Below are 202,894 nucleotides of genomic sequence, written 5' to 3'. Positions count from 1 at the left end.
GCAGCGTCAGATGTGTATAAGAGACAGGGACCCGACCCACCCGACTATCAAGCGGCATGAGCCGCTGGTCCAACAGCCCGGAACCATAGGGTGTTTGCGGTCGCGCCCAGCGACCACACCCTGCGACACCGCATGCGCTAAGGCATTCCCGCGCGCTTAACAAACCCGCGAACGCCAGCAGCGTTACGCCAGCAGCGTCAGGACCATCCAGCCAGCGACCGCCGACGGCAGCATCGCGTCGATGCGGTCCATGATTCCGCCGTGGCCCGGCAACAACGTGCCCATGTCCTTGATGCCGAGATCGCGCTTCACTTGCGACTCGACCAGATCGCCGAGCACCCCGGTGATGACGAGCATCAGCCCGAGCGGCACACCCACCCATGCGGGCTTGTCCATCAGGAACGTCACGGACACGACGGCGGCGGCGATGCCGAACACCAGCGAGCCGCCGAGCCCCTCCCAGGATTTCTTGGGGCTGATCGTCGGCACCATGAGGTGCTTACCGAACAAGACACCGGCGACATATCCGCCGATATCGGCGAACACCACCGTGGCGATCACGGTGAACACCCGGCTGCCGCCATGGTCCTGGAAAATCAGCAATGCGCTGAAGGCCGCGAACAGCGGCACCCAGGTGGCGAGCAGCACCGAAGCCGAGATGTCGCGCAGATAGTTCACCGGCTGCTGGCGCAGGCCCTGGCCGATCAGCCGCCACACCATGCAGACGACGATCGTGCCGCCGTATGCGCCGAGCATCCCGGTCGGCCCCCACGGCCATGTCAGCCAGATCATGGCCTGGCCGCCGAGCAGCAGTGGGATCGCAGGCAGGTCGTATCCGGCTTCCCGCAGCCGGCGAATCACCTCGTGCGTGGCGATCGGGATGAACACCGCCAGCACCGGCAGCCACCAGATCGGCGCAAACAGCAGCACGCCGATCGCCAGTGCGCCGAGCAGAACCCCCACCGCGATCGCGGCGGGCAGGTTACGACCGGCCCGCGACTTCTTCGGTGGTTCGTCGACGGGAGGACCTGCCACGGGATCTGCTCGCTGCTTGGCCACTAGACCTCCAGCAGCTCGCCCTCTTTGTGCTTGACCAATTCGTCGATCTGGCTGGTGTAGTTGTGCGTGGTCTTGTCGAGTTCCTTCTCGGCGTGCTTGACCTCGTCCTCGCCTGCCTCGCCGTCTTTCTTGATGCGGTGCAGTTCTTCCATCGCCTTGCGCCGGATGTTTCGCACTGCGACGCGGGCGTCCTCGCCCTTCGCCTTGGCCTGTTTCACCAGCTCGCGACGGCGTTCCTCGGTCAGCTGTGGAATGGCCACGCGGATGACGTTGCCGTCGTTGGTCGGATTGACGCCGAGGTCGGAGTTGCGGATCGCGTCCTCGATCGCCTTGAGCTGCGACTGCTCGTACGGCTTGATGACGACCAGCCGGGCCTCGGGCACATTGATGCTCGACAGCTGGGTGATCGGCGTGGGCGACCCGTAGTAGTCGATCGAGATCCGCGAGAACATGCCGGGGTTGGCGCGGCCGGTCCGGATGGAGGACAGGTCGTCGCGGGCAACGGCGACCGCCTTCTCCATCTTCTCCTCAGCGTCGAAGAGGGTTTCCTCGATCACGGCTTCTCCTTTTCCGCGCCGCGCGTGCGCGGTCGACAGTCAGCTCAGGTGGTGGTGACCAGTGTTCCGATCTTCTCACCTGCGACCGCCCGCGCGATATTGCCGTCGACGAGAAGGTTGAACACCAGGATGGGCATGCCGTTGTCCATGCACAGACTGAACGCTGTGGCGTCGGCGACCGCGAGTCCCCTGTCGATCACCTCGCGGTGGGTGATGGCCGCGATCAGTTCGGCGTCCGGATTCGACCGCGGGTCGTCGGTGAACACACCGTCGACGGCCTTGGCCATCAGCACCACCTCGGCGCCGATCTCCAGCGCCCGCTGCGCCGCGGTGGTGTCGGTCGAGAAGTACGGCAACCCCATGCCGGCGCCGAAGATGACCACGCGGCCCTTCTCCAGATGCCTGCGGGCGCGCAGCGGAATGTAGGGCTCGGCGACCTGTCCCATCGTGATGGCGGTCTGCACCCTGGTCGCGATGCCTTCCTTCTCCAGGAAGTCCTGCAGCGCAAGGCTGTTCATCACGGTGCCGAGCATGCCCATGTAGTCCGAGCGGCTGCGCTCCATGCCCCGTTGCTGCAGTTGGGCGCCGCGGAAGAAGTTGCCGCCGCCGATCACCACCGCAACCTGCACGCCGCTGCGGACGACCTCGGCGATCTGGCGCGCCACCTGGTGCACCACGTCAGGGTCGAGGCCGACCTGGCCGCCACCGAACATCTCGCCGCCAAGCTTGAGCAGCACGCGGGTGTACGTGGGCCGGATCGCCGAAGCCGCCTCGCCAGCGAGATCAGATTCCGCCATCCGACTCCTTCGGGTCCGCGCATGAGATCGCCATCCCAGGACGATCCCTGGGACGGCATCTCTAATCCTGCCTCATCGCAGCCTCGCATCCACTATGGGGTGGCGAGGCGCGTTTCAGCCCAAATGCGCCGACAGCAGCCAGGCAGCCGTGGATTTACGGCCGTTGGGTTCGTCGCGGATGTCGGTGAAGGGCAGCTGCGCGGCGAGTTCGCCCGGGAAAACGCCGTGGATGCGGGCCGGCCGGATTTCGTCGATCTCCCAGTACTTGCTGACGACGTCGCGCAGTTCGTCCTCGGTGACGGCGTGCATCGGCGCATCTGGAGGCAGGCCCGCCGCGTCGAAGACCAACACGAAGTACGAGGCACCCGGCGCGGCCGCGCGCACGATGCACTGCTGGTAGCCCTCGCGCAGCTCGACAGGCATGGAATGGAAGAGAGTCGAGTCGACGATTGTGCCGAACCGCCCGTCATAGCCGGTGAAGTTGCTGATGTCGGCCACCTCGAAGCTGGCGCTGGTCAGCCCGCGCTTGGCGGCCTCCTTGCGGGCCAACTCGATCGCGGTCGCCGACTGGTCGAGCCCGACGGTGGTGAAGCCGCGCTCGGCCAGATACAACGAAGTCGCCGCCTCCCCACAACCGGCGTCGAGCACATCGCCGTGGAACTTGCCCGCGTCGATCAGTGCTTTGATGTCGGGTTGCGGCTCACCGATGCTCCACGGCGGCCTCGCCCCCGCGAACTCCTCGGCCTCACCGCGGTATGCCGCTTCGAACAGCTGTGCTTCGGGTTGTGTTGTCATACCCCGTGTCTATCAACTAGGTTGATATATGTCAATATGCTTGATATGAGTGCGTTCCTCGAGGATCAGCCGCTCGGTTACCTGCTGTACCGAGTGCACACCGCGCTGCGCGCGGAGATCTCCTCGAGCGTGCTCGAACCGCTCAATTTGGCGTTTCCGCAATACATTTGCATGCGCCTCCTCCAGCACTTTCCAGGCCGCTCCAACGCCGAACTCGCCCGCGACAACAACGTCTCCCCGCAGGCGATGAACATGGTGGTGCGCTCGCTCGAAGAGCGCGGACTGGTGACAAGGCCGACGAGTGTCGCGTCCGGTCGATCGCTGCCCGCTCAGCTGACCCGCGAGGGCAAGGAGCTACTGAAGAAGACCGACACCGGAGTCCGCGCCGCCGAGCGTCGGCTGCTGTCGAGACTCACCGACGAGCAGGCCAAGGAGTTCCGGCGGATGCTGGTCGTGCTCGGCTCCGACCCGGCCTGACGTTTCCTCGTATCGACATTGTGTATCAACGCCGCAACGGATTTGGTCGCCGTCAAGCGCGACGGCCGATGCCCGCCACCATGAGCGGCGTGAAGACCCGAACGCCGCCCGCCATGCGGGATGCTGCCGCGTCGGCGTCTTCTCGGGAGAGTTCGCCGGATTCGACGAGCGTGTTGCGCAGGCTCTCGAACGACAGCCGGAAGAAATCGAACCCCGGGTCATGCGGACCGACAACGCGGGCGCGGCCTTCTCCTCGCACATCGCAGAAGCCGGCGTCGTCGAGATCGGAAACCAAACGGCGGCCGTAGTCGCGGTCGAAACCGGCCCTGGCCATGAACGCGTTGACCGCTTCGGTCACCGTGTCGATGGCGCGGTCCTGGCCCTCGAAGCCGAAGCAACTCCATTCGTAGTCTTCGATCATGATCCAGCCGCCCGGCCGCAGCGTCGCGGCGAGTCGGTCGAGGATCTGCCGTCGTTGGGACAGGTGCTCGAGAACCAGACGCGCGTGCACGAGGTCGAACTCGGACTGCGGCAACTCATCGGTGCGAATGTCGACGCGCCGCACGGTGATCGCGTCGGAGGCGAACTGCTCGATGAACCGGGTGTCGATGTCGACGGCCGTCACGTGCGCGCCGCGGTCGGCGAGCCATTGCACCAGCGAGCCGCCACCGGCGCCGACCTCCAGGCACCGCCAGCCCTGGCCGACACCGAGTTCGTCGAGCAGCGCCTGGCTGCCCGGATCCCACAGCGCTTCCATCGCCGCAAGCCGGCGCTGCTCTTCGGAAAACCCTTGGTCGAAGGCGTAATCGCGTTTCACATGTCGATCCGGGGCCACGGGCGCGCCTCTTCGAGTTCGTAGGCCAGTTCCAGCAGCCGGCGCTCGTGGCCCCTGACCGTCGACAGCATCATGCCGACCGGCAGACCGGAGGCGGACTCCGCAAGGGGCAGCGAGATCGCCGGGTCGCCGGTGGCGTTCTGCAACGGGGTGAACGCCACCCAGTCGATCAGCCGATCCATGATCTGCTCGTAGCGCAAAGTGGGATCGAGATGTCCGATGCGCGGTGTGGCGTCGGACAGCGTCGGCATCAGCACGGCGTCATATGTCGACGACAGGCGAGACGTGATCCGAGAGGATGCCGCCAGCCGCGCAATCGCCAGCGGCACCTTGTGCAGATCGCGCGCGGCGCTGCGGGCCAGTCCCAGCGTCAGGTTGTCCAGCTTGGTCGGGTCGAAGCTCGGTCCCTTCATCCGGCGTCCGGCACGCACGGTCGCAAAGGCGAGGAATTCCCAGTAGAGGATGAAGTCGTCCTTGAATCGCGGGGTCACCGGGTTGTCGATCTCGGTGACCTTGTGCCCCAACTCCTCGAGCAGCGCCGCCGTTTTCAAAGTCAGCTCGCGCATCTCCGGACTAGCTTGCCGCACAACAGATTTCGTGCAGACAGCGATACGCAGCCGCTCTCTGCTCGGATGGGTGACATCACCGATGGGAGGCAGCTTCGGATTGCGATAGGCCCGCTCGGCTTCGCGCAAAAACGCCGCGGTGTCGCGAACCGAACGGCTGACGACGCCGTTTTCGACGATGTGCAGCGGCATCTGGGCGTGGTCGCCCTCCCACGGCAGCCTGGCGCGCGTCGGCTTGAGGCCGACAAGGCCGTTGCACGCCGCGGGAATCCTGATCGATCCGCCGCCGTCGTTGGCGTGCGCGATGGGTACGACGCCCGCCGCGACGAACGCACCTGACCCCGACGACGACGCACCCGCCGTGTGATCCGGGTGCCACGGATTGCGCACCGGCCCGATGCGGGGATGCTCGGCCGACGCGCTGAAGCCGTACTCCGACATCTGCGTCTTGCCCAGCGGTATCAGGCCCGTGGACAGGAAGGTCCGCGTGAACGCGCCGTCGCTGCGCATCGGGCGGGGCTCCCACGCATCGGTGCCCTGCATCGTGGGCATCCCTGCGACGGCGACGTTGTCCTTGATGAAGCTCGGGACGCCGTCGAAGTAGCCGCCGTAGGGACGCGGCGCCCTTGCCCGCCGACGGGCGCGGTCGAAGGCCTCGAAGGCCAACCCGTTGAGGATCGGGTTGACCGCCTCGGTACGGGCGATGGCCGCCTCGACGAGTTCGATCGGCGAGACCTCGCGGCCGCGCAACGCGTCGACAAGGGCCACAGCGTCACGGTCACCCAGGGCGTCGTCGCCGAAGGCGTGAATGCGGGTCATGCCGTGACGGTACCAATTGGTACCGAATCGGCGTACCCCCTGCGGCTAGGCCTGGCCGACCTCGAACCGCACGAACCGGGTGACGGTGACGCCTGCCTCGTCGAGCAGTGACTTGACGGTCTTCTTGTTGTCGGACACCGACGGCTGATCCAGCAGCACGACATCCTTGAAGAAGCCGTTGAGCCGGCCTTCGACGATCTTGGGCAGCGCCTGCTCCGGCTTGCCCTCTTCCTTGGCGGTCTCCTCGGCGATGCGGCGCTCGTTGGCCACGACGTCCTCGGGCACGTCGTCGCGAGTCAAGTACTTCGGCTTGAGCGCAGCGATCTGCAGGGCGACCGCGTGCGCGGCCCCCTTGGCTGCGTCGCCGTCACCGGTGTACTCGACCAACACGCCGACCGCGGGCGGCAGGTCGGCGGCCCGCTTGTGCAGGTACGTCTCGACGGTGCCGTCGAAGTAGGCGGCGCGGCGCAGCTCGAGCTTCTCGCCGATCTTGGCGGACAGGTCCGCGATCAGCTGCTCGACGGTGGTGTCGCCGACCTTGGCGGCCTTCAGTGTCTCGACGTCGGTCGCCTTCGCCGCGGCAGCCGCCGTGACGATCTGGTCGGCGACGGCCTGGAACTCGGCGTTCTTCGCGACGAAGTCGGTCTCCGAGTTCAGCTCGATGAGCGCGCCGTCCTTCGCCGCGACCAGGCCCTCGGCGGTGGCCCGTTCGGCGCGCTTGCCGACGTCCTTCGCACCCTTGATGCGCAGCAGTTCGACGGCCTTGTCAAAATCGCCGTCGGCCTCGACCAGCGCGTTCTTGCTGTCCAGCATGCCTGCGCCGGTCAGCTCCCGCAGGCGCTTGACGTCGGCAGCGGTGTAGTTCGCCATGTGTTTCGTTCCTAGGGGTTTGTGGGGGGCTTCGGTTCGGTCTGGACGTCTGCTTCCGGAGTGCCGGGCGCGGCGCCTTCGGCGGTCGGGCTCGCGGTCGAGGCGGCCGGTGCGGTCGCGCTGGCCAGCAGCTCCTGCTCCCATTCGGGCAGCGGCTCGGCGGCCTCGGCCTCCGGCTTGTCGCCGTTGCCGCCGACGCCGGCGCGGGCCTGCAGACCCTCGGCGACCGCCGACGCGATCACCTTGGTCAGCAACGCGGCCGAGCGGATCGCGTCGTCGTTGCCCGGGATCGGGTAGTCGACCAGGTCGGGGTCGCAGTTGGTGTCGAGGATCGCGATGACCGGGATGCCCAGCTTGCGCGCCTCACCGACGGCGATGTGCTCCTTGTTGGTGTCGACGACCCAGACGGCCGACGGCACCTTCTGCATGTCGCGGATGCCGCCGAGGCTGCGCTCGAGCTTGTTCTTCTCGCGGGTCAGCATCAGGATTTCCTTCTTGGTGCGACCCTCGAAACCGCCCGTCTGCTCCATGGCCTCGAGTTCCTTGAGGCGCTGCAGCCGCTTGTGGACGGTGGAGAAGTTGGTGAGCATGCCGCCCAGCCAGCGCTGGTTCACGTAAGGCATGCCGACCCGGGTGGCCTCCGCGGCGATGGCCTCCTGCGCCTGCTTCTTGGTGCCGACGAACAGGATGGTGCCGCCGTGGGCGACGGTCTCCTTGACGAACTCGTACGCCTTGTCGATATAGGTCAGCGTCTGCTGCAGATCGATGATGTAGATGCCGTTGCGGTCGGTGAAGATGAACCGCTTCATCTTCGGGTTCCAGCGACGGGTCTGGTGCCCGAAATGTGCGCCGCTGTCAAGCAGCTGCTTCATGGTTACAACAGCCATGGTGGCCATGTCCTTTTAGTTGTCGGTTGTCGTCCGGCATCGGGTGAGGCCGGACCCTGGCGTCTGCTGCATGCCGGACCCGAGAGGAGTGCTCCGACTCGGGACCGCCCGGCATGCGGGTGCAACCCTGATTTGTTCGATGGAACAAGGCGTGGGCCGCGGCGCAGGCGCGCGAAGTCAATCCGCCGAGGCGAATTGCGGATACGAGTTTACACCGTCCCAGCAGGTGCTTTGTCCACACCGCTGCGTTGATCCCCAGGTGACCGGCTCGTGTCTTTCGGATCCCGCGCCGACGCGCTGAGCTGGAACTATGCGCTTGCTGGTCGCCTTCGCCGTGGTGGCGGTGTGGTTCGCGGCGCCTGCGTGGGCCGACGACACCCGCCTGAGCTGGCCATTGCGGCCGCGACCAGCGGTTATGCGGGTGTTCGACGCTCCGACGCCGAACTGGCAGCGTGGCCATCGCGGAGTCGACCTCGCAGGCGCGGCCGACCAGCCGGTGTATGCGGCCGGGGCCGGAACGGTGGTGTTCGCCGGCGAGCTGGCCGGGCGGCCGGTGGTCTCGGTGGCACATCCCGGCGGGCTGCGGACCAGCTATGAGCCCGTCACGCCGGTGGTGCGGCCCGGTCAACTGGTGGCCGAGGGCACACCGCTGGGCGGCTTGGTCGCCGGGCATAGCGGCTGCGCGGCGCCCGCGTGCCTGCACTGGGGCGCGATGTGGGGTCCGGCCGCCAACGCCGACTACGTCGACCCGCTCGGCCTGCTGGCCAGCACCCCCATCCGCCTGAAGCCCCTGCACCCGTGAATCCCCTCCCCTGTAGTCCGCTAAGTCCGCTAAGTCCGCTAAGTCGGCGAGAGTGCGTGTCTGCGGCCGACACGCCGGTCGAAATCGCGAGTTCACGCACGCTCGCGGGCATCCGGGGGACACGTCTACCGTCGGGCACATGGTCACCGATGCACATCGCAATCGCCCGATGCGGTTCGGCATCGCCACCGCGTTACCCAGGCCCAGTGCCCAGATGCGCGACTTCGCGCGATCCGTCGAGGCGGCCGGCTTCGATGTGATGTCGTTTCCCGACCATCTCGTCCCGTTGGCGGCTCCGATCGCGGGTGCGACGGCGGCGGGCGTGGCGACGGAGCGGTTGACGGTCGGAACGCTGGTGCTGAACAACGACTTTCGCCATCCCGTCGACACGGCCCGCGAATGCGCCACCATCACGACGGTCACCGACGGGCGCTTCGAATTGGGCCTTGGCGCAGGGCATATGAAATCCGAATACGACGCCGCGGGCATCCCGTTCGAGCGCGGCGGCGTGCGGGTGTCGCGGTTGGTGGAGTCGGCGCACATCATTCGCGGTCTGCTCGACGGCGAGGCGGTGCACGTCGACGGCGCGCACTACCGGGTGCACGCGGAGGCCGGCTCGCTGATCGCGCCTCCCCCGTCGCATGTCCCGATGTTGATCGGCGGCAACGGAACTCGTGTCCTGCAGTTGGCCGGACAGCTCGCCGACATCGCCGGTTTCGCCGGCATCACCCACAACCGCGACGCCACCCAGGTACGACTGACCCATTTCGACCCGCAGGGCCTGGAGGACCGCATCGCGGTCGTCCGCGACGCCGCCGGCGACCGGTTCGACCAGATCGAACTCAACGCGTTGATACAGGCCGTCGTCTGCACTGCCGACCGTGCAGCCGCGGCCGCCGAGCTCGCCGCGACGCTGGACGCCGACGCCGACGCGCTGCTGGACTCCCCGTTCATTCTGCTGGGCACCCATGAGCAGATGGCCGAAATGCTGGCCGAGCGCCAGCGCCGTTTCGGCATCAGCTACTGGACGGTGTTCGACGAAATTCCGGGCAGGCCATCGGCCATGCCTGACATCGCGAGAGTCATTGCGCTACTGCGCCGATAAAGCTCAGCCCATCGTCACGGCACGCACCGGGGCGCCGTCGGCGTCGATCGGCAGCGGGAAGAACCCGATTCGCTCCTGCGGCCCGAGTTCCGAAATGCCGCAGATGTTTTCGACAATGAGGGCATCGGCACCGAGCACCACCTGATGCACCGGGAACCCGGATCCCCAATCCCCTGTCGGGTCGGGGCTCAGCGTGTCGACGGCCAGCACATGCATGCCGCGACGAACCAGTTCGGACGCCGCCTCAACGGACAGCGCGGGATGGTCGACGGCGGTGTCGGTGCCGAAGCGCGTCGCCCACCCCGTGTCGAAAACCACTATCGGCGGCAGCCTTTCAGGAAAGCCGCCCAGCGCGGCCGCGATCTCGTCGACGCCGTACACGGTGCGCGCCTGCACCGGTGCCAGGTGGACGATCAGCGCGTCGGCGACGAGTTCGTGCAGACCGATCGCACCCGTGGTGCGCCCGCCTGCGATGGTGTGCGACGGGGCGTCGAGGTGCGTGCCGGTGTGCGAGCCGAAATGCAGTGCGGCGACGTCGACGCCGTCACGCTCCAGCAGCAGCGCCGGCTCGATGTGGACGGCGGGATCGCCCGGATAGACCTGCATTCCGGCGGCGATGGGGTGGCTCAGCTCACGCATGGTCACCCGCGCTCATGCGACGTCGACCTGTTCGGTCGGCGCGGTGTCGGCGAGATGCCTGCTTGGTTCACGCGGGGAACGTGACCGCTCGGGCAGCATGGCCAGTAGATACAGCACGAAGGTCAGCACGAAAGCCGGGATAGTGGCGCCAATCGGGTTGGGCCACACGTACGTCCAGATGTACGACGCCACCGCGCCGATCGCCCACACCGCGACCGCGATCCAGTTCACACCGCCTCGGTACCAGTAGCGTCCGCCGCGGCTGAGCAGAATGTCCGGGTGGTACGACGACCGCTTCACCAGGTAGTAGTCCACGATCATGATCGCGAACACCGGGACGAAGAAAGCGCCGATGACCGTCAGGAAGTCGGTGAACTGCGCCAGCAGCCCCAACCACGTCGCGCCGATGATCGATATCAGGCCGAGCACCAAAGCCGTTGGCAGGAATCGCAGGCGGGCTGATACCGGAGCGTTCACCACCGATGTGGCCATGCCGTAGACCACCATCGTGTTGGTGGCCATCACCGACAGGAAGATCACGATCGCCAGCGGCGCGCCGAACGCCTCGACGATGGTGGCGGGGTCGAACGGCACGGCCTCTTTGTTGCTCAGGATGACGAATGCAATCGCGGTGACGCCCAACGACATCGAGATCACCGTGGACAGTGTGTAGCCGACGCCGGAGCCGGTGATGCCTGCACGGCTCGAACGCGCGAGCCGGTTGAAGTCGGCCGACAGCACCGTCCACGAGATCGCCGTCGCGATCACGATGTCGAGCACGATCACCGGGGTGTAGCCCAGCGACGCGTCGACCGGGATCGACTGGATCTCGGCGGGGCTGAAGTTCGTGAATGCGACGACGAAGATCCATGCGATGATCGCCAGCATCAGCACGGCCAGCCACGGTTCGACTCTCGCGATGCCCTCGTGGCCCAGTATCGCGATCAGCACGACGATCGTCTGGCACAGCACGGAAAACAGGATGGGGCTGGAGAATCCGGTCAGACTTTCGACGAGGTAGTCGACGGTGACGCCTGCCAACATCGCCTGCACCCAACTCCAGCCCATCAAGATGATGACGTTGGCCGTCACCGGCAGCAGGCTGCCGCGGGTGCCGAACGCGCCGCGGGTCAACGCCATCGTCGGCAGGCCGGTCCGGGTGCCGATGTTGCCGACCAGCGTGAGAACCACTGCGCCGCACAGGGTGCCGGCAACGATCATCGACACCGCGGTGCCGTAGCTCACCGCTGGGACCAGCAGCGTGCCGGTCAACAAAGTGGTGACGACGAGGTTGGCGGCCAGCCAGATCATGCCGATCCGGCGCACCGAGAACGTGCCGCGGACCGGGCCGGCGTTGTCTGCCTGCTCTTCGAGACGACGGTCAAGGCGGTGGTACAGCGACGTCATGGCGTTTCTCCTGAAAGGTCGACCGGCGCGGGCGAGAGATGCTCGTGTATGGCGACGAGGCGGTCGTCGTCGACGCGGAACACGATCGTCTCGCGCTCATGGGTGAGCTCCTCGCCGTCGGCGGTGGCGACGATCGTCGCGACGTCGTGGGTGAAGACGGCGCCGCCCGGAAATGTCTGGACGAGCTGATTGGACGATTCGCAGGACCGCACGCGCCAGCCGGATGAGATCCACTCCTGCCACAGCCGCTCGTAGGCGGCGCGGTCGTTCAGCCGGTCGGGCTCGGTGTGGAAGCAGAACGTGGCGTCGGGCGAGAAGCAGGCGAAATACCGGTCGCCGTCGGTCGCGGCGAAGGCGTCCACGATGCGTTGTGCGGCCTCGATGACCTGGCCGGTAGTGGGTTCATGCGTCGCCATGGCCGCTCCTGAAGAACGCCGGGATTGAAGTCATCTCAGACTCTAGGGATCGTGGCGCGGAATCGCAGTGTCCTGGCGAAACCTCGGGTGTCCGTACCCTGGATGGCAATGAGTATTGCTCCTGATACCGCCGTCGCGTTGGATCACCGATTCGCCCGTGAGCTACCCGAGCTCGCGGTGCGCTGGCAGGCCGAGTCCGCACCTGACCCGCGGCTGCTTGTCCTCAACGAGCCGTTGGCCGCCGAGATGGGGCTCGACGCCGAGTGGCTGCGCACGCCCGACGGGCTGGGCTTTCTGGTCGGGACATCGTTGCCCGACGATGCGCAGCCGGTCGCGCAGGGCTATGCCGGTCACCAGTTCGGCGGCTGGGTGCCCCGCCTGGGCGACGGCCGCGCGTTGCTGCTCGGCGAACTGGTCGACAGCGGAGGGCAGTTGCGCGACATCCACCTGAAGGGGTCCGGCCGCACGCCGTTCGCCCGCGGGGGCGACGGCCTGGCCGCGGTGGGCCCCATGCTGCGCGAGTACGTGGTCAGCGAGGCGATGCACGCGCTGGGCATCCCGACCACGCGTTCGCTTTCGGTGGTCGCGACGGGCCGCAAAGTGCACCGCGAGACCACGCTGGACGGCGCCGTGCTGGCGCGTGTCGCCAAGAGCCATCTGCGGGTGGGCAGCTTCCAATATGTCGCTGCCTCAGGCGATCTCGATGTGCTGCGCCGGCTCGCCGACCACGCGATCGCCAGGCACTACCCCGCCGTTGCCGACGCCGACAACCCGTATCTCGCTCTGCTCGAGGCGGTGATCTCGGCGCAGGCGCGCCTGGTCGCGCAATGGATGCTGGTCGGTTTCATCCACGGGGTGATAAACACCGACAACATGACGATCTCGGGCGAGACGATCGACTACGGGCCGTGCGCGTTCATGGACGCCTTCGACCCGACAACGGTGTTCAGCTCGATCGATTCGTGGGGCCGCTACGCCTACGGCAATCAGCCGACGGTGGCCGGCTGGAACCTCGCGCGCTTCGCCGAGGCGTTGCTGCCGCTGATCGCCGATGACCAGGACGAGGGCATCAAGCTCGCGACTGCGTCGATGCAGGATTTCCCGCGCCAGTACACGGCGGCGTGGACGGCGGGCATGCGCGACAAGCTCGGCCTGCGCGCGGCCGTCTCCGACGCCACCGTCGCGGAGCTGGCGGAGGATCTGCTGGAACTCCTGCGCGGTGACCGCGTCGATTACACGTCGTTCTTCCGGCTGCTCGTCAGGGCGGCTCGCGGCGAAACCGGGCCAGCGCTGGCGGTGTTCAGCGACCGTCCGGGCGCCGACGCGTGGCTACAGCGATGGCGCACGCTGGCGCCCGACGCCGAGGCGATGGACCGCGTCAACCCCGTCTACATCCCGCGCAACCACCTCGTCGAAGAGGCACTCGCCGCAGCCACCGCCGGCGACCTGGAGCCGCTGCGGCAATTGTTGGCGGCCGTGACGTCGCCCTACAGCGAACGGCCCGGGTTCGAGCGCTACGCCGAGCCCGCGCCGGAAGAATTCACCGGCTGCTTCCAAACCTTCTGCGGCACGTAGCGATTTCGGCGCGCTAACGTGCGCGTAGCGCCGTTCAGCGCGCCGAAATCGCAGGCTTATGCGCGGGGGTGGGCCTGGTCGTGCACCGCGCGCAACCGCGCCACCGTGACGTGGGTGTAGAGCTGGGTGGTGGCCAGCGTCGAGTGGCCGAGCAGTTCCTGCACGACGCGCAGGTCGGCGCCGCCTTCGAGCAGGTGGGTGGCCGCGCTGTGGCGCAGCCCGTGCGGCCCGATGTCGGGCGCGCCGGCGACGGCGGCGACCGTCTGGTGCACGACGGTGCGGGCCTGGCGTTGATCGAGTCGACGACCGCGGGCGCCGAGCAGCAGCGCAGGCCCTGATTCGGCGGTGGCCAGCGCGGGGCGCCCGTCGGTCAGCCAGGCCCTCAACGCGGCCTGCGCGGGCTCCCCGAACGGCACGGTGCGCTGCTTGTTGCCCTTGCCGAGCACCCGCAGCAGGCGCCGCGACGTGTCGACATCGTCGATGTCGAGGCCGCACAGCTCGCTGACCCGGATGCCGGTGGCGTAGAGCATCTCCACGATCAGCCGGTCCCGCAGCGCCATCGGATCACCTTGCTGCGCACCGGAATTCGCTGCATCCATGGCCGAGAGCGCCTGATCCTGACGGAGCACCGCGGGCAATGTCCGGCGCGCCTTCGGCATCTGCAGCCGGGTGGCGGGATCGCCGGCCATCAGCCCGCGCCGCGTCGCCCACGCGGTGAACGTCTTGACCGCCGAGGTGCGCCGCGCCAGCGTGGTGCGGGCCACGCCCGCGGCCGCCTGCGCCGACAGCCAGGACCGCAGGACCGGCAGCGTGAGGTTGCTCAGTTGCGGTTCGGCGGTGCGTTGCGACAGGAACTCGAACAGGGACCGCAGATCACCGAGGTAGGCGCGGCGGGTGTGCTCCGAGCGGCCGCGTTCCAACGCCAGATGCTCGTCGAACTGCTCGAGGATGGCGTCCACGCGTCAACCGTGGCAGACCGCGACAGCGCAACTCACGTGACGCGCCGAAGCGCTTCCGGAGTGAGATCTTTCAGTGACGGATAGCCATCGACGGCCATCGTCAGGTCCGCCTCGGCCAGCAGCGAGCGCAGCACGTGCACGACGCCGTCGACCCCGCCGATGGCCAGCCCGTACGCGTAGGGTCTGCCGATGCCGACCGCGGTGGCGCCCAGCGCCAGCGCCTTGACGATGTCGGCGCCGCTGCGGATGCCGGAGTCGAACAGCACCGGAACCCCTTGCGCGGCTTCGACAACGCCGGGCAGGCAGTCGATCGCCGCAATTCCGCCGTTGGCCTGGCGGCCGCCGTGGTTGGAGCAGTAGATGCCGTCGACGCCGCCATCGACGGCGCGCCTGGCGTCGTCGGGGTGGCAGATGCCCTTCACGATCAGCGGCAGCTCGGTCAGCGAGCGCAGCCACGGCAGGTCATTCCAGGTGAGCGAGTTGCCGAACATCTGCACCCAGTGCAGCACGGTCGCCTGCGGATTCTGCTCCGGCGGTTGGTTCAGGCCTGCGCGGAAGACGGGGTCGCTGGAGTAGTTGCTCAGGCATTTGCCGCGCAGTTGCGGGAAGTTCGACGTGGACAGGTCTCGCGGACGCCAGCCCGGCACCCAGGTGTCGAGCGTGACGATGATGCCCTTGTAGCCCGCTTCCTCGGCACGGCGCACGAAGCTGGCCGCCAGCTCGCGGTCGGTCGGCGTGTAAAGCTGGAAAAAGCCTGGGGTGTCGCCGAATTCGGCGGCGATGTCCTCCAGCGGATCCTCGGTCAGCGTGGAGACGACCATCGGAACGCCGGTCTGTGCGGCGGCGCGGGCGGTCGCGAGGTCGCCGTGGCCGTCCTGCGCGCAGATCCCGATGACGCCGATGGGCGCCATGAACACCGGCGACGGAAGCTTCAGGCCGAACATCTCGACGGACAGGTCGCGCTGGGTGGCGCCGACGAACATGCGCGGCATCAGCCCCCAGTTGTCGAACGCGGTGCGGTTGACGCGCTGGGTCCGTTCGTCTCCCGCTCCGCCGGCCACATACGACCAGATCGACGGCGGCATCGCGGCCTGGGCCTTGGCTTCCCAATCCGCGTAGGTCATCGGGAACTTCGGGACCACGCCCGACAGCCCCTGCATATAGATCTCGAGTTGGTAGTCGCCGAACGCCATGGGGGTCAGCCTGCCAGGGCGGCGGTCAGGCGTTGGCGCGTTGCTCCGCTTCGGCGAGTTCGCGCTTCCACTGCCGGAAGGTCTCCTCGGTGCGGCCGCGGCGCCAGTATCCCGAGATCGACGCGGCCCACTTGGCCTCCACGCCGCGCTCCTTGCGGATGTAGGGCCGCAGGTTGTGCATGACCGTCTGCGCCTCGCCGTGTATGAACACCTGCACCTGGCCGGGCCACCATTCGGCCTCCTTGACCGCCGCGATGAGCGGCGCGTGATCACCGGCTTTCTCCTCGGGCACCAGATCGGCGCGCCCGCCGCGGTAGATCCATGTGACGTCCACCCCCGGCGGGGCGTTCAGCGGGATCTCGTCGTCGGGGCCCGCGACCTCGATGAACGCCTGGCCGACCGCGTCGTCGGGCATGGCTTCCAAGGCGGCGCTGATCGCCGGTAGCGCCGATTCGTCTCCCGCCAGCAGGTGCCAGTCGGCCGCCGGGTCGGGTGCATACGCGCCGCTGGGGCCCATCAGGTAGGCGGGCTGGCCGGGAGCGGCCGCCAGCGCCCAAGGGCCCGCAACGCCGTGGTCGCCGTGGACGACGAAATCGATGGTGAGTTCGCGGCGTTCGGTGTCGAGTTTGCGGACGGTGTAGGTGCGCACCACAGGGCGGCGTTCGACGGGCAGTTCGTTGAAGCTGTCCAGGGTCAGCGGCTTCGGCAATGCGGAGACCTCGACATCGTCGCGGACGAACACCAGCTTGACGTAGGCGTCGGTGAAGTCGTTCGGCTTGAAGGTGTCGAAGCCCTTGCCGCCGAGGACCACACGAACGATGTGCGGCGTCAACTTCTCGCTGCTTACCACCTCGAAAGTGTGCACGGGACGTCCAGCCACATTTCCTCCAAATCGCTCGCCGGCTTGATTAGCCAGTCTCACTGACTATACGAGCGCGCCTCTTTGCGCGGTCGGCTACGTCGGCCGGCTCAACTTCCAGTAGCCGTCGACCCGCGTCACCAAACCGAACAGCTCCAGCATCGACAGCGGCCCCAACACCTGCGCGGTCGGCAGGCCCGACGCGACGGCGATCTGGCCGGTGGTGCGCCTGCCGCGGGCGGGCAGCGCATCGTAGACGCGCTGTTCGGCCTCGCTGAGGTCGTCGAGCGGAGATGCAGGCCGTTGCTCGTCGGGCGCCAGTTCGCCGACGTGGCCGATCAGTTCGACGACGTCGGCGGCACGCGTGACGATGTCGGCCTCGTGGCGACGCAGCATGGCGTGACACCCGATCGACGCCGACGACGTGATCGGCCCCGGCACCGCGCACACCGCCCGCCCGAGTGCCCGTGCCCACGCCGCGGTGTTGGCCGCCCCGCTGCGGGCGCCCGCTTCGACGACGACGGTCGCCCCCGACAAGGCCGCGACCAGCCGGTTGCGTGTCAGGAACCGGTGCCGCGCAGGACGCACACCCGGCGGATACTCGCTGATCACCAAGCCCTGCTGCGCGATCCGATGCAACAGCGAGGCGTGACCGGCGGGATAGGGCACGTCGACGCCGCCCGCGAGCACCGCGGCCGTCAGCCCGTCGCCGGCCAGCGCGGCGCGGTGCGCGGCGCCGTCGATTCCGTAGGCGCCACCCGATACCACCGTGACGTCCCGCTCGACCAGACCGGCCGCGAGATCGGCCGCGACGTACTCGCCGTAGGCGGTGGCCGCTCTGGTGCCGACGATTGCGGCTGCGCGCTGCGCGACGTCGTCGAGGCGGACGTCGCCGAACACCCACAACGCCAGCGGCGGATGTCCCTGCGGCCGCTCCTTATGGTCGACGCCAGAGAACGCGGCGAAGGCCAGGAACGGCCATTCGTCATCGTCCGCGGCGATCAAGCGGCCGCCGCGGCGCGCCAGCAGATCGAGATCATCTGCCGCGCAGTCAATTTCACGACGCGCCAGAGTGTGCCGGGCCAGTTTGTCGTCGACGTCGCCGGTCTTGATCCTCGTGGCCGCCTCGACGGGCCCGACACGTCCGACGAATTCGGTCAGCGCGGCACAGGGCGGTTCTGCTACGCGGGAGAGGTAGGCCAGCGCCAGACGCGTGTCGTCGGTCATTGCGCACCGCCCGGCTGCCGGAAGCTCAACGCGGTCTTGACGTCGTCGAGCGACGGCGATGTTCGCCCACCGAGGTCGGCCAGCGTCCACGCGACGCGCAGCGTTCTGTCCACACCGCGGTTGCTGAGCAGCCCGCGCTCCAGTGACGTGCTGAGTGGCCGCATCACGTCCCTGTCGAGCCTGAACTCGCGCCGCAGCAGGGCGCCGCTGACTTCGGCGTTGGTGCGGATGCCGTAAGCCTTCCAGCGCTCCGCTGCCGTTTCACGCGCCGCCAGCACCCGTTGCCGCACTGCCGCAGTGGATTCGCCCGCTTCGGCGGCGAAGGCGCCCGCCTTCTCGCGGGGCATGAAGACCTGTAGGTCGACCCGGTCCACCAGCGGGCCCGACAACTTGCTCAGATAGCGCCGTTTGGCGACTGACGTGCACATGCAGTCGTTCGGGTCGGGTGCGGCGCACGGGCACGGGTTGGCGGCCAGCACCAACTGGAAGCGCGCCGGGTATTTCGCCACGCCGTCGCGTCGGGCCAGTCGAATCTGCCCGTCCTCCAGCGGTGTTCGCAATGCCTCCAGCGCGCTGTTGCCGATCTCGGCGTACTCGTCGAGGAAGAGGACACCGCGATGCGCCCGGCTGACAGCGCCCGGCCGCGCCATTCCCGAACCGCCGCCGACGAGTGCGGCCACGCTCGAGGTGTGATGCGGCGCGACGAACGGCGGCCTGGTGATCAGCGGCGTGTCCCCCGACAGCAGGCCCGCTACCGAGTGGATCGCGGTGACCTCCAGCGACTCGTCGTGCGACAGCTCGGGAAGCAGTCCCGGAAGCCGTTGAGCCAGCATCGTTTTGCCGACACCTGGCGGACCGGTCAATCTGAGGTGGTGTGCACCGGCGGCAGCCACTTCGACGGCGAAGCGGGCATGGGGCTGCCCGACGACATCGGCGAGGTCGACGTCGGACGCCGGCGGGGCCGTCGGCGCGTCCATCCGCTCCGCCAGATCCGCCTTGCCGCACAGCCATGCCTGGACGTGGGCCAATGTGCGCGCACCCAGTACCTCGATGCCGTCGACGAGGCTGGCCTCGCGGAGGTTGTCGAGCGGAACCACCGCGACCGGCCAGCCCTGGCGCTTGGCGGTCAACACCGCGGGCAGCACGCCTTTCACGGGGCGCACCCTGCCGTCCAGAGCCAATTCGCCCAACAGCACCGTCTTTTCGAGGCGGGCCCACTTCTTCTTCCCGTGCGCCGACAGCACCGCCGCTGCCAGCGCCACGTCGTAGACCGAGCCCATCTTCGGCAGCGTGGCCGGCGAGAGGGCCAGCGTCAGCCGCGACTGCGGCCAGTCGTTGCCGCAGTTGGTGATGGCTGCGCGGACGCGATCACGCGATTCCTGCAGTGCGGCGTCGGGCAGCCCCACGAGATGGACACCGGGTAGGCCCGAGGCGATGTGGGCCTCGATCTCCACGATCTCACCTTCCAGCCCCCGTACCGCGACCGAGAACGCTCTGCCCAGCGCCATCAGCCGACCCCCTGCAGATGGGTGATCTCCGGGGTGCGTTGCCTGCCGATGCGCACGCCGATGACGTCGATACGCACCCCGGCCCAGCTGCCGTCCTGAGCGGCCAGCCACACCCCGGCCAGCCTGCGCAGCCGCCGCACCTTATCGGGGGTGACCGCCTCAGCGATGCCACCGAATCCGTCGCCGGTGCGGGTCTTCACCTCGACGAAAACGACCGTGCACGTGGCTTTCTCGGCCGCGATGATGTCCAGCTCGCCGAAGCGGCAACGCCAGTTGCGGTGCAGCACGGCGAGCCCCTGCGAGGTGAGGTGATCGACCGCCAACTGCTCGCCGAGCGCCCCGATTTCGGCCCTGGTCCATGTCGTCATGACGCACAGACTCTCGCCGAACCCCGACACGGGCGGCACCGCCAGGCCGAGTTATCCACAGATCCGACTTCATCCACAGCGGCGAATTTGAATTCGAGTAGTGCAGTACTTACGCGAAAACTTGATCTTGGTGTGAAGCTCACTGCATGCGCGCACTAACTCCTCTGGCACCTGGCGACACGGGTGGGTCGGTCGCCGATTTGCATAACGCGCTGGACGTCCTCGGCGTCGGCGGTGCAATCACACATCAGGAGCGGTCGACACAACGATATGGCGACGGGACCCGTGAGGCGGTCGCACTGCTGCAAGCCCGCTATGAGTGGTCCGACCTCACGGTCGGGCACTTCGACGCACGCTGCGCGGCCCGCACCAATCAGTTGCTCAGCGGCCGCGGTGACATAGACATCGTCCCCGATGACAGTGCACCAATAGCCGCCCTCTGGGAACAATCCCGAGTCGCCGGACCTGGATCGGCATCGGAATCCAGCGACGTGGCCGCGCTGTCGCGGCATCCGGCCAACCTGGAGGTGTGGTGGCGCAACGCCGCAAATGAGATTCGCGGCGGGTACTGGTACGACGACGACAAGGGCTGGCAGACGCCATATACAGTGCCCGGCCGCAAGGCGTCCCCACACAGCGGCATCGCCGCGGTGTCCCGCATGCACGACACCATGGAGACGTGGCGAATCGATGCTCAAGAAGCGGTCCGCGGTGCCTTCTGGTACGACGACGGCAAGGGCTGGCGGGAATACCGCGACCCGGTGGCACAGGGCGTCGACAGGGCTACGGATCACAGTGGCATCGCGGCCGTCTCACGCGGTCCGAAGTCTCAGGAGATCTGGTGGATAGCGTCCGACGGCCTAGTCCGGGGTTCCTGGTATGACGACAACCGCAAGAATTGGAATACCTACGGCGGGATCTCAGCCCAGAAGGCTTCGCTGAAGAGCGGTCTCGCAGCGGTGTCTCGGTTCACCGACAACATGGAGGTCTGGTGGGTCGGCGAGCACCGTTCCGTGGAGGGAGCATTCTGGTACAACGACGGTAAACCGTGGCGGCCCTACGGCGAACCGGTCGCTGCACCCGGCAGCGCGGCCGAAGGACCGCACAATCTCACCGCCGTATCTCGAACGCCGACGAGCATGGATCTGTTGTGGATCAGCCCGGAGGGCGCCGTTCGGTGGGCGTATTGGCGAGAGGGACACGATTGGCAGCTGTCGCCGGTCGTGGTGGCCGACGACGGAAGCGCTTCAACCCAGGGCGGGATTGCCGCGATCACGCGTGACGCCGAGAGCATGGAGGTGTTCTGGATCGCCCAGGACGGCTCCGTGCGGAGCGCCGAATGGACAACCGCAAGTGGCTGGCAGATCGGCGCAATCCCGGTGGCGGGCAAGGACAGCGCGTCGTCGACCAGCGGCCTGGCGGCCACGCGACGCACCGCGACCACCACCGAAGTGTTCTGGGTCGAGGCGGACGGCTCTGTGCAGGTCGCGGTCCGCGACGACGCTAACGTGCCGTTCTCCTTCCGTATGCTGCGTCCACACGACCTATTGGATCTCACGTGTGACGTCGTCGGGTGCCGGGTCACCACCGGCGCGGCGGCCCCGACCCTCATGCACAAGGTCGTCAGCGGTGAGACCCTATGGGCGATTGCCGAGAAGTACTACGGCGAGGGCAACCTCTTCACATTGATTGCGGCGGCCAACAAACTGCCGAACGCTAACCTGATCCGGCCGGGCGATGTGCTGATCATTCCCCCAAAACCCACATCGCCGGGACCGCCCGACACCTACACCGTCGCGCCCGGAGACAAGCTGTGGGACATCGCCAAACGCTTCTACGGCGACGGGAACAAGTACTCGATCATTGCCAACGCCAACCACATCGCCGATCCCGACCTGATACTTCCAGGCCAGCAGTTGATCATTCCGCGGTTGAATCGGCCCGGTAGCCAGGCGCACCTTGTCGCTGTGACCGACGACGCCCACATCGTGGTGCGATTCGGCTCCCAGCATGTGTTCGAACAGGCCTGGCCTGATCCTCCTGGCACCGCAACCGGCACCGCCCAGTCGCGCGCGGCCAACGAGTCCCGCGTGGTGTTCGCGGTGCCCAAAGGAACCACGATGGCGTTCACGGTGCCGGGCGTACTAGCTGGGCTGACGCAGCTGCGATTGCGGGTCTCGCCATTGGCAGTGCCGCGGGCGGAGGACACGCGGCGTCCACCCGACGCGCAGGGACCGCCTACTCCGCCCAAAGGCGACCAGACGGCGATAGAGGCCCCCTATCGCCTGGTCGTTTCGCCCGACGAGAGATATGGGGGGTTCGCTCACTCCGCCGATGCCGCGGAGGCCCCCGGCGACCCGTCACGGGTGGAACTGTGGCATACCAGGCTGGCAGTCCGGATGTTCGACTCGCAGGACCGCTTTGTGGGAATCGATGAGCGCGACAACACACGACGTACCGTTCGCGCGATCTGGAGCCGCGACGAGAACGGATCCGGCGCTCCCGCAACCGGATTCGAAGGCTCCCTCAACCCCGCTGATCGACGGGCCATCGTCCGCCAAACCGCTGATCCGCGGCTGGAGGACCGCAACCAGTCGGGCAAGCTGATCGAACCCAACCCGCTGACCGTCGACCGGTTCTATCTCAGTTCACTCGGCGCCTGGATCGACTGGCGCGCGGCGTGGGAGTGGCAGCGATACAAGCCGCCGGGAGCGGGCGAGAAGATTCTCTCGGCCTATCGGCATCTGGCCACCCTCGGCCGCGATCACTATGTGCGGGTGGAGATACCCATATACCTCTACCCGTTCGGCCAATTCGGCACCCTGGTGAAACTGACCGAACGCAGGATAAACCTCGGCGAAGACGAGGCGGCCTACCTTTTCACGCGCAAGTTCATCGTGCTGCGTCAACCACTGCGCGAGTACAGCGAGGACCTGCTTCAAGTCGGCAACGTCAAAGCGTCGGCGCTCTACCAGCTTCCCTTCACAGCGACACTCGTCGATCCAATCGTGTCACCCAACCTCGATTCAGCCGACGAGAGTAAGCCGTTCGTGCCACACGTCGGCGGGAAGCCCTACCGGTGGAAGGTGACCGGCATCGACCACGCGAAACGCAGAGTATCGATGATGACTGCGCTCGTCGTCGTCCCGGCCGGACTGGGTCCCGAGGTGTACGGAAAGGCGCAGAAAACCTGGTTCGACGACGTCATGAACAACACTGCGGACAAGCACCCGATCGACCTGAATGGCGCCGAAGTCGCCTTCGCTCCATCGGACAACGCCGGTGATACCACAATGCGCGTACAGGGTATGGAGTTTCACGGCGAGGCGTATGACCATGGGTGTACCCCATGGCTTTTCAAGGCGCAGGTCGCCATCCCGGCGTTGGCGACACTCAACAAGGTCGGCGGACCTGTCGCGGTCAAATGGGCCGGGAAGTATCGCAGCGGCGGCTTCAATTCGGCGGATAAAGCCGAGATCTTCCTGACCCTGGATAACGAGGCGAAGCTCGATTTCGCGGGTGGAAGCGACCGCGGCGGCGGATTCGTCGAGCCGACCATATCGGTCAAAGGTATTTCGCGGGTGCTCGGCGGTGTTGGTGACACGACCGGAAGCCCCACCGGCATCGCGGGCGGACATTTCGACCCAGATCTGTTCAAGGGCACCGCGTTGCCGAAACTGTTCGGCCTGATCAATCTGTTCGACATCATCGCCAAGGATGGCGGATTCGAGAGAGCACCACGACTCATCGCCGAACAGTTCGGTCTTGTCAAGACCATCGACACGGCATGGCGCAGGCTGATCGACGCGCTCACGCAGGCGCGAGAGATATTCGATTCGGACAGAAAGATTCCCGACGCGCCCGCCGGCGCCAAGTTGCGCGCCGATGCTCTTTACAACTCCGCGAATTCGGCGATCAACAATCTCGCACAAGCCCCACTGCAACAGTTGTTGGCAGGCCTGAGCGCGACGCCCCCGTCCAACGCTCACGCAACAGAGGTCGCGAATCGGTTGACGAATATGTCAGCGTTGCTGACGGATCCGTTCTTGCCGGCTTTTCTGCGCGCGCAGCTGCAGCGTCCATATGACGCCACGAATGCTGCCTTGACGACGGCGCGGGGCACCGACTTCGCGAAGGCACTGCGGGCGGCGGTGGAGAACAACGTCGTGCGCTACGAATGGTCTCCGACCATCAAGGGATGGCCCGACGCGGACCACATATTCCACCCGAACGACGTCAAGCGGGGTCTGAACATCGCGGTGGAGGTTCGCACGGCGAAGGATGGGCGACCCCAATCCGACGTCAGTGCCCAATTGCGAGATTTCGAGCTGCGCCTGCTGCCCGGACAAACAGAACTCCTTCGAATCAAATTCGGTCGCATCGGCTTTCGGATGGCCACCGGCGGCAAGCCGGAAGTTGACGTGCAGTTCAACGGAATGGAATTTCTCGGAGTTCTCGGCTTCATCGAAAAGCTGCGACAGATCATCCCGTTCGACGGGTTCTCCGATCCGCCGTATGTCGACGTGGACACGGGCAGCGTCACCGCCGGCTTCGACCTCGCGCTTCCCAGCGTCGCGATCGGGGTGTTCTCACTGGAGAACATCGCGCTGGGCGCCGACTGCCGAGTGCCTTTCCTCGGTGAGGCTGTCACCGTCGGGTTCTACTTCTGCACCAAAGAGGCACCGTTCCGACTCACCGTCATGGCGATCGGAGGTGGCGGATGGGTCGGCATCCGGCTGTCACCGGACGGCCTGGTCTTACTGGAAATGGGGTTGGAGGCCGGTGCCTCCCTCAGCGTCGATCTCGGCGTGGCCTCCGGTTCGGTGTCGGTCATGGTCGGCGTTTATCTCCGGCTCGAAGACAAGATCGGTCAACTTACGGGATACTTCCGCATTCGTGGCGAGGTGGAGGTGCTCGGTATCGCCTCCGCGTCCATCACTCTCGAACTGTCGCTGACGTACCACTTCCAATCCGGCAAGCTGATCGGACGCGCCAGCCTCCAAGTCGAGATCGAGGTCGCATTCTTCTCTGCATCGGTGGAGATCACCTGCGAGCGCAAGCTTGCCGGTTCTCGCGGCGACCCGACGTTGCGCGACATCATGCCGCCAGAGGACGGCGGGCAAACCATGTGGAACAAGTACTTCGACTCGTTTGCGATCGCAGGAGATTGACCGATGCCCACCACCCGGTACATGACAACGGTTCTGCCCTACTCGGTCAGCCCGTCAGCGGAATTTCATGTGTCGCTGTACATCTCCCATCGCCTCGACGGCGGCGGCCAGCTGACCGACTACCCGCCAATGGTCGACTGGGTCGAAACCCTGGCCGGCGCGACGATCGAGCTGTACACCGACAAGAGCGACCCGGATCCCATCCGCTGCGAAGTACTCAACAAGTCCGACAAGACGATCTGGGCCAAAGTGTTTCCGCCTGAGACCGAGGTCGAGGACTACCCGACACCGAAGCCCGCTTCGGCCACGTGGATGAGCTTTCCCGCGCATCGAATGTCGGATTATGCACTTTGGGTGCACTACGTATCACTGCTGTGTTCCCCGGTCGACAGGCCCGGAGTCCGTGGCAATGCGCTTGCCGACGCGGTGTTCAGCGCGTTGCGGAACGTCCGCGACGCCGCCAACGTCATCGACGAACTGACCGGCGAAGGCGACGGCTATCTCGATCAGCAGAGAGAACGATTGGACAGAATCCGAGCCGATCGAGCCAAGGCCGCAGGCGATGCTCTCGATCCGCAGAAACCGGAGCCCGAAAATCCCGTGCCCGGGCCTGCACTTCATGACGCGTTCGCGGGCCAGCCCTGGAAATCGCCGATCGAGCTGCTGCTCGAGCACGACCGCCTCGACGAGAACATCAGCACGTACCTCGACGGCCTCGACAACGGGAATGTCGGGGTGCCTATCCCGCCGATGCTGTCGATACTTCGCGATACCCGCCGCGCCTATCGCTACTACGAACGCAAAGAGGCCCAGTACGAACCCCAGCCCACACCGGACTCGTCGCTTGCGCCTGCGCGAACCACGCACCCCACGCCCGCGTTCCACGAGCGCGTCGCGACTGCCTGCAATGTGTCCGCCCTTGCGCGCAAGCTCGGCTTGATCGTCGATGTGAAGGTGCACGAGGACGACCTGGACAGGTTGAAGAACGCGCAACGCATCTGGTGCGACATCACGCTCGCGAACGCCGACGCCGTTGACACCGAGCGATACCTCGCACCCGCAACGCTCTGCCAAGCGGAGGGGGACCGGTTCTACGCGCAGCCGAAAGACGACACGCGCTGGCACGGAGGGCGAATGCGGATCGGCAGGCCGGACCGATATCGCGTGATGGACCTCGATCCGGACGCCTCCGCACTCTCGCTCGAGCAACATCTTCGCAGCGCCCTGCGTGCACTCGCCATCGAAATCAACGGTGACCGTGGTTCATACGCGCCCGCCGCCCTACGGGCCACCGGTTTTGCGGTCGCCGAACTCGATCGAGCGGAACGGCTGCAGGCCCAGGTTGCAACGAGCGAGACCCTGAAACCCATTATCGAAGACCCGAACGCAGCGCAGCAGCGCCAAGCCTTTCACTTTGAGGGGTTGTTGCGCGGCACGCGAATCGAGGTCTGGGATGACTTCACGCGCAAGTGGCACAGCCTGCACGAGCGCACGGTCGACGTGTCTTTCAAGACGGGTGCGTCGACGCCGACACCGTTCCTCACCGCAGAACCTGACGTCGGCCATCTGCAGAACCCACCGTTGAGTCGAACGCCCGGCGGCGAGGACAACCCGTACTACGCACACGAGGTGTTAGCCGGCTGGGACGGATGGAGCCTGTCAGCACCACGCCCCGGCAAGGTGATCAAACACAACGGTGCAACGACCGATAATCCTGAGCCGAGCAATCCTGACACCGAGATCATCGAGGAGGCAGGCGGATCGGTCGACGGATTGTGGGTGAGGTCGGCCGCCAAACCTGGGTCACTACCCGCCTTGCGCTACGGCCGCCGATACTCGTTCCGCATCGCAGGAGTCGATCTGGCCGGCAACGGCGTTCCGATGGATCAGTTGCCACCGACGACGGCGAATGCGTCGCTGGTGGCTGCAGCCGCCGAGCACCTCGAGAGGCTGCGCGACGAGGCCGCCCAGCGCGATCGGCTCGGACTGTTGGAGTCGCTGCGCAATTCGGACACCGGCACGCTGCCCTGCTACCGCCCTGGCGGTCAAGGGGTGCGAGCCGATGTCGAACGCGCAACGGCCTCGGTCGTGGAGAACGCCAAGGCACTGACGATCCGGCCTCACTGGGATGTCGACCCCCACCTGCTCGCGGCGCTTTCGGCGGACTCAGAAGACCCGGAAACCGTCACTGCGCCGCGGAAATTCCTGCGTTGGGATCCGATCCCTGCCCCGGCGCTGGTGCCCAGGTCCGCCTACATCACCGGCGAGTCGTTGCAACGCATGGTGATTCGGACCGGCCTGACCGGATCACCGGGAACCTGTCAACGTCATATTGTGCCGCCGAAGGGCAGTGAGCTGGAGGCGGAGCAGGACGGACGCCTTGACAACTTGATGCTCACGGGCAATCGCGCACGCGCGTACGCGATCGCACTCAAAGAGCGAGGAAACCTCTTTCACACCAGGATTCAGGATCTCAATGATCCGAAGAAGACCGTCGTCCAGCCCGGCGTCGAGCTCATCTCGATGCCCGGCGTCACTGACGGTGAAACCCTGGAGAGCATTCAGGATCCCGATGTCCAACCCAAGGAGGGCCAGTACGTCATTCATAACGTCGACCAACTGGTAGTGCCCTACCTGCCAGATCCGATGGCGAATGGCGTGGCGTTGGTGTTTTACGAGGCCGGTGCAAATCATCAATTTCTCAACCCGCGCGTCTTGCAGTCGGTGTTCGTGAAGTACGTGGGAACGTGGCCCGAACTACAGCCGCTGCGACTGGTGCTGCACAATGCCGACCGTCTGGATGCGCGGCAGGACGGCAATGTCATCCACGTTGGTCTTCCCCAGGGTGAACAGGTCGCCCTCAGGATCTCCACGATGCTCGACAACGAACACCTCGCGAAGATGGGGCTCTGGGTCCATCATCCGGTGCACGACGCGACTGTGTCCGATGCGGAGCGGGAAGTGCTCGCCGATGCCGCCCGCAACGGCTGGATGTGGTGGTTGACGCCCGCGGAGGAGGTCCGCCTGGTACATGCGACAGCGCGCCCGGCCATCGCGCCGAAGATCTCCCGGCTCGCGGCACGACCGCGCAAGCCAGGAATGGCGCCCGCGGCGCTGGACGGAGTTCTCGACGTACACGGCGCCAGCACCGACAAAATCGAGTTGCACGCACGGTGGGTAGATCGCGTAGATGACCCCGACGCCGACGGACCCGAGCAGCGGACCACCGCTGAGGTCGTCGCCGACTACCGGATCGCCGAGTCCGAGCGCTTCTCGCTGCTGACACTCGACGACGCGGAGATCACACCGGCGGATGAGGTGGGCTCACGGAAGGTTGTCGAGCCCATCAGGACCGCGATCCATCGTCTGCCAGACACCAAGGCACGCAAGGTGATCTACCAGTTGCACGGATCGTCGAGATACCGCGAATTCTTCTTGCCCGACGAACTGCCTCCGGTCGGCGATGCCGAGTCGGCGGGCAACGCGGTCGAGGTGATCATACCGAGTTCGGCGCGCCCAGCTCCGCCGAGCGTGCACGCCATCATGCCGATGTTCAAGTGGGAGGAGCACACTGAGCCCGAGCACCCGTTCGCTGTGCGGCGCGTTCGTCGCAGCGGGGTTCGCATCTGGCTGGATCGGCCGTGGTTTTCCAGCGGCGACGGCGAAATGCTGGCCGTCATCACAACCGGCGATCCGGCGATGTTCGGCGAGCCCAGCCTGCCGGGGAGCCGCCCGGAGACGGTCAGCCTGTGGGCCCGCGACCCGATTCAGGTCGGTCCTGCCATGAGTTACTCCTATGAGGTGCCGATCCTGCCTGCGTGGCAGCAACGCGCTGTGCAGCTGCGGCTGGCTCCGGAAAGCCTGCCCGGCCGCCCGGTTGCGCACGTGGTGCGTAACGGACCAGTCGATGCCAAGCAGCGGGATAGGACGGTCAACGCCTATGCCTATGTTCCCGAGTTCGATCCGAAACGCAAGCGCTGGTTTGTCGACGTCATCTTGGATTCGACCAATGCCGTCTGGCCGTTCCTACGGCTGGCCGTTGCGAGGTACCAGCCGAACTCCATTGCCGGGCAGGCGTTTTCGCCCGTCGTCACTACGGACTTCGTTCAGCTGCCTCCGGAACGCATCGGCACGCTGAGCCGTCCGGAGTTGGGAGAGGTGCGCATCTCGCTGAGTGGCGTCACCGCACTGACAGGTGCGCCGGGGATTTCCCTGCCCGAGAAGCCGAACTTCGAGCAGCTGGCGGAACTACTGCCGAAAACCCGGCGAGTGGTGGCGACCCTGCAGGCCCGCAACGCGGTGTCGAACTCCGACATCGACTGGGTGAAGCGTGGCGAAGCCGTGCAGTGCGAGTTGGCTGGTGTGGATGGCGTGTCGTTCAACGCCACGTGGTCGGCGGCATTGTCCTTGACGCCCCCCGAGCCGCTCGCCACCCCCTCCACGACGGATGATCTGCGCGTACAGGTCGAGGAGTACGAGATCATGACGGCCGATCCGCACCCAGGTACTGAAGAACTGACCAAGACCGAGAGGCTCGTGTACGCCGACCACTTCTACCTTTAGTGGCTTCACGGCCGATCGCCTCTGTCCACGAACCGACTCACGGCAGGGTGATCAACACGACCCCGGCCAGCACCACCGCGGCCGCGATTGCGCGCCGCGCGCCGAGGCGCTCACCGAGGAACACCGCTCCGATCAGCGCGCCGAACACGATGCTCGTCTCGCGCAGCGCGGCGATGGGGGCGAGCGCACCGCTGGTCTGCGCCCACAGCACGATCGTGTAGGCCGCGATCGAGATGGCACCGCCCGCAAGCCCGGCCGCCGCCGAACCGCGCACCGCGGTGGGTAGGTGCCTGCCGCGGCGAACCGCGGCAGGCACCGCGATCGGCGGGCCCTGAAGCAGGAACATCCAGCCGGTGTAGGCCAACAGCGGCGCCTGCATCACCCCCACCCCGTCGACGACCGTGTACGAGGCGATCGCCAGGCCGGTCAGCGCGGCCGCGGCGAGTGCGGGCAGTTCCTTGCGATTCGGCCGGCCGCCGATGAACACCAACGCGATGAGCCCGCCCGACACCGCCAGCACGCCCGCAAGCTCGGTAAGGGGCAGCTGGTGACCGAGCACCACGACCGACACCAGCGCGACCACCCACGGCGACGTGCCCCGCGCCAGGGGATACATCTGGCTGAACTCACCAAGTTCGTAGCTCGCCAGCAGCAGCAGGTTGTACACGACGTGCAGTGCGGCGGAGGCGATGACGAACGGCCAGGCTCCCGCGGGTGGCAGACCGGCGAAGGCCACCATTGCGCCGCCGCCGATCGCGTCGGCCACGCCGATCAGCGCGAAGCCCACCAGACGGTCAGAAACGGCGTGCGCCAACGAGTTCCACGTCGCGTGCAGCAACGCCGAGAAGAGCACGGCGAACACGATCGACAACGTCACCCGCGGCTCTCCTTTCGCGCCGACCCTACGTGGCCGGGTGAACCCCGGATGAAACCGCCATCCGCGGGGCACACGAACCGCAGGTTTCGACTGCGTCAAAAAGCGGGTACTGGCTTCGGCAACCGGCTAGGAGGTCGAGATGAGCACCACGTCAGTTCACGGCGCAGTCGATCGGGCAACCGACAGCAAGGCATTCGAGTACACGGCCCGCGCCGGCTTCGCCGCCAGCGGCGTGCTGCACCTACTGGTCGGCTTCATCATCCTGCGGCTGGCGTTCGGCTCCGGCGGAAGCGCCGACCAGTCCGGTGCACTCGCGACGCTGGCCGGCCAGCCCGGCGGAAGGATCATGCTGTGGGTCGCCGCCATCGGACTGCTGGCCCTCGGGCTGTGGCGCGTTGCCGAGGCCGTCGTCGGTTCTAAGCCCGGCGAACGCACCGGCGCGCAGCACGACGACAACCCCGCCTGGAAGCGCGTCAAGTCGCTCGGGCTGGCGGTCGCGAACTTTGCGATCGCGTTCTCGGCCGCCCGGTTCGCCATGGGCGGCGGCCAGTCCAACGGGCAGCAGAACGCCGGGCTCTCCGCGCAGTTGATGCAGTCCGGCTGGGGCAAGGCGCTGCTCATCATCGTCGGCCTCGGCGTCGCGGCCGTCGGCGGCTATCACGTCTACAAGGGCGCAGCCAAGAAGTTCCTCAAGGACCTGCGCGTGTATGGCGGCACCGGCGTCACCGCGGTCGGCGTCACCGGCTACGTGGCCAAGGGGTTGGTCCTTGGCGGCGCGGGCTTGCTCGTCATCGTCGCGACGCTGCAGGCCGATCCGGCGAAGGCCGCAGGCCTGGACGCGGCCGTCAAGACGCTGGGCCAGGCCCCATTCGGCAAGATCCTTCTGATCCTCGCCGCGGTGGGCATCGCCGCGTTCGGCGCCTACAGCTTCGTCCGCAGCCGCCATGGACGCATGTAACGCCGGATGTAGTTACTGGAACTGTTCGACCAGCGCCGCCAACTGCCCCGGCGACACCGAAACGCCGCACTGGGCGCGCAGATCCGTCAACGGTTGGGCGATCCGCTTGAGGTCGAGGAACTCACCCGGATGCCCCAGGAAATAGTTCTGGACATTGGCCTTGGCCTGGTCCGTCGGCTGCGAGCCTGCCGCGGTCAACACGTCGTCGGCGCCGGGATGCGCGGCCAGATAGGTGCCCGCTTCGGCCAGCACCCCGCTGGCAGTCGAGGACAGCCCGCTTGCCGTGCACGGTGCGGCACTGGCCGTCGGCAGCGCCACCGTGATCGCCGCGGCACCGCCGAGCACTCCCAGCAGCGCACCCATCACCCCACGGCGCATCACAGTTGTAGACGTTGTCATTCGGTCACCCCTCGTCGTCATCCAGAACCGGCCAAGCTGCTGAGAGTCTTACACGTCGCGCTGCGGATGGCCCGCGAAAGCGGGTCAGGCTCCGATCGCCAGCCAATTCACAGGCCCGATGTGTACGGGGCAGCCCTCGGCGCGATCGGAGTAAGGGTATGTTCATGTTGATTAGGTAAACCTCAGCTAAAGACGCCCCGATGGCGCCAAGAAAGGACCGCCTGGATGCGACCCCGATGGAGCCGGATCGCCGCAATCGCCTCGACGCTTGCCGTCGCGCTGTCGATGACCGCCTGTTCGAGTTCGAACGATGGCGACGAGCTGCTCATCTATAACGCCCAGCACGAGTCGCTGACCAAGGAATGGATCGACGCCTTCACCGAGGAAACCGGCATCAAGGTGACCTACCGTCAGGGCGGCGACACCGAGCTGGGCAATCAATTGGTCGCCGAGGGTGACGCGTCGCCCGCCGATGTCTTCCTGACCGAGAACTCCCCCGCCATGGCCGCGGTGGAGAAGGCTGGCCTGTTCGCCGACCTGAACCAGGACACCCTCGACCAGGTGCCGGCGCAGTTCCGCCCGGCGACCGGCAAGTGGACCGGGGTGGCGGCGCGCAGCACCGTCTTCGTCTACAACAAGGACCGGCTGCAGCCCGACCAGCTGCCGAAGTCCATGACCGACCTGCAGCAGCCGGAGTGGCGGGGACGCTGGGGCGGCGCTCCCGCCAAGGCGGACTTCCAAGCCATTGTGTCGGCGTACCTGCAGCTCAAGGGCGAACCCGCCACCGAGCAGTGGTTGGCAGGCATGAAGACCAACGCCAAGATCTACAACGACAACATCGCGACCATGAAGGCCGTCAACGCCGGCGAGGTCGACGGCGGCATCATCTACCACTACTACTGGTATCGCGACCAATCCAAAACCAAAGAAGGCAGCGCTGATACTGCTCTGCACTACTTCAAGAACGAAGACCCCGGCGCCTTTGTGAGCCTGTCCGGTGGCGGAGTGCTGAAGTCGGCCAAGAAGCCGCAAGAGGCCCAGCAGTTCATCAAGTTCATCACGAGCCGGGCCGGCCAGGAAGTGCTCGAGAAGGGCGACTCGTTCGAGTACCCCGTCGCCAGCGGTGTTCCCGCGAATCCGGCTCTGCCGCCGCTCGATTCACTGCAGGCGCCCAAGGTCGATCCGTCGACACTCGACGAGCAGAAGGTGACCGAATTGATGACGAAGGCTGGGCTGCTGTAGGTGGTCGCACCACCGCTATCCCGCCCCGCGACTGAGGTATCGCGGCCGGAGTCGACGGCCCGCCCAGGGCCGCTCGTCTCGGCGACCGTCGCGATTCTCGTTGCCGCCACGTGCATCCCGTTGGGTTACGTGGTGTGGGGCGCGATATCGGTGGGGTGGTCGCGCGCCTACGAACTGGTGGTTCGGCCGCGGGTCGGCGAGCTGCTCATCAACACGGTGTCGCTCGTGGTGGTCACCGTCCCGCTGTGCGCGGTGATCGGAGTTGGGGTGGCCTGGTTGGTGGAGCGGACGGACCTGCCCGGGCGCACCCTGTGGCGGCCGTTGTTCGTTGCGCCGCTGGCCATTCCCGCGTTCGTCAACAGCTACGCCTGGGTGGGTGTGATCCCGTCGCTGAACGGGCTGTGGGCGGGCGTGCTGATCTCGACGTTGTCGTATTTCCCGTTCGTGTATCTGCCGGTGGCGGCGACGCTGCGCCGGCTCGATCCCGCCGTGGAGGAGTCGGCGCGGGCGCTGGGCTCCGACTCGGCCGGGGTGTTCTTCCGCGTCGTGCTGCCGCAGTTGCGGTTGGCGATCCTCGGCGGCGGCCTGTTGATCGGGGTCCATCTGCTCGCCGAGTTCGGCGCCTTCGCCATGGTGCGGTTCGACACCTTCACCGTCGCGATCTTCCAGCAGTTCCAGGTCACGTTCGACGGGGCGGCGGGCAGCATGCTCGCCGGGGTGCTGGTGCTGTTGTGCCTGGTGCTGCTGGTCTCTGAGGCCGTTGCCCGCGGCACCGCAAGATACGCCAGAATCGGATCGGGCGCGCCTCGCGCCGCGGCGCCAATTCCCCTGCGGCACTACACTATTACGGCCACGGCCGGTCTCACCGCGCTGGCCGCGCTCGCCCTCGGTGTGCCGGTGTGGACGATCCTGCGGTGGCTGTCCATCGGCGGCGCGGACGTATGGGATGTCGACGAGATCGCCACCGCGCTCGGCCAGACCATCGGGTTGGCCGCCGCCGCGGCCGTGTTGACGACGGTGCTGGCGTTCCCGGTCGCCTGGGTCGCGGTCCGGTCACACGGGGTGTTGGCCCGTGCCGTGGAGGGCGCGAACTACATCACCAGCTCGCTGCCCGGCATCGTCACCGCGCTGGCGCTGGTCACCGTGGCGATCCATTTCGCCCGCCCGCTGTATCAATCCGTGCCGCTCATTGTGTTCGCCTACATCTTGCTCTTCATGCCCCGCGCCCTGGTCAATGTGCGCGCCGGACTCGCCCAGGTGCCGCCCGGCCTCGAGGAGGCCTCCCGGTCGCTGGGCAGTTCGCCGACGGCGACCTTTTTCCGGGTCACCCTGCGGCTCACCGCGCCCGCCGCGGCCGCCGCTGCTGCGTTTGTATTCGTGGCGGTGGCAACCGAATTGACCGCTACCCTGCTGCTGGCCCCCACCGGCACGCGGACCCTGGCGATGCTGTTCTGGTCGTTCAGCAGCGAGCTGGACTACGCGGCGGCCGCACCGTACGCCCTCGTGTTGGTGGTGCTCGCGATCCCCGTGACGCTTGTGCTGTTCCGGCAGTCGACGAAGGTGGCCGCGCTATGACCGCCATGCTCGACATCCGCGGACTGGCCAAGTCCTTCAACGGTCACACCGTGCTCGACCACATCGACCTTTCGGTTCCGCGCGGCAGCACCACCGTCGTCGTCGGCGCCTCAGGTTGCGGGAAGACGACGCTGCTGCGCATCGTCGCCGGATTCGAATCCCCCGACGCCGGAACGGTTTCCATCGACGGACGCCAGGTGGCCAGTCCCCAGCGCTCGGTCGCTGCACACCGGCGCGGCGTCGGCTACGTCGCACAGGACGGCGCGCTCTTCCCGCACCTCACCGTCGCCCAGAACATCGCATACGGGCTGCCCGGCTCGGCCCGCCGTCGCGAAGTACGGCAGCGGGTGGCCGAACTGCTCGAAACCGTCTCGCTTGACCCGTCTTACGGACCTCGCCGGCCGCATCAACTCTCCGGCGGCCAGCAGCAGCGCGTCGCGCTGGCTCGCGCGCTGGCCCGCAAACCGGTACTCATGTTGCTCGACGAACCATTCAGCGCGCTCGACACCGGACTGCGGGCGTCGACGCGAAAGGCGGTCGCGGCGCTGCTCGCCGACGCCGGTGTGACGACCCTGCTGGTGACCCACGACCAGGAGGAGGCGCTCTCGGTCGCCGACCAGATTGCGGTCATGCGGGACGGCCGGTTCACCCAGATCGGTGCTCCGCAGCAGGTATACCGGCAGCCGCAGGATCGCTTCACCGCGGAGTTCCTCGGCGACTGCATCGCGCTGCCGTGCACCATCGCCGCCGGCTTCGCCGAATGCGCGCTGGGCCGGGTGCCTGTCCAAGAAGCGGTCGGCGACGGTCCCGCCACGCTGGCGCTGCGGCCGGAACAGCTTCGGGCCACAATTGTTTCGGACATCGCACAGGCGGGCAGCGCAGACGATTCGCACGGCCTTGGCACGGTCGTCGCGACCGAGTTTCTGGGCCACGACGTGCTGCTGACCATCGACCCCGCCGGCGACAACGGTCTCATCGTCGTGCGCCAGCACAGCCTCAACCACCCGACCGTCGATGCCAAGGTGCACATCGAGGTCATCGGCAGCGGAGTCGCCCTCAAGTGAGCCGGCTCATCGACCATCTGCGGAGCCACGGCGATCTAATAGCAGTACTGACCGAGCACACCTCCTTGACGTATCGCGAGCTCGCCGATCAAGTCGCTGGTGTGGCAGCCGAACTCGGCGACACCCGCAGGCTGGTGCTGCTGGAGACACGCAACGACCTGCCGGCCCTGACGGGTTATCTCGGTGCGCTCGCCGGCGGCCACGTCGTGCTGCCCGTCCCCGCAGGCCGCGAGCATGCGGCCGTGCTGAGCACCTACGACCCCGATGTCGTCATCGACGCCGACGGGGTCCACGCCCGGCGGCGCGGCAGCGCACACCGGCTGCACGCCGACCTTGCCCTGCTGCTGTCGACCTCCGGCACCACCGGGTCGCCGAAATTGGTGCGCTTGTCACACACGAACCTGCTGGCCAACGCGGCCGCGATCGCCGAGTATCTCGACATCCGGCAAACCGACCGCGCGGCAACGACATTGCCGATGTCGTACTGCTACGGCCTTTCCGTCGTCCACAGCCACCTCCTCCGAGGCGCCGCGCTGATCCTCACCGACCACTCGGTGGTCGACGACGAGTTCTGGACGCTGTTCCGCCGCCACCGCGGGACGTCGTTCGCCGGCGTTCCCTATACGTTCGAGGTGCTCGAGCGGATCGGCTTCGACGGCTTCGACCTGCCGCACTTGCGCTACATCACCCAGGCGGGAGGCCGGCTCTCGCCGGAACGCGTCCGCAGCTTCGCCGCGCTCGGTCAGCGCAAGGGCTGGCGGCTGTTCGTGATGTACGGCGCCACCGAGGCCACCTCTCGAATGGCTTATCTGCCACCGGAACTCGCGCAGGCTCACCCGTCGTCGATCGGCAGACCGATACCCGGCGGTGAGTTCACCATCGAACCGGTCGACGGCTGGTCGGATCCCGATGCCGGCGAGTTGGTCTACCGCGGGCCGAACGTGATGATGGGCTACGCGCACGGGCCTGCTGACCTGGCGCTTGGCAAGACCGTCGAGACCCTGCGCACCGGCGACGTCGCACGCCGCACGGCCGACGGACTCTACGAGGTGATCGGCCGCAGCAGCAGATTCGTCAAGCTGTACGGGTTGCGCATCGATCTGCAACGCGTGGAATCAATACTCAGCGCGGCGGGTGTGACGGCGTTCTGCGTCGACCACGACGGCAAACTGGTCGTCGCCGCGGTCGACGCCACAGAGTGCGCCGACGTGCAACACCTCACCGCCACCGCGGCCGGTCTGCCGCCTGCGGCCGTGCGCGTGGTCAGCGTCCCCGAGTTACCGCTGCTGCCGTCGGGCAAGCCGGACTACCGGACCATCCGGGCCCTCGCCGGCCATGCCGACGAACCCGCCGCAGCGGCAACCGATCTGCGGACGCTGTTCGCCGACGTGCTGCAGATCGATGGGCGCACCATCCGCCCCGACCAGAGCTTCGTCGACCTCGGCGGCAATTCGCTGTCCTATGTGGCCATGTCGGTGCGTCTCGAGCGGGCGCTGGGCGGGTTGCCCGCCGACTGGCATCGGCGGCCACTGGCCGAGTTGCAGCGCACCGCATCCCCGACGCGCCGGTCGTGGCCGTGGCTGAACGCGACGCTGGAGACCAGTGTCGCGCTGCGGGCGGCGGCGATCGTGCTGATCGTCGGGTCGCACGCCACCCTCTACGAGATGTGGGGCGGCGCGCATCTGCTGCTCGGCATCGCCGGATACAACTTCGCGCGGTTCTGTCTGACTCCGGTGCCGCGGGTTCAACGGATGCGCCATCTGCGGAACACGATCGGGTGGATCGTTGTGCCGTCGGTGATCTGGATCGCGATCGCGCTGGTGATCACCGACGACTACCACTGGACGAATCTGCTGCTCGCCGAGAAGTTCTTCGGCCCGCCGCACAGCATGACCGCGGGCCGGTTGTGGTTCGTCGAGGTTCTGGTCTGGATCCTGATCGCGCTGACGCTGGTGTGCTGGCTGCCGGCCGCCGACCGGTGGGAGCGGCGCCGTCCGTTCGCATTCGCGGCGGCGTTCCTGGTGGTCGGGTTGGCCCTGCGCTACGAGCTGCTCGGCCTGCACTTCGGGCATGAGGCCTGGTTCACCGTGCTGGCCTTCTGGTTCTTCGCCGTCGGCTGGGCGGCGGCCAAGTCGTCGACGGTGTGGCAGCGGATCGCGGTGTCGGCGGTGTTGATCGTCAGCCTGCACGGCTACTTCGGCAGCACGAGTCGAGAAATGTTGGTGCTGAGCGGGTTCCTGCTGTTGATCTGGCTGCCCGCCATCCGCTGCCCGGCGTGGTTGACGGTGGTCGCGGGAACGGTGGCAGAGGCCTCGCTCTACACCTATCTGACGCACTACCAGGTGTATCCGCTGTTCGACGCGCACCCGTTACTCGGTGTCGTCGCCGCGATCGTCGTCGGTGTGCTGCTGACGCGCCTACTCAACGCGGCTCGTTCGCGGCTGCGCGAGCGCGCCGAGCGCGCGGCTATGAAGGCGTCGGTTCCCGCTCTGCGATAAGGCCTTCCTGGGCCAGGGTGGCGGCGATGAGGCCGTCGGCGCGCACCAGGCTGCCCGTCACCACACCGCGGCCTCGCGCGGCCGCGGGCGACCGGGTCTCCAGCAGGTTCCATTCATCGGCGTGGATCGGCCGGTGAAACCAGATCGACGAGTCGGTGGTCCCGCTGCGGTGGGTGCGCGCCTGCATCGAGTGTCCGTGCACCTGCAGCGCCGGGTCGATCATGTACACGTCGGTGACATAGGCGGCGACGAGCGTGTGCACCTGCGGCTCGTCTGGTATCGGAACCGTTGCGCGCCACCAGAACCGGCGAACGAACTCGCCGTCGATGATCTCGTCGGCGATCCGGATGTCCAGTTCGTCCAGCGGCATCGACGGCGCCGGTCCTGCGGGTCCGGTCCGCGGCAGCGACTCCGGGTCGGCGGGCATCCGGATCCGGTGTCCGTGCTCGGGGCCGGGCAGGTCGACCGCGAAGGACACCGACGCCGTCGTCAACAGGCGTTCGCCCTGCCGGGAGTCGACGCGGCGCGCGGCGGCGGTACGTCCGTCGAACACCGACGTCACCGTGTACTCGACCGGATCACCCGCCTCACCGCCGCGCAGGAATTGCAGGTGCATGTTGGTCGGCAGCCGGTCGGCGTCGACGGTGCGGCAGGCGGCGGCAAGACTCTGCGCTACGAATTGGCCGCCGAACGCGCGCTTGCCCTGCGGCCCGCTGGCCGGTCCGATCCACGTCGCGTCGCCGCTACGCTGCTGCAGCTCGAGCAGTTTGAGTAGGCGGCTCATCGCACCGTGCCCGATTCGGTGAGCCTGCCGATCTCGTCGGCGTCGAGGCCGAGCCACTGCTCAAGCACCGCCGCGGTGTCGTCGCCCAGCGCGGGTGCGGGGATCGCGCGCGGATAGTCGCCGTTGATCGACACCGGCAGGCCGGGCGCGAGGTATTCGCCGATGCGGGGTTGGTCGAGCGGGGCGAACAGCGGATTGGCCGTGACACGCTGGTCGGTGACGACCTCGGCGAATGTGCGGTAGCGCTCCCACAGCACCGACGTGGCCGACAGCCCCTCGGCGATCTCGTCGGCGGTGTGCGCGGCGAACCACTCGGCGAACAGCCCGGTCAGCGCGTCGCGGTGACGGTAGCGTTCGCCCTCGTCGGTGAAATCAGTGCCGAGCGTTTCGGCGAGTGCGGCAACGGATTCCGTTGTTCCGGTCAGCTTCGTGAGATCGGTGAAGTGGCGCGGCGTCAGCGCGACGATCATGAAGGAGACGCCGTCGCTGCTGGTGAATTCCTGCCCGTACTGCCCGTAGATCGCATTGCCGATGCGCTGGCGCGACGTTCCGTTCACCATCATCTCGGTGAGGAAGCTGAGGTTGCCTGCGGTGGCCAGGGCCACGTTCTCCAGCGGGATGGAGATCCGTTGGCCCTGCCCCGTCGCATCGCGGTGCCGCAGCGCGGTGACGACCGACAGCGCCGTGTAAAGACCGCACGCGACGTCCCATGCAGGCAGCACGTGGTTGACCGGCCCTGCGAGTTCGGGCGGCCCGGTCACCAGCGGAAATCCAAGGCCCGCGTTGACGGTGTAGTCCACGCCGGTGCCGCCGTCCGCGCGTCCGGAGACCTCGACATGAATCAGGTCGCGGCGCAACTGGGTCAGGGATTCGTATGAATGCCATTGCCGCCCAGCCACATTCGTGATCAACAGGCCGCAGTCGGCGATCAGGCGGGCAACGAGTTGTTGGCCTTCGGGCGAACGGAAATCGGCTGCCACCGACCGCTTGCCCTTGTTCAGGCCCGCCCAGTAGATGCTCGTCCCGTCCTCGGTGACCGGCCAGCGCTGGTAGTCCGCGGCGCCGCCGATCGGGTCGACCCGCACCACCTCGGCGCCGAGCTGGCTCAGCGTCATACCCGCCAGCGGCACGGCGACGAAGCTGGAGATCTCCACGATGCGGACACCGGCCAGCGGTCGCGCGGGGTGCGGGGAATCGCTCACCCGCTCAAGTTAGCAATCGCCGTTCGGGCGCTTCGGTGCTAGCCGGTCAGTTTGACGGCCGCGGCCTCGATGGTCTCCTCACTGAGCAGCACCTGCAGCGCGGCATCGCCGAGCGGAATGAAGCTGTCGGCGCTGGCAACCCGATCGACGGCGCCGCGGTACCCGTGCTGCAGCAGCGCGGCGAGGATCCCCTCTCCTACTCCCCCGGTCTGCCGGGTTTCGTCGACGATGAGCGTCTTATTGGTGGCGTTGGCCTCGCGCAGCATGCCGGCAACCGGCAGCGGCGCCAGCCATCGCAGGTCGACGACGCGCACGCCGACTCCTCGTGCCTCGAGCCTGCGGGCGACGCGCAGGCTCATCCGCAGGCCGTTGGCGAACGTGAGAATCGTCAAATCCGTTCCCTCGCCGTAGGTGCGGGCGCGGCCGACCGGCACGCCCGCCTCGGGATAGGCGGCCAGCCACTGCTCGTCGCCGTCGTCATAGAGGTCGCGGGTGTGATACAGCGCGATCGGTTCGAGGAACATGCACACCGCACCGGCGTTCTTGGCCGCCGCGGCGCAAGTGTGCAGCATCGCCGCCGCATCGTCGGGCCGCGCCGGTGACGCGATCACCAGTCCGGGGATGTCGCGCATCGCGGCGATCGAGTTGTCGTTGTGGAAGTGTCCGCCGAACCCCTTCTGGTAGCCGTAGGCGGCGACGCGCACCACCATCGGGTTGCGGTACTGCCTGTTGGAGAAGAACTGCAGCGTCGCGCCCTCGCCGCGGATCTGGTCGGCGGCATTGTGAAAGTAGGCCAGGTACTGGATCTCCGGTATGGGCAGTAGCCCGGACACCCCGGCGCCGAGGGCGAGGCCGAGGATGGCCTGTTCGTCGAGCAGCGTGTCGAACACCCGCGCCGAACTCGTGCGGCTGAGCAGTCCGCGGGTGACCCCGTAGACGCCGCCCTTGCGCGCCACGTCCTCGCCGAAGACGATGGCCTCCGGGTAGCGGTCGAGGATGTCGTTGAGCGCTCGGTTGATGCCCTGCGCCACCGTGATCGGCGCGTCCGGGTCGTGGGTACGCACCGATGCCGCCAGCGACTCCGGCGCCGCGGCGAGCGCTTCCTCCATGGTGGACGTGAGCGGTTCGGCCACCGCTGCGGCGCTGTCGAGTTGGGCGGCCTCGGCCACCTCGCCCGCGAGTTTGATGACCTCGGCGCGCTTGGCTTCGTAGCGGTCGAGCACCTCCGCCGGCGTCAGCACTTCCTGCTCGATCAGCAGTTTCGCGGTGCGCAGCACCGGATCTCGGCCGTAGTCGGCGCTGATCTCCGCGGGCCGTCGATAGGCCGGTTCATAGTCCGAGCCAGCGTGCCCCATCAGCCGGACGGTGCGCAGATGCAGAAACGCCGGGCGCCGACGCGCGCGCACCCAGTCGGCGGCCGCGGCCGCGGCATCGAACGTGGCGGGCAGATCGCAGCCGTCGGCGCCGAAAAACGCCAGGCCCGTGCGGTTTTGGTAGGTCTGCTCGATCCAGCCGCCGGGGGTCTTGACACTGATGCCGATGCCGTTGTCCTCGCACACGAACAGCAACGGCATCGGCACGCCCTGGTACGCCGCGTGCAGAGCGGTGTTGATCGCCCCGACGGCGGTGGAGTGGTTGACCGACGCGTCGCCGAAGCTGCACACGATGACCGCGTCGTCGGGCCATGCGCAGCTCACCCCGAGCTTCTTGGCACGGGCGATGGAGAACGCGACCCCGACCGCTCGCGGCAGATGCGAGGCGATGGTCGAGGTCTGCGGGATGATCTGCAGGTCGTGGCGGCCGAAGACCTTGTGCCTGCCGCCTGCGATGGGTTCATCGGTGGAGGCGACCAACCCGAGCAGGACATCGCGCAACGGTTCGCGGCCGTTGGCAAGCGCGGCGCGAGCCAAAAAGAACGCCCCGGACCGGTAGTGGAGAAGCGCCGGGTCGGTGGGCCGCAACGCCGCGGCCACGGCCGCGTTGCCCTCGTGCCCGGACGACCCGATGGTGTAGTAGCCCTTGTTCTGCGAGCGCAGCCACCGCGCGGCCAGGTCGAGGTGACGGCTGCCGATCGCAACGTCGAACAGCGCCAGGCACACTCGCGCCGAGAGCGACGTGCCGTCCCGGATCGGGTCGTCGTCGGCGCGCCGATGCACCGACCCACTCATCGCCGAGATGGTGGCGGTGAAGTACTCGTCGATGGGTTCGGCCACGTGTCTCCTGGGCTAGCGGCTGCTCGCGGGCGCCACCACGTTACGGATGAACCCCACGATCTCGGCGGCGGCGGCCCGGTTCGGGTCCTGGTCTGGATCGTAGATCGCGATGCTGGCACCGACACACGACGCAGGAGTGGTGAACAATTCCGCCACCAATTCGGTGAGTTGAGGCCAGGTGAGCCCGCCGGGGTCATCGGGGTAATCGGGAAGGCCCTGCGGCGGGAACACGACCGGGTCGAGCACGTCGAGGTCGATGTGCAGCCACCAGCGGTCGACCTGACCGGCGAGGTATTCGATGGCGCGGCGGCCCGCACCTGCCGGGTCGTTGGCGACCCCCGGCGCATCGGTGGTGCTCGTCAGCGGCGAAACCCACACTCCGACATCGGCGAGCGTGCCGACGTTGAAGCGGCGCCGCCACGCGTCGTCGCGCGGCCCGAGCACCACGAGATGCTCGCGTGGCAACGCGGGCAATCGGTCGGCGAGCTCCGCGCCGAGCGTGCGGCCCGTCAGGCCGAGCAGCAGGCCGATTTCGGTGTTGGCGGCTTCGCCGTCCTCGGAGACGTCGAGCGGCATGGTGTCCTCGTGTCCGTCGATGAAGACCAGCCCGACGGCACCGACGTGGTCGCGCAATCCCGTGACGATGCCGAGCAGCGCCGAGCAGTCGCCGCCGTACACGATCGGCAGCCGCCCCGCGATCACCGCCGAGCCGACCCGTTCGTTGAGCGCGGCGGTCATCGCGAGCAGCGCGTCCTCGTTGATCAGCCCGGTCGACGGTCCGCGCGCCGGATCGCCTGCAGGCAGAGTCAGATCACCGACGATGACGTCGCGCTGGCCCAAGGCGTCGACCAACCCCGCCTCGCGCAGCGCGGCGGCCGCGTTCGCCTGATTTCCCGGGCGCCCGAAGCCGTCGAACGGAACACCGATCAGCTCGATCTGCGCCATGGCCCGAACCTATGTGCAGCACGCCGCCACGCTGAGGGAAATGACCCATTCTGACTGGTAGACCGCCGTCCAGACGAAAAGAATGCTTAGGGTAACCTAAGCTCGGTGAGTTTCAGCCATGGCCTCGTGACCGAAGCGGTCGAGCTGGGCCCGCGCCTGCGACGCGTCGTGGTGCGGGTCGACGACCCCGCCGCCCTCGACGTGAAACCCGCCGCCGACTCGGCCGTCGGCGTCTACTTTCCGATCGCCGCACCCGACGGGACAACCCGCATCGACCCGACGTCAGAGGGGCGCAACTACTCGGTGCGCTACCACGACGGCGACCGGATCACGCTCGACATCTTCCTGCACGCCCACGGCCCGGGAACCTCCTGGGCGGCGACGGCCAGCGCAGGCGGCCGCGTCGGCCTCGACCACGCGCGGTCGTGGTACCGGCCGCCCGCGAGCACCGAGTGGCAACTGCTCGTCACCGATCTGTCGGGTCTTCCAGCCACGGCTCGCATCGTCGAGGAGTCCACCCTGCCCGTGACGGTGATCGCCGAGGTCGCCGACCGTGAAGACTTGGAGTACCTGCCCCGCCGCGCCGACATGAGGGTGATCACCACCGTCGGTACCGGCAACGGCCACGCCCCCAGTCGGCTCGCCGAGTTGGTGCGCGCGTATGCGCTACCCGCCGGGCAGGGCTACTGCTGGTTCGCAGGCGAGGCCGCCGAATCCCGCGCGGTGCGCAAGCATTTCCGCGCCATGGGCTGGACGATCGACCAACTCGACGTCACCGGCTACTGGCGGTTCGACTCCGAGACCTGGGACGCCAGGTTCGCCGAGGTCGAAGACGAGGTCGTCGCGGTCTACACACGGGCGCTCGCGCAGGGCAAGGGCGACAAGGTGGCGTCCGAGGAGTTCGACGAAGCTCTGGAACGAGTCGGCCTCTAGGCACCGTGACCGTTCAGACAGCGACGCAACCGGTTACGCGGACCGCTCGCTACCCGACGACGCGCAGCCGCGCGGCGGGCTTGGGCTTGGCGGCCGTGCTGCTGGTCGCGGCCTGCGTGGCCAGCTTGGCGATCGGCACCGAGAACGTCGACCTGTCCACGGTGTGGCATGCGCTCACCGACTACCGCGACAGCGGCGATGAGTGGATCGTGCACGATCTGCGGGTCCCCCGCACGGTGCTGGCCCTGCTGGTCGGGTTGGCGCTGGGCCTGTCGGGGACCCTGATCCAGTCCATCGGCCGAAATCCGCTAGCCGACACCGAGATTCTCGGAATCAATTCGGGTGCAGCGCTTTTCATCGTGACGGCGATCGCCTTTTTCGGCATGAGCGGAATCTGGACCTACATCTGGTTCGGTTTCGCCGGGGCGCTCTTCGCGATGGCGTTGGTGTATCTGGTCGGGATGACGGGGCGGGCGGCCATCACCCCGGTTCGGGTGCTGCTTGCCGGTGTCGCGGTCGGCGCGGTGATGGACGGCGTCGGCTATGTGGTGCGACTGCACCACCCACGTGCCTTCGACAACATGCGGTTCTGGGATGCCGGGGCTCTCGACGGGCGCGCCCTCGACGTGACGGCGACCATTGCCCCGTTCATCGTCGCCGGTGCGGTGCTGTGCGTCGTCGTGGCCCGCTCGCTGAATGTCACCGCCCTCGGCGACGATTTGGCGAAGAGCATGGGCGGCAACGTTGTTCGTACGCAGGTGCTGAGTCTGGTGGCGGTCGCGCTGCTGGCGGGCGCGGCCACCGCAGGCGCGGGCCCGATCGGCTTCGTCGGCCTTATGGTGCCGCATGCTGTTCGCCGCTTCACCGGTCCGGACTGGCGCTGGATTCTCGGCTACGCTACTTTGGTCGCCCCGACGTTGCTGTTGGCCGCCGACATACTCGGGCGCGTTGTCATCCGCCCCGCGGAGCTGCCTGCGGGCATCGTGACCGCGTTTCTCGGTGCTCCGGTGCTGATCTGGCTCATCCGCAAGCGAGGAGCGGACCGATGAGCGTGCTCGCCGACCGCATCGACTTCGGCCGACAGCAGTGTGTCGTGCGGGTAGGCTCCCTATCGGCGCGGGCGTCGTTGCGAGCGGTCGTCGTCGTCGCGACCCTGCTTACCGCGATCGTCGTCGTCGCCGTAATCGCCATCGGCATGGGCAAATACACCGTCGCACCCCTCGACGTCGTGCGCGTGCTCATCGGCGCCGATACGTCCTTCAACCGCGTCGTGGTCCTCGACTGGCGAATGCCGCGAATGTTGATGGCCGTGTTGATCGGTGCGGCGCTCGGCAATTCTGGTGCGGTGTTCCAGGCTTTGACGCGCAATGCATTAGGCAGCCCGGACATCATCGGGGTCAATTCGGGCGCCTACACCGGGGCTCTGGTAGTGATCGGCGGGATCGGCGGCGGCTACTACGTCGTCGCGGCCGGGGCGCTGATCGGCGGTCTGGCCACCGCTGTCACGGTGTACGCCTTGGCATATCGCAACGGGCTGGCCGGCCACCGGTTGATCGTCGTCGGCATCGGCATGAGCGCGGTGCTGAACTCGGTCAACCAATGGATCGTCATCAAACTCGACCATCACACCGCGGTCACCGCTTCGGTGTGGCAGCAGGGCACGCTCAATGGGCTGAGCTGGTCGCAGGTGCTGCCCATGACCGTGTGCCTGGCCGCGGCGACCGCGACGCTGCTGGCCCTGGGGCCGCGCCTGCCGGTGCTGCAGATGGGCGACGACGCCGCAGGCGGTCTGGGGCTGCAGCCGGACCGCACCCGGCTGGCGTATCTGGTTGCGGCCGTCGGGCTGGTCGCGGTGGCCTGCGCCGCGGCGGGGCCGATCGCGTTCATCGCGCTGGCGGCGCCTCAGGTGGCACGGCGGCTCACCCGCAGCCCGGGCGTCGCGCTGGCGCCGTCGGCGGCGATGGGCGCGCTGCTGCTGTTGGTCAGCGACGTGATCGCCCAGCAGTTGTTCGCGGGCAACGAGCTTCCGGTGGGCGCGGTCACCGTCTGCCTCGGCGGGGCGTATCTGGTTTACCTTCTGATCTCGCAGGCACGGCAGCGCTGATGGACCGACCGACGAAGGAGGTGCCGATGCAATCCGGTTCCCGGCTGCGTGCCGACGGACTTGCCATCGGCTACGACGACAGGACGGTCATCGAGGGGCTGTCCGTCGATGTGCTCGACGGACGCATCACCGCGATCGTCGGGCCCAACGCGTGCGGCAAGTCGACACTGCTGCGCGGTCTGGCTCGGCTGCTGAAACCGTCAGCGGGGCAGGTGATTCTGGACGGCCAGGCCATCAACAGCCTGCACACCAAGGAGGTGGCGCGCCGGCTCGGGCTGCTTCCGCAGACGTCGATCGCACCGGAGGGCATCAGCGTCGCCGACCTGGTGGCGCGTGGCCGGTTTCCGCACCAGAAAGTGATGCGTCAGTGGTCCCGCGACGACGCCGAGACCGTCGCCGAAGCCATGCGCTGCGTGGGGGTGACCGACCTCGCGGGTCGGCTGGTCGACGAGCTGTCGGGCGGTCAGCGGCAACGGGTTTGGGTTGCGGTGCTGCTGGCCCAGCAGACACCGTTGATGCTGCTCGACGAGCCGACCACATATCTCGACATCGCGCATCAGGTGGAGCTGCTCGACCTGTTCGCGATGCTGAACCGGGAGCAGAATCGCACTGTGGTGGTGGTCCTCCACGATCTGCAACACGCCTGCCGCTATGCCGATCAGATCATCGTGATGAAGTCGGGGCAGATTGTGGCAGAGGGTAATCCGAATGTGGTTATCACCGAGGCGCTGGTCGAGGACGTGTACGGGCTCAAGTGCCAGATCATCGACGACCCGCAGACCGGGACGCCGCTGGTGATTCCGCAGGCGTCGCCGTACGTGCGCACACGGACCTGACGCTCACGGTCGCGACGTCAGGTATCCGCCGCCGTGCCCGAAATACGCCATGGCGTCGTGGTCGACGCCGTCGTCGGTGCGCACCACGTCGAGCACTATCCCCGGCGACCTGCCCCGGTAGGCGTCGGCGCCTGCGACGATCACCATGCCGCCGTCCTCTTCGATGAACACCCGACCCGGTGTGCCGCCATACATGCACCGGGAGACGTGGGCCTTGATCAGACGCAACCGCTCACCGCGAAAGTATGTATAGGCGTTGGGAAATGGATCCGAAAGCGCACGGATGAAACGCTCGATGTCCGCCGCGGGCCATGTCCAGTCGACGACGCTGTCGCGGTCGGAGCGCTTGTGAAAGAACGTGCGAGCGCTCAGGTCTTGAGGAACCGGTTTCGCGGTGCCGAACTCCAATTGGTCCAGCGCTTCCTCGAGCACCTCCGCAATCAGGTCCAGGGTGGCCAGCACCAGACTCGTGCCCGTGCTCGTCGGGGTGATCTCCACGGCCCGCTGCACGAGTATGTCGCCCGTATCCAACTCAGCGTCCATCAGATGTGCCGTCAGACCGGTATGACTGGCGCCGCTGATCAACGCCCATACCACCGGTGAGAACCCGGTGAACTGCGGCAGCAGCGAATCGTGCAGGTTCAGGGTGCCCAGCCGAGGGATGGTGAACAATTCCTCGGGCAGACGTGTGCGCCAGTTGTTGGCCACCATCACGTCGGGCGCGAGCGCCTTCACACGCTGGATCAGATCGTCGGTCGGGCGCTTGGCGAGATAGGTCTCGATGCCCTCGCTGCGTGCGAGGTCCTCCACCGAGTCGGCCCAAATCGATTCGTAGACATGGTCACTGGCCGGATGCGTGACGACGAGACACACCTCGTGTCGTGACTTGAGCAGCGCTTGAAGCGTGCGGTGCCCCCACGTCTGATAACCGAACATCACTATTCGCAACCGAGCCCCTCCCCTTGTCTCACGCTAGCCTACATTGGTTAGCCTAACCTTTGATAACATGCCGACCGATCGTACGGGGATCCGGTTTGCGCCAGGGAGGGGGCACCATGTCCAATAATCCGTTCGACGACGAGACCGGGCGTTTCCTTGTGCTCGTCAACGACGAGGAGCAGTACTCGCTGTGGCCCTCGTTCGCCGCTGTGCCCACAGGTTGGACGGTCGTTTTCGGCGACCCGGACGGTACGGATCGCGACAGCGCGCTGCGATACGTCGAGGAGAACTGGACGGATATGCGGCCGAAGTCGCTGCGTGAGCGGATGATTCGGGAGACCACCGACGCGACCCTATCGGCGTGACGGCGCCCGAGTCCAATCCGGCCACCGACGCCTGGACCGGCTTCGGTGTGCTGCGCCGCACCGTCAGCCGCAACGTTCGGTGGCTGGCGTCGGGCACCGCCCTGATCTGCCTGCACCAGCTGTGTGAGGTTTCCGTTCCGGTGCTCATCGGTGTCATCGTCGATCGCGCGGTAGCCACCGGCAGCGTCCCGGCGATCATCGGCTTCCTCGGCGCCCTCGCCGCGCTGTTCGTCGTGCTGACAACCGTCTACCGCATCGGTGCACGGCTGTTGATGTTCGCGATCGCCCGCGAATCGCATCTCCTGCGTGTCGAGCTGGGCAGGAAGATCCTCGACCCGCTGGGCATCCGAACCGAGTACAAATCCGGTGAGCTGCTGTCGATTTCGTCGACTGACGCCGATGAGACGTCGTATCTGCTCGACTATGTGCCCCGCGTCGCGGGCGCGGTCGTCGGCACGGTCGCCTGCGGTGCGATTCTGCTGACGATCGATGTGCCGTTGGGCCTGATGGTGTTGATCGGCATTCCCGTCGTGGTGGCGGGCCTGCAATTGACGGCCCCGTTGATCGCTAAGCGCGTCGAGAATCAACAGGCTGCGATCGGCCGAACGTCAGCGCTGGCAACAGATCTCATCAGCGGGCACCGTCCATTGCAGGGAATCGGCGCGCAGGCCAATGCCGCCGCTCGTTATCGCGTCGCGAGCCGGCGCTCGCTTGGTGCCACGCTGCACGCCGCGCGCCTGCAGAGCATGCACGCAGGCGCCGCTGCCGCTGCCGGTGCGATGGCCGCGATGGCCGTCGCGGTGGCGGCCGCCTACTTCGCGATTCGGGGCGGCCTTTCGGTCGGCGAGCTGATCACCGTGATCGGGTTGGCGCAATTCCTCATCGAACCGTTCTCACTGCTGGCGATCGTGCCGAGCTGGGTGGCCGAGGCACGTGCGTCGGCGAACCGGGTTGCCAACGTGCTGAACGCAGGTACCCGTCATCGCGCGCAGATCGCTGCGGCCGCTCGTGGTGACGCGGAACCGGGCACCCTGACGATCCGCGACGCCGTGCACTCGGGGATCGACGGGCTGTCGCTTCAGGTGCGGCCGGGTGAGTTCCTGGCGGTGCTCACCGCCGATGCCCGCGAGGCGTCGGCGTTGATCGACCTACTCTCCGGCGAAGTGCGCAGCGGTGAATCACCCGACACCACAGGCACTATTCACGTCAGCGGTCGCACGATCGGCGAGATCCCGCACGGCCAGCGGCGTTCGGTTCTGCTCGTCGAGCACCACCACAGCGCGTTGTTCAGCGGCACACTGCGGTCGAATCTTGTTGTCACAGATGGTGATTCTGCACCGGACACCGACGCGGTACAAGACGCGCTTGCCGCGTCGTGTGCGGTCGACGTCGTCGCCCTGCACGCCGACGGTCTTGACCATCCGGTCGCCGAACGCGGTGCCAGCCTTTCCGGCGGCCAGCGCCAACGCTGGACTTTGGCACGGGCTTTGGTGGCTGACCCGGATGTGCTGGTGTTGCACGATCCGACGACGGCCGTCGATGCCGTCACCGAACAGGCCATCGCCGATGGCATCCGAGCGCTTCGCACCGCGCGGGGGCGCACCACCGTCGTCATCACCAGCAGTCCCGCGCTGCTGGCCGCGGCCGACCGAGTCGTGCTGGTGAGGGACGGGCGTATCCACAGCGAAGGCACGCATCGGGATCTGGTCGAAGGCCGCGCAGAGTACCGCGAGTTGGTGGCGCGATGAGCGCTTGCGCGAAGAGCAGAGGGCACCGATGAGCGCTTGCGCGAAGAGCAGAGGGCACCATGAGTGTTGAGGAAGCGCCCATTGCGCCGACCGTGCTGCCGGTCGCCACGGCGGCCCGGTCGGGCAGATGGCTGACATCGGCGCTACGCGAGCGTCCGGCGGCGACGACGGCGGCGGTGCTCGTCGGCATCGCTGCGGCGGCAGCCGCGACGGCGCCGATCTACCTGCTGGGCAACCTGATCGACCATGTCCGCGACGGCAGCACGGTCAGCGGCCTTGTGGGGCTTGCCGTTCTGATCGGCGCAACGGCGCTCGCCGGTGGACTGGGCACCGGGCTGTCGGGCTATCTCATCACGCGACTCGGCGAGCACACGGTCGCCGACCTTCGTGAGGAGGTGCTGGCGCGGGCACTGAATCTTCCCGCGACGACCATCGAGGAGAGCGGCAGAGGGGACCTGCTCTCCCGGGTCGGGACGGACGTGGCCACGGTCGCGAAGGCTGTGAACCAGGTCCTGCCGGACATGCTCAACGCGTTCTTCCTCGGTGTCGTTGCGCTCGCGGGCATGACGAGCCTGGACTGGCGGCTCGGGCTGGCCGGTGCGCTGTGCGTTCCGGCCTATGCCGCGGGGCTGTGGTGGTACCTGCCGCGGTCGGCGCCGATGTACGCCGACGAGCGGGTGGCGATCGCCGAGCGCGCGCAGGTCACGGTGGAGTCGATACAGGGCGCACGGACCATCGACGCCTACGAGATGCACGAGCGGCACATCGCCGACATCGAGCGCGCATCGGCGCGTGCCCGCGACATCTCGATCGCGGTGTTCACGTTGTTCACCCGCCTGGTGGGCCGGGTGAATCGCGCCGAATTCATCGGGTTGACAGCCATTCTGGTGGCGGGCTTTCTGCTGGTGCGCACGGGCCAGGTCACCGTCGGGCAGACGACCGCCGCGGCGTTGATGTTTCACCGGCTGTTCAACCCGATCGGCATGCTGATGTACGACTTCGACGAGATCCAGTCGGCCGCGGCCAGCCTGGCGCGGCTGGTGGGGATCGTCGACATGCGCACAGCTGCCGACGTCGACATCGCGCCCGGCACGGCACCGGTTCCGGCCAACTCCGATGTCAAGGTGGACCGGGTCTCGTTCGCGTACGGTTCGGGACCCGCAGTGCTGCACGACGTCTCGCTGTCGATCCCGGCGGGTACCCGGTGTGCGCTCGTGGGCACCACCGGCACGGGCAAGACCACGTTGGCCGCGATCGTGGCGGGTCTGCTGACCCCGACCAACGGCCAGACCCGCATCGGGGATGTCCCGGTCGGCGAAATCGACCCGAAGTCGTTGCGGCAGTGGGTCGCCACCATCACCCAGGAGGTGCACGTCTTCTCCGGGCCGCTGATCGACGACCTGCGCCTCGTCGCGCCGGACGCCGGGGAGGACGAGATCTGGGCGGCGCTGGACCGGGTCGGCGCGGGCGCGTGGGTGAAGAGCCTCGAGGACGGGTTGCACACGCTCGTCGGCGAACAGGGTGTCGCGCTGACGGCGGCGCAGGCCCAGCACATCGCGATGGCGCGGCTCGTGCTCGCCGACCCGAAGGTCGTCGTGCTCGACGAGGCGACCGCCGAGGCGGGCAGCGCACACGCCGCCGAACTGGAGGCCGCTGCGGCCGCGGCGACCAAGGGCCGCACGACTCTCGTCGTGGCCCACCGCCTCACCCAGGCCGCGACGGCCGACATGGTCGCGGTGATGGACAACGGCCGCATCGTGGAACGCGGCACCCATTCCGAACTGGTTGCGCGTGAAGGCCGCTACGCGCGGCTGTGGCGAGCTTGGAGCATGCACAACTGATGACAACGCACTCACCGGACATCGAAGACCTGTTGGACGAGTGGAACAACCACTCGACACCCGATCAGACCTCGACCGTTCCGGCGCTGTTCGCCGCCCAAGCCGTGGCGACACCGGACGCAGTGGCCGTGGTGCACAACGGCCGCACTCTCACCTATCGCGAGCTCAGCGAGCGCGTGGCCCAGCTTGCGAACACCCTGTGCGACAGGAGCTTTCCCGCTGAGTCGGTGGTGGCGGTCGGTGTGCCGCGCTCGGCGGAGATGGTCGTCTGTGTGCTGGCCGCGATGATGGCGGGCACCGCGTTCGTCCCGCTGGATCCGAGTTGGCCGGCCCACCGCCGACGCCAGGTGCTCGCCGACGCGGGTATGAGCGCGGCTTTCGTCGCACCGAGCGACGAATCCGACTGGGGTGTCGACACTCTGGCGGTCGATCTCGACGACTGGCGGTACGCCGACGCATCCACGCATCCGCCCGCCGTCAACGTGATGCCCGGCCAGCTGGCGTACGTCATCTTCACGTCGGGATCGACGGGCAAACCCAAGGGCGCGATGATCCGCCACGAGGCCATCGCCGAGCGCCTGCTGTGGCAACGCGATCACGTGCTCCTCTTCACAGGCGACGACGCCTCGCTGTTCAAGGCTCCGCTGTCGTTCGACATCTCGGTCAACGAGATCCTGCTGCCGCTGGTGAGCGGAGGCCGGGTAGTGGTGGCCGAACCCGACGGCGAAAAAGATCCCGAGTACCTGCTCGAGCTGATCCGCACGCAGCGGGTGACGTTCGTCTACCTGGTGTCGTCGATGCTGGACACCCTGCTCGAACTCGACCGCGTCGCAGTCACTTCCGGAGCGCCGAGTGCGCTGCGCTCGCTGCGACACGTGTGGTGCGGCGGCGAGGTGCTCACCCCGAGCCTGTTCAGCCGGTTCCGCCGCCAGCTGTCCACCACGCTGTACCACGGCTACGGCCCCGCCGAAGCCACGATCGGCGTGTCCCACGTGATCTATCGCGACTCCGCGGAGCGGATCGCGACCTCGATCGGCCGGCCGAACCCGCACACGCAGCTGTACGTGCTCGACGAGGACATGCGGCCGGTGCCGCCTGGCGTCGGGGGCGAACTCTACGCCGCGGGCTTTCTCCTGGGCCGCGGGTATATCAACGCCCCCGGGCTGACCGCTTCGCGGTTCGTGGCGAACCCGTTCGACGGCAACGGCTCTCGCATGTACCGCACGGGCGATCTGGCCCGCTGGACTCAGGACGAGTCACTGGAGTTCCTCGGCCGCGCCGACAACCAGGTCAAGATCCGCGGCAGGCGCATCGAACTGGAAGAGATCGAGTCACAGCTCGCCGAGCATCCCGCGGTGCGGCAGGCCGTCGTGGACGTGCACCGGCAAGGCGGCGGTGAGCATCTGGTCTGCTACGTCGTCACCGCCGACGCCACACCGAACGACGCCGCCACGCATCGCGACATCGCCGACTGGTGCCGCACCAGGCTGCCCGAGTACATGGTGCCGACCCTGTTCGTCGCACTCGACCGGGTGCCGTTGACGGCGAACGGCAAGATCGACCGCCGCTCGCTGCCCGCGCCCGAGGTCGTCGATCGGCAGGTGAGCCCGCCACGCACGCCCCGCGAGCACGTGTTGTGCCGGGCGTTCGCCGAGGCGCTCGACCTCGACGAGGTCGGCGTCGACGAAGACTTCTTCGCACTCGGCGGCGACAGCATCGTCGCGATCCGTGTGGTCAGCCGCGTGCGCGCCAAGGGCTACGCGCTGCGCCCCCGCGACATGTTCGCTCATCGCACCGTCTCGGCGCTCGCCCCATTGCTGACCGAAGGACAGGCCGAAACACCAGCCGCCGCAATCGAGCCCGTCGGCGCGGCCGCGGCCACCCCGATCCTGCGCTGGCTTGACGAGGTCGGCGAGGCGGGCTCCGTGCTCAACGGCTTCTACCAGGGTATGGCGCTGGTGACCCCCGCAGATCTCGACGAGGACACGCTGCGCGCCGCGTTGCGGGCAGTGGTGGCCCGCCACCACGTCCTGTGGGCGTCGACGCGCGGCGGCGCGGCCGAGCTCGTCATCCCCGACCACGCCCCCGACGTCGCGCTGCGCGTCTGCGATTCCACGACTCCCCTGTCACGGCTGCGCGACGATCTGGTCGCGATGCTTGATCCCGACGCCGGGGTGATGGTCGCGTTCGGTTGGCGCCGCGCGTCCGACGGGCCGGGTCGGCTGCTGGTGATCGCGCACCACATCGTCATCGACGGGGTGTCGCTGCGCATCATCGCCGAGGACCTGGCCGACGCGCACCGGATGCTGACGTCGGGGATGGCGGCCGAACTTCCGCCTGCGCCGACATCGTGGCGGTCATGGGCGCGACAACTGGCCGACGCGGCCGCAGGCGGCGCATTCGACGACGACCTCGAGTACTGGCGAGACGTCTGCGCGATACGTGAAACACCGTGGGGAGACCGGGAACTCGATTCGGAGCGTGACACGGTCGCCTCGGAGGCCCGGCTGACGGTGCAGCTGCCTGCAGACGTCGCTGACGCGGTCCTGACTGCGGTGCCCGATCGGATCCACGGCCACGTCAACGATGCGATGGTGGCCGCGCTGTACCTGGCGTTGCGGGTATGGCGCGCCGATCGCGGCGCCGACGCGCCGACCCTGCTGGTCGAGATCGAGGGCCACGGCCGCGAGGGCGACGGGGTCGGCGGCACAGACCTGTCAGCAACCGTCGGGTGGTTCACCACGCTGTACCCGGTAGCGTTGCATGACCGTGAGTTCAATTGGCGCGCAGCGCTATCCGGCGGTCAGGCGCTGGGCGCGGCGGTGCGGTCGATCAAGGACCAGCTGCGGGCGGTCCCGTCGCACGGGCTCAGCTACGGTGCGCTGAGATACCTGCGCGCACAGGACGACAGCCTCGTCGCCCAGCCTCAGGTGCTGTTCAACTACCTCGGCCGCTTCGACACCTCCGAGCGGCCGTGGGCATTCGCCGACGACGGGACCGGCGAAGTGGCGGTGCTGGAGGACCGCGACCAGGGGATGCCGCTGCCCCGGCTGATCGAAATCAACGCCGAAGCCGTCAACACCGGCACGGGCACCGTCCTGCGCGCGACCTTCAGCTGGCCGTCGTCGGCGATATCGGAAGCTGACGTCGCCGCCATCGCACGGCGCTGGACCGAACTGCTGACGTCGATCGCGGGCAGTACCGCGGTCAGCGGGCACAGTGTCTGCGACTTCCCCCGTGTGCGACTGACCGCCGACGACGTCGCCGAACTCGAGTCGCGCTACCCGGGCCTGAGCGACGTCGTCCCCCTCACCCCGACCCAGCAGGGCATCTATTTCCATTCCACGTTCAGCCGAGGACACGACCCCTACGTCGTGCAACAGATCGTTGACATCACCGGCCCGCTGGACGTCGACCGCTTCCAGCGCGCCACCGAGACAGTGGTGGCCCGCCACCACGCGCTGTCGGCGGCGTTCACCACACTGGCCGATGGCACACCCGTCGCCGTGCACGCGACACCGGTTGCACCCGACTTCGATGTCGTCGACGACGATCGTGACGATCCGGCCGTCGTCGTGGCGCAACGGGCGGCCTGGGAACGCAACCGCCGCTTCAACCTCGCCGCCCAGCCGCTCACCCGCTACACCCTGGTTCGACACCACCCCGACCGGCACACGCTGATCCAGACCGTGCACCACATCGTGGCCGACGGCTGGTCGGTGCCCATCGTGCTCGACGATCTGCTGACCGCGTATGCGGGTTCCGACTTCGACGGGCCCGCACCGCAATTCGCCCAGTTCGTCGACTGGCTCGGTGTACGTGACGATTCAGCCGATCGGGCCGCTTGGGCGCGTGTACTCGACGGCATCGCCGAGCCGACGCGGATCGCCGCGGCAGACGGTACGAGCGCCGTCGCGCAAGGGCGCGGATTCGGCAGCCGCACCGCGACGTTGCCGTCGAGGGCGGCCGTAGCGGCGGCAGCGAGCACGGCGTCGGTCACGGTTGGAACACTGCTGCACACAGCATGGGGACTCACGCTCGGCCGGCTCACCGGCAGCGACGACGTCGTGTTCGGCACCGTGGTGTCCGGACGCGGCGGCGACGTCGACGGCATCGAGACGATGGTGGGACTATTGGTCAACACCGTCCCGGTTCGGGTCACATGGTCGCCGAACGACAACGCGGTGGCCGTCGCGGGCGCACTGGCCCGTGTCGAGTCTGACCTTGTCGAACACCACCATCTGCCGCTGCAAGATGCCCACCGAATCGCCGGCGTCGCAGAGCTGTTCGACTCGCTGGTCGTCATCGAGAACCTGGGCGCAGCAACCCATGCCCAAGGCGACCTGAGGCTCGGCGACATCTCGGTCGTCGAGGCACCGCACTATGCGGTGACCGTGATGATCGCCGTCAAGGACACCGTCACGGTGACCGTTACCAACGACCGCGCCCAGGTCTCCGATGCCTTCGCCGACGTGGTCGCGCACGCGTTCACCGATGTGGTGAACGCCTTGATCGCCGATCCGGCCGCGCCGATCGGAACCATCGCGCTTGCGGGCGCCACCCCTCCCCCGCCCGGGGCCGGGACGTCGACGGTCACCCACCTGATCGCGGACGCGATCGCCGCGCACCGCGACGACGCCGCTCTCGTGACCGGCGACTCCGCATTGACGTTCGGCGACATTGACTCGCGCGCAAGTGTTTTGGCGCGTCGACTTGTCGACGCTGGTGTGCGGCGCGGTGACATCGTCGCGCTTGCGACATCTCGATCGGCCGATCTCGTCCCGGCGATCTGGGCGATCATCTGCGCGGGCGCCGCCTACCTGCCCGTCGACCTGTCCTATCCACGGGCGCGCATCGAGTTCATGCTCGACCACGCCCGCCCCCGCGCCGCACTCGTCGACGACGCGGGCCGCGCCGTGCTGGCAGGCGCCATTCCCGACGAGACGACGATGGTGTCCGCCGAAACCGTGGGCGATGCTGAGTTCGAGCCTGTGGCGGTCGGCCCGCTCGACGCCGTGTCGGTGCTGTACACCTCGGGGTCGACCGGCGAGCCGAAGGCCGTCGTGGGAACCCATGGCGCGCTTGCCAACCGGCTGGCATGGGCGGTCGCGGACTGGCCCGCGCAGACCCGGCTCGCCAAGAGTTCACTGTCATTCATCGACGGCACCACCGAGTTGCTGGCGGGCCTGGCCGCGGGCGCCTGCACGGTGCTGGCCGACGACGAGGCTGCACGCGACGGGACCGCCCTGGCGAAGATCATCGCATCCCACCGGGTGGAACAGGTGCTCGCGGTGCCGTCGCTGGCCGCGGCGCTGGCCGACGAGCACACCGACGCCGTCGCCGCGCTGCAACGCTGGATCGTCAGCGGCGAGGCACTCGAGCGCACGCACCTGGCGGCGTTGCGCGCGGCCAGCCCGAGTGCGGCCATCGTCAACTCGTACGGCTCCTCGGAGGTGGCCGGCGACGTGCTCGCCGGTCAACAACACGACGGTCCCGACGACATCGTGACGCTCGGAACGGCGGTGCCCGGCGCGGGCATCCGCATCCTCGACCGGACCCTCAACGACGTCCCTGACGGCGTGATCGGCGAAATCTATGTCAGCGGCGTGCAATTGGCGCGCGGATATCTGCGCCGGCCGGCCCAGACGGCGACACGGTTCGTGGCCACCGGCGACGGCGATCGGATGTTCCGCACCGGCGATCTCGGCGCGCGGCTCCCGGATGGCCGCGTCGTGTTCGCAGGCCGCGCCGACAGCCAGCTGAAAATCAACGGCAACCGTGTCGAGCCCGGTGAGGTCGAGGCCGCGCTGCGCAGGCGACCCGGCGTGTCCGATGCCGCCGTCTTCGGCACGGGTTGCGCGCTCGCCGCCGCCGTAGTGCTCGAACCCGACGCGCCCGCACCCGACACCGTCTTGGCGGACCTCGCCGACGAGCTGCCGCGGCATCTGCTCCCCACCTCGATCAGGGCGGTCGACGCGATTCCGCTGCTACCCAACGGAAAGCGGGACAACACCGCGCTGATCGAGCTCGTCAAGCACGCCGATGACAAGCCTCGGCCCGCCGTCGCGCCCGCCGACGATGTGCAACGCGCGGTCGTCGAGGTGGTGGCCGCTGTGCTCGGCCGCGACACCGTCAGCGCCGACGCCGATTTCTTCGCGCTCGGCGGCGACAGCGTCGGCGCCATCCGGGTCACCAGCAGGCTCGCCCGTAAGGGCTACCACCTCACCACCGAGGACGTGTTCCGCAACCGCACGCCGGTGGCACTGGCGGCGCTCATCACAGCGGCGGCACCGCGTCCGGCAGACGCAGACCAATCCGCCAGGCCCTTGGTCCCGTTCAGCACGGTGCGGCTGTCGGAGGCCACCATCGACCGAATCCGGTCAACCGCTGCTGTGGAGGACATCTGGGCGATGTCGCCGCTGCAGCAGGGCGTCTACTACCAGACCGCGCTTGACGCCGGCAGCGCCCCAGCCACCTACATCGCGCAGAACACGTTCGACTTCGCTCGCCGCATCGATGTCGACGCGATGGCGCAGGCCTTCACCGCGCTGTTGCGCAGGCACCCGCAACTGCGGGTGGGCTTCCACACCGTCGAGCACGCCGAACCCGAACCCGTCGCCGACGCCACCGCGCTGGTGCAGGTGGTGGTCGCCGACCCGCCGTCCGACATCACGGTCATCGACCTCACCGGGCAGCAGGACCCGTCGCAGGCCGCGCGGTTGGCGCAACGCACCGCCGACGCCGACCGCGCCACACCGTTCGACGTCACCTCCCCACCGCTGCTCCGGCTGACCGTCCTCCGCATGCCCGGCGGACGCGACCGAATCCTGTTCACCTATCACTTCCTGCTCTTCGACGGGTGGTCGCGGGAGTTGGTGCTGCGAGAGCTCTTCGCGCTGTACGACGCTCGCGGCGCACAGGGTGCGGTCGAGCCGCACGGCGACCTCGTGGTCGCGCACTTGGAGTGGCTGGCAAGGGTCGGCGAGGTCGAGGCCGCCGATGCGTGGCGTGAGCTGCTAGCCGGCGTGGACGGGCCGACGCTGGCCAGCGGTGTCGAGCCCGGCCACCCCGACGCCGACCCCGGCAGTGAGCCCGGCCGCATCGTGGTGAAGGTCCCGGCGCACACCACCGAACGACTTCTCGCACAAGCCAACGACCTCGGCACGACCTTAAACGCCGTAGTGACGACTGCGGTTTCGGCCGTGACCGGTTTCCACGCCGGCCGCAGCGACGTGGTCATCGGCGCGACGGTGGCGGGCCGCCCTGGCGAACTCGTCGGCATCGACGAGACCATCGGCCTGTTCCTCAACACGGTGCCGGTCCGCGTCGACCTGTCGCCGACGCGTTCGCTGTCGGATGCCATCCGGGCCGTCGGTGAGCAGCGGGTCGCGATGATGCGCCACGACCACCTCGGCCTGGGCCAGATCCAGCGCGCCGCAGGCGACTCGGGCCTGGCGCTGTTCGACTCCCTGCTGGTCCTGCAGAACTTCCTCGACGACGACACCTTCACCGACCTAGAGGCCGCCCACGGCATCGTCGGCGTGGACTACCACGACACCACCCATTTCCCGCTGACGTGGGTGCTCACCCCGGGCCGCGAGCTGACCGTCAAGCTCGAGCACCGGGTGATCGGCGACGCGCGCGCCAGGGAGATGGTCGACCAACTGCTGGCGGTGCTCGATGCGCTGGCCGAGCGGCCGGATCGCGCCGTCGGCTCCGTCGATCTGATCCCGCCGCGACGCCGCGAGGAGCTCGAAGACCGGTGGCGTGCGACGGAACGGCCGCTGGAACCGGTCACCATCGCCGAGCTGCTGGCTCGCCGAGCCGCGTCCACCCCCGACGCCGTTGCCCTCGTCTTCGGCGACCGAACGCTGACCTACCGCGAGTTCGATGACCGCGTCTCGCAGCTGGCGCGGTATCTGCGGCGCCACGGCGCTGAACCCGAAACCTTTGTGGCGTTGGCAATGCCGCGATCCATCGAGATGGTGGTCGCGTTGTTCGCCGTGCTACGTGCCGGGGCGGCATATCTGCCGCTCGAGCTCGACCTGCCGATCGAGCGGCTCCGCACGATCGTCGACGATGCCCGGCCCGTACTGCTGCTGACCACCACGGATCGAACGGAGCTTTCGACATTCGCCGAGGAACGCGGCGCCACCGTGGTGTCGGTCGACGATGCCGCAACGGCCGCGGCGTTGGCGGACGTGTCGACCGATCCGCTCACCGCGGAAGAGCTCGGTGAATTCGCAGCTGGCGCTGAACGATTGGCGCATCCCGCGTACCTGATCTACACGTCCGGTTCGACGGGCCGCCCCAAGGGTGTGCTGACCGGCTACGCGGGCCTGACCAACATGTACTTCAACCACCGCGAAGCGATTTTCGAACCGACGGTGCGACGGGTCCGCCGAGCCGGGCGTGACGGCCAGCTCAATGTCGCCCACACAGTGTCGTTCTCGTTCGACATGTCGTGGGAGGAACTCTTCTGGCTCGTCGAAGGCCACCGGGTGCACATCTGCGACGAGGACTTGCGCCGCGACGCGCTGGCCCTTGTCGCCTACTGCCACCGGCACCTGATCGACGTCATCAACGTGACGCCGACCTACGCCCACCACCTTCTCGACGCCGGGCTTCTCGGCGGCGACGCAGGGCAACACCCGCCCGCACTGGTACTGCTGGGCGGGGAAGCCGTAGGCGACCGCGTCTGGTCCGTTCTGCGCGCCCATCCTGCCTGCGCCGGCTACAACCTGTACGGGCCGACCGAGTACACGATCAACACCCTGGGCGGCGGTACCGACGACAGCTCCACACCGACTGTGGGGCGACCGATCTGGAACACCCGAGGCTACATCTTCGACGCTGCGCTGCGTCCGGTCCCCGACGGAGCGGTCGGGGAGCTCTACATCGCGGGCGTCGGCCTGGCCCGCGGCTACCACCGCCGAGCAGGCACCACCGCGGCCACGATGGTCGCCGACCCGTATCGGCCCGGCCAGCGCATGTACCGCACGGGTGATCTGGTGCGCCGCCGACCGGACGGGCATCTGGACTTCCTCGGTCGCGCCGACGACCAGGTAAAGATCCGCGGTTACCGCGTCGAACTCGGCGAGATCGAATCGGTGCTCGCGGCGGCCGACGGGGTGGCGCGCTGCGCCGTGGTGGTCCGATCCAGCCAGCCGAATCCCGAGGCCCCCGCGGTGAAGTCGCTTACCGCCTACGTCGTTCCCACCACCGAGCCGGCCGAGACGTCGGACTTTGTCGCCGGTCTGCGCGACCACCTCGCCGCCGCGCTGCCCGACTACATGGTGCCCACCCGCTACGGCGTCGTGGCCGACCTGCCGCTGACGATCAACGGAAAGCTCGACGTCGCAGCGCTACCCGAGCCGCTGGCCGTCACCGGCGGCGCGAGTCGCGCCCCGCGCACGGAGCGTGAGGCGAGGTTGCTTGAGGTGGTGTCGGCGGTGCTCGGCGTGGACGGCATCGGCGTCGACGACGACTTCTTCGCGCTGGGCGGAGACAGCATCTCGTCGATCACCGTCTGCGGTCGGGCGCGCAAGGCCGGGCTGATCCTGACCCCGCGCGAGGTCTTCCGGCGCCGCACGATCGCAGCGATGGCCGCGGCGGCTGAAACCGATTCGCGACCAACGGTTCACGAGCCCGACACCGGCGTAGGGGCGATCACGCCGACGCCGATGCTGGCCGAGACGGTGCAGGCGCGCACACCACTGTCGAACTTCTATCAGTCGATGGTGCTGTCCACACCGGCCGGGATCACCCTCGACCAGCTGGAGCGCGTCCTCGAAGCCTTGCTCGCGACCCACGCGATGCTGCGCGCCCGGCTCGACATGGGTGATGAGGGCTGGAGTCTCACCGTGCCCCAATCCCGGGTCCCCACATCGGCGTTGGTGTCGCGGCGCGAGGGCGCACTGTCCGCGTCCGACGTCGTCACCGCCACTGCGGCCGCGGCCGCCGAACTCGCACCTGAACACGGCGTCATGGTGCGCGCGCACTGGTATGACACACCGGGCGCGCCGGGCCAGTTGCTGCTGGTGATCCACCACGTCGTGATCGACGGGGTGTCCTGGCGCATCATCGGCGAAGACCTCGCGCGGGCCTGGCAGGACATCGCCGGGGGCAGGCCGGTCGAACTCGACGAGGTCCCGACCTCGTTCCGCACCTGGTCGAACGCGATCGCCACAGCTCGATTCGACGCCGAGGTGCCGTACTGGACCGAGGTGCTGAGCACCCCTGACCCCGACCTGGGCCGCCGTCCGCTCGACCCGGCTGTGGATGTCGCGGAAACCGTTCGCACGCACCGTGTCTCGTTGCACCCCGATGTCAGTTCGGCGCTGCTGTCCTCGGTGCCTGCGGCGATCCACGGCGGCGTGAACGATGTGCTGCTCACCGCGTTCTCGTTGGCGCTGGCGAAGTGGCGTGCCAATCGCGGGCAGGACCAGGGCACCGCAGCGGTGGTGAACGTCGAGGGACATGGCCGCGAACCCGATGTCGCGCCGGGCGATCTCGACCTGTCCCGCACCGTCGGCTGGTTCACCGCGATCTATCCGGTCAGGGTCGACCCTGGGCCGGTGCCGTGGATCGACGTTCTCGCCGCCGGCCGCCGGCTGGCAACCGCGGCGAAGGCGGTCAAAGAGCAATTGCGTGCAGTGCCCAACCGCGGCTTGGGCTACGGCGTGCTCCGGTATGTCGACCAGTCGGCCCCCAGCCTGGGGCCCGCGCCGCAGATCCTGTTCAACTATTTGGGCCGGTTCGCCGGCGGCAACGGCAGAGATTGGCAGCCCGTGCCTGGCATCGGCGCGCTCCGCGAGGGCGTTGACCCGGCCAACCCCGCGGTGGCCCTGGAGATCAACGCCATCGCCGAAGACGGACCGGACGGCACCGAACTGGCCATCACGCTGGGCTGGCCGGGCGGCCTGCTCGACGCCGACGACATCGCCGACCTGGCCGCGCTGTGGATCGCCGCGCTGACCGCCTTGACCAGATGCGATGCGTTGACCGGGCATACCCCGTCAGACTTTCCGCTCGTCTCGGTCACCCAGGACGACATCGACGAATGGGAGCAGACGGCCCCGGTCGACGACGTGTTGCCGCTGCTGCCCCTGCAGCAGGGGATGTACTTCCACAATGCATACGGACGGGAACTTGACGGCTATCAGGACACCTACCGCATTCAGCAGATCGCCGAACTCGTCGGCCCGCTGAATCCGGATGGGTTGCGCGACAGCGTCGCCGCGGTCATCCACCGGCATCAAGCGCTGCGGGCCGGATTCCGTGAACTAGCCGACGGCACCCTCGCACAGGTGATCTGGTCCGACGTGCCCGTCGAGTTCGACCACATCGATGGCGACGAGACGCAAGTGGGAACTGTTGCCGCCGAGGCGCTGTCGCGGCCGTTCGACCTTGCGCGGCCACCGTTGGTGCGGTACACGCTGGTGAGCCTGAGCGCGACCGAGCACCGACTGATTCAGACGATGCATCACATCATCGCCGACGGCTGGTCCTACCCGGTGATCTTCGGCGACGTCGTCGCCAACTACAACTCCCGCATCGGCGTTGGCCCGAAACCCGCTCCGGTCGCCGTCAGTTTGCGCGATCACATCGAGACCGTGGCCGCAGCCGACCACGCCGCCGCCCGCGACGCATGGTCGGCCGCCCTTGTCGGCGTAGAAGCGACCACGCTGGTTCCCACCAACCGCCACACTGTCGGTGAGCACCGCAGCACGGTGCGGCGACTCTCCCCCGACCTCACCCACGCGGTCACCGCAGCAGCCAGGGATCGCGGAATCACGGTCAGCACCGCACTGCACGGTGCGTGGGGCGTGCTTCTCGGGCGACTGCTCGACCGCCGACAAGTCGTCTTCGGATCCACCGTGTCCGGACGTGGCGGCACACTCGAGGGCACCGACTCAATCGTCGGGCTGCTCATCAACACCATTCCCGTGCCCATGTCATGGGAACCGGACACCACGATCGCTGCGGCGCTGGTCGATCTGCAGGAGCGGCAGAGCGCGCTGCTCGACGCGCAGCACATCGGGTTGACGGAACTGTCGCGGATGACCGGGATACGGGAGCTGTTCGACACGATCGTCGTCGTCGAAAACTTCCCGAAGCTCCCGTCGTCTGGCCGAAATAACACGTCCGCCTTGGAATTCCGCGGGTTCAGCGGCACCGATTCGCCGCACTATCCGGTGTCGCTGGTCGCCTACCTCGACAATTCGCTGACCGTCGAAATCAAATACGACGCCGCAGTGGTGACCGAACCGCAGGCGCAGCGGTACGCCGAACACGTCGAACGGATTCTGGCGGCCTTCGCCGAGGTTCCCGACACGCCCGTCGGCCGGATCGACCTGCGCACCGAAGCCGAACGCGCGCTGTCTGCGTCGACAACGTCGCGGCGGGGCCCGGATCGTACGCTCGCCGACGCGTTCGGTGCGGCGGCCGAACGCTGGCCGGATGCGGTCGCCGTCAGCTGTGGGGACAAGCGCCTGACGTACGCCGAACTCGACGCCCGCGCCGCCGCAGTGGCGGCGACACTGATCGACCGCGGCGTGCGGCCGGAGTCGCGGGTGGCGGTCGCAGTGCCGCGGTCGGCGAACCTGATCGTCGCGCTGCTGGCCGTCATCAAGGCCGGCGGCACATACGTTCCCCTCGACATCGACTCGCCCGCACAGCGATTGCGCCACATCGTCGCCGACTCGGAACCGGTGTGTGTGCTCACCGACCGGCCGGACCGGCTCGACGACGCCGGCATTCCCGTCGTGGTGCTCACCGATGCGGCAAGGCGCAAGCCGGCGACACCGCTGCCCGCCACGGGGCTGACCGCCGACCACGCCGCCTACATCATCTACACCTCCGGTTCGACAGGGGTGCCGAAAGGCGTTGCGGTGTCGCATCGCAACGTGGGAGCGCTATTCCAGGCCGCCGCCGAGGTCTACGACTTCGGGCCCGACGACGTGTGGACGATGTTCCACTCCGCGGCGTTCGACTTCTCGGTGTGGGAGCTGTGGGGGCCGCTGCTGCACGGCGGGCGCCTCGTCGTCGTCGAACAACACGCGATACTCGACCCGGATCTGTTCATCGACTTGCTGGCCACAGAGCGGGTCACGGTACTCAACCAGACCCCGTCGGCGTTCTATCCGCTGATCGAGGCGGATCGACGAGCCCGCCGCGAGCTTGCCCTGCGGTACGTGATCTTCGGCGGTGAGGCGCTCGACGTCCGCAGGCTCGCCGACTGGTTCGACCGGCACAGGTCGTCGCCGCGGCTGGTCAACATGTACGGCATCACCGAAACCTGTGTGCACGTCTCGCACCGCCCCATCTATGCGGCCGAAACGCGCAGCGCGGCAAGCGTGATCGGCGGAGCCATCCCCGGACTGCGGATTCACCTGCTGGACAGCAGCCTTCAGCCGGTTCCGATCGGGGTGGTCGGTGAGCTGTACATCTCCGGCGGGCAGCTGGCGCGCGGCTATGTGAGTAGGCCAGGGCTGACCGCGAGCCGGTTCGTCGCCAACCCGTTCGACGGTGCCGGCGAGAGGTTGTACCGCAGCGGGGACACCGCGATGTGGACCGAGGACGGCGACCTGGTTTACGTCGGTCGCTCCGACCAACAGGTCAAACTGCGCGGATTCCGGATCGAACTCGGCGAAGTGGAGGCGGCCCTGGCCGCGCTGCCGCAGGTGTCCAACGCCGCCGCGGCCGTGCGGTCCGACGATCACGGTCGCAGCAGGCTGATCGGATATGTCGTCGCGAACCCCACGTTCGACGTGGGGCAGGCCCGGGCCCGTCTCGCCGAACGGTTGCCCGACTACATGGTGCCCGCCGCGTTCGTCGAAGTCGATGCGCTACCGCTGACCACCAACGGCAAGCTCGACCGGGCGGCGTTGCCTTCGCCCCCGCAAGCCGGCGCTACGGTATCGGGGCCGACGACCCAATCCCGCGATACCGCATCGCTACTGGCGGCTCTGTGCAGCGAAATCCTTGCCGCCGACGTCGGCGTCGACGATGACTTCTTCACTGTGGGCGGCGACAGCATCGTCGCGATCCAGCTGGTCAACCGCGCTCGGCGACACGGCGTGCGCATCACACCGCAGCAGGTGTTCGTCCACCGCACACCGGCCGCGCTCGCCGAAGCGTGCGAGGGGACGGCCGCAGCCGCCGACGACGACGCCGGACCGGACCTCGGCGAAGTGATGCTGACGCCGATCGTGCATCGGCTCGCCGAACTCGGCGGCACCGTCGACAGATTCAACCAGGCCGAGTTGCTTCGCACGCCCGTCGGCGTGACCGTCAACCAGCTCGAGGCGGCGGTCAACGCGGTGATCGCGCGGCACGACGCGCTGCGGCTGCGCCTGCATCGCCACGCGCCGGCGCTGTGGTCGCTGGAAACGACAGCGGCCGCACCGGTTTCGATACTGCGCGTCGATGCGCACGGGCTCGACGACGACCAGCTGCGGGAGACGATCGCCGCCGAGTCCGACGCGGCGGCCGACCGACTGAACCCCGCCGAGGGGACGGTCGTTGCCGCCGTCTGGTTCGATCTCGGCCCCGACCGTCAGGGCCGGCTGCTGTTGGTCGTACACCATCTGGCCGTCGACGGCGTGTCCTGGCGGATTCTCATCGACGACCTCGCCGAGGCATGCCGTGCCGTGCAGGCGGGCCACCACCCAACACTGCCCCCGGTTCCGACCTCGATCCGCACGTACGCGCGCGCGGTCAGCGAAAACGCCCAGCAGGCAGCGAGACTGGCGGAGTTCGAGCACTGGGCGTCGGTGTTGGCTCCCGGGGGCGAGCTGGACCCCGGCGCCAACGTCGTCACGCTCACCGTCGGGCAGACGCGCGACCACGAGGTGCGGTTGACGCCGGCCGAGACGGTTCCGCTGTTGACGACGGTGCCCGCCGCCGCGAACGCTGATGTCACCGAAACATTGGTCGCTGCACTGTATTTGGCGATCCGCCGGTGGCGCGTCGCGTGCGGAGCGGCGGCCGACGCGCCGTTGGTGCTCGACCTGGAGCGGCACGGGCGCGACGGCTGGGGCGACGCGTTCGACCTGTCGCGGACGGTCGGCTGGTTCACGTCGATCGCACCGGTGCGGTTGCCCGCCACCGATGTCGAGGATCCGATCGCGGTCCTCAAGGAGGTCAAGGAGCGGCTGCGCGCGGCCCCCGACGGCGGGCTCGGCTTTGGTCAGCTGCGGTACTGCAACCCGCGCACGGCGGCCGCGCTGGGCCGGCTGCCCAATCCCCAGCTGTTGTTCAACTACCTCGGCCGGTGGGTCGCCGACGGCGCCGACGACTGGGATTCAGCGCCCGAGGTGAAAGCATTGCGCACCGGTCCCAATCCAGACCTCGCCACCCCATACTTGCTGGAGGTCAACGCGATCTGCGATGAGACCGCCAATGGTCCGGTGCTGCGCGCCACGCTCACCTACGCCGACGGCGACCTGAGCGCCGAGGACGTCAGCGATCTCGGCGACCACTGGGCCGACGCGCTGCGCGAATTCGGTGGCGCCGTCGCCGACACGGAATCGCCCCGCGCGGGTGCGTTGACCCCATCTGATGTCGATCTGGTGCACCTGTCGCAGGCTCAGATCGACCACATCACCGCGGTCGCCGAAGTGCCGATCGAGGCGATCTGGCCGTTGTCGCCGCTGCAGGAGGGCGTGTACTTCCAGGCCCGCTACGCCACGGCGGCGGTCTACATCGTGCAGAACGTCTTCGACTTCGCCGAGCCGATCGACGCGGCCGCGCTGCGCAGCGCGTATTCGGCGGTGATGCGGCGTAATCCGGTGTTGCGGTCGATCTTCCTCGCCGATGATCTCCCGCAGCCGGTAGCCGCCATTGTCGCCGACCCGGTGTGGGAGCCCGAGATCGTCGACCTGACCGGGCTAGCGACCGAGACGGTGGCGCAACGCATCGAACAGATCACTTCCGCCGACAGGCTTCGCACCTTCGCGTTGGACGCCGCGCCGCTGGCGCGAATAACGGTGATCCGCACAGGCGTTCACGACCGGCTGATCTTCAGCTACCACTTCCTGTTGCTCGACGGATGGTCGCGTGAACAGCTGCTGCGCGAGGTGTTCGCGGCGTATGCGGCGGCCCGACGCGGCTGCACCGAGGTTCCGCTGCCGCAGCCCGTCGCGGACTTCACCGACTACCTGCGCTGGCTGCAGACGCGGGACCGCGACGCGTCCACCAAGGCGTGGGCGAATGCGCTGGCGAACCTGGCGGGGCCGACCCTGTTGGTGCCCGACGCGGTCGGCACGGCGCCGACGCTGGCGTTGCGCCTCGAGTTCACGCTGACGGCCGAGGAGTCCAGCGCGCTCACGGCGTGCGCCCGCCGCAGCGGACTCACCCTCAACGCGATGATCAGCACCGCACTGGCCATGGTGCTGGCCTACGAAACAGGCAGCGCCGACGTCGTTTTCGGGTCGACGGTGGCGGGCCGCCCCACCGACGTCGACGGCATCGACTCGGTCATCGGCCTTTTCCTCAACACGGTGCCCACCCGGGTGCGGCTCGATCCGGACCGCACACTGGCCGACACCATGCGCACGGTGCAGTCGGACCGACTCGGCCTGATGGACCACGAGTACATCGGGCTCGGCGACATCGCTCGCGCTGCGGCCGCGGCCAACGGCGACAACGCCGCCCTGTCGGGAGGCGGCCCGTTATTCGACAGCCTCTATGTGCTGCAGAACTTCCTCGACGACGACACGTTCACCGACATGGAGTCCGAACACGGCATCGTCGGCCACGATTCGATTGACGCCTCACACTATCCGCTGACCTGGGTCGCGTCGCCGGGGCGTCGGCTGTGGGTCAAGCTGGAGTACCGACCCGACGTCGTCGAGCGCGGATACGCTCAGCGGCTACTGGACCGGCTGCGCCAGCTGCTGCTGTTCATCGGCGAAACCGAAACCGCGAACGCGCCGTTGGCGGGCGTTCCGCTCGCCCTTCCCGACGAGCGCCGAGCACGCGACGCTCTGGCCGAAGCCACATCCCACGGCATTCCCGACGCCACGGTGATGGACCTGCTGGCCGAGCGCACCGCCGAGTCCGCTGCGGTCACGGCGATGGTGTGTGGCGACCAGCGAATCGACTATCTCGAACTGCAGAGCAGGGTGAACCGGCTGGCCTGGCTGCTGCGTCAGCGCGGCATCGGCCCGGAAAACACCGTGGCGCTGGCCATTCCGCGATCGATCGACACCGTCGTGGCGCTGTTCGCGGTGCTGCGCGCCGGCGCTGCCTACCTGCCGTTGGAATTGGACTACCCCGACGAGCGGCTGGCCGTCATGCTCGACGACGCGCGGCCGGTGTGTGTGCTGGCGACGACCGACACCGCGGACCGCATCGCGGGTGTGATGACCGCGGACTGCCCCGTCATCGCGCTCGACTACGCCGAGGTCGCCGCGTCACTGGCGACGATGAGCCCGGAGTGGGACGGCTACTCCCCCGGCCTCGACGACCCGGCCTACGTGATCTACACGTCCGGGTCGACCGGAAGGCCCAAGGGCGTCATCACGCCGCACCGCGGCCTGACCAACATGCACCTCAACCACCGGGAGTCGATCTTCGCCCCCGCGATCGCCAAGGCGGGCGGCCGCAGGCTGCGGATCGCCCACACGGTGTCGTTCTCCTTCGACATGTCGTGGGAGGAGCTGCTGTGGCTGATCGAGGGCCACGAGGTGCACATCTGCGACGAGCAGTTACGCAGGGACGCAACGGCTCTGGTCGCGTACTGCCACGAGCACCGCATCGACGTGATCAACGTGACGCCGACGTACGCGGCGTTGCTGTTCGATGAGGGGCTGCTGGACCCGCGGCGTCACCCGCCGGTGTTGGTTCTGCTCGGCGGGGAGGCGGTCTCTGCAACGGTGTGGAGCCGGCTGCGCGACGGTCAGGGTTGGTACGGGTACAACCTCTACGGGCCCACCGAGTACACCATCAACACGCTCGGCGGCGGCACCGACGACAGCGCCACCCCCACTGTGGGCAGGCCGATATGGAACACCAGGGCGCACATCCTCGATGCGTGGCTGCGGCCGGTTCCCGCCGGCGTCGCAGGCGAGTTGTACATCGCGGGGGCCGGCCTGGCGCGCGGATACCTCGGCCAGCCGGCGCTGACCGCCTCCCGCTTCGTCGCCAATCCCTTCGAGCCCGGGCGGATGTACCGCACCGGCGATCTGGTGCTCCGCCGCCTCGACGGCAACATCGAGTTCCTCGGCCGCACCGACGATCAGGTCAAGATCCGAGGCTATCGCGTCGAACTCGGCGACATCCAGGCCGCGATGGCCGCACACGACGGCGTCGCGCAGGCCGCCGTGATCGCCCGGCCCGACCCCGACACGCCGGGCTCACATCGACTCGTCGGCTACGTGGTGCCCTCGCCGGGGCGGTCGGCCGAGGTGCTCGCGGAGGTGCGCGCACACCTGAAGGCCACGCTGCCGACATACATGATCCCCACCGCCATGGCCACACTGGACACCTTGCCGTTGACCGACAACGGCAAGTTGAATGTGCGGGCGCTGCCCGACGTGGCGCCAAGCGGCCGCGCGCACCCGAGCCGCGCACCGCAATCGGCGGTCGAGCGCACGCTGTGCGGCCTGTTCGGCGAGGTTCTCGGCGTCGATGACGTCGGTGTCGACGACGACTTCTTCGACCTCGGCGGCCACTCGCTGTCCACCATCAGGTTGATCAGCCGCGTGCGCGCGACACTCGAGGTCGAACTGTCCCTTGGCGACGTGTTCAATGCGCGCACCGTCGAAGCGCTCGCCCGGCGGGTCGAATCCGTCGAACCCACCCCGGCGTCACGGCCCCAACTCGTCGCGGCGCAGCGGCCCGACCGCATCCCCGCGTCGCCGGCCCAGGAGCGGCTTCTCATCCTCGAGCGGATCGGCGACACCGGCTCGGCTTACAACTACCCGCTGGTCTTCCGGGTGACCGGCGCGTTCGACGTCGACGCGTTCGAGCAGGCGTTGACCGACGTCGTCGACAGGCACGAGTCGTTGCGCACGGTCTTCGGCGAAGATGATCAGGGCTTCTTCCAACGGATCCTGCCACCGACCACGCGGCCCCCGGTATCGGTCACCGCAGTTCCCGAAGCCCAGCGCAGCCGCGCCGTCGGTGCCGCGGTGACCGCCCGCTTCGACCTGTCGACACAAATCCCGCTGCGGGTCACCGTGTTTCGGACCGCACCCGACGATCACACCGTCGTGATCCTGCTGCACCACATCGCGACCGACGAATGGTCGGACACACCGTTGTTGAGCGACCTCGACACCGCCTACCGATCGCGAGTGGCCGGCGAAGACGTGGCATTGCCTGCCCTGCCGGTGCAGTACGCCGACTACGCGCTGTGGCAGGGCGAACTACTCGCCGCGGTCGGCGATGCGCAGCTGCAGTTCTGGCGCGACACACTGGCCGAGGCCCCCGACGAGATGACATTGCCGACCGATCGGCCTCGGCCTCCGAAACCCAGCGGCGCGGGCGGCACACTGCACGTGGAGCTGCCGCCGAAAACCGCTGCGGCGCTGCATGATCTGGCCACCAGCCGCCAGGTCAGCGCACTCATGCTGCTGCACGCGGCGGTGGCGGTGCTGTTGCACCGGGTCGGCGCCGGCGACGACGTCGTGGTCGGCACGCCGGTCGCGGGTCGCGACGAGGCGGCGCTTAGCGAGTTGGTCGGGTTCTTCGTCAACACGCTCGTGCTGCGAGTCGACCTGGCGGGTAATCCGTCATTCGATGAGCTGCTGGCCCGAGTGCGCACCGCCGATCTGGCTGCCTTTGCGCATCAGGACCTGCCGTTCGACCGCCTCGTCGAAGCCCTCAACCCGCCGCGGGTCGCCGGCCGCAATCCCCTGTTCAACGTCTTCGTCGGCTACCACCTGCGCGACGACGGTGACGACACGATGTTCGGGCTGCCCACCGAGTGGTCCGAACCGCCCGTCACCGCAGCGATGTTCGACCTCGGCTTCACCCTGATCGACGAAAAGGGCGCCGGTCTGTCCACCGTCATGGCGGAGTTCAACAGCGACCTCTTCGACGAACACACGGTGCGGACGCTGGCGCTGCGCCTTGTCACGCTGCTGGACCGGGTTGCGGCCGATCCCACCGCACCGATCGGCGCCGTCGACGTCCTGTTCGGCGGTGAACGCGACGAGCTGCTGTCAGCGCGCAACGACACCAGCGTCGACCTCGAGCCGATTTCGTTGGCCGACCTGGTGTCTCGCCAGGCCGCGTCCACCCCGGACGCGGTCGCTGTGGTGTTCGACAGCACAGAAGTGACCTATGCCGAACTCGACGGCTGGTCGAACCGGTTGGCCGCGCGACTCGTCGCGGGCGGCGCGGGTGCCTGCGGCATCGTCGGCGTGTCGCTGCCGCGGTCAGTGGAGTTGATCGTCGCACTGGTCGCGGTCGTCAAATCCGGCGCAGCCTTCCTGGCGCTCGACCCCGACTACCCGTCCGAGCGGCTGGCCTACATGGTCGACGACGCCCAACCCGCCGTGGTGCTCGACGACCTGGCGCAGGTGCGCGCCGCCCGCGACGACGAGGCCGCGGCGAGCCTGCCCGACATCGATCCCGCGGGCTGGGCGTACGTGCTCTATACGTCTGGCTCCACCGGGCGGCCCAAGGGAGTGGCGGTGCCGCACGCGGGCATCGTGAACCGCATCGCGTGGTTGCAGCACGCCTACCCGCTGAGCGGCGCCGACCGCATGCTGGTCAAGACACCGATCAGCTTCGACACCTCGGTGTGGGAGGTCTTCTGGCCGCTCAGCGTCGGAGCGACGTTGGTGCTGGCCCGGCCCGGCGGACACCGCGACCCGGCGTATATAGTCGAAACCATTGCGGCGCACAACGTCACAGCCGTCGACTTCGTGCCCTCGATGCTCGAGCTCTTCCTCGACGAACCACGGTCGGCACAAGCCACATCGCTGACACGGGTCACCGTGGGCGGCGAGGCACTGCCCACCGACCTCGCGCGTCGCTTCGCCGCGACGCTGCCGGTTCCGCTGCACAACCTCTACGGGCCCACCGAAGCCTCCGTCGACGTGCTCGGCTGGACCGCCGACGGCGGACCCGTCGCGCTTGGCCTACCGGGTTGGAACGTCGAGGCCTACGTCCTTGACAACTACCTCAACCCCGTCCCGCAGGGCGCACCCGGCGAGCTGTACCTGGCCGGGGTCCAGCTGGCCGACGGCTACCTGCACCGCAGCGCGATGACCGCACACAGCTTCGTGGCCAACCCGTTCGGCGACGGCACCCGGATGTATCGCACCGGCGATATCGTGCGGTGGCGCACCGACAATCAACTCGAATACCTCGGCCGCGTCGATGATCAGATCAAGCTGCGCGGCGTGCGGATAGAACCCGCCGAGATCGAAACGGTTCTTGGCAGCCATCCCGCTGTCGCCTCGGCCCGCGTCGTGGTGCGCTCGGACCGGCTCATTGCCTACTACGTGGCCGACGGCCCGACCGACGCGTCGACCGCCGAGTCGCTACGCGCACACGCGGCGGCCGCCCTGCCCCTGCACATGGTTCCCTCCGCTTTCGTCGAACTCGCCGCCTACCCGCTCAGCCCGAGCGGCAAGCTCGACCGCAAGGCGTTGCCGGACCCGCAGATCGAGTACACCGGGCGTGCCCCGACCACCGATCTGCATCGCCACCTGTGCGGGCTCTTCACCGAAATCCTCGGCACCGAGGTCGCCAGCATCGACGCCGACTTCTTCGCGCTGGGCGGGCATTCGCTGCTGCTGGTGCGGCTGGCGGCAGCGATTCGGCGCGAGTTCGACGTCGATCTGGCGGTCGGTGATCTGATGCTGGCGCCGACGGTCGCCGACATCGCTGAGCGGTTGACGTGCGCAGGCGACGGCAGCGCGGACAGTCTGGCGCAGGTGTTGCCGCTGCGGCCGACCGGGTGGGCGCCTCCGCTATTCTGCCTACCCCCGGCCAGCGGGCTGAGCTGGCAATTCGCCGGGCTCAAACGGTATCTGCCACAACATATTCCGATCTACGGCCTGCAGTCACCGTTGTTCACGACCGGTGAACTGCCCGACAGCCTCGCCGAACTGGCCGCCGCCTATGCCGATCTCGTCGTCGAGTTGGCGCCCAGCGGTCCGATCCGGCTGCTCGGCTGGTCCTTCGGTGGCTCGCTGGCGCTGCTGATGGCCCAAGAACTCACCAGCCGTGGCCGCGCGGTGACGTTCGTCGGGATGCTCGACACCCGCAACGACGCCCGTTTTCAGGCCGACACCGATCTTGCGTCGGATATGCTGCTGGTCGGCCTGCTGCGCGAGATGGGCTATCCCGTCGACCCCGATGCCACGGTATCGATTGCCGAAGCGGTCGAGTTGGTGCGCGACAGCGGTGACGCGATAGCGATCCTCGACGAGGCCCGGATCGGGCAGGTGATCGAGAACTACGTCGCCGCAGAGCGATTGACGGCCCGCGCAGACTACGGCCGCTACGAGGGCGACGTCTTCTTCGTCGATGCCACCGTGCCCGAGATGGATTTCACGGACGTGGCGTCAGACGGCTGGCACGACCACATCGGCGGCACGCTGCGGGTGGTACCGCTACCGTGCCGCCATTCCGAGCTGATGGACGCTGAAACACTCGAGCAGCTCGGCCCGCTCATCGCGGCCGAGCTGCTCTGAGTGAGGAAAATACCGTCAAGCGTTCGCCAGATCGGCCACGGGCCGTCCGTTGAGCGCATTACTCAACTGGGGGGTCAACACATCGAGGGCATACAGCAGCGCATCGGGTCCGCTGTAGGTCAACGCCCCACTGAGATTCGACTCGAACGTCGTGTACAGGGTGCGGTCGTCACGAACCACGCCAAGCCTGCTGAACGCCGGCGAGTCGAGCATCTGCTCCTTGGTTGCGCCGTTGACGAACAACACATCTCGATCGAGCAGCTCCAGCTTCTCTTCGCTGACGTCGCCGTCGACTTCCTGTGTGGCGAATCCCAACGCGGTGAACAGCGAACGCCGCGGATCTTTTTCGGGCAGCAGATAGTGCCCGCCTGCCTCGGGGCCGAAGTCGACGACCAATGTCTTGCCCTCGAACTCGGGATGGGCCTTACGCGCCTCGTCGATACGGCCCTGCACTTTGTCGACCAGTTCACGGGCTTCGTCTTCCTTGCCCAGCGCCTTGCCGGTGGTGAGAAGCTGGACATCCCATGGCGTTTCCTCATCGGCGTAGTCGCTCGACTGAATGACCGTGGGCGCGATCGACGAGAGGCGATCGTATGTCTCTTGGTCGATCGACTCATAGATCGCCAGAATCAGGTCGGGCTTCTGCGCGGCGATCGCCTCGAAGTCGATGTCTTCCTCGCCGCCCCACGTTTCCACACCCTTCCCGTCGGTCGCGGCCTTGACCCAGGGGTAGTCGTTGTACTCCTCGAAGAACGAGCGCGTGCTCACCGGGATCACGCCGAAGGGAAGAACGAAATCCTGGTCCGTCCAGCCAACCGTCACCACCCTGCTCGGATCGGCTGGCACGTGGGTCTCGCCGAACTTGTGACTGATGGTAACCGTGTCTGCTTGTGGCCCTTCGCCTTTGCTCGAAGCGCATGCGGTCGCCAACCCGACGACAAGTACGACCACACCCAGGGCCGCACTGACCCGACGCCATCTACGGTGCAACGATCTCATTCGAAAGTCCCCCTTCGCTCAGGTGGCCACCTGCCACGGCTGGCTCGAAACTTTAGCTTAGGCTTGCATAAGTCAAAGCCCCACCCAAGCGCTTGCCAACCATCCAAGATAGGTTAGCCTACACTTAGAGATCGCTGAAAAGGCAGTTCGACGGCCGCACCCCGGGGTTGCGGCACGGGGAGGCGAGAAATGCGCAGGACGCTGCTCGGAGGCAAGATTCACCGGGCCACAGTGACCCAGGCAGATCTACACTATGTCGGGTCGCTCACCATCGACGCCGACTTGATGGCGTCGGCCGGCATCATCGAGGGCGAACAGGTACAGGTCGTCGACATCACCACGGGCGCGCGCTTGACCACGTACGCGATAACCGGCCAAGCCGGCTCGGGTGTCATAGGCATCAATGGCGCTGCGGCACACCTGATTTCGCCTGGCGATTTGGTGATCATCATGTCGTTTGTGCAACTCGACGACGCCGACTGCGCGTCGCACCGCGCGAAGGTGGTCCATGTGGACAAGACCAACCGGATCGTGGCGTTAGGTTCGGACCCCAGTGCGCCCGTGCCCGGTGCCGTCGATCAGATTGCGGGTGTCTGATGCGCAACGACAGCAGCCCATCGGTCCTCGATTTCGTCGGCGTCGGGTTCGGCCCGTCGAACCTGGCGCTGGCCATCGCGGTGCAGGAGCACAACGCAAACGCTTCCGCCGCCGACCGCGTCACCGCCGAGTTCGTGGAGGCCAAGCCCGAGTTCGGTTGGCACACCGGCATGTTGATTCCCGGCGCCACCATGCAGATTTCATTTCTGAAGGATCTCGTCACGCAACGCAATCCGCAGAGCGAGTTCACCTTCCTCAATTACCTCACCGAACGGGAGAGGCTCACCGACTTCATCAACTACAAGACGTTCTTCCCGACCCGCCTGGAGTTTCACGACTATTTGTCGTGGGCGGCCGAGAAGGTCGACGTGCCAGTGCGATACGGGTCGCGCGTGACATCGGTGCGCGAGGTCGACGGCGCGTTCGACGTCGAGGTCACCGGTGCACGCGCGGGCACGCTGCGCGCCCGCAACGTGGTCATCGCGGGCGGGCTCTCACCCCAGCTGCCGCCAAACGTCCGCCCCTCGCGGCGCCAATTCCACAATCACGGCCTGCTGCACGACCTGGAACGGTTGCCGAGCCGCAACCACAATCGTTTCGTCGTCGTCGGCGCCGGGCAGAGCGCCGCGGAAGTGTCTGCCTACCTGCATGACTCGTCGCCGTCGACCGAGGTGCACGGGGTCTTCGCCAAGTACGGCTACAGCCCCGCCGACGACAGCCCATACGCCAACCGCGTCTTCGATCCCGAGGCCGTCGACGACTTCTACGCCGCCGACGCCGTGACCCGCAGGAAGTTGTTGGAGTATCACCGGAGCACCAACTATTCGGCGGTCGATCTACCGTTGATCGAAGACCTCTATGCGCGTGAGTACGCCGAACGTGTGGCCGACAACCGGCGCCTGTTCCTGCGCGGTGCGTCCAGCATTCACCACACCGAGGAAAGCGACGACGGCGTGCAGGTCGACATCCTGCACCATCCGACCGGGTCGATCGACCAGATCGACTGCGACGCAGTGATCTACGCGACCGGCTTCATACCGACTCCGCTGCGGCCGATCCTGGGTGATCTCTACGACCGAGTCGTCATAGACGAGGGTCAGCCGGTGGTCTCGCGCGACTATCGACTGGCCACCTCACCGCCGACCGCCGGCCATCTCTACGTCCAGGGCAATACCGAGCACACCCACGGACTGACCTCGACACTGCTGTCCAACCTCGCGGTGCGCAGCGCCGAGATCGTGTCCTCGATCGCGAACAGCCGCTTATGTCCGGCGACTCACACCAGCTCGATGGCTTCCTGAATGCTCGGCAGCACCCGACTGGGCCGAAACGGGTAGCGTTCGACCTCCTCGCGCGTGGTCGAACCGGTCAGCACGAGGATGGTTTCCAGACCCGCCTCGATGCCCGCGACGACGTCGGTGTCCATCCGGTCGCCCACCATGCAGGTCTTTCCGAATGGGCCTGAATGCGGTTCATCGCGCTGCGAAACATCATCGGATTGGGCTTGCCGACGAAATAGGGTTCGCGTCCGGTCGCCTTCGTGATCATCGCCGCCACCGAACCCGTCGCAGGCAATGGCCCTTCCGCCGACGGTCCCGTCACATCCGGATTGGTCGCGATGAACCGTGCGCCGCCCAGTATGAGCCTTATCGCCTTGGTGATCGCCGTGAACGAATAGGTGCGGGTTTCGCCGAGTACGACGAAATCTGGATCGACGTCGGTCAGCGTGTAGCCCGCCTCGTGCAGCGGGGTTGTCAGTCCGGCCTCGCCGATCACATAGGCCGACCCGCCGGGCTTCTGGTCGCTCAGAAACGCGGCGGTGGCCAGCGCGGATGTCCAGATCGCCGACTCCGGTACCGACAGACCCGAGCGCGCCAACCGCGCCGACAGGTCGCGCGGGGTGTAGATGGAATTGTTCGTCAGGACAAGGAACGGCCGTTGCTTGTCGACGAGGCGCTGCAGGAACTCGGCAGCCCCTGGCAGCGCGTGTTCCTCGCGCACCAGAACGCCGTCCATATCGGTGAGCCATGAGTGAGGCTTTGAACGCACGGGGTTCAGTCTCTCATTCGGTTGCTCGGTTCTCGCTGTCACGACAACGTTGATACCCCGTCCCGCACCGTTGATACCGCCGTATGGCGATATTCTCGACGGTCTTGCAGAGTTACATACTCATGGTAGGTTATTCCCTACCGAGAGTATGTAACTGTCGAGACAGGAGGTAACCATGTCCCCCACCGCCGCCGCAGTCGATCTGAAAGCGATCTCCGAGGCGTATTTCGCCGCGTGGACCGCGCACGATCTCGACTCCATCGTCGCGATGCACACCGACGACACGCAGTTCTGGGCGCACCTCGGGGGTGATCCGGTCGTCGGGCGAGACGCCGTGCGCGCCACCTTCGGGCAGCTCTTCGAGAGCTTCCCGGACTTCGGCTACGAGACGTATCGCGTGCTGTACGGCGACGACCACTGGGTGCTGGACTGGGCCATGACATCGGGTGACATCCGGTTCGATTGCCTCGACGTCGTCGTCGTCTCGCCGGAGGGGCTCGTCGCGCGCAAGGACACCTTCGTCGACTCGGTCCAACTGCAGGCCGCGCTCGAGGGGGCCGCCCGATGACCGCCGTCGCCGCACAGCGCACCGCGGCACTCGACCAGCTGCCGCATCACGACCGGCTGCCCGCCGAGCACTTCTTCGACATGCATGTCGAACTGCAACCGGCACAGCTGTTTTCCACGACACTGGGCACCCGGTTGACATTCATCGTCGACGGCGCGGTGGTCGACGGCCCCCGCCTGAGGGGCGAGATGCTGCCCGGCGGAGGTGACTGGTTGCTCGTCGGCAGCGACGGGGTCGGCCGGGTCGATATCCGCGCCACACTGCGCACCCACGACGACGCCCTGATCCACTTCGAGAGCCGCGGCGTCATCACCATTCCCGCCGACGGGCTCGACCGCCTCGCCGCAGCGGAAGTGCTGCCGTTCGACGAGACGTACGTGCGTACGACGCCGAAGTTCGAAACCGGCGACGAGCGATACCTCTGGCTCAACGGGATCGTGGCCCTGGGTTACGGGGTGCTGTCGCAGAACCGCGTCGACTACCGGATTTATCACCTGTTGTAACGCGTTGCGCACGAGCGGTTATCGTGAGTTCGTGCCGACCAAGCAGGCGAGACGGACTCAAGCGGAGCGCACCGAGGCGACACGGGCCGCGCTCGTCGACGCCGCGCGGGAGCTTTTCGCCTCAGACGGATACGCGGCGACGTCGCTGGACGCCGTGGCGGCGAAGGCCAACGTCACGAAAGGCGCTGTCTATCACCATTTTCACGGTAAGCAACAGCTCTTCGAAGCCGTCTTCTCCCGCGAGGTCGAGCGCCTTTGTGCCGCGATGCCCGCCGTCTACGCGACCAAACGCGACCCCTGGGACGCCTTCGAAGCCTGCTGCCGGGCCTTCCTCGAAGCGTGTCTGGAACCGGGGGTGCAGCGGATCATGCTCCTCGACGCGCTGGCCGCGGTGGGGTGGGACGGTGTGCGCCGGCTGGAAGCCCCGATGATGGAGCTGATGGAAGTCGCCATCGCCCGCGCCGCCGAGGAAGGCACGATCGCACCACGGCCACCGGGTCCGCTCGCCGTCTTCCTCTACGGGGCATTGTGCGAGACGGCGATGGCCGTCGCACGCGCCGACAACCAGAAGGCCGCTCTGCGCAAGGCGCTCGCCGAGCTCCGGCGTGTGCTGGGCGGCCTGCGGATCCCCTGATCGTCAGGCTTTGAAGCCGTACACCATCGAGGTGGGGCCGATCAGGTGGCGCACCTTGACCGAGCCGAATCCGCTGGCACGCAACATGTCCGCGCAGTCTGTCGTCGTGGTTTCGTAGCCGTCGCGGGTCTCGAGCATGATGTTGAGGCTGGAGAGCAGGCTCTGGAATTGCAGCCCTGATTTACGTGGCGGGGTCATCGCGTCGTAGACGATGAGCGCACCGCCGCGAGGCAGCGCGTCACGCGCTTTGGCGATCAGCTCGCGGCGGCCTTCGCGGCTCTGGCCGTGGAAGACATGTCCGAACGAGAACACCTCGGCGCTGGGCAGCGGATCGGTGAAGAAGCTGCCGCCGACGAACTGCAGCCGGTCGTCGAGGCCGAACGACTTGACGTAGTCGGTGAAGATCGGTTCGACCACCGGCAGATCGAAGCCCGTGCCGTGCAGATGGGGATGGGTGAGCGCAACGCGCACCGACAGCGCGCCCTGCGCACAGCCCAAATCCGTGAAGCTGCCGAACCTCTTCCACGGAAAACGCGCAGCCAGCAGCGTCACCTCCCCCGTCGAAATGCCCGTCATCCCCGACAGGAAGGTCCTCAGCGCGGCCGGATCGCGGTAGAGCGCATCGAAGAACTCGTTCTCGCCCTGTTCCTCCTCGGCCGCAGGTGTTCCCGTGCGCAACAGGTCATCCAGGCCCGACCACAGGTCGTAGAGCCGGGTGCTGGACAGTTCCATCAGCCCACCGATGTAGCTCGGCTTGTCCCGGCACAGAAACAGCGAAGCGCGACCGCTGTTCGAATAGCGCCCGGACTTGTCGCGTCGCAGCAGTCCGGCCGCGGCCAACGCGTCCAGCGCCGTGATGCCGGCCCGGGGGTGCCAGCCGAGCTCGTCGAGGATCTCTTCCGCGGTCAGCGGACCCTGCGCAAGCAGGGTGAACACACCCCGTTCGACGGCGGTCAACATCAGGCGCGACGACCAGAACGCCATGCCCTCCTCGACGATGTGTTGGGGGTTGGCGAGCCTTCGCAAGAGCGGACCGACCAGCGGGCTCTGAAAAGCGCGCATCATCAGGCGCTCACGCCGGACGTCGACTGTGGACTGGGTCGTCTCGTTGATTACCTGCACATTTTTAACGACGACCACGGCGGGCATACGGTTCGGGTTAGCTCGCTCACAGCGCGGTCGCGCCGAGAAGACCTACCGTTTCAGCGAGCGCTGACCGGCGCCGGCGTGCGGACCGCTACTCCGGCAGCCGCAACTCGGGCTTCTCGACCTCTTCGATGTTGACGTCTTTGAAGGTGATGACCCGTACTTGCTTGACGAAGCGGGCCGGCCGGTACATGTCCCACACCCAGGCGTCGGCCAGGCGCAACTCGAAGTACACCTCGCCGTCGGCGTTGCGCGGCACCAGCTCGACGCTGTTTGCCAGATAGAACCGTCGCTCCGTTTCCACCACGTAGCTGAACTGCCCGACGATGTCCTTGTATTCGCGGTACAGCGAGAGCTCCATCTCGGTTTCGTATTTCTCGAGATCTTCGGCACTCATCGCTTCAGCAGTCCTTCGTGTTGGTTACGTTCCATCTTCCCTTACTCGACTTCCCCGCGCTGCGGCGGTTCGCAGTCGCCCGCCAATTCGGTGATCACCTTGGTCCCCGTCGGCGTCGCCACCCTGCGGACGTTGATGAACGAGTACCGATGCTGGGCGCAGGGGCCGAGCCGGGCCAACGCCTCACCGTGCGCGGGGGTGCTGTAGCCCTTGTGTTCGGCGAACCCATAACCAGGGTGTTCGGCCTCCATTTTCACCATCAGGCGGTCCCGGCTGACCTTGGCCAGCACGCTCGCGGCGGCGATGCAGGCCGCGGCGGCGTCGCCGCCGACCACCGGCAGAGACGGCATCGGCAGCCCCGGCACCCGGAAACCGTCGCTGAGCACGTAGCCGGGCCGCACCGACAGGCCGGCGACCGCCCGTCGCATCCCCTCGATGTTGGCGACGTGCACGCCGCGCCGATCCACCTCCGTCGACGGGATGAACACCACGTGGTAGGCCAACGCGTACCGCCTGATCAGCGGGAACAGCCGCTCCCGCTCCTTCTCGTTGAGCTTTTTGGAGTCGTCCAGCGCCGACAGGCTGGTCAACCGGTTCGGCGGCAGCACACACGCCGCGACCACGAGCGGGCCGGCACAGGCGCCGCGACCCACCTCGTCCACGCCGGCGACGGGCCCGAGTCCGTTGCGGTACAGCGCCGACTCAAGAGTGCGCAGGCCTGATGACTTCCGGATCACCGTTCGTGGTGGCCAGGTCGTCGGCAAACTCACGTCCTCCTATTGAGTTTGCGGATCCACCGAGCTGACCCCACCCCAGCGCGATGGCGGCCAGGCGATGAACCGCGCCTTTCCGATGACATTGTCCAGCGGGACAGTGCCCGCATTCGGGTCTCCGGTGCACTTGATTCCGTTCTGGAAATCGACCGGGTTGTCCTCGCAGTGCACGCGTGAATCCGCCGAGTGTGTGCGGTTGTCGCCCATCACCCACACCCGGCCCTCTGGGACCTTGACCGGCCCGAACTCGAAGCCGAAACACCGGTACCTGCTCGGATCCGGGACGTTCATCGTCTGCAGGTCCAGATACGGCTCGTCCAGCGGCTTCCCGTCGACGGTCAGGCCGGTGCTCTGCCGACATTCGACAGTCTGGCCGCCGACCGCGATCACGCGTTTGACGAGGTCGTTCTCGTCGGGCGGGACGAAACCGATGAACGAGAGCGCATTCTGCAGATACCGGATCGCGGTGTTGTCGGAGCGAATGGACTTATAGCCGGCGTTCCAGTTCGGCGGCCCCTTGAACACGATCACGTCGCCCGGGCTCGGCTCGCTGAACCGGTAGGTCAACTTGTCGACCATGATGCGGTCCCCCACGCAGCCTGCGCAGCCGTGCAGCGTGGGCTCCATCGATTCCGACGGGATGAGATACGGCCGGGCGATGAACGTCAGCATCAAGTAGTACAGCCCGACCGCGATGACGACCAGGATGACGGCTTCGCGCAGCGCTGCGTGCTTACGCTTGGGTTTGTCAGCGGCCTCGTCGGTTTGCCCGTCGCCGGCTTGAGAGGGCTTGTCGCTGGCGTCTTCGCCGGGTTCTTCGAGCTTCGGCTCGACCGAGGAGTCTGGGGGGTCCGTGGGTCCGCTCACGGCATCAGCGTATCGGCGACCAACGGTGACACGCCCCAGACCGCGCCGCCGCCGTCGACCCGATGGCGTCGGGACGCGGGCGAAATCAGCGCTTTTCCTTGATCTTCGCCTTCTTGCCGCGCAGCTCGCGCAGATAGTAGAGCTTGGCGCGACGCACATCGCCGCGGGTGACGACGTCGATGTGGTCGATGTTCGGCGAGTGCACCGGGAACGTCCGCTCGACGCCGACGCCGTAGCTTTCCTTCCGGACCGTGAAGGTCTCGCGGATGCCACCGCCCTGGCGGCGAATCACGACACCCTTGAAGACCTGGATGCGTTCCTTGGCGCCCTCGATGACCTTGACGTGCACATTGACGGTGTCGCCGGCGCTGAAGTCCGGAATGTCGTCGCGCAATGACGACTGATCGACGAAGTCCAGCGTGTTCATCGGTGACTCTTTCCTTATCCGTAGCTGATCCGTAGCGGTTCGCGAGCTTGGTCGCGTCCTCGCGGCCGTCGGTGCCCCCGCGGTGGGTTTCGCAGGCACACGTGGGCGCGCCGATGGTTCGGGCGTATCTGTTGCATCCCGCGCCGGACGGGCCGACCGCCCCCGCGCCGCGCACAGACAACTGGTCAATTGTGCCAGATGAGGCCGCGTGCAGAGAAATCGCACGACTTCTGCGCAGCGGCTACGCTCGACGCTACCGGCTGGCTTCGGCGGGCACGGCCCCACCCGGCTTCGGATTTCTTGGAGGAGACCTATGCGTGGGCGGCCGTTACGGCTGGTCGCGACCATCGCAGCTGGGCTCGTTGTGGCCGCGGCGGGTGGCTGCGCGGACAGCCGCAGCGTCTCGACGCCGCCAGCGGGCCGCGAGGTGCCGATGCGCACGGTCGTCGCACCGCAGGGCCCGTTGGCACCGCTGCCCGAGGCCTCACCCGACGAGCCCACCTCGTCGTTCAACGGCCTGGAGCGCCGCACCCAGCAGGCCACGGCAGAAGCCGCCAGCAAGGGCGCCGACCTCACCGTGGTCGTGCTGGACCGATCGACCGGGCAGCGGGTCTCCAACGGCAACGACAGGGGCATCGCTATCGCGTCAGTGGTCAAGCTCTTCATCGCCGACGATCTGCTGCTGCGCGGCGGCCCGCTGTCACCTGAGGACCGCAAGATGTTCGAGGCGATGCTGCGCGCCTCCGACGACAGCCCCGCCGAGGTGTTCTGGAACCGCGGAGGCGGCAGCGCGATCGTCACCAGGGTCGCGGCCCGCTACGGTCTGCGCGGCACCCGACCGCCGGGCAACGGCCGCTGGTTCAACACCATCAGCACCGCCGCCGACCTGGTGCGCTACTACGAGATGATGCTCTCCGGCGCGGGCGGCCTGCCGCGGGAGAAGGCCGAGATGATCGTCGACAACCTCGCCAAGTCCACCCCCAACGGCATCGACGGGATGATGCCGGGCGGTGTCTACCCGCAGCGCTTCGGCATCCCCGAGGGGCTCTACGCCGAACCGGTCGCGGTCAAGCAGGGCTGGATGTGCTGCATCGGTTCGGACTGGATGCATCTGTCCACCGGCATCATCGGGTCTGACCGCCGCTATGTCATGGCGATCGGGGCGACCCAGCCGGCGAGCGCCGCGACGGCGCGCGCGACGATCACCGACGCCGTCAAGACGATGTTTCCGGACGGGCGCATCTAGACGGGCGCGTATTAGGCTGAAAAAAAGCGCCGGCGGACGGGCTCTCGCATCGCCGGCTGATAACCGGTGCTTGGAGGAGAGTTATGCGTCGTCGGCCCTCGCGCCTGATGGCGGTGACCACGGCCAGCGTCGTCGCGGCCTTGGTCGTATCTGGTTGTGAGGCACGGGTTTACGGCACGCCGCCTGCACACAAGGAGCCGCCGCAGGTGTCGGTGGTGGCCCCGCCGCCCGCGGCTCCCCCACCCGAGGCGCCACCACCTGATCAGTCCACTGCCGCGTTCGACGGGCTGGAGGCCCGTGTGCAGCAGGCCACCGCCGACGCGGCGGAGTCGGGCGCCAACATCGAGGTCGTCGTGCTGGACCGCAACACCGGCAAGACCGTGTCAAACGGCGTCACCAAGCCGTTCCCGATCGCGTCGGTGGTGAAGCTGTTCATCGCCGACGACCTGTTGCTCCAGGAGTCCAAGGGCGAGACGACGCTGTCGGCCGACGACCGCAAGTCGCTCGACATCATGCTGCGGTCCTCCGACGACAGCGCGGCCCAGAACTTCTGGGACCGCAGCGGCGGCAACGCCATCATCTCCCGCGTAGTGGCACGCTACGGGTTGACAGGAACGACGGCGCCCTACAACGGGCACTGGGACGTCACCACAAGCACCTCAAGCGATCTCGTTCGCTACTACGACATGCTGCTCAACGGCAGCGGCGGCCTGCCGCCCGAGCAGGCCAACGTGATCATCAGCAACCTGGCGCAGTCCACGCCGACCGGGACGGATGGCTATCCGCAGCGCTTCGGCATCCCCGAGGGGCTCTACGCCGAACCCGTGGCGGTCAAGCAGGGCTGGTTCTGCTGCTGGAACGGCGCCAACCAGTTGCACGTGTCCACCGGCGTGATCGGCGCCGACCGGCGCTACGTGATGGCGCTCAGCTCACTGGAACCCACGAGCGCGGCCGCTGCCCGAGAGACGATGACCCGGGTGGTCAAGACGATGTTCCCGGGCGGCAAGATCTAGCACTAGTCGTCGTCGAGGTCGTCGTCGACGTCATTGTCGAGGCCCTTGTCGAGGTCTTTGTCGAGCAGGTCGGGTCGGCGTTCACGGGTGCGCGCCAGCGCCTGTTCGCGTCGCCACGCCGCAATTTTTGCGTGGTCCCCCGACAGCAGTACCGCGGGCACGTCGAGGCCGCGCCAGCTCGGCGGGCGGGTGTAGCTAGGCCCTTCGAGCAGGCCCGCGTTCTGTCCCGAGTGCGAATCATCTTGCAGCGACGCGGGATTGCCGAGCACATCGGGTAGCAGACGCACCACGGCCTCGATCATCACCAGCGCCGCCGATTCGCCGCCGGGCAGCACGTAGTCGCCGATGGAGACTTCTTCCACGCGCATGCGGCGTGCGGCGTCGTCCATCACCCGTTGATCGATGCCCTCGTAGCGGCCGCAGGCGAACACAAGGTGCGATTCGCAGGCATACCGCTGCGCCGTCTCTTGGGTGAACAAACGCCCTGCTGGAGTGGGAACGACGAGAAGCGTTTCTTCAGAACAGATTTCGTCGAGCGCCTCGCCCCACACCGGCGCCTTCATCACCATTCCGGGGCCGCCGCCGTAGGGTGCGTCGTCGACGGAGCGGTGCACGTCATGGGTCCAGCGGCGCAGATCGTGCACGTTGAGTTCGACAATGCCGGCTTCGATCGCTTTGCCCGGCAACGACTGTCGCAGCGGATCGAGATACTGCGGGAAGATCGTCACCACATCAATGCGCACAGCGACCCGGCCTCATTGGATGTCCAGCAGGCCTTCGGGCGGATCGATCTCGATCGTGCGATCCGAAAGCGATACCGATGTCACGATGGCGCTGACGAACGGCACCAGGACTTCAGCGCCGGTTTCCGAAGTGACCGAGAGCAGTTCGCCCGCCGGGGTGTGCAGGACTTCGTTGACATAGCCGACCAGCCGGCCTTCCGTCGTGACGACCCGCAGCCCCTCGAGTTGATGGTCGTAGAACTCGTCAGGGTCGTCGATGGGCGGCAGATCGTCGGAGTCGATGACAAACAGCGTTCCGCGCAACGCATCTGCCGCGTCACGGTCGGCGACGCCGTCGATCCGCACGAGCAGCCGTCCGCTGTGCTCACGCACCGAGTCGATGCGGTATTCGCGTTCGGGCGCGTCGCCGGGCGGTTGTGCCCGCAGTCGGGTGCCTGGCGCGAACCGCGCTTCCGGGTCGTCGGTGCGGACCTCGACGACGACCTCGCCGGTCACGCCGTGCGCCTTGACGACCCGCCCGACCACGAGGTCCATGACTACTACTGGTCGGTGTCCACCACGTCGACGCGAATCCCGCGGCCGCCGATGCCGGCCACCAACGTGCGCAGCGCCGTCGCGGTTCGGCCGCCACGGCCGATCACCTTGCCGAGATCGTCGGGATGCACGTGCACTTCGACGGTGCGGCCGCGGCGCGAGGTCACCATGTCGACCCGGACATCGTCGGGGTTGTCCACGATGCCGCGGACCAGGTGCTCGACGGCGTCGACGACGACAGAACTCATCGCGCTCGCCTAGCTCTCGGAGTTGCCGGCGGCGGTGGCGTCCTGGCCCTCGGCGGCGGCCTCGGACTGGTCCTTGACGGCGGCAGGCTCGGCTTTGGCCTCGGGAGCCGTCTCAGCCTTGTCGTCGCCGGCCTTGGCGGAATCCTTGTCGGAGGCCTTCTCCGAGCCTTTCTCGGCAGCCTTCTTGGCGGGCGCCTTCTTCTTCTTGGCGGTGGTGGCCTCGGTGCTCGGGCCGCCTTCGGCCTCGGCGAGTGCGGCGTTGAACAAGTCGAGCTTGCTGGGCTTGGGCTCCTTGACCTTCAGCGACCCCTCGGCGCCGGGCAGGCCCTTGAACTTCTGCCAGTCACCGGTGATCTTCAGCAGCGCCAGCACCGGTTCGGTCGGCTGCGCGCCCACGCTCAGCCAGTACTGAGCCCGCTCCGAGTTGATCTCGATGAGGCTGGGCTCTTCCTTCGGGTGGTAGCGGCCGATGATCTCGATGGCGCGCCCGTCGCGGCGGGTGCGCGCGTCGGCGACGGCGATGCGGTACTGCGGGTTGCGGATCTTGCCAAGCCGAGTCAGCTTGATCTTGACAGCCATGGTGAAAAGAACTCTCCTGTGATTGCCACGCTGCAATTCAGCGATCGCGGGCGGGATGCCCGGACCCGGTTTTGCCTTACGTGTGTGACCGCGCAGGGCCGGAGTCCTGCGGCAGACAGCCGCCCATTGTGCCAGACCGGCCGCTACCGGGGGAAATCGCGCTCGTGCGGCCGCACAGATCGTGCGTCACAGGACCTTGTCGTAGCACTTCACCTCGACGCGGCGCGACAGGCGCCACCCGTCGGCCGTGCGGACGAACTCGTCGTCGTACCAGACGCCCACCTGCATGACCTTGGGCGTGTCACCCCGCAGGATCATCGGGTTGAAGCAGAAGGTGCGCGCGGTGGCGGTGTCGCCTGCCAGCTTGATCGCGGGAAGGCCCAGCATGTGGGCGTTGCGCTCGAAAAAGCTGGGCAGCACCTCGGCGAGCCACTTCTTGACCTCGGGATATCGACCGTCGATGCCACCGGTGTCGCGGTAGTCGATGTAGGCGTCGGGGGTGAAGATCGCGTCCAGCTCGTCGAACTCGCGGCGGTCGATGGCCTCGGAGTACCTGATCAGCAGGTCCTGTAGTTCCAGGCGGTCGGACATCTCTTCGGCGCGCAGCATGCCGTCCATCTTGCATGGCTTGGTTCGCATCCGGTCCCTGCCCGCGGCGCACGGGGCTAGGCTGCTCGTTCCATGGGGAGGTTTTCCACGTTTCTCACCGCGCTCGCCGCGTGCCTGAGCCTGGTCGTGCTGCCCATCTCGCCGCAGGCGTCGGCGGACCCCAACGTCGAGCCTGTCGCCAACGTGGCGCCGCCCGACGGGCCCGCCCCGGCGTGGATCGTCGCCGACATGGACACCGGCCAGGTGCTCGCCGAGCGGGAGATGGACGTCGCGCACCCGCCGGCCAGCACGATCAAGACGCTGCTGGCGCTGGCGGTGCTCGACGAGGTGACCGACCTCAACACCACCGTCGTCGGCACCGAGGCCGACACCCAGGTGGAGTGCAGTTGCGTCGGCATCAAGCCGGGCCGCACCTACACCGCGCGCCAGCTCCTCGACGCGGTGCTGCTGATGTCGGGCAACGACGCCGCCAACGCGCTCGCCGACATGGTCGGCGGCTATGACGTCGCGGTGGCGAAGATGAACGCCAAGGCCGCCGCGCTTGGCGCGCTAGGCACGCACGCGACAACGCCGTCGGGGCTCGACGGGCCCGCCGGCTCGGGGGCGACCACCCCGCACGATCTGGCCGTCATCTTCCGCGCCGCGATGGCCAATCCCGTTTTCGCCCAGACGATCTCGCAGCCGACGGCGACGTTCCCAACCGAAACAGGCGAGAAGACGATCGTCAACGACGACGAACTGCTGCACCGCTATCCGGGCACCCTCGGCGGTAAGACCGGGTTCACCGACGCGGCTCGCAAGACCTTCGTCGCGGCCGCCGACCGCAATGGCCGCCGACTGGTGATCGCCATGATGTACGGCCTCATCAAGGAGGGCGGCCCGACGTATTGGGACCAGGCCATGGGGCTGTTCGACTGGGGCTTCGCACAGGACCGGCAGATGAGCGTTGCCTCGCTGTAAGCAGCGCTTGACCAAAAGTTGTTGATCCGCAACGGATTCGAGACCTCGGCGTCGCAGAATTCGGTGTTTGCAGCCGATACGCTCGGCGTCCGTGCGAAAACCCTTGGCGGCCTTGTTGACCGCGCTCGCGTTGGCGGCCGCCTCGGTAGCCGCACCGAGCGCGTCCGCTGAGCCTGCGGCCCAGCCGTCCGGGGCGGTCCCGCCGCCCGACGGTCCCGCCCAAGCGTGGCTGTTGGCCGATCTCGACTCCGGCCGCATCCTGGCTTCGAAGGACCCCTCCGCCCAGCACGCGCCCGCCAGCACCATCAAGCCGTTGCTCGCGATGGTGGTGCTAGATCACCTGCGGCCCGACAACTTCGCACGCGCCAACCAGTCGCACACCGAGGTGGAGTGCTCGTGCGTCGGGCTGAAGCCCGGCCAGGCCTACACCACCCGCCAGCTGCTCGAGGCGCTGCTGATGGTCTCGGGCAACGACGCCGCCAACATGCTGGCCGACATGCTCGGCGGCCAGCGCGTCGCGGTCGCGGCGATGAACCGCAAGGCCGCCGCCGTCGGGGCACGCGGCACCAGGGCGTCGTCGCCGTCCGGTCTCGACGGGCCGGGCTGGGAGTCCATCACCACGCCGTACGACCTGGCGATGATCTACCGCACCGCGCTGCGGTATCCGCTGATCGCGCAGATCATGGCGCAGCGCTCAGCGCAGTTCCCCGGCAAGACGATCACCAACCAGAACGAACTGCTGACCCGCTATCCCGGCACCTTCGCCGGCAAGACCGGGTTCACGAACCTGGCCCGGCACACCTACGTCGCCGCCGCCCAGCGCGGCAACCGGCGGCTCATCGTCGTCGAGATGTACGGCCAGGGCGACCTGTACGGGCAGGCGATGGCGCTGTTCGACTGGGGCTTCGCGCAGCCCTGATCACTTCCCGGCGGACTCGGGCCGCGGCGGGCAGGCCGCATGGTCCTGCAGGTCCTCCCCGGAGCCGCTGCCCGGGCGGGCGCCGTCGAAGTGTCCGTCGAGCAGGATGAACCGCTCGGCGCCGTCGGCGGCGGTGCCGCCGACCACCACCAGGGTCTGCTGCCCCATGTCCTGCCCGGGAGTCAGGCCGTCGGCGAGCAACCGGAACGGGTTCACTGTGAGTTCGGCGCCCGGCACGGCCATGGCCCGATACGGCTGACCGGCCAGCAGAACCGGAAACGGCGTCCACGTCGGGCCGATGTCGTCGGCGTGGGCGGCCAACGCGTCGTGAACGTCGGCGCGCACGCAGTCGATGTGGATGTGCAGCTGGTTCTGCGTGCGCGTGGCGGCCGAGTTGACGGCCAGGCTGAGCCAGTCGCGGGGCAGCTCGCGGCCCGCGCGTTCTTCGACGAAGGTCCTGGCGCGCCACGCATCGGCGAAGTAGTTGGGCGCGTCGGGGGTCAGGATCTGCGGGTCCTCGATGCCGGTGATGCGGGCGGTCGGGATGAGCAGGTACTGGGTGGCGCCCACGATGTCCTTCAGGACCGCGTAGGTGCCTGTCACCAGCGCGCACGGGGCGGGGTCGGCGTGCTGCCGCTGATCGGGCACGCATTGGCCGGCCACGATGCTCCACAGCGCGTTCGGGTCGGCGGCCGCCGGCGGGGCGGCGGCCACGAGCGCCAGCACGACGGCCAGCGCAGCCGCGAGGCGCCGGTGCCGGATATCAGTAGACGCGGCCACCCAGGATCACCAGCGCGGGATGCTCGATGACGCTTGCGCCGGTGCGCGGATCGTCGTGGTAGCAGACAAGATCCGCGGGCGCGCCGTGTTCGAGGCCGGGCCGTCGCAGCCATTGCCGAGCGGTCCAACTGGCCGCGCCCAGCGCCTGCGTCGGGGTCATCCCGATGCGCTTGAGGGCATCGATCTCGTCGCCGATGCGGCCGTGGGCCACCATGCTGCCTGCATCGGTGCCTGCGAAGATCGGCACGCCGGCTTCGCGGGCGGCGGCGATGCGCGGCAGGCTGCGCTCGTAAAGGTCGCGCATGTGGCGCTCGTAGATCGGGTACTTCGTCGCCGCGTCCGCGATGCCAGGGAAGTTCTCGATGTTGATCAGCGTCGGAACCAGCGCCGTGCCGTGTTCGACCATCATCTCGACGGTGTCGTCGGTCAGGCCGGTTCCGTGCTCGATGCAGTCGATGCCCGCCTCGATCAGGCCGGGCAGCGCGTCCTCGCTGAAGACGTGCGCGGTGACGCGGGCCCCTTCGGCGTGCGCGGCGGAGATGGCCGCTTTCAGCACGTCGTCGGACCACAGCGGGGCCAGGTCGCCGATCTGCCTGTCGATCCAGTCGCCGACGAGCTTGACCCAGCCGTCGCCGAGACGCGCCTGTTCGGCGACCGCGTCCGGCAACTGCGACTCGTCCTCCAGCTCGATCGCGAAACCGCGGTTGTAGCGCTTGGGCCGGGCCAGATGGCGGCCGTGCCGGATGATGCGCGGCAGATCGTCGCGGTCGTCGAGGGCGCGGGTGTCGATCGGCGAGCCGCAGTCGCGCAGCAGCAGCGCCCCGACACCGCGCTCGATCTCGGCCTGCTCGACGCAGTCGTCGAGGTTGTCGAGAGGGCCGTCGTCGCCGAGCCCGACGTGGCAGTGCGCGTCGACCAGTCCCGGCACGATCCAGCCGTCGTCGCCGTCGGCGCCGAAGACGGTTTCGGCACCCGCCACCGGCTCGGCGCTGAGCACTCCGTCGACGATCCACCACTGCACCGGCTGCTCGTCGGGCAGGCTCCTGCCCCGGATGTGCAGCCGCATCAGTTCTTCGGGAACTTCAGCTTCGACAGGTCGATGTCGGCGAGGCCGGGCGGCAGCTCGTCGAGACCCTTGGGCATGTTCGTCAGATTGGGGAAACCGGGCGGCATATCGGCCATGCCCGCGCCGAACGGGCTCTTCGCCTTCGGCTGCGTGGGACCACGACCCTTCTTGCCCTTCTGCCCCTTTTTCTTGTTCTTGCCACCCTTGCGTGCAGATCCCTTCCGGCCGAACGGCATTCCCATCTGACCGGCCATCTGCGACATCATCTTGCGGGCCTCGAAGAACCGGTCGACGAGCTGGTTGACCTCCGACACCGTCACACCGGAGCCGTTGGCGATGCGCAGCCGACGCGACGCGTTGATGATCTTGGGATCGGCGCGTTCCTCCGGCGTCATGCCGCGGATGATGGCCTGCACGCGGTCGAGCTGCTTGTCGTCGACGGCGGCCAGCGCGTCCTTCATCTGACCGGCGCCGGGCAGCATCCCGAGCAGGTTGCCGATCGGGCCCATCTTGCGGATGGCCAGCATTTGTTCGAGAAAGTCCTCGAGCGTCAGCTCACCCGTGCCGATCTTGGCGGCGGCCTCCTCGGCGCGCTGGGCGTCGAAGACCTGCTCGGCCTGCTCGATGAGGGTGAGCACGTCGCCCATACCGAGGATGCGGCTGGCCATCCGGTCGGGGTGGAAGACGTCGAAGTCGTCGAGCTTCTCGCCTGCCGACGCGAACAGGATCGGCACGCCGGTGACCTCGCGTACCGACAGCGCCGCGCCGCCGCGGGCGTCGCCGTCCAGCTTGGTCAGCACGACACCGGTGAACCCGACCCCTTCGCGGAACGCTTCCGCCGTGGTGACGGCGTCCTGGCCGATCATCGCGTCCACGACGAACAGCACTTCGTCGGGATCGACGGCGTCGCGGATCGCCGCGGCCTGCGCCATCAGTTCCTGGTCGATGCCGAGGCGGCCGGCGGTGTCGACGATGACGACGTCGAACAGCTTGGCTTTGGCCTCGGCCAGGCCGTCGGCGGCCACCTTGACCGGGTCGCCGGGGCCGACGTCGGCGGCTCCTTCGGCCGACGTGCCGGGATGCGGCGCGAAGACCTCGACGCCTGCCTGGGCGCCGACGATCTGCAGCTGGTTCACCGCGCCGGGGCGCTGCAGGTCGCACGCCACCAGCAACGGCGTATGCCCTTGTGCCTTAAGCCATTTGGCGAGTTTACCGGCCAAAGTGGTCTTACCGGAGCCCTGCAGACCCGCGAGCATGATCACCGTCGGCGGGGTCTTGGCGAACGCCAGCTGGCGGGTCTCACCGCCGAGGATGCCGATGAGTTCCTCGTTGACGATCTTGACGACCTGCTGGGCCGGGTTCAGCGCCGCCGACACCTCCGCGCCGCGGGCGCGCTCCTTGATACGCGCGACGAATGCGCGCACCACGGGCAGCGAGACGTCGGCCTCCAGCAGCGCCAGCCGGATCTCGCGGGTGGTCGCGTCGATGTCGGCGTCGGTCAGCCGCCCCTTGCCGCGCAGCCCCGACAGGACACCGGTGAGGCGGTCGGAGAGGGATTCAAACACGCAGCCCAGCCTAGCGGCCCGACGATCAAGCGGCGTGAGCCGCGTTGAGGAGGGCCGCCAAACGGATCTAGCTGGCTTCGGAGGCGGGTTTGGCGGGCGGCGGGGTGGGCAGCACCGCGTACAGGTCGCGTTCGAGCTCGTTGCGCAGCGCGCCGGCGGCCGTGTCGCTCGTGGGAACCGTGACGCCGAAGAGGTCGACGACCGACGAGCCGAGCGTGGTGACCTTGGCCCAGGCGATGTCCACCCCGTCGCGTTCGAACACCGCGGTCAGCCGCGCCAGCAGGCCGGACCGGTCGGTGGAGCGGATCTGCACCACCAGCTCACCCGGCTTGGCGCCGTCGGACCACAGGATGCGCGGCGGCGCGGGCGCGGGGTTGATCGGCACTGCCGCCAGCACCTCCCCCGCGCGTGCCGTGCCGTGCTGAGCGGCGTCCCTGTCGCGTTTGTCGAGCGACGACATCACGTCGAGGTCACCGTCGAGGGCCAGGATCAGCTGTTGGCGCAACAGCTCGGCGGCCGGCGGTGACCCGAAATGCGGTGACACGACGAAGGTGTTGATCGCGGCCCCGGCATGCCCATTGACGGAGGCGGAGTGCACGCGCAGCGAGTTCAGCGCCAGCACACCGGCCGCCTTGGACAACAGCCCGCGGCGATCGGGCGCGATCATGGTGACGTTGTAGATGTGCGGGCTGTCCCCCGGCGTCAGCTCGACATGCACCCCGACGTCTTCCGACGCGAGTGAAAGATAGCGCGGGTCAACGGGATCGGGGTGCGGCAGCTCCTCGCCGGCCATCACCAGCCGGCACCGTCGCACGAGATCGCCGATCAGCGACGCCTTCCAGTCGCCCCACACACCCGGCCCGGTCGCCAGCGAGTCGGCTTCGGCAAGCGCGTGCAACAACTCCAGCAGCACGGTGTCGCCGTCCAGCGTCTCGACCACCATCTCGATCGTCTTCGGGTCCTGCAGGTCGCGCCGCGTGGCGGTGTGCGGCAGCAGCAGGTGGTGGCGGACGACTTTGGCGAGCATGTCGATGTCGGAGGGCCACAACCCCAGCCGAGTACCGATCTGGGCGGCCAGATCGGCGCCGATCTCACTGTGGTCGCCGCCCCTGCCCTTGCCGATGTCGTGGCACAGCGCCCCGAGCAGCAGCAGATCTGGCCGCGACACCCGAGTGGTCAATGAGCTTGCCCGCGAGACGGTTTCGGCCAAGTGCCGGTCGACGGTCCAGATGTGTACGACGTCGCGCGGCGGCAGATCGCGCACCGCGCCCCATTCCGGGAACAACCTGCCCCACAGACCGGTGCGGTCCAGCGCTTCGATGGTGACCACCGCGCTGGGCCCGGCGGCGAGCATCACCAGCAAGTCTTTGAGCGCCTGCGCGGGCCACGGCGTCCGCAGTTCGGGGGCGGACTCGCCGAGGCGGGCCAGGGTCGAAGCCGCCATCGGCAGGCCGGTGGTGGCCGACGCGGCGGCCACCCGCAGGATCAATCCGGGATCGCGCTCCGGACGCGCGTCGCGGGCCAGGATGACCTCTCCGCCGAACTCGATGACACCCTCGTCGAGCGGTCGGCGCACCGGTCGCCTGAAAGCAGCGAATCCCCTGCGCGGCAGCGCATTAGCCGCAGTTCGCAGCCCGGCGTCGACGTAGAAGCTGATGGTGCGGGCGGCGTCGGAGAGCGTGCGAGCCAGGTCGAACCGGTCGCCGATGCGCAGCGCCGCACCGATTTCGTCGGCGTGCTGGGCCAGCACCAAGTCGCGGCCGCGCCCGGAGATCCGGTGCAACTCGGTGCGCACATTGAGCAGCGCCAGATGCGCCTCGCCGAGCGTCTCGGTCGGTGAGGCCAGCGATCGGCTGGGATAGACGTCGGCGAGTTGGGCGATCGCCAACGCGTTGAGCAGCTGCACGTCGCGCAGGCCGCCGCGGCCGGTCTTGAGGTCGGGTTCTGCGCGGTGGGCGATCTCGCCGCTGCGCTGCCACCGCTGCTTGGTGTGTTCGACGAGTTCGTCGAAACGAGAGGCGATTCCGGTACGCCACTGCCGACGCGCGCCGCCGATCAACAGGTTCGACAGGTCGGCGTCGCCTGCGATGTGGCGCACCTCGAGCATCGCCAGACCCGCCGAGATGTCGTCGGCGGCGACCCGCAGCGCCTCAGGCACGGTACGCACGCTGTGGTCGAGCCGAATGTTGGCGTCCCACAACGGATACCACAGGTTCTCGGCGACCTCGCTGACGACGTCACTGGGCAGGTTGTCGTGCACCAGCATCAGGTCGAGGTCGGAGTAGGGCACCATCTCCCGTCGCCCCATGCCGCCGGTGGCGACGATCGCGAACCCGCTGGTCGGGGTGATGCCGATCTCGGTGGCCTTCGTCGCGAGCCAGAAGTCGTGCAGGTCGAGCAGCGCGTCGCGCAGCGCGGCGGCATCCAGATGGTGTGATCCCGACAGCAGCTTCTCGCAGGCCGTGCGCAGATCGATCGCGGCCCGAGACGACGCCGCCAGGGCCCCCGATGAAGAGGCCCTGGCGCCATCACGATTCTGCTTGGTCATGTCGAGTCCTCCCCCGGCCCTTTACCTTTCAACGCTAACGGTGAATTGGCCGGAAGGCGACTTCACGACGTGCGGGTCACAGTGCGTCGGCGCCCCGTTCGCCGGTGCGCACCCGCACGACGGTCTCGACAGGGCTCACCCACACCTTGCCGTCACCGATCTTGCCGGTCCGCGCCGCCTGCACGATCACGTCGACCACCTTGTCCACGGCGGTGTCCTCGACGATGACCTCGACGCGCACCTTCGGCACGAAGTCGACCGAGTACTCGGCACCGCGGTAAACCTCGGTGTGCCCCTTCTGGCGACCGTAGCCCTGGACCTCACTGACGGTCATCCCGAGGATTCCCGTCTGCTCCAGCCCCGTCTTGACGTCTTCGAGGGTGAATGGTTTGACGATCGCAGTAATCAGCTTCATTTAGTGGACCCCTTCCGATGAAATTCTTGCCGATTAGACGAGTTCGTAAGCCGTTTCGGCATGTTCGGTTTCATCGATGCCGGTGTCCTCGTCTTCTTCACTCACGCGCCAGCCAAGGGGCTTCACGATGAAGGCGATGATCGCAGTCATGATTCCAGTGAACACCACTGCGACCACAGCGATCACCACCTGCACGACCAACTGCGCAATACCGCCGCCGGTGAAGAGGCCGGTATCGGTCGCGAAGAAGCCGATGCCGATTGTGCCCCACAGACCCGCGACAAGGTGCACACCGACGACGTCGAGGGAATCGTCATACCCGAATTTGTACTTCAGCCCGATCGCCAGCGCGGACAACACACCGGCGACGGCGCCGAGCACCAGGGACCAGATCGGGGTCAGGCTTCCGCACGCGGGCGTGATCGCGACCAGGCCGGCGACGATGCCCGAAGCGGCGCCGACGCTGGTGGCGTGGCCGTCACGGATGCGTTCCACCAGCAACCAGGCCAGCATGGCGGCCGCGGTGGCTGCGGTGGTGTTGACCCACACCTGACCGGCGAGCATGTCCGCCGCGCCCTCGGAGCCCACGTTGAAGCCGAACCACCCGAACCACAGGATCGCCGCGCCAAGCATCACGAACGGGATGTTGTGCGGCCGGTACGCCACCTTGCCGAACCCGGTGCGCTTGCCGATCAACAGCGCCAGAATCAGTGCCGCCATACCGGCGTTGATGTGCACGACGGTGCCGCCCGCGAAGTCGATCGGGGGCACGTTCGCGGCTTCGGCGTCGGCGTCGTAACCGAAAAGCCAGGAGGCGATGCTGTTCTCGGCACCGGAAAGCAGGCCGTTGCCCCAGACCATGTGGGAGAGCGGGAAGTAGACCAGAGTCACCCAGATGCCGCCGAACAGCAGCCACGTGCCGAACTTCATCCGCTCGGCGACCGCACCGCTGATCAGGGCCACGGTGATCACGGCGAACGTCAGCTGAAAGCCCACCCAGACGATCGCAGGCACCGTGCCGAATCCGCCGAGCACATAGAGCGTGTCGTCGCCCACCTCTTTGGTTTCGAGCAACTGGTGGACACCGAACAGCGAGAAGGGGTTGTCGAAGAACAGCCCGGGAGTGGCGTCGGTGTGCGCGGAGGAGAACGACATCGAGTAGCCCCACAGCACGTAGATGACGCTCACGACGCCGATCGAGCCGAACGACATCATCATCATGTTGAGAACCGACTTCTGCCGCGATAATCCGCCGTAGAAGAACGCCAGGCCCGGCGTCATGAACAACACCAGCGCCGCGGCCGTGAGAATCCAGGCGGTGTCGCCCGCACTCAAGCCGTCCGGCCCGAACGGTGCGAACGCATCGTCGGGCAAGGCTAGAGCCACGTCATGTAAGGCTTGAACCACTTTGTGTAAACCTCCTTGGGAAGTGTGCCGACAGGATCGGCCTCCCAGAGAGACTGTTCGTCTCGGGTTTCACCGGTGATTCTGTTGCGTTTCGGATAAGTGAACGGACGCGCCCGGATCGTTACGCTCGTGTTTCGCCACGGCCGACGAGCGGAAATGACGCGGTCGTGAAAGACTATGAGGTTCTTGGTGTTTTACCCGAGCAGGGCGTCGACGAACGCGGCGGGTTCGAACGGCGCGAGATCGTCGGGACCCTCGCCGAGCCCGACAAGTTTGACCGGCACACCCAATTCCTGTTGCACGCGGAAGACGATTCCGCCCTTAGCTGTGCCGTCGAGTTTGGTCAGCACCACCCCGGTGATGTCGACGACGTCAGCGAACACCCGCGCCTGTGCCAGACCGTTCTGCCCGATCGTCGCGTCGAGCACCAGCAGCACTTCGTCGACGGCGGCGCGGCGGCTGACGACCCGCTTCACCTTGCCCAGTTCGTCCATCAGGCCGGTCTTGGTGTGCAGGCGCCCGGCAGTGTCGATGAGCACGACGTCGGCGCCGTTGGCGATGCCCTTGTCGACGGCGTCGAAGGCCACCGACGCCGGATCGGCGCCCTCGGCGCCGCGGACCACCTCCGCGCCGACCCGCGACGCCCAGGCCTGCAGCTGATCGGCGGCCGCGGCGCGGAACGTGTCGGCGGCCCCGAGCACCACGCGGCGCCCGTCGGCCACCAGCACGCGGGCCAGCTTGCCGACCGTCGTGGTCTTGCCGGTGCCGTTGACGCCGACCACGAGCAGCACCGACGGGTGGTCATCATGCGGCAGCGCCCGCACGGAGCGGTCCAACTGCGGCTGCAATTCGGTGATCAGCACGTCGCGCAGCACTGCGCGGGCGTCGTCTTCGGTGCGCACCCGCCCGCTGGCCAGCCGCTCGCGAAGCGCGCCGACCACCGACTCGGTGACGACCGAGCCCAGGTCGGCGATCAGCAGCGTGTCCTCGACGGCTTCCCAGGAGTCTTCGTCGAGGTCGCCGCCGCCGAGTAGGCCCAGCATGCTCTTGCCGAGCGCGTTCTGGCTCTTGGCCAGCCGGCCGCGCAGCCGTTCCAGCCGGCCTTCCGTCGGGGCAATGTGATCGAGTTCGGGTGCAGGCGGCCCGGCCGGGGCCTCGGCAGGGGGCTCGATAGGCGCTTCGGCAGGTGCTGCGGCGGGCGCCTCGGGCTGCGCCTCCTCGACCTGCGGGGGCGCCGCCTCGACCTCGGGCGCTTTCTCCGGCGCTTCTGGGGCTTTCTCCGGCGCTGTCTCGGGCGCCGGCGCGGTGTCGACGACGGGCGGCTCGGGCAGACGAACGTCGGCGATCGGGCGTTTGGGGGCGTCGCGCGGGATGGTGGCGTCGTCACCGACGGCAGGCAGGCCGGTGGTGTCGAGCCGCTCGGGCGGCGCCGTCGGGGCCTGCAGCGGTGTCGGTGGGGCTTTCGGTGGGGCCTGCGGCGGTGCCGATGGTGGGGCCTGCGGCGGTGTCGGTGGGGCCTGCGGCGGTGCCGATGGTGGGGTGGCTGTCGGTGTCGACGATCTGCTGAATGTGATGCCAGAAGATGCGGTGTATCCCCCAGATCGGTCGATCTGTGTGGCAGTGTCTGTGCTGGTGGACGCGTCGAGTCTGATCTTGCGACGGCGGTATCGGACGAGGCCGATCACTACGACAGCAGCGACGACCAGAACGGCGATGACCGCAATTGCGATCCACAGACCCTCGGACACCATGCCATTGTCGCAATGTGGGTAATAGAGGCTGATGGCCCCTGCGACTAATGGGATGGAGTCCCGCAAGGCCAAGCACATCGACGTGTGCCTGACCGAAGCCGTGGATTACCAGACGGTGAGCACCGGCCTGGAGCGCTACCGGCTGCCCTATAACGCGCTGACCCAGACCAGCCTCGGCACCATCGACATCAGCGCCGAGTTTCTCGGCGTACGGCTGGCGGCGCCGGTGTTGATCGGCGCGATGACAGGCGGTGCCGAGCTTTCCGGTGTGATCAACCGCAACCTTGCCGCCGCCGCGCAGAAGCTCGGGCTCGGCATGATGCTCGGCTCGCAGCGCATCATGCTGGGCGACGATGTGGCTTCGACGAGCTTCGCGGTTCGCGATGTCGCGCCCGACGCACTGCTGATCGGCAACATCGGGCTGGCGCAGCTGACCGACGACCTGGTGCCCGAGCTCATCGAGGCGCTCGACAAGGTGGGCGCCAATGCGCTTGCGGTGCATACCAATCCGCTGCAGGAGGCCATGCAGCATCGCGGCGACACCGATTTCTCCGGCTCGGCCGCGCGGCTGCGCGACATCACGCGGTCGATCCGGTACCCGGTGATGCTCAAGGAGGTCGGCCACGGTATCGGCGCGGCCGCGGCCGCCGAACTGGTGGACTGCCCGATCGCGGCGGTCGACGTGGCCGGGGCAGGCGGCACGTCATGGGCGCGGGTCGAGCAGTACGTCCGCTACGGCGAGATCCGGTATCCGGCGCTGGCCGAGTGGGGCATTCCGACCGCGCAGGCGCTGCAGGAGGTGCGTAAGGCGCTGCCCGGCGTGCAACTGGTCGCCTCCGGCGGCATCCGCACCGGCATGGACGCCGCCAAGGCGCTGGCGATGGGCGCCGACGCGGTGGCGGTGGCCCGCCCGCTGCTCAAGCCCGCCATCGAATCGACTGCGGCCGTGTTCGATTGGCTGCAGAACTTCATCGCCGAGCTGCAGATCTGCCTGCACGGTTGCGGCGCCAAGAACCTCGCCGCCCTGCGCACCCTCCCCCTTTACGCCCAAACCGACAAATGGGCGCAAAAGTGCGAGTAGAAGGCGCCATTTCGTCGATCTCGGCGCGGCCGGCGCAGCCCGCGTCAACGTCGCGTCAGCTGGCGGTGACCAGCTCCTGGCCGCGCATGCGCTGCGAGATCACCGTCGTGATGCCGTCGTCGCGCATGGTCACGCCGTAGAGCGCGTCGGCGACCTCCATCGTCGGCTTCTGGTGGGTGATGACGATGAGCTGCGAGCGCTCGCGCAACTGCTCGAACAGCGCGATCAGCCGCCGCAGGTTGGCGTCGTCAAGCGCGGCTTCCACCTCGTCCATCACGTAGAACGGCGACGGGCGCGCACGGAAGATCGCCACCAGCATCGCCACCGCCGTCAGCGACTTCTCCCCGCCGGACAGCAGCGAGAGCCGCTTGATCTTCTTGCCAGGCGGCCGCGCCTCGACCTCGATGCCGGTGGTCAGCATGTCGTTGGGATCGGTGAGCAGCAGCCTGCCCTCGCCGCCGGGGAACAGCGTCGAAAACACTTGCGCAAACTCACGTTCCACGTCGACGAAGGCTTCGGTGAACACCTGCAGGATGCGGTTGTCGACGTCGGCGATGACATCGAGCAGGTCCTTGCGTGCGGCCTTCACGTCTTCCAGCTGGGTGGACAGGAAGTTGTAGCGCTCCTCCAGCGCGGCGAACTCCTCCAGTGCCAACGGGTTCACGCGACCGAGTTCGTTGAGTTCGCGCTCGGCCTTCTTCGCCCTGCGCTCCTGGGTGGGCCGGTCGAACGGCATCGGCGCGGGCGCGGTCACCTGCTCACCGCGTTCGCGGGCCTGCTCGTACTCGGCCATCTCCAGCTCCGAGGGCGGCAGCGGCACGTCGGGCCCGTACTCGGCGATCAGGTCGGCGGCCGACATGCCGAACTGGTCGAGCACCTGTTGTTCGAGCTGCTCGATCCGCAGTGCCGCTTGCGCTTTGGCGACCTCATCGCGGTGCAGCGCCTCGGTGATGCCCGCGATCTTGCTGTTGTATTCGGCCACCTGGTCGCGCACTTTCGCCAGCGCCTCGATGCGGTGGTGGCGCTCGCTGGCCAAGGCATCGCGGCGGCGCGACGCGACGGCCACCGCCGAGTGGAGCCGTCGGGCCAGTTCGCGGCCGGAGTCGGCGACGGCGGCCGCGACCGCCGCGGCGTGTTCGCGGGCCTCCCGCGCACGCTGCGCCCGCACCCGGGCCTCACGCTCGGCGGCCGCCGCTCGGCGCAGCGAATCCGCCCGCCCCCGAAGGGCATTCGCGCGCTCCTCGGCGGTGCGCACGGCCAGGCGGGCCTCCACCTCGGCGGCTCGGGCGGCCTCGGCGGCCGCGACCGTCTCCTGCCGGTCCGCCGGTGTCGAGTCGACCAGCGGGGCCTGTTCGGCGTTGTGCAGCCGCTGCTCCAGTTCGGCGAGCTCTTCGACCGTACGGGCCCGGCCTGCCTCGAGCTCGTCGCGCTGCCGGATGAGCCGCTGCCACTCCTCGTCGGCGGTGCGGGCCTCCTGGCCGAGCCGGCCCAGCTGCTCGTAGATCGCCGAGATCGCCGCGTCGGACTCGTTGAGCGCGGCCAACGCCTGTTCGGCGGCGTCCTGCCGGGACCTCTGCTCCTCCAGCGCTCCGGACAACGCGGCGCTGAGCTCGCTGACCTGCTTTTCGGCCTCGGCCAGCTCGGCGCGGGCCTTCTCCACCTCGGAGGTGACCTCGAGGGTGCTGGGCTTGCGGTCCGATCCGCCATTGACCCAGCCGGCGCCGACGAGATCGCCGTCGGCGGTGACGGCGCGCAGCTGCGGCCGCTGCGCGACGAGATCGAGCGCCGCTGACAAGTCGCGCACCACCGCGACACCCGACAGCATCGCGGTCAAGGCGCCGCGCAGCCGCCACGGCATGTCGACCAGATCGGTGGCCCACAGTGCGCCCTCGGGTGGCGGCCCGGACGGCGTCGGGGTGTCGGGCCAGTCGCCCAGCACGATCGCCGCGCGCCCGCCGTCGGACGCCTTCAGCGCCTGCACCGCCGCGCGGGCCGCGCCGAAGTTCTCGGCGGCGACGGCGTCGGCGGCCGCCCCCAGCACCGCCGCGATGGCGACCTCATAGCCGGGACGCACCTTGACCAGGTTGGCCAGCGACCCGAGAAGGCCTGCGCCGGAATGGTTTTTCTGCAGCCACGCCGCGCCGTCCTTGCGGTCGAGTCCGACAGAGAGGGCGTCGATGCGCGCGCGCAACGATGCGACACGGCGCTCGGCGCTGCGCTCGGCGGCCTGCAATTCGGCGACACGTTCGTCGGCGATCCGCAGCGCGGTCACGGTCCGGTCGTGGTGCTCGTCGAGGTTGACCTCGCCTGCGTCGAGTTCACCGACGCGGCTCTGCACCGTCTCGAATTCGGCCCTGGCCTGCTGCGCGCGGGTGCCGGCCTCCTCGATGTTCTGCGTCAGCCGGGCGACGGTCTCGTCGATGGACTCGACGCGGGTGCGCATGGTGTCGACCTGGCCGGCCAGCCGGGCCAGTCCCTCGCGGCGGTCGGCCTCGGCGCGCACTGCGGCCAGGTGTGCGCGTTCGGCCTCGGCCGCGATCCGTTCGCGTTCGGCCAGCTCGTCGCGCGCGGCCATCAGGCGTTCGCGGGACTCCTCCAGCTCGGCGAGCAGCTGCTGCTCCTGCGCGGCGACCTGCTCGGCCTCGGCCTCAAGCGCGTCGGGGTCGGCGCCGCTGGAGGTCTCCGGCTCGGTTTCCAGATGCTGCGCGCGCTCGCTGGCGATCCGCACCGTGGCGCTGACGCGTTCGGCAAGCGCCGACAGCCGAAACCAGCTCTGCTGGGCGGCCTCGGCGCGCTCGCTGAGCCCGGCGACGGCCGACTCGTGGGCGTCCAGCTCGACGGTGGCGGTCTCCAGCCGGGCGGTGATCTCGTCGTGCTCGCGGCGCAGCGCGGTCTCGGCCTGGTTGGTGTTCTCGAATTCGCTTCTGCGCGTGACGAGGTCGTCGGCGGCCAGCCGCAGGCGGGCGTCTCGCAGGTCGGCCTGGATGGTCTGGGCGCGCCGCGCCATCTCGGCTTGCCTGCCCAGCGGCTTGAGCTGTCGACGCAGTTCGGTGGTGAGGTCGGTCAGCCGGGCCAGGTTGGCCGACATCGCGTCGAGCTTGCGGACCGCCTTCTCCTTGCGCTTGCGGTGCTTGAGCACACCGGCGGCCTCCTCGATGAACGCCCGCCGGTCCTCGGGGCGGGATTCGAGGATCTCGGAGAGTTTGCCCTGCCCGACGATGACGTGCATCTCGCGGCCGATGCCCGAGTCGCTGAGCAGCTCCTGCACATCCATCAAACGGCAACTGCTGCCGTTGATCTCGTACTCGCTGCCGCCGTCGCGGAACATCCGCCGGGTGATCGAGACCTCGGAGTATTCGATGGCCAACGAGTTGTCGGAGTTGTCGATGGTGACGGTGACCTCGGCGCGGCCCAACGGCGGGCGCGACGACGTGCCCGCGAAGATGACGTCTTCCATCTTGCCGCCGCGCAGCGTCTTGGCCCCCTGCTCGCCCATCACCCAGGTGAGCGCGTCGACGACGTTCGACTTGCCCGAGCCGTTGGGCCCCACCACGCAGGTGATGCCCGGCTCGAAGCGCAGAGTCGTCGGCGAAGCAAAGGACTTGAAGCCCTTCAGCGTCAGACTCTTGAGGTGCACGATGGGCCACACTACAGCCGCGAGGGCTATCGCTCCGTGAAGCCGGTCATCGTTTCGCCAACTTCTGACCAATCGGCCACGACTTTGTCGACGCGACCCGGCGTTTTTCCGCTTTCCAGCAGGTCAAGCAGGCGCTGACAGGCGTCGCGGGGACCCTGGGCAACGACCTGGACACGCCCGTCCGGTTTGTTCGAGGCATACCCCGTCAGCCCCAGCTCCAAGGCCCGCGAACGGACCCACCACCGGAAACCGACCCCTTGCACGTACCCGTGCACCCATGCCGTCAGCCGGACGTCAGCTAACTCCTGCATCACTAACCTCAAACGTCACTTTGGTCCCGGACTTGAGGGTGCGGCCGACGGTGCAGGCCTGGTCGATTGCCCGCTCGACGACCGTCAGGACGCGCGCCACCTCATCCTCCGACAGCCCCGACAGGTCAAGCTCCATGCGCTCCTCCAGCAGCGCGTAGCGCTCCTGCTCGCGGTCGGCGGCGCCGGACACGCGGATCGTGGTGTCGTAGTCCTCGCCGAGACGGCGCTGCAGCGGAACGTCGCTGGCCATGCCGCTGCAGGCGGCGAGCGCGATCTTCATCAGTTCGCCGGGGGTGAAGACGCCCTCGACGTCCTCGCTGCCGACGAGCACCTCGGCGCCGCGTGAGCTGCGCCCGGTATAGCGGCGCACGCCGGTGCGCTCGACCCACAGTTCCGTCATGCCCTATTTCTACAACTTTCCGCGAAACGGCATTCCGGCAGAGGAAGTGCGAGAAATGGCCTGCGAGGATTCCGCCTCGCGAGGATTCCGCCTCGCGAAGGGTTACGCGGGCGCGCGGCGGCTTACACGCGCCGCGGGTTGCGCGACGCTACGCCCGGCGGATACGTGGTTTGGGTTGGCATTTCGGGCAGTAGAACGACGAGCGGTTCATGAACTTCTCCCGCCGCATCACCGCCCCGCAGCGCCGGCACGGCTCCCCTTCGCGGCCATAGGCATCCAGCGACCGCTCGAAGTAGCCCGATTCGCCGTTGACATTGACATAGAGCGAGTCGAACGACGTACCGCCTTGTCCCAACGCGTCGGTCATCACGTCTGTGGCGGCATCGAGCAGCGCGCCGAGCTGCTTGCGGGTCAGCGACGACGCCAGCTTGGCGCCGTTGATTCTGGCCCGCCACAACGCCTCGTCGGCGTAGATGTTGCCGATGCCCGACACCACGGTTTGGTCGAGCAGCTGACGCTTGATCTCAGAGTGCTTGCGCCGCAACACCGTAACGACGCCGTCGCGGTTGAACTTCGGATCCAGCGGGTCGCGCGCGATGTGTGAAACCGGTGCGGGCACATCCGTTCCGTCGACGGTGACCATGTCGGTGAGCATCCAGCCGCCGAACGTGCGCTGGTCGACGAAGGACAACGCGGTGCCGTCGTCGAGCAGCGTCGCGATCCGCAGATGACCCTCGTTGGGCACGTCGCCGAGCAGCATCTGCCCGCTCATGCCGAGATGCACCACCAACGCCGACCCGTCGCCGAGCGTCAGCCACAGGTACTTGCCGCGCCGGCCGGTTCCGGTGATGCGCGTATTCAGAAGGCGGGCAGTCAAATCCGCGGGCCCGGCCTCATGGCGACGGACGGCGCGCGGATGGTGCACCCGCACGGCGGTGATGGTTTTTCCCGCAACGTGCTCCTGCAGTCCCCGCCGAACGACCTCGACTTCGGGAAGTTCAGGCATCGACGTTGTCGGCCGACAGCGTCGTCCACGCCGCCGCGGCGGCCTTCAACTCCGCTTCCTTCTTGGTGCGGCCGACGCCCCTGCCGTACTCGGTGTTCGTCACGACGACGGTCGCGGTGAACTCCTTGTCGTGGTCCGGTCCCGTCGCGGTCACCACATAGGACGGCGCGCCCAAACCGCGCGCGGCCGTCAACTCCTGCAGGCTGCTCTTCCAGTCCAACCCGGCGCCGAGCGTCGGCGCCGTATCGATCAGAGTGCCGAACAGCCGCAGGATGACTTCGCGGGCGATCTCCACACCATGCTCGAGATAGATTGCGCCAAGCAAGGATTCGACACCGTCAGCGAGAATGCTCGACTTGTCGGCGCCACCGGAGTTCTCCTCGCCCTTGCCCAGCAGCAGATAGGCGCCAAGACCCTCATCGGTCAATCCGCGCCCGACGTCGGCGAGCGCCTGGGTGTTGACGATGCTGGCCCGCAGCTTGGCCAGATCACCTTCGGACCGATCGGGATGGCGGTGATAGAGCTCCTCGGTGATGACCAGACCCAGCACCGCGTCGCCCAAGAACTCCAGCCGCTCGTTGGTCGGCACGCCGCCGTTTTCGTAGGAGTAGCTGCGGTGGGTCAACGCCATCGTGAGCAGCTCGGCGGGCAGCTCCACGCCAAGGGCTTCGAGCAGCTCGGCAGCCTCCACCGTCACTTGTCGTCGGTCTCCAGCATCGAGGACAGCTTCGCCCAGCGGGGATCGATGCGCTCGTGATGATGCCCGGGTTCGGCCGTGGCCATCGGGGTGCCGCAGTCCGGGCACAGCCCTTGGCAGTCCGGGCCGCACAGCGGCGAGAACGGCAGGGCCAGCCCGACGGCGTCGACGATCGGCTGCTCGAGGTCGATGGTGTTGGGTTGGCCGCTGGCGCCGATGCGGCCGACCTCGTCGGCCTCGGTGGTCGCCTCGGTCGTGCTGTCCGGGTAGGCGAACAGCTCGGTCAGGTCGATGGTCAGATCGCCGCTGATCGCGGTGAGGCAGCGGGCGCACTCCCCCGCCGTCGGAGCCGTCGCCGTACCGGTGACCAGCACCCCCTCCGACACCGACTCCATCCGGAGATTCAGTTCCAGGGGTGCGCCTTTTTCGATCGCCATCAGTGCGACGCCCATACGCGACGGGCTGGGCACCGTTTCGTGAAAGGTAATCATCGATCCTGGCTGACGGCTCAGCCGGGCGATGTTGATCACGAGCGGCGAGCTGGAATGAGTGTGCATCGCCATACCTCGATGGTACGGCGGGGCCGCTCGCCGGAATGCGCGACGGTCAGCGCGTCACGTAGTCGTGTGTGCCCGCCGCGGTGCGCAACTGGTGACGGCCGCGACCCACCGAGCGCAGGGTGCCGTTGAGGAACTCTTCGAACTCGGCGAGCTTGCTGTCGACGTAGATGTCGCATTCGCCGCGCAGCCGGTCGGCTTCGGCGTGCGCCGCGTCGATCAGCCGGGTGGCCTCGGCCTGTGCGGCCGCCACAATCTCGGTCTGCGACACCAGGCGCTGCTGCTCCTTGATGCCCTCCTGCACGGCCTTCTCGTAGGAGAGATTGCCGCTTTCGATCAGGCGGTCCGCCTCGGCCTTCGCCCGTCCGGTGCTGGCCTCGTACTCGCGCTTGGCCGTGGCGCTGAGGCGGGCGGCCTCGTCGCGGGCCTCGGCCACCATGCGCTCGCTGTGCTGGCGGGCCTCGGCGACCATGCGGTCGGCCTGCGCCTTCGCGTCGGCGAGCAACCGGTCGGCCTCGGTGCGGGCGTGGTTGAGCATCGACTCGGCTTCCGCGCTGGCGGTCGCCACCATCGACGACGAGTGCTCCTTGGCCTCGTTGAGCAGCTGGTCGCGGGCGTCGAGCACGTCCTGGGCGTCGTCGAGTTCGCCCGGAATCGCGTCCTTGATGTCGTCGATGAGCTCCAGCACGTCGCCACGGGGCACGACGCAGCCGGCCGTCATGGGCACGCCGCGGGCTTCTTCAACGATCGCACCCAGCTCGTCGAGCGCTTCAAATACTCGGTACACGGCACACCCCTCCAGGCGTAGTTGTTCGCGTTACTAGTGTGCCTGGTGTTACGCCTGTGACTACGCTAGCTGCTCCGGTGTGTCGCCCGTCGTCACCAGCGGCCCACCCCAGGCCCGCACAACTCTCGGCTGACTTGTTTGGGCAACATTATGTCAACGGCCGGACATTTCGCCTATCGGGCCTATGCGCACGCTAAACAAACGAAGACCGCCCGAACATCTCGCCGGGCGGTCTTTGTCTGTGCAAATAAATCTACCGGTCAGGAAACGGCGCCCTTGATCACGTCGCGGGCCCGGTCCAGCATCGATGCAAACGGCCCGACGGCGAAATTCAGCTTGGCCGACTCCACACCGGCGTGCGGGCGCGTCGGGGCGATAGCCTCGGCGGCCTGAACCGCCTTGGCCATCCGACCGAGGTCATCGGAGTTCAGCTGGCTCGCCAGCTTGTTGAATTCCTCGGTTTCCTCGTGGTCGGCGTGCTCAATGACCGCGTCGCGGAATTTCGTGAGCTCGAAGATGAACTCCTTCGAGCCGATGTCCATGCCCTCCAGCTTGGACAGCTGCTTTTTGGCTTCGTTCTCTTCTGCCAGCCGGGCATCGACAATGGCGTCGCCCCCGTCGATTTCGTGGCGGGCGCGTGGATGCACCACCATTTCCTCGGCGGTCTCATGCACGGCAAGCAACTGGCGCAATTGGGTGAATGCTTTGTCGCGGGCTTCGTCGCTCGACGCGGACAGCACTTCTTCGAAAAGGTCTTTGATCAGATTGTGTTGGTCGGTAAGGAATTTCACGACATCATCGGTCGACTGCACAAATGTTTGAACCACGGCGAATACCTCCGGTCCGTTTTCGGGTAGGTTCTGGCGCGAATGGGCTGTGCGCTATTCGCTAACTACCCGCAGACAGCGAAGATCAACCCTTCAGCTTCTCCTGCAGCCGCCGGTTGACCGGCTCAGGCAGCAGGTCAGCGACATCGCCGCCGAGCGACGCCACCTCTTTGGCCAGCGACGACGAGACGAACGAGTACTGCGGTTTGGTCGCGACGAAGAAGGTGTCGACACCGGCGATGTGCTTGTTCATCTGCGCCATCTGCAACTCGTACTCGAAGTCGGTGCCGGTGCGCAGACCCTTGACGATCGCGGTCAGGCCGCGGGCCTTGACGAAGTCGACCACCAGGCCCTGGCCCGACTCCACCCGCAGATTGGGCAGGTGGCTCGTCGACTCCTCGATCATCGCGATCCGTTCGTCGAGGTCGAACATCCCCTTCTTGTTGGGGTTGATCAAAACGGCGACGATGAGCTGGTCGAACTGAGCCGCCGCGCGCTCGAAGATGTCGATGTGGCCGAGGGTCACGGGATCGAACGATCCCGGGCATACCGCGCCGCTCATGGTGCACGACGCTATCAGGGCAGCTCAGCTCCGCAGGGCGCCGCGCTGGCGTCGGCTTCGACTCCCCCGACGACGGCCATTTCCAGACGGGTGTCGCCGTAGCGGCGGGCCGGCCACTGCTGCCAGCCGACCGGCCAGCGCAATTCGGGCCCCGAGGCGCCGCGTTCGACGACGACGACGGTGCCGACGCGCGTCCAACCGCGGGTGGCCAGCGCCGACAGCATCTCGTCGAGGTCGGACTCGCCGACGCCGTAGTGCGGGTCGGCCAACACCAGGTCGACGGGTTCGTCCGCACCAGCAGCCAGCACGGCGGCCACCGTGCCGCGCCGCACCTTCGCGCCCTCGACGCCGAGTGTCTTGATGTTCTGCTCGAGCACCGCGGCCGCGCGGTGGTCGGATTCGACGAACAGCGCCGTGCGGGCCCCGCGGGACAACGCCTCGAGACCCAGCGCGCCCGAGCCGGCATACAGGTCGAGCACCGCGGCGTCGTCGAGGTCGATGCGGGCGGTCAGCACATTGAACAGCGCTTCGCGCACGCGGTCGGTGGTGGGACGCGTGCCGCGGGCCGGGACCGCGATCCGCCGCCCGCCGAGGCTGCCTGCGACGATGCGGGTCAGCTGACCACCACCAGGAGGTCACCGCCTTCGACCTGCGCGGTCTGCGACACGGCGATCCGGCTGACGGTGCCCGCCTTGGGCGCGGTGATCGCGGCCTCCATCTTCATCGCCTCGATGGTGGCGATGGTCTGGCCTGCCTCCACCTTGTCGCCGTCAGCGACCGCGACCGTGACCACGCCGGCGAACGGCGCAGCGACATGGTCGGGGTTGTTGCGGTCGGCCTTCTCCGCGGCGGGCACCTCGCTGGCGATGCTGCGGTCGCGAACCAGAACCGGGCGCAGTTGGCCGTTAAGGATGCACATCACCGTGCGCATGCCGCGGTCGTCGGGCTCGGAGATCGCCTCCAACCCGATCAAAAGCTCAACGCCGCGTTCGAGTTTCACACGGTGCTCGTCGCCGCGGCGCAAACCGTAGAAGAACTGGTTCGCCGAAAGGCTCGAGGTGTCGCCGTACTGATCGCGGTGGGCCTCGAATTCCTTTGTCGGACCGGGGAACAGCAGCCGGTTGAGGTGCGCCTGACGTTTCGGACCCGCCAGCGCGAGCGCCGCCTCGTCTTCGGGGGTGAGCTCTCGGGTGGGCTTGGCGGGCGGACGACCGGCGAGCGCCTTGGTGCGCAACGGTTCCGGCCAGCCACCCGGCGGGTCACCCAACTCGCCGCGCAGGAATTCGATGACCGAGTCGGGTATGTCGAATCGCGATGGGTCCGAAGCGAATTCGTCGGCGGTCACACCGGCTCCGACCAACGCCAACGCCAGATCGCCCACCACCTTCGACGACGGCGTCACCTTCACCAGCCTGCCGAGGATACGGTCGGCGGCCGCGTAGTTCTCCTCGATCTCCTCGAAGCGGTCGCCCAGCCCGAGTGCGATCGCCTGCTGGCGCAGGTTCGACAGCTGACCGCCGGGGATCTCGTGGTGATACACCCGGCCTGTGGGCGCAGGAAGGCCAGACTCGAACGGCGCGTACACCTTTCGCAGTGCTTCCCAGTACGGCTCGAGTGCGCACACGGCGTCCAGCGACAGCCCGGTGTCGTATTCGGTGTGCGCGGTGGCGGCGACGATCGAACTCAGCGCGGGTTGGCTGGTGGTGCCTGCCAGCGGCGCGGAGGCGCCGTCGACCGCGCTGGCGCCGGCCTGCCACGCCGCCAGATAAGTCGCGAGCTGCCCGCCGGGAGTGTCGTGGGTATGCACGTGCACCGGCAGGTCGAATCGACTGCGCAACGCGCCGACCAACGTCGCGGCCGCCTGCGGCCGCAGCAGCCCCGCCATGTCCTTGATCGCCAGCACGTGCGCGCCCGCGTCGACGATCTGCTCGGCGAGCTTGAGGTAATAGTCGAGCGTGTAGAGGTTTTCGCCGGGATCGGACAGATCGCCGGTGTAGCTCATCGCGACTTCGGCTATCGCACCGCCGGTTTCACGCACGGCATCGATCGCCGGCCGCATCGACTCGACGTTGTTCAGCGCATCGAAGATGCGGTAGATGTCGATGCCGGTGGCCGTGGCCTCCTCGATGAACGCCTTGGTGACCAGTTCCGGATACGGGGTGTAGCCGACGGTGTTGCGGCCCCGCAGCAGCATCTGCAGGCAGATGTTGGGGATCGCCTCCCGCAGCGCGGCCAGCCGCTCCCACGGGTCTTCTTTCAAGAATCGCAGTGCCACATCGTAAGTCGCGCCGCCCCAGCATTCGATCGACAGCAGCTGCGGCGTCATCCTCGCGATGTATGGCGCCACCATCAACAGCCCATTGGTGCGTACCCGCGTCGCCAGCAGCGACTGATGCGCATCGCGGAAGGTGGTGTCGGTGACACCGACGGGCTTGGATTCCCGCAGCCACCGCGCGAATCCTTCCGGGCCCAGTTCGGTCAGCAGTTGCTTGCTGCCCTGCGGCGCCGGCGCCTCCAGGTCGATGTCGGGAAGCTTGTCCTGCGGGTACACCGTCGACGGGCGCGGACCGTGCGGCTGATTCACCGTGACATCGGCCAGGTAGTTGAGGATCTTGGTGCCGCGGTCGGCCGGCGTGCGGGCGGTCAGCAGGTAGGGCCGCTCCTCGATGAACGAGGTGTTGATCCGCCCGGCCCGGAAGTCGGGATCGTTCACGACGGCCATCAGGAACGGGATGTTGGTCGACACGCCGCGAATCCTGAACTCCGCCAAGGCCCGTCGAGCGCGCGCGATCGCCGCGGAGAGGTCGCGGCCACGGCAGGTCAGCTTCACCAGCATCGAGTCGAAGTGCGCGCTGATTTCGGCGCCGAGGTTCGTTCCGCCGTCCAACCGGATACCGGCACCACCCGGCGACCGGTACGCCGTGATGCGCCCGGTGTCGGGCCGGAACCCGTTGGCGGGGTCCTCGGTCGTGATGCGGCACTGCATGGCGGCGCCGTGCAGCTGCAGCGTGTCCTGGCTGAGCCCGAGCTGCTCGAGGGTCTCCCCGTCGGCGATCCGCATCTGGCTGGCGACCAGGTCGACGTCGGTGATCTCCTCGGTGACGGTGTGCTCCACCTGAATTCGAGGATTCATCTCGATGAAGACGTGCTGGCCACGCTCGTCGACGAGGAACTCCACGGTGCCCGCGTAGGAATAGTCGATCTGGCGGGCGAACGCGACCGCGTCGGCGCAGATCTTCTGCCGGATCTCGTGGGGCAGGTTCGGCGCGGGCGCCAGCTCGATGACCTTCTGGTGGCGTCGCTGCACACTGCAGTCACGCTCGAACAGGTGCATCACGTTGCCGTGGCGGTCGGCCAGGATCTGCACCTCGATGTGGCGCGGATTCAGTACGGCCTGCTCGAGATAGACCGTCGGGTCGCCGAACGCCGACTCGGCCTCGCGGCTGGCCGCCTCGATCGCCTCGGCCAGGGCTGACGGCTCGCTCACCCGCCGCATCCCGCGGCCGCCGCCACCGGAGACGGCCTTGACGAACAGCGGGAACTCCATGTTCTCGGCGGCGACGACCAGTTCGTCCACCGACGCCGAGGGCTCCGACGACACCAACACCGGTAGACCCGCGGCGCGCGCCGCCTCGATGGCGCGGGCCTTATTGCCTGTCAGCGCAAGGACATCGGCGCCCGGCCCGACGAACGTGATCCCGGCCTCCGCGCATGCCGCGGCCAAATCGGGGTTCTCCGAGAGGAATCCGTATCCGGGGTACACCGCGTCGCACCCGGCCTGCTTGGCGACGCGGATGATCTCGGACACCGACAGATAGGCCCGTACCGGGTGTCCCGTCTCACCGATCTGGTAGGACTCGTCGGCCTTCAACCGGTGCTGAGAATTGCGGTCCTCGTACGGATACACCGCGACGGTGGTGATCCCCATCTCGTATGCGGCGCGAAACGCCCGGATGGCGATCTCGCCACGGTTGGCCACCAGGATCTTGGAAATCACCCGGATAACCCTAACGCCCCTACCGCGGCGCGATCAGATCAGCGTCGACCAGTAATTCCAGAACCGCACCAGGATCATCAACACCAGTGCGGTGAACCACAACGTGACCAGCGACCAGCGCCACTGGTAGATGAACCGCGCGACGCCGCCCTCCAGCTTGGGCGCCAGCGCGACCGCCGACACCACCACCAGCAGCGTGATGGTGACGGCCCACACCACCATGCAGTACGGGCACAGCGCGCCGATGCGGTACAGGCTCTGAAAGATCAGCCAGTGCACGAAGGCCGCGCCGAGCAGCGTGCCGATCGCCAGCCCGGCCCAGTACCAGCGCGGCAACCGCACCCCGGCCAGCGCCAGCACCCCGGTGACCACCACGACGGTGAACGCGACGACGCCGATGAGGGAGTTAGGGAAACCGAACGCCGAGGCCTGCGGGGTGACCATGACCGACCCGCACGACAGCACCGGGTTGATGCTGCACGAGGGCACGTAGTCGGGGTCGATCAGGATCTCGATCTTCTCGACCGTCAGCGTCAGCGCCGCGGCCAACCCGAGCACACCGGCGATCAGCACATAGACCGCGCTGGCGGTGCGCACGGCGACGCCCGGCCGGGTGCCCGTAGCGGTGGGCTCGGCCGAGCTGTCGGCGGTCACGGTCACGGCGCTCCCGGCGGCGTCGGCTCGGGTGCGGGCGGCGCCGCGGTCAGGCCGGGAACGTCGCCGACGATGTTCTTGATCTCGTTGACCAGATCCTCCGGCGACTTTGCCCCGGCGTCGAATTCCTGGCCGTTGATCTTGACCGTCGGTGTCGAGTTGATGCCCGTGGCCTGCGCCAGGCCCTCGACCATCGGCACGTACTTGCCCTTGTTGATGCAGTCGGGCACGCCGCCCGCCGCCCCGGCCTGGCGCGCGACCTCGATCAACCGGGCGTCGTCGGGGAAGCTCGTCCCGGTCTCACCGGGCTGCTGCGCGTACAGCGCGGCGTGGAAGCGGCGGAACGCCTCCTTGGATTCGTCGGCCACGCAGTAGGCGGCGCCGCCGACCCGCGAGGAGTAGTTGCCGTTGCTCGGCGAGTCCAGGATCCCGACCATGTAGTAGTCGGCGCGGATGGCGCCGCTGTCGATCAGCTGGCTGATCGTGGGACCGAACTCCTGCTCGAAGTCGCGGCAGTGCGGGCACAGGAAGTCCTCGTACAACGAGACCACGGCCTTGGGCTCGGTGCTGCCCTCCTTGGTGATCAGCTTGCTCGACGAGATCTCCACGGCCTTCGCTTCACCTGCGGCCGGCTTCTTCTCGCCGCTCATCACGATGTAGAGCACCAGCCCGACGCCCACCAGCACGACGATGGCCGTCAACCCGATCTGAATCATCAGGTTGCGCCTGCGATCGGCGGCCTTGAGGTCGTAGCGGGCGTTCTTCTTGGGTTTCGTTGCCACGGCGTTAAGCGTACCGGCGGAACCGCCCGCTACCTCAGCTGCGGCTCAGATGCGCACGCATCGCGGAAATGAAGTCGGCGGTGGCCTTCATCGGCCCGCCGCCGAGGCTGGCGAAATTTGGGAACGAATGGATCATCGAGCCGTATTCGCGCGCGTCGACGACGTTGCCGGCGGCCGCCAGCGCGTCGGCGAACTGGCGGCCCTCGTCGCGCAGCGGGTCGAAACCGGCCGTGACGACGATCGCCGGGGGCAGTCTCGCGAAGTCGTCGGCCAGCAGTGGCGACACCCGCGGGTCGGTCGGCTCGACACCCGAGCCGGACAGGTATTTGTCGTTGCAGAAGTCCATGTCCCAGCGGCGCAGGAAGAATCCCTCGGAGAACAGGCCGTACGAGCGGGTGTGACTGGCCATGTTGGTCACGGGATACAGCAGCAGCTGCAGGGCGGGCGCTCCGACACCCTCGTCGCGGGCCCGCAGCGCGACGCCGGCCGCGAGGTTGGCCCCGGCACTGTCGCCGCCGACGGCGATGCGGCTCGCGTCGGCACCGAGTTCGGCGGCGTGCTCGGTAGCCCACCGAAACGCCGCATACGCGTCGTCGAGGGCGGCGGGCGCCTTGTGCTCGGGCGCCAGGCGGTAGTCGACGAACAGCACGGGCACGCCGCCGTCATGGCAGAGCAGCTCGCACAGATTGCCGTGTGTTTCCCAGCCGCCGACGACGAAGCCGCCACCGTGGTAGTAGATGAGCAGCGGCGCCGCGGTGCCGCGGTCGTTGCGCCGCCGCAGGAGCAGGGCGGGAATGTCGCCCGCCGGCCCCGGCACAGCCAGCTCGGTCGAGGTGACGTCGACCTTCATGCGGGGGAACTGCGCTGCAACGGCGTTGAGTTCTCTGCGCGCCACGGCCACGTTCTCACTGAGGATCAGGCCCTCTTTGCCAGCCAGTTTCGACGAATTGAGCATGAATTGCAGCCTGACGTCGAGGGTGTTGCCGTCGATGGTGACCGGCCGGCCGGCCAGCGGTCGCAGGGCCGCGTCGGGCAGCCGGGGGATGGTGTGCAGTGTGACCTTGCCCACCACGTCGAGCGCTCGCGTTCGGGCGCCGCGACGTGCGGAAGTGGCGTTCGCGTCGACTGATTCCGCGGGTCGCGCCTGGGAACTCTGGGTCACGGCTTCTCCCTTGAAGTCTGTGAATTTGTGGGTGGGTCGGTACGACGATTTCACAGGGTGAGCGCGACGATTTCCAGCCCGGATAAACGGCTGCACCGGTGCTGATTAGGTGACGAATCCGGCGCGGCAATATAGTCATCCCGAGTCAGTGACCTCCGAGAGAATTGTGAGTAACTTCGACGTGTTCGGCTTTCGAGCGCCGCGAGCGGGACGTGGTCTTGCTGGTGACTTGCGATGGAACTCGGACGGGGTCCCGACCCACGGACCGTCAATGGATAGGGATAGGTGACATGACGTCGGCGGCTGCGATTCCTACCGTCACACTCAACGACAACCACACGATGCCGGTTATCGGGCTGGGCGTCGGCGAGCTGTCGGACTCCGAAACGGAGCAGGCGGTTTCGGCGGCGCTGGAGGCCGGCTACCGGCTCATCGACACCGCGGCCGCCTACGGCAACGAGGCCGCCGTCGGGCGCGCCATCGCCGCCTCGGATGTGCCGCGCGAGGAACTGTTCGTCACGACCAAGCTGGCCACCAGCGACCAGGGCTTCCAGTCGTCGCAGGATGCATGCAAGGCCAGCCTCGAGCGGCTCGGCCTGGACTACGTCGACCTCTATCTCATCCACTGGCCCGCCGGTGAGCAGGGCGCATATATCGACAGCTGGGGCGGGTTGATGAAGTCGCAGTCGGTTGGGCACACCCGCTCGATCGGGGTGGCCAACTTCCACGAGGAACACCTGTCGAACATCATCGACCTGTCGTTCGTCACGCCCGCGGTCAACCAGATCGAGCTGCACCCGCTGCTGAACCAGGCGGCGCTGCGCGCGGTCAACGCCGAGCGCGGCATCGTCACCGAAGCCTACGGGCCGCTGGGCGTCGGCAGGCTGCTCGACAACCCGACGATCGTGTCGGTCGGCGAGGCGCACGGCAAGACGCCCGCGCAGGTGCTGATCCGGTGGAGCATTCAGCTCGGCAATGTCGTCATTCCGCGCTCGTCGTCGCCGGAGCGGATCCGCTCCAACCTCGAGGTGTTCGACTTCGAGCTGACCGACGACGAGATGGCCACGTTGAACGGGCTCGACAACGGCACCCGGTTCCGCCCCGATCCCGACACCTACACCGGCACCTAACTTTTCTTCCGCGAGCTGGGCCCACGCGTCAGCTGGGGAACGCTAAGGTCCGCCTCTTGCTGGGCTTTTGCGGGCACACGCGTCTGCTCGCAAGGAGGAAAATCAGGCGGCCGCGGGACAGGTGGCGGCGGCACGCCGCAGCGCGTCGGCCGACTGCGCATCGACGGGCAGTCCGTAGCCGCGCAGCACGGCGATGAACTGCATGGCGTACTGGCAGTGGAACGCGACGTTCGGCGGCATCCAGCGTGCGGGCTCCTGATCGCCCTTGTCCTGATTCGTCGGGCCGTCGACGGCAAGCAGATTGGCCGGATCGTTGGCGAACCGCGTCCGCACTTCGTCGGTCCAGTTGCGGGCGCCCATGTCCCACGCATACGCCAGCGGCACGATGTGGTCGATCTGCACGGAAGCGCCGGTCTGGTTACCACGCACGAACGAGATGGTGGCGTTGGTGTACGGGTCGTGAAGCGTGCCGGTGGCAACGGCCTTGGGGCACCGCTTGATCGACACATAGGCCTTGTCGACGAGGTCGCGGTCGAGGATGTCGTTGCGGGTGTCGCAGCCGTTGTGGCCACCGGGCGCCGTCGTGTCGTCGGTCCACGTGTCGCCGAACGCCGCACGACGGTAGTCGTGGCCGCGGATCCGCTGCGGCACCTCCATCACCCCGGCCAGCACGTCGACACCCGGTGTGATGGTGGGGATGTCGGCCTGCGCGACGAACCACGCCGATCGTTCGTTCGCCGACGACACCGTCTGGTAGGCGACGATGACCGCCAGGACCACAGCGATCGCCAACCACAGCACCCGTTTGCGGCTCATGCCTTGTCCAGATACTCGACTCGCTCGGTGTCGGTGAATTGCGCTGCCAGCAGAGCCATTCCGGGATCGTCGGGATGAGTCTCGTAGTAGGACCGGCAGAATTCCCGTGCGGTTTCGATGATGTCGCGGTGCTCGAACAGCGACAGGAAGCGCAACGTGATGGTTCGGCCGGACTGGGCGTAGCCCAGCACATCGCCTTCGCGGCGTTCCTCGAGGTCGAGGTCGGCGAGCTTGAACCCGTCCAGCGTGCTCGCCACCGCCTTCAGCCGTTGCCCGGCCTTGGAGTCCTCGGACATCCGGGTGGCCAGCAGGCACAGGCTGGCGTGCTCACCGCGGCCGATGCGGCCCCGCAGCTGATGCAGTTGGCTGATGCCGAACCTGTCGGCGTCCATCACGAGCATCACCGTGGCGTTGGGCACGTCGACACCGACCTCGATGACGGTGGTGCACACCAGGACGTCGATCTCGCCGGCACGGAATGCGCCCATCACCGCGTCCTTTTCGTCGGCAGGCAACCGGCCGTGCATCAGGCCGAGCAGAAGCCCCGACAACGGCCCGCTGCGCAGATAGTCGAACAGTTCGACGGCCGTGGTGGCCGGTGGCGCTCCCTCGCCGTCGCCGTTGTTCTTGTCGGATTCGTCGATGCGTGAAGCGACAACGTAGGCCTGCCTGCCCGCGCGCACCTCCTCGGTGATGCGCTCCCACGCCCGCTGCAGCCACCTGGGTTTGTCGGCGATGAAAATCGTGTTCGTGGTGATCGGCTGGCGACCGCGCGGAAGTTCGCGCAGCGTCGAGGTTTCCAGATCGCCGTACACGGTCAGCGCCACCGTCCGCGGTATGGGTGTCGCGGTCATCACCAGCAGGTGCGGCGTCAACCCCTCGGGAGCCTTGGCGCGCAACCGATCTCGTTGCTCGACACCGAACCTGTGCTGCTCGTCGATGACGACCATACCGAGGCGGTGGAAGTCGACGGCGTCCTGCAGCAGCGCATGCGTGCCGATGACGATGCCCGCCTCGCCCGAGGCGACCTCGTCGCGCACCTGCTTCTTCTGTTGCTGCGTCATCGATCCGGTCAGCAACGCCACCCGCGTCGCGTTCTCGGTGCCGCCGAGTTGGCCTGCCATCGCCAGCGGGCCGAGAATGTCGCGCACGCTCCTGGCATGTTGGGCGGCAAGCACTTCCGTCGGCGCCATCAACGCGCACTGATACCCGGCGTCGACCATCTGCAGCATGGCCAACACCGAGACGATGGTCTTGCCGGAGCCGACCTCGCCCTGCAGCATCCGATTCATCGGACGCGTCCCGGTAAGTTCGGCCGAGAGCGTCTCGAGCACTTCTTTCTGACCGGCGGTGAGCTCGAACGGCAACCGCGCCATCATGGCCGCCAGCAGGCCGTCGTCCTTTCTCGGTGCGGGCGGGCCAGATTCGGCGAGCTCGCCGTGCCGACGGGCAACGAGCGCCCACTGCAGGCCAACCGCCTCGTCGTAGGTCAGGCGCCTCTGGGCACGGTCACGGTCGGCGGCATTCTCGGCCAAGTGGATATCGCGCAGCGCACGGTCCTCGGACGTCAGGTCGTGTGCGCGGATGAACTCCTCCGGCAGCACCTCAGGCACCGGATCCAACACGTCGAGCACCTGGCGCACACAGGCGTAGATGTCCCAACTCTGCATCTTCGAGCTGGCCGGGTAGATGGGAAAGAACTCCCGGTTGAACGCCGAGAGATCCAGCCCGCCGCTATCGTCCTTCGACGTCTCCGCGATCTTCGCCAGCGACCGCGATCCCTTGCCCGAATCGAGGATCAGGAACGCCGGATGGGTCAATTGCATTGTGCCCTTGTAGTACCCGACCTCGCCGGACAGCATGACGCGGACGCCTGGTGTCAATCCCTTCTTGATGAACCTCGGATTGAAGAACGTCGCGGTCACTTTGGGCCTGCGGTGTCCGAGAGTGATGACCAGATACTTCCGCTTCGGATCGCGTTTGGCCGTCTTCAACTCGGCATTGGTGATCTCGTCGACGAATGTGACGTGCTCGCCCTCCTCGGGCGGTTCGCTGTCCTCCCCCAGCACAGTGCTGCCGGTGCTGTACTTGCGCGGGAAATGGCGCAGCAGGTCGTTGACCGTGCGGATGCCGAACGCCTCGTCGAGTTGTCTCGCCGCCTTCTCCCCGACGACGAAATCGAGCCGGTCAGACAGTGCGACCACGGTTACTCCACTCCGATCAACAACGCGTCGCCACGGTGACCGGTGTGATACGTCGCCAACTCGGTGCCGGGGTGTTTGTCGTGCACATGTTCCCGAAGTGCCTCTCCCACAGCGGGATCCACGCCAACACCGGTGAGCACGGTGATGAGCTCGCCGCCCGCGACGAGCAGTAGGTCGATGAGCCCTGCGGCCGCGGCGGTGATGTCTCCGGCCACGATCAGCACCTCGTCACCGGCGATGCCGAGGCCGTCGCCCGGCCTGCAGGTGCCTGCCCACGTCAGCGCTTCCTCCGTGGCGACGCGCACCGAGCCGTGCCGCGCACCCGCAGCGGCGCGCGCCATCGTGTATCCGTCGTCGACGGCTTGGCGTTCGGGGTCGTGTACGGCCAACGCCGCCAGGCCCTGCACCATCGACCCGGCAGGCACCGGGACCACGTCGATGCCCCAGCCGATCGCGGCGGTGCATCCGGCGACCAGTTCCTCGGCGGCGACGAAACCGTTGGGCAGCACCATGATTTGCGCGGCGCCGGTGTCGACGAAACTGCGCAGCAGCTGCTTGGCCGTCACCGCTGACGTCGGGTCCGGCGCGTCGGGGTCGGGTCGGATGACGTGGGCACCCTCGCCGGCGAAAAGCTCTGCGGCGCCGTCACCGTCGGCGACAGCGAGCACCGCGCGCTCGCGGCTCCAGCCTGCCGCCGCGTGTTGGCCGGCAGCGGCACCCAGCGCGGTGATCTGGATCCGGCTGGGGGTGCCGAACGCCAGGCCCGCCTCGACCGCCCCGCCTGCGTCATCGGAATGCACGTGCACCGAATAACGGCCGCCGTTGTCTGATCCCGCGGCGGCGATGGCCACCGAGTCGCCGAGCCGGTCGAGCTGTTGCCGAAGCTGCTCGACGCCGCCGGGGTCGCAGCCGCTGAGCAGATACATCACCTCGAAGCGCGGCGCCGCGGGTGCTGAGGTGTCGTCGAACGCGACGGGCGGGGCGGGCACGTACTCCTGGCGCGTCGGCGCGTGCCCCGACACCGTCTTCGCCAGCGCGTCGAGCAGCACCACCAGGCCGCGGCCGCCCGCGTCGACGACGCCCGCCTCGGCCAGCACGTGGAGTTGCTCGATGGTCTTGTCGAGGGCGACGACGGCGGCCTCGGCCGCAGCCGTGATGACACCACTGAGGTCCGCCTCGTCGGCCGCGTCTTCGGCGGCTGCCGCGGCGGCCTGCAGCACCGAGGTGATCGTGCCTGGCACCGGCTCACCCATCGACAGCACCACCAGGCCGACGGCGTGGCGCAGTGTGGCGGCCAGCACGCGCCCGTCGATGTCGGCGAGGCCGTCCTGGCGGTCGGCGGCGGCCTGTGCGGTGACGTCAGCCAGCGCGCGCAGGATCTGCGACAGGATCACGCCCGAGTTCCCCCTGGCGCCGTGCAGGGCGCCCTCGGCCAGGGCGGCGGCCACCCCGGCCACGTCGCCTGCGGCCGACGCATCGGCCTGCACCCACGCCGAGCGCATGGTGAACAGCATGTTGGTGCCGGTGTCGGCGTCGGCGACCGGGAAGACGTTCAGCCGGTTGATCTCGTCGGTGTGGGTGATCAGGTCGCCGACGGCGGTGTGGGCCCAGTCCCGCAGGGCAGACGCGTCCAGGCGCCGACCCGATTCGGACATCTGCCACCCACCTCCGAACCTCCACTTGACGGAACCCCCGGTGGGCGCCAGCCTATCGACTGCGGCGGACATCGCTGCTCACAACGGCAGGGCGGGTCCGCCGTCGGTGGACGGCGTTTTGGTGTTCGCTCGTCGGGTCGGTATCCTGGTCAGGTTGTCGGGTCCAGCCGCGCCGGTCGCGGCGAATGCACCCAGACCCCCGAAGACTGATTTCAAGGAGTTCTCGATATGGCTGCCGTCTGCGATATCTGCGGGAAGGGCCCCGGCTTCGGCAAGTCGGTGTCGCACTCCCATCGCCGGACCAGCCGTCGGTGGGACCCGAACATCCAGAGTGTGCGCGCCGTGACCCACCCGGGCGGCAACAAGAAGCGCATCAACGTCTGCACGTCCTGCATCAAGGCAGGCAAGGTCACCCGCGGCTAACACCCCGCCCCCTCATTACGCCCAAACCGACATTTGGGCGTAAAAGTGCGAGAGAGACTCGCCAAAATGTCGATCTCGGCGCACCTGGCGTACTCCGCGCACCTGGCGTACTCGGCGCACCTGGCGCCCGTCAGGGCAGCCGCCAGTCGATCGGGTCGGCCCCCATCTCCTCGAGCAGCTCGTTGGCGCGGCTGAACGGACGCGACCCGAAGAAGCCCCGCGACGCCGACAGCGGCGACGGATGCGGCGACTCGATCGCGACGCAGTTGCCCGACAGCATCGGTTTGAGCGTCGACGCGTCACGGCCCCACAGCACCGCCACCAACGGCTGAGCACGCTCGACCAAGGCCCGGATCGCGCATTCGGTGACCGCCTCCCAGCCCTTGCCCCGATGCGACGCCGGATTGCCCGGCCGCACGGTCAGCACCCTGTTCAGCAGCATCACCCCGCGCTGGGCCCACGGCGTCAGATCGCCGGTCGACGGCGGCGGATGACCGAGGTCCTTGGCGTACTCGGTGAAGATGTTCTCCAGGCTGCGCGGCAGCGGCCGCACGTCGGGAGCCACCGAGAAACTCAATCCCACCGCGTGCCCCGGTGTCGGATAGGGGTCCTGCCCGACGATCAACACCCGCACGTCGTCGAACGGAAACGTAAAGGCGCGCAACACATTCGGTCCAGCAGGCAAATATCGGTGACCCGCGGCGATCTCGGACCGCAGGAACTCCCCCATCTGCGCGACCTGCCCGGCGACGGGTTCCAGCGCGCGTGCCCAGCCCTTCTCAACCAACTCATGAAGCGGACGTGCCGTCACGACAAGTCAACCTAGCGGGTTCACTCACGCAAAGGACTGCCAGCCCGCGTTTCCGCGCCACGTGTCGCCGTCGACCAGCACCCGCGGCGGCCCGTCGAGCACCGTGCCGATGGGTCGCCAGCCCGCAGGCGGCGCCCCGGAGAACGTCGCGACGAGGGCGTGGTCCTCGCCGCCGCCGAGCACCCATCCCCACGCGTCGGCGCCTGCCGCGGCCGCAGCATCCGACAGCGCGTCGTGGTCGGCCGCCAGCGCGGCCGTCGACACACTGATGCCGACTCCGGACGCGTCGGCGATATGGCCGAGGTCGGCGATCAAACCGTCGGAAACGTCGGTCATCGACGTCGCACCACCGTCGGCGGCTGCTCGGCCTTGCCCGTAGGGCGGCTCCGGCACGAGATGTCGCCGGCGCAGCTCGTCGAATGCATCAATCCCGTTGTGCCACAGAAAGTATCCAGCCGCCGACCTGCCGAGCGAACCGACCACGGCGACCGTGTCACCCACCCGCGCACCGGAACGCAGCACCGGCGAGCGCCCGGCCAGATCGCCGAGCACCGTCACCGAGATCACCCACTGCGGTGCGCTGACCAGATCTCCGCCGACGATGCCCGCACCGAATCGGCCCGCCTCCTGCCACATCCCGTCGGCGAGCGCGAGGGCGTCATCGGCCGACGTTTCCGCGGGTGCACCGAAGGCGACGACGAACGCCGTCGGCGTCGCGCCCATAGCCTCGATATCGGCGGCGTTCTGCGCGATGGCTTTTCGGCCCACGTCTTCCGGTGCCGACCAGTCCAGCCGGAAATGTCTGCCCTCGACCAGCATGTCGGTCGACACCACGGTCCTGCCGTCGCCTGCAGCCACGACCGCGGCGTCGTCGCCTGGGCCGACGGTGACCGCCGCGGGCTGTGTGCGCTGTCCGACGAGTCGGTCGATGACGGCGAACTCGCCGACGCCGGCCAGCGTTTCGGCCGACTCGTCGTTGGCCATGGCGCCTCCTGCCGTCGATCCGGGCGTTCGCCTCGTGCGCTGAACGCCGAGCAAAGCTGCGGTACTTTTGGTCCCTGCGGCGTGGAGTCTATGCAGCGAAACGGAGGAGCCAGCGGGTGGTTGAGGCTTTCATGCTGATCCAAACCGACGTGGGCCGCGCCGAAGTCGTCGCCAACCGCTTGGCGGAACTGGACGGCGTGCTGTCGGCCGAGTACGTGACCGGCCCGTATGACGTTGTCGTGCGCATCGGCGCCGACACCATGGCCCGGCTGCAGGACACCGTCGTGCCCAACGTCCAACGTGTCGCCGGCATCACCCGTACCCTGACCTGCCCGATCGCGAACGGGGCACCACCCTAGAGTTGCCCGTGTGGCCGACACGAACGAGCGCAGCGAGGACGGGCCCCCGCGGGGTGCGCTGATCGCGGCGATCATCGTGGCCGTCGCGGCGGCGGTGGCCGTGCTGGCTATCGCGGGGATCCGGCAGTCCGCTCCGCAGAATGAGCCGGTCCGCATCGCGTCGGTGCCCGCCCCCAAGGCCGACAGCCCGGAATGCGAGGCGCTGCTGGCCGCGCTGCCCGACCAACTGGGCGATTACCGGCGCGCCGAGGCGGCGGATCCGGCCCCTGCGGGCACGGCGGCATGGCAGGCGCGGGGCGACGCCGAACCGGTGATCCTGCGCTGCGGGCTGGACCGCCCGGTCGAGTTCGTCGTCGGCGCGCCCCTGCAGGTCGTCGACGCCGTCCAGTGGTTCGAGGTGACCGACGCCGGGCGCAGCACCTGGTTCGCGGTGGACCGCCCGGTATATATAGCGCTGACGCTGCCGAGCGGGTCCGGTCCCACACCCATCCAGCAGATCTCCGCCGCGGTGTCGAAGAGCCTGCCCGCGACGCCGATCACCCCGGGACCGCCGCGCTAGCGGTTACCGCAGACCCGTGCCGCGGGCCAGCGCGGTGTCCACCATCGCGGCCAACAGGGTCGGGTAGTCCACCCCGCTGGCGGCCCACATCCTGGGATACATCGAGATCGTGGTGAACCCGGGCATGGTGTTGATCTCGTTGACGATGGGTCCGTCGTCGGTGAGGAAGAAGTCGACGCGGGCCAGGCCCTGGCAGTCGATCGCCCGGAACGCCGTGATGGCCAGCCCGCGCACCTCGTCGGCGATCTCGTCGTCGACCTTCGCGGGTACGTCGAGCTCGGCGGCGTCTTCGAGATACTTCGTCGCGAAGTCGTAGAAGCCGTCCTCGCGGCCGCGCACACCGGCGACGCGGATCTCCCCGACGGTGCTTGCCTCGACCCGGCCGTCGGGGAACTCGAGGACTCCGCACTCGAGTTCGCGCCCCGCGATGGCCGCTTCGACGATCACCTTGGGATCGTTCTTGCGGGCGTCGGCGATCGCGGCGGGCAGCTGGTCCCATGCCGTGACCCTGTTGACGCCGATCGACGATCCGCCCCGCGCGGGCTTGACGAACACCGGCAGCCCGAGCCGTTCACGCTCGTCGAGATCCAGCGTCTCCTGCTGGGGCCGCAGCACCGCGTGCGCGCCGATCGGCAGCCCCTCCGCGGCCAGCAGCTTCTTGGTGAACTCCTTGTCCATGCCCGCCGCGCTGGCCAGCACACCGGCCCCGACATACGGCACGCCCGCCAATTCCAGCAGTCCCTGAATCGTGCCGTCCTCGCCGTAGGGCCCGTGCAGGACGGGAAACACCACGTCGACCGACTCCAGCTGCTCGACTGGCCCCTGTCCCAGCGACAGCAGCTGGCCGCGCCTGCTCGGGTCGGCGGGCAGCGCCAACGCGGTACCCGACGCGCCGGTCACCTCGGGCAGCCGGCCGTCGGTGATGGCCAGGCGGTCCGGCTCGGCGTCGGTGAGCACCCACGACCCTTCCGGCGTGATGCCGATCGCGATGACCTCGAAGCGCTCTTTGTCCAGGTGACGAAAGATGCTGCCTGCCGAGACGCACGAAATCGCGTGCTCGGAGCTGCGTCCGCCGTACACGACGGCAACACGGACGCGACCGGCGGAGCCGGACTGGTGGCGGGCAGTCACAACCTAGAGAGGCTACCGCCCCGAAGCAAAGGCGCACCCTCTGCCGTCGCGACCTGGGCTTTCAGCCGAGCGCCTGCTCCAAATCGGTGATCAGGTCGTCGGTGTCCTCGATTCCGGCCGAGATGCGGGCGAAGCCCTCCGGAACCGGGTCGCCCCACCGCGCCCTGCGGTCCACCGATGAGTGGATGCCGCCGAAGCTCGTCGCGAACACGAACAGTTCGCTGTTGTGCACCAGCGAATGCACGGCCGCGGCGTTTTCGAGTTCCACTGCGACGATTCCGCCGAAGCGCTTCATCTGTCGATTGGCGATCTCATGCGACGGGTCGTCGGTCAGGCCCGGATACCGCACCGAGCGGACGGCGGGACGCGAGTGCAGGGTCATGGCGATCGCCAGTGCGTTCTGGCACTGACGCTCGAACCGCAGCCCGGCGGTGCCTATGCTGCGCAACACCAGCCAGGCTTCCAGGGCGCCAAGAATCGGGCCCGTCAGGCGCCTTTCGTTCTCGATCGCGGCGATCTGCTCGGTGTGACAGCCCGCCACGTATCCCGCCAACACGTCGTGGTGGCCCGACAGCATCTTGGTGGCGCTGCCGACGACGAGGTCGGCGCCGAGCGAAAGCGGTTGCTGGCCAAGCGGTGTCGCGGTCGTGTTGTCGACGACGAGTATGGCGCCGCGGTTTCGACACGTCATCGCAAGGTGGTGCAGGTCGACGACGTCCAGGCCGGGATTCGACGGGGTCTCGGCAAGCACCACGTCGGCGGCCGTCGCCGCGTCGACCATCTCGGCGCACGTTGCTTCGATCACGGTGACGCCTTGGCGCGACAGGGAATCGGTCGCGTACCGGCGCACCTGATAGTAGCCGTCGGCGGGCACCACGACCGTCGCGCCGGGTTTGACGAGCGCCCGCAGCACCGACGTTATCGCGGCCATGCCCGAGCCGAACGCCAACGCCGCTGCGGCGCCTTCCAATTCGGCCAGCGCCGACTCCAGTTGCCGCCAGGTCGGATTGTGGTAGCGGCCGTAGCTGTCGAGCGAGTCGTCTTCACTGGACGGGATGTGGTAGGCCGCAGCGGGAACCGGCGGAGCCGCGATCGGAGCGCCGGGAATCTCCTCGGGTGAAACAGCTTTCACGCTCCGGGTGGAATCTCCGTACAACCCGTCCATGCTCCCTACTCCGGTTTTGTGCTGCGGCCCAACAGCAATGCGACCGCCTCCGGCACGGACAGTCCCTTGTGACACACCTGATGGACCGCGTCGGTCAACGGCATTTCGACGTCGTAGCTGGCGGCCAACGCCAAGACCGACTGACAGGAGGTGACGCCTTCGGCGACGTGCCCACCCGCCGCGAGCTTCGCGGCTTCCAGCGACTCCCCCGCGCCCAGGCGCTGTCCGAATGTGCGGTTGCGCGAATGCGGCGACGTGCATGTCGCGACCAGGTCACCGACGCCGGCCAGCCCGGCCAGCGTTGCGGGTTTGGCGCCCAACGCGATTCCCAACCGCATGATTTCGGCCAGGCCGCGGGTGATGATCGCCGCGATCGAATTCTCGCCCAACCCGATGCCTGCCGCCATGCCACACGCCAGGGCGATGACGTTCTTGCAGGCGCCGCCAACCTCGGCGCCGATCACGTCGGAATTGGTGTACGGCCGCAAGTACTTTGTGGTCAACGCGCGCTGCAACGCCACTGCCCGGCCGGAGTCGCTGCACGCGACGACGGTGGCCGCGGGCTGCTCCTCGGCGATCTCACTGGCCAGGTTCGGCCCGGTGACGACGGCGACGCGCGACGGGTCGGCGCCGGTCACCTGGATGACGACCTGGCTCATCCGCATCAGCGTGTCCAGTTCGATGCCCTTGGCAAGGCTCACCAGCGTCACGTCGTCGCCGAGCAAAGGCATCCAGCCGGTGAGATTGGTTCGCAACGTCTGCGACGGCACGGCCAGCAAGACGGTGCAGGCGCCGTCCAACGCGTCGGCGGCGTCGCTGGTGGCGCGGATCGACGACGGCAGTTTCACGTCGCCGAGGTAATCGGTGTTGCGGTGGGTCTCGTTGATCTCGTCGGCCAGTTGCGGGCGGCGTGCCCACAGCGTCACCTCGTTACCGGCATCGGCCAGCACCTTGGCCAGCGCCGTTCCCCACGCGCCGGCGCCCATCACAGCGGCTCTCACCACAAATTCACCCTAACCTGACAGATGACCACCGCACGGGGGTCGCGGCACCGCGCGCGGCTGGCAGGATGAGAACTCATGAGCGGCACGCAGACCGGCGGGCCTGCTGACGTCGGATTGGTCATCGCCGTCAAGCGGCTCGCCGCGGCTAAGACGAGGCTCGCGCCCGTATTCTCGGCGACGACCAGGGAAGCCGTGGTGCTGGCGATGATGATCGACACCATCAAGGCCGCGCTCGCGGTCCCGGCGCTGAAAACGGTCATGGTCGTCACTCCCGACCAGGTTGCTGCCGAGGCGGCACTCGAGTTGGGCGCGCAGGTGCTGACCGACCCCACCCCGGCGGGCCACCGCAATCCGCTGAACAATGCGATCACCGCCGCAGAGGCGGTGGTGCGCGCGTCGACGCCGAATGTGGTTGCGCTACAAGGCGACCTGCCCGCACTGCAGCCACAGGAGCTGGCCGAAGCGGTCGCTGCTGCGCGCGGGTACCGTCGCAGCTTCGTCGGCGACCGGCATGGCACCGGCACCTCGGCGCTGTTTGCTTTCGGTGTGCCGCTGGACCCCCAGTTCGGGACCGATTCGGCGCGCCGTCATCAACATTCGGGTGCGATCGAACTGACCGGGGCCTGGCCGGGGCTGCGCTGCGACATCGACACACCCGACGATCTGCTGGTGGCGCGTCGCCTCGGCGTCGGTTCGGCCACCGCGGCGGCCATCGGCCGGTTCCGATAGCGGCGCCGCACGCCCCGACGGGGGACCATCCAGAAAAGCCCACCTCAAAGCCCGGATGAACAGGACCTGACGGATCGGGCTTTCGGTAGCAGTTCGGCTAGTCGATGAGGAAAGATCGAAAGATGACCGAAACCCAGGCGCACGTTCGATCGGACGGCACCGGCGTGGTGGTCGGTGACTCGGCGTCCGCACACGAAGAAAGTCAGCGCACCCCAAGCGCACCGCCCGCGGCGACGGCGCCGGCAGTCGACAACGCCCTGCCGGAAGACCGCTATCTCAATCGCGAGCTGAGCTGGCTCGACTTCAATGCGCGTGTGCTGGCGCTGGCCGCCGACCCGTCGCTTCCGCTCCTCGAACGCGCGAAGTTCTTGGCGATCTTCGCGTCCAACCTCGACGAGTTCTACATGGTCCGCGTCGCCGGCCTGAAGCGCCGCGACGAGATGGGACTTTCGGTGCGTTCAGCGGACGGCCTTTCGCCGCGTGAGCAACTGCGCCGCATCAGCGAACGCACCCGGCAGATCTCCAACCGGCACGCACATGTGTTCCTCGACCTGGTGCGGCCTGCGCTGGCGGAAAAAGGAATCGTCATCCTCACCTGGAACGAGCTTGACGACGCCGAACGCGACAGGCTGTCGGCGTACTTCCACGAACAGGTCTTCCCCGTGCTGACGCCGCTGGCCGTCGACCCCGCGCACCCCTTCCCGTTTGTGAGCGGATTGAGTTTGAACCTGGCGATCACCGTCAAACACCCCGACGACGGTGGTCAGCACTTCGCCCGAATCAAGGTGCCCGACAACGTCGACCGCTTCGTGGAATTGGAAAGCCGTAACGGCGAGTTGCGGTTCCTGCCGATGGAGGAGTTGATCGCGGCGTTCCTTCCGGTGCTCTTCCCCGGTTTGGAGATCGTCGAACACCACGCCTTCCGCATCACCCGCAACGCCGATTTCGAGGTGGAGGAAGACCGCGACGAAGACCTGCTGCAGGCGCTGGAGCGCGAGTTGGCCCGCAGACGGTTCGGCTCACCGGTGCGGCTGGAGGTCGCCGACGACATGACCGAGCACATGCTGGAGCTGCTGCTGCGCGAACTCGACGTGCATCCCAACGATGTCGTCGAGGTGCCTGGACTGCTGGATCTTTCGTCGCTGTGGCAGATCTACAACGTCGACCGCCCCGAGTTGAAGGATCCGCCGTTCGTGCCCGCCACTCCGCCAGCGTTCGGCGAACGCGAGACACCGAAGAGCATCTTCGCAACGCTGCGTGACGGCGACGTCCTCGTGCATCACCCGTACGACTCGTTCTCCACCACCGTGCAGCGGTTCATCGAACAGGCCGCGGCGGACCCCAATGTGTTGGCGATCAAACAGACGCTGTATCGCACCTCGGGTGACTCCCCGATCGTCAACGCGCTGATCGACGCCGCGGAAGCCGGCAAGCAGGTCGTCGCACTCGTCGAGATCAAGGCAAGATTCGACGAACAGGCCAACATCAAGTGGGCGCGCGCACTCGAGCAGGCGGGCGTGCACGTGGTGTACGGACTGATCGGACTGAAGACCCACTGCAAGACGGCGTTGGTGGTGCGGCGCGAAGGCTCGGCGATCCGGCGCTACTGCCATGTGGGCACTGGCAACTACAACCCGAAAACCGCTCGCCTGTATGAGGATGTCGGCCTGCTGACGGCCGCCCCCGACATCGGCGCCGATCTGACCGATCTGTTCAATTCGCTGACCGGATATTCGCGCAAGGACTCCTACCGCAATCTGCTTGTCGCCCCCTACGGCGTGCGCAAGGGAATCATCGAACGCATCGAACGCGAAGCTGCGGCCACCCGCGAGGGTGCCGAAGGCCGGATTCGGCTGAAGGCCAACGCCTTGGTCGACGAGCAGGTGATCGACGCGCTCTACCGCGCCTCGCAGGCCGGAGTGCGGGTCGAGGTGGTGGTGCGCGGCATCTGCGCGCTGCGGCCCGGTGTGCAGGGCTTCTCCGAAAACATCGTCGTACGCTCGATTCTGGGGCGGTTCCTCGAGCACTCACGGATCATCCACTTCCGCGCCCTCGATGAGTTCTGGATCGGCAGCGCCGACATGATGCATCGAAATCTCGACCGGAGAGTCGAAGTGATGGCCCAAGTGAAGGATCCGAAACTGACGGCGCAACTGGACGAGGTGTTCGAGTCGGCGATGAATCCGGCGACCCGGTGCTGGGAGCTCGGCCCGGACGCGAGTTGGACGGCGATGCCGCACGAAGGTCAGACGGTGCGCGATCATCAGGTGTGGCTGATGGAACGCCATCGGCAGCCCTGAAAATCGCGCCGGGTTCGATTGACCTGCAGGAGTTGAGGTGCCGAAAGGTTCGTCCACCAACACCGCCGCAGTGCCCGAGAACAAGACTGTCCTCGCCGCAGGTGCGGTGCTGTGGCGGCCCAGCGACGACGGAGCCGAAACCGAAGTCGCGGTGATTCACCGTCCGCGGTATGACGATTGGTCGCTGCCCAAGGGCAAGGTCGATGCCGGGGAAAGCGAACCGGTCACCGCGGTGCGGGAGGTGCGTGAGGAAACCGGCTACGACTGTCACCTCGGCCGCCGATTGGCGTCGGTGAGCTATCCGATCGAGGGCCAAGGCCTCAAGAAGGTGCGGTACTGGGCGGCGCGCGCCGTCGGTGGTGAATTCGCTCCCGGCGACGAAGTAGACGAGTTGAAATGGCTGCCGGTCAAGGCGGCGATGAAGCAAGTCGCTTACCCGCACGACCGGAAGGTGTTGCGCCGATTCGCGAAGATGCCCGCCGACACAGACACCGTTTTGATCGTTCGGCACGGCACAGCGGGCAGCAAGTCCCGCTACAAAGGTGACGATCGGTTGCGACCGTTGGACAAACGCGGCCGTGCGCAGGCCGAATCACTGGTCGGTGTGCTGCTGGCGTTCGGCGCCGATACGTTGTATGCGGCTGACCGCCTGCGCTGCAAGCAGACGCTGGAACCGCTGGCCGAAGAACTCGGCGTTCGGATACGTGACGAACCGCTGCTGACCGAGGAGGCGTACGCAGCGGACCGCAAGGCGGCCCGCCGCCGCGTCCTCGAGATCGCCGCCGCCGAAGGCACGCCGGTGATATGCACACAGGGCAAGGTCATCCCCGATCTCATCGCGTGGTGGTGCGAACGCGATGGTGTGCGGCCGGATAAGTCACGCAACCGCAAGGGCAGTACATGGGTGATGTCATCATGGCAGGGCCATTTGCTAGCGGCCGACCACATCGGTAGCCCGTTGGCATCCAAGAAATAGCCGGCCCGCGCGCCGGCTTAGCCCTCCAGGAGCAGCATTGACCGCCGACGCGCAACCCAAACTTCCACCGGTACGAGTCGTTCGCATACTCGATTCCGCGCGGCGTCGGCTGCGCCGCCTCGAACGGAAACTGGCGCCTCCCTTCGCCTCCGTGCTCGACACGATGACCGCGGCGTGGGTGGCGCAAGGCATCTACACCGCGACGAAACTCGGCATTCCCGACACACTGCGCGACAAAGCGCTCACCGCCGAAGCGATCGCCGAACAAGTCGGCGCCAATCCGGACGGCGTGCATCGCCTGCTGCGCGCACTGGCTAGTCACGGTGTATTCAAACAATCGCGCGACGGGACATTCGCGCTCACAGCCGTGAGTGAATCGCTTCTGACCGACGCACCGAATTCCGCCCGCGGGATGGTGCTGTTCTGGGGTGATCCCCTGCACTGGGAACATTGGAGCCAATTGGGATACTCGGGCGAACGGGCCGCTCGGCCGTCGAACACCTGCGGGGCAAGCCGGCGTTCGACTGGCTGCCGGAAGTGCCGGAATTGGGCGCGGTGTTCAACGACGGCATGACGAGCATGTCGACGATGGAGACACCAACAGTGGTTGGTGCGTACGACTTCTCCCGCTTCGACACCGTCGTTGACGTCGGCGCCGGACACGGCCTGCTGCTCGGTGCGATTCTGCAGAAGTATCCGACCACGCGCGGCATCCTGTTCGACTCACCATCCGTCGTCGAAGGTGCGCCGACACTGCTGAAAGCGGCTGGGGTGTCCGAGCGGTGCGCAATCATCGGCGGATCGTTTTTCGAATCCGTCCCCGCGGGCGGAGATGCATACGTGTTGAAGCACATCATCCACGACTGGGACGATGACGATGCGTTACGCATTCTGCGCAACGTGCGCGCGGCGATGAGGCCACACGCAAAGGTGTTGCTTGTCGAGATGGTGGTTCCCGACGACGACCGCGAGCACATGGCAAAGCTGCTCGATCTGGAGATGCTTGTGGCGCTGGCGGGCAGGGAACGCACCGCGGCGCAGTACGCCGAACTGTTGGGCCGCGCCGGGTTGCGCTACACGCGCACGGTGCCGACGGTCGGCCCGGTGTCGCTGATCGAGGCCGTTACCGCCTAGCCGGCCTCGTAATACGCAGATACGCCGTGGGTCTCGACGACCCACGGCGTATCTGTCGAGAAATTACCGACGGCCCTTCTTGGCCGGGCTGCGCTTCGCCACCTTCTTGGCGGGCGTGCGCTTGGCCACCTTCTTGGCGCCGGCGCGCTTGGTCGCCTTCTTGGCGCCGGCGCGCTTGGTCGCCTTCTTGGCGGCGGTGCGCTTGGTTGCCTTCTTGGCGGCGGTGCGCTTGGTTGCCTTCTTGGCAGCTGTGCGCTTGACAGCCTTCTTGGCCGCGCTGCGCTTCACAGCCTTCTTGGCCGCACTGCGCTTCACAGCCTTCTTGGCGGCGCTGCGCTTGACAGCCTTCTTGGCCGCACTGCGCTTCACGGCCTTCTTGGCCGCACTGCGCTTGGCAGCCTTGCGAGCCGTGCCAGTTCCACTTCCACGCTTCACTGCAGGTCCTTCCGCCGGGAGGCGCTGTGCGCCAGAAACAACCGCTTTGAATTGGGCGCCGGGCCGGAAGGCCGGCACGTTCGTGGGCTTCACTTTCACTGTCTCGCCGGTTCGCGGATTACGCGCGACCCGGGCTGCGCGACGGCGCTGTTCGAAAACGCCGAAGCCGGTAATGGTGACGCTGTCACCCTTATGCACCGCACGCACGATTGTGTCGACAATGTTCTCGACCGCGTCGGTTGCCGAGCGGCGATCGATGTCCAACTTCTTCGTGAGTACGTCGATCAGCTCTGCTTTGTTCATGCAAAACCTCCACACCAGTGATCCACCTTGGACACTAGAAGGACACGGTAATACGAGTTACCGCTGATTTCCAAGAGCCACGCGCAATTTCAAGCGTTGCTGGCGCAATTTTTCGCAATCTGCTTGCCGCGCATGGTCGCTGGCGAGGGGGTCGGAGGACCGGTTTGGCGGACCTTAATTTCGGTTGCTTCCGCCCCTATCCGGGGGTCGGGAGCGTGCGTGGTTTCCACCGCGGACGGTTGGATTCATACGATTCGATTTCGTCGAGTTTCCGCAGCGTAAGGCCTATATCGTCGAGTCCTTCAAGCAATCGCCAGGCGGTGTAATCGTCAATCTTGAACGGCACCACGACCGTTCCCGCGGCCACCGTGCGATCTTGAAGATTCACAGTGATTTCCAGTCCCGGCTGCTGCTCGATCAGCTTCCACAGGAGCTCGACGTCATCTTGGGCGACTTCGGCCGCCAGAAGACCCGCCTTGCCCGCATTCCCGCGGAAAATGTCGCCGAAGCGTGACGAAATGACGACCCGGAAGCCGTAGTCCATCAGCGCCCACACAGCGTGCTCGCGCGACGATCCGGTGCCGAAATCGGGTCCGGCGACCAACACCGACCCCCTGTCGAACGGGCTCAGATTGAGCACGAAGGAAGGGTCGTTGCGCCACGAAGCGAACAATCCGTCCTCGAAACCTGTTCGGGTTACCCGTTTCAGGTAGACCGCCGGGATGATCTGGTCGGTGTCGACATTGGAGCGGCGCAGCGGCACGCCGATGCCGGTGTGGGTGCGGAACGGTTCCATGCTTGTCTCCTTAACGACTAAAGATCGGCGGGTGAGGACAGCTTGCCGCGCACAGCCGTGGCCGCGGCGACTGCGGGCGACACCAGATGTGTGCGTCCGCCCTTGCCCTGCCTGCCTTCGAAATTCCGGTTCGACGTCGATGCGCAGCGCTCGCCCGGCGACAGCTGATCGGGGTTCATGCCCAGACACATCGAGCAGCCCGCTTGCCGCCATTCGGCGCCGGCGGCGGTGAAGATCTCGCCCAGCCCTTCGGATTCGGCCTGTGCGCGCACCTGCATCGAGCCCGGCACGATCAGCATCCGCACACCGTCGGCCACCTTGCGGTCGCGCAACACGTCGGCGACCACCCGCAGATCTTCGATGCGCCCGTTGGTGCACGAACCCACGAACACGGCGTCGACGGCGATATCGCGCATGGCCGTGCCGGGTCGAAGATCCATATACGCCAACGCCTTCTCGGCGGCCTGACGCTCCCCGTCATCGAACATCAGTTCAGGATCCGGCACCGATTCCGACAGCGGAACACCCTGCCCTGGATTGGTGCCCCACGTGACGAACGGGCTCAGCGTCGCGGCGTCGATGTACACCTCGGTGTCGAAAACGGCACCCTCGTCGGTACGCAGCGCATTCCACGCCGCGACCGCCGCATCCCAGTCGGCACCCTGCGGTGCGTGCGGACGGCCGCGTAGAAACTCATACGTCGTCTCGTCCGGTGCAACCATTCCCGCGCGTGCGCCGGCTTCGATGCTCATATTGCAGATCGTCATTCGACCTTCCATCGACAGCGCCTCGATTGCGCTGCCGCGGTATTCGATGACGTGTCCTTGTCCGCCGCCGGTGCCGATTTTCGCGATCACGGCGAGGATGATGTCTTTCGCGCTGACGCCCGCGGGCAGTTCACCGTCGACATTGACCGCCATCGTCTTGAACGGACGCAGCGGAAGCGTCTGCGTCGCGAGTACGTGTTCGACCTCCGATGTGCCGATGCCCATCGCGATGGCGCCGAACGCGCCGTGAGTAGACGTGTGGCTGTCGCCGCACACGATTGTCATCCCCGGCTGTGTCAGTCCGAGTTGCGGCCCGATGATGTGCACGATGCCTTGCTCGGCGTCGCCCATCGGATGCAACCGGATGCCGAACTCGTCGCAATTGCGGCGCAGCGTTTCGACCTGTGTGCGTGAGATCGGATCGGCGATCGGCTTGTCGATGTCGACAGTCGGAACGTTGTGGTCCTCGGTCGCAATCGTCAAATCCGGTCGACGGACCCGCCGGCCTGCCAGTCGCAACCCGTCGAACGCCTGCGGGCTGGTCACCTCGTGAACGAGGTGGAGGTCGATGTAGATGAGATCGGGTTCACGCGCATCGCCGGCGCCACCGCCGACTGCAACAACGTGGTCGTCCCATACCTTTTCCGCCATGGTGCGTGGCCGCTTATCCGTCGTCATGCTTGACTATCTCACAATCTGGAACGTTAGTATCTCTCTGTGAGACAGGATAGCGGCATCGGCGTGCTGGACAAAGCCGTCGGAGTCCTGCACGCGGTCGCCGAGTCACCATGCGGGCTGGCCGACCTGTGCGAGCGCACCGGGTTGCCCCGAGCCACCGCGCACCGGCTGGCCGCCGGGTTGGAAGTTCACCGGCTGCTCGCCCGCGACGCGGAGGGCCGCTGGCGGCTCGGGCCCGCACTCGTCGAATTGGCAGGCCACGTCAACGATCCGCTGCTGGCCGCTGGCGCCGTCGTGCTGCCGAGGCTGCGCGAGATCACCGGCGAGAGCGTGCAACTCTACCGTCGCGAAGGCACGTCGCGAATCTGCGTGGCGGCGCTGGAACCGCCTGCCGGACTTCGGGATACGGTTCCCGTCGGCACGCGGTTGCCGATGACGGCGGGCTCGGGCGCCAAGATCCTGCTCGCCTACAGCGACCCCGCGACGCAGCAAGCGGTGCTGCCGCACGCCATGTTCACCGAGCGCACCCTCGCAGAAGTGCGCAAGCGCGGATGGGCGCAGAGCGTCGCCGAACGCGAGCCCGGTGTGGCGAGTGTCTCAGCGCCGGTGCGTGACGGACGGGGTGCGGTGATCGCCGCGGTGTCGGTGTCGGGACCGATCGACCGCATCGGACGCCGGCCGGGTGCGCGCTGGGCGGCGGATCTGTTGGCGGCCGCCGACGCGCTGGCCCGCCGACTGTAAGACATTCGGATGCGCGAATGCGCTGGTCAGTGGAATTTCGCGAATTTTCGCTGGTACCCCCGATGGGATTCGAACCCACGCTACCGCCGTGAGAGGGCGGCGTCCTAGGCCGCTAGACGACGGGGGCTAGAACTGCATCCGCTGGGTCAGCATAGCTTAGGTGGCGAGGCCGACCCTAATCGTCGATGCTGCTGGGGTACCAGGACTCGAACCTAGAACGGCTGAACCAGAATCAGCTGTGTTGCCAATTACACCATACCCCATTGGCCGCCTGTAACCGCAGGTCACAAGCTATTTTCCGGCCAGCAACCGGGTCGACGGGCGAGCCGCCGCTGATGCCTGGCCGACGTGCAGACTACCAAATTTTTCGGGTCGGCTTCTCACGCGTCCGCCGCCACGGCCGCGGCCCGGTCCCGGCCCGCCCGCAATCGGTACAAACTGCGATCGCGACCCAACAATTCCAACGACTCGAACAGCGGCGGGCTCACCGTCGCACCGGTGACCGCCACCCGGATGGGACCGAACGCCTTGCGCGGCTTGAGGCCCATGTCCTCGAGCAACGACGCCTTCAGCGCCGCCTCGATCTTGTCGGCGCGCCACTCGTCGACCGCCTCGAGCGCGGCCAGCGCGGCGTCGAGAACGGGGCGGCTGTCGGCGCCGAGCTCTTTGTTCGCGGCCTTTTCGTCCAGGCCGAACTCGCTGTCGTTGAGGAACTTCAGCAGGTCCCAAGCGTCGCCGAGCACGACGATGCGGGTCTGCACCAGCCGCGCCGCCTCAGCGAACTGCTCGTCGGACAGCCCGGTGTCGTAGGCGTGCGCGTCGAAGTACGCGCGCAGCCGCGCGGCGAAGTCCTCCTCGCTCAACATCCGGATGTGGTCGGCGTTCAGCGCGTCGGCCTTCTTCTGGTCGAAGCGGGCCGGGTTGGAGTTGACGTCGCGGACGTCGAACGCCGCCACCATTTCTTCGAGGGTGAACACGTCGCGGTCGTCGGCGATCGACCAGCCCAGCAGCGCCAGGTAATTCAGCAGGCCCTCCGGAATGAAGCCACGATCGCGGTGCAGGAAGAGATTGGATTCCGGATCACGCTTGGACAACTTCTTGGTGCCCTCGCCGAGCACGGCGGGCAGGTGCCCGAATTCCGGGATGCGGTCGGTCACCCCGATGCGAATCAGCGCACGGTACAGCGCGATCTGGCGCGGGGTCGACGACAGTAGGTCCTCGCCGCGCAGCACGTGCGTGATCTTCATCAGTGCGTCGTCGACGGGATTGACGAACGGGTACAACGGGTCTCCGCTGGCGCGGGTCAAGGCGAAGTCGGGCACGCTGCCCGGCGCGAACGTCGTCTCGCCGCGGACCAGGTCGTGCCACGTGATGGGCTCGTCGGGCATTCGCAGCCGCAACACCGGCCTGCGGCCTTCCGCCCGGTAGGCGGCGCGCTGCTCCTCGGTCAGGTCGCGGTCGAAATTGTCGTAGCCCAGCTTCGGGTTTCGGCCCGCAGCGCGGTGACGGGCCTCCACCTCCTCAGGAGTCGAGTAGGCCTCATACACCTCGCCCGCCTCCACCAGCCGGGCCATCACGTCGCGGTAGATGTCGCGCCGCTGGGATTGGCGGTAGGGGCCGTAGGGGCCGCCGATCTCCGGACCCTCGTCGTAATTCAGGCCGAGCCAGTTCAACGCGTCCAGCAGCGCGAGATAGCTTTCCTCGCTGTCGCGTTGGGGGTCGGTGTCTTCGAGCCGGAACACAAAAACACCGCCGGTGTGGCGCGCGTACGCCCAGTTGAACAGCGCGGTGCGGATCAATCCGACGTGCGGAGTGCCCGTCGGCGACGGGCAGAACCGAACCCGGACACGAGACTCCGTGCTCGTCTCGTTTGTCATGACTTCCCCTTCCGCACAACGGGATTCGTCAATGTGCCAATGCCTTCGATCGTGATGCTCACGGTGTCGCCGTGCTCGATCGGCCCGACGCCCTCCGGCGTGCCGGTCAGGATGAGATCGCCGGGCAGCAGCGTCATCACCGCCGAGATCCATTCCACGATCGCGCCGACGTCGTGGATCATGTTGGAGGTGCGGCTGTCCTGCTTGATTTCGCCGTTCACCTCGGTCCGGATCGCCAGATCGGACGGATCGACATCGGTGACGATCCACGGCCCGACGGGACAGAAGGTGTCGTGACCCTTCGCGCGGGTCCACTGCCCGTCCTTCTGTTGTTGATCACGCGCGGAGACATCGTTGGCGATGGTGTAGCCGAGAATGTTCTCGGCGGCGCGCGCGGCGGGCACGTCCTTGCACGGCCGCCCGATGACGGCCGCCAGCTCGCCCTCGAAGTGCACCGGGTTGGCGTCGGCGGGCAGTTGGATCGGCACGTTCGGACCGATGATGGCCGTGTTGGGCTTCATGAAGATGATCGGGTCGACGTACTCGACGGCCGGGCCTTTGTTTTGCGCGGCCATCTCGGCGATGTGGGCGGCGTAGTTCTTGCCGACGCACACCACCTTGCTGGCCAGGATCGGCGCCAGGACCCGGACGTCGGCCAGCGGCCACTGTCGCCCCGTGAACGTCGGGGTGCCGAACGGGTGTTCGGCGATCTCCCGTACGACCGCTGCCGGATCGTCGGGCTCTCCCTCGACGCTGACGAAAGCGACTCCATCGGGGCTGGCGATTCGACCTAGGCGCATCAGCCCAGCCTAATGGGCGGCCACGGGCGTCCCGTCGACCGCTCCCCTCCAACCGGATCTCATGATGCGGGATCGAAATTCAGCATCTTGAGACGCCTGTGCGACGATGGCAACCATGACCGTGGAGACCGTCGGGACACTGCGCCGGTGGTCGATGCTGGTGATCGCCCTGGCGTCGACGATGTTCGCCAACGTCTTCATCAACGGCGCGGCCTTCCTTATTCCGACCCTGCACACCGAGCGCGGACTCGATCTGGCGAAGTCGGGGCTGGTGTCGTCGATGCCCAGCTTCGGGATGGTCTTCACGCTGATCGCTTGGGGTTACCTCGTCGACCGCATCGGTGAGCGGATCGTGTTGGCGCTGGGCTCGGCGCTCACGGCGGCGGCGGCGTTCGCGGCGGCCTCGGTGCACTCGCTTGTCGCCGTCGGCGCGTTCCTGTTGCTCGGCGGAATGGCGGCGGCGAGCAGTAACTCGGCCAGCGGCCGACTGGTGGTGGGCTGGTTCTCGGCGGAGCAACGCGGGCTGGTGATGGGCATCCGGCAGACGGCCCAGCCGTTGGGAGTCGGGCTGGGCGCCTTGGTGATTCCCCGGTTGGCCGAAAGCCACGGCGTTTCTGCGGCACTGCTGTTTCCGGCGATCGTGTGCGCGGGTCGGCCGTCATATCGGCGGTGGCCGTGAAAGATCCGCCGCGGCCTGACCGCGCGGAGGCCGCCGAACACCACCTCGCCAACCCGTATCGGGGCTCGGCGGTGCTGTGGCGCATCCATGCCGTGTCCGTTCTGCTGGTGGCCCCGCAGGTCGTCGTGTGGACGTTCACGTTGGTGTGGTTGATGACTGAGCGGAACTGGTCGGCCGCCTCGGCGGGTCTGTTGGTGACCGCGGCCCAATTCCTCGGCGCCGCAGGACGGATCGCGGTGGGCCGCTGGTCGGACATCGTCCGGTCACGCATGCGGCCGATCCGCACCATCGCACTGGCCGCAGCCGCATCCATGGCGCTGTTGGCGCTGACCGACTGGCTGGATTCGCCGATCAGTGTCGCAATGGTCGTCATCGCATCGGTGATCACCGTCTCCGACAACGGGTTGGCGTTCACCGCGATCGCCGAGATCGCGGGCCCGTTCTGGAGCGGACGCGCGCTCGGCACACAGAACACCAGCCAATTGCTCACCGCGGGTGTGGCGCCTCCGGTGATCGGAGCCCTGATCGGGGCCGCAGGTTATTCGGCGGCCTTCGCCATCTGCGCGGTGTTCCCCTTGATCGCGATACCGTTGGTCCCCGTGGCCGCGGACCAGCTGCTCGACAACCGCGATTGAGTGGGAAGCATTGTCGAATCTCCCGCGCAACGGCCCGCGGTATGCCACAGTGCTGCCCACACCCAACGCGCAGGAGGTGCCCGCGATGCGGCGACTCGTTCAATCGGCAGCATGGGCCGCAACGGTACTGGCGACCACGATGGCCTGTTCCTTCTCCGCTGGGACAAGCGTCTCGGTCGACAAGGATGATCTCGCGAAGGAGATCTCGGGCCAACTCGAGAAACAAGTCGGACGCGCACCCGAGTCCGTCGAATGCCCCGAAAACCTCAAAGGTGAAGTCGGTGCGACGACCCGTTGCATGCTGCACGACGGCGGTGAAACCTACGGCGTCAACGTCAATGTCACCAAGGTGGACGGCAGCGACGTGAACTTCGACCTCAAGGTGGACGATCAGCCACAGTGACGACGACGAAGTACGTTGCTGCGCAAGTGAGTTCGGTAACCGCCTAGAGGTTGGCGCGAATCCTTTCGCCGATCTGCGTCGTCGACAACGTCGCATCGCCGCGGGTGGCCAGATGCTTCTCGACGGCCTTGTCCACACGCGCGGCGGCCTCGGCCTCACCGACATGTGACAACAGCAGCGCCACCGACATGATCGCGGCGGTGGGGTCGGCGGTGCCTTTCCCCGCAATGTCCGGTGCGCTGCCGTGCACCGGTTCGAACATCGACGGATTGGTCCGCGTCGCATCGATATTGCCGCTGGCGGCCAGCCCGATACCGCCGGACACCGCGCCCGCCAGGTCGGTGATGATGTCGCCGAACAGGTTGTCGGTGAGGATCACGTCGAATCGGCCCGGGTCGGTGACCATGTGGATGGTGGCGGCGTCGATGTGCTGATAGGCGACCTCGACGTCGGGGTACTCGCTGCCGACCTCGTCGACCACCCGGGTCCACAGCCTTCCCGCGTACGACAGCACGTTGGTCTTGTGCACCAGCGTGACATGCTTGCGCCGCTCGGCGGCCAGCGCGAACGCATAACGGGCGATGCGTTCGACACCGAAGGCGGTGTTCAAGCTGACTTCGGTGGCCACCTCGTGCGGTGTGCCGACGCGGATCGCGCCGCCGGTGCCGGTGTAGGGGCCTTCGGTGCCCTCGCGCACGACGACGAAATCGATCGGTGGGTTACCGGCCAGCGGAGATTCGACACCCGGATACAGCCGCGACGGACGCAGATTCACATGGTGGTCAAGCGCGAACCGCAGCGTCAGCAGCAACCCGCGCTCCAACACACCGCTGGGCACCGACGGGTCGCCGATGGCGCCGAGCAGGATCGCGTCGTGGGTTTTCAGTTCATCGATGACGCCATCGGGCAGGGCCTCCCCCGTCGCGTGATAACGCCGAGCGCCGAGGTCGTACTCCGTCTTCTCGACACCGGGCAGCACCGCGTCGAGAACTTTCAACGCCTCGGTGATGACCTCCGGCCCGATGCCGTCGCCGGCAATGACCGCCAATTTCATGACAGGTCCACCACTTCCAGCAGGTTGGCGCCGACGGCCTCGGCGATCTCGGTGCGCAGCTCCTGCGGCACGTCCTGGTCGATGCGCAACAGGATCGTCGCGCTCGGGCCCTCGGCGTCCTCGCTGAGTTGTGCGGCGTGGATGTTCACGCCCGCCCCGCCGAGCAGGGTGCCGATGCGGCCGAGCGTGCCGGGCCGGTCGGCGTAGTTGATGATCAGGTTGATGCCCTCGGCGCGCATGTCGAAGTTGCGGCCGTTGATCTGCACGATCTTCTGCACCTGCTGCGGCTCTGTCAGCGTGCCGGCCACATTGGCGACCTGACCGTCGGCGCACACCGCGCGCACGTCGACGACGCTGCGATGAGTCGGGCTCTCGGTCGCGGTGCTGATGGTGGCCTCGACACCGCGCTCGGCGGCCAGCGCAGGCGCGTTGACGAACGTCACGGGATCCTCGATCACCGACGAGAACAGTCCACGCAGCGCCGAAAGACGCAGCACCTCAACATCTTCGGAGGCCAGCTCGCCGCGCACCTGCACGTCGAGCGACACCGGCAGCTCGGTGGAGAGGACACCGATCAGCAGGCCGAGCTTGCGCACCAGATCGAGCCACGGGGCGACCTCTTCGCCGACGACGCCTGCGCCGACGTTGACCGCATCGGGCACGAATTCACCGGCGAGGGCGAGCTTGACGCTTTCGGCGACGTCGGTGCCCGCACGGTCCTGCGCTTCGGCGGTCGACGCGCCGAGATGCGGTGTGACGACGACCTGCGGCAGATCGAACAACGGGCTGTCGGTCGTCGGCTCCTTGGCGAACACGTCGAGGCCGGCCCCGCGGACATGACCGCTGGCGATGGCCTCGGCGAGCGCCTCCTCGTCGATCAGGCCGCCGCGTGCGGCGTTGACGATGATCACGCCCGGCTTGGTCTTCGCCAGCGCCTTCTTGTCGATGAGCCCAGCGGTCTCGGGCGTCTTCGGCAGGTGCACCGAAATGAAGTCCGACCGCGACAGCAGCTCATCCAGCGTGACCAGTTCGGTGCCGAGTTGGGCGGCGCGGGCAGGCGACACGTAGGGGTCGTAGGCCAGGATGTGGGTGCCGAACGCGGCCAGCCGTTGCGCCACGAGTTGGCCGATGCGGCCCAACCCGACGACGCCGACGGTCTTGCCGTAGATCTCGGTGCCCGAGAACGACGACCGTTTCCAGGTGCGTGCGCGCAGTGACGCGTCGGCGGCGGGGATCTGGCGCGCGGCGGCCAGCAGCAGCGCGATCGCGTGCTCGGCGGCGCTGTGGATGTTGGACGTCGGCGCGTTGACCACCAAGACCCCGCGGGCGGTGGCGGCGTCGACGTCGACGTTGTCCAGTCCCACGCCGGCCCGGGCGACGATCTTGAGCTTCGGCGCAGCGGCCAGCACCTCGGCGTCGACGGTGGTGGCTGAACGGACCAGCAGCGCGTCGGCCTCGGGCACGGCGGCCAGCAGCTTTTCGCGATCGGGGCCGTCGACCCAGCGCACCTCCACCTGGTCACCCAGCGCGGCGACTGTCGATTCGGCCAGTTTGTCGGCAATCAGTACGACGGGAAGACTCACCCGGCCAGACTAATGGGCTTGACTGGAGGCGCGACGGCCGGGAGATTCGCCAGCGTGGACGTGACCGTGGTCGGCAGCGGACCCAACGGCCTGGCGGCCGCCGTCATCTGCGCCCGAGCCGGATTGTCGGTGCGGGTCATCGAAGCACAACCCACCGCTGGCGGCGGCGCACGCACCGCACAAGACCCCGACTTCCCGGGCGTGCGCCACGACGTGTGCTCGGCGGTGCATCCGCTGGCGGTCACCTCGCCGTTCTTCAAGGAGTTCGATCTGGCGGCCCACCGCGTGCAACTCGTCGCGCCCGAGGTGTCCTATGCCAACCCGCTGCCGGAACGGCCCGCCGCGCTGGCGTATCGCTCGCTGGAACGCACCTGCGCCGAACTCGACGACGGTGCGTCATGGCGACGGCTGTTCGGGCCGCTGACCGAGCACGTCGACGGGGTGCTCGGATTCTTTCTGGGCGACAAGCGCTCCCTGCCGCCGGATCTGGTGACGACGGTGCGGACCGGGTTGCGAGTGCTGACGCAGGGCAGCCCGGCGTGGGGTCTGCTGCGCGGCGAGGACGCTCGCGCGTTGTTCACCGGCGTTGGCGCGCATGCGATTTCGCGGATGCCGTCGCCGGTGAACAGCGGCGCCGGGCTGATGCTGGGCACCGTGGCCCATACCGCGGGATGGCCGGTGCCCGTCGGCGGGACGCAGGCGATCACCGACGCGCTGATCGCCGATCTGCGCGCCCACGGCGGCGAACTGGTGGTCGGTGAACCCGTGACGACACCACCCGAAGGCGTGGCGATCTACGACACCGCACCGACGGCGCTGCTGGACATCTACGGCGACGCAGTTCCGCCGCGATACGCGAAAGCGTTGCGCCGCTACCGCTTCGGCCCCGGCGTGTGCAAGGTCGACTTCGTGCTCTCCGGGGAGATCCCCTGGCGCGACGAGCGGGTGGCCCAGTCGCCGACGGTACATCTGGGCGGCACACGCGCGCAGATGGCGTTGGCCGAACGCGAAGTCGCGGCCGGGCGCCACGCCGAATGGCCGATGACGCTGGTTTCGCTGCCGCACCTGGTCGACCCGTCACGCATCGACGAGCAGGGCCGCAGGCCGTTGTGGACCTACGCGCACGTCCCGGCCGGCTCGCCCGCCGACCTGACCGAGACCATCACGGCGATGTTCGAGCGCCACGCCCCCGGCTTCCGGGATCTTGTGGTGTCGTCACATTGCGTGCCCGCGGCGCGGATGTCGGAGCACAACGCGAACTACGTCGGCGGCGACATCATCGTCGGCGGAGCCACGCTGTTCGCCGCCATGGTCGGGCCCACGTTGCGGCTCAACCCGCACACGACGCCGATCCCCAAGGCCTACCTGTGCTCGTCGGCCACGCCGCCGGGCACCGGGGTGCACGGCATGTGCGGCTACTACGCGGCGCGCACGGTGCTGCGCCGCGAATTCGGGATTTCGGCGCGCTAGCGTGCGCGTAGCGCCGCTTAGCGCGTCGAAATCGATAACGGAGACGGCTACGCCGTCTCCGTTATCGGGCGGTCGACCCAGCTCATCAGGTCGCGCAGCTTCTTGCCGGTCACCTCGATCGGGTGCTCGGCGTTGCGCTTGCGCAGCTCCTCGAGTTGCTTGTTGCCGCCCTCGACGTTGGCGACGAGCTTCTTGACGAAGCTGCCGTCCTGAATCTCCTTGAGGATCTGGCGCATCCGGTCCCTGGTGCCGTCGTCGATCACGCGCGGGCCCGACAGGTAGCCGCCGAACTCGGCGGTGTCGGACACCGAGTAATTCATCCGCGCGATGCCGCCCTCATACATCAGGTCGACGATCAGCTTCAGCTCGTGCAGCACCTCGAAATAGGCCAACTCGGGCGCGTATCCGGCTTCGACCATCACGTCGAATCCGGCCTTCACGAGTTCCTCGGTGCCGCCGCACAGTACGGCCTGCTCGCCGAACAGGTCGGTCTCGGTCTCGTCCTTGAACGTCGTCTTGATGACGCCGGCGCGGGTGCCGCCGATGGCCTTAGCGTACGACAGCACCAGCGCCTGCCCTTCGCCCTTCGGGTCCTGCTCGACGGCGACCAGGCAGGGCACGCCCTTGCCGTCGACGAACTGGCGACGCACCAGGTGCCCGGGTCCCTTCGGGGCGACCATGCCGACGGTGACGTTGGCGGGCGGCTTGATGAGGTTGAAGTGGATGTTGAGGCCGTGGCCGAAGAACAGCGCGTTGCCGTCCTCGAGATTGGGTTCGATGTCGCTGGCGAAGATTTCGGCCTGGGCGGTGTCGGGCGCCAGCAGCATGATGACGTCGGCCCACTTGGCGACCTCGGCCGGGGTGTCGACGTCGAGGCCCTGCTCGGCCACCTTGGGCCGCGACTTGGAGCCTTCCTTCAGGCCGACTTTCACCTCGACGCCGGAGTCGCGCAGGCTCAGCGAGTGCGCATGGCCCTGGCTGCCGTAGCCGATGACGCCGACCTTGCGGCCCTGGATGATCGACAGGTCCGCGTCGTCGTCATAGAACATCTCTACTGCCACAGTGCTTCCTTTTCCTCTTTGATCTGTTGCGATTATTCAGGGCCTACTTCACGCCGATGCCGCGCGGACCGCGCGACAGCGACACCACTCCGGACTGCACGAGCTCGCGGATCCCGTACGGCTCCAACACCCTCAGGAACGCATCCAACTTCTCCTGTGTACCGGTGGCTTCGATCGTCAATGACTCTGTAGAGACATCAACGACTTTGGCGCGGAACAAGTTCACCGCCTCGATGACCTGCCCCCTGGTGGCGGCGTCGGCGCGCACCTTGATCAGCGCCAACTCCCGCGACACCGAGTTCGCCTCGTCCTGCTCGACAATCTTGATCACGTTGACCAGCTTGTTGAGCTGCTTGGTGATCTGTTCCAGCGGATGCTCCTCGACGCTGACCACGATCGTCATCCGCGACATGTTCTTCTGCTCGGTGGCGCCGACGGCCAGCGACTGAATGTTGTAGCCGCGCCGCGAGAACAGCGACGCCACACGGGCGAGGACACCGGGCTTATCCTCGACGAGCACCGAAAGGGTATGTGTCGGAGCGGTGCTCATCACGCATGACCTTCTTCGGGATCGTCGAACAGCGGCCGGATTCCGCGCGCGGCCATGATCTCGTCGTTGCTGGTGCCCGCGGCCACCATCGGCCACACCTGCGCGTCGGCGCCGACGATGAAGTCGATGACCACCGGACGATCGTTGATCTCGCGGGCCTGCGCGATCACCGACTCGACGTCTTCAGCGCGCTCACAACGCAACCCGACGCAGCCCAGCGCCTCGGCCAGCTTGACGAAGTCGGGGATGCGATGGCTGTGGGTCGCCAGATCCGTTTGGCTGTACCGCTCTTCGTAGAACAGCGTCTGCCACTGGCGCACCATGCCCAGGTTGCCGTTGTTGATGATGGCAACCTTGATCGGCGCGCCCTCGACGGCGCAGGTGGCCAACTCCTGATTCGTCATCTGGAAGCAGCCGTCGCCGTCGATGGCCCACACCTCGGCGTCGGGACGCGCGAACTTCGCGCCCATCGCCGCAGGCACCGCAAAACCCATGGTGCCCAAGCCACCCGAGTTGATCCACGTATTGGGCTTCTCGTACGAAATGAACTGCGCGGCCCACATCTGGTGCTGGCCGACGCCCGCCACGTAAATCGCGTCGGGCCCGGCGATCTTGCCCAGCTTCTCGATCACGAACTCGGGCGACAGACTGCCGTCGCTCTGCGGGCCGTAGCTCAGCGGGTAGGTCGCCTGCACGCCGCGCAGATACTCCCACCAGCTGTCCATGTCGATCGAGTCGGCGTCGGTGCCGTTGCGGCGCAACGCCTCGATGAGATCGCCGATGACGGCCTTGACGTCCCCGACGATGGGCACATCGGCGTTGCGGTTCTTCCCGACCTCGGCCGGGTCGATGTCGGCATGGATCACCTTCGCCTCGGGCGCAAAGGAATCCAGCTTGCCGGTCACCCGGTCGTCGAACCGGGTGCCGAGCGCGATCAGCAGATCGCTGCGCTGCAGCGCGGCCACCGCGGCGACGGTGCCGTGCATGCCCGGCATGCCCAGGTTCTGCGGGTGGCTGTCCGGGAACGCGCCACGCGCCATCAAGGTGGTGACGACCGGAATGCCGGTCAGCTCCGCCAGTTTCCGCAGTTCGGCGCTGGCGTCACCGCGGATGACGCCGCCACCGACGTAGAGCACCGGCTTGCGGGCCGCCGCGATCAGCTTGGCGGCCTCACGAATCTGGCGGCTGTGCGGCTTGGTGTTCGGCTTGTAGCCCGGCAACTCCACCCGCGGCGGCCAGCTGAACGTGCACTGCCCCTGCAGCACGTCCTTGGGAATGTCGACCAGCACAGGACCGGGGCGGCCCGAACGGGCGATGTGGAACGCCTCGGCCATGATCCGCGGAATGTCATCGCCGTTGCGCACCAGGAAGTTGTGCTTGGTGATCGGCATCGTGATGCCGGAGATGTCGGCTTCCTGGAAGGCGTCCGTGCCGATCAGACCGCGCCCGACCTGGCCGGTCACCGCGACCACCGGGATCGAATCCATGTGTGCGTCGGCCAACGGCGTCACCAGGTTGGTGGCACCCGGTCCCGACGTCGCCATGCACACACCGACTTTGCCGGTGGCGTGAGCGTACCCACTGGCCGCATGTCCGGCGCCCTGCTCGTGGCGGACGAGGACGTGCCGCAGCCGCTTCGAGTCGAAAAGCGGGTCATAGACCGGCAATACCGCACCGCCGGGAATCCCGAAGATGACGTCGACGTCGAGCTCCTCCAACGACCGGATGACCGATTCGGCTCCGGTGAGCTGTTGCGGGGCAACCTTCTTGGGGTGGCTTGACGGGCCGCGGCTGGATGCCTTCGCTGCGGATTGCGCAGCGTTGGCCTCAGCCAGCTCCCCGTACGGTGGGGTCTCCGACCGCTCCGGGGGTCGTGTGGTTGGTGCGCTCACGGTTTCCTCATTTGGTTCTCGAGTGGTGTGCTGTTGTTCTGGCTGCAATTCACTGCTGGGGCAACAAAAAACCCCCGCCAGCGAGGCCGCTGTACGAGGGTTGCGCGTTGATACTTTTGACTATGCCCGAGTGAGGGCTAGCGCGGTATCAACGCGCAACCCAATTACTACGAGCAAGCCAAGGTTCTGCACAATCGTTGACCGTAGTCTCCGTACTGGTCAGCCGTCAAATTCGGGTCTAGTGCGACGATGGCCTCGTGACTTCCCAATCGCCGGCACCATCGGAACCACCGGAAGCTACGGGACCCGTCGTGATCCGGATCTCGCCGATGGCGCATCTCGCGGTCGGCTTCCTTGCACTCGGCATGCTGGCGATCGTGCTGGCAGCGAGCTGGACAGCGGTGTTTCTGGTGATCCCGGTGCTTTTGTCCGCCTGCATCATCCGGTTGCGCACGGTCGCCGACCGCGACGGCGTGACCGCAAGACGGCTGCTGGGAAGCCAGACCGTGCGCTGGGAGGACATCGACGGACTGCGCTTCACCAGGGCAAAATGGGCGCGTGCACAGTTGAAGGACGGCGGCGACCTGCTACTGCCTGCAGTGACATTCGCCACATTGCCGCGGTTGACTGCGGCCAGCGGCGGCCGGGTGCCCAACCCCTACAAATGACGCGTCGTCAGGCCAGAGGGTTGCCGCCGTTGAGCAACACCCACAGCGCGATGCCGCCGCCGATGCCGATCAGCAGCGCGACGAACGACCCGACGAATGGCCGTCGGGCCCAGCCGCGTCCGGCATCGAGCCCGTAGCGGCCCGGTCCGGCCAGGATGATCGCCACCATGGCGGCCCCCAGGATCACCTTGTACTCGTGTCCGTCGGTCAAGAACTCCGAGAGCCTGGCTTCCTCGTGCGCGATGGTGGCCTCGGCGAGAAGGCCGTTGATCAGGTAGGCCAGGGCGCCCGCGGCGGCCAGCGGCGTGAACAGGCCGAGGATCAGCAGCACACCGGCCAGGATCTGACCGCCGGTGGCGATGTAGGTGAGTATCTCGGGGTACTTGAACCCCATTCCCGAAAGGGTTTCCTCGAATCCGTCCAGGCCGGGGCCGTCCCACCAGCCGAACGCCTTCTGCAGGCCGTGCCCAACCAACAGCGCGCCGACGGCCCAGCGCAGCAGCATCAGGCCGAGGTCCTGGGTGCCGCGACGGTGGTCGCCGCGTTGGTCGTAGGCGGGGCCGATGTCGGCCGGTTGTGCGTAGGTCGACATGGATTGCTCGTCGCCGGGCTGCACGTAAGGCAGCGGCTCTGGGTCGCTGATCAGCCCGAATCCGGGCTGCGGACCCGACTTGTAGTTGGGAATCGCGGTGGTTTCGAAATCACCGGCATAACTCGACGAAGGCAGGTCGTCCTCGGGGTCGACCAGGCTTGCCGACACCGGCCGGCCCAGGTCGTCGGGCCGCTGCCAATCAGGGTGACCGCTCATTGGCCCAGGGTAAGTGCTCATGATCGGTGAATCGCGGATTGGCGCGGCGCTTCGCGCGCCTTTTCGCGGGTGAGCGCGCAATTCGGCCCGCCGGTGCGTGGCGCGCAGTGCCGATCAATCCGTAACCTGGCGGGCATGAACGTGCGCGGACCGTTGCGAGCCGTCCTCGCGGTGTCGTGCGCCGCGGTGCTCGCGCTGTCCGGCTGCGCGCGGTTCGACAGCGCGCAGTCGCAGCCGTTCACCACCGAACCGGAGCTGCGGCCGGGTCCGCCGTCGAGTCCTCCCCCGCCTCCGCCGCTGCCGCCCAAGCCGTTCCCGAAGGAATGCCGCGCGCCCGGGGTGATGCAGGGCTGCTTGGAGAGCACCAGCGGTCTGATCATGCTGCCCGACAGCCAGTCCGCGCTGGTCGCCGAGCGGCTCACCGGCGCCGTCAAAGAGGTGTCCGTGCGGGCCGAGCCGAAGATCAAGACCGTCATCCCAGTCGATCCGAGCGGCGACGGCGGGCTGATGGACATCGTGCTGTCGCCGACCTATTCGCAGGACCGGCTGATGTACGCCTACGTCAGCACCCCCACTGACAACCGGGTGATGCGCATCGCCGACGGCGACGTCCCCAAGCCGATCTTCACCGGCATCCCCAAGGGCGCCACGGGCAACATGGGCGCGCTGCTGTTCACCAGTCCCACCACGCTGGTCGTGCTGACCGGCGACGCGGGTGATCCGGCGCTGGCCGCCGACCCGGCGTCACCGGCGGGCAAGGTGTTGCGCATCGAACAGCCCACGACTGTCAACCAGGCGCCGCTGACCACCGCGCTGAGCGGCTTGGGGTCAGGCGGTGGCCTGTGCAAGGACCCGTCCGACGGATCGCTCTACATCACCGACCGCACGCCGACGGCCGACCGGCTGCAACGGATCACCAAGGACTCGAAGGTGTCGACGGTGTGGACCTGGCCGGACAAGCCGGGCGTGGCCGGTTGTGCGGCGTTGGACGGCACGGTGCTGGTCAACCTGATCGACACCAAGCAGACGGTGGCCGTGCGGCTGGCTCCCGACACCGGTGCGGTGACCGGCGAGCCGGAGGTGGTTCGCCAGGACGTGCACGGGCACGCGTGGGCGATTCAGATGTCGCCCGACGGCAACGTGTGGGGCGCAACGGTGAACAAGACCGTCGGTGATCCCGAGAAACTCGACGACGTCGTGTTCCCGGTGTTCCCGTCGGGCGGCGGCTTCCCGCGCGACTCCAACGACAAGACGTAGCTCACGCGTTCACCAAACGCTCGCGCGCTTCGGCCGGTGTCACGGTCTGCGGCAGCGCTGGTGGCCCTGCGCTCAAATGCTGCGCGAGGATCTCTGCGGTGTGCGGCACCAGTCGGCGCGCGACCGCGAGCATCGGGCGGTAGTTGTTCAGCGACAGTGCCCGCACGGTCGCCTGCGCGATCGGCGTGATGGCGGCGTCGACGGCGGCCGGTTGGTCGAACTTGCCCATGTGCCGCATCCACTTCGGCAGCGTCGCGATCGCTGCCGGCGCCAGGATCCGGCTGCCCAACCACAACCGCACGCCGCGGTCACGTGGCGTCCACAGCAGGTAATGCATCGCGCGGTCGGCGTGCTCGGACGTGCACAGCTTGTTGCGAACGTCGGCGAAGTACTGGCGCACCTCGTCACGTGACGCCGGAACGTCGCTCGGCTTGCAGGTCTGCAGTTCGGCGGCGATCCGCGACTCGGCCCAGTAGCGCGCTTCCTCATCCGGCGACAGCGGACCGGGGCCGTACCGCTCGTAGCACTTCAGCACCGAATGCCAGCCGGTGACGTGGATCCACAACTGGGCGTCGGGGTTGTTGGCGCTGTAGCGAGATCCGCTGATCGGTTCGACGCCCTTGGCCTTGGCGTGCACTCTCATCAGTTCGTCCGCCGCCTCGACCGCGGTGCGTCCGTCGGCGACCGCCACCGTCAGGAAGTAGGCCAGCGTGCGGTCGAGTCGCCCGGTCGGGTCGGTGTAGATGCCTGCGCTGTCGGCGACCGCGGCGGCCAGAAACGGGTCGAAGTGCTCGAGCACCACCGCACGCTGGAAGCCGATCAGGGCCGTCGGCGACACCCAGACCTTCCATGTCGGGGAGCCCGGTCCGAAGAATCCGTAGTCATCGCGCCTGATTGACATGTCAACCCTCCGCTCACGCTGAATATAACGCCACCGTAGCAATTGGCCGACGCGAATACAACGGCGGCGTAATATTGCGGTCATGAGCCGCAAGTACGCGCCGCGCCTGCCGCGCGAGCAACGCCGGGAGCAGCTGCTGGACTCGGCGCTGAAGGTGCTCGACGGCTGCCAGCTGCACGAGCTGAGCATGGAGGCGGTCGCCGAAGCCGCGGGTGTGGGAAAACCAGTGCTCTACACCGTGTTTCGTACGCGAGGCGAGTTGGTCGCGGCGCTGCTGCACCGAGAGCACCAGCGCGGGATCGAGCAGGTGCGCGCGGCGATGCCCGAGGACTTGACCGGGCCCGGCCCGACGGCCGCCTACGCCGCGACGGTCTCGGCGTTCTTGCGCGTGGTGCTCGAGCACCCGACGCGCTGGCGGTTGATCCTGACGATGCCCGACAGCGCTCCCCGCGAGTACCGCGATGCGCTGCGGCGGGCGCGGTCGTCGATCCTGGCCCAAGCCGAGGAGCTGGCCAAGGCGGGCATCGCGCTGTCGCCCGCGTTGGCCGGTCTGGATCCGGTGTTGCTCGGCCACACGATGCTGTCGTTCGCCGAGATGCTGGGTAGGTTGGCGGTCAGCGATCCCGAAACGTATCCGCGCGAACGCCTCGAGGAGTACACGCGCTCGGCGCTGGCCCTGCTGGGAGGTCGAAGCTAGAAATAGCGGATGCGGCCGACTTTCTCGGCCTTGCGCCGAAATTCGCAGAAGACGACGCCGCGTCCCGATGACGTGGTGACCGATGCGCTGACGGTGTCACCCGCGGCGATCATCTTCGTCCAGCGCCCGCCTCGTAACGCCGCGACGAACTCGCCGACCGTCATCGAGGCCTTCTCCCCTCGGCTGACAACCGCGCGCCTGGCCAGCGACCGGCGCACGGTCAACTCATCCCCCGCCACGGCCGCGTCGAGAAGCCTTCGCGCACAATGTTTTTGGCGTCGACTGGGCCGACGCAAGGCCTTGAGGAATCCGGCGGCGCCGACGATGCCCTGATTGCGCACCAATTCGGCGCCCATTCGCGGCAGGACCGGTAGCGCCTTTTTGCCGTTGCGCAGCATCTGCACCAACATCGTCGGCAACTCCCAGTGCGCGCGGAGTCGCTCGACTGCCCAGTCCCCGTTTGTCTTTCGCAGGTCGTAGCGCAGATGCATGGGCACGTTCAACGTCACCCCTGCGGCCATGACGATCTCGAGCATCAGGTCGCGGACCACCGCAGCACCCTGCACGGCGTCGAAGTCGCGGTGGAAGATGATCTGCCGCGGGCCGATGAAGGTGTCGTAGAACCGGCCGATCGCGTCGACGCCGACATGCGGACGCGAACCGTACGGATCCTCGACGCGGCCGTCAGGGGTGAACAGGCCGATCCACGCTGCGGGGTCGTGTGCTGCGGTGGCCGCCGGTGACCGCTCGACGATCGCCAGCAGGTCGGCCTCGGCGGCCGCCATCAGGAGCAGGCCGCCAACACCAATTCGCGTACGCGGGCCGCGTCGGCCTGACCCTTCGTCGCCTTCATCACGGCGCCGACGATGGCACCGGCCGCTTGCACCTTGCCGCCGCGGATCTTTTCGACGATGTCGGGATTGGCGGCAAGCGCCTCGTCCACCGCGGCCTGGATCAGCGAGTCGTCGCGGACCAACTCCAGGCCGCGCGCCTTCATCACCTCTTCGGGTTCTCCCTCGCCCGCGAGCACACCTTCGACCACCTGACGAGCGAGTTTGTTCGACAGCTTGCCTTCGTCGATCAGTTTCACGACCGCGGCGACCTGGGCGGGCGTGATGTTCAGTTCGTCGAGTTCGACGCCGGCTTCGTTGGCCTTCTGCACCAGGAAATTGCCCCACCATGCGCGGGCGGCCTCACTGGGCGCGCCGTGTTCGACGGTTGCGGCCACCAGCTCGACGGCGCCGGCGTTCACCAGGTCGCGCATGACCTCGTCGGAGACACCCCACTCCTGTTGAATTCGCTTGCGCCGCAACCACGGATACTCCGGGATGGTCTGCCGGAGCTTGTCGACGAGTTCCGGATCCGGCGCGACCGGCTCCAGGTCGGGCTCCGGGAAGTAGCGGTAGTCCTGCGCAGTCTCCTTGCTGCGGCCCGGCGACGTGTAGCCGTCCTCGTGAAAGTGCCTGGTCTCCTGCACGATTCGGCCGCCGGAATCCAAAATGGCGGCCTGCCTACGCATCTCGTAGCGAACGGCGACTTCGACGCTCTTGAGCGAATTGACGTTCTTGGTCTCGGTGCGGGTGCCGAACTCCGCCTGCCCCTTGGGTTTGAGCGACACGTTGGCGTCGCAGCGCAGCGAGCCCTGATCCATTCGTACGTCGGAAACACCAAGGCCACGCAACAGGTCCCGCAGCGCGGTCACATACGCACGGGCGACCTCTGGCGCGCGTTCACCCGCACCCTCGATCGGCTTTGTCACGATCTCGATCAGCGGGACGCCGGCGCGGTTGTAATCGATCAGCGACGTCGTCGCGCCCTCGATCCGGCCGGTGTCACTGCCGAGATGGGTGAGCTTGCCGGTGTCCTCCTCCATGTGTGCCCGCTCGATCTCGACGCGCCACGTGCTGCCGTCCTCCAGCGGCACGTCGAGATAGCCGTTGATCGCAATCGGCTCGTCGTACTGCGAGATCTGATAGTTCTTCGGCATGTCCGGATAAAAGTAGTTCTTCCGGGCGAACCTGCACCACGGCACGATCTCGCAGTTCAGCGCCAGCCCGATGCGGATCGCCGACTCGACGGCGGCCTGGTTGAGCACCGGCAACGCGCCCGGCAGGCCGAGGCAGACCGGGCACACCTGGGTGTTGGGCTCGGCGCCGAACTTGTTGGCGCAGCCGCAGAACATCTTGGTGGCCGTCGACAGCTCGACGTGCACCTCGAGGCCCAGGACCGGCTCGTAGCGCGCCACGACGTCGTCGTAGTCGAGCAGTTCGGCCGCCGATGCAGTGGTCATGTAGGCGAGTTTAGTGGTGAGCCCTATGCCAGTTTCGGGTGCACGCCCGGGGTCAGCCCTGCCGCCGCGGACATCCGCTGCAAGCCGCGCAGCACGGCTTTGCGTTCGGCAGCCGTCAGGTGCTTCGTGATCTCTTCCTCCTGTGCGCGGCCTTCCGCGTCGAGCGCGGGCAGCAGGTCGCGGGCCTTGTCGGTCATCGTCACCGCGAATGCGCGTCGGTCACTTGGATGCGGCTTCCGAGTGACCAGCCCTTGGCTCTCCATCCGATCGATGAGGGTGACCATCACATTGCGGTGAATGCGCAGCTGTGCCGACAACTGACGTTGCGACTGCCCGTCCGCCTCGTTCAAGGCCTTTAGCACCGCATACATGCGCGGGTCGACGCCGAACGGCGCCAGCCGACGTACGAAGTCCTCCGCGAGATGCACGCCGATCTGAGACAGCAGAAACGGAATCCGCTCATGCAATGCGGCGATGCCCGGCGAATTCTCGGCCACCACGCCAGGCTAGCACCCGCAGTGATAGTCCTGTAGCCTGATAATCACTTAATGTGACAATGAGGAGGCGGGCGTGCACATCGTGATTTTCGGGGCCAACGGCGGGACCGGCAGACTGTTGTGCCGACTCGCGGTCGACGCCGGCCATACCGCCGTCGCGGTGACGCGGCACCCGAACGACTTCCCGCTCGCGCACGAGCGTCTGACCGTGGCCGGCGCCGATGTGCGCGACCCCTCGTCGCTGGTCGAGGTACTCGGCGGCGCCGACGCAGTGCTGTCGGCCCTGGGCGTCCCCTTCAGCCCGCGCCGCATCGACACCTACTCCGTGGGCGCCGCGAACATCGTTGCGGCGATGCGTGAGACAGCGGTGCGGCGGCTCGTCGTCGTCAGTTCGACGGGCGCGTATCCGTATCCCGGTCGCATCGATCCACCGGTGTCGCTGCGGTTCATCGAGCCCGTCGTGACGCGCACCATCGGCAAGAGCACCTATGACGATCAGCGCCGGATGGAAAACATCATCCGCAGCAGTGGACTCGACTGGACGATTGTGCGGCCATCGGGACTGTTCGACCTGCCCGAACCGACGAAATACATTGCCGGAGAGGTTGATCCTGTCGGCAGCTACACCGCACGCATCGACCTGGCCGACTACATGCGCACGATCGTCGGCGGCCCAGACACCGTCGGCAAGACCGTCGTCGTGTCAACCATTCAGAACACCCCGTCGATGTGGCAGATGATCCGTCGCGAAGCTTTCAGGAGCGCCTCATGAGCACCGCCGGTCTCGCCGTGACACTGTTCGCGATCGCCGCGAACGGATTCTCCGGAATCGCCGCCTTGCTGCACTTTCGGCCGATATTGGCCGGCATGGCGAAGGCGGATGTGCCCGAGTCCTGGCTGACGTTTCCGATCGGCACGCTCAAGACGGCAGGCGCGCTTGGCCTCGCCGCCGGATTGGCCTTCCCGCCCATCGGGATCTCCGCCGCCATCGGACTCGTGTTGTTCTTCGTGTGCGCGGTGTACACGCACATCAGGGCCAGCGACTACAGCGCGCAATTCATGCTGGCCATAGGGTTTCTCGGCCTGAACGTCGCCACCCTGGTCGTTACCCTGCCGACTTAACCGAAGAACTCCGCCGCGTCGTCGTAGCGGCTCTGCGGCACCAGCTTCAACTGGCGCACGGCGTCGGCCAAAGGAACGCGGCCGATCTCCTGGCCGCGCAGGGCCACCATCATTCCGTACTCACCGGCATGGGCGGCGTCGGCGGCGTTGACGCCGAACCGGGTGGCCAGCACGCGGTCGAACGGTGTCGGCGTGCCGCCGCGCTGAACGTGGCCGAGCACCGTGACCCGGACCTCTTTGTTGATCCGCTTCTCGACCTCGACGGCCAACTGCTGGGCGACGCCGGTGAAGCGTTCGTGGCCGAATTCGTCAATTCCGCCTTCGCGCAACTTCATTGACCCCTCGGCGGGCTTGGCCCCTTCGGCCACCACGCAGATGAAGTGCGAGTCGCCGCGCACGAAACGATTCTTGATCAGCCGGCACACTTCTTCGACGTCGAACGGCTGCTCGGGGATCAGCGTCATGTGCGCGCCCGACGCCAGGCCTGCGTTCAACGCGATCCATCCGGCGTGCCTGCCCATCACCTCGACGAGCATCACCCGCTGATGGGATTCCGCGGTGCTGTGCAGCCGGTCGATGGCCTCGCTGGCCACACCCAATGCCGTGTCGTGGCCGAACGTCACGTCGGTGCAGTCGATGTCGTTGTCGATGGTCTTCGGCACGCCGACCACCGGCACGTTCTCCTCTGACAGCCAGTGCGCAGCCGTCAGCGTGCCCTCGCCGCCGATCGGGATGAGGACGTCGATGCCGTTGTCGTCCAACGTCTGCTTGATCTGATCGAGCCCGGCCCGCAGCTTGTCGGGGTGCACCCGGGCGGTGCCCAAGATGGTGCCGCCCTTGGCCAGCAGCCGGTCGTTGCGGTCGTCGTTGCGCAGCTGGATGCGACGGTCCTCCAGCAGACCGCGCCAGCCGTCCAAGAACCCGACGACCGACGAGCCGTACCGCACGTCGCAGGTGCGGACCACCGCCCGAATCACCGCGTTCAGCCCGGGACAGTCACCGCCGCCGGTGAGAACTCCGATTCGCATCTGCCCTCTCCTGCTCCTCGTCACGCAGCTCTAATCTTGCCCGCTGCTCGGCGAATTCACACAGCCGTTGGCAGCGGACCCCGCGCGGTCTCGTATGCCGCGCCGACCCGATAAATCCGGTCGTCGGCCAACGCGGGCGCCATGATCTGCAGCCCGACCGGAAGATTGTCATCGGGTGACAGACCCGACGGCACCGAGATGCCGCAGTGCCCGGCGAGGTTCAGCGGCAGCGTGCACAGATCGAACAGATACATCGCCAGCGGGTCGTCGACCTTCTCACCGAGCGGGAACGCCGTCGCCGGCGTCGTGGGCGACACCAACACGTCCACCTTCTGGTAGGCCTCGTCGAGATCGCGGGCGATCAAGGTACGCACCTTCTGCGCCCGGTTGTAATACGCGTCGTAGTAGCCCGCCGACAGCGCGTAGGTGCCAATCATGATGCGGCGCTTGACTTCTGGACCGAGCCCGGCCTCACGAGTCAACGCCATCACTTCCTCGGCGCTGCGTGTGCCGTCGTCGCCGACCCGAAGTCCGTACCGCATGCCGTCGAAGCGGGCCAGGTTGGATGACACCTCGGACGGCAGGATCAGGTAGTAGGCGGGCAGCGAGTAGTCGAAGTGCGGGCAGTCCACCTCGCTGATCTCGGCGCCCAGTTCGGCCAGCTTGTCGACGGCCGCACGGAACGACGCCAGCACCCCGTCCTGGTAGCCCTCGCCCTGCTGCAACTGCCGCACGACGCCGATCTTGACGCCGCGCAGGTCGCCGGAGGCGCCGGCCCTGGCCGCGGCGACCACATCGGGCACCTCGGCGTCGATCGAGGTGGAGTCCATCGGGTCGTGCCCGGCGATGACCTGGTGCAGCAACGCGGTGTCGAGCACCCTCCTGGCGCACGGCCCGCCCTGGTCCAGCGAGGAGGCACAGGCGACCAGGCCGTACCGCGAAACGGTGCCGTAGGTCGGTTTGGCGCCGACGGTCGCGGTCAGCGCGGCGGGCTGGCGAATCGACCCGCCGGTGTCCGTCCCGATCGCCAGCGGCGCCTGGAACGCGGCCAGCGCGGCCGCGCTACCGCCGCCGGAGCCGCCAGGCACCCGGTCGACATCCCACGGGTTACGGGTCGGGCCGTATGCGGAGTTCTCCGTCGACGAGCCCATCGCGAACTCGTCCATGTTCGTCTTGCCCAGGATCGGTATGCCCGCGGCGCGCAGCCGAAGCGTGACCGTCGCGTCGTAGGGCGACATCCAGCCCTCGAGGATCTTCGACCCACACGTGGTCGGCATGTCCGTGGTGGTGAAGACGTCTTTGAGCGCTATCGGCACCCCGGCCAGCGGCGACGGCAGATGCTCGTCGGCGGCGACGGCGGCGTCCACGGCGGCCGCCGCTGCCAGCGCCTGCTCCTCTGCGACATGCAGAAACGCCTGGTACTGGCCGTCGGTTTCGGCGATGCGATCCAGGCACGCCTGGGTGACCTCGGTCGACGACAGCTCCCTGCCGGCGATCTTGGCGGCCAGCGTGGCCGCGTCCATCCGGGTGATGTCGTCGTTGCCCGTCATTCCGGCTCTCCCAGGATCCGCGGAACCGCGAACCGACCCTCGGCCGACGCGGGGGCCTGCGAAAGCGCCTCCCGCTGCGACAACCCTGGCTCGACGGTGTCGGGACGCGTGACGTTGACGGAGGTGAGCGGATTGTCGGTGGCTTCGATGCCCGTCACGTCGACGGCCTGGATGCGGCTGACGTGCTCGAGAATGGCGTCCAGCTGGCTTGCGTAGCTGTCCAACTCCTCATCGGTCAGGGCCAGCCGGGCCAGGCGCGCGAGGTGGGCAACCTCGTCTCGGGAGATCTGCGACACGACTCCGAAGCCTAGTCGGGCCACCGCCCGGCATGCCGAGCCCGTACCCCTGTGCAACAGTGTTGCGCGTGCCTTCGTATCTGCTGCGGATCCAGCTGGAGGATCGACCGGGCAGCCTCGGTTCCGTGGCGGTGGCCCTCGGCTCGGTGGGAGCCGACATCCTGTCGCTCGACGTCGTCGAACGCGGATCCGGTTATGCGATCGATGACCTCGTCGTGGAGCTGCCGACCGGCGCGATGCCCGACACGTTGATCACCGCCGCCGAAAACCTCAAAGGCGTTCAGGTGGACAGCATTCGGCCGCACACCGGGCTCCTGGAGGCACATCGCGAACTCGAACTCGTCGACCACATCGCCGCGGCGCCGAGCCGCCACGCCAAACTTCAGGTGCTTGCCGACGAGGCGCCTCACGTCCTGCGGGTCGGGTGGTGCACTGTGGTGCGGCTCATCGAGTCCGGCATCGAACGCGTCGTCGGCAGCCACGGCGCCCCAGAGACCCACCTGAAGACGGTCCCGTGGTTGCCGATCGACCGGGCCAAAGCGCTCGACGCCGACGGCGACTGGGTCCCGCAGGTGTGGCGGGACATGGACACCACGCTGGCCGCCGCACCGCTTGGCGGCAACCACACCGCGGTGGTGTTGGGCCGACCCGGCGGCCCCAAGTTCCGCCCCTCCGAGGTCGCTCGGCTCGGCTACCTCGCGGGAATCGTCGCGACAATCCTTCGGTGAGGCACGCGGATCAGGCGCCGGCGGGCACCGGATAGCGGTCGTTGACGTCGGCGTTGGAGTCCTTCCTGGCGCAGTGCGCACAGCAGAAGATGCCCTCGTCGGTCTCGATGCCGTGGCCAAGGACCCGACATCCGCAGTGCGCGCACTCGGGCGCCAGTTGCGCCGCCGCGCATTCGACGCTGTCGAACGTTTCGCTGCGCCCGTCGGGCCACGTCACGGTGAAGGCCTTGTCGTAGTCGTTGCCGCATTGCGCGCAGATCGCCATCGTTGTCACTCCCTCATGTCGGTTCGCTCGAACGCATTCCCTGCCGGGGGAGGTGACAAACGCCGCAGCGGATCAGACGCCGTCGGGTCCGTGTTCCAACAGCCGCATGAAGCCGTCTTCGTCGAGGATCGGAACCCCGAGTTCGACGGCCTTGTCGTACTTCGACCCCGGCGAATCGCCCGCCACCACATACGCCGTCTTCTTCGACACCGAACCCGCCGCCTTGCCGCCACGGGCGACGATGGCCTCCTTGGCGTCGTCGCGGGAGAAGTTGGTCAACGACCCGGTCACCACGATCGACAGCCCCTCCAGCGTGCGCGGGATGCTGGCGTCACGCTCGTCGGCCATGCGGACCCCTGCGGCCCGCCACTTGTCGACGATGGCGCGGTGCCAGTCCACGGTGAACCATTCCTTCACCGCGGCAGCGATGGTCGGCCCGACACCTTCCACCGCCGACAACTCCTCCTCGGATGCGGCTTCGATCGCGTCGAGGCTGCCGTATTCGGTGGCCAGGGCGCGCGCGGCGGTCGGCCCGACGTGCCGGATCGACAGCGCGACGAGCACGCGCCACAACGGCTGCGCCTTGGCCTTTTGGAGGTTGGCCAGCAGCCGCTTGCCGTTGGCCGACAGCTCACCCTTCTTGACCCGGAACAAGTCGGTGCGCAGCAGGTCGTCCTCGGTGAGGTTGAACAGGTCGCCCTCGTCGGTGATGACGCCGGCCTGCAGCAGCGCTGTTGCCGCCTCGTAGCCGAGGCCCTCGATGTCGAACGCCCCGCGGCCGGCCACGTGGAACACCCGCTCCCGCAGCTGCGCCGGACACGACCGGGTGTTCGGGCAGCGGATGTCGGCGTCGCCTTCCTTCTCCGGTGCGAGTTTGGTGCCGCACTCGGGACACATTGCGGGCATTTCGAATTCGCGCTCCGAGCCGTCGCGCAGGTCGACGACGGGACCGAGCACCTCGGGGATGACGTCACCGGCCTTACGGATTACGACGGTGTCGCCGATGAGCACGCCCTTGCGTTTGACCTCCGAGGCGTTGTGCAGGGTCGCCTGGCTCACCGTCGAACCCGCGACCTTGACGGGCTCCATCCACGCGAACGGCGTCACCCGGCCGGTGCGCCCCACGTTGACGCGAATGTCGAGCAGTCTGGTGGTCGCCTCCTCGGGCGGGTACTTGTAGGCGATCGCCCAGCGCGGCGCGCGCGAGGTCGCGCCGAGGCGCCGCTGCAACGCGATCTCGTCGACTTTGACCACCACGCCGTCGATTTCGTGGTCAACGTCGTGGCGGTGCTCGCCCCAGTAGGCGATGTGTTCGGTGACGCCGGCAATGCCCTTGACTCGCGTGGTGTGCTCCGACACGGGCAGGCCCCACGCCTCCAATGCGCGGTAGGCGTCGTGCAGGGTCTTGGGGTTGAAGCCCTCGGTGCGGCCGATGCCGTGGCAGATCATCCGCAGCTTGCGCCTGGCCGTGACGGCCGGATTCTTCTGCCGCAGCGAACCGGCCGCGCTGTTGCGCGGATTGGCGAACGGCGGCTTGCCCTCGGCGACCAGGCCGGCGTTGAGCTCTTCGAAATCGGCGATGCGGAAGAAGACCTCGCCGCGCACTTCCAGCAGCTGTGGCACGGGGAATTGTTTTGTGCCGGAAAGCTTTTCGGGGATGTCGTCGATGGTGCGAGCGTTCAGCGTGACGTCCTCGCCGGTGCGCCCGTCGCCACGCGTCGCCGCGCGTTCCAGGCGGCCGTCGCGATAGATCAACGACAACGCCACCCCGTCGATTTTCAGCTCGCACAGGTAGTGCGCGTCGTCGCCGATCTCGCTTCTCGTGCGCGCCGCCCACGCCGCCAACTCGTCGGGGGTGAACACGTTGTCCAGCGAGAGCATCCGTTCCAGATGCTCTGCCGGGGTGAAGTCGGTCGCGAAGCCCGCGCCCCCCACCAGCTGCGTCGGCGAGTCCGGCGTGCGCAATTCCGGGTGCTTCTCCTCCAGCGCTTGCAGCTGGCGCAACAGCTCGTCGAACTCGGCGTCGGAGATGATCGGGGCGTCGCGGACGTAGTAGCGGAACTGATGCTCGCGGACCTGGTCGGCGAGTTCCTGCCATTGGCGGCGCAGGTCGGCATCCGGCGCCGTCTCGGACTGATCGGCCAGCGCTGCCTTCACCTTTGCGTCGGGAGTTGCATCGGGAGTTGCCTTCGAGGTCACACTCGCAGGCTAGCCGAGTCCGCCGACATCGATACCAGACGCACCCGGCGCTACCTGCGCCTTTGACATTATGCAGGTAACTACCTGCATAATGGGCCGGTGCCCGATGACCAAGGCGTCGAAATGGATGACCAAGGCGTCCAGAAGGACGGCCGGGTGGACGCCGAGATGGACAAGGTCTTCAAGGCGCTGGCAGACCCGGGACGCCGGCTGCTGTTGGATCGGTTGCGCCAGGACAACGGCCAGACGCTCGGCCAACTGTGCGAGTACCTGGAAATGGCGCGGCAGTCGGTGAGCCAGCACCTGTCGGTTCTCGAGTCGGCCAATCTCATCAGCACCGTACGGCGGGGACGGCTCAAGCTGCACTACCTGAACCCTGTCCCGCTCAACGAAATTGCGCATCGCTGGATCAGCGCGTTCGAAATGTCGCGGCTTGAGGCACTGCACGCGGTGAAGCAAAGAGCAGAGGAGTCCGAGATGACCGACGAAATGACCGAGACCGAGGGCAAGCCGACGTTTGTGTATGTCACTTACATCCACAGCACCCCCGAGAAGGTCTGGGAGGCGCTGACCGACGCGGATCTCACCGCCCAGTACTGGGGCCACAGCAATGTGTCGGACTGGCGGCCCGGATCGCGCTGGGAGCACGTGCGCACCGACGGGTCCGGCATCGCCGACGGCGCCGGCGAGGTGCTCGAGGCGACTCCCCCGCGTCGGCTGGTGATGACATTCGGCGCGCCCGACGACACGTCGCCGTCGGTCGTGGCATTCGACATCGAACAGCACCACGACATCGTCCGGTTGACGGTGACCCATGAGGCGATTCCGAACGCCGAGGACTACGAGGCGGCGTCGGCCGGGTGGGCCGCGGTCGTGTCAAACCTGAAGTCGCTGCTGGAAACCGGGCGCGTGCTGCCTCAGGCGCCATGGGAGATGCACGCGGACTTGCGGGCCCGACAGATGTCGCGGTGACGAAGTAGGTTTGCGCCATGCCGCACCCGATCATGTTCCGCGACGACGACCCCCTGCTGGCCCAGGTCCGCAAGCGGGCGTTGAGCTTTCCCGAGGCGTTCGAAAAGGTGTCGTGGGGCAGGCCGGTGTTCTGCGCGCCGAAGATGTTCGTCATCTACGGCGGCAGCATGAAGGGCGAGGCGAAAGGCGAATACGTCCAGTACCCGCAGGCGGTCCTGGTCAAGGTCGACGAAAGCGACCGCAGAGCGCTCGAACAAGACAGCCGCTTCTTTTTCCCCGCTTACCTGGGCCCGTTCGGCTGGCTGGGCCTCGACCTGACCGCGACGAAGAAGATCGACTGGACCGAAGTCGAGGAGCTGATCGACGCCTCGTTCCGCATGGTCGCGCCCAAGAAACTGATCCGCCAACTCGACCAACCCTGAGGTTCAGCTCCACTGCCTCTCCGCCATTTGTGCATTCGGCGACGCTTCGCAACGGGATTCCGTCGCCGGATGCACAAGCGGGTCATGGTTCGATCGAGTCATGCCGTTCGCGAGCCCCTACCCCGATGTCGAGATCCCGACCGCCAGCGTGCACGACTATCTCTTCGGCGACCTCGACGCGGCTGACGCCGACCGAACCGCGCTCATCGACGCCGCCTCGGGCGACGCGACGAGCTACCGCGAGATGATTGCGCGCATCAACGCCTTCGCCGGCGCGCTGGCCGATCGCGGCATCGCCCCCGGCGATGTGGTCGGCCTGCTGGCACCGAACTCGTCGGCGTTCGCCATCGCGTTCCACGGCATCCTGCGCGCAGGCGCGACCGCGACGACGATCAACGTGCTGTTCACCGCGAAAGACATCGTCAAGCAGCTGACCGACGCCAAGGCCGCGATGCTGATCACCGTCAGCGCGTTGCTGCCCCAGGCGCAAGAGGCGGCCGCCTCGGTCGGTTTGACCGACGACCGGCTGGTCGTGCTGGACGGGCCGGGGGCAGCCACCGACGGCCACCCGAACGCCGCCGACCTCCTCGGCGCCGGCGCGGCGGCCCGGCAGGTCGAGTTCGACCCGGCGAGTCATCTGGCCGTGCTGCCCTACAGCTCCGGCACGACGGGCAACCCGAAGGGCGTCATGCTCACTCACCGCAACCTGGTCGCCAACGTCGCGCAGATCCGCGCGGCCCAAGACGTCACGACCGACGACGCGGTGATCGCCTTCCTGCCGTTCTTCCACATCTACGGGATGACGGTGCTCCTCAACGCGGTGCTGCGGGCGCGGGCACGGTTGATCATGATGGCCCGCTTCGACCTGGAGGAGCTGCTCGCCACCATCGCGAACCACAGGATCACCGTGGCGTTCATCGCGCCGCCGGTGGCGGTGGCGCTGGCCAAGCATCCGTTGGTGGACCGCTACGACACCTCGACGTTGCGGGCCATACTGTCCGGCGCGGCACCGCTCGACGAGGATCTCGGCCGCGCCGTCTCCGAGCGCCTGGGCTGCCCGGTGGTGCAGGGCTACGGCATGACCGAACTGAGCCCCGTCAGCCACTGCACACCCTTCGACGGCGGCAAGCGCCTCACCGGCTCCGTCGCACCGATCGGCGCGGCCGGCTGGACGGCGGCCAACTCACTGTCCAAACTCGTCGACCCCGAGACCGGCAACGAAATCGATGTTCCGCCAGCTGGTCTCAGCGACACCGGCGAGTTGTGGTTCAAGGGCCCCAATGTGATGGCCGGTTATCTCGGCAACGAGAAGGCCACTGCGGAGACGATCGACGACGAAGGCTGGCTGCGCACCGGCGATCTGGCGCGCGTCGACTCGTCGGGCTGCGTCTACATCGTCGACCGGCTCAAGGAACTCATCAAATACAAGGGCTACCAGGTGCCGCCCGCGGAATTGGAAGCGGTGCTGCTCACCCATCCCGCGATCGCCGACGCCGCGGTGATCGGCGCCCGCGACCCCGAGACCGGTGAAGAGGTGCCAAAAGCGTTCGTGGTCAAGCAATCCGGCGCCGAGCTGACCGAAGACGACGTGATCGAATTCGTCGCGGGCGAGGTCGCGCCGTACAAGAAGGTGCGTCAGGTGGCCTTCATCGACGCGATTCCCAAGTCGGCGTCGGGCAAGATCCTGCGCAAGGACCTACGTTCGAGTTGACTCCCGCACCGACTGCGCCGCGCGCGCCTGCCGGTAGCCCAGCAGCGCTCCGATCGCCGGTATGAGAATCAGTCCGGCGGCGCCGGCCAGCGGGTCGGTCATCTTGTCGACCCTGGCCGTGCCGAATTCCCCGATCACGAAATCGACCGGCCGGATCTTTTCGATCGACGGCAACGGCGGCGGCAGCGACGGGATCGTGATCTCGACGGCCTCGGGTGCGGGCACCTCCGGCATCGCCTCCGGTACGGGCGCGCTGTCGGCCGTGTAGACCGCCTCGGGTGCAGGACCGCTCGCCGCGCTCCGCTGACCGGGGGTGCGGCCGTTGCCGACGACCACGCGTGGTGACTGGAACGCCGTCACCGCCGGCCCGGCGTAATCGGAGCCCGACGACTTCGACGCGGCGCCGCTGGCGTTGATGCCCGTCGGCGTAGGCGGTTCCGGCACCACGGCCGCCGCGGCAGACCGCAGCGCGACCGGAGCATCGACGGTGAGCGCGCCCAGCTCGCCGAGGTCACCGCCCGAGGTTCCCGGGTCCATGAGCGGCGGGGCCGAGTCAGGCTTGCCCGGCTTGCGCCCGCGGTCGGCGTCGAAAGCGTCGTTCACCCAGTCGGAGACGCGCTTCTGGAAGCTGCGGTCGTGACCGTGCGACCCGTTCTTGCGGCTGTCGTGTTTCGAATGCGAACCCGAACCGTTCTTATCGGCAACGGCGTGCGCGGGGTTAGGACCCGCGATTAACAGAGACGCTGCTATCACACCGGCTCCCGCCGCAAAGCGAACGATCGACTGCGCCACGATCCCTTTCCCGAATGGCGGGCTACTGACCCGCGGTTCGAACAAGCATTGTCGCACAAACCTTTGCCCGGCAAACGCTAATTCAAGATCGAGTCCGGGTCATCGGCAATTGCGTCGGCGGCCTTCCGGACGAGCTCGAGGGCCGAGCGCGCCCACTGGGGCGTCCCCGCGGCCAGCCCGCACGACGGCGTCACACCGATCCGCTCGGGCAGCACCGTGCGCGGGAATCCCAGGCGGTCGGTGAACTCCACCACCGCCTTGGCGACCTCCTCCACGGAAGGCCTGCGGTCGGGCGGCGTGCTGGGCACGACGCCAAACGCGACCGTGCGCCCCGACTCCACGAACTCTCCGACGCCGTCGAAATCCTCTGGGCCGAGGGTGGAAATGTCGACCGCGACCGCGGCCAGCTTGCCGCGCTGCAGCATCGGCCACGGCAGTTCGGCAGCGCAGCAGTGCAGCGCGACGTCGCCGCCGACGACGGCCACGCACTCGTCGAGCAGCCCAGCGGCCACCGCCTCGTCGACCGGGTGCACGGGCGCCAAGCTCGTCACTCCGGTGAGCCGGCCGGCCAACGCCGCGGGCAGCGAGGGTTCGTCGAACTGCACGACGACCGGGCAGTCCAGCCGCCGCGCCACTTCCGCGCGATGGGCGGCGACGCCCTCGGCCAGCGAAGTCGCCAGATCGCGCACGGCGCCGGCGTCGGTGATGGCGCGATGCCCGTTGGCGAGCTCGATCTGAGCCGCCAGCGTGACCGGTCCAGGGGCCTGCACCTTGACGGTACGGTCGCCCCCGCCTAGGCCGGCCTTCTCCCACGCCTCTTCGAGGGCGTCGAGGTCCTCGGCGAGCAGGCTGGCCGCCCGCCGGGTCACGGCGGTGCGCCCGGAGCCGACGCGATAGCCCCGCGGCACCGTGTCGATGGTGATGTCGACCAGCAGGGCACCGGCCCGCCCGATCAGGTCGGCGCCGATGCCTCGGGCCGGTAGCTCGACAAGATGCGGCAGCCGGTGCAACTCCCCGACGACGATTTCGGCGGCCTCCCGGGCCGACGTGCCGGGCCAGGATCCGATTCCGGTGCCGGTGGCGAAGTCACTCACTTGACCAACACTATTCGCCACACCCGCCTCAGGAGTTAGTCTGCCAACGCAGAAGGGAGGCCCGATGTCCGCTGCGCCCGGCCGACTGGCGGTGTGGTGCGCCACCGCGCTGCTGGCCGCCGGATGCGCGCACACCGTTTCGGGCACTGCGACGCTGGCCCCGCCCGGCATCGACGACGAGTCCCAATCGCCGGTCGATGTCGAGTCGGTGATCCTCGACCAGGCGCAGATGCAGGCGATCACCGGCGCGGGCGAGAACCTGACGATCGTGCCGAGCATGGACGGCAAGATCCCGGTCGACGTCAGCGACCTGATGAACGGCACGCCGCAGGAGTGCCAGTGGTACTTCGCCGAGACGCAGACGTTCGGCAACGAGGTCGAGGAGTTCCACAAGACCACCTTCCAGAACCCGCCCGACGGCGGGCTGATCTCGGAAGGGGCCGCCGCGTACCGCGATCCGGAAACCGCCCGGCGCGCGTTCGCTGACCTGATCGGCCTCGTATATGACTGCGGCTCAACAACATTGGGGCCGACATTCATCGGCGAGTGGACCGCCGACGCGACCACGCTGCGCATGCGGTCGTCGGGCACATGCGGCCGCGACTACCGGATCAAGAACGTGGTGCTGGCCGAGGTGTCTTTCTGCTCGTTCCCGGAGTCGGTGTCCGACATCGTCATGACCAACCTGATGGCCAAGGTGCCCGAATAGGACTACTCGGCCGCGGCGATGGTGGCGCTGCCGATCACTTCGTCGCCGTCGGGATCGGGGCGATAGAGGACCATGGTCTGGCCAGGCGCCACCCCGCGCAGCGGCGCCCGCAGGTCGACCACCACTTCGCCGCCGCGGGCCTCGGCGACGGCAGCGGCGATGCCGCCGTGCGCGCGCACCTGCACCTCGCACTCCACGGGTCCGCGCGGCGCGGTTCCCGAGCTGAATACCGGCTTCTCGCCACGCAGCCGCCACACCTCGAGGTCTGCGGCGGTGCCCACGCGCACGGTGCCGGATTCAGCGTCGATGGCCGTCACGTAGCGCGGGCGCCCGTCGGGACCGGGGCCCGCGATGCCGAGACCCTTGCGCTGCCCGATGGTGAACTGATGCACGCCGTCGTGTTCGGCCAGCACCGTGCCCGCGGCGTCCACCACGGTGCCTCGGCGCACGCCGATGCGGCTGCCGAGGAACGCCCTCGTGTCGCCGGACGGGATGAAGCAGATGTCGTGGCTGTCGGGCTTCTGCGCGACGGCTAACCCGCGGCGTGCAGCCTCTTCGCGGATCTGCGGCTTGGGGGTGTCGCCGATCGGGAACAGCGCGTGCCGCAGCTGTTCGGCGGTCAGCACGCCGAGCACGTAGGACTGGTCCTTGTCGCGGTCGACGGCGCGGCGCAGCTTGCCGTCCGCCAGCCGCGCGTAGTGGCCGGTGGCGACGGCGTCGAAGCCGAGCGCCAGTGCCCGCGCCGCCAACGCGGAGAACTTGATCCGCTCGTTGCACCGCACACAGGGGTTCGGGGTTTCGCCGCGGGCGTAGGACGACACGAAGTCGTCGATCACGGCGTCCTTGAACTTGTCGGCGAAATCCCAGACATAGAACGGGATTTCGAGGATGTCGGCGACACGGCGGGCATCACCGGCATCCTCTTTCGAACAGCAGCCGCGTGACCCGGTGCGCAATGTTCCCGGCGCGGAGGACAGCGCCAGATGCACGCCGACCACGTCGTGTCCGGCGTCGACCATCCTGGCGGCCGCGACCGAGGAGTCGACGCCGCCGCTCATCGCGACGAGAACCCGCACTACTCGACCGCCCCCGAACTGGCCAGCGCCGCCTGGCGCGCCCGCGCGACGGCATCGGGCAGCACGTCGAGCGCCGCGTCGACGTCGGCGTCGACACTGGTGTGGCCGAAGGACAATCGCAGCGATCCGCGTGCGCTCGCCGGGTCGGCGCCCATTGCGATCAGCACGTGCGAGGGCTGCGCGACACCCGCCGTGCAGGCTGAACCCGTCGAGCACTCGATTCCCTTGGCGTCCAACAGCATCAGCAGCGAATCGCCTTCACAGCCGCGGAACGTGAAGTGCGCATTGCCGGGAAGCCGCTGCGCGCCGGTCGCGCCGTTGTAGACGACATCGTCGATGCTGTTGAGTACACCCTCGACCAGACGGTCGCGCAGCGCCTGCATACGGGCGCTGGTGGCCTCCATGCCGTCGATGGTGATCTCGGCGGCGGCGGCCATCGCCACCGCTCCCGCCACATCTGCTGTGCCGGAACGGACGTCGCGTTCCTGCCCGCCGCCGTGCAGCAGCGGAACGCACGCGGTGTCGCGGCGCAACAACAGCGCACCCACACCGGTCGGGCCGCCGAACTTGTGGGCCGCGATGCTCATTGCCGACAACCCACTGGCCCCGAAGTCGACGGGGATCTGCGGCACGGCCTGCACTGCGTCGCTGTGCATCGGGACATCGAATTCCGCTGCGATCGCAGCCATTTCGGGAAGCGGCATGATGGTGCCGACCTCGTTGTTGGCCCACATCACCGTCACCAGCGCCACATCGTCGTGGTCCTGCAGCGCCTCGCGCAGCGCCGCGGGCGACACCGACCCGTCGGGCGCGGTGGGCAGCCAGGTCACCTCGGCGCCTTCGTGTTCGGCGAGCCATTCGACGGTGTCCAACACCGCGTGATGCTCGACGGCGGTGGTGACGATGCGGCGGCGATGCGGTTCGGCGTCGCGGCGGGCCCAATAGATGCCCTTGACTGCCAGATTGTCGCTTTCGGTGCCGCCTGCGGTGAAGATCACCTCCGACGGACGAGCGCCCAGCAGGTTGGCGAGCGTCTCGCGCGATTCCTCCATGCGCCGGCGCGCCACCCGGCCGGTGCCGTGCAGCGACGAGGCGTTTCCCACCGTCGCCAGGACGGCCGTCATCGCCTCGATCGCACCGGGGTGCATCGGGGTGGTGGCGGCGTGATCGAGGTAGACCGACTTGTCCGAGGCCATAACCGTTCCATGGTAGCCGCCGACCGGCGAGGGGCCCGACGCCCAGGTCAGGCTGCCAATGCGTGCCCGTGGCCACGCCGGTCCTGCCCGCCGCGGACCGCCACCTCGCATCGTGCGGCCAGTTCGCGCCGGTCGATACCCGGCAGTTGCAGCGACTCGACCCGGACGTGCACGACGGTGCGGCGCGCGGCCACCAGCCGGCGGATCGACGCGACCAGCGTGTCGTCGCCGACGTAGGCGGCCAGCGTGGACGGCCTGCCGTCGCCGTGGTGATAGCTCAGCCGCAGCGGCTGCACCGGTCTGCCCGCGTCGACGGCCGCCTGAAACATCGCGGGCCGGAACGACCCGTACGCTCGCCCGCACCACGTGGTGCCCTCGGGAAAGGCCACCACGGTCTGGCCTGCGCGCAGCCGCGCGGTGACCGTCGAGATGACGTCGGGGAGTCGGCGCAGGTTGGCCCGCTCGATCGGGATCACCTTCATCAGCCGCGCCGCGAAGCCAAGGCCGGGCCAGTCGATCAGTTCGGCCTTGGCCACGAACCAGCCCGGCATCACCGCGCCGATCACGAAAATGTCGACCCAGGACACATGTCCGCTGACCACCAGCACGCCGCGCAGATTGCGAATCGGGCTCCCGGACACCGTGATTCGCACGCCGAGTGCGCGCAGCATCAGCCGGCAGTAGCCGCGCTGCAGATGCGAGCGGCCCGGCAGCGGGATCGCCAGCAGCGGCAACGCCGACAGCAGTGCCACGGCGAGTGTCGCGCGCACCGCTACGCGGGCGGCCACCGCGATCACCCGACCTGCCGGCGCCGCATCCGCGCTCACGCAGAACGCGTCGCAGGTGGCCCGAGGGACCCACGGGTTGGCGTCACCCATGACGCTCATGACGCGACCGCGGCAGTGACCGACCTCAGCCGGCGCAGGTAGCGCGCGTCGGCTCTGCGCTTGTCGAGCAGCGCGGGAAAGTCGCCGACGCCGAAGGCCGGGTCGTGGGCGGGCTCGCCGCACACCTGTGCGCCCAGCCGCAGATAGCCGCGCAGCAGCGGCGGCACCGCCATGCGCTCGGGTGGTGCGATGTCGTCGAGGCGTCTGCCGTCGACCGTGACCGGTCGGTACGGGTAGACGGTGTACTCGGCGGGAGCGGTGTGACGGCGCAGCACGAAGTCACGTACACCGCGGATCCGGCTGCCGGGTGCCGCGGCGGGATCGTGCACCGGCACGGAAACGCAGCCGGTGACGTAGTCGTAGCCGCAGCGGTCGAGGTAGGCCAGGATGCCCGCCCACATCAGCAGGATCACACCGCCGTTGCGGTGGTCGCCGCGCACCACGGCGCGGCCCATCTCCACCAGCGACGGCCGCAGCGGGTCAAGGCCCGACACGTCGAATTCCGTTGCGGTGTAGAGACCTCCGGCGGCGATGGCCCCCGGCGGTGGCAACATCCGGTAGCAGCCGACCAGCTCGCCGGAGTTGTCCTCGCGAACCAGAAGATGATCGCAGAACTCGTCGAACCGGTCGGCGTCGCGACCGTCGGGTGCGCCGTCGAACGCGAACCCCGGTTCGGCCGCGAAGACGTCGTGACGCAACCGCTGAGCGGCGGCGATCATTTCGGGGTCGGTGGACAGCAGCAGGGTGTAGCGCGGCGCCGACGGTGTCGCGCTCGGCGGGTCGGCGGCGATCAGTGCAGCGGTACTCACGACTGCACGGTCGCCTAGCCGCCTCTCCGGGAGGCGTCAGCGACGTGACGTGTCCGTGAACGTCGTGGGAAGACGCGAAAAACCCCGACGCGTTGGCGTGGGGGGGTTTTAGCGGTTTGGGTGGGTGTTTAACCCTTGCGAGCCTTGACCGCCTCGGTCAGCTGCGGGGCGACCTTGAACAGGTCGCCGACGACGCCGAGGTCGGCGATCTCGAAGATCGGCGCCTCCTCGTCCTTGTTGACCGCGATGATCGTCTTCGACGTCTGCATGCCTGCGCGGTGCTGGATCGCCCCGGAGATGCCGAGCGCGATGTACAGCTGCGGCGACACGGTCTTGCCGGTCTGGCCCACCTGGAACTGGCCCGGGTAGTAACCGGAGTCGACCGCGGCGCGCGACGCGCCGACGGCGCCGCCGAGCGCGTCCGCCAATTCCTCGACGACGCGGAAGTTTTCGGCGCTTCCGACGCCGCGGCCACCTGACACCACGACCGAAGCCTCGGTCAGCTCCGGGCGGTCGCCGGCCACCGCGGGCTCGCGCTTGGTGATCTTGGTGGCGTTCTCGGCCTGCGCCGGGACCTCGACATTGACAACTTCCCCTGCGGCGGCAGCGGGTTCGGCGTCGACGGATCCGGCGCGCACGGTGATGACGGGCACCTCACCGGTCGACTCCGCCTCGACGGTGTAGGCACCGCCGAAGATGGAGTGCACGACCTTGCCGCCCTCCTTGACCTCGACGACGTCGCTGAGCACGCCGGAGCCGATGCGCGCCGCGAGACGGCCCGCGATCTCCTTGCCGTCGGCGTTGGACGACATCAGCACGCCCGCCGGCGAGACCGACTCGACCAGCGACGCAAGCACGTCGACGTACGGGGTGATGAGGTAGTTCGCCGCATCGTCGGACTCGGCGACATAGATCTTGTGGGCGCCGGCGGCCTTCAGGTCGTCGACGAGCGGCTCGGCGGTGCCAGGCGCGCCGACGACGACGGCCGACGGTTCGCCGAGCTTGCGTGCGGCAGTGATCAATTCCGAGGTGACCTTCTTCAGCGCCCCTTCGGCGTGCTCGACGAGCACGAGTACTTCAGCCATGAGTTTTCTCTCGTCCCTTGTTGTCTTGAGTGGCTAGATGATCTTCTGCGCGACCAGGTACTCGGCGATCTTGGTGCCGCCGTCGCCTTCGTCGGTGATCTTCTCACCGGCCGTCTTCGGCGGCTTCGGGGTCGACGAAAGCACCCGCGAGCCGGCGTTGGCGAGGCCGACCTCGTCGCTCTCCACACCGATCTCGGCGAGGGTGAGGGTGGTGACTTCCTTCTTCTTGGCGGCCATGATGCCCTTGAAGGACGGGAAGCGCGGCTCGTTGATCTTCTCGGTGACGCTGATGACCGCGGGCAGTGGCGCCTCGACGGTGAACACGCCGTCATCGGTCTCGCGCTCGCCGATCACCTTGCCGTCCTCGACGGTCACCTTGCGCAGGTGCGTGAGCTGCGGCAGGCCCAGGTACTCGGCGATGATGGCCGGCACGGCGCCGCCGGTGCCGTCGGTGGCCTCGTTGCCTGCGATGACCAGTTCGGTGCCCTCGATGGTGCCCAGCGCTTTGGCCAGCGCCCACGCGGTCTGGACCATGTCGGAGCCGTGCATGCCGTCGTCGAGCAGGTGCACGGCCTTGTCGGCACCCATCGACAGCGCTTTGCGGATGGCCTCGGTGGCACGCTCGGGGCCCGCGGTGAGCACGGTGACGGTGCCGCCCGCATCACCTTCGCGTTCCTTGATCAGCAGGGCCTCTTCGACGGCGCGCTCGTTGATCTCGTCGAGCACGGCGTCGGCGGCCTCGCGGTCAAGGGTGAAGTCGCCCTCGGTGAGCTTGCGTTCCGACCACGTGTCAGGGACCTGTTTGATCAGGACCACGATGTTCGTCATGAGTCTGGTTCGTCCTCCTCGACAGAGGCCGCCGGTCGGCCCCCAATACCACGTCTGAAGCAGTCGCACCCATGTTACTAGTCGGTAACTTAAGGTGGTGCGCAGGAACACCATAGCTGGTCGAACTAGCTGCCCGAACTTTGCGTTCTGACCTTCCCCTTAGCCGGCGCAATCCCCGACCGGGCAGTCCGACCGGTGCGCGAACCGTTCTCGAGACCGGCCACTGGACGCCAGTCTGGGTTAGCCTGCCTCTTGCGATGAGCTCATATGTCACCGACGGTCCGGCCGGGCCGGAGGGTGCCCTGCCGTTGACCGGGGAGCGCACAGTCCCCGGCCTGGCCGAAGAGAATTACTGGTTCCGCCGCCACGAGGTGGTCTACCAGCGGTTACGCGACCATTGCGTCGGAGCCGACGTGCTCGAGGCCGGCTGCGGCGAGGGCTACGGCGCCGACCTGATCGCCGACGTCGCCCGCCGCGTGATCGCACTGGACTACGACGAGGCGACGGTCGCTCACGTGCGCGCGCGCTATCCGCGGGTGGACGTGCAGCACGGCAATCTGGCCGCGCTGCCGCTGCCCGACGCCGCCGTCGACGTTGTGGTGAACTTCCAGGTGATCGAGCATCTGTGGGATCAGCCACAGTTCGTCGCCGAGTGTCTGCGGGTGCTGCGGCCGTCCGGGCGACTATTGATGTCGACGCCGAACCGGGTCACCTTCTCCCCCGGGCGCGATACGCCGATCAACCCGTTCCACACCCGCGAACTCAACGCCGATGAGTTGACGGAGTTGTTGGAGTCGGCCGGATTCACCGTGGAAGCCATGTTGGGGGTGTTTCACGGGAAGGCACTGGCCGCACTGGACGCCAAACACGGCGGCTCGATCATCGACGCGCAGGTCGCCCGCGCGCTGACCGATGCACCATGGCCGGACGATCTGTTGGCCGACGTGGCGTCGGTCGCCAGCGACGACTTCGATCTCGTCGAGGCAGGCGACCGCGACATCGATGAGAGTTTGGACTTGGTGGCGATCGCGGTGCGGCCGTGAGTGACCGCGTACCAGGGCTTTTCACGCTCGTCCTGCACACCCACCTGCCGTGGTTGGCCCATCACGGCCGCTGGCCCGTCGGTGAGGAGTGGCTCTACCAGTCGTGGTCGGCGGCGTATCTGCCGTTGATGCGGGTGCTGCGGACGCTCGCCGACGAAAACCGTCGACACCTGCTGACGCTGGGCATGACCCCGGTGGTCACCGCGCAGCTCGACGACCCCTACTGCCTGCGCAGCATGCATCACTGGCTGGCGAATTGGCGACTGCGCGCGCTCGAGGCAACGACTTTGGGAAATCCGTTGCGCGAGTTCGGCATTCGCGAAATCGCCGAGGCCGACCGCGCACTCGACGAGTTCGACTCGCTGTGGCAGCACGGCGCCAGTCCGCTGCTGCGATCGCTGGTCGACGGGGAAACCATCGAACTGCTCGGCGGTCCGCTGTCGCATCCGTTCCAGCCTCTGCTCAATCCGCGACTGCGCGAGTTCGCGTTGCGCGAAGGCCTCGCCGACGCGCGGCAGCGGTTGGCGCACACACCGACCGGAATCTGGGCGCCCGAATGCGCGTACGCCCCCGGCATGGAAATCGATTATGCCGCAGCGGGAGTGGGCCATTTCATGGTCGACGGTCCATCGCTGCACGGTGACACCGCACTGGGCCGCCCAGTCGGCGAGTCATCGGTCATCGCGTTCGGCCGCGACCTGCAGGTCAGCTACCGGGTGTGGTCGCCGAAGTCGGGCTACCCCGGACATGCGGCGTACCGCGACTTCCACACCTATGACCACGTCACCGGCCTCAAGCCTGCCCGCGTCACCGGCCGCAACGTGCCGAGCGACGCCAAGGCGCCCTACGATCCGGCGCGTGCCGACCGCGCGGTGGACGCCCACGTCGAAGATTTCGTCGACGTCGTACGCAACCGCCTCGTCACCGAAAGCCAACGGATCGGCAGGCCGGCGCACGTAATCGCCGCGTTCGACACCGAACTGTTCGGCCACTGGTGGTACGAGGGACCGACCTGGCTGGAACGCGTGCTGCGCGCGCTGCCCGCGGCGGGCATCCGGGTCGGCACGCTGTCCGACGCGGTGGCCGACGGATTTGTCGGCTCCCCCGCCGAATTACCGCCCAGCTCTTGGGGTTCCGGCAAGGACTGGTCGGTGTGGTCCGGCGAGAAGGTCGCCGACATGGTGCAGTTGAACACCGAAGTCGTCGACACCGCGTTGAGCACCGTCGACAAGGCGTTCGAGCAGACTTTCTCGGTGGGCGCGCCCGTCGCACGCGACTTCGTCGCCGACCAGATCCTGCGCGAGACGCTGTTGACCGTCTCCAGCGACTGGCCGTTCATGGTTAGTAAGGACTCCGCGGCCGATTACGCCCGCTACCGCGCGCATCTGCACGCACACGCCACCCGCGAAATCGCCGGTGCGCTCGCCGCGGGCCGTCGTGAACAGGCCGAGCGGCTGGCCGCCGGATGGAACCGCGCCGACGGACTGTTCGGCGCGCTGGACGCGAGAAGGCTCCCCCGCCCATGACTTGCTCACCTTTTGGCGCGAGCTCACCTCACTGCGGGGGCTCACCTTTTGGCGCGAGCTCACCTCACTGCGGGGGCTCACCTTTTGGCGCGAGCGTGCGTGTCTGCTGCGCGACACGCCGTGTTAGGGCACTAGTTTGCGCACGCTCGCACGGGGGCACACGACCATGAGAATCCTGATGGTGTCGTGGGAGTACCCGCCGGTCGTGGTCGGCGGTTTGGGCAGGCACGTCTATCAGTTGGCGACGGCGCTGGCCGCGGCGGGACACGAGATCGTGGTGCTGAGCCGTCGCCCCACCGACACCGACCCGAGCACCCATCCCACCACCGACGAAGTCAGCGAGGGTGTGCGGGTGATCGCCGCCGCGCAGGATCCGCACGAGTTCGACTTCGGCACCGACATGATGGCGTGGACGCTGGCGATGGGCCACTCGATGATCCGCGCCGGCCTGGCGATCAAGACGGCGGGCCCGCGACCGGAGCCGTGGCGGCCCGACGTCGTGCACGCGCACGACTGGCTGGTCGCCCACCCCGCGATAGCATTGGCCGAATTCTTCGATGTGCCACTGGTTTCCACCATCCACGCCACCGAGGCGGGCAGGCATTCGGGGTGGGTCTCCGGTTCGATCAGCCGTCAGGTGCACGCCGTGGAATCGTGGCTGGTGCGCGAATCCGACTCGCTCATCACGTGTTCGGCGTCGATGCGCGACGAGATCACCGAGCTTTTCGGCCCGGGCCTGGCCGAGATCCGGGTGATTCGCAACGGGATCGACGCCGGCCTGTGGCCTTTCGCCGAACGACGACCGCGTACCGGCCCGGCGCAACTGCTCTACCTCGGCAGGCTGGAATACGAGAAGGGCATTCACGACGCGATCGCGGCCCTGCCCCGCATCAGGCGCACCCACCCCGGCACCACACTGACGGTCGCGGGCGACGGCACGCAATACGACTGGCTCGTCGGGCAGGCCCGAAAACACAAGGTGCTCAAGGCCGTAACGTTCGTCGGGCGCGTCGATCACGAAGGACTGGTGCGGTTGCTGCACGCCGCCGACGCCGCCGTGCTGCCGAGCCACTACGAACCGTTCGGCATCGTGGCGCTGGAGGCGGCCGCGACGGGCACACCGTTGGTCACCTCCAATGTCGGAGGGCTGGGCGAGGCGGTGATCAACGGCCAGACCGGAATATCGTTCCCGCCGCGCAACATTGCGGCACTGGCCGCCGCCGTGCGCGCGGTGCTCGACGATCCTGACGCCGCACAGCAGCGCGCCATCGCCGCCCGCGAGCGGTTGACGTCGGCCTTCGATTGGCACACCGTCGCCGACGAGACGGCCGAGGTGTACCTGGCCGCAAAACGCGGTGAGCGCCAGCCACAACCGCGCCGCCCGATCATCGAGCACGCCCTGCCCGACCGCTGACAGTTCGATCGGCGTCGAATCATTCCGCGCCTAGCGTGCGGACATGGATTCCAAACGGTTCACCCTCGGCGAGGCGCTGACGCTGGTGGCGGCCTATCTGGGGCTGTTCGTCGGGCTCATCGACGCCAACGCGGTCAACCTGGCACTGCCTGCGATCCGCGCGGATCTCGGCGGCGGCATCTCCGGCGCGCAGTGGACCGTCGACGCCTACAACATCGCGTTTGCAGCCATGTTGCTGACGTCGGGTTCGCTCGGCGACCGGCTCGGCAGGCGCCGCGTGCTGCGTATCGGGCTGACGGCCTTTGTCGTCGCATCGGTCGCGTGCGCTGCTGCGCCGTCGCTGTCGGTGCTGCTGGCCGCCAGGGCGGTTCAGGGTGTCGCGGCCGCGGTGATGCTGCCGCAGGGGTTGGCGATCGCCGCGGCGGCGTTCCCGGACCCGGTCCAGCGGGGGCGGGCGACGGCGGCATGGGCGGTGGCGGCGGCGACGAGCGCCGCGATCGGCCCGATCCTGGGCGGCGTGCTGACCGACACGGCAGGCTGGCGCTTCATCTTCTGGCTCAACATGCCCGTCGGACTGCTGGCGGTCGCGATGACGCGGCGGCTGCCCGAGTCGCGTGACAATGCCGATTCGCCGGTCGACATCCGCGGCCAGTCGCTGGCGGCCTTCGCGCTCGCCGCGTTGACGCTCGTTCTCGTCGAGGGACACACGATGACCCCGGTGTGGACCGCGCTGCTGGCCGTCGCCGCCGCCGTCGGCGCCGTGGGGTTCATCGCCAGCCAGCGCGGCGCGGCGCACCCGATGCTGCCGCTCGACCTGTTCCGCAGCCGCCGCCTGAGCGCGGCACTGTTCGCAACGTTCGCCATGACATTCGGCATCTACGGGATGCTTCTGGTGAACAGCTTTGTGTTCCAACAGCAACGGGGTGCAACAGCGTTGGTCACCGCGCTGTGGTTTCTCCCGATGCCGGTGTCGTATCTGGTGCTCATCCCGTTCGTCAACGCGCTGACACATCGCATCGGGCCGCGGCTGCCGATGACGGCGGGTCTGTGTCTGATGGCGGCCGGTCTGCTGCTCTACGCCCTCGTGGGGCCGCACGCCCGCATAGGGCTTCTGGTGCTGTCGTTCGTACTGGCCGGTGCGGGGCTGGCACTCAACACCGGCCCGGCGGTGGGGCTGGCGATGGCATCGATCCCGTTGCGGCGCGCGGGGCTGGCCTCGGGCGTGGTGAACCTGGCCCGACTGGTCGGTATTACCGTCGGAGTAGCGGTGTTGGGTAGTGCAATGGCGACTGCGGGTGCCCACGCCGCGATGATGATCGGCGCCGCGGTCCAGTTGTCGGGCGCCGCGGTGGCGGCGCGGTGGGGACGTGAGGCTTCGGCGACGACGAGCGGGTCGAGGAGAGAGGTGAGCCATGCGTGAAGTCGCTGAGTTACCTACCAGGGGCGACGCCGATATCGCCGCGGTGGCCTCGCTGCTGGCAGATCCGGCCCGGTGCAAGGTTCTGCTCGCACTCAACGACGGACGCGCGCTGCCGGCAAGCGTGCTCGCCGAGGAAGCCGGGATCAGTCGTTCCACGGCGAGCAGCCATCTGAGCAAGCTGACCGAAGCAGGTCTGCTGTCGGTGGAGACACACGGCAGGCACCGCTACTACCGGCTGGCCGGGCCGGAAGTCGGCGAGTTGCTCGAACACCTCGTCCGGCTGGCGCCGCCGCGGCCGGTGAAATCGCTGCGGGAAGGCACTCGCGCCGCCCGATTACGTTCCGCCCGAACGTGTTACGACCACCTCGCCGGCCGCCTGGGCGTGCAGATCATGGACAGTCTGCTGCAGCGTCGAGTCCTCGTCGGCGGTGACGGCCGCTACGATCCGCGACGCGACGGCCATGATGCCCTCAGCAGCCCGGGCCACGACGTCCGCTACGAACTCACCAGCCGCGGGCGCGCCTTCCTCACCGACATCGGCGTCGAATTACCCGGCGGCAGAAGGCCACTCGTACGGTACTGCATCGATTGGACCGAGCAGCGTCACCATTTGTCGGGCGCCTTGGGGCGAGCGGTGCTCGACCGGACGCTGTCGGCGGGTTGGGTCAAACGCCCGCCTCGCGGACGCGCGGTCATCGTCACCGATGCGGGGCGCGCGGCTTTGGCCGATGTCTTCGGAATCGACTGGGAAACCTGATTATTCACGTCAAGTCGATGACGATCTTGCCGAACGGACCACGATCGAGGTGATCGAGCGCCGCAGGGAACTCGGCCATGGGGTAAGCGGTGTCGATCACCGGTTTGAGCCCGTTTCGGTCGACTGATGCGACGAGATCCTCGAGCGCACGGCGGTGACCGGTGCCGATCCCGTGGATCGTGATGTCCTTGAGCATCAGCGGCATGACAGGTGCGGAGATCTCGAATCCTTCGAGGGCGCCTATCTGGAGGATATGGCCACCGACCGCGGTAACGGCGACCGCCTCTTTGAGATGCGCTCCGCCAACGATCTCGAGGACGTGGTCGGCGCCGTGGTCCCCGGTAAGACGCAACACCTCTTCGACCCAGTCGTCGCTTCTGCGGTCGATGACGTGGTCGGCGCCGATCGCCTTGGCGCGGTCAAGTTTTGAGGCGCTGCCGGACACAATCACCGTCGCGCCGCACGCCTTGGCGATCTGTACGCCGAAGAGCGACACCCCGCCGGTGCCCTCCACCAGCACAGTCTGGCCGGGGCCAACCCGTCCTCGCTCGACGATGGCGAACCACGCCGTCAACCCCGCACACGACAGGGTGCACGCCTGCGCGGGCGTCAACGTAGCCGGCGCGCGCACCAACCATTGCTGCGGAGCTGTCACGTATTCGGCGAGAACGCCTGGGTAGTAACCGCCGAGCGTGCGATAAGGCGGCGTCCTGGCATCGCCCGGTCGCACACCGTCGATCCAGCCTGGCGTGCATGTGGAGATGACGTCGTCACCGATCTCGAAGCGGTCCACATCGTCACCCACCGCGACCACGGTGCCTGCCAGATCTGATGCGGGCGTGAAGGGGAACGCAAGCGGCAGCCCTCGGCCCATCTCGATCACCATCTTGTCGCGGTGGTTCAGCGCGACAGCGTGCACCCGGACCAGCACCTCGCCCCGTGCGGGCGCAGGCATCCCGACACTGCGCAAGGTCAACCGGTCTCGCCCGATACCGTCCAGTTCCCAGCGCAGCATCGTCTCGCCCACGGCTCCCCCTCACGTGCAAGCACACTCCTGGACTCCAACACGAGTCACCATGACGTATTCCGCGGCGATGTCTCCTACACCGCCTGACTCCCACGCCCGCGTGAGCGTGCGCAAACTCGGGAATTTTGCCGGCGTGTCGCCCGCAGACACGCACGCTCGCCGGAAGGGAAAAGGGGAAAAGAGGAAAGGGGAAAGAGAAAACGAGTTAGCGGGTGGCTTTTTTGCGTTCGATGTCGGCCAGCGCCGCGGCCAGCTTGGCCCGTTCGGCCGCCGACGTGTCCCAGGCGAGCTTGCGGTTCTTGACCACCTTCGCCGGCGCGCCCACCGCGATCGAATAGTCCGGGACATCGCCCTTGACCACCGCATGCGAGCCCAACACGCAGCCGCGGCCGATCGTGGTGTTGCGCAGGATGGTGACCTTGGTGGCGATCCAGGTGTCGGGGCCGATCCGCACCGGGCCCTTGACGATGCCCTGGTCCTTGATCGGCACGTTGATGTCGTCCATCTTGTGGTCGAAGTCGCAGACGTAGACCCAGTCGGCCATCAACACCGAATCCCCCAGCTCGATGTCGAGGTAGGTGTTGATGACGTTGTCGCGGCCGAGCACCACCTTGTCGCCGATGCGCAGCGAGCCCTCGTGGCACCGGATCGTGTTCTTGTCGCCGATGTGCACCCAGCGGCCGATTTCCATCGTGGACAGCTCGGGCGTGGCCTGGATCTCCACGCCTTTGCCGAGGAAGACCATTCCCCGGGTGATGATGTGCGGATTGGCCAGCTTGAATTTCAGCAGCCGCCAATAACGGACCAGGTACCACGGGGTGTAGGCGCGGTTGGCGAGCACCCATTTCAGCGACGCCAACGTGAGGAATCTGGCCTGACGCGGGTCGCGGAGCCGTGACCCCCGCCAGCGCTTGTGTAACGGCGCGCCCCACATCGTCGTCATGGCCGGAAAGCCTAACGCGAGGGATGCACGTCGCAACGGTTACCCTCACGTGGGCCCATCAATGGAAGCGAGAAGGGATCGCGTGTTCCGCCGACTCATCGTGCTGGCGTCAACGGCGCTGATCACGAGTGCTCTGGCCGGTTGCGGCAACACCGATTCCTGGGTCGAGGCGCATGCGTCCGACGGTTGGCCTGCCCAGTACGGCAACGCCGCCAACAGCAGCTACACCGCGCTGGCCGGAGCCGAGGCGCTCAAGCTCGAATGGAGCCGCTCGGTCAAGGGTGAGCTGGGCGCATCGGTGGCGCTGGGGTCGGGCCAGTATCTGGGGGTCAACGCCCAGACACGGGCGGGCTGCTCGCTGATGGTGTGGGAGGTCGACAACAACGGGCGGCAACGCTGGTGCACCCGGCTGTGGCAGGGCGGTGAGCTGGCCAGCCCGCTGTTCGACGGCTTCGACAACCTCTACATCGGCCAGCCCGGAGCGATGCTGTCCTTCCCGCCGACGCAGTGGATCCGTTGGCGCAAACCCGTCATCGGCATGCCCACCACGGCAAGGATTCTCGAGCCAGGCCATCTGCTGGTGGTCACCCACCTGGGGCAGGTTCTGCTGTTCGACGCTCATCGCGGCTCTGTCATCGGCACGCCGCTGGACCTGGTGGCCGGGGTCAATCCGACCGACGCGCAGCGCGGTCTGAGCGACTGCAGGCTGGGCCGGCCGCGCTGTCCTGTCGCCGCTGCACCGGCGTTCGCGTCGGGCTCGTCGATGGTGGTGCTGTCCGTGTGGCAGCCCAACACGCCCGCCAACGTGCTCGTCGGCCTGAAGTACCGTTCCGACCGCAACCCGATGCTGACGCAGGCATGGACCAGCGACGCCGTCAAAGCCGGGGTCATCGCCAGTCCGGTGGCCTCAGCGGACGGGTCGACCATCTACGTCAACGGCCGCGACCAGAAGCTGTGGGCGCTCAACGCCGCCGACGGTGAGCCGAAATGGTCGACGCCACTGGACTTCCTGCCGCAGACCCCGCCGTCGGTCTCCCCTGACGGCCTGATCATCGTCGGTGGCGGCCCGGGCGCCAAACTCGTCGCGATCCGCGACGGCGGCGACCGCGGTGAGGTGGCGTGGAGTCGCGACAACGTCGAGCCGCTGACCACCTCCAGCCAGGCCGGCGAAAACGTCGCCTACACGGTCGTCAAGGACGGCGACGACGGTCAGGCGCTGCTGGTGTTCGACCCCACCGACGGCCGCACGGTCAACAGCTATCCGCTGCCGGAGGCCGAGGGTTATCCGGTGGGTGTGTCGATCGCCCACGACGGCCGCGTCGTCGCCGCCACGAGTGCCGGCCAAGTGTATGGTTTCGCGCCGGAATGACCCATGACAGTGATCGCGTCAACTAACAGGGCGTTCACAGAAACGAAACGCATGGCGACCGTCTTTCTGCCAGCATGCAGTCTGGCTCGGGCTCGCGGAGCAACGTAGGCATTTTCGATCGGGGGGTGTGCTGAAGCTATGTCTGAATTGTTGGAGACGCTCAATGGGTATGTCTGGAGCAACGCCCTCGTCTATCTGTGCCTAGCCGCCGGGATCTATTTCTCCATCCGGTCGCGATTTGTTCAGGTCCGGCAGGTGCCGGAAATGATCCGGCTGATGCTCAAGGGTGAGAAATCCCCCTCGGGCGTTTCCTCTTTCCAGGCGCTGACGATGTCGCTGGCGGGTCGCGTCGGCACGGGCAATATCGCCGGCGTCGCGACGGCCATCGCCTTCGGCGGGCCAGGCGCGATGTTCTGGATGTGGGCCGTCGCCTTCCTCGGCGCGTCGACGTCGTTCGTGGAGTGCACCCTTGGCCAGATCTACAAGTCCCGTGACCGCTTGACGGGCGAATACCGCGGCGGCCCTGCGTATTACCTCAGCAGGGCGCTTGCACACACCTCCGCGCGACCCTTCTTCAAGGCGTACGGCTTTGTCTTCGCTGCGGTCACGGTGCTGGCGTGCGGGCTTCTGCTGCCGAGCGTGCAGTCGAACTCGATGGCCTCAGCGATGAACTCCGCGTGGGGCTTCAGCAAGTGGTGGGTGGCCGTCGGGACGGTCATCGTGCTGGCGTTCGTCATCATCGGCGGGGTCAAGCGGATCGCGGCGTTCGCATCGATCGTGGTGCCGTTCATGGCGGTGGTGTACATCGTGCTGTCGCTGATCATCGTTGTGGTGAACGCCGATCGGGTGCCCGCGGTGATCGAGACGATCCTCTCCAGCGCCTTCGGTTTCGACCCCACGTTCGGGGCGATCCTCGGATTGGCGGTGATGTGGGGCGTCAAGCGCGGCATCTACTCCAACGAGGCCGGGCAGGGCACTGGGCCGCACGCCGCAGCCGCCGCTGAGGTGTCCCACCCCGCCAAGCAGGGTCTGGTCCAGGCCTTCGCCGTGTATGTGGACACGCTGTTCATCTGCTCGGCGACCGGTTTTTTGATCCTGTGCACGGGCGCCTACCGGGTGTTCGACGGCGCCAGCGCCCGACGGGGCCGTCCTGGCCGACGGCGGACTGCTGCCGAGCGACACCGAAGTGGGGCCGGCCTTTGCGCAGGCCGGATTCGATACGTTGTGGAGCGGTGCGGGATCGACGTTCATCGCGATCTCGCTGGCGTTCTTCTGCTTCACGACGATCATCGCCTACTACTACATGGCGGAAACCAACCTGCGGTTCATCCTCGGCAGGTTCGCTCCGATCCCCGTGCCGTACATCCGCGGCACCGTGGGGTCCAACCTCACGATGCTGTTGCAAGCGCTCATCCTGGTGTCCTGCGTCCTCGGCGCCGTATCCACCGCGACGGAGGCCTGGGTGCTGGGCGACATGGGCGTGGGGCTGATGGCGTGGCTAAACATCGTCGGGATCATCATCCTGCAGCAACCCGCCTATCGGGCGCTGTGGGACTACGAGAGGCAGAAGAAGGCGGGCCTTGATCCGACGTTTGATCCGCTGGCCCTTGGCATCAAAGGCGCGACGTTCTGGGAGAACTACGACCCGGTCGCTCGCCGACCTCGCGAGTCCAGCACGACGTGACGCCGGGCGAGATCAGGCCATCATCCGGGCCACCGGCCCGCGCGGAATGGTGACCTGTACGCCTCCGACCGATTCCGGTTGCAGCACGCCCTGGTCGAAGAAGAACACCAGCGTGTCGTTGGTGATCGCGAAGTCTTCGTAGGTCGACGGGTTCAGGCCGACCTCGGGTGCGATCGTCGGCTTGGTCCCCGTCTGCTTCTCCAGCTCGGCCGACACCAGCGAGAAGATGTCCGGCCACGGATTGGTGCCCGGCGCAAACAGCGGCTGGATCTTGTCGGAACCGCCGGTGTCGATCGCGATCGGCTTGCGGTAGCCCTGGTCCCAGTTGAACGCCTTGAAGAACGTCTGCGGACGGACGCCACCGACGTCCTCGAACACCTTGAACACGAGCGACTGCGTGCCCCGCGGCGGCACCGCCGAGTTGTACTCCGTCGGCTCGACGTCCAATTGGTATGGCCTGGTACGCGAGTCGGGAGATTTCGCCACGTTGACGAAGCCGTCGCGAGTCTGCTTGACCCAGTCGAAAACCGCCTGGGCGTCGGGATAGTCGACCGGGTAGATGATGCGCAGCGAGTAGCCGGCATCGCCTTCCTGAATCACGCAATCCTGTCCCGCGAGCGTCCCGTTTACATCCGAGCACTTCGGCGGTGCCGCCGACGCCGAACCGGCGCTCACCACGGTGGCGCATCCGACAGACACCGCGACGGCGACAGCGAGAACCGAGAAGGGAATTCGCATCGATGACATCCTCTTGGGCCGGAGCGGCACAGTAGCCGCCGACGCCAGAATATAGATCAGGCCGCGCCGCGGCCTCATCGCGAGGGTCGACAGATGAATGCCGTTGCCCGACTTGCCGTGCCGGTGCCGATGCGGGCCAGCACCACCGACAGCCGCTGGGAACCACGCAACTTCAGCCGCCGCCGAAGCGGATCGGGCTCGACGTCGAGGCCGCGCACCAGAATCTCCACGGCACCCGCGTCGTGAGCCGAAAGCGCCTGGCGCAACCGTTTCTCGCTGAACGCGATCTCGTCGAGGACCTGGAAGCCGCGGACGCCGTCGGGCAGTCGGTCACCGGACAGGTAGGCGATGTCGGGGTCGAGTTGCCAAAGCCCGTGCCGGGCCGCGTAATGGCGGACCAGCCCGGCCCGAACCACGGCGCCGTCGGGGTCGACGATCCAGCGCCCGGCCGGAGCCACCGGACAGTCGTCGGGCTCGGCGTCGGTGATCTCCTCTTCTTGGTCCAGCAGGGTGGCGCGACGCCGCACACCCTCCTCGGCCAGGCTGGCCGACCATAGGCACGCCTCCCGCACCGAGCCACCCAGCGAGGTGACCTCGATTTCACCGTCGAACCCCAGCCCGGCCAGCGCAACGAAATCGATTCCGGGGGAGCATTTTATGACGAGATCGCGGCCGCGGTAGACCGCCAGCAGTTGATCAAGCGGCGGCATGAAGTCGAGCGGATCGAAGCGGCGCCGCCCGGACGCCCTGCGCGCCGGGTCGGCGAGCACGACGGCGTCGCGGGTAATCGGAGCCAGCGCATCGGCACGACACAACGGAACATCGCCGACGTTGTGCCGGGCCATCGCAAGCCGCACCGGATCGATGTCGCTGCCCACCACGAAGCCGGCCGAATCACGCAGCGCGGCAAGCTCTGCGCCGATCGAGCAGGTGCCATCGTGCACGATGGCACCGGCCAGTCGGCGGGCCCGATGCTGCGCGACCGGTTGCGCGGTGGCCTGCTGCAGCGCGTCGTCGGTGAACAACCAGTGCGATGCGTCGGCGAACTTCGCCGCGGCCCGGCGACGCAACAGCACCGTCTCCACCAAAGTCGGTGCGCGATCGCCGAATTCGCGCCGGATCGAAGCGACGTCGGCGATGCGGGTGGCATCCGTCAGCGGGTAGGCGTCAACATCGCGCAGCGCCTGCTCCCCCGCGTCGCTGCACAGATAGGCGACGGCGTCGAGGTCGAAATCTACGACGGCTTGACCCCGGTCACCATGACGTTGTAAAACCAGCCCTTCGGCACCACCCGGCTCCACAGGTTGGCGTCCACCCAACTCAATGTGATCCAGCTGTTGAACGCGAATTTCGCCCAGCCCCAGCCCAATCGACCAAGGGGCACGGCGGCTTCGAACGTCCGGATCGGCCAGCCCACCATTGCGGCGGTGAACTCGGTGGTGGCGGTCGAGACGTCGACGGCGCCCGCGTTGCGCGACATACGCTCCAGATCGGCGGGCGAGAACGTGTGCAGGTCGACGATCGCCTCCAGCGCGGCCGCGCGCGAGGACTCATCGAGTTCGGCCTGCGGGCGACGCCAACCCGACAACCCAGGCAGCTTCGTCACATTCGTCACGGCGCGCCACGTCAGCGTCGACAGCGGACGGGCGTAGTTCTCCCCCGCGTTCGTCGGCTCACCGGCGAAGATGAACCGCCCGCCCGGTTTGAGCACCCGAACCACTTCGCGCAGCGACTGTTCCACGTCAGGAATGTGGTGCAACACGGCATGGCCGACGACCAGATCGAAGGTGTCGTCGTCGTACGGAATGCGCTCCGCGTCGGCCACCCGGCCGTCGATGTTCAGTCCGAGGTTTTCGCCATTGCGGATGGCGACCTTCACCATGCCCGGCGACAGGTCGGTGACCGACCCGCGGCGTGCCACGCCCGCCTGGATCAGGTTCAGCAGGAAGAAGCCGCTGCCGCAGCCCAGTTCCAGCGCGTTGTCGTAGGGCAGCCTGCGTTGCTCGGAGTCCGGGACGGTGGCGTCGAACAGGTCACGTGCGTAGTCGACGCAGCGCTTGTCGTAGGAGATCGACCACTTCTCGTCGTAGTTCTCGGCTTCCCAGTCGTGATAGAGCACCTGGGCCAGCTTGGAGTCGTGGCGGGCCGCCTCGACCTGCTCCGCGGTGGCGTGCGGGTTCGGCGCCGGATCGCCGTCGACAGCGGACGGAGCGCGGGATTCCTGAAGATCCATGCGGGGCAGCCTAGCGTCCGGCGTCAAACGAGGCCTTGGCGGCGGCGATCACCTGCGGGGAATGGTCGACCAGGCGCTGCGCCCAGGCCACGGCGGCGTCGTACACGGCGTCGGGGGCCACCATCTCGTCGACCAACCCGAGCGCCAGCGCCTCCTTGGCGCCGACGAAGCGACCGGTGAACACCAGGTCTTTGGCCTTGCTCTCGCCGATCGCGCGCGCCAGCCGAGACGTCTCGCCCGGCGCGAAACCCGACAGGATCTCGGTGGCGCCGACCTTGACGTTGTCGCCCGCCACCCGCCAGTCGGCGGCCAGCGCCAGCGTCAGGCCGCTGCCCAGCGCGTAGCCGGTGATGGCGGCGACGGTCGGCTTCGGGATCGCGCCGAGCGCGTCGACGGCGCGCCGACCGACCTCGGCGGCTCCGGCGGCCTCCTCTTCGGTCAGCGTCTGCAGCACCGTCACGTCCTCACCAGCGCAGAAGATCTCGTGCCCGCCGAACACGATCACCGCCGCGATGTCTGCGCGCGTACCGACTTCCTCTGCGGCGCTGATGATTTCGCGATACATCTGGCGGGTCAGCGCGTTGCTCGGCGGCCGCGACAACAGCAGCGTGCCGATGCCGGGATGCTCGTCGAAGCAGTGCACGCTGACGAACTCCCTCACGGGGTGCGCCCTCCCAGCGCCTGGTTGTAGCGCTCGCCGTCGAAGAACTCGAATTCCAGGTTCCCGTTGGTCACGGTCATGTTCGGCGAGACGGGCACGATGCGGCGTTCGACGGCGAGCACCTCGGCGACGGTGTGCCCGGCCAGCGAGTCGAGCTGCGTCCACGTCGGCGGCAGCAGGAAGCTGCGATGGGCGGCGAAGTCCTCCAGCGCAGCTTCGGGGGTGATCCAGTCGGCGTGGTCGGACTCGGTGTTGTCGCCGTCGGCGCGCTGGCCCTCGGGAAGGGCCCCGACGAAGAAGTAGGTGTCGTAGCGGCGGGTGCGCTCCTCCTTCGGCGTCACCCAGTTGGCCCACGGCCGCAGCAGGTCGGCGCGCAGCATCAGCTTCTCGGCGCGCAGGAACTCGGCGAACGACAGCTCCTTGCTGACCAGCGCGGCCCGCTCGTCGCGGTATACCGCCGCGTCGTCGACCAGCAGGTCGGGGTCATCGGCCGCGCCCGCGAACAGCACACCGCACTCTTCGAAGGTCTCGCGGGCGGCGGCGCAGACGAGGGCCTCGGCCAGTTCAGGGTCCACATTGAGGTGTTCGGCCCACCAGTGCTTGTCGGGGCCGTGCCAGGCGATGTCGGCGTTGCGGTCACGGTCGTCGACACCGCCGCCGGGAAACACCATCACGCCCCCGACGAAGTCCATCTTGCGGTGCCGCCGCATCAGGAACACTTCGATCCGGCGGGCGCCGCTGTCGCGGATCAGCATCACGGTGGCCGCAGGCCGCGGCACGAGGATCTCCTCGCTCATGCCCGTCTCCTGTGCGCGGCCCGGCTCCTGGTGCGGCGGGCGAAGTAGCGCCCGTCGATGTAGTCGAGCGCGATGGACTGGCCGAACGCCTTCGACAGGTTCTCCGAGGTGAGCACGTCCGCCAGCAGGCCTGCGTCGACGACCCGGCCCTCGGACAGGATCAACGCGTGGCTGAAGCCGCGCGGTATCTCCTCGACGTGATGGGTGACCAGCACGATCGCCGGCGAGTCCGGGTCGGCGGCCAGATCCTCGAGCCGCGCCACCAACTCCTCGCGGCCGCCGAGGTCCAGCCCGGCGGCGGGCTCGTCGAGCAGCAGCAGTTCGGGGTCGGTCATCAGGCTGCGGGCGATCAGCACGCGCTTGCGCTCACCCTCCGACAGAGTCTCGTACGTGCGGTCGGCCAGGTGTTCGGCCCCCACGCTCTCCAGCATGTCGATGGCCTGGACGTAGTCGATCTCGTCGTACTGCTCGCGCCACCGGCCCAGCACCGCGTAGCCGGCCGACACGACGAGGTCGCGGACAAGCTCGCCTTCGGGCACGCGTTGCGACAGCGCCGAGCTGCTCAGCCCGACGCGCGAGCGCAGTTCGGACATGTCGGTGCGGCCCAGCCGTTCGCCGAGCACGAAGGCCGTGCCTGAGGTCGGATGCTCGATCGCGGCGGCGATGCGCAGCAACGAGGTCTTGCCTGCCCCGTTCGGGCCGATGACCACCCAGCGCTCGTCGAGCTCGACCGACCAGGTGACCGGCCCGACCAGGAGTCGATTGTTGCGCCGCAGCGTGACGTTCGCGAAGTCGATCAGCAGGTCGGGGTCGGCGCTGACGCTTGCGGAGTCGGACACCCGCCCATCGTAGTGACTTGGGCCTCGGCCGCTCAGGTCCCCATGCTCTCCGCGCGCATCGGCAGTCCGAGCAGCTCGCGAGTTTCGGCAGGCGAGGCCGGATGCCGGTCGTACTCGGCGCAGAGATCCGCGACGCGGGCGACCAGTTCGGCGTTGGAGGCGGCGAGTCGCCCCTTGCTGTAGAAGATGTTGTCCTCCAGCCCGGTGCGGACGTGGCCGCCGCGGGCCAGCGCCCAGCGATTGGCGTCCAGCTGGTAGCGGCCGGTGGCCATGCACGTCCACGTCGCGTCGGGGATGAGCTCCCGGATCTCCGCGGCGAAGAAGTCGACCAACGACTCCCTCGGCGGCAGCGCGTTCTTGATGCCCATGACCAGCTGCACCTGCGGCCCAGCGTTGAGCAGACCGCGCTGCAGAAGGTCGGCGGCCTTGTACAGCATGGCCATGTCGAAGACCTCGATCTCCGGCTTGATGCCGAGATCGATCAGACGCTTGGCGACGTCCTCCACGACATCGGGGGGGTTCTCGTAGATGCCAGTCGGGAAGTTCACCGAACCGGTCGAAAACGATGCCATTTCCGGCCGCAGTTCCAGGCAGGCGAACCGTTCCTCGATCGTCCTGCCGCGCGCACCGGTCGAGAACTGCACCACCATGTCGGGGCAGGCTTCGCGGATCCCTTGTTCGACCTCCCCGTACAGCGCGGGATCGGAGGCCGGGCGCTCGTCGGCGTCTCGAACATGGACGTGGCAGACCGTCGCGCCCGCCTCGTACGCCTCGATCGCCGAGGCGACCTGACGTTCGGGAACCACCGGGACCGCGGGGTTGTCGCGGGTCGTCGGAACGGCGCCTGTGATCGCCACGGTGATGATCGCGGGAGTCGTCATGTCATTGCCTCCTGTTGGATGTGCGTGCGCGCCAACCGTTCCGCCAGATATGACGTGGTGTGCGTGCCGTCGATGAACTCGGGTTGGTCGAGCAGCCACCGGTGAAACGGCAGCGTCGTTGCGACGCCGTCGATCTCGAACTCGTCCAGGGCACGGCGAGCGCGTCGGATGGACTCGTCACGGTCGGTGCCGTGGACCACCAATTTGGCGATCAACGAATCGTAGTACGGCGATACCGTCCAGCCGCTGTAACAATGTGTGTCGCAACGGATTCCCGGTCCGGATGGCGGGTCGAACCTGGCGATTCGCCCCGGCGACGGGCGAAAGTCGGCGGTGGGATCTTCGGCGGTGATCCGGAATTCCATGGCGTGCCCGCGCGCGACCGGCGAATCGATACCGTCGAGACGCTCACCGCCGGCTACCCGCAGCTGCCACGCAACGAGGTCGACGCCGGTGATCTCCTCGGTCACCGGGTGCTCGACCTGTATGCGGGTGTTCATCTCAATGAAGGCGAAGTCGCCAGTCGCCGTGTCCAATAAGTACTCGACGGTCCCGGCACCCCGATAGTTCGCGGCAGCCGCCAGACGCACCGCGGTTTCCGAAAGGTTGTTTCTCACGGAGTCGGTGAGGCACGGCGCAGGCGCCTCCTCGACAAGCTTTTGATGGCGACGCTGCACCGAGCAGTCCCGCTCCCCCAGCGACACCACACCGCCGTGGTGGTCGGCCATCACCTGGACTTCGACGTGTCGCACCGACGACAGGTAGCGCTCCACGTACATGCCGTCGTCCCCGAACGCACCGCTTGCCTCCTGCCGGGCGAGCGCCAGCGCAGGCATCAGCTCTTCTTCGCCATGAACCACCCGCATCCCTTTACCGCCGCCGCCGGCACTTGCCTTGAGCAGCAACGGGTATCCGTGCTCTCGGCCGAACTGCACGGCTTCGTCGTCGTCGCGCAGGATGCCGTCCGAGCCCGCGACGACGGGTACGCCGGCTCTTGCCGCCAAGGCACGTGCGCGGGCCTTATCGCCCATCTGCGTGATGGTTTCCGGATCCGGCCCCACCCAGGTCAAGCCGGCCGCCGCGACCATGCGCGCGAAATCGGCGTCCTCTGCGAGGAATCCGTATCCGGGATGCACGGAGTCACAACCGGAGGCTTGCGCGACGTGTACGAGCGCCTCGCGCCGCAGGTAGCTGGCGCTGGCGGAAGGTGGGCCGATATGCACGGCGCGATCGGCCAATGCCACATGGCGAGCGTCACGGTCGGCGGTGGAGTAGACGGCGACCGTTTCGATGCCGAGATCGCGTGCGGCGCGCAGAACGCGTACGGCGATCTCACCGCGGTTTGCGATGAGAACGCGCTTAAGCCTTGGCATCGCTCACCGCACCACGCTCAATCGCAATCCGGGGCGCTCCAGAGAAATGCTCTGCCCCGCAGGTCCGCTGCGCAGCCCCTCGATGAGCTGTGCCAGTGGGTCTGTGGCCGAGGGGTATACCGGCGCGCCGCGGCGGCGTGCCTCCCGCAGGCCGGTCAGCTCCTGGTCGGAGTAGAACGCGGCGAGCAGCAGGTCGTCGTCGGAGTCGAAAGGTCCACGCTCGCGCCGGAGTTCGGGTAGCGCGGGCGGGATGAGTTCGCCTGCCCGGCCTCCGAACGGCTCCGAGGGTCCAGTCGCAAACACGCGGTCGGCGACATTGGGGTCGACCTCGCCGGCCAGGCGCCCGTAGTGGCCGCGCACGTACTTGGCCACCTCGTCGGGGATGGTGCCATACCGTTCGTCGCCGAGCACGTTCAACATCGCTTGCGCGATCACGAATTGCGCGAACGGACTGACGAGAATCGGATAGCCGAGATCGATGCGGACCTGTTCGGCCTCGGCGAGAATCTCCTCCGCGCGATCCTCCAGGTTCATCCGCTTCAGGTCGACGCGCAGATTGGAGATCATCCCGCCGGGCACCTGGTGTCGATACAGGTCGGGGTCGAAGCGGTTCGGTACCGCGAGCGGGAATCCGTAGCGGTGGGCGACGCCGGTGAAGTAGTCCGTCATCGTGGCCAGTCCGTCGCGGTCCAGTCGACTCTCGATGCCCTCCTTGGCCAGGTGCCGCGCGCAGTATTCGGTAGACGGCAGGGACGCACCCCCGGCGAGCGGATCGCTCGCCGTGTGCAGGATGTCGACGCCCAGTTGCGCCGCCTCGAGGTAGCACGGCTCGGCCATTCCCGACAACGAGTGCGAGTGCAACTCCAGCGGAACATCGCCGATGACCGCTTTGAGTGCGGGCACGAGTGTGCGCACACGGTCGGGAAGCAGTAACCCCGAGGGGTCCTTGATCATCACGGTGTCGGCGCCGAGTGCGACGAGTTCGCGGGCAATCCGCTGGTAGTACTCATCCGTGTGCACCGGTGACAGCGTGTAGACGAGGGCCGCGGCGACGTGCAGGCCCTCCTCCTTGCCCACCCGCACCGACAGTTCCAGATTGCGGGTGTCGTTCAACGCGTCGTAGACGGTGATGCGGCGCATCCCGTTCGCCCGAATTCGTCGGATCGTCAGTTCGACGACGTCGTCGGCGAAAAACCGGAAGGTGAACAGACTCTGGCCGCGCGTCATGATGTCGATCGGAGTGGCCGTCACTCGCTCGGCAACGAGGCGCATCCGCTCCCACGGATCCTCGTGCAGAAAGCGGACGCACACATCGAACACGGCGCCGCCCTCGAGGTTTATCCAGTCGAACCCGATACGGTCCATCTGCTCCGCGATCGGCAGGATCATCGCGTTCGTCATCCGAGTCGCCCACAGCGACTGGTGACCGTCGCGGGTCGTGACGTCGACGTAACGCATCCTCTTGGCGCTCATGCCGGTTCTATCCAGATGAGCGGCTGGCCGAACTCCACCAGAGCGCTGTCCGCTGCGTCGATCCTGGCGACCTTTCCGGCCACTTCCGTCTTGAGTTCGGTGAACAACTTCATCACCTCGACGAGGCCCACCGTGTCGCCTGCGGCGACGACGTCACCGGCCTCGACGTACGGCGGCTCCTCCGGCTTGGGTGACCGGTAGAAGGTGCCGACCATCGGCGCAGCGACCGCGATCCAGTGGTCGGGGACCGCCGGCGCCTCGTCGACGCTGACCGTCTGCTGCGGTTCCGAAACGGCCGCCTCCTTGGCCTCGGAGTTCGCCTGCGCCACAGTGGGTTTCGTTTCGGCAGCGGTGGTGTCGCCGTTGCTCACGGTCGGCTCACCGTGCCGGATCCGCAGCCTGAGGTCGCCCCATTCGAGATCAACGTCGGAGGCGTCGATCGCCTGAATCAATCGGAGGATCTGTCCGACCTCGGCGAACGTCAGATCCGGCATCAGCCCTCTCCTTCCCGACCGTGGGTCGGCCCGCAAAGACTATTTTGGAAAGGCTTTCCAACTCATTCGAGTCTCGCTTTCTCACACTGCCGCTGTCAAGGCATCAAGCCCTGTCACGTGCAGAACGCCCTCTACGCGACCCCAACACGACGGAATCGAGATGTACGCTCACACAAAAACGCTGTACTGCGACAATGACTGACACAACGGAGGGCTCGCTGATGGTGAGCACGCCAAAGCCGCACAGTGTTGGCGGCAACGCGGCCGCGGCAGGCACCGGCACCCAGGCGATCAGCCGCACCCTTGCCGTTCTCACTCTGTTTCGCGAGAGCGAGGGTGATCTCGGCATCTCCGACATCGCGAAAAGTCTGACGCTCAGCGTCAGCACTGTGCACCGAATCGTGCGGGCCCTCGTCGACGAGGGTTACCTGAGTCAGGACCTTGCCACCGAGCGGTACACACTCGGCCGCTCGGCGATGCTGCTCGGCGAGGCGGCCAACCGGCGTCTCGGCCTCGACCGCGCCAAGACAGTGGTCGAACGACTCCGCGACGAGTTGGGCGAATCGGTCAATCTCGGTGTGCGGGACGCCGGGGAAATGGTGGTGGTGATCAGCGCCGAATCCAAACAGCTGCTGCGGTTTTCCCAAGCGCCGGGTAATCGGTTGCCGGTCCACGCAACCGCCATGGGCAAGGCGATGCTCTCCCACAGCGCTCGGTCCGTCGAGGACGAGGTCGCGGCGCTGGACATGCCGCTTCGACGGCTCACGAGGAAGACGATCACCTCGCCGACGACTCTGTGCAGGGAGCTGACCTTGATCCGCCGACGCGGGTACAGCATCGACGACCAGGAGGCGATCGAGGGCGTGCGATGCGTTGCCGTGCCGATCCTCTCGCCGGAGGGCGACTTGCTCGCCGCGATGGGCGTGCAGGGGCCAGCGGTACGGATGACCGACGAGAAGCTGAAACGGGCTGTGCGACCGCTGCGTTCGGCCGCACAGGAAGTGGCGCACCTGCTGCCGCCGCGCCCGCTCTGATACCGGCCGCAGTCATAGCTGGTTGACTGCGCTGGGATGTGCGGGTCGGCACTGCCACCCCACCGAGTGCTCGACGGCGCGGGCCACGCGCAGGATCTGCGGTTCACCGTCGAAGCGGCCGACAATGTGCAGCCCGAGCGGCAGGCCGTTGTTCGTCATCCCGCACGGAACCGACACCGACGGGAGTCCGAGAAAGCTTGTCGGCAGCAAGAAACGGCGTACCTGCTCAAGGTCATCGGCCGATGCGCCGAGCAGTGGCGGCGCAATCGGCTGTGTCGGCGTGATCAGGACGTCAACCGAATCGAATAGCGCACCGATCTGCGCCTGCATCGCTGACCGGTCGGCGAGCGCATCCCGGTAGAAGTCGTCGCTCACCGCTGCGCCGCGGTCGAGGTTGTTGCGCACCACGGATCCGAGCAGCGATCGGTCGCAATCCGATGCGGGTAGCGCTGCCATCGCCTGGTTGAACTCGTACAGCAGAACCTCGAAGAGCCTGTGGCAGTCCAGCTCGGTGTTGAGCGCGGGGAATTCGACTTCGCCGACCCGGGCGCCGAGTTCGGTGAGCGCGCTGATGGCCGCTTGCGTCGAACGTTCCACATCCGGGGCGAGACCGACCATCGAAACGTTTTCGATGAGACCGACCGTCACGCCGTGAAGGTCCACCGCCGACGCGTCCGGTTCGGAGACGATGAGCCGACCGGTCATCGCATTCAGCAGAAGCGCCGCATCGTCGACCGTGCGGGCGATCGGGCCTGCGACGTCCAGTGTCATGGCGCGTGTGAACGCGCCCGCGATATCGACAGCTCCGTAGGTCGGCCGGACACCTACCACGCCACAGACACTCGCGGGGAAGCGGATCGAGCCGCCGGTATCCGAGCCGACACCGCCCAGGGTCAGTCCCGCAGCGACCGCCGACGCCGTGCCGCCCGACGACCCGCCCGATGAGTAGTCGCCGTGCCACGGGTTCGGCATGTCACCGAACGTCTCGTTGCGTCCCGTGACATCGGCTGCAAACTCGGCAAGGTTGTTCTTGCCGAGAAACACCGCGCCTGCCACGCGCAGCCGCCCCACGACGGCCGCGTCGGCTCTGGCTTCGGTGGCGTGCACACGTGAACGCGAGCCTGCGGTCGTGCGCACGCCCGCGACGTCGAACAGGTCCTTGATCGCGATCGGAATGCCGTGCAGGGGACCACGATCGACGCCGGCAGCCAGCTCCGCGTCGAGGGCCGAAGCCTGGCTCAGCGCACCGTCTGCCATGACCGTGATGTAGGCGTGCAAACTCGGGTCGAGCGCGGCGATCCGGTCGAGGTGAGATGTCGCAAGCTCGACACAGGTGAGCTCTCCGCGGCGGAGGTGGGCGCCTGCCGACGCGATCGTCAGCGATTCCTCGCTCACTGCTGCGGCATTCGCCCTGGTTGCGGAGTCACCTCGACGTCGGCCCGCGGGACATCAGGCTGCTTTTCTCTGTCGGACAGGTCAGTACCCAGATCCTCCATGTTGCGACCGCTTGTCTCCTGGCCAAAGAAGAACATCGGCGCGGCGAGCAGGACCATGGATATGGCCGCTGCGGTGAGCACCGTGGTCACCCCGAAACCCGCGATCAAACCGGGCAGGAAGGCAACCAGGATGCCACCGGTCAGGCCGCGGCTTACCATCTCGCCGACGCTCGTCCCCAAACCCCGCAGCCGGGTCGGATACTGCTCTGCCATATACATTTTCGGGATGGAGAAGCTGCCGAGCCCGAACCAGGCCGTCGCGAGCGCTCCGATCACGACGACGACGATTCCGACGACCGGTTCGAGGGTGAGCAACACCAGGCCGATGGCCGCGACCACCATGTACACCGCGAAGACCGGCTTGCGGCCTCGCGAATCAGCGAGCCTACCCTGATAGAACACGCCGAACGCCGAGACGAACATCATCACGCCGGTATACAACAGCGAGTTCGACTTCGTGGCCCCGAGCATTCCGAAGATGGTGGGAGCGTAGGTCAACATCGTGTACCAGACGATGAACGAGGCGGTCAGCGCCGCATAGGCGATCACGCTGCGCCGGAGATAGGGCGCTTTCAGTAGCTGGCGCATCCGCATCGATCCGCGTACCGCGGAATCATCGAGGACGGCCAGGATTTCGGGGTCGACAACCGTCTCGTCGTGGGCGATGCCCGCTTCGTCCTCAATGCGCGTGACGAGCTTGCGCACGTCCTCGCGGGGAGCTTCGGAGGCCTGCCGTGTTGCCTTGCGGAGCTGGAACCGAGGACTCTCGGGCACCCACTTGGCAAGAACGGGTATCAGCAGCAAGGGCAGGCCGCCGATCAAGCAGGGCACCCGCCACGACCACTCGGTGTCGAAGGTGCTCACCGCCCACAAGCCGACCAATGCGGGAAGCGTGTAACCGCCGTTCAGTACCCACTGCGCGTAGCCCATGATCCGGCCGCGCTTCTCCTTGTTCACCAGCTCGGAGATCATCAGGTACGGCACAGGGAAGATGGCGCCCTCGCCAAGGCCCGCGACGATTCGCAGGATGATCAGCACAACGAAGTTCGGCGAAAACGCGCTGAGCAGCGTGAAGACCGAGAACATCGCGGTGCCGACCATGAGGACCTTTTTTCGGCCGTACAGGTCGGCGAGTCGGCCGGCCGGCAGCATGCCTGCGAGCAACCCGATGGTGCCGGACGCGCCGAGCAGTCCGATCTCGCCCGAGGACAGTTCCCAATGCGGTCCCAGCACCAGGATCAGCACGCTCACCAGGCCGATGTCGAACGATTCGAGGAGCCAGACGAGGACGACGACACCGATGCCGACGCGAAGCGTCCGCGTGACAGGCGCCCGATCGAGCCGCGTCAGTAGGTTTGCGTCGACGAAAGTTGTGGACCGGTCCGCAGGATTCGACGGCATCGATGCCCTTCCATAATCTGGAAAGCTTTTCCAAAGTGATGCAGGTCATCGTGCACCCGCCTTGTGAAGTCTGTCAAGAACAGAGCGCCGAGTTCAGCACGGTGGGGCTACACCGGGACCGCCAGTTATGTCGACGACGACGTCGCTTTCGATCGCGTTGCCGTCACTTAATCAGTGTTTGCTCCCCTTCCTGGTCCTTCTTTCGTGAAACATCCTGTCGTGCAACATCACACACCCCCTCGGCCGATGCACCCGTCGCACGCTTGTCGTTTGCTTCGACGACCGACGCCCATCCACTGCGCGCGAGCACGCGCCGAGGCGTGACCCTGACGAAGAACTGCACGAGCGGGCCGATGCCGAACGCGTACAGGACGGTGCCGATGCCGACGGTCCCGCCGAGTAGCCAGCCCACCGCCAGCACGGTGGCCTCGATCGAGGTGCGGATCAATCGCACCGACAGTCCGGTGCGCATCACCAGCCCGGTCATGAGGCCGTCGCGGGGGCCTGGACCGAGGCCGGCGCCGATGTAGAGCGCGGTGGCGAACGCGTTGAGCACCACCGCGCCCACCATCATCGCAATCCGCACCGGAAGCGACGTCGGCGTCGGCAGAAGCGCAAGGCTGACGTCCACCGAAACGGCGATGCCGATGACGTTGGCCACGGTGCCGATCCCGGGCCGGTTGCGCAGGGGGATCCACGCCACCAGCACGCCCACCCCGACCACCGCCGACGCGGCGCCGATGGTCATGCCGGTCTTGCGCGACAGCCCCTGATGGAACACGTCCCACGGGTCCAGACCGAGCCCGGCCCGCACCATGATCGCCATCGAGAGCCCGTAGCAGGCCAACCCGACCACCAATGCAGCGGCTCGCGCGAGAGCCTCACGCATGGTGCGGGAAGCGGATCCGTATCAGCTCGAGGTCGTGCTGCACCCGCTCGGCGTCCCGGTCGACGAACTCGGCCGGGATGCGTTCGACGGGTCCAAACAGCCTGGACAGATTACGGGCCAGTCGAGATATCCAATTCGTACTCATGGACTCCAGAATCTGCGCCGACTGGCTTGCCTTTCAATAGCCAGTCAGCGCATACTGGCTTGCAAATGACCGTTGATATGCCAGCCAGAGCGCTCGACGTGGACCTACTGGCCCGCGAGCTGGGCAACTGGCGCACATCCAGTCGAAGTGGCCCGGCCTACCACGGCCTGGCCGACGCCATCCGGCTGTTGATCATCGACGGACGGCTACCGGTCGGCGCCCGGCTGCCCAGCGAGCGCGCGATGGCCGACCGGTTGCGGGTCTCGCGCACCACGGTCACCGCCGCCTACGCGCAGCTGCGCGAAGACGGCTATCTGCACGCTCGCCGCGGTGCACGCAGCACCACGGCTCTGCCCGTAACCCCCGCCGCGCGCACCGAGATCTCCGCGCCCGCGATGAGCCTGGCCGCCGCCGCACTGTCAGCGCCGGCGGCCGCGGTCAGCGAGGCGTTCATGAACGCCACCCATGACGTGACGCCCTACCTGCACGAGCCGGGGCACGAACTCGTCGGCGTTCCCCCGCTGCGCCGGGCGATCGCCGAAAGGTATTGCGCGCAGGGGCTTCCCACCGATCCCGACGAGATCCTGGTGACGACGGGCGCACTGCACGCCATCGGCCTGGTGCTGACCACCTACGTGCAGCCCGGCGATCGGGTGCTGGTGGAGCAGCCGACGTATCACGGTGCGCTGTCGGCGATTACCACCGCGGGCGCGCGGCCCGTTCCGGTGGCGCTGACCGAGGACGGCTGGGAACTCGACGCGGTACAGGCCGCCATCCAGCAGCTGTCGCCCAACCTGGCCTACTTCATCCCCGACAACCAGAACCCGACCGGGATGACCATGCAGGCGGAGGACCGAAAGCGCTTGGCGGGCATCATCGCCGAGACCAGAACGCGCACCGTCATCGACGAGACCATCCGCGACATGTGGCTCGATGATGCGGTGCCAGAGCCGATGGCGACAGCGTTGACGACGCGCCGTGATCTGGTGCTGACGATCGGGTCGATGTCGAAGTCGTTCTGGGGTGGCCTGCGGGTGGGCTGGATCCGCGCCGAACGCGCCACCATCGCCACCATTGCCGCGCTGCGCCCGTCGGTCGACATGGGCACGCCGGTTCTCGAACAATTCGCCGCCGCAAGGCTTCTCGCCCAATGCGACGAGGTGCTGCCGGAGCGGCGCGACATTCTGCGAACGCGGCGCGCCTTTCTCGTCGACCTGCTGGAGCGCCTGCTGCCCGACTGGGAGCCTGGCCCCGGCGTCGGCGGCATGTCACTGTGGGTGCGGCTGCCGGCACCGATGAGCACCGCGCTGGCCGCCGCCGCGTCGCGCATGGGTCTGGAACTGCCCGCGGGGCCGCGTTTCGGCGTCGACGGCACGCTCGAGCGGTTCGTGCGGGTGCCCTATGCGCTTCCCGAAGAACAGCTTTCGGCGACGATCGAGGTGCTGGCGCGCGCGTGGCACAGCGTCACCGGCTCGACGGCCCCGGAGCCGAGCACCGTCGTCGTCTAGCTCTCCCCCGCGAGCCTCTCTTCCGCGAGCAGACGCTTATGCCCGCAAAACCCCAGGCGATTTCAGGCAGTGGATGCAACAGCGGGTGGTTTTGGCGGGTTTGAGAGTAGCTCGTCGAGGACTTCAGCGGGTTTCTTCCAGCCGAGGGTTTTGCGGGGTCGGGTGTTGAGTTGGGCGGCAACGTAGTCGAGGTAGTCGGCCGGGAACACTGATAGGTCGGTGCCTTTAGCAAAGTATTGGCGCAGCAGCCCGTTGGTGTTCTCGTTACTGCCGCGTTGCCATGGCGAGTGCGGATCGCAGAAGTAGATATCGAGCTC

The 202,894-nt window shown here is 67.5% G+C and carries 168 protein-coding genes, 2 tRNA genes and 3 pseudogenes; 61 read left to right on the top strand and 112 right to left on the bottom strand.

What is annotated here, in order from left to right; genetic code table 11:
* Positions 1–183: 183 nt before the first annotated feature.
* The 4 genes from CQY20_RS04170 to CQY20_RS04155 all read right to left on the bottom strand — a co-directional run bounded on the left by CQY20_RS04170 (position 184) and on the right by CQY20_RS04155 (position 3,208).
* Complete coding sequence (locus tag CQY20_RS04170) at positions 184–1,059, bottom strand: phosphatidate cytidylyltransferase (protein WP_097938381.1); 876 nt, start codon at positions 1,057–1,059, stop codon at positions 184–186.
* A complete protein-coding gene (frr, locus tag CQY20_RS04165; protein WP_097938380.1) occupies positions 1,059–1,616 on the bottom strand; it encodes a ribosome recycling factor in 558 nt (185 codons plus the stop codon). Before frr ends, CQY20_RS04170 begins: the two co-directional genes overlap by 1 nt.
* Positions 1,617–1,660: 44 nt before the next feature.
* The gene (gene pyrH / locus CQY20_RS04160; RefSeq protein WP_097938379.1) at positions 1,661–2,413 is read right to left on the bottom strand and encodes a UMP kinase; all 753 of its coding nucleotides are present in this window, start codon (positions 2,411–2,413) and stop codon (positions 1,661–1,663) included.
* A 114-nt stretch (positions 2,414–2,527) separates the two neighbouring features.
* Complete coding sequence (locus CQY20_RS04155) at positions 2,528–3,208, bottom strand: class I SAM-dependent methyltransferase (RefSeq protein WP_097938378.1); 681 nt, start codon at positions 3,206–3,208, stop codon at positions 2,528–2,530.
* Between the two features lie 36 nt (positions 3,209–3,244).
* Here CQY20_RS04155 and CQY20_RS04150 point away from each other — a divergent pair, with 36 nt between their 5' ends.
* Positions 3,245–3,685: a MarR family winged helix-turn-helix transcriptional regulator gene (locus tag CQY20_RS04150; RefSeq protein ID WP_097938377.1), complete on the top strand. Its 441-nt coding sequence runs from the start codon at positions 3,245–3,247 to the stop codon at positions 3,683–3,685.
* A gap of 52 nt (positions 3,686–3,737) precedes the next feature.
* Here CQY20_RS04150 and CQY20_RS04145 read toward each other — a convergent pair whose 3' ends face one another.
* The 4 genes from CQY20_RS04145 to rpsB are packed head-to-tail and all read right to left on the bottom strand — an operon-like array spanning position 3,738 to position 7,662.
* Complete coding sequence (locus tag CQY20_RS04145) at positions 3,738–4,502, bottom strand: class I SAM-dependent methyltransferase (protein ID WP_234816089.1); 765 nt, start codon at positions 4,500–4,502, stop codon at positions 3,738–3,740.
* Positions 4,499–5,905 carry an amidase gene (locus CQY20_RS04140; protein WP_097938376.1) on the bottom strand — a complete coding sequence of 469 codons (1,407 nt, stop codon included), beginning with the start codon at positions 5,903–5,905 and terminating at the stop codon, positions 4,499–4,501. Before CQY20_RS04140 ends, CQY20_RS04145 begins: the two co-directional genes overlap by 4 nt.
* Before the next feature lie 45 nt (positions 5,906–5,950).
* Positions 5,951–6,775 carry a translation elongation factor Ts gene (tsf, locus tag CQY20_RS04135; RefSeq protein WP_097938375.1) on the bottom strand — a complete coding sequence of 275 codons (825 nt, stop codon included), beginning with the start codon at positions 6,773–6,775 and terminating at the stop codon, positions 5,951–5,953.
* 11 nt (positions 6,776–6,786) lie between these two features.
* Positions 6,787–7,662, bottom strand: a complete 876-nt coding sequence (gene rpsB, locus CQY20_RS04130) for a 30S ribosomal protein S2 (RefSeq protein ID WP_097938406.1) — start codon at positions 7,660–7,662, stop codon at positions 6,787–6,789.
* Between the two features lie 310 nt (positions 7,663–7,972).
* Between rpsB and CQY20_RS04125 the strand changes: the two genes are divergently transcribed.
* Positions 7,973–8,464, top strand: coding sequence for a M23 family metallopeptidase (locus CQY20_RS04125; RefSeq protein WP_097938374.1), 492 nt, complete (start codon positions 7,973–7,975; stop codon positions 8,462–8,464).
* A gap of 139 nt (positions 8,465–8,603) precedes the next feature.
* The gene (locus CQY20_RS04120; protein ID WP_163700385.1) at positions 8,604–9,569 is read left to right on the top strand and encodes a TIGR03621 family F420-dependent LLM class oxidoreductase; all 966 of its coding nucleotides are present in this window, start codon (positions 8,604–8,606) and stop codon (positions 9,567–9,569) included.
* 3 nt (positions 9,570–9,572) lie between these two features.
* Here the strand turns inward: CQY20_RS04120 and CQY20_RS04115 are convergent, their stop codons facing one another.
* From CQY20_RS04115 to CQY20_RS04105, 3 genes are read right to left on the bottom strand one after another with little or no spacing between them, the layout of a single operon-like run.
* Complete coding sequence (locus tag CQY20_RS04115) at positions 9,573–10,208, bottom strand: cyclase family protein (protein WP_097938404.1); 636 nt, start codon at positions 10,206–10,208, stop codon at positions 9,573–9,575.
* Positions 10,209–10,220: 12 nt separating this feature from the next.
* Complete coding sequence (locus CQY20_RS04110) at positions 10,221–11,615, bottom strand: purine-cytosine permease family protein (RefSeq protein WP_097938373.1); 1,395 nt, start codon at positions 11,613–11,615, stop codon at positions 10,221–10,223.
* Positions 11,612–12,031 (bottom strand): YybH family protein, encoded by a 420-nt coding sequence (locus tag CQY20_RS04105; RefSeq protein WP_097938372.1) that lies wholly within the window; start codon positions 12,029–12,031, stop codon positions 11,612–11,614. The genes CQY20_RS04110 and CQY20_RS04105 overlap by 4 nt, the downstream gene beginning before the upstream one ends.
* A 108-nt stretch (positions 12,032–12,139) precedes the next feature.
* Between CQY20_RS04105 and CQY20_RS04100 the strand changes: the two genes are divergently transcribed.
* Entirely contained in the window at positions 12,140–13,606 is a 1,467-nt protein-coding gene (locus tag CQY20_RS04100) for a protein adenylyltransferase SelO (protein WP_097938371.1), read from the top strand.
* 56 nt (positions 13,607–13,662) lie between these two features.
* Here the strand turns inward: CQY20_RS04100 and CQY20_RS04095 are convergent, their stop codons facing one another.
* From CQY20_RS04095 to CQY20_RS04070, 6 genes are all read right to left on the bottom strand, one after another.
* Positions 13,663–14,565 (bottom strand): tyrosine recombinase XerC, encoded by a 903-nt coding sequence (locus tag CQY20_RS04095; protein ID WP_097938370.1) that lies wholly within the window; start codon positions 14,563–14,565, stop codon positions 13,663–13,665.
* Between the two features lie 32 nt (positions 14,566–14,597).
* Positions 14,598–15,758, bottom strand: a complete 1,161-nt coding sequence (locus CQY20_RS04090; protein WP_097938369.1) for a lactate 2-monooxygenase — start codon at positions 15,756–15,758, stop codon at positions 14,598–14,600.
* Positions 15,759–15,783: 25 nt separating this feature from the next.
* The gene (locus CQY20_RS04085) at positions 15,784–16,638 is read right to left on the bottom strand and encodes a siderophore-interacting protein (protein WP_097938368.1); all 855 of its coding nucleotides are present in this window, start codon (positions 16,636–16,638) and stop codon (positions 15,784–15,786) included.
* Between the two features lie 75 nt (positions 16,639–16,713).
* A complete protein-coding gene (gene dprA, locus CQY20_RS04080; protein ID WP_097938367.1) occupies positions 16,714–17,844 on the bottom strand; it encodes a DNA-processing protein DprA in 1,131 nt (376 codons plus the stop codon).
* Complete coding sequence (locus CQY20_RS04075) at positions 17,841–19,352, bottom strand: YifB family Mg chelatase-like AAA ATPase (RefSeq protein WP_097938366.1); 1,512 nt, start codon at positions 19,350–19,352, stop codon at positions 17,841–17,843. Before CQY20_RS04075 ends, dprA begins: the two co-directional genes overlap by 4 nt.
* Positions 19,352–19,720 carry a YraN family protein gene (locus CQY20_RS04070; protein ID WP_097938365.1) on the bottom strand — a complete coding sequence of 123 codons (369 nt, stop codon included), beginning with the start codon at positions 19,718–19,720 and terminating at the stop codon, positions 19,352–19,354. The genes CQY20_RS04075 and CQY20_RS04070 overlap by 1 nt, the downstream gene beginning before the upstream one ends.
* Positions 19,721–19,866: 146 nt before the next feature.
* Here CQY20_RS04070 and CQY20_RS04065 point away from each other — a divergent pair, with 146 nt between their 5' ends.
* Positions 19,867–24,891 carry a LysM peptidoglycan-binding domain-containing protein gene (locus CQY20_RS04065; protein WP_207767242.1) on the top strand — a complete coding sequence of 1,675 codons (5,025 nt, stop codon included), beginning with the start codon at positions 19,867–19,869 and terminating at the stop codon, positions 24,889–24,891.
* Positions 24,892–24,894: 3 nt separating this feature from the next.
* On the top strand, positions 24,895–29,454 hold the full coding sequence (locus CQY20_RS04060) for a hypothetical protein (protein WP_097938364.1): 4,560 nt from the start codon (positions 24,895–24,897) through the stop codon (positions 29,452–29,454).
* Between the two features lie 37 nt (positions 29,455–29,491).
* Here the strand turns inward: CQY20_RS04060 and CQY20_RS04055 are convergent, their stop codons facing one another.
* Complete coding sequence (locus CQY20_RS04055) at positions 29,492–30,331, bottom strand: EamA family transporter (RefSeq protein ID WP_234816088.1); 840 nt, start codon at positions 30,329–30,331, stop codon at positions 29,492–29,494.
* A gap of 139 nt (positions 30,332–30,470) precedes the next feature.
* Here CQY20_RS04055 and CQY20_RS04050 point away from each other — a divergent pair, with 139 nt between their 5' ends.
* Positions 30,471–31,289, top strand: coding sequence for a DUF1206 domain-containing protein (locus CQY20_RS04050; RefSeq protein ID WP_097938363.1), 819 nt, complete (start codon positions 30,471–30,473; stop codon positions 31,287–31,289).
* A 12-nt stretch (positions 31,290–31,301) separates the two neighbouring features.
* Here CQY20_RS04050 and CQY20_RS04045 read toward each other — a convergent pair whose 3' ends face one another.
* Positions 31,302–31,688: a heme-binding protein gene (locus tag CQY20_RS04045; protein WP_097938362.1), complete on the bottom strand. Its 387-nt coding sequence runs from the start codon at positions 31,686–31,688 to the stop codon at positions 31,302–31,304.
* A 225-nt stretch (positions 31,689–31,913) separates the two neighbouring features.
* On the opposite strand from CQY20_RS04045, the gene CQY20_RS04040 reads away from it, so the two are divergent.
* From CQY20_RS04040 to CQY20_RS04025, 4 genes are read left to right on the top strand one after another with little or no spacing between them, the layout of a single operon-like run.
* Positions 31,914–32,930, top strand: coding sequence for an iron ABC transporter substrate-binding protein (locus CQY20_RS04040; RefSeq protein ID WP_097938361.1), 1,017 nt, complete (start codon positions 31,914–31,916; stop codon positions 32,928–32,930).
* Positions 32,931–34,505, top strand: coding sequence for an ABC transporter permease (locus tag CQY20_RS04035; RefSeq protein WP_097938360.1), 1,575 nt, complete (start codon positions 32,931–32,933; stop codon positions 34,503–34,505).
* Positions 34,502–35,569 carry an ABC transporter ATP-binding protein gene (locus tag CQY20_RS04030; RefSeq protein WP_097938359.1) on the top strand — a complete coding sequence of 356 codons (1,068 nt, stop codon included), beginning with the start codon at positions 34,502–34,504 and terminating at the stop codon, positions 35,567–35,569. Before CQY20_RS04035 ends, CQY20_RS04030 begins: the two co-directional genes overlap by 4 nt.
* On the top strand, positions 35,566–38,067 hold the full coding sequence (locus CQY20_RS04025) for an AMP-binding protein (protein WP_097938358.1): 2,502 nt from the start codon (positions 35,566–35,568) through the stop codon (positions 38,065–38,067). The genes CQY20_RS04030 and CQY20_RS04025 overlap by 4 nt, the downstream gene beginning before the upstream one ends.
* On the opposite strand, the gene CQY20_RS04020 is transcribed toward CQY20_RS04025, so the two are convergent.
* The 4 genes from CQY20_RS04020 to CQY20_RS04005 are packed head-to-tail and all read right to left on the bottom strand — an operon-like array spanning position 38,036 to position 43,211.
* Positions 38,036–38,851, bottom strand: a complete 816-nt coding sequence (locus tag CQY20_RS04020) for an acyl-CoA thioesterase (RefSeq protein ID WP_097938357.1) — start codon at positions 38,849–38,851, stop codon at positions 38,036–38,038. The two genes, CQY20_RS04025 and CQY20_RS04020, sit on opposite strands and share 32 nt — an antisense overlap.
* A complete protein-coding gene (locus tag CQY20_RS04015) occupies positions 38,848–40,053 on the bottom strand; it encodes a CoA transferase (RefSeq protein ID WP_097938356.1) in 1,206 nt (401 codons plus the stop codon). The genes CQY20_RS04020 and CQY20_RS04015 overlap by 4 nt, the downstream gene beginning before the upstream one ends.
* A gap of 38 nt (positions 40,054–40,091) precedes the next feature.
* Positions 40,092–42,221 (bottom strand): thiamine pyrophosphate-dependent enzyme, encoded by a 2,130-nt coding sequence (locus CQY20_RS04010; RefSeq protein ID WP_097938401.1) that lies wholly within the window; start codon positions 42,219–42,221, stop codon positions 40,092–40,094.
* A gap of 57 nt (positions 42,222–42,278) precedes the next feature.
* Complete coding sequence (locus CQY20_RS04005; protein WP_097938355.1) at positions 42,279–43,211, bottom strand: arginase family protein; 933 nt, start codon at positions 43,209–43,211, stop codon at positions 42,279–42,281.
* A 105-nt stretch (positions 43,212–43,316) separates the two neighbouring features.
* Here CQY20_RS04005 and CQY20_RS04000 point away from each other — a divergent pair, with 105 nt between their 5' ends.
* From CQY20_RS04000 to CQY20_RS03985, 4 genes are all read left to right on the top strand, one after another.
* Positions 43,317–44,144 carry a siderophore-interacting protein gene (locus tag CQY20_RS04000; RefSeq protein WP_097938354.1) on the top strand — a complete coding sequence of 276 codons (828 nt, stop codon included), beginning with the start codon at positions 43,317–43,319 and terminating at the stop codon, positions 44,142–44,144.
* A gap of 80 nt (positions 44,145–44,224) precedes the next feature.
* The gene (locus CQY20_RS03995; RefSeq protein WP_371871089.1) at positions 44,225–45,193 is read left to right on the top strand and encodes a FecCD family ABC transporter permease; all 969 of its coding nucleotides are present in this window, start codon (positions 44,225–44,227) and stop codon (positions 45,191–45,193) included.
* Positions 45,190–46,248 (top strand): FecCD family ABC transporter permease, encoded by a 1,059-nt coding sequence (locus tag CQY20_RS03990; protein ID WP_097938352.1) that lies wholly within the window; start codon positions 45,190–45,192, stop codon positions 46,246–46,248. Before CQY20_RS03995 ends, CQY20_RS03990 begins: the two co-directional genes overlap by 4 nt.
* 26 nt (positions 46,249–46,274) lie before the next feature.
* Positions 46,275–47,084 (top strand): ABC transporter ATP-binding protein, encoded by an 810-nt coding sequence (locus CQY20_RS03985; RefSeq protein ID WP_097938400.1) that lies wholly within the window; start codon positions 46,275–46,277, stop codon positions 47,082–47,084.
* Between the two features lie 3 nt (positions 47,085–47,087).
* On the opposite strand, the gene CQY20_RS03980 is transcribed toward CQY20_RS03985, so the two are convergent.
* Complete coding sequence (locus tag CQY20_RS03980; RefSeq protein WP_163700388.1) at positions 47,088–48,032, bottom strand: methionyl-tRNA formyltransferase; 945 nt, start codon at positions 48,030–48,032, stop codon at positions 47,088–47,090.
* A 107-nt stretch (positions 48,033–48,139) separates the two neighbouring features.
* On the opposite strand from CQY20_RS03980, the gene CQY20_RS03975 reads away from it, so the two are divergent.
* The 4 genes from CQY20_RS03975 to CQY20_RS03960 are packed head-to-tail and all read left to right on the top strand — an operon-like array spanning position 48,140 to position 74,638.
* Positions 48,140–48,388, top strand: a complete 249-nt coding sequence (locus CQY20_RS03975; RefSeq protein WP_097938350.1) for an MbtH family protein — start codon at positions 48,140–48,142, stop codon at positions 48,386–48,388.
* On the top strand, positions 48,385–50,136 hold the full coding sequence (locus CQY20_RS03970) for an ABC transporter ATP-binding protein (protein ID WP_097938349.1): 1,752 nt from the start codon (positions 48,385–48,387) through the stop codon (positions 50,134–50,136). Before CQY20_RS03975 ends, CQY20_RS03970 begins: the two co-directional genes overlap by 4 nt.
* Before the next feature lie 59 nt (positions 50,137–50,195).
* The gene (locus CQY20_RS03965) at positions 50,196–51,977 is read left to right on the top strand and encodes an ABC transporter ATP-binding protein (protein ID WP_097938348.1); all 1,782 of its coding nucleotides are present in this window, start codon (positions 50,196–50,198) and stop codon (positions 51,975–51,977) included.
* On the top strand, positions 51,977–74,638 hold the full coding sequence (locus CQY20_RS03960; RefSeq protein ID WP_097938399.1) for a non-ribosomal peptide synthase/polyketide synthase: 22,662 nt from the start codon (positions 51,977–51,979) through the stop codon (positions 74,636–74,638). Before CQY20_RS03965 ends, CQY20_RS03960 begins: the two co-directional genes overlap by 1 nt.
* A gap of 15 nt (positions 74,639–74,653) precedes the next feature.
* On the opposite strand, the gene CQY20_RS03955 is transcribed toward CQY20_RS03960, so the two are convergent.
* On the bottom strand, positions 74,654–75,484 hold the full coding sequence (locus tag CQY20_RS03955) for an ABC transporter substrate-binding protein (protein ID WP_234816087.1): 831 nt from the start codon (positions 75,482–75,484) through the stop codon (positions 74,654–74,656).
* A gap of 342 nt (positions 75,485–75,826) precedes the next feature.
* Between CQY20_RS03955 and panD the strand changes: the two genes are divergently transcribed.
* Both panD and CQY20_RS03945 read left to right on the top strand, forming a co-directional pair.
* Positions 75,827–76,234: an aspartate 1-decarboxylase gene (panD, locus tag CQY20_RS03950; RefSeq protein ID WP_097938346.1), complete on the top strand. Its 408-nt coding sequence runs from the start codon at positions 75,827–75,829 to the stop codon at positions 76,232–76,234.
* A complete protein-coding gene (locus CQY20_RS03945; RefSeq protein ID WP_097938345.1) occupies positions 76,234–77,535 on the top strand; it encodes a lysine N(6)-hydroxylase/L-ornithine N(5)-oxygenase family protein in 1,302 nt (433 codons plus the stop codon). The genes panD and CQY20_RS03945 overlap by 1 nt, the downstream gene beginning before the upstream one ends.
* Here the strand turns inward: CQY20_RS03945 and CQY20_RS03940 are convergent.
* Positions 77,511–78,250: pseudogene (locus tag CQY20_RS03940) on the bottom strand (HAD-IIA family hydrolase). The gene CQY20_RS03945 and the pseudogene CQY20_RS03940 overlap by 25 nt on opposite strands.
* A 208-nt stretch (positions 78,251–78,458) precedes the next feature.
* On the opposite strand from CQY20_RS03940, the gene CQY20_RS03935 reads away from it, so the two are divergent.
* Genes CQY20_RS03935 through CQY20_RS03925 form a run of 3 tightly spaced genes read left to right on the top strand, consistent with a single transcriptional unit; the run spans position 78,459 to position 79,988 of the window.
* On the top strand, positions 78,459–78,851 hold the full coding sequence (locus tag CQY20_RS03935; RefSeq protein WP_097938344.1) for a nuclear transport factor 2 family protein: 393 nt from the start codon (positions 78,459–78,461) through the stop codon (positions 78,849–78,851).
* Entirely contained in the window at positions 78,848–79,354 is a 507-nt protein-coding gene (locus CQY20_RS03930) for a DUF3237 domain-containing protein (RefSeq protein ID WP_097938343.1), read from the top strand. The genes CQY20_RS03935 and CQY20_RS03930 overlap by 4 nt, the downstream gene beginning before the upstream one ends.
* 31 nt (positions 79,355–79,385) lie before the next feature.
* Positions 79,386–79,988, top strand: a complete 603-nt coding sequence (locus tag CQY20_RS03925) for a TetR/AcrR family transcriptional regulator (RefSeq protein WP_097938398.1) — start codon at positions 79,386–79,388, stop codon at positions 79,986–79,988.
* Between the two features lie 3 nt (positions 79,989–79,991).
* Here CQY20_RS03925 and CQY20_RS03920 read toward each other — a convergent pair whose 3' ends face one another.
* From CQY20_RS03920 to rplS, 5 genes are all read right to left on the bottom strand, one after another.
* Complete coding sequence (locus tag CQY20_RS03920) at positions 79,992–81,137, bottom strand: methyltransferase (RefSeq protein ID WP_097938342.1); 1,146 nt, start codon at positions 81,135–81,137, stop codon at positions 79,992–79,994.
* Positions 81,138–81,225: 88 nt separating this feature from the next.
* Positions 81,226–81,531: a DUF2469 domain-containing protein gene (locus CQY20_RS03915; protein ID WP_018600763.1), complete on the bottom strand. Its 306-nt coding sequence runs from the start codon at positions 81,529–81,531 to the stop codon at positions 81,226–81,228.
* Between the two features lie 41 nt (positions 81,532–81,572).
* Positions 81,573–82,295: a ribonuclease HII gene (locus CQY20_RS03910; RefSeq protein ID WP_097938397.1), complete on the bottom strand. Its 723-nt coding sequence runs from the start codon at positions 82,293–82,295 to the stop codon at positions 81,573–81,575.
* A gap of 12 nt (positions 82,296–82,307) precedes the next feature.
* Positions 82,308–83,171, bottom strand: a complete 864-nt coding sequence (gene lepB, locus CQY20_RS03905) for a signal peptidase I (RefSeq protein WP_097938341.1) — start codon at positions 83,169–83,171, stop codon at positions 82,308–82,310.
* An 85-nt stretch (positions 83,172–83,256) separates the two neighbouring features.
* Entirely contained in the window at positions 83,257–83,598 is a 342-nt protein-coding gene (gene rplS / locus CQY20_RS03900; RefSeq protein ID WP_097938340.1) for a 50S ribosomal protein L19, read from the bottom strand.
* A 313-nt stretch (positions 83,599–83,911) separates the two neighbouring features.
* Here rplS and CQY20_RS03895 point away from each other — a divergent pair, with 313 nt between their 5' ends.
* Entirely contained in the window at positions 83,912–84,844 is a 933-nt protein-coding gene (locus tag CQY20_RS03895) for a serine hydrolase (RefSeq protein WP_097938339.1), read from the top strand.
* Between the two features lie 83 nt (positions 84,845–84,927).
* Entirely contained in the window at positions 84,928–85,857 is a 930-nt protein-coding gene (locus CQY20_RS03890; protein ID WP_097938338.1) for a serine hydrolase, read from the top strand.
* 2 nt (positions 85,858–85,859) lie between these two features.
* Here the strand turns inward: CQY20_RS03890 and trmD are convergent, their stop codons facing one another.
* From trmD to CQY20_RS03865, 5 genes are all read right to left on the bottom strand, one after another.
* On the bottom strand, positions 85,860–86,600 hold the full coding sequence (gene trmD / locus CQY20_RS03885; RefSeq protein ID WP_097938337.1) for a tRNA (guanosine(37)-N1)-methyltransferase TrmD: 741 nt from the start codon (positions 86,598–86,600) through the stop codon (positions 85,860–85,862).
* A gap of 12 nt (positions 86,601–86,612) precedes the next feature.
* Entirely contained in the window at positions 86,613–87,134 is a 522-nt protein-coding gene (gene rimM / locus CQY20_RS03880; protein ID WP_097938336.1) for a ribosome maturation factor RimM, read from the bottom strand.
* Positions 87,135–87,139: 5 nt separating this feature from the next.
* Positions 87,140–87,382, bottom strand: coding sequence for an RNA-binding protein (locus CQY20_RS03875; RefSeq protein ID WP_003881089.1), 243 nt, complete (start codon positions 87,380–87,382; stop codon positions 87,140–87,142).
* A 9-nt stretch (positions 87,383–87,391) separates the two neighbouring features.
* Complete coding sequence (gene rpsP / locus CQY20_RS03870; protein WP_097938335.1) at positions 87,392–87,961, bottom strand: 30S ribosomal protein S16; 570 nt, start codon at positions 87,959–87,961, stop codon at positions 87,392–87,394.
* A gap of 186 nt (positions 87,962–88,147) precedes the next feature.
* On the bottom strand, positions 88,148–88,570 hold the full coding sequence (locus CQY20_RS03865) for a nuclear transport factor 2 family protein (protein WP_097938396.1): 423 nt from the start codon (positions 88,568–88,570) through the stop codon (positions 88,148–88,150).
* 72 nt (positions 88,571–88,642) lie between these two features.
* Here CQY20_RS03865 and CQY20_RS03860 point away from each other — a divergent pair, with 72 nt between their 5' ends.
* Positions 88,643–89,530 carry a D-alanyl-D-alanine carboxypeptidase family protein gene (locus CQY20_RS03860; protein WP_097938334.1) on the top strand — a complete coding sequence of 296 codons (888 nt, stop codon included), beginning with the start codon at positions 88,643–88,645 and terminating at the stop codon, positions 89,528–89,530.
* A gap of 91 nt (positions 89,531–89,621) precedes the next feature.
* A complete protein-coding gene (locus tag CQY20_RS03855) occupies positions 89,622–90,449 on the top strand; it encodes a D-alanyl-D-alanine carboxypeptidase family protein (RefSeq protein WP_097938333.1) in 828 nt (275 codons plus the stop codon).
* Here CQY20_RS03855 and CQY20_RS03850 read toward each other — a convergent pair whose 3' ends face one another.
* The 7 genes from CQY20_RS03850 to ftsY all read right to left on the bottom strand — a co-directional run bounded on the left by CQY20_RS03850 (position 90,450) and on the right by ftsY (position 99,981).
* Positions 90,450–91,229: a CDP-diacylglycerol diphosphatase gene (locus tag CQY20_RS03850; protein ID WP_234816086.1), complete on the bottom strand. Its 780-nt coding sequence runs from the start codon at positions 91,227–91,229 to the stop codon at positions 90,450–90,452.
* Positions 91,213–92,295 carry a metal-dependent hydrolase family protein gene (locus tag CQY20_RS03845; protein ID WP_097938332.1) on the bottom strand — a complete coding sequence of 361 codons (1,083 nt, stop codon included), beginning with the start codon at positions 92,293–92,295 and terminating at the stop codon, positions 91,213–91,215. Before CQY20_RS03845 ends, CQY20_RS03850 begins: the two co-directional genes overlap by 17 nt.
* Positions 92,295–93,860, bottom strand: a complete 1,566-nt coding sequence (gene ffh / locus CQY20_RS03840) for a signal recognition particle protein (RefSeq protein WP_097938331.1) — start codon at positions 93,858–93,860, stop codon at positions 92,295–92,297. The genes CQY20_RS03845 and ffh overlap by 1 nt, the downstream gene beginning before the upstream one ends.
* A gap of 67 nt (positions 93,861–93,927) precedes the next feature.
* Positions 93,928–96,408, bottom strand: a complete 2,481-nt coding sequence (locus CQY20_RS03835; RefSeq protein ID WP_097938330.1) for a [protein-PII] uridylyltransferase — start codon at positions 96,406–96,408, stop codon at positions 93,928–93,930.
* A gap of 76 nt (positions 96,409–96,484) precedes the next feature.
* A complete protein-coding gene (locus CQY20_RS03830; RefSeq protein WP_097938329.1) occupies positions 96,485–96,823 on the bottom strand; it encodes a P-II family nitrogen regulator in 339 nt (112 codons plus the stop codon).
* Positions 96,824–96,856: 33 nt separating this feature from the next.
* A complete protein-coding gene (locus tag CQY20_RS03825; protein ID WP_097938328.1) occupies positions 96,857–98,209 on the bottom strand; it encodes an ammonium transporter in 1,353 nt (450 codons plus the stop codon).
* A 215-nt stretch (positions 98,210–98,424) separates the two neighbouring features.
* Positions 98,425–99,981: a signal recognition particle-docking protein FtsY gene (gene ftsY, locus CQY20_RS03820; protein WP_097938327.1), complete on the bottom strand. Its 1,557-nt coding sequence runs from the start codon at positions 99,979–99,981 to the stop codon at positions 98,425–98,427.
* A 31-nt stretch (positions 99,982–100,012) separates the two neighbouring features.
* On the opposite strand from ftsY, the gene fni reads away from it, so the two are divergent.
* The gene (gene fni, locus CQY20_RS03815) at positions 100,013–101,062 is read left to right on the top strand and encodes a type 2 isopentenyl-diphosphate Delta-isomerase (RefSeq protein WP_097938326.1); all 1,050 of its coding nucleotides are present in this window, start codon (positions 100,013–100,015) and stop codon (positions 101,060–101,062) included.
* A gap of 55 nt (positions 101,063–101,117) precedes the next feature.
* Here fni and smc read toward each other — a convergent pair whose 3' ends face one another.
* The 14 genes from smc to CQY20_RS03745 form a co-directional block, all read right to left on the bottom strand.
* On the bottom strand, positions 101,118–104,699 hold the full coding sequence (gene smc / locus CQY20_RS03810) for a chromosome segregation protein SMC (RefSeq protein WP_097938394.1): 3,582 nt from the start codon (positions 104,697–104,699) through the stop codon (positions 101,118–101,120).
* A gap of 26 nt (positions 104,700–104,725) precedes the next feature.
* A complete protein-coding gene (locus CQY20_RS03805; protein ID WP_097938325.1) occupies positions 104,726–105,010 on the bottom strand; it encodes an acylphosphatase in 285 nt (94 codons plus the stop codon).
* A complete protein-coding gene (locus tag CQY20_RS03800; RefSeq protein WP_097938324.1) occupies positions 104,994–105,410 on the bottom strand; it encodes an OsmC family protein in 417 nt (138 codons plus the stop codon). The genes CQY20_RS03805 and CQY20_RS03800 overlap by 17 nt, the downstream gene beginning before the upstream one ends.
* A gap of 148 nt (positions 105,411–105,558) precedes the next feature.
* A complete protein-coding gene (mutM, locus tag CQY20_RS03795) occupies positions 105,559–106,416 on the bottom strand; it encodes a DNA-formamidopyrimidine glycosylase (protein WP_097938323.1) in 858 nt (285 codons plus the stop codon).
* Complete coding sequence (gene rnc, locus CQY20_RS03790) at positions 106,409–107,113, bottom strand: ribonuclease III (RefSeq protein WP_097938322.1); 705 nt, start codon at positions 107,111–107,113, stop codon at positions 106,409–106,411. The genes mutM and rnc overlap by 8 nt, the downstream gene beginning before the upstream one ends.
* Positions 107,110–107,676: a YceD family protein gene (locus CQY20_RS03785; protein WP_097938321.1), complete on the bottom strand. Its 567-nt coding sequence runs from the start codon at positions 107,674–107,676 to the stop codon at positions 107,110–107,112. The genes rnc and CQY20_RS03785 overlap by 4 nt, the downstream gene beginning before the upstream one ends.
* A 43-nt stretch (positions 107,677–107,719) precedes the next feature.
* Positions 107,720–108,457, bottom strand: a complete 738-nt coding sequence (gene sepIVA / locus CQY20_RS03780) for a cell division protein SepIVA (protein WP_097938320.1) — start codon at positions 108,455–108,457, stop codon at positions 107,720–107,722.
* Between the two features lie 260 nt (positions 108,458–108,717).
* Positions 108,718–109,284: a hemerythrin domain-containing protein gene (locus CQY20_RS03775; protein WP_097938319.1), complete on the bottom strand. Its 567-nt coding sequence runs from the start codon at positions 109,282–109,284 to the stop codon at positions 108,718–108,720.
* Between the two features lie 85 nt (positions 109,285–109,369).
* Positions 109,370–109,846: a pantetheine-phosphate adenylyltransferase gene (coaD, locus tag CQY20_RS03770; RefSeq protein WP_097938318.1), complete on the bottom strand. Its 477-nt coding sequence runs from the start codon at positions 109,844–109,846 to the stop codon at positions 109,370–109,372.
* 14 nt (positions 109,847–109,860) lie between these two features.
* On the bottom strand, positions 109,861–110,463 hold the full coding sequence (rsmD, locus tag CQY20_RS03765) for a 16S rRNA (guanine(966)-N(2))-methyltransferase RsmD (protein WP_097938317.1): 603 nt from the start codon (positions 110,461–110,463) through the stop codon (positions 109,861–109,863).
* The gene (locus CQY20_RS03760; protein WP_097938316.1) at positions 110,460–113,843 is read right to left on the bottom strand and encodes a pyruvate carboxylase; all 3,384 of its coding nucleotides are present in this window, start codon (positions 113,841–113,843) and stop codon (positions 110,460–110,462) included. Before CQY20_RS03760 ends, rsmD begins: the two co-directional genes overlap by 4 nt.
* 33 nt (positions 113,844–113,876) lie before the next feature.
* Complete coding sequence (locus tag CQY20_RS03755; RefSeq protein ID WP_097938315.1) at positions 113,877–114,503, bottom strand: vitamin K epoxide reductase family protein; 627 nt, start codon at positions 114,501–114,503, stop codon at positions 113,877–113,879.
* A complete protein-coding gene (locus tag CQY20_RS03750; protein ID WP_097938314.1) occupies positions 114,500–115,279 on the bottom strand; it encodes a thioredoxin domain-containing protein in 780 nt (259 codons plus the stop codon). Before CQY20_RS03750 ends, CQY20_RS03755 begins: the two co-directional genes overlap by 4 nt.
* 34 nt (positions 115,280–115,313) lie before the next feature.
* The gene (locus tag CQY20_RS03745) at positions 115,314–116,441 is read right to left on the bottom strand and encodes an alpha/beta hydrolase (RefSeq protein ID WP_234816085.1); all 1,128 of its coding nucleotides are present in this window, start codon (positions 116,439–116,441) and stop codon (positions 115,314–115,316) included.
* Between the two features lie 290 nt (positions 116,442–116,731).
* Here CQY20_RS03745 and CQY20_RS03740 point away from each other — a divergent pair, with 290 nt between their 5' ends.
* Entirely contained in the window at positions 116,732–117,571 is an 840-nt protein-coding gene (locus CQY20_RS03740) for an aldo/keto reductase (protein ID WP_097938313.1), read from the top strand.
* 102 nt (positions 117,572–117,673) lie between these two features.
* Here CQY20_RS03740 and CQY20_RS03735 read toward each other — a convergent pair whose 3' ends face one another.
* From CQY20_RS03735 to CQY20_RS03725, 3 genes are read right to left on the bottom strand one after another with little or no spacing between them, the layout of a single operon-like run.
* A complete protein-coding gene (locus CQY20_RS03735; protein ID WP_097938312.1) occupies positions 117,674–118,387 on the bottom strand; it encodes an HNH endonuclease family protein in 714 nt (237 codons plus the stop codon).
* The gene (gene recG, locus CQY20_RS03730) at positions 118,384–120,591 is read right to left on the bottom strand and encodes an ATP-dependent DNA helicase RecG (RefSeq protein ID WP_097938311.1); all 2,208 of its coding nucleotides are present in this window, start codon (positions 120,589–120,591) and stop codon (positions 118,384–118,386) included. The genes CQY20_RS03735 and recG overlap by 4 nt, the downstream gene beginning before the upstream one ends.
* A 2-nt stretch (positions 120,592–120,593) precedes the next feature.
* Positions 120,594–122,246, bottom strand: coding sequence for a fatty acid kinase ATP-binding subunit FakA (locus tag CQY20_RS03725; RefSeq protein ID WP_097938310.1), 1,653 nt, complete (start codon positions 122,244–122,246; stop codon positions 120,594–120,596).
* 228 nt (positions 122,247–122,474) lie between these two features.
* Between CQY20_RS03725 and rpmB the strand changes: the two genes are divergently transcribed.
* Positions 122,475–122,669: a 50S ribosomal protein L28 gene (gene rpmB / locus CQY20_RS03720; protein ID WP_097938309.1), complete on the top strand. Its 195-nt coding sequence runs from the start codon at positions 122,475–122,477 to the stop codon at positions 122,667–122,669.
* Between the two features lie 130 nt (positions 122,670–122,799).
* Here rpmB and CQY20_RS03715 read toward each other — a convergent pair whose 3' ends face one another.
* Positions 122,800–123,480: a uracil-DNA glycosylase gene (locus CQY20_RS03715; protein ID WP_097938308.1), complete on the bottom strand. Its 681-nt coding sequence runs from the start codon at positions 123,478–123,480 to the stop codon at positions 122,800–122,802.
* 24 nt (positions 123,481–123,504) lie between these two features.
* The gene (locus CQY20_RS03710; protein ID WP_097938307.1) at positions 123,505–124,464 is read right to left on the bottom strand and encodes a thiamine-phosphate kinase; all 960 of its coding nucleotides are present in this window, start codon (positions 124,462–124,464) and stop codon (positions 123,505–123,507) included.
* 116 nt (positions 124,465–124,580) lie between these two features.
* Between CQY20_RS03710 and CQY20_RS03705 the strand changes: the two genes are divergently transcribed.
* Both CQY20_RS03705 and CQY20_RS03700 read left to right on the top strand, forming a co-directional pair.
* Positions 124,581–124,823, top strand: coding sequence for an Lrp/AsnC ligand binding domain-containing protein (locus CQY20_RS03705; RefSeq protein WP_174814645.1), 243 nt, complete (start codon positions 124,581–124,583; stop codon positions 124,821–124,823).
* Between the two features lie 10 nt (positions 124,824–124,833).
* A complete protein-coding gene (locus CQY20_RS03700) occupies positions 124,834–125,382 on the top strand; it encodes a DUF3515 domain-containing protein (RefSeq protein ID WP_234816084.1) in 549 nt (182 codons plus the stop codon).
* A gap of 3 nt (positions 125,383–125,385) precedes the next feature.
* On the opposite strand, the gene CQY20_RS03695 is transcribed toward CQY20_RS03700, so the two are convergent.
* From CQY20_RS03695 to CQY20_RS03685, 3 genes are all read right to left on the bottom strand, one after another.
* On the bottom strand, positions 125,386–126,513 hold the full coding sequence (locus CQY20_RS03695) for a D-alanine--D-alanine ligase family protein (protein WP_097938305.1): 1,128 nt from the start codon (positions 126,511–126,513) through the stop codon (positions 125,386–125,388).
* A gap of 61 nt (positions 126,514–126,574) precedes the next feature.
* Positions 126,575–127,678: a cystathionine gamma-lyase gene (locus CQY20_RS03690; protein ID WP_097938304.1), complete on the bottom strand. Its 1,104-nt coding sequence runs from the start codon at positions 127,676–127,678 to the stop codon at positions 126,575–126,577.
* Positions 127,679–127,683: 5 nt separating this feature from the next.
* A complete protein-coding gene (locus CQY20_RS03685) occupies positions 127,684–128,664 on the bottom strand; it encodes an NAD(P)H-dependent glycerol-3-phosphate dehydrogenase (protein WP_443093926.1) in 981 nt (326 codons plus the stop codon).
* 93 nt (positions 128,665–128,757) lie between these two features.
* Here CQY20_RS03685 and cofC point away from each other — a divergent pair, with 93 nt between their 5' ends.
* The 5 genes from cofC to CQY20_RS36075 all read left to right on the top strand — a co-directional run bounded on the left by cofC (position 128,758) and on the right by CQY20_RS36075 (position 133,821).
* Complete coding sequence (cofC, locus tag CQY20_RS03680) at positions 128,758–129,411, top strand: 2-phospho-L-lactate guanylyltransferase (RefSeq protein ID WP_097938302.1); 654 nt, start codon at positions 128,758–128,760, stop codon at positions 129,409–129,411.
* Between the two features lie 122 nt (positions 129,412–129,533).
* Complete coding sequence (locus CQY20_RS03675; RefSeq protein WP_174814646.1) at positions 129,534–131,711, top strand: RNA degradosome polyphosphate kinase; 2,178 nt, start codon at positions 129,534–129,536, stop codon at positions 131,709–131,711.
* A 37-nt stretch (positions 131,712–131,748) separates the two neighbouring features.
* Positions 131,749–132,687: an 8-oxo-(d)GTP phosphatase MutT1 gene (mutT1, locus tag CQY20_RS03670; protein ID WP_097938300.1), complete on the top strand. Its 939-nt coding sequence runs from the start codon at positions 131,749–131,751 to the stop codon at positions 132,685–132,687.
* Positions 132,688–132,850: 163 nt separating this feature from the next.
* A complete protein-coding gene (locus CQY20_RS36080) occupies positions 132,851–133,261 on the top strand; it encodes a methyltransferase family protein (protein WP_308494420.1) in 411 nt (136 codons plus the stop codon).
* Complete coding sequence (locus tag CQY20_RS36075; RefSeq protein WP_308494421.1) at positions 133,225–133,821, top strand: methyltransferase; 597 nt, start codon at positions 133,225–133,227, stop codon at positions 133,819–133,821. The genes CQY20_RS36080 and CQY20_RS36075 overlap by 37 nt, the downstream gene beginning before the upstream one ends.
* 63 nt (positions 133,822–133,884) lie before the next feature.
* Here the strand turns inward: CQY20_RS36075 and CQY20_RS03660 are convergent, their stop codons facing one another.
* The 3 genes from CQY20_RS03660 to leuC all read right to left on the bottom strand — a co-directional run bounded on the left by CQY20_RS03660 (position 133,885) and on the right by leuC (position 136,800).
* Positions 133,885–134,559 carry an HU family DNA-binding protein gene (locus CQY20_RS03660; protein WP_097938299.1) on the bottom strand — a complete coding sequence of 225 codons (675 nt, stop codon included), beginning with the start codon at positions 134,557–134,559 and terminating at the stop codon, positions 133,885–133,887.
* Positions 134,560–134,755: 196 nt separating this feature from the next.
* A complete protein-coding gene (gene leuD / locus CQY20_RS03655; RefSeq protein ID WP_097938298.1) occupies positions 134,756–135,355 on the bottom strand; it encodes a 3-isopropylmalate dehydratase small subunit in 600 nt (199 codons plus the stop codon).
* A 17-nt stretch (positions 135,356–135,372) separates the two neighbouring features.
* Positions 135,373–136,800, bottom strand: coding sequence for a 3-isopropylmalate dehydratase large subunit (gene leuC, locus CQY20_RS03650; protein ID WP_097938297.1), 1,428 nt, complete (start codon positions 136,798–136,800; stop codon positions 135,373–135,375).
* A gap of 39 nt (positions 136,801–136,839) precedes the next feature.
* Between leuC and CQY20_RS03645 the strand changes: the two genes are divergently transcribed.
* Positions 136,840–137,541 carry an IclR family transcriptional regulator gene (locus CQY20_RS03645; protein ID WP_097938296.1) on the top strand — a complete coding sequence of 234 codons (702 nt, stop codon included), beginning with the start codon at positions 136,840–136,842 and terminating at the stop codon, positions 137,539–137,541.
* A gap of 51 nt (positions 137,542–137,592) precedes the next feature.
* On the opposite strand, the gene CQY20_RS03640 is transcribed toward CQY20_RS03645, so the two are convergent.
* From CQY20_RS03640 to CQY20_RS03625, 4 genes are all read right to left on the bottom strand, one after another.
* Positions 137,593–137,668, bottom strand: a tRNA-Glu gene (locus CQY20_RS03640).
* A 64-nt stretch (positions 137,669–137,732) separates the two neighbouring features.
* Positions 137,733–137,804 (bottom strand) — tRNA-Gln (locus tag CQY20_RS03635).
* A gap of 117 nt (positions 137,805–137,921) precedes the next feature.
* On the bottom strand, positions 137,922–139,418 hold the full coding sequence (gltX, locus tag CQY20_RS03630) for a glutamate--tRNA ligase (RefSeq protein WP_097938295.1): 1,497 nt from the start codon (positions 139,416–139,418) through the stop codon (positions 137,922–137,924).
* Positions 139,415–140,218 carry a fumarylacetoacetate hydrolase family protein gene (locus CQY20_RS03625; protein WP_097938294.1) on the bottom strand — a complete coding sequence of 268 codons (804 nt, stop codon included), beginning with the start codon at positions 140,216–140,218 and terminating at the stop codon, positions 139,415–139,417. The genes gltX and CQY20_RS03625 overlap by 4 nt, the downstream gene beginning before the upstream one ends.
* A gap of 115 nt (positions 140,219–140,333) precedes the next feature.
* Between CQY20_RS03625 and CQY20_RS03620 the strand changes: the two are divergent.
* Together CQY20_RS03620 and CQY20_RS03615 are read left to right on the top strand one after the other, a co-directional pair.
* A pseudogene (locus tag CQY20_RS03620) lies at positions 140,334–141,532 on the top strand (MFS transporter).
* A 10-nt stretch (positions 141,533–141,542) separates the two neighbouring features.
* Positions 141,543–141,935, top strand: coding sequence for a DUF4333 domain-containing protein (locus CQY20_RS03615; protein ID WP_234816083.1), 393 nt, complete (start codon positions 141,543–141,545; stop codon positions 141,933–141,935).
* Positions 141,936–141,978: 43 nt separating this feature from the next.
* Here CQY20_RS03615 and CQY20_RS03610 read toward each other — a convergent pair whose 3' ends face one another.
* A complete protein-coding gene (locus CQY20_RS03610; protein ID WP_097938293.1) occupies positions 141,979–142,989 on the bottom strand; it encodes a 3-isopropylmalate dehydrogenase in 1,011 nt (336 codons plus the stop codon).
* Positions 142,986–144,572 carry a phosphoglycerate dehydrogenase gene (gene serA / locus CQY20_RS03605; RefSeq protein ID WP_097938292.1) on the bottom strand — a complete coding sequence of 529 codons (1,587 nt, stop codon included), beginning with the start codon at positions 144,570–144,572 and terminating at the stop codon, positions 142,986–142,988. Before serA ends, CQY20_RS03610 begins: the two co-directional genes overlap by 4 nt.
* A gap of 54 nt (positions 144,573–144,626) precedes the next feature.
* Here serA and CQY20_RS03600 point away from each other — a divergent pair, with 54 nt between their 5' ends.
* A complete protein-coding gene (locus CQY20_RS03600; protein WP_207767241.1) occupies positions 144,627–146,042 on the top strand; it encodes a phytoene desaturase family protein in 1,416 nt (471 codons plus the stop codon).
* Between the two features lie 47 nt (positions 146,043–146,089).
* Here the strand turns inward: CQY20_RS03600 and ilvC are convergent, their stop codons facing one another.
* The 3 genes from ilvC to CQY20_RS03585 are packed head-to-tail and all read right to left on the bottom strand — an operon-like array spanning position 146,090 to position 149,545.
* Positions 146,090–147,091 carry a ketol-acid reductoisomerase gene (gene ilvC / locus CQY20_RS03595; RefSeq protein WP_097938290.1) on the bottom strand — a complete coding sequence of 334 codons (1,002 nt, stop codon included), beginning with the start codon at positions 147,089–147,091 and terminating at the stop codon, positions 146,090–146,092.
* Between the two features lie 55 nt (positions 147,092–147,146).
* Complete coding sequence (gene ilvN / locus CQY20_RS03590) at positions 147,147–147,653, bottom strand: acetolactate synthase small subunit (protein WP_163700411.1); 507 nt, start codon at positions 147,651–147,653, stop codon at positions 147,147–147,149.
* Complete coding sequence (locus CQY20_RS03585) at positions 147,653–149,545, bottom strand: acetolactate synthase large subunit (protein ID WP_097938288.1); 1,893 nt, start codon at positions 149,543–149,545, stop codon at positions 147,653–147,655. Before CQY20_RS03585 ends, ilvN begins: the two co-directional genes overlap by 1 nt.
* Positions 149,546–149,874: 329 nt before the next feature.
* Here CQY20_RS03585 and CQY20_RS03580 point away from each other — a divergent pair, with 329 nt between their 5' ends.
* Positions 149,875–150,213, top strand: coding sequence for a PH domain-containing protein (locus CQY20_RS03580; protein WP_097938390.1), 339 nt, complete (start codon positions 149,875–149,877; stop codon positions 150,211–150,213).
* Between the two features lie 7 nt (positions 150,214–150,220).
* On the opposite strand, the gene CQY20_RS03575 is transcribed toward CQY20_RS03580, so the two are convergent.
* The gene (locus tag CQY20_RS03575; RefSeq protein ID WP_097938287.1) at positions 150,221–151,021 is read right to left on the bottom strand and encodes a DoxX family protein; all 801 of its coding nucleotides are present in this window, start codon (positions 151,019–151,021) and stop codon (positions 150,221–150,223) included.
* 135 nt (positions 151,022–151,156) lie between these two features.
* On the opposite strand from CQY20_RS03575, the gene CQY20_RS03570 reads away from it, so the two are divergent.
* The gene (locus CQY20_RS03570; protein WP_097938286.1) at positions 151,157–152,278 is read left to right on the top strand and encodes a PQQ-dependent sugar dehydrogenase; all 1,122 of its coding nucleotides are present in this window, start codon (positions 151,157–151,159) and stop codon (positions 152,276–152,278) included.
* Between the two features lies 1 nt (position 152,279).
* On the opposite strand, the gene CQY20_RS03565 is transcribed toward CQY20_RS03570, so the two are convergent.
* Positions 152,280–153,179, bottom strand: a complete 900-nt coding sequence (locus tag CQY20_RS03565; RefSeq protein ID WP_097938285.1) for an oxygenase MpaB family protein — start codon at positions 153,177–153,179, stop codon at positions 152,280–152,282.
* Between the two features lie 82 nt (positions 153,180–153,261).
* Between CQY20_RS03565 and CQY20_RS03560 the strand changes: the two genes are divergently transcribed.
* The gene (locus CQY20_RS03560) at positions 153,262–153,876 is read left to right on the top strand and encodes a TetR/AcrR family transcriptional regulator (protein ID WP_097938284.1); all 615 of its coding nucleotides are present in this window, start codon (positions 153,262–153,264) and stop codon (positions 153,874–153,876) included.
* On the opposite strand, the gene CQY20_RS03555 is transcribed toward CQY20_RS03560, so the two are convergent.
* Genes CQY20_RS03555 through CQY20_RS03545 form a run of 3 tightly spaced genes read right to left on the bottom strand, consistent with a single transcriptional unit; the run spans position 153,873 to position 156,663 of the window.
* Entirely contained in the window at positions 153,873–154,661 is a 789-nt protein-coding gene (locus CQY20_RS03555) for a nuclear transport factor 2 family protein (RefSeq protein ID WP_097938283.1), read from the bottom strand. The genes CQY20_RS03560 and CQY20_RS03555 overlap by 4 nt on opposite strands.
* Entirely contained in the window at positions 154,661–156,166 is a 1,506-nt protein-coding gene (gatB, locus tag CQY20_RS03550) for an Asp-tRNA(Asn)/Glu-tRNA(Gln) amidotransferase subunit GatB (RefSeq protein WP_097938282.1), read from the bottom strand. The genes CQY20_RS03555 and gatB overlap by 1 nt, the downstream gene beginning before the upstream one ends.
* A gap of 23 nt (positions 156,167–156,189) precedes the next feature.
* On the bottom strand, positions 156,190–156,663 hold the full coding sequence (locus CQY20_RS03545; RefSeq protein WP_097938389.1) for a MarR family winged helix-turn-helix transcriptional regulator: 474 nt from the start codon (positions 156,661–156,663) through the stop codon (positions 156,190–156,192).
* Positions 156,664–156,736: 73 nt separating this feature from the next.
* Here CQY20_RS03545 and CQY20_RS03540 point away from each other — a divergent pair, with 73 nt between their 5' ends.
* Both CQY20_RS03540 and CQY20_RS03535 read left to right on the top strand, forming a co-directional pair.
* Positions 156,737–157,435 carry an NAD(P)-dependent oxidoreductase gene (locus tag CQY20_RS03540; RefSeq protein ID WP_097938281.1) on the top strand — a complete coding sequence of 233 codons (699 nt, stop codon included), beginning with the start codon at positions 156,737–156,739 and terminating at the stop codon, positions 157,433–157,435.
* On the top strand, positions 157,432–157,785 hold the full coding sequence (locus CQY20_RS03535) for a DoxX family protein (protein ID WP_097938280.1): 354 nt from the start codon (positions 157,432–157,434) through the stop codon (positions 157,783–157,785). Before CQY20_RS03540 ends, CQY20_RS03535 begins: the two co-directional genes overlap by 4 nt.
* Here the strand turns inward: CQY20_RS03535 and CQY20_RS03530 are convergent.
* Genes CQY20_RS03530 through gatC form a run of 3 tightly spaced genes read right to left on the bottom strand, consistent with a single transcriptional unit; the run spans position 157,782 to position 160,659 of the window.
* Positions 157,782–158,813 (bottom strand): ATP-dependent 6-phosphofructokinase, encoded by a 1,032-nt coding sequence (locus CQY20_RS03530; protein ID WP_097938279.1) that lies wholly within the window; start codon positions 158,811–158,813, stop codon positions 157,782–157,784. The genes CQY20_RS03535 and CQY20_RS03530 overlap by 4 nt on opposite strands.
* A gap of 56 nt (positions 158,814–158,869) precedes the next feature.
* The gene (gene gatA / locus CQY20_RS03525) at positions 158,870–160,363 is read right to left on the bottom strand and encodes an Asp-tRNA(Asn)/Glu-tRNA(Gln) amidotransferase subunit GatA (protein ID WP_097938278.1); all 1,494 of its coding nucleotides are present in this window, start codon (positions 160,361–160,363) and stop codon (positions 158,870–158,872) included.
* Positions 160,360–160,659, bottom strand: coding sequence for an Asp-tRNA(Asn)/Glu-tRNA(Gln) amidotransferase subunit GatC (gene gatC, locus CQY20_RS03520; protein ID WP_097938277.1), 300 nt, complete (start codon positions 160,657–160,659; stop codon positions 160,360–160,362). Before gatC ends, gatA begins: the two co-directional genes overlap by 4 nt.
* A 68-nt stretch (positions 160,660–160,727) precedes the next feature.
* Here gatC and CQY20_RS03515 point away from each other — a divergent pair, with 68 nt between their 5' ends.
* A complete protein-coding gene (locus CQY20_RS03515) occupies positions 160,728–161,387 on the top strand; it encodes an ACT domain-containing protein (RefSeq protein ID WP_097938388.1) in 660 nt (219 codons plus the stop codon).
* 10 nt (positions 161,388–161,397) lie between these two features.
* On the opposite strand, the gene CQY20_RS03510 is transcribed toward CQY20_RS03515, so the two are convergent.
* On the bottom strand, positions 161,398–161,652 hold the full coding sequence (locus CQY20_RS03510) for a metallothionein (RefSeq protein WP_097938276.1): 255 nt from the start codon (positions 161,650–161,652) through the stop codon (positions 161,398–161,400).
* Positions 161,653–161,724: 72 nt separating this feature from the next.
* Positions 161,725–163,851, bottom strand: a complete 2,127-nt coding sequence (ligA, locus tag CQY20_RS03505) for an NAD-dependent DNA ligase LigA (RefSeq protein ID WP_174814648.1) — start codon at positions 163,849–163,851, stop codon at positions 161,725–161,727.
* A gap of 168 nt (positions 163,852–164,019) precedes the next feature.
* On the opposite strand from ligA, the gene CQY20_RS03500 reads away from it, so the two are divergent.
* From CQY20_RS03500 to CQY20_RS03490, 3 genes are all read left to right on the top strand, one after another.
* Positions 164,020–164,823: an ArsR/SmtB family transcription factor gene (locus CQY20_RS03500; protein ID WP_097938386.1), complete on the top strand. Its 804-nt coding sequence runs from the start codon at positions 164,020–164,022 to the stop codon at positions 164,821–164,823.
* Between the two features lie 17 nt (positions 164,824–164,840).
* Positions 164,841–165,245: an MmcQ/YjbR family DNA-binding protein gene (locus CQY20_RS03495; protein WP_097938275.1), complete on the top strand. Its 405-nt coding sequence runs from the start codon at positions 164,841–164,843 to the stop codon at positions 165,243–165,245.
* A 100-nt stretch (positions 165,246–165,345) separates the two neighbouring features.
* Positions 165,346–166,956 (top strand): 4-coumarate--CoA ligase family protein, encoded by a 1,611-nt coding sequence (locus tag CQY20_RS03490; protein ID WP_097938274.1) that lies wholly within the window; start codon positions 165,346–165,348, stop codon positions 166,954–166,956.
* On the opposite strand, the gene CQY20_RS03485 is transcribed toward CQY20_RS03490, so the two are convergent.
* On the bottom strand, positions 166,942–167,709 hold the full coding sequence (locus CQY20_RS03485) for a hypothetical protein (protein WP_133119017.1): 768 nt from the start codon (positions 167,707–167,709) through the stop codon (positions 166,942–166,944). The genes CQY20_RS03490 and CQY20_RS03485 overlap by 15 nt on opposite strands.
* 116 nt (positions 167,710–167,825) lie before the next feature.
* Positions 167,826–168,842 (bottom strand): uroporphyrinogen decarboxylase/cobalamine-independent methonine synthase family protein, encoded by a 1,017-nt coding sequence (locus CQY20_RS03480; RefSeq protein ID WP_097938272.1) that lies wholly within the window; start codon positions 168,840–168,842, stop codon positions 167,826–167,828.
* A gap of 64 nt (positions 168,843–168,906) precedes the next feature.
* Between CQY20_RS03480 and CQY20_RS03475 the strand changes: the two genes are divergently transcribed.
* Positions 168,907–169,551 (top strand): sensor domain-containing protein, encoded by a 645-nt coding sequence (locus CQY20_RS03475; protein ID WP_097938271.1) that lies wholly within the window; start codon positions 168,907–168,909, stop codon positions 169,549–169,551.
* 2 nt (positions 169,552–169,553) lie between these two features.
* On the opposite strand, the gene mnmA is transcribed toward CQY20_RS03475, so the two are convergent.
* From mnmA to CQY20_RS03445, 6 genes are all read right to left on the bottom strand, one after another.
* Positions 169,554–170,627, bottom strand: coding sequence for a tRNA 2-thiouridine(34) synthase MnmA (gene mnmA, locus CQY20_RS03470; RefSeq protein ID WP_097938270.1), 1,074 nt, complete (start codon positions 170,625–170,627; stop codon positions 169,554–169,556).
* Positions 170,627–171,823, bottom strand: a complete 1,197-nt coding sequence (locus CQY20_RS03465) for a cysteine desulfurase family protein (RefSeq protein WP_097938269.1) — start codon at positions 171,821–171,823, stop codon at positions 170,627–170,629. The genes mnmA and CQY20_RS03465 overlap by 1 nt, the downstream gene beginning before the upstream one ends.
* 47 nt (positions 171,824–171,870) lie before the next feature.
* Positions 171,871–172,701: a lysophospholipid acyltransferase family protein gene (locus tag CQY20_RS03460; protein ID WP_097938385.1), complete on the bottom strand. Its 831-nt coding sequence runs from the start codon at positions 172,699–172,701 to the stop codon at positions 171,871–171,873.
* Between the two features lie 5 nt (positions 172,702–172,706).
* Positions 172,707–173,519 (bottom strand): GNAT family N-acetyltransferase, encoded by an 813-nt coding sequence (locus CQY20_RS03455; RefSeq protein WP_097938268.1) that lies wholly within the window; start codon positions 173,517–173,519, stop codon positions 172,707–172,709.
* Positions 173,520–173,647: 128 nt separating this feature from the next.
* Positions 173,648–174,604, bottom strand: a complete 957-nt coding sequence (locus CQY20_RS03450) for an electron transfer flavoprotein subunit alpha/FixB family protein (RefSeq protein WP_097938267.1) — start codon at positions 174,602–174,604, stop codon at positions 173,648–173,650.
* Between the two features lie 33 nt (positions 174,605–174,637).
* Positions 174,638–175,432, bottom strand: coding sequence for an electron transfer flavoprotein subunit beta/FixA family protein (locus tag CQY20_RS03445; protein WP_097938266.1), 795 nt, complete (start codon positions 175,430–175,432; stop codon positions 174,638–174,640).
* A 257-nt stretch (positions 175,433–175,689) separates the two neighbouring features.
* On the opposite strand from CQY20_RS03445, the gene CQY20_RS03440 reads away from it, so the two are divergent.
* The 5 genes from CQY20_RS03440 to CQY20_RS03420 all read left to right on the top strand — a co-directional run bounded on the left by CQY20_RS03440 (position 175,690) and on the right by CQY20_RS03420 (position 181,592).
* Complete coding sequence (locus tag CQY20_RS03440) at positions 175,690–176,475, top strand: class I SAM-dependent methyltransferase (protein ID WP_097938265.1); 786 nt, start codon at positions 175,690–175,692, stop codon at positions 176,473–176,475.
* Positions 176,472–178,001 (top strand): 1,4-alpha-glucan branching protein domain-containing protein, encoded by a 1,530-nt coding sequence (locus CQY20_RS03435; RefSeq protein WP_097938264.1) that lies wholly within the window; start codon positions 176,472–176,474, stop codon positions 177,999–178,001. The genes CQY20_RS03440 and CQY20_RS03435 overlap by 4 nt, the downstream gene beginning before the upstream one ends.
* A gap of 166 nt (positions 178,002–178,167) precedes the next feature.
* Positions 178,168–179,415: a glycosyltransferase family 4 protein gene (locus tag CQY20_RS03430; RefSeq protein WP_097938263.1), complete on the top strand. Its 1,248-nt coding sequence runs from the start codon at positions 178,168–178,170 to the stop codon at positions 179,413–179,415.
* Positions 179,416–179,458: 43 nt separating this feature from the next.
* On the top strand, positions 179,459–180,835 hold the full coding sequence (locus tag CQY20_RS03425; RefSeq protein WP_097938262.1) for an MFS transporter: 1,377 nt from the start codon (positions 179,459–179,461) through the stop codon (positions 180,833–180,835).
* On the top strand, positions 180,828–181,592 hold the full coding sequence (locus CQY20_RS03420) for an ArsR/SmtB family transcription factor (RefSeq protein WP_097938261.1): 765 nt from the start codon (positions 180,828–180,830) through the stop codon (positions 181,590–181,592). The genes CQY20_RS03425 and CQY20_RS03420 overlap by 8 nt, the downstream gene beginning before the upstream one ends.
* A gap of 4 nt (positions 181,593–181,596) precedes the next feature.
* Here the strand turns inward: CQY20_RS03420 and CQY20_RS03415 are convergent, their stop codons facing one another.
* Both CQY20_RS03415 and CQY20_RS03410 read right to left on the bottom strand, forming a co-directional pair.
* Positions 181,597–182,619 carry a zinc-dependent alcohol dehydrogenase family protein gene (locus tag CQY20_RS03415; protein WP_234816082.1) on the bottom strand — a complete coding sequence of 341 codons (1,023 nt, stop codon included), beginning with the start codon at positions 182,617–182,619 and terminating at the stop codon, positions 181,597–181,599.
* Between the two features lie 205 nt (positions 182,620–182,824).
* Positions 182,825–183,562, bottom strand: coding sequence for an acyltransferase (locus tag CQY20_RS03410; protein WP_097938260.1), 738 nt, complete (start codon positions 183,560–183,562; stop codon positions 182,825–182,827).
* 82 nt (positions 183,563–183,644) lie between these two features.
* Between CQY20_RS03410 and CQY20_RS03405 the strand changes: the two genes are divergently transcribed.
* Positions 183,645–184,931, top strand: coding sequence for a BamB-related PQQ repeat family beta-propellar protein (locus CQY20_RS03405; RefSeq protein ID WP_097938259.1), 1,287 nt, complete (start codon positions 183,645–183,647; stop codon positions 184,929–184,931).
* A 138-nt stretch (positions 184,932–185,069) separates the two neighbouring features.
* Positions 185,070–186,615, top strand: a pseudogene (locus tag CQY20_RS03400) (alanine/glycine:cation symporter family protein).
* A gap of 12 nt (positions 186,616–186,627) precedes the next feature.
* Here the strand turns inward: CQY20_RS03400 and CQY20_RS03395 are convergent.
* From CQY20_RS03395 to accB, 10 genes are all read right to left on the bottom strand, one after another.
* Positions 186,628–187,353, bottom strand: coding sequence for an esterase (locus CQY20_RS03395; RefSeq protein ID WP_097938383.1), 726 nt, complete (start codon positions 187,351–187,353; stop codon positions 186,628–186,630).
* 74 nt (positions 187,354–187,427) lie between these two features.
* Positions 187,428–188,630: a THUMP-like domain-containing protein gene (locus tag CQY20_RS03390; RefSeq protein ID WP_097938382.1), complete on the bottom strand. Its 1,203-nt coding sequence runs from the start codon at positions 188,628–188,630 to the stop codon at positions 187,428–187,430.
* Positions 188,588–189,586: a class I SAM-dependent methyltransferase gene (locus tag CQY20_RS03385; protein ID WP_097938258.1), complete on the bottom strand. Its 999-nt coding sequence runs from the start codon at positions 189,584–189,586 to the stop codon at positions 188,588–188,590. The genes CQY20_RS03390 and CQY20_RS03385 overlap by 43 nt, the downstream gene beginning before the upstream one ends.
* A gap of 10 nt (positions 189,587–189,596) precedes the next feature.
* Positions 189,597–190,247 carry an enoyl-CoA hydratase gene (locus CQY20_RS03380; RefSeq protein WP_097938257.1) on the bottom strand — a complete coding sequence of 217 codons (651 nt, stop codon included), beginning with the start codon at positions 190,245–190,247 and terminating at the stop codon, positions 189,597–189,599.
* Entirely contained in the window at positions 190,244–191,044 is an 801-nt protein-coding gene (locus CQY20_RS03375; protein WP_097938256.1) for an NUDIX hydrolase, read from the bottom strand. The genes CQY20_RS03380 and CQY20_RS03375 overlap by 4 nt, the downstream gene beginning before the upstream one ends.
* Positions 191,041–191,883, bottom strand: coding sequence for an ABC transporter ATP-binding protein (locus tag CQY20_RS03370; protein ID WP_097938255.1), 843 nt, complete (start codon positions 191,881–191,883; stop codon positions 191,041–191,043). Before CQY20_RS03370 ends, CQY20_RS03375 begins: the two co-directional genes overlap by 4 nt.
* 32 nt (positions 191,884–191,915) lie before the next feature.
* Positions 191,916–192,764, bottom strand: coding sequence for a 3-oxoadipate:acetyl-CoA acetyltransferase (locus CQY20_RS03365; protein ID WP_097938254.1), 849 nt, complete (start codon positions 192,762–192,764; stop codon positions 191,916–191,918).
* Positions 192,761–194,137 (bottom strand): acetyl-CoA carboxylase biotin carboxylase subunit, encoded by a 1,377-nt coding sequence (locus tag CQY20_RS03360; protein ID WP_097938253.1) that lies wholly within the window; start codon positions 194,135–194,137, stop codon positions 192,761–192,763. Before CQY20_RS03360 ends, CQY20_RS03365 begins: the two co-directional genes overlap by 4 nt.
* A gap of 3 nt (positions 194,138–194,140) precedes the next feature.
* The gene (locus CQY20_RS03355; RefSeq protein ID WP_097938252.1) at positions 194,141–195,610 is read right to left on the bottom strand and encodes a pyruvate carboxylase subunit B; all 1,470 of its coding nucleotides are present in this window, start codon (positions 195,608–195,610) and stop codon (positions 194,141–194,143) included.
* Positions 195,607–196,104, bottom strand: coding sequence for an acetyl-CoA carboxylase biotin carboxyl carrier protein (accB, locus tag CQY20_RS03350; protein ID WP_097938251.1), 498 nt, complete (start codon positions 196,102–196,104; stop codon positions 195,607–195,609). The genes CQY20_RS03355 and accB overlap by 4 nt, the downstream gene beginning before the upstream one ends.
* 20 nt (positions 196,105–196,124) lie before the next feature.
* On the opposite strand from accB, the gene CQY20_RS03345 reads away from it, so the two are divergent.
* A complete protein-coding gene (locus CQY20_RS03345) occupies positions 196,125–197,138 on the top strand; it encodes an IclR family transcriptional regulator (protein ID WP_337424865.1) in 1,014 nt (337 codons plus the stop codon).
* A 12-nt stretch (positions 197,139–197,150) separates the two neighbouring features.
* Here the strand turns inward: CQY20_RS03345 and CQY20_RS03340 are convergent, their stop codons facing one another.
* The 4 genes from CQY20_RS03340 to CQY20_RS03325 form a co-directional block, all read right to left on the bottom strand.
* Positions 197,151–198,533 carry an amidase gene (locus tag CQY20_RS03340; RefSeq protein ID WP_097938249.1) on the bottom strand — a complete coding sequence of 461 codons (1,383 nt, stop codon included), beginning with the start codon at positions 198,531–198,533 and terminating at the stop codon, positions 197,151–197,153.
* Positions 198,530–200,035, bottom strand: coding sequence for an MFS transporter (locus CQY20_RS03335; protein ID WP_097938248.1), 1,506 nt, complete (start codon positions 200,033–200,035; stop codon positions 198,530–198,532). Before CQY20_RS03335 ends, CQY20_RS03340 begins: the two co-directional genes overlap by 4 nt.
* Positions 200,036–200,198: 163 nt before the next feature.
* Positions 200,199–200,924: a membrane protein YczE gene (gene yczE, locus CQY20_RS03330; protein WP_234816081.1), complete on the bottom strand. Its 726-nt coding sequence runs from the start codon at positions 200,922–200,924 to the stop codon at positions 200,199–200,201.
* On the bottom strand, positions 200,917–201,069 hold the full coding sequence (locus CQY20_RS03325) for a hypothetical protein (RefSeq protein WP_165789238.1): 153 nt from the start codon (positions 201,067–201,069) through the stop codon (positions 200,917–200,919). The genes yczE and CQY20_RS03325 overlap by 8 nt, the downstream gene beginning before the upstream one ends.
* A 65-nt stretch (positions 201,070–201,134) precedes the next feature.
* On the opposite strand from CQY20_RS03325, the gene yczR reads away from it, so the two are divergent.
* Positions 201,135–202,577, top strand: a complete 1,443-nt coding sequence (yczR, locus tag CQY20_RS03320) for a MocR-like transcription factor YczR (protein WP_097938247.1) — start codon at positions 201,135–201,137, stop codon at positions 202,575–202,577.
* Between the two features lie 62 nt (positions 202,578–202,639).
* Here yczR and CQY20_RS03315 read toward each other — a convergent pair.
* On the bottom strand, positions 202,640–202,894 hold a 255-nt coding region (locus tag CQY20_RS03315), incomplete at its 5' end, for an IS30 family transposase (protein WP_109789712.1).

Source organism: Mycolicibacterium agri, from assembly GCF_002553505.1.
In the GTDB taxonomy this organism is placed as follows: domain Bacteria; phylum Actinomycetota; class Actinomycetes; order Mycobacteriales; family Mycobacteriaceae; genus Mycobacterium; species Mycobacterium agri.
The sequence above is the reverse complement of the archived record's forward strand: the minus strand, read 5'-3'. Positions and strand labels throughout refer to the sequence as shown.

What these genes read in the sequence shown, in the direction of transcription:
- CQY20_RS04115 (WP_097938404.1), bottom strand. Translation starts at nt 10,208, where the DNA reads ATGCGTGAGCTGAGCCACCCCATCGCCGCCGGAATGCAGGTCTATCCG.
- CQY20_RS03660 (WP_097938299.1), bottom strand. Translation starts at nt 134,559, where the DNA reads ATGAACAAAGCAGAGCTGATCGACGTACTCACGAAGAAGTTGGACATC.
- pyrH (WP_097938379.1), bottom strand. Translation starts at nt 2,413, where the DNA reads ATGGCGGAATCTGATCTCGCTGGCGAGGCGGCTTCGGCGATCCGGCCC.
- CQY20_RS03510 (WP_097938276.1), bottom strand. Translation starts at nt 161,652, where the DNA reads ATGGCGATCTGCGCGCAATGCGGCAACGACTACGACAAGGCCTTCACC.
- CQY20_RS04125 (WP_097938374.1), top strand. Translation starts at nt 7,973, where the DNA reads ATGCGCTTGCTGGTCGCCTTCGCCGTGGTGGCGGTGTGGTTCGCGGCG.
- leuC (WP_097938297.1), bottom strand. Translation starts at nt 136,800, where the DNA reads ATGACGACGGATAAGCGGCCACGCACCATGGCGGAAAAGGTATGGGAC.
- CQY20_RS03375 (WP_097938256.1), bottom strand. Translation starts at nt 191,044, where the DNA reads ATGAGCGAGGAGATCCTCGTGCCGCGGCCTGCGGCCACCGTGATGCTG.
- CQY20_RS03425 (WP_097938262.1), top strand. Translation starts at nt 179,459, where the DNA reads ATGGATTCCAAACGGTTCACCCTCGGCGAGGCGCTGACGCTGGTGGCG.
- CQY20_RS04090 (WP_097938369.1), bottom strand. Translation starts at nt 15,758, where the DNA reads ATGGCGTTCGGCGACTACCAACTCGAGATCTATATGCAGGGGCTGTCG.
- CQY20_RS03975 (WP_097938350.1), top strand. Translation starts at nt 48,140, where the DNA reads ATGTCCAATAATCCGTTCGACGACGAGACCGGGCGTTTCCTTGTGCTC.
- CQY20_RS03960 (WP_097938399.1), top strand. Translation starts at nt 51,977, where the DNA reads ATGACAACGCACTCACCGGACATCGAAGACCTGTTGGACGAGTGGAAC.
- CQY20_RS04040 (WP_097938361.1), top strand. Translation starts at nt 31,914, where the DNA reads ATGCGACCCCGATGGAGCCGGATCGCCGCAATCGCCTCGACGCTTGCC.
- CQY20_RS04100 (WP_097938371.1), top strand. Translation starts at nt 12,140, where the DNA reads ATGAGTATTGCTCCTGATACCGCCGTCGCGTTGGATCACCGATTCGCC.
- rpmB (WP_097938309.1), top strand. Translation starts at nt 122,475, where the DNA reads ATGGCTGCCGTCTGCGATATCTGCGGGAAGGGCCCCGGCTTCGGCAAG.
- CQY20_RS03535 (WP_097938280.1), top strand. Translation starts at nt 157,432, where the DNA reads ATGAGCACCGCCGGTCTCGCCGTGACACTGTTCGCGATCGCCGCGAAC.
- CQY20_RS04110 (WP_097938373.1), bottom strand. Translation starts at nt 11,615, where the DNA reads ATGACGTCGCTGTACCACCGCCTTGACCGTCGTCTCGAAGAGCAGGCA.
- CQY20_RS03395 (WP_097938383.1), bottom strand. Translation starts at nt 187,353, where the DNA reads ATGCGAATTCCCTTCTCGGTTCTCGCTGTCGCCGTCGCGGTGTCTGTC.
- CQY20_RS03445 (WP_097938266.1), bottom strand. Translation starts at nt 175,432, where the DNA reads ATGACGAACATCGTGGTCCTGATCAAACAGGTCCCTGACACGTGGTCG.
- CQY20_RS03990 (WP_097938352.1), top strand. Translation starts at nt 45,190, where the DNA reads ATGAGCGTGCTCGCCGACCGCATCGACTTCGGCCGACAGCAGTGTGTC.
- CQY20_RS03625 (WP_097938294.1), bottom strand. Translation starts at nt 140,218, where the DNA reads ATGCGCCTAGGTCGAATCGCCAGCCCCGATGGAGTCGCTTTCGTCAGC.
- CQY20_RS03355 (WP_097938252.1), bottom strand. Translation starts at nt 195,610, where the DNA reads ATGAGCGCCAAGAGGATGCGTTACGTCGACGTCACGACCCGCGACGGT.
- CQY20_RS03865 (WP_097938396.1), bottom strand. Translation starts at nt 88,570, where the DNA reads ATGCTGCGCGCCGAAGAGATGTCCGACCGCCTGGAACTACAGGACCTG.
- CQY20_RS03835 (WP_097938330.1), bottom strand. Translation starts at nt 96,408, where the DNA reads ATGACCAAGCAGAATCGTGATGGCGCCAGGGCCTCTTCATCGGGGGCC.
- CQY20_RS04060 (WP_097938364.1), top strand. Translation starts at nt 24,895, where the DNA reads ATGCCCACCACCCGGTACATGACAACGGTTCTGCCCTACTCGGTCAGC.
- fni (WP_097938326.1), top strand. Translation starts at nt 100,013, where the DNA reads ATGGCCCCTGCGACTAATGGGATGGAGTCCCGCAAGGCCAAGCACATC.
- CQY20_RS03430 (WP_097938263.1), top strand. Translation starts at nt 178,168, where the DNA reads ATGAGAATCCTGATGGTGTCGTGGGAGTACCCGCCGGTCGTGGTCGGC.
- ilvC (WP_097938290.1), bottom strand. Translation starts at nt 147,091, where the DNA reads ATGTTCTATGACGACGACGCGGACCTGTCGATCATCCAGGGCCGCAAG.
- CQY20_RS03570 (WP_097938286.1), top strand. Translation starts at nt 151,157, where the DNA reads ATGAACGTGCGCGGACCGTTGCGAGCCGTCCTCGCGGTGTCGTGCGCC.
- leuD (WP_097938298.1), bottom strand. Translation starts at nt 135,355, where the DNA reads ATGGAACCGTTCCGCACCCACACCGGCATCGGCGTGCCGCTGCGCCGC.
- CQY20_RS03325 (WP_165789238.1), bottom strand. Translation starts at nt 201,069, where the DNA reads ATGAGTACGAATTGGATATCTCGACTGGCCCGTAATCTGTCCAGGCTG.
- CQY20_RS03710 (WP_097938307.1), bottom strand. Translation starts at nt 124,464, where the DNA reads ATGGCCAACGACGAGTCGGCCGAAACGCTGGCCGGCGTCGGCGAGTTC.
- CQY20_RS04005 (WP_097938355.1), bottom strand. Translation starts at nt 43,211, where the DNA reads ATGGCGCAGATCGAGCTGATCGGTGTTCCGTTCGACGGCTTCGGGCGC.
- CQY20_RS03895 (WP_097938339.1), top strand. Translation starts at nt 83,912, where the DNA reads ATGCGTGGGCGGCCGTTACGGCTGGTCGCGACCATCGCAGCTGGGCTC.
- gatA (WP_097938278.1), bottom strand. Translation starts at nt 160,363, where the DNA reads ATGACGGGCAACGACGACATCACCCGGATGGACGCGGCCACGCTGGCC.
- CQY20_RS04050 (WP_097938363.1), top strand. Translation starts at nt 30,471, where the DNA reads ATGAGCACCACGTCAGTTCACGGCGCAGTCGATCGGGCAACCGACAGC.
- CQY20_RS04045 (WP_097938362.1), bottom strand. Translation starts at nt 31,688, where the DNA reads ATGACAACGTCTACAACTGTGATGCGCCGTGGGGTGATGGGTGCGCTG.
- CQY20_RS03685 (WP_443093926.1), bottom strand. Translation starts at nt 128,664, where the DNA reads ATGGGCGCCGGCGCGTGGGGAACGGCGCTGGCCAAGGTGCTGGCCGAT.
- CQY20_RS03725 (WP_097938310.1), bottom strand. Translation starts at nt 122,246, where the DNA reads ATGTCCGAATCGGGTCGGCGCCTGGACGCGTCTGCCCTGCGGGACTGG.
- CQY20_RS03785 (WP_097938321.1), bottom strand. Translation starts at nt 107,676, where the DNA reads ATGGCGATGCACACTCATTCCAGCTCGCCGCTCGTGATCAACATCGCC.
- CQY20_RS04030 (WP_097938359.1), top strand. Translation starts at nt 34,502, where the DNA reads ATGACCGCCATGCTCGACATCCGCGGACTGGCCAAGTCCTTCAACGGT.
- CQY20_RS03565 (WP_097938285.1), bottom strand. Translation starts at nt 153,179, where the DNA reads ATGTCAATCAGGCGCGATGACTACGGATTCTTCGGACCGGGCTCCCCG.
- CQY20_RS04065 (WP_207767242.1), top strand. Translation starts at nt 19,867, where the DNA reads ATGCGCGCACTAACTCCTCTGGCACCTGGCGACACGGGTGGGTCGGTC.
- CQY20_RS03530 (WP_097938279.1), bottom strand. Translation starts at nt 158,813, where the DNA reads ATGCGAATCGGAGTTCTCACCGGCGGCGGTGACTGTCCCGGGCTGAAC.
- gatB (WP_097938282.1), bottom strand. Translation starts at nt 156,166, where the DNA reads ATGACCACTGCATCGGCGGCCGAACTGCTCGACTACGACGACGTCGTG.
- CQY20_RS04075 (WP_097938366.1), bottom strand. Translation starts at nt 19,352, where the DNA reads ATGGCGCTGGGCAGAGCGTTCTCGGTCGCGGTACGGGGGCTGGAAGGT.
- coaD (WP_097938318.1), bottom strand. Translation starts at nt 109,846, where the DNA reads ATGAGCGGCGCGGTATGCCCGGGATCGTTCGATCCCGTGACCCTCGGC.
- CQY20_RS03500 (WP_097938386.1), top strand. Translation starts at nt 164,020, where the DNA reads ATGGACAAGGTCTTCAAGGCGCTGGCAGACCCGGGACGCCGGCTGCTG.
- CQY20_RS03580 (WP_097938390.1), top strand. Translation starts at nt 149,875, where the DNA reads ATGGCGCATCTCGCGGTCGGCTTCCTTGCACTCGGCATGCTGGCGATC.
- cofC (WP_097938302.1), top strand. Translation starts at nt 128,758, where the DNA reads ATGAGCGGCACGCAGACCGGCGGGCCTGCTGACGTCGGATTGGTCATC.
- mutM (WP_097938323.1), bottom strand. Translation starts at nt 106,416, where the DNA reads ATGCCTGAACTTCCCGAAGTCGAGGTCGTTCGGCGGGGACTGCAGGAG.
- CQY20_RS03440 (WP_097938265.1), top strand. Translation starts at nt 175,690, where the DNA reads ATGAGCTCATATGTCACCGACGGTCCGGCCGGGCCGGAGGGTGCCCTG.
- CQY20_RS04150 (WP_097938377.1), top strand. Translation starts at nt 3,245, where the DNA reads ATGCTTGATATGAGTGCGTTCCTCGAGGATCAGCCGCTCGGTTACCTG.
- dprA (WP_097938367.1), bottom strand. Translation starts at nt 17,844, where the DNA reads ATGACCGACGACACGCGTCTGGCGCTGGCCTACCTCTCCCGCGTAGCA.
- CQY20_RS04020 (WP_097938357.1), bottom strand. Translation starts at nt 38,851, where the DNA reads ATGAGCCGCCTACTCAAACTGCTCGAGCTGCAGCAGCGTAGCGGCGAC.
- CQY20_RS03845 (WP_097938332.1), bottom strand. Translation starts at nt 92,295, where the DNA reads ATGCGGCTGCACATCCGGGGCAGGAGCCTGCCCGACGAGCAGCCGGTG.
- CQY20_RS03450 (WP_097938267.1), bottom strand. Translation starts at nt 174,604, where the DNA reads ATGGCTGAAGTACTCGTGCTCGTCGAGCACGCCGAAGGGGCGCTGAAG.
- yczR (WP_097938247.1), top strand. Translation starts at nt 201,135, where the DNA reads ATGACCGTTGATATGCCAGCCAGAGCGCTCGACGTGGACCTACTGGCC.
- CQY20_RS03465 (WP_097938269.1), bottom strand. Translation starts at nt 171,823, where the DNA reads ATGGCCTCGGACAAGTCGGTCTACCTCGATCACGCCGCCACCACCCCG.
- CQY20_RS04010 (WP_097938401.1), bottom strand. Translation starts at nt 42,221, where the DNA reads ATGAGTGGGTCGGTGCATCGGCGCGCCGACGACGACCCGATCCGGGAC.
- gltX (WP_097938295.1), bottom strand. Translation starts at nt 139,418, where the DNA reads ATGACAAACGAGACGAGCACGGAGTCTCGTGTCCGGGTTCGGTTCTGC.
- CQY20_RS03360 (WP_097938253.1), bottom strand. Translation starts at nt 194,137, where the DNA reads ATGCCAAGGCTTAAGCGCGTTCTCATCGCAAACCGCGGTGAGATCGCC.
- CQY20_RS03875 (WP_003881089.1), bottom strand. Translation starts at nt 87,382, where the DNA reads ATGAGTTCTGTCGTCGTCGACGCCGTCGAGCACCTGGTCCGCGGCATC.
- CQY20_RS03610 (WP_097938293.1), bottom strand. Translation starts at nt 142,989, where the DNA reads ATGAAATTGGCGGTCATTGCCGGCGACGGCATCGGGCCGGAGGTCATC.
- CQY20_RS03830 (WP_097938329.1), bottom strand. Translation starts at nt 96,823, where the DNA reads ATGAAGCTGATTACTGCGATCGTCAAACCATTCACCCTCGAAGACGTC.
- CQY20_RS03490 (WP_097938274.1), top strand. Translation starts at nt 165,346, where the DNA reads ATGCCGTTCGCGAGCCCCTACCCCGATGTCGAGATCCCGACCGCCAGC.
- CQY20_RS03335 (WP_097938248.1), bottom strand. Translation starts at nt 200,035, where the DNA reads ATGCCGTCGAATCCTGCGGACCGGTCCACAACTTTCGTCGACGCAAAC.
- CQY20_RS03805 (WP_097938325.1), bottom strand. Translation starts at nt 105,010, where the DNA reads ATGCAGGAGTTAGCTGACGTCCGGCTGACGGCATGGGTGCACGGGTAC.
- rpsB (WP_097938406.1), bottom strand. Translation starts at nt 7,662, where the DNA reads ATGGCTGTTGTAACCATGAAGCAGCTGCTTGACAGCGGCGCACATTTC.
- CQY20_RS03495 (WP_097938275.1), top strand. Translation starts at nt 164,841, where the DNA reads ATGCCGCACCCGATCATGTTCCGCGACGACGACCCCCTGCTGGCCCAG.
- CQY20_RS04105 (WP_097938372.1), bottom strand. Translation starts at nt 12,031, where the DNA reads ATGGCGACGCATGAACCCACTACCGGCCAGGTCATCGAGGCCGCACAA.
- CQY20_RS03555 (WP_097938283.1), bottom strand. Translation starts at nt 154,661, where the DNA reads ATGGCGGCCGCCGAGGCCGACCTGCTGGCGATCGTCGAGCGGTCACCG.
- CQY20_RS03985 (WP_097938400.1), top strand. Translation starts at nt 46,275, where the DNA reads ATGCAATCCGGTTCCCGGCTGCGTGCCGACGGACTTGCCATCGGCTAC.
- CQY20_RS03560 (WP_097938284.1), top strand. Translation starts at nt 153,262, where the DNA reads ATGAGCCGCAAGTACGCGCCGCGCCTGCCGCGCGAGCAACGCCGGGAG.
- CQY20_RS03890 (WP_097938338.1), top strand. Translation starts at nt 84,928, where the DNA reads ATGCGTCGTCGGCCCTCGCGCCTGATGGCGGTGACCACGGCCAGCGTC.
- CQY20_RS03930 (WP_097938343.1), top strand. Translation starts at nt 78,848, where the DNA reads ATGACCGCCGTCGCCGCACAGCGCACCGCGGCACTCGACCAGCTGCCG.
- rpsP (WP_097938335.1), bottom strand. Translation starts at nt 87,961, where the DNA reads ATGGCTGTCAAGATCAAGCTGACTCGGCTTGGCAAGATCCGCAACCCG.
- CQY20_RS03915 (WP_018600763.1), bottom strand. Translation starts at nt 81,531, where the DNA reads ATGAGTGCCGAAGATCTCGAGAAATACGAAACCGAGATGGAGCTCTCG.
- CQY20_RS03420 (WP_097938261.1), top strand. Translation starts at nt 180,828, where the DNA reads ATGCGTGAAGTCGCTGAGTTACCTACCAGGGGCGACGCCGATATCGCC.
- CQY20_RS03935 (WP_097938344.1), top strand. Translation starts at nt 78,459, where the DNA reads ATGTCCCCCACCGCCGCCGCAGTCGATCTGAAAGCGATCTCCGAGGCG.
- CQY20_RS03965 (WP_097938348.1), top strand. Translation starts at nt 50,196, where the DNA reads ATGAGTGTTGAGGAAGCGCCCATTGCGCCGACCGTGCTGCCGGTCGCC.
- CQY20_RS04120 (WP_163700385.1), top strand. Translation starts at nt 8,604, where the DNA reads ATGGTCACCGATGCACATCGCAATCGCCCGATGCGGTTCGGCATCGCC.
- CQY20_RS03365 (WP_097938254.1), bottom strand. Translation starts at nt 192,764, where the DNA reads ATGACGACTCCCGCGATCATCACCGTGGCGATCACAGGCGCCGTTCCG.
- accB (WP_097938251.1), bottom strand. Translation starts at nt 196,104, where the DNA reads ATGCCGGATCTGACGTTCGCCGAGGTCGGACAGATCCTCCGATTGATT.
- ftsY (WP_097938327.1), bottom strand. Translation starts at nt 99,981, where the DNA reads ATGGTGTCCGAGGGTCTGTGGATCGCAATTGCGGTCATCGCCGTTCTG.
- CQY20_RS03740 (WP_097938313.1), top strand. Translation starts at nt 116,732, where the DNA reads ATGACGTCGGCGGCTGCGATTCCTACCGTCACACTCAACGACAACCAC.
- panD (WP_097938346.1), top strand. Translation starts at nt 75,827, where the DNA reads ATGCGCAGGACGCTGCTCGGAGGCAAGATTCACCGGGCCACAGTGACC.
- CQY20_RS03410 (WP_097938260.1), bottom strand. Translation starts at nt 183,562, where the DNA reads ATGACGACGATGTGGGGCGCGCCGTTACACAAGCGCTGGCGGGGGTCA.
- CQY20_RS03460 (WP_097938385.1), bottom strand. Translation starts at nt 172,701, where the DNA reads ATGGGTGACGCCAACCCGTGGGTCCCTCGGGCCACCTGCGACGCGTTC.
- CQY20_RS04140 (WP_097938376.1), bottom strand. Translation starts at nt 5,905, where the DNA reads ATGACCCGCATTCACGCCTTCGGCGACGACGCCCTGGGTGACCGTGAC.
- CQY20_RS03575 (WP_097938287.1), bottom strand. Translation starts at nt 151,021, where the DNA reads ATGAGCGGTCACCCTGATTGGCAGCGGCCCGACGACCTGGGCCGGCCG.
- CQY20_RS04155 (WP_097938378.1), bottom strand. Translation starts at nt 3,208, where the DNA reads ATGACAACACAACCCGAAGCACAGCTGTTCGAAGCGGCATACCGCGGT.
- CQY20_RS03690 (WP_097938304.1), bottom strand. Translation starts at nt 127,678, where the DNA reads ATGGACGGGTTGTACGGAGATTCCACCCGGAGCGTGAAAGCTGTTTCA.
- CQY20_RS03385 (WP_097938258.1), bottom strand. Translation starts at nt 189,586, where the DNA reads ATGGATCTTCAGGAATCCCGCGCTCCGTCCGCTGTCGACGGCGATCCG.
- yczE (WP_234816081.1), bottom strand. Translation starts at nt 200,924, where the DNA reads ATGCGTGAGGCTCTCGCGCGAGCCGCTGCATTGGTGGTCGGGTTGGCC.
- CQY20_RS36080 (WP_308494420.1), top strand. Translation starts at nt 132,851, where the DNA reads ATGACCGCGGCGTGGGTGGCGCAAGGCATCTACACCGCGACGAAACTC.
- rplS (WP_097938340.1), bottom strand. Translation starts at nt 83,598, where the DNA reads ATGAACACGCTGGACTTCGTCGATCAGTCGTCATTGCGCGACGACATT.
- CQY20_RS03475 (WP_097938271.1), top strand. Translation starts at nt 168,907, where the DNA reads ATGTCCGCTGCGCCCGGCCGACTGGCGGTGTGGTGCGCCACCGCGCTG.
- rimM (WP_097938336.1), bottom strand. Translation starts at nt 87,134, where the DNA reads ATGGACCTCGTGGTCGGGCGGGTCGTCAAGGCGCACGGCGTGACCGGC.
- CQY20_RS03920 (WP_097938342.1), bottom strand. Translation starts at nt 81,137, where the DNA reads ATGCCCGCCGTGGTCGTCGTTAAAAATGTGCAGGTAATCAACGAGACG.
- CQY20_RS03860 (WP_097938334.1), top strand. Translation starts at nt 88,643, where the DNA reads ATGGGGAGGTTTTCCACGTTTCTCACCGCGCTCGCCGCGTGCCTGAGC.
- CQY20_RS03675 (WP_174814646.1), top strand. Translation starts at nt 129,534, where the DNA reads ATGACCGAAACCCAGGCGCACGTTCGATCGGACGGCACCGGCGTGGTG.
- tsf (WP_097938375.1), bottom strand. Translation starts at nt 6,775, where the DNA reads ATGGCGAACTACACCGCTGCCGACGTCAAGCGCCTGCGGGAGCTGACC.
- CQY20_RS03735 (WP_097938312.1), bottom strand. Translation starts at nt 118,387, where the DNA reads ATGAGCCGCAAACGGGTGCTGTGGTTGGCGATCGCTGTGGTCCTGGCG.
- CQY20_RS03945 (WP_097938345.1), top strand. Translation starts at nt 76,234, where the DNA reads ATGCGCAACGACAGCAGCCCATCGGTCCTCGATTTCGTCGGCGTCGGG.
- CQY20_RS04070 (WP_097938365.1), bottom strand. Translation starts at nt 19,720, where the DNA reads ATGACGACATGGACCAGGGCCGAAATCGGGGCGCTCGGCGAGCAGTTG.
- ilvN (WP_163700411.1), bottom strand. Translation starts at nt 147,653, where the DNA reads ATGAGCACCGCTCCGACACATACCCTTTCGGTGCTCGTCGAGGATAAG.
- CQY20_RS03800 (WP_097938324.1), bottom strand. Translation starts at nt 105,410, where the DNA reads ATGACGGAACTGTGGGTCGAGCGCACCGGCGTGCGCCGCTATACCGGG.